The 224354-nt window shown below is 69.9% G+C and carries 214 protein-coding genes and 4 pseudogenes; 99 read left to right on the top strand and 119 right to left on the bottom strand.

Annotation, left to right across the window (positions count from 1 at the left end; genetic code table 11):
* The first annotated feature begins 16 nt into the window (after positions 1-16).
* The 6 genes from ASF27_RS09310 to ASF27_RS09285 all read left to right on the top strand — a co-directional run bounded on the left by ASF27_RS09310 (position 17) and on the right by ASF27_RS09285 (position 3467).
* Positions 17-244 carry a hypothetical protein gene (locus ASF27_RS09310; protein WP_056170121.1) on the top strand — a complete coding sequence of 76 codons (228 nt, stop codon included), beginning with the start codon at positions 17-19 and terminating at the stop codon, positions 242-244.
* On the top strand, positions 228-683 hold the full coding sequence (locus tag ASF27_RS09305) for a PIN domain-containing protein (protein ID WP_056170117.1): 456 nt from the start codon (positions 228-230) through the stop codon (positions 681-683). The genes ASF27_RS09310 and ASF27_RS09305 overlap by 17 nt, the downstream gene beginning before the upstream one ends.
* Positions 684-687: 4 nt before the next feature.
* The gene (gene ychF, locus ASF27_RS09300) at positions 688-1785 is read left to right on the top strand and encodes a redox-regulated ATPase YchF (protein ID WP_056260651.1); all 1098 of its coding nucleotides are present in this window, start codon (positions 688-690) and stop codon (positions 1783-1785) included.
* An 8-nt stretch (positions 1786-1793) separates the two neighbouring features.
* Positions 1794-2789 (top strand): MaoC family dehydratase, encoded by a 996-nt coding sequence (locus ASF27_RS09295; RefSeq protein WP_056170111.1) that lies wholly within the window; start codon positions 1794-1796, stop codon positions 2787-2789.
* Between the two features lie 103 nt (positions 2790-2892).
* Positions 2893-3117, top strand: a complete 225-nt coding sequence (locus tag ASF27_RS09290) for an antitoxin MazE family protein (protein WP_056170108.1) — start codon at positions 2893-2895, stop codon at positions 3115-3117.
* Complete coding sequence (locus ASF27_RS09285) at positions 3114-3467, top strand: type II toxin-antitoxin system PemK/MazF family toxin (protein ID WP_056170106.1); 354 nt, start codon at positions 3114-3116, stop codon at positions 3465-3467. Before ASF27_RS09290 ends, ASF27_RS09285 begins: the two co-directional genes overlap by 4 nt.
* 6 nt (positions 3468-3473) lie before the next feature.
* On the opposite strand, the gene mtnA is transcribed toward ASF27_RS09285, so the two are convergent.
* Positions 3474-4571, bottom strand: a complete 1098-nt coding sequence (mtnA, locus tag ASF27_RS09280) for an S-methyl-5-thioribose-1-phosphate isomerase (protein WP_056359494.1) — start codon at positions 4569-4571, stop codon at positions 3474-3476.
* A gap of 377 nt (positions 4572-4948) precedes the next feature.
* Here mtnA and ASF27_RS09275 point away from each other — a divergent pair, with 377 nt between their 5' ends.
* The 5 genes from ASF27_RS09275 (at position 4949) to rimM (ending at position 8207) form a co-directional block, all read left to right on the top strand.
* The gene (locus tag ASF27_RS09275; RefSeq protein ID WP_056170100.1) at positions 4949-5182 is read left to right on the top strand and encodes a hypothetical protein; all 234 of its coding nucleotides are present in this window, start codon (positions 4949-4951) and stop codon (positions 5180-5182) included.
* 71 nt (positions 5183-5253) lie between these two features.
* Complete coding sequence (gene ffh / locus ASF27_RS09270; RefSeq protein WP_056359490.1) at positions 5254-6810, top strand: signal recognition particle protein; 1557 nt, start codon at positions 5254-5256, stop codon at positions 6808-6810.
* 14 nt (positions 6811-6824) lie between these two features.
* On the top strand, positions 6825-7142 hold the full coding sequence (locus ASF27_RS09265) for a chorismate mutase (protein WP_056170686.1): 318 nt from the start codon (positions 6825-6827) through the stop codon (positions 7140-7142).
* 5 nt (positions 7143-7147) lie between these two features.
* A complete protein-coding gene (rpsP, locus tag ASF27_RS09260; protein ID WP_056170094.1) occupies positions 7148-7510 on the top strand; it encodes a 30S ribosomal protein S16 in 363 nt (120 codons plus the stop codon).
* A 10-nt stretch (positions 7511-7520) separates the two neighbouring features.
* Positions 7521-8207, top strand: a complete 687-nt coding sequence (gene rimM, locus ASF27_RS09255) for a ribosome maturation factor RimM (protein ID WP_056170090.1) — start codon at positions 7521-7523, stop codon at positions 8205-8207.
* 155 nt (positions 8208-8362) lie between these two features.
* On the opposite strand, the gene ASF27_RS09250 is transcribed toward rimM, so the two are convergent.
* Together ASF27_RS09250 and ASF27_RS09245 are read right to left on the bottom strand one after the other, a co-directional pair.
* On the bottom strand, positions 8363-9151 hold the full coding sequence (locus ASF27_RS09250) for a DUF4239 domain-containing protein (RefSeq protein WP_056359487.1): 789 nt from the start codon (positions 9149-9151) through the stop codon (positions 8363-8365).
* 69 nt (positions 9152-9220) lie between these two features.
* Complete coding sequence (locus tag ASF27_RS09245; protein ID WP_056359729.1) at positions 9221-9967, bottom strand: methyltransferase domain-containing protein; 747 nt, start codon at positions 9965-9967, stop codon at positions 9221-9223.
* Positions 9968-10049: 82 nt separating this feature from the next.
* Between ASF27_RS09245 and trmD the strand changes: the two genes are divergently transcribed.
* The 3 genes from trmD to serA all read left to right on the top strand — a co-directional run bounded on the left by trmD (position 10050) and on the right by serA (position 14046).
* The gene (trmD, locus tag ASF27_RS09240) at positions 10050-10817 is read left to right on the top strand and encodes a tRNA (guanosine(37)-N1)-methyltransferase TrmD (protein ID WP_082478909.1); all 768 of its coding nucleotides are present in this window, start codon (positions 10050-10052) and stop codon (positions 10815-10817) included.
* A gap of 173 nt (positions 10818-10990) precedes the next feature.
* A complete protein-coding gene (locus ASF27_RS09235; protein ID WP_082478949.1) occupies positions 10991-12157 on the top strand; it encodes a phosphoserine transaminase in 1167 nt (388 codons plus the stop codon).
* A gap of 296 nt (positions 12158-12453) precedes the next feature.
* Positions 12454-14046, top strand: a complete 1593-nt coding sequence (serA, locus tag ASF27_RS09230; RefSeq protein WP_056359480.1) for a phosphoglycerate dehydrogenase — start codon at positions 12454-12456, stop codon at positions 14044-14046.
* Between the two features lie 188 nt (positions 14047-14234).
* Here the strand turns inward: serA and ASF27_RS09225 are convergent, their stop codons facing one another.
* The 6 genes from ASF27_RS09225 to ASF27_RS09200 form a co-directional block, all read right to left on the bottom strand.
* Entirely contained in the window at positions 14235-15263 is a 1029-nt protein-coding gene (locus tag ASF27_RS09225) for an SAM-dependent methyltransferase (protein WP_056359724.1), read from the bottom strand.
* A 50-nt stretch (positions 15264-15313) separates the two neighbouring features.
* On the bottom strand, positions 15314-16207 hold the full coding sequence (gene lgt, locus ASF27_RS09220; protein ID WP_056359476.1) for a prolipoprotein diacylglyceryl transferase: 894 nt from the start codon (positions 16205-16207) through the stop codon (positions 15314-15316).
* 178 nt (positions 16208-16385) lie between these two features.
* Positions 16386-17300, bottom strand: a complete 915-nt coding sequence (locus ASF27_RS09215; RefSeq protein WP_056359472.1) for a VOC family protein — start codon at positions 17298-17300, stop codon at positions 16386-16388.
* Positions 17297-18199 carry an SMP-30/gluconolactonase/LRE family protein gene (locus tag ASF27_RS09210; protein WP_056359469.1) on the bottom strand — a complete coding sequence of 301 codons (903 nt, stop codon included), beginning with the start codon at positions 18197-18199 and terminating at the stop codon, positions 17297-17299. Before ASF27_RS09210 ends, ASF27_RS09215 begins: the two co-directional genes overlap by 4 nt.
* A gap of 10 nt (positions 18200-18209) precedes the next feature.
* Positions 18210-18656 (bottom strand): cupin domain-containing protein, encoded by a 447-nt coding sequence (locus ASF27_RS09205; RefSeq protein WP_056260628.1) that lies wholly within the window; start codon positions 18654-18656, stop codon positions 18210-18212.
* A 15-nt stretch (positions 18657-18671) separates the two neighbouring features.
* Complete coding sequence (locus ASF27_RS09200; protein WP_056359466.1) at positions 18672-19154, bottom strand: DoxX family protein; 483 nt, start codon at positions 19152-19154, stop codon at positions 18672-18674.
* A 242-nt stretch (positions 19155-19396) separates the two neighbouring features.
* Between ASF27_RS09200 and ASF27_RS09195 the strand changes: the two genes are divergently transcribed.
* Complete coding sequence (locus ASF27_RS09195) at positions 19397-20965, top strand: GMC family oxidoreductase (RefSeq protein WP_056359463.1); 1569 nt, start codon at positions 19397-19399, stop codon at positions 20963-20965.
* A 61-nt stretch (positions 20966-21026) separates the two neighbouring features.
* On the opposite strand, the gene ASF27_RS09190 is transcribed toward ASF27_RS09195, so the two are convergent.
* The 5 genes from ASF27_RS09190 to ASF27_RS09170 form a co-directional block, all read right to left on the bottom strand.
* Positions 21027-23219: a methyl-accepting chemotaxis protein gene (locus ASF27_RS09190; RefSeq protein ID WP_056359459.1), complete on the bottom strand. Its 2193-nt coding sequence runs from the start codon at positions 23217-23219 to the stop codon at positions 21027-21029.
* 246 nt (positions 23220-23465) lie between these two features.
* Entirely contained in the window at positions 23466-24986 is a 1521-nt protein-coding gene (gene ilvA / locus ASF27_RS09185) for a threonine ammonia-lyase, biosynthetic (RefSeq protein WP_056359456.1), read from the bottom strand.
* Positions 24987-25114: 128 nt separating this feature from the next.
* Positions 25115-25462: a diacylglycerol kinase gene (locus ASF27_RS09180; protein WP_056170050.1), complete on the bottom strand. Its 348-nt coding sequence runs from the start codon at positions 25460-25462 to the stop codon at positions 25115-25117.
* A 2-nt stretch (positions 25463-25464) separates the two neighbouring features.
* Positions 25465-26520, bottom strand: a complete 1056-nt coding sequence (locus tag ASF27_RS09175) for an AbrB family transcriptional regulator (RefSeq protein ID WP_056359453.1) — start codon at positions 26518-26520, stop codon at positions 25465-25467.
* A gap of 57 nt (positions 26521-26577) precedes the next feature.
* Positions 26578-27552 carry a LysR substrate-binding domain-containing protein gene (locus tag ASF27_RS09170; RefSeq protein WP_056170043.1) on the bottom strand — a complete coding sequence of 325 codons (975 nt, stop codon included), beginning with the start codon at positions 27550-27552 and terminating at the stop codon, positions 26578-26580.
* Positions 27553-27713: 161 nt separating this feature from the next.
* Between ASF27_RS09170 and ASF27_RS09165 the strand changes: the two genes are divergently transcribed.
* Positions 27714-29303 carry a catalase gene (locus ASF27_RS09165; RefSeq protein ID WP_056170041.1) on the top strand — a complete coding sequence of 530 codons (1590 nt, stop codon included), beginning with the start codon at positions 27714-27716 and terminating at the stop codon, positions 29301-29303.
* Between the two features lie 220 nt (positions 29304-29523).
* Here the strand turns inward: ASF27_RS09165 and ASF27_RS09160 are convergent, their stop codons facing one another.
* The 10 genes from ASF27_RS09160 to ASF27_RS09115 form a co-directional block, all read right to left on the bottom strand.
* Positions 29524-30711 carry an MFS transporter gene (locus ASF27_RS09160; RefSeq protein ID WP_056359450.1) on the bottom strand — a complete coding sequence of 396 codons (1188 nt, stop codon included), beginning with the start codon at positions 30709-30711 and terminating at the stop codon, positions 29524-29526.
* Positions 30708-32348 carry an apolipoprotein N-acyltransferase gene (gene lnt / locus ASF27_RS09155; protein ID WP_082478905.1) on the bottom strand — a complete coding sequence of 547 codons (1641 nt, stop codon included), beginning with the start codon at positions 32346-32348 and terminating at the stop codon, positions 30708-30710. The genes ASF27_RS09160 and lnt overlap by 4 nt, the downstream gene beginning before the upstream one ends.
* Positions 32349-32388: 40 nt before the next feature.
* Entirely contained in the window at positions 32389-33513 is a 1125-nt protein-coding gene (locus ASF27_RS09150; RefSeq protein WP_056359446.1) for a hemolysin family protein, read from the bottom strand.
* Positions 33514-33549: 36 nt separating this feature from the next.
* Positions 33550-34035: an rRNA maturation RNase YbeY gene (ybeY, locus tag ASF27_RS09145; protein WP_056359443.1), complete on the bottom strand. Its 486-nt coding sequence runs from the start codon at positions 34033-34035 to the stop codon at positions 33550-33552.
* On the bottom strand, positions 34032-35102 hold the full coding sequence (locus tag ASF27_RS09140) for a PhoH family protein (RefSeq protein WP_244480964.1): 1071 nt from the start codon (positions 35100-35102) through the stop codon (positions 34032-34034). Before ASF27_RS09140 ends, ybeY begins: the two co-directional genes overlap by 4 nt.
* 81 nt (positions 35103-35183) lie before the next feature.
* Positions 35184-36524, bottom strand: a complete 1341-nt coding sequence (miaB, locus tag ASF27_RS09135) for a tRNA (N6-isopentenyl adenosine(37)-C2)-methylthiotransferase MiaB (RefSeq protein ID WP_056170025.1) — start codon at positions 36522-36524, stop codon at positions 35184-35186.
* A 74-nt stretch (positions 36525-36598) separates the two neighbouring features.
* Positions 36599-37480 (bottom strand): lysophospholipid acyltransferase family protein, encoded by an 882-nt coding sequence (locus tag ASF27_RS09130; RefSeq protein ID WP_056260605.1) that lies wholly within the window; start codon positions 37478-37480, stop codon positions 36599-36601.
* Positions 37481-37496: 16 nt separating this feature from the next.
* On the bottom strand, positions 37497-38018 hold the full coding sequence (locus tag ASF27_RS09125; protein WP_056170018.1) for a GNAT family N-acetyltransferase: 522 nt from the start codon (positions 38016-38018) through the stop codon (positions 37497-37499).
* Positions 38015-38692, bottom strand: a complete 678-nt coding sequence (gene tsaB / locus ASF27_RS09120) for a tRNA (adenosine(37)-N6)-threonylcarbamoyltransferase complex dimerization subunit type 1 TsaB (RefSeq protein WP_056304591.1) — start codon at positions 38690-38692, stop codon at positions 38015-38017. Before tsaB ends, ASF27_RS09125 begins: the two co-directional genes overlap by 4 nt.
* Before the next feature lie 162 nt (positions 38693-38854).
* Positions 38855-39421, bottom strand: a complete 567-nt coding sequence (locus ASF27_RS09115) for a NifU family protein (protein ID WP_056170015.1) — start codon at positions 39419-39421, stop codon at positions 38855-38857.
* Positions 39422-39729: 308 nt separating this feature from the next.
* On the opposite strand from ASF27_RS09115, the gene rplS reads away from it, so the two are divergent.
* The gene (gene rplS / locus ASF27_RS09110; protein WP_056170012.1) at positions 39730-40188 is read left to right on the top strand and encodes a 50S ribosomal protein L19; all 459 of its coding nucleotides are present in this window, start codon (positions 39730-39732) and stop codon (positions 40186-40188) included.
* 229 nt (positions 40189-40417) lie between these two features.
* On the opposite strand, the gene ASF27_RS09105 is transcribed toward rplS, so the two are convergent.
* Positions 40418-41608 carry a lytic murein transglycosylase gene (locus ASF27_RS09105; protein WP_056170008.1) on the bottom strand — a complete coding sequence of 397 codons (1191 nt, stop codon included), beginning with the start codon at positions 41606-41608 and terminating at the stop codon, positions 40418-40420.
* Between the two features lie 82 nt (positions 41609-41690).
* Positions 41691-42293 (bottom strand): 3-isopropylmalate dehydratase small subunit, encoded by a 603-nt coding sequence (gene leuD / locus ASF27_RS09100; protein ID WP_056170005.1) that lies wholly within the window; start codon positions 42291-42293, stop codon positions 41691-41693.
* Positions 42294-42435: 142 nt separating this feature from the next.
* Here leuD and ASF27_RS22685 point away from each other — a divergent pair, with 142 nt between their 5' ends.
* On the top strand, positions 42436-42603 hold the full coding sequence (locus ASF27_RS22685) for a hypothetical protein (protein ID WP_187272997.1): 168 nt from the start codon (positions 42436-42438) through the stop codon (positions 42601-42603).
* A gap of 63 nt (positions 42604-42666) precedes the next feature.
* Here the strand turns inward: ASF27_RS22685 and ccrA are convergent, their stop codons facing one another.
* Positions 42667-43947 carry a crotonyl-CoA carboxylase/reductase gene (gene ccrA, locus ASF27_RS09095; RefSeq protein WP_056359440.1) on the bottom strand — a complete coding sequence of 427 codons (1281 nt, stop codon included), beginning with the start codon at positions 43945-43947 and terminating at the stop codon, positions 42667-42669.
* 395 nt (positions 43948-44342) lie between these two features.
* Between ccrA and ASF27_RS09090 the strand changes: the two genes are divergently transcribed.
* From ASF27_RS09090 to ASF27_RS09080, 3 genes are all read left to right on the top strand, one after another.
* Entirely contained in the window at positions 44343-46388 is a 2046-nt protein-coding gene (locus ASF27_RS09090) for a protein meaA (RefSeq protein ID WP_056169999.1), read from the top strand.
* 302 nt (positions 46389-46690) lie between these two features.
* Positions 46691-47695 carry a glycosyl transferase gene (locus tag ASF27_RS09085; protein WP_056304463.1) on the top strand — a complete coding sequence of 335 codons (1005 nt, stop codon included), beginning with the start codon at positions 46691-46693 and terminating at the stop codon, positions 47693-47695.
* Positions 47696-47709: 14 nt separating this feature from the next.
* Positions 47710-48636 (top strand): NAD-dependent epimerase/dehydratase family protein, encoded by a 927-nt coding sequence (locus ASF27_RS09080; RefSeq protein WP_056260598.1) that lies wholly within the window; start codon positions 47710-47712, stop codon positions 48634-48636.
* A gap of 52 nt (positions 48637-48688) precedes the next feature.
* Here the strand turns inward: ASF27_RS09080 and ASF27_RS09075 are convergent, their stop codons facing one another.
* The 11 genes from ASF27_RS09075 to ASF27_RS09025 form a co-directional block, all read right to left on the bottom strand.
* The gene (locus ASF27_RS09075; protein ID WP_156398843.1) at positions 48689-49024 is read right to left on the bottom strand and encodes a PepSY domain-containing protein; all 336 of its coding nucleotides are present in this window, start codon (positions 49022-49024) and stop codon (positions 48689-48691) included.
* A gap of 75 nt (positions 49025-49099) precedes the next feature.
* Positions 49100-51112, bottom strand: coding sequence for an SDR family NAD(P)-dependent oxidoreductase (locus tag ASF27_RS09070; protein ID WP_056359438.1), 2013 nt, complete (start codon positions 51110-51112; stop codon positions 49100-49102).
* A gap of 73 nt (positions 51113-51185) precedes the next feature.
* Positions 51186-52031, bottom strand: coding sequence for a DUF1206 domain-containing protein (locus tag ASF27_RS09065; RefSeq protein ID WP_056169987.1), 846 nt, complete (start codon positions 52029-52031; stop codon positions 51186-51188).
* Positions 52032-52056: 25 nt separating this feature from the next.
* Positions 52057-52398, bottom strand: a complete 342-nt coding sequence (locus ASF27_RS09060; protein WP_056169984.1) for a hypothetical protein — start codon at positions 52396-52398, stop codon at positions 52057-52059.
* A gap of 87 nt (positions 52399-52485) precedes the next feature.
* Entirely contained in the window at positions 52486-53715 is a 1230-nt protein-coding gene (gene glp / locus ASF27_RS09055; protein ID WP_056359433.1) for a gephyrin-like molybdotransferase Glp, read from the bottom strand.
* Positions 53712-54197 carry a cyclic pyranopterin monophosphate synthase MoaC gene (gene moaC, locus ASF27_RS09050; RefSeq protein ID WP_056260586.1) on the bottom strand — a complete coding sequence of 162 codons (486 nt, stop codon included), beginning with the start codon at positions 54195-54197 and terminating at the stop codon, positions 53712-53714. The genes glp and moaC overlap by 4 nt, the downstream gene beginning before the upstream one ends.
* Positions 54198-54207: 10 nt before the next feature.
* Positions 54208-55059, bottom strand: a complete 852-nt coding sequence (gene trpC / locus ASF27_RS09045; protein ID WP_056304457.1) for an indole-3-glycerol phosphate synthase TrpC — start codon at positions 55057-55059, stop codon at positions 54208-54210.
* Between the two features lie 11 nt (positions 55060-55070).
* On the bottom strand, positions 55071-56084 hold the full coding sequence (gene trpD / locus ASF27_RS09040) for an anthranilate phosphoribosyltransferase (RefSeq protein ID WP_056359719.1): 1014 nt from the start codon (positions 56082-56084) through the stop codon (positions 55071-55073).
* Between the two features lie 54 nt (positions 56085-56138).
* Positions 56139-56753 (bottom strand): aminodeoxychorismate/anthranilate synthase component II, encoded by a 615-nt coding sequence (locus ASF27_RS09035; protein ID WP_056304455.1) that lies wholly within the window; start codon positions 56751-56753, stop codon positions 56139-56141.
* 63 nt (positions 56754-56816) lie between these two features.
* Entirely contained in the window at positions 56817-58340 is a 1524-nt protein-coding gene (trpE, locus tag ASF27_RS09030; protein WP_056359430.1) for an anthranilate synthase component I, read from the bottom strand.
* Between the two features lie 7 nt (positions 58341-58347).
* A complete protein-coding gene (locus ASF27_RS09025) occupies positions 58348-60252 on the bottom strand; it encodes a SurA N-terminal domain-containing protein (protein WP_056359427.1) in 1905 nt (634 codons plus the stop codon).
* A gap of 210 nt (positions 60253-60462) precedes the next feature.
* Between ASF27_RS09025 and tpiA the strand changes: the two genes are divergently transcribed.
* From tpiA to ASF27_RS08995, 6 genes are all read left to right on the top strand, one after another.
* A complete protein-coding gene (gene tpiA / locus ASF27_RS09020; protein WP_056169966.1) occupies positions 60463-61227 on the top strand; it encodes a triose-phosphate isomerase in 765 nt (254 codons plus the stop codon).
* A 132-nt stretch (positions 61228-61359) separates the two neighbouring features.
* A complete protein-coding gene (gene secG / locus ASF27_RS09015) occupies positions 61360-61800 on the top strand; it encodes a preprotein translocase subunit SecG (RefSeq protein WP_056169963.1) in 441 nt (146 codons plus the stop codon).
* Positions 61801-61995: 195 nt separating this feature from the next.
* Positions 61996-63624 carry a CTP synthase gene (locus ASF27_RS09010; RefSeq protein WP_056260577.1) on the top strand — a complete coding sequence of 543 codons (1629 nt, stop codon included), beginning with the start codon at positions 61996-61998 and terminating at the stop codon, positions 63622-63624.
* Between the two features lie 142 nt (positions 63625-63766).
* Positions 63767-64219: a DNA polymerase III subunit chi gene (locus tag ASF27_RS09005; RefSeq protein ID WP_056169957.1), complete on the top strand. Its 453-nt coding sequence runs from the start codon at positions 63767-63769 to the stop codon at positions 64217-64219.
* Between the two features lie 23 nt (positions 64220-64242).
* Positions 64243-65814, top strand: coding sequence for a peptidase S10 (locus ASF27_RS09000; RefSeq protein ID WP_056359425.1), 1572 nt, complete (start codon positions 64243-64245; stop codon positions 65812-65814).
* Complete coding sequence (locus ASF27_RS08995; RefSeq protein WP_244480955.1) at positions 65811-66200, top strand: hypothetical protein; 390 nt, start codon at positions 65811-65813, stop codon at positions 66198-66200. The genes ASF27_RS09000 and ASF27_RS08995 overlap by 4 nt, the downstream gene beginning before the upstream one ends.
* Positions 66201-66209: 9 nt before the next feature.
* Here ASF27_RS08995 and ASF27_RS08990 read toward each other — a convergent pair whose 3' ends face one another.
* Both ASF27_RS08990 and ASF27_RS08985 read right to left on the bottom strand, forming a co-directional pair.
* Positions 66210-67250 carry a sensor histidine kinase gene (locus ASF27_RS08990; RefSeq protein WP_056169949.1) on the bottom strand — a complete coding sequence of 347 codons (1041 nt, stop codon included), beginning with the start codon at positions 67248-67250 and terminating at the stop codon, positions 66210-66212.
* Positions 67237-68790, bottom strand: coding sequence for an ATPase domain-containing protein (locus tag ASF27_RS08985; protein WP_056359423.1), 1554 nt, complete (start codon positions 68788-68790; stop codon positions 67237-67239). Before ASF27_RS08985 ends, ASF27_RS08990 begins: the two co-directional genes overlap by 14 nt.
* Before the next feature lie 347 nt (positions 68791-69137).
* Here ASF27_RS08985 and ASF27_RS08980 point away from each other — a divergent pair, with 347 nt between their 5' ends.
* The 5 genes from ASF27_RS08980 to ASF27_RS08960 all read left to right on the top strand — a co-directional run bounded on the left by ASF27_RS08980 (position 69138) and on the right by ASF27_RS08960 (position 74397).
* Positions 69138-70238 (top strand): OpgC domain-containing protein, encoded by a 1101-nt coding sequence (locus tag ASF27_RS08980; RefSeq protein ID WP_056169944.1) that lies wholly within the window; start codon positions 69138-69140, stop codon positions 70236-70238.
* Entirely contained in the window at positions 70196-71173 is a 978-nt protein-coding gene (locus ASF27_RS08975; protein ID WP_056359419.1) for a GDSL-type esterase/lipase family protein, read from the top strand. The genes ASF27_RS08980 and ASF27_RS08975 overlap by 43 nt, the downstream gene beginning before the upstream one ends.
* A 194-nt stretch (positions 71174-71367) precedes the next feature.
* Positions 71368-72735, top strand: a complete 1368-nt coding sequence (locus tag ASF27_RS08970) for a lipopolysaccharide biosynthesis protein (protein WP_156467492.1) — start codon at positions 71368-71370, stop codon at positions 72733-72735.
* The gene (locus tag ASF27_RS08965; protein ID WP_056359416.1) at positions 72732-73916 is read left to right on the top strand and encodes a GNAT family N-acetyltransferase; all 1185 of its coding nucleotides are present in this window, start codon (positions 72732-72734) and stop codon (positions 73914-73916) included. The genes ASF27_RS08970 and ASF27_RS08965 overlap by 4 nt, the downstream gene beginning before the upstream one ends.
* Positions 73917-73974: 58 nt before the next feature.
* The gene (locus tag ASF27_RS08960; RefSeq protein ID WP_056169934.1) at positions 73975-74397 is read left to right on the top strand and encodes an FKBP-type peptidyl-prolyl cis-trans isomerase; all 423 of its coding nucleotides are present in this window, start codon (positions 73975-73977) and stop codon (positions 74395-74397) included.
* 95 nt (positions 74398-74492) lie between these two features.
* Here the strand turns inward: ASF27_RS08960 and ASF27_RS08955 are convergent, their stop codons facing one another.
* Positions 74493-77549 carry a ribonuclease E/G gene (locus ASF27_RS08955; protein WP_056359412.1) on the bottom strand — a complete coding sequence of 1019 codons (3057 nt, stop codon included), beginning with the start codon at positions 77547-77549 and terminating at the stop codon, positions 74493-74495.
* A gap of 940 nt (positions 77550-78489) precedes the next feature.
* On the opposite strand from ASF27_RS08955, the gene ASF27_RS08945 reads away from it, so the two are divergent.
* Both ASF27_RS08945 and ASF27_RS08940 read left to right on the top strand, forming a co-directional pair.
* Positions 78490-79761: an N-acetylmuramoyl-L-alanine amidase gene (locus ASF27_RS08945; protein WP_056359407.1), complete on the top strand. Its 1272-nt coding sequence runs from the start codon at positions 78490-78492 to the stop codon at positions 79759-79761.
* 176 nt (positions 79762-79937) lie between these two features.
* A complete protein-coding gene (locus ASF27_RS08940) occupies positions 79938-82367 on the top strand; it encodes a penicillin-binding protein 1A (RefSeq protein WP_056169923.1) in 2430 nt (809 codons plus the stop codon).
* A gap of 70 nt (positions 82368-82437) precedes the next feature.
* Here the strand turns inward: ASF27_RS08940 and ASF27_RS08935 are convergent, their stop codons facing one another.
* Positions 82438-83409, bottom strand: a complete 972-nt coding sequence (locus ASF27_RS08935; RefSeq protein ID WP_056260564.1) for a hypothetical protein — start codon at positions 83407-83409, stop codon at positions 82438-82440.
* 131 nt (positions 83410-83540) lie between these two features.
* Positions 83541-83990: pseudogene (locus tag ASF27_RS08930) on the bottom strand (copper chaperone PCu(A)C); the annotation flags it as partial.
* 587 nt (positions 83991-84577) lie between these two features.
* Between ASF27_RS08930 and ASF27_RS08925 the strand changes: the two are divergent.
* Positions 84578-85894, top strand: a complete 1317-nt coding sequence (locus ASF27_RS08925) for a L,D-transpeptidase family protein (protein WP_056260560.1) — start codon at positions 84578-84580, stop codon at positions 85892-85894.
* 179 nt (positions 85895-86073) lie between these two features.
* Here the strand turns inward: ASF27_RS08925 and ASF27_RS08920 are convergent, their stop codons facing one another.
* Entirely contained in the window at positions 86074-86511 is a 438-nt protein-coding gene (locus tag ASF27_RS08920; protein ID WP_056304445.1) for a hypothetical protein, read from the bottom strand.
* A 23-nt stretch (positions 86512-86534) separates the two neighbouring features.
* Complete coding sequence (locus ASF27_RS08915; protein WP_156467491.1) at positions 86535-87161, bottom strand: hypothetical protein; 627 nt, start codon at positions 87159-87161, stop codon at positions 86535-86537.
* Between the two features lie 301 nt (positions 87162-87462).
* Here ASF27_RS08915 and glyA point away from each other — a divergent pair, with 301 nt between their 5' ends.
* The 7 genes from glyA (at position 87463) to thiL (ending at position 93331) form a co-directional block, all read left to right on the top strand.
* Entirely contained in the window at positions 87463-88767 is a 1305-nt protein-coding gene (glyA, locus tag ASF27_RS08910) for a serine hydroxymethyltransferase (protein WP_056086469.1), read from the top strand.
* A 119-nt stretch (positions 88768-88886) separates the two neighbouring features.
* Complete coding sequence (gene nrdR / locus ASF27_RS08905; RefSeq protein WP_056359396.1) at positions 88887-89408, top strand: transcriptional regulator NrdR; 522 nt, start codon at positions 88887-88889, stop codon at positions 89406-89408.
* A 20-nt stretch (positions 89409-89428) separates the two neighbouring features.
* A complete protein-coding gene (gene ribD, locus ASF27_RS08900; RefSeq protein WP_082478943.1) occupies positions 89429-90505 on the top strand; it encodes a bifunctional diaminohydroxyphosphoribosylaminopyrimidine deaminase/5-amino-6-(5-phosphoribosylamino)uracil reductase RibD in 1077 nt (358 codons plus the stop codon).
* Positions 90506-91150: a riboflavin synthase gene (locus ASF27_RS08895; protein ID WP_056169894.1), complete on the top strand. Its 645-nt coding sequence runs from the start codon at positions 90506-90508 to the stop codon at positions 91148-91150.
* A 182-nt stretch (positions 91151-91332) separates the two neighbouring features.
* Complete coding sequence (gene ribH / locus ASF27_RS08890) at positions 91333-91839, top strand: 6,7-dimethyl-8-ribityllumazine synthase (protein WP_056169891.1); 507 nt, start codon at positions 91333-91335, stop codon at positions 91837-91839.
* Between the two features lie 5 nt (positions 91840-91844).
* Positions 91845-92339, top strand: coding sequence for a transcription antitermination factor NusB (gene nusB / locus ASF27_RS08885; RefSeq protein WP_056169889.1), 495 nt, complete (start codon positions 91845-91847; stop codon positions 92337-92339).
* On the top strand, positions 92336-93331 hold the full coding sequence (gene thiL / locus ASF27_RS08880; RefSeq protein ID WP_056359389.1) for a thiamine-phosphate kinase: 996 nt from the start codon (positions 92336-92338) through the stop codon (positions 93329-93331). The genes nusB and thiL overlap by 4 nt, the downstream gene beginning before the upstream one ends.
* A 9-nt stretch (positions 93332-93340) precedes the next feature.
* On the opposite strand, the gene ASF27_RS08875 is transcribed toward thiL, so the two are convergent.
* The 3 genes from ASF27_RS08875 to maiA all read right to left on the bottom strand — a co-directional run bounded on the left by ASF27_RS08875 (position 93341) and on the right by maiA (position 95960).
* Complete coding sequence (locus tag ASF27_RS08875; RefSeq protein WP_056359710.1) at positions 93341-93658, bottom strand: hypothetical protein; 318 nt, start codon at positions 93656-93658, stop codon at positions 93341-93343.
* Positions 93659-93844: 186 nt separating this feature from the next.
* Complete coding sequence (locus tag ASF27_RS08870) at positions 93845-95176, bottom strand: NAD(P)/FAD-dependent oxidoreductase (protein ID WP_056169883.1); 1332 nt, start codon at positions 95174-95176, stop codon at positions 93845-93847.
* A gap of 139 nt (positions 95177-95315) precedes the next feature.
* Positions 95316-95960, bottom strand: a complete 645-nt coding sequence (maiA, locus tag ASF27_RS08865) for a maleylacetoacetate isomerase (RefSeq protein ID WP_056304587.1) — start codon at positions 95958-95960, stop codon at positions 95316-95318.
* A gap of 200 nt (positions 95961-96160) precedes the next feature.
* Between maiA and dgcN the strand changes: the two genes are divergently transcribed.
* Positions 96161-97183, top strand: a complete 1023-nt coding sequence (gene dgcN, locus ASF27_RS08860) for an N-acetyltransferase DgcN (RefSeq protein ID WP_056359384.1) — start codon at positions 96161-96163, stop codon at positions 97181-97183.
* Entirely contained in the window at positions 97180-98166 is a 987-nt protein-coding gene (dgcA, locus tag ASF27_RS08855; protein WP_056359381.1) for an N-acetyl-D-Glu racemase DgcA, read from the top strand. Before dgcN ends, dgcA begins: the two co-directional genes overlap by 4 nt.
* 34 nt (positions 98167-98200) lie before the next feature.
* On the opposite strand, the gene ASF27_RS08850 is transcribed toward dgcA, so the two are convergent.
* From ASF27_RS08850 to ASF27_RS08840, 4 genes are all read right to left on the bottom strand, one after another.
* Positions 98201-99667: a sensor domain-containing diguanylate cyclase gene (locus ASF27_RS08850; RefSeq protein WP_082478941.1), complete on the bottom strand. Its 1467-nt coding sequence runs from the start codon at positions 99665-99667 to the stop codon at positions 98201-98203.
* A 248-nt stretch (positions 99668-99915) separates the two neighbouring features.
* On the bottom strand, positions 99916-100089 hold the full coding sequence (locus ASF27_RS22170) for a hypothetical protein (protein WP_156368925.1): 174 nt from the start codon (positions 100087-100089) through the stop codon (positions 99916-99918).
* Positions 100086-101132: a cytochrome d ubiquinol oxidase subunit II gene (gene cydB / locus ASF27_RS08845; RefSeq protein WP_056359379.1), complete on the bottom strand. Its 1047-nt coding sequence runs from the start codon at positions 101130-101132 to the stop codon at positions 100086-100088. The genes ASF27_RS22170 and cydB overlap by 4 nt, the downstream gene beginning before the upstream one ends.
* A gap of 83 nt (positions 101133-101215) precedes the next feature.
* Positions 101216-101503: a hypothetical protein gene (locus tag ASF27_RS08840; protein WP_056359376.1), complete on the bottom strand. Its 288-nt coding sequence runs from the start codon at positions 101501-101503 to the stop codon at positions 101216-101218.
* 398 nt (positions 101504-101901) lie between these two features.
* Here ASF27_RS08840 and ASF27_RS08835 point away from each other — a divergent pair, with 398 nt between their 5' ends.
* From ASF27_RS08835 to ASF27_RS08825, 3 genes are all read left to right on the top strand, one after another.
* Positions 101902-103842, top strand: a complete 1941-nt coding sequence (locus ASF27_RS08835) for a PAS domain-containing sensor histidine kinase (protein WP_056359373.1) — start codon at positions 101902-101904, stop codon at positions 103840-103842.
* 103 nt (positions 103843-103945) lie between these two features.
* Positions 103946-104716 (top strand): peptidoglycan-binding domain-containing protein, encoded by a 771-nt coding sequence (locus tag ASF27_RS08830; protein ID WP_056359371.1) that lies wholly within the window; start codon positions 103946-103948, stop codon positions 104714-104716.
* Positions 104717-104750: 34 nt separating this feature from the next.
* Entirely contained in the window at positions 104751-105092 is a 342-nt protein-coding gene (locus ASF27_RS08825; protein ID WP_056304436.1) for a DUF1491 family protein, read from the top strand.
* A 25-nt stretch (positions 105093-105117) separates the two neighbouring features.
* On the opposite strand, the gene ASF27_RS08820 is transcribed toward ASF27_RS08825, so the two are convergent.
* The 4 genes from ASF27_RS08820 to ASF27_RS08805 all read right to left on the bottom strand — a co-directional run bounded on the left by ASF27_RS08820 (position 105118) and on the right by ASF27_RS08805 (position 111240).
* A complete protein-coding gene (locus tag ASF27_RS08820) occupies positions 105118-106245 on the bottom strand; it encodes a DUF2336 domain-containing protein (protein WP_056359368.1) in 1128 nt (375 codons plus the stop codon).
* Between the two features lie 156 nt (positions 106246-106401).
* Positions 106402-108036, bottom strand: a complete 1635-nt coding sequence (locus tag ASF27_RS08815) for a heme biosynthesis HemY N-terminal domain-containing protein (RefSeq protein ID WP_056359365.1) — start codon at positions 108034-108036, stop codon at positions 106402-106404.
* Positions 108037-108170: 134 nt separating this feature from the next.
* Positions 108171-110390, bottom strand: a complete 2220-nt coding sequence (locus ASF27_RS08810; RefSeq protein ID WP_056359363.1) for a hypothetical protein — start codon at positions 110388-110390, stop codon at positions 108171-108173.
* Positions 110391-110523: 133 nt separating this feature from the next.
* Positions 110524-111240 (bottom strand): uroporphyrinogen-III synthase, encoded by a 717-nt coding sequence (locus ASF27_RS08805; protein ID WP_056359360.1) that lies wholly within the window; start codon positions 111238-111240, stop codon positions 110524-110526.
* 193 nt (positions 111241-111433) lie between these two features.
* On the opposite strand from ASF27_RS08805, the gene tsaD reads away from it, so the two are divergent.
* Genes tsaD through ASF27_RS08785 form a run of 4 tightly spaced genes read left to right on the top strand, consistent with a single transcriptional unit; the run spans position 111434 to position 114410 of the window.
* The gene (gene tsaD, locus ASF27_RS08800; protein WP_056359357.1) at positions 111434-112477 is read left to right on the top strand and encodes a tRNA (adenosine(37)-N6)-threonylcarbamoyltransferase complex transferase subunit TsaD; all 1044 of its coding nucleotides are present in this window, start codon (positions 111434-111436) and stop codon (positions 112475-112477) included.
* 12 nt (positions 112478-112489) lie between these two features.
* Positions 112490-113482 (top strand): NAD(P)H-dependent glycerol-3-phosphate dehydrogenase, encoded by a 993-nt coding sequence (locus tag ASF27_RS08795; protein WP_056359355.1) that lies wholly within the window; start codon positions 112490-112492, stop codon positions 113480-113482.
* The gene (locus ASF27_RS08790; protein ID WP_056359351.1) at positions 113479-113943 is read left to right on the top strand and encodes an opioid growth factor receptor-related protein; all 465 of its coding nucleotides are present in this window, start codon (positions 113479-113481) and stop codon (positions 113941-113943) included. Before ASF27_RS08795 ends, ASF27_RS08790 begins: the two co-directional genes overlap by 4 nt.
* Before the next feature lie 50 nt (positions 113944-113993).
* Positions 113994-114410: an EVE domain-containing protein gene (locus tag ASF27_RS08785; protein ID WP_056359348.1), complete on the top strand. Its 417-nt coding sequence runs from the start codon at positions 113994-113996 to the stop codon at positions 114408-114410.
* Positions 114411-114419: 9 nt separating this feature from the next.
* On the opposite strand, the gene ASF27_RS08780 is transcribed toward ASF27_RS08785, so the two are convergent.
* Both ASF27_RS08780 and ASF27_RS08775 read right to left on the bottom strand, forming a co-directional pair.
* Entirely contained in the window at positions 114420-115082 is a 663-nt protein-coding gene (locus ASF27_RS08780; RefSeq protein ID WP_056169834.1) for a response regulator transcription factor, read from the bottom strand.
* Complete coding sequence (locus ASF27_RS08775) at positions 115079-116515, bottom strand: ATP-binding protein (RefSeq protein ID WP_056359346.1); 1437 nt, start codon at positions 116513-116515, stop codon at positions 115079-115081. Before ASF27_RS08775 ends, ASF27_RS08780 begins: the two co-directional genes overlap by 4 nt.
* 216 nt (positions 116516-116731) lie before the next feature.
* Here ASF27_RS08775 and ASF27_RS08770 point away from each other — a divergent pair, with 216 nt between their 5' ends.
* Both ASF27_RS08770 and ASF27_RS08765 read left to right on the top strand, forming a co-directional pair.
* On the top strand, positions 116732-117496 hold the full coding sequence (locus tag ASF27_RS08770; protein ID WP_056304428.1) for a hypothetical protein: 765 nt from the start codon (positions 116732-116734) through the stop codon (positions 117494-117496).
* 246 nt (positions 117497-117742) lie between these two features.
* Positions 117743-118663, top strand: a complete 921-nt coding sequence (locus ASF27_RS08765) for a hypothetical protein (protein ID WP_056304427.1) — start codon at positions 117743-117745, stop codon at positions 118661-118663.
* Positions 118664-118935: 272 nt separating this feature from the next.
* Here the strand turns inward: ASF27_RS08765 and ASF27_RS08760 are convergent, their stop codons facing one another.
* Positions 118936-120651 (bottom strand): DEAD/DEAH box helicase, encoded by a 1716-nt coding sequence (locus ASF27_RS08760; protein WP_056169822.1) that lies wholly within the window; start codon positions 120649-120651, stop codon positions 118936-118938.
* Between the two features lie 293 nt (positions 120652-120944).
* Between ASF27_RS08760 and ASF27_RS08755 the strand changes: the two genes are divergently transcribed.
* Complete coding sequence (locus tag ASF27_RS08755; protein ID WP_056169819.1) at positions 120945-122066, top strand: calcium:proton antiporter; 1122 nt, start codon at positions 120945-120947, stop codon at positions 122064-122066.
* A gap of 13 nt (positions 122067-122079) precedes the next feature.
* Entirely contained in the window at positions 122080-123168 is a 1089-nt protein-coding gene (locus ASF27_RS08750) for an NAD(P)/FAD-dependent oxidoreductase (RefSeq protein WP_056359343.1), read from the top strand.
* Between the two features lie 10 nt (positions 123169-123178).
* On the opposite strand, the gene ASF27_RS08745 is transcribed toward ASF27_RS08750, so the two are convergent.
* The 3 genes from ASF27_RS08745 to ASF27_RS23060 form a co-directional block, all read right to left on the bottom strand.
* The gene (locus tag ASF27_RS08745) at positions 123179-123886 is read right to left on the bottom strand and encodes an FAD-binding oxidoreductase (RefSeq protein ID WP_056359340.1); all 708 of its coding nucleotides are present in this window, start codon (positions 123884-123886) and stop codon (positions 123179-123181) included.
* 1 nt (position 123887) lies between these two features.
* On the bottom strand, positions 123888-124493 hold the full coding sequence (locus tag ASF27_RS08740; RefSeq protein WP_056359337.1) for a sulfite oxidase-like oxidoreductase: 606 nt from the start codon (positions 124491-124493) through the stop codon (positions 123888-123890).
* A 76-nt stretch (positions 124494-124569) separates the two neighbouring features.
* The gene (locus tag ASF27_RS23060; protein ID WP_244472960.1) at positions 124570-124734 is read right to left on the bottom strand and encodes a YqaE/Pmp3 family membrane protein; all 165 of its coding nucleotides are present in this window, start codon (positions 124732-124734) and stop codon (positions 124570-124572) included.
* A 203-nt stretch (positions 124735-124937) separates the two neighbouring features.
* On the opposite strand from ASF27_RS23060, the gene ASF27_RS08735 reads away from it, so the two are divergent.
* Complete coding sequence (locus ASF27_RS08735; protein WP_162238642.1) at positions 124938-125807, top strand: DUF2336 domain-containing protein; 870 nt, start codon at positions 124938-124940, stop codon at positions 125805-125807.
* 43 nt (positions 125808-125850) lie between these two features.
* Positions 125851-126597: a hypothetical protein gene (locus ASF27_RS08730; protein WP_056359336.1), complete on the top strand. Its 747-nt coding sequence runs from the start codon at positions 125851-125853 to the stop codon at positions 126595-126597.
* A 51-nt stretch (positions 126598-126648) separates the two neighbouring features.
* On the opposite strand, the gene ASF27_RS08725 is transcribed toward ASF27_RS08730, so the two are convergent.
* The 5 genes from ASF27_RS08725 to ASF27_RS08705 all read right to left on the bottom strand — a co-directional run bounded on the left by ASF27_RS08725 (position 126649) and on the right by ASF27_RS08705 (position 134099).
* A complete protein-coding gene (locus ASF27_RS08725; RefSeq protein WP_056359334.1) occupies positions 126649-127890 on the bottom strand; it encodes a DUF4167 domain-containing protein in 1242 nt (413 codons plus the stop codon).
* A gap of 488 nt (positions 127891-128378) precedes the next feature.
* Entirely contained in the window at positions 128379-129245 is an 867-nt protein-coding gene (prmC, locus tag ASF27_RS08720) for a peptide chain release factor N(5)-glutamine methyltransferase (RefSeq protein ID WP_156467489.1), read from the bottom strand.
* 25 nt (positions 129246-129270) lie between these two features.
* Positions 129271-130356, bottom strand: coding sequence for a peptide chain release factor 1 (gene prfA, locus ASF27_RS08715; RefSeq protein ID WP_056169796.1), 1086 nt, complete (start codon positions 130354-130356; stop codon positions 129271-129273).
* A gap of 81 nt (positions 130357-130437) precedes the next feature.
* Positions 130438-132699 carry a phosphoenolpyruvate--protein phosphotransferase gene (gene ptsP, locus ASF27_RS08710; protein WP_056169793.1) on the bottom strand — a complete coding sequence of 754 codons (2262 nt, stop codon included), beginning with the start codon at positions 132697-132699 and terminating at the stop codon, positions 130438-130440.
* 164 nt (positions 132700-132863) lie between these two features.
* Complete coding sequence (locus tag ASF27_RS08705; RefSeq protein ID WP_056359329.1) at positions 132864-134099, bottom strand: aspartate kinase; 1236 nt, start codon at positions 134097-134099, stop codon at positions 132864-132866.
* 206 nt (positions 134100-134305) lie between these two features.
* Here ASF27_RS08705 and ubiG point away from each other — a divergent pair, with 206 nt between their 5' ends.
* From ubiG to ASF27_RS08690, 3 genes are all read left to right on the top strand, one after another.
* Positions 134306-135049 (top strand): bifunctional 2-polyprenyl-6-hydroxyphenol methylase/3-demethylubiquinol 3-O-methyltransferase UbiG, encoded by a 744-nt coding sequence (gene ubiG, locus ASF27_RS08700; RefSeq protein ID WP_056359327.1) that lies wholly within the window; start codon positions 134306-134308, stop codon positions 135047-135049.
* A gap of 47 nt (positions 135050-135096) precedes the next feature.
* The gene (locus ASF27_RS08695; RefSeq protein WP_056169785.1) at positions 135097-135669 is read left to right on the top strand and encodes a YbhB/YbcL family Raf kinase inhibitor-like protein; all 573 of its coding nucleotides are present in this window, start codon (positions 135097-135099) and stop codon (positions 135667-135669) included.
* A 72-nt stretch (positions 135670-135741) separates the two neighbouring features.
* Entirely contained in the window at positions 135742-136716 is a 975-nt protein-coding gene (locus ASF27_RS08690) for an NADPH:quinone oxidoreductase family protein (RefSeq protein WP_056359324.1), read from the top strand.
* A gap of 21 nt (positions 136717-136737) precedes the next feature.
* Here the strand turns inward: ASF27_RS08690 and ASF27_RS08685 are convergent, their stop codons facing one another.
* From ASF27_RS08685 to ASF27_RS08670, 4 genes are all read right to left on the bottom strand, one after another.
* A complete protein-coding gene (locus ASF27_RS08685; RefSeq protein WP_056359321.1) occupies positions 136738-137751 on the bottom strand; it encodes an adenosine kinase in 1014 nt (337 codons plus the stop codon).
* 102 nt (positions 137752-137853) lie between these two features.
* Positions 137854-138423, bottom strand: a complete 570-nt coding sequence (locus ASF27_RS08680) for a Uma2 family endonuclease (RefSeq protein WP_056359317.1) — start codon at positions 138421-138423, stop codon at positions 137854-137856.
* 46 nt (positions 138424-138469) lie between these two features.
* Positions 138470-138760, bottom strand: coding sequence for a hypothetical protein (locus tag ASF27_RS08675; RefSeq protein WP_056169773.1), 291 nt, complete (start codon positions 138758-138760; stop codon positions 138470-138472).
* A gap of 89 nt (positions 138761-138849) precedes the next feature.
* A complete protein-coding gene (locus tag ASF27_RS08670; protein WP_056304415.1) occupies positions 138850-139779 on the bottom strand; it encodes a protein-methionine-sulfoxide reductase heme-binding subunit MsrQ in 930 nt (309 codons plus the stop codon).
* Positions 139780-139971: 192 nt separating this feature from the next.
* On the opposite strand from ASF27_RS08670, the gene ligA reads away from it, so the two are divergent.
* The gene (ligA, locus tag ASF27_RS08665; protein WP_056359314.1) at positions 139972-142434 is read left to right on the top strand and encodes an NAD-dependent DNA ligase LigA; all 2463 of its coding nucleotides are present in this window, start codon (positions 139972-139974) and stop codon (positions 142432-142434) included.
* A gap of 75 nt (positions 142435-142509) precedes the next feature.
* Positions 142510-143376, top strand: a complete 867-nt coding sequence (locus ASF27_RS08660; protein ID WP_244474163.1) for a 3'-5' exonuclease — start codon at positions 142510-142512, stop codon at positions 143374-143376.
* A gap of 3 nt (positions 143377-143379) precedes the next feature.
* Here the strand turns inward: ASF27_RS08660 and ASF27_RS08655 are convergent, their stop codons facing one another.
* Positions 143380-143901 (bottom strand): hypothetical protein, encoded by a 522-nt coding sequence (locus ASF27_RS08655; protein ID WP_056260493.1) that lies wholly within the window; start codon positions 143899-143901, stop codon positions 143380-143382.
* A 168-nt stretch (positions 143902-144069) separates the two neighbouring features.
* On the opposite strand from ASF27_RS08655, the gene ASF27_RS08650 reads away from it, so the two are divergent.
* A complete protein-coding gene (locus tag ASF27_RS08650) occupies positions 144070-145185 on the top strand; it encodes a PA0069 family radical SAM protein (RefSeq protein ID WP_056359310.1) in 1116 nt (371 codons plus the stop codon).
* Here the strand turns inward: ASF27_RS08650 and ASF27_RS08645 are convergent.
* The 3 genes from ASF27_RS08645 to ASF27_RS08635 are packed head-to-tail and all read right to left on the bottom strand — an operon-like array spanning position 145136 to position 147756.
* Entirely contained in the window at positions 145136-145789 is a 654-nt protein-coding gene (locus ASF27_RS08645) for a ribonuclease HII (protein WP_082478897.1), read from the bottom strand. The two genes, ASF27_RS08650 and ASF27_RS08645, sit on opposite strands and share 50 nt — an antisense overlap.
* Positions 145790-145846: 57 nt before the next feature.
* Positions 145847-146935: a glycosyltransferase family 1 protein gene (locus ASF27_RS08640; protein WP_056169759.1), complete on the bottom strand. Its 1089-nt coding sequence runs from the start codon at positions 146933-146935 to the stop codon at positions 145847-145849.
* On the bottom strand, positions 146932-147756 hold the full coding sequence (locus tag ASF27_RS08635; RefSeq protein WP_056170650.1) for a UDP-2,3-diacylglucosamine diphosphatase: 825 nt from the start codon (positions 147754-147756) through the stop codon (positions 146932-146934). Before ASF27_RS08635 ends, ASF27_RS08640 begins: the two co-directional genes overlap by 4 nt.
* Before the next feature lie 740 nt (positions 147757-148496).
* On the opposite strand from ASF27_RS08635, the gene ASF27_RS08630 reads away from it, so the two are divergent.
* The 9 genes from ASF27_RS08630 to ASF27_RS08590 all read left to right on the top strand — a co-directional run bounded on the left by ASF27_RS08630 (position 148497) and on the right by ASF27_RS08590 (position 159571).
* Entirely contained in the window at positions 148497-149705 is a 1209-nt protein-coding gene (locus ASF27_RS08630) for an aminotransferase class V-fold PLP-dependent enzyme (protein ID WP_056169756.1), read from the top strand.
* Positions 149706-149795: 90 nt separating this feature from the next.
* Positions 149796-150734, top strand: coding sequence for a D-2-hydroxyacid dehydrogenase (locus ASF27_RS08625; RefSeq protein WP_056169753.1), 939 nt, complete (start codon positions 149796-149798; stop codon positions 150732-150734).
* A 143-nt stretch (positions 150735-150877) separates the two neighbouring features.
* The gene (locus ASF27_RS08620) at positions 150878-151738 is read left to right on the top strand and encodes an NADP-dependent methylenetetrahydromethanopterin/methylenetetrahydrofolate dehydrogenase (protein WP_056169750.1); all 861 of its coding nucleotides are present in this window, start codon (positions 150878-150880) and stop codon (positions 151736-151738) included.
* A 3-nt stretch (positions 151739-151741) separates the two neighbouring features.
* Positions 151742-152368 carry a methenyltetrahydrofolate cyclohydrolase gene (gene fchA, locus ASF27_RS08615; RefSeq protein WP_056359306.1) on the top strand — a complete coding sequence of 209 codons (627 nt, stop codon included), beginning with the start codon at positions 151742-151744 and terminating at the stop codon, positions 152366-152368.
* Between the two features lie 249 nt (positions 152369-152617).
* Positions 152618-153811: a malate--CoA ligase subunit beta gene (locus ASF27_RS08610; protein WP_056169743.1), complete on the top strand. Its 1194-nt coding sequence runs from the start codon at positions 152618-152620 to the stop codon at positions 153809-153811.
* Positions 153812-153829: 18 nt separating this feature from the next.
* Positions 153830-154723: a succinate--CoA ligase subunit alpha gene (sucD, locus tag ASF27_RS08605; protein WP_056260480.1), complete on the top strand. Its 894-nt coding sequence runs from the start codon at positions 153830-153832 to the stop codon at positions 154721-154723.
* 296 nt (positions 154724-155019) lie between these two features.
* Entirely contained in the window at positions 155020-157779 is a 2760-nt protein-coding gene (locus ASF27_RS08600) for a phosphoenolpyruvate carboxylase (protein WP_056359302.1), read from the top strand.
* A 134-nt stretch (positions 157780-157913) separates the two neighbouring features.
* The gene (locus tag ASF27_RS08595) at positions 157914-158888 is read left to right on the top strand and encodes a CoA ester lyase (protein WP_056169734.1); all 975 of its coding nucleotides are present in this window, start codon (positions 157914-157916) and stop codon (positions 158886-158888) included.
* A 248-nt stretch (positions 158889-159136) separates the two neighbouring features.
* A complete protein-coding gene (locus ASF27_RS08590; RefSeq protein WP_056169732.1) occupies positions 159137-159571 on the top strand; it encodes a heme-binding protein in 435 nt (144 codons plus the stop codon).
* Positions 159572-159677: 106 nt separating this feature from the next.
* On the opposite strand, the gene ASF27_RS08585 is transcribed toward ASF27_RS08590, so the two are convergent.
* Positions 159678-160562: a porin family protein gene (locus ASF27_RS08585; RefSeq protein ID WP_056169729.1), complete on the bottom strand. Its 885-nt coding sequence runs from the start codon at positions 160560-160562 to the stop codon at positions 159678-159680.
* A gap of 236 nt (positions 160563-160798) precedes the next feature.
* On the opposite strand from ASF27_RS08585, the gene ASF27_RS08580 reads away from it, so the two are divergent.
* Positions 160799-160978 (top strand): hypothetical protein, encoded by a 180-nt coding sequence (locus ASF27_RS08580; RefSeq protein WP_056169726.1) that lies wholly within the window; start codon positions 160799-160801, stop codon positions 160976-160978.
* 9 nt (positions 160979-160987) lie between these two features.
* Here the strand turns inward: ASF27_RS08580 and ASF27_RS08575 are convergent, their stop codons facing one another.
* The 5 genes from ASF27_RS08575 to ASF27_RS08555 all read right to left on the bottom strand — a co-directional run bounded on the left by ASF27_RS08575 (position 160988) and on the right by ASF27_RS08555 (position 165981).
* Positions 160988-161734: a molybdopterin-binding protein gene (locus ASF27_RS08575; RefSeq protein WP_056359706.1), complete on the bottom strand. Its 747-nt coding sequence runs from the start codon at positions 161732-161734 to the stop codon at positions 160988-160990.
* Positions 161735-161851: 117 nt separating this feature from the next.
* The gene (locus tag ASF27_RS08570) at positions 161852-162028 is read right to left on the bottom strand and encodes a DUF3606 domain-containing protein (protein WP_156398840.1); all 177 of its coding nucleotides are present in this window, start codon (positions 162026-162028) and stop codon (positions 161852-161854) included.
* A 150-nt stretch (positions 162029-162178) separates the two neighbouring features.
* Positions 162179-163609: an MATE family efflux transporter gene (locus ASF27_RS08565; protein ID WP_156398839.1), complete on the bottom strand. Its 1431-nt coding sequence runs from the start codon at positions 163607-163609 to the stop codon at positions 162179-162181.
* Positions 163602-165491: a monovalent cation:proton antiporter-2 (CPA2) family protein gene (locus ASF27_RS08560; protein ID WP_056169721.1), complete on the bottom strand. Its 1890-nt coding sequence runs from the start codon at positions 165489-165491 to the stop codon at positions 163602-163604. The genes ASF27_RS08565 and ASF27_RS08560 overlap by 8 nt, the downstream gene beginning before the upstream one ends.
* Positions 165492-165663: 172 nt before the next feature.
* Entirely contained in the window at positions 165664-165981 is a 318-nt protein-coding gene (locus ASF27_RS08555) for a DUF1127 domain-containing protein (protein WP_056359299.1), read from the bottom strand.
* Between the two features lie 122 nt (positions 165982-166103).
* On the opposite strand from ASF27_RS08555, the gene ASF27_RS08550 reads away from it, so the two are divergent.
* The 3 genes from ASF27_RS08550 to thrB all read left to right on the top strand — a co-directional run bounded on the left by ASF27_RS08550 (position 166104) and on the right by thrB (position 169662).
* Entirely contained in the window at positions 166104-167507 is a 1404-nt protein-coding gene (locus ASF27_RS08550) for a PLP-dependent aminotransferase family protein (RefSeq protein WP_056359296.1), read from the top strand.
* Positions 167508-167607: 100 nt separating this feature from the next.
* Positions 167608-168609: a 4-hydroxy-3-methylbut-2-enyl diphosphate reductase gene (gene ispH / locus ASF27_RS08545; RefSeq protein WP_056260472.1), complete on the top strand. Its 1002-nt coding sequence runs from the start codon at positions 167608-167610 to the stop codon at positions 168607-168609.
* A gap of 87 nt (positions 168610-168696) precedes the next feature.
* Complete coding sequence (gene thrB, locus ASF27_RS08540) at positions 168697-169662, top strand: homoserine kinase (RefSeq protein ID WP_056169711.1); 966 nt, start codon at positions 168697-168699, stop codon at positions 169660-169662.
* Between the two features lie 48 nt (positions 169663-169710).
* Here the strand turns inward: thrB and ASF27_RS23390 are convergent.
* Positions 169711-170061 (bottom strand): annotated as a pseudogene (locus ASF27_RS23390) (nuclear transport factor 2 family protein); the annotation flags it as partial.
* Positions 170062-170336: 275 nt separating this feature from the next.
* Positions 170337-170819 (bottom strand): peroxiredoxin, encoded by a 483-nt coding sequence (locus ASF27_RS08535; protein WP_056169705.1) that lies wholly within the window; start codon positions 170817-170819, stop codon positions 170337-170339.
* Between the two features lie 164 nt (positions 170820-170983).
* On the opposite strand from ASF27_RS08535, the gene ASF27_RS08530 reads away from it, so the two are divergent.
* Positions 170984-171592, top strand: coding sequence for a YqgE/AlgH family protein (locus tag ASF27_RS08530; protein WP_056359293.1), 609 nt, complete (start codon positions 170984-170986; stop codon positions 171590-171592).
* A 118-nt stretch (positions 171593-171710) separates the two neighbouring features.
* On the opposite strand, the gene ASF27_RS08525 is transcribed toward ASF27_RS08530, so the two are convergent.
* Positions 171711-172697, bottom strand: coding sequence for a hypothetical protein (locus ASF27_RS08525; protein ID WP_056359291.1), 987 nt, complete (start codon positions 172695-172697; stop codon positions 171711-171713).
* Positions 172698-173152: 455 nt separating this feature from the next.
* Between ASF27_RS08525 and dnaK the strand changes: the two genes are divergently transcribed.
* The 4 genes from dnaK (at position 173153) to ASF27_RS08505 (ending at position 177599) form a co-directional block, all read left to right on the top strand.
* Positions 173153-175066: a molecular chaperone DnaK gene (gene dnaK / locus ASF27_RS08520; protein WP_056169699.1), complete on the top strand. Its 1914-nt coding sequence runs from the start codon at positions 173153-173155 to the stop codon at positions 175064-175066.
* A gap of 112 nt (positions 175067-175178) precedes the next feature.
* Positions 175179-176345, top strand: a complete 1167-nt coding sequence (gene dnaJ / locus ASF27_RS08515; RefSeq protein WP_056359288.1) for a molecular chaperone DnaJ — start codon at positions 175179-175181, stop codon at positions 176343-176345.
* Between the two features lie 249 nt (positions 176346-176594).
* On the top strand, positions 176595-177173 hold the full coding sequence (locus ASF27_RS08510) for an rRNA adenine N-6-methyltransferase family protein (RefSeq protein WP_244480954.1): 579 nt from the start codon (positions 176595-176597) through the stop codon (positions 177171-177173).
* A 102-nt stretch (positions 177174-177275) separates the two neighbouring features.
* Entirely contained in the window at positions 177276-177599 is a 324-nt protein-coding gene (locus ASF27_RS08505; protein WP_056260462.1) for a hypothetical protein, read from the top strand.
* Between the two features lie 4 nt (positions 177600-177603).
* Here the strand turns inward: ASF27_RS08505 and deoA are convergent, their stop codons facing one another.
* From deoA to ASF27_RS08485, 4 genes are read right to left on the bottom strand one after another with little or no spacing between them, the layout of a single operon-like run.
* Complete coding sequence (gene deoA, locus ASF27_RS08500; protein ID WP_056359281.1) at positions 177604-178914, bottom strand: thymidine phosphorylase; 1311 nt, start codon at positions 178912-178914, stop codon at positions 177604-177606.
* A complete protein-coding gene (deoC, locus tag ASF27_RS08495; protein ID WP_056359277.1) occupies positions 178911-179639 on the bottom strand; it encodes a deoxyribose-phosphate aldolase in 729 nt (242 codons plus the stop codon). The genes deoA and deoC overlap by 4 nt, the downstream gene beginning before the upstream one ends.
* On the bottom strand, positions 179636-180463 hold the full coding sequence (locus tag ASF27_RS08490) for a purine-nucleoside phosphorylase (protein ID WP_056359274.1): 828 nt from the start codon (positions 180461-180463) through the stop codon (positions 179636-179638). The genes deoC and ASF27_RS08490 overlap by 4 nt, the downstream gene beginning before the upstream one ends.
* A complete protein-coding gene (locus ASF27_RS08485) occupies positions 180456-180863 on the bottom strand; it encodes a cytidine deaminase (RefSeq protein ID WP_056359271.1) in 408 nt (135 codons plus the stop codon). The genes ASF27_RS08490 and ASF27_RS08485 overlap by 8 nt, the downstream gene beginning before the upstream one ends.
* 107 nt (positions 180864-180970) lie before the next feature.
* On the opposite strand from ASF27_RS08485, the gene ASF27_RS08480 reads away from it, so the two are divergent.
* The gene (locus ASF27_RS08480; protein ID WP_056169677.1) at positions 180971-181192 is read left to right on the top strand and encodes a DUF2093 domain-containing protein; all 222 of its coding nucleotides are present in this window, start codon (positions 180971-180973) and stop codon (positions 181190-181192) included.
* A 22-nt stretch (positions 181193-181214) separates the two neighbouring features.
* On the opposite strand, the gene moaD is transcribed toward ASF27_RS08480, so the two are convergent.
* The 4 genes from moaD to ASF27_RS08460 form a co-directional block, all read right to left on the bottom strand.
* Positions 181215-181466 (bottom strand): molybdopterin converting factor subunit 1, encoded by a 252-nt coding sequence (gene moaD, locus ASF27_RS08475; protein WP_056169674.1) that lies wholly within the window; start codon positions 181464-181466, stop codon positions 181215-181217.
* An 11-nt stretch (positions 181467-181477) separates the two neighbouring features.
* Positions 181478-182077 carry a CDP-diacylglycerol--glycerol-3-phosphate 3-phosphatidyltransferase gene (gene pgsA, locus ASF27_RS08470; RefSeq protein ID WP_056169670.1) on the bottom strand — a complete coding sequence of 200 codons (600 nt, stop codon included), beginning with the start codon at positions 182075-182077 and terminating at the stop codon, positions 181478-181480.
* A gap of 69 nt (positions 182078-182146) precedes the next feature.
* On the bottom strand, positions 182147-184120 hold the full coding sequence (gene uvrC / locus ASF27_RS08465) for an excinuclease ABC subunit UvrC (RefSeq protein ID WP_056359703.1): 1974 nt from the start codon (positions 184118-184120) through the stop codon (positions 182147-182149).
* 129 nt (positions 184121-184249) lie between these two features.
* Positions 184250-184990, bottom strand: a complete 741-nt coding sequence (locus ASF27_RS08460) for a protein phosphatase CheZ (RefSeq protein WP_056169668.1) — start codon at positions 184988-184990, stop codon at positions 184250-184252.
* Between the two features lie 240 nt (positions 184991-185230).
* On the opposite strand from ASF27_RS08460, the gene ASF27_RS22165 reads away from it, so the two are divergent.
* A complete protein-coding gene (locus tag ASF27_RS22165; RefSeq protein WP_056359268.1) occupies positions 185231-186121 on the top strand; it encodes a L,D-transpeptidase in 891 nt (296 codons plus the stop codon).
* 123 nt (positions 186122-186244) lie between these two features.
* Here ASF27_RS22165 and ASF27_RS08450 read toward each other — a convergent pair whose 3' ends face one another.
* Positions 186245-186961: a DUF2076 domain-containing protein gene (locus ASF27_RS08450; RefSeq protein ID WP_056260446.1), complete on the bottom strand. Its 717-nt coding sequence runs from the start codon at positions 186959-186961 to the stop codon at positions 186245-186247.
* Positions 186962-187285: 324 nt separating this feature from the next.
* Positions 187286-188095 (bottom strand): annotated as a pseudogene (locus ASF27_RS08445) (porin family protein); the annotation flags it as partial.
* A gap of 656 nt (positions 188096-188751) precedes the next feature.
* Between ASF27_RS08445 and ASF27_RS08440 the strand changes: the two are divergent.
* Positions 188752-189051 (top strand): hypothetical protein, encoded by a 300-nt coding sequence (locus ASF27_RS08440; protein WP_156368958.1) that lies wholly within the window; start codon positions 188752-188754, stop codon positions 189049-189051.
* 30 nt (positions 189052-189081) lie between these two features.
* On the opposite strand, the gene ASF27_RS08435 is transcribed toward ASF27_RS08440, so the two are convergent.
* From ASF27_RS08435 to ASF27_RS08420, 4 genes are all read right to left on the bottom strand, one after another.
* Positions 189082-189774, bottom strand: a complete 693-nt coding sequence (locus ASF27_RS08435) for a di-trans,poly-cis-decaprenylcistransferase (RefSeq protein ID WP_056174925.1) — start codon at positions 189772-189774, stop codon at positions 189082-189084.
* Between the two features lie 174 nt (positions 189775-189948).
* Positions 189949-190368 carry a transcriptional regulator gene (locus tag ASF27_RS08430; RefSeq protein WP_056359265.1) on the bottom strand — a complete coding sequence of 140 codons (420 nt, stop codon included), beginning with the start codon at positions 190366-190368 and terminating at the stop codon, positions 189949-189951.
* On the bottom strand, positions 190355-190972 hold the full coding sequence (locus ASF27_RS08425; RefSeq protein ID WP_056359262.1) for a hypothetical protein: 618 nt from the start codon (positions 190970-190972) through the stop codon (positions 190355-190357). Before ASF27_RS08425 ends, ASF27_RS08430 begins: the two co-directional genes overlap by 14 nt.
* 86 nt (positions 190973-191058) lie before the next feature.
* Positions 191059-191829 carry an aspartate/glutamate racemase family protein gene (locus ASF27_RS08420; RefSeq protein WP_056359259.1) on the bottom strand — a complete coding sequence of 257 codons (771 nt, stop codon included), beginning with the start codon at positions 191827-191829 and terminating at the stop codon, positions 191059-191061.
* 338 nt (positions 191830-192167) lie between these two features.
* Here ASF27_RS08420 and ASF27_RS08415 point away from each other — a divergent pair, with 338 nt between their 5' ends.
* A complete protein-coding gene (locus ASF27_RS08415; RefSeq protein WP_056174915.1) occupies positions 192168-193697 on the top strand; it encodes a DEAD/DEAH box helicase in 1530 nt (509 codons plus the stop codon).
* A gap of 206 nt (positions 193698-193903) precedes the next feature.
* Positions 193904-194959: a GGDEF domain-containing protein gene (locus ASF27_RS08410; protein WP_056174914.1), complete on the top strand. Its 1056-nt coding sequence runs from the start codon at positions 193904-193906 to the stop codon at positions 194957-194959.
* 56 nt (positions 194960-195015) lie between these two features.
* Here the strand turns inward: ASF27_RS08410 and ASF27_RS08405 are convergent, their stop codons facing one another.
* Both ASF27_RS08405 and ASF27_RS23050 read right to left on the bottom strand, forming a co-directional pair.
* On the bottom strand, positions 195016-195408 hold the full coding sequence (locus ASF27_RS08405) for an iron-sulfur cluster assembly accessory protein (RefSeq protein ID WP_056174912.1): 393 nt from the start codon (positions 195406-195408) through the stop codon (positions 195016-195018).
* Between the two features lie 235 nt (positions 195409-195643).
* A complete protein-coding gene (locus ASF27_RS23050) occupies positions 195644-195790 on the bottom strand; it encodes a hypothetical protein (protein ID WP_244480953.1) in 147 nt (48 codons plus the stop codon).
* 45 nt (positions 195791-195835) lie between these two features.
* On the opposite strand from ASF27_RS23050, the gene ASF27_RS23045 reads away from it, so the two are divergent.
* A complete protein-coding gene (locus tag ASF27_RS23045) occupies positions 195836-196123 on the top strand; it encodes a Uma2 family endonuclease (RefSeq protein WP_244480952.1) in 288 nt (95 codons plus the stop codon).
* Positions 196124-196129: 6 nt separating this feature from the next.
* On the opposite strand, the gene ASF27_RS08395 is transcribed toward ASF27_RS23045, so the two are convergent.
* The 7 genes from ASF27_RS08395 to ASF27_RS08370 all read right to left on the bottom strand — a co-directional run bounded on the left by ASF27_RS08395 (position 196130) and on the right by ASF27_RS08370 (position 202991).
* Positions 196130-196510: an SUF system Fe-S cluster assembly protein gene (locus ASF27_RS08395; RefSeq protein ID WP_056095958.1), complete on the bottom strand. Its 381-nt coding sequence runs from the start codon at positions 196508-196510 to the stop codon at positions 196130-196132.
* Positions 196511-196616: 106 nt separating this feature from the next.
* On the bottom strand, positions 196617-197861 hold the full coding sequence (locus tag ASF27_RS08390) for a cysteine desulfurase (protein ID WP_056359256.1): 1245 nt from the start codon (positions 197859-197861) through the stop codon (positions 196617-196619).
* A gap of 74 nt (positions 197862-197935) precedes the next feature.
* Positions 197936-199258 carry a Fe-S cluster assembly protein SufD gene (sufD, locus tag ASF27_RS08385; protein WP_056174908.1) on the bottom strand — a complete coding sequence of 441 codons (1323 nt, stop codon included), beginning with the start codon at positions 199256-199258 and terminating at the stop codon, positions 197936-197938.
* Positions 199259-199260: 2 nt separating this feature from the next.
* The gene (gene sufC, locus ASF27_RS08380) at positions 199261-200013 is read right to left on the bottom strand and encodes a Fe-S cluster assembly ATPase SufC (protein WP_056174905.1); all 753 of its coding nucleotides are present in this window, start codon (positions 200011-200013) and stop codon (positions 199261-199263) included.
* Positions 200010-200267: a cytoplasmic protein gene (locus ASF27_RS21495; RefSeq protein ID WP_082478895.1), complete on the bottom strand. Its 258-nt coding sequence runs from the start codon at positions 200265-200267 to the stop codon at positions 200010-200012. Before ASF27_RS21495 ends, sufC begins: the two co-directional genes overlap by 4 nt.
* A gap of 28 nt (positions 200268-200295) precedes the next feature.
* Positions 200296-201765, bottom strand: coding sequence for a Fe-S cluster assembly protein SufB (gene sufB / locus ASF27_RS08375; RefSeq protein ID WP_056359253.1), 1470 nt, complete (start codon positions 201763-201765; stop codon positions 200296-200298).
* 71 nt (positions 201766-201836) lie between these two features.
* Entirely contained in the window at positions 201837-202991 is a 1155-nt protein-coding gene (locus ASF27_RS08370; protein WP_056359250.1) for a cysteine desulfurase family protein, read from the bottom strand.
* 296 nt (positions 202992-203287) lie between these two features.
* Here ASF27_RS08370 and ASF27_RS08365 point away from each other — a divergent pair, with 296 nt between their 5' ends.
* Positions 203288-203944: an alpha/beta hydrolase gene (locus tag ASF27_RS08365; protein ID WP_056359247.1), complete on the top strand. Its 657-nt coding sequence runs from the start codon at positions 203288-203290 to the stop codon at positions 203942-203944.
* 56 nt (positions 203945-204000) lie between these two features.
* Here the strand turns inward: ASF27_RS08365 and ASF27_RS08360 are convergent, their stop codons facing one another.
* From ASF27_RS08360 to pdxH, 7 genes are all read right to left on the bottom strand, one after another.
* Positions 204001-204438, bottom strand: coding sequence for an EamA family transporter (locus ASF27_RS08360; protein ID WP_056359243.1), 438 nt, complete (start codon positions 204436-204438; stop codon positions 204001-204003).
* 72 nt (positions 204439-204510) lie between these two features.
* Positions 204511-204765: a hypothetical protein gene (locus ASF27_RS08355; protein WP_056174896.1), complete on the bottom strand. Its 255-nt coding sequence runs from the start codon at positions 204763-204765 to the stop codon at positions 204511-204513.
* Positions 204766-204922: 157 nt separating this feature from the next.
* The gene (locus tag ASF27_RS08350) at positions 204923-205384 is read right to left on the bottom strand and encodes a TIGR02301 family protein (RefSeq protein ID WP_056174893.1); all 462 of its coding nucleotides are present in this window, start codon (positions 205382-205384) and stop codon (positions 204923-204925) included.
* Positions 205381-205875, bottom strand: a complete 495-nt coding sequence (locus ASF27_RS08345) for an NUDIX hydrolase (protein ID WP_056359240.1) — start codon at positions 205873-205875, stop codon at positions 205381-205383. Before ASF27_RS08345 ends, ASF27_RS08350 begins: the two co-directional genes overlap by 4 nt.
* A 10-nt stretch (positions 205876-205885) precedes the next feature.
* Positions 205886-206986: a hypothetical protein gene (locus ASF27_RS08340; RefSeq protein ID WP_056359237.1), complete on the bottom strand. Its 1101-nt coding sequence runs from the start codon at positions 206984-206986 to the stop codon at positions 205886-205888.
* The gene (locus ASF27_RS08335; RefSeq protein WP_056095925.1) at positions 206979-207701 is read right to left on the bottom strand and encodes an SDR family oxidoreductase; all 723 of its coding nucleotides are present in this window, start codon (positions 207699-207701) and stop codon (positions 206979-206981) included. Before ASF27_RS08335 ends, ASF27_RS08340 begins: the two co-directional genes overlap by 8 nt.
* 189 nt (positions 207702-207890) lie before the next feature.
* On the bottom strand, positions 207891-208526 hold the full coding sequence (pdxH, locus tag ASF27_RS08330) for a pyridoxamine 5'-phosphate oxidase (protein ID WP_082478893.1): 636 nt from the start codon (positions 208524-208526) through the stop codon (positions 207891-207893).
* A 224-nt stretch (positions 208527-208750) separates the two neighbouring features.
* On the opposite strand from pdxH, the gene ASF27_RS08325 reads away from it, so the two are divergent.
* From ASF27_RS08325 to fabI, 3 genes are all read left to right on the top strand, one after another.
* The gene (locus ASF27_RS08325) at positions 208751-209170 is read left to right on the top strand and encodes an RT0821/Lpp0805 family surface protein (protein ID WP_244473001.1); all 420 of its coding nucleotides are present in this window, start codon (positions 208751-208753) and stop codon (positions 209168-209170) included.
* A 222-nt stretch (positions 209171-209392) separates the two neighbouring features.
* Complete coding sequence (locus ASF27_RS08320) at positions 209393-210337, top strand: DnaJ C-terminal domain-containing protein (RefSeq protein WP_056304878.1); 945 nt, start codon at positions 209393-209395, stop codon at positions 210335-210337.
* 181 nt (positions 210338-210518) lie between these two features.
* Positions 210519-211376 (top strand): enoyl-ACP reductase FabI, encoded by an 858-nt coding sequence (fabI, locus tag ASF27_RS08315; protein ID WP_056174885.1) that lies wholly within the window; start codon positions 210519-210521, stop codon positions 211374-211376.
* Positions 211377-211386: 10 nt separating this feature from the next.
* Here fabI and ASF27_RS08310 read toward each other — a convergent pair whose 3' ends face one another.
* The 4 genes from ASF27_RS08310 to ASF27_RS08295 all read right to left on the bottom strand — a co-directional run bounded on the left by ASF27_RS08310 (position 211387) and on the right by ASF27_RS08295 (position 213449).
* Positions 211387-211839 (bottom strand): MarR family transcriptional regulator, encoded by a 453-nt coding sequence (locus tag ASF27_RS08310; RefSeq protein WP_056359235.1) that lies wholly within the window; start codon positions 211837-211839, stop codon positions 211387-211389.
* The gene (locus tag ASF27_RS08305; RefSeq protein WP_056359232.1) at positions 211827-212141 is read right to left on the bottom strand and encodes a putative quinol monooxygenase; all 315 of its coding nucleotides are present in this window, start codon (positions 212139-212141) and stop codon (positions 211827-211829) included. The genes ASF27_RS08310 and ASF27_RS08305 overlap by 13 nt, the downstream gene beginning before the upstream one ends.
* Before the next feature lie 86 nt (positions 212142-212227).
* Positions 212228-212416 (bottom strand): 3-alpha domain-containing protein, encoded by a 189-nt coding sequence (locus ASF27_RS08300; protein ID WP_056174877.1) that lies wholly within the window; start codon positions 212414-212416, stop codon positions 212228-212230.
* A gap of 82 nt (positions 212417-212498) precedes the next feature.
* A complete protein-coding gene (locus tag ASF27_RS08295; RefSeq protein WP_156467488.1) occupies positions 212499-213449 on the bottom strand; it encodes a polyphosphate kinase 2 family protein in 951 nt (316 codons plus the stop codon).
* A gap of 182 nt (positions 213450-213631) precedes the next feature.
* On the opposite strand from ASF27_RS08295, the gene ASF27_RS08290 reads away from it, so the two are divergent.
* Both ASF27_RS08290 and ASF27_RS08285 read left to right on the top strand, forming a co-directional pair.
* The gene (locus ASF27_RS08290) at positions 213632-214222 is read left to right on the top strand and encodes a histidine phosphatase family protein (RefSeq protein WP_056359229.1); all 591 of its coding nucleotides are present in this window, start codon (positions 213632-213634) and stop codon (positions 214220-214222) included.
* Between the two features lie 233 nt (positions 214223-214455).
* Entirely contained in the window at positions 214456-218580 is a 4125-nt protein-coding gene (locus ASF27_RS08285) for a Pls/PosA family non-ribosomal peptide synthetase (RefSeq protein ID WP_082478889.1), read from the top strand.
* Positions 218581-218714: 134 nt separating this feature from the next.
* On the opposite strand, the gene ASF27_RS08280 is transcribed toward ASF27_RS08285, so the two are convergent.
* Complete coding sequence (locus tag ASF27_RS08280; protein WP_056174873.1) at positions 218715-220055, bottom strand: dihydroorotase; 1341 nt, start codon at positions 220053-220055, stop codon at positions 218715-218717.
* Between the two features lie 88 nt (positions 220056-220143).
* Here ASF27_RS08280 and ASF27_RS08275 point away from each other — a divergent pair, with 88 nt between their 5' ends.
* From ASF27_RS08275 to ASF27_RS23040, 6 genes and pseudogenes are all read left to right on the top strand, one after another.
* Complete coding sequence (locus ASF27_RS08275) at positions 220144-221007, top strand: folate-binding protein YgfZ (RefSeq protein WP_056174872.1); 864 nt, start codon at positions 220144-220146, stop codon at positions 221005-221007.
* An 83-nt stretch (positions 221008-221090) separates the two neighbouring features.
* Positions 221091-221735 carry a DNA-3-methyladenine glycosylase I gene (locus ASF27_RS08270; RefSeq protein WP_056359695.1) on the top strand — a complete coding sequence of 215 codons (645 nt, stop codon included), beginning with the start codon at positions 221091-221093 and terminating at the stop codon, positions 221733-221735.
* Positions 221736-221758: 23 nt separating this feature from the next.
* Positions 221759-222334, top strand: a complete 576-nt coding sequence (locus tag ASF27_RS08265; protein ID WP_056359692.1) for an HD family hydrolase — start codon at positions 221759-221761, stop codon at positions 222332-222334.
* Positions 222334-222846 carry a hypothetical protein gene (locus ASF27_RS08260; RefSeq protein WP_056359226.1) on the top strand — a complete coding sequence of 171 codons (513 nt, stop codon included), beginning with the start codon at positions 222334-222336 and terminating at the stop codon, positions 222844-222846. The genes ASF27_RS08265 and ASF27_RS08260 overlap by 1 nt, the downstream gene beginning before the upstream one ends.
* A gap of 213 nt (positions 222847-223059) precedes the next feature.
* On the top strand, positions 223060-223365 hold the full coding sequence (locus ASF27_RS08255) for an exodeoxyribonuclease VII small subunit (RefSeq protein ID WP_056174868.1): 306 nt from the start codon (positions 223060-223062) through the stop codon (positions 223363-223365).
* A gap of 307 nt (positions 223366-223672) precedes the next feature.
* A pseudogene (locus ASF27_RS23040) lies at positions 223673-224354 on the top strand (1-deoxy-D-xylulose-5-phosphate synthase N-terminal domain-containing protein); the annotation flags it as partial.

The raw sequence follows: 224354 nt of genomic DNA, 5'->3' as shown, positions 1-224354 counted from the left end.
AACTGGGGAGCGGGCGATGAAGAATGTCACGGTGACAATGGACGACGCGGTTCTGCAACGCGCTCGTGTGGCGGCGGCGCGGGACGGTAAGAGCTTGTCGAAATTCATCGCCGAGACGGTCGAAGTCCGAGTTGGACGTCCGCTCAATCAGCTCGAAGCGCTCGAGCAATTCCTGGCCGGGCCCCTTCTCCCCCTCACCGATGAGAACGGGAAGGCTCCTTCACGCGATGATCTCTACGACTGATCTCGTTTTCATCGATACGAACGTTCTCATCTACGCACGAGACGACCGCAATGCGACGAAGCGCGAGCGGGCTCGCTCCTGGCTTGGAACGGTCGGAGCGAGCGGGCGGGCGCGCACCAATCTTCAGGTTCTCAACGAACTGACTCGGTGGCTCCTGAAGAAGGAGAGCCATCGCTCAGCGGACGACATTCGCTCGGACATCGCGGCCCTGCGAAGCTGGGGCGATCGTCCGATCTCGGAGGAGGACGTGGAATTGGCATGGTCCGTCCGAAACCGGCTTGGATATCAATGGTTCGACTGCCTGCTCGTGGCAGGTGCTTCGCTGGCCGGCTGCCGGTTCTTCCTCACCGAGGATATGGGACACGGCACGGTTTTCGAGGGGCTGACCCTCATCGATCCCTTTCAAGCGTCGCCAAACGACGTGTTTCAACGGAACTGACATCATGGGCTTCAAGTGCGGTATCGTCGGCCTGCCGAACGTCGGCAAGTCGACCCTGTTCAACGCGCTGACGCAGACGGCGGCGGCGCAGGCGGCGAACTATCCGTTCTGCACCATCGAGCCGAATGTCGGCGAGGTGGCGGTGCCGGATACGCGCCTCGACGATCTGGCGAAGATCGCCGCCTCGAAGGAGATCATCCCGACGCGGCTTACCTTCGTGGACATCGCCGGCCTCGTGCGCGGCGCCTCGAAGGGCGAGGGCCTCGGCAACCAGTTCCTCGCCAACATTCGCGAAGTCGATGCCATCGCCCACGTGGTGCGGTGCTTCACCGACGGCGACGTGACCCACGTCGAGGGCAAGGTCGACCCGAAGGCCGATATCGAGACCATCGAGACCGAGCTCATGCTCGCCGACCTCGACAGCCTGGAGAAGCGCCTGTTCGCCCTGGAGAAGAAGGCCAAGGGCGCCGACAAGGAGGCCAAGGAGGCCCTCGACCTCGTGAATCGCGCCCTGCCGCTCCTGCGCGAGGGCAAGCCGGCGCGCCTTGTTCCCCGCAAGCCCGAGGAGGAGGCCCTGTTCCAGACCCTCGGGCTGATGACGGCCAAACCCGTCCTCTATGTCTGCAACGTCGACGAGGGCGACGCCGACAAGGGCAACGCCTATTCCGACGCGGTGCTGGCGCAGGCCAAGGCCGAGGGCGCCAAGGCGGTCGTGGTCTCGGCCAAGATCGAGAGCGAGATCGCGGTGATGCCGGTCGCCGATCAGGGCGACTTTCTCGAGGCCGTGGGTCTGGCCGAGCCCGGCCTCAACCGCGTCATCCGCGCCGGCTACGAGCTTCTCGGCCTCATCACCTACTTCACGGTCGGCCCGAAGGAGGCACGCGCCTGGACCATCGAGAAGGGCACGCGGGCGCCGGCGGCGGCGGGCGTGATTCACACGGACTTCGAGAAGGGCTTCATCCGTTCCGAGACCATCGCGTTCGCCGACTACGTCGCCCTCAAGGGCGAGAGCGGCGCCAAGGAGGCCGGCAAGTTTCGTCTCGAGGGCAAGGAGTACGTGGTCCAGGACGGCGACGTGCTGCACTTCCGCTTCGCCAACTGAGCGGGCGCATGACCGGTATCGCTTTCGAGGATTTCACCCCCGGCGCCGTCATCGAGGGCGGGCCGATCACCGTGACCCGCGAGGAGCTCGTCGCCTTCGCGCGCGAGTTCGATCCGCAGCCGTTCCACCTCGACGAGACGGCGGCCGAGGCGACTTTCGTCGGGCAGCTCATCGGCTCGGGCTGGCAGAGCGCCGGCTTCGGCATGCGGCTCCTGCAGAAGCACGTCTTCCGGGGCGCGACCTCCATGGGCTCGCCCGGTGTCCTGCAGCTGCGCTGGCTGCGGCCGGTGCTGCCAGGGGATACCCTCGGCATCTCCGTGAAGGTCGACAGTTGCCGGGCCTCGAACACCAAGCCCGACCGCGGCTTCGTGCGGTTCGACCTGACCCTGCGCAACGGCCGCGACGAGGCGGTGATGACCCAGGCCTTCACGGTGATGTTCGCCCGCCGGGGGGCCACGCCGCTGCCGCCGCGTGTGGTCAATCCCATCGAGCCGAGCGCACCCGCGGAGGGGACCGACGCGGTGCAGCTCGATTTCCTCGCGGATGCCCCCATCGGGGTCGCCCGCGACCTCGGGCATCACCTCTTCACGCCCGAAGCAATTGTGGCCTATGCGAAGGCCTACGATCCGCAGGCCTTCCACCTCGATCCGGCCGCGGCTCGGGAGACCCATTTCGGCGCGCTCTGCGCATCCGGCTGGCACACGGCCGCCGTCTGGATGAAGCGCCTCCACATCACCCGCGCCCGCGACATGGCGCTCTCCGCCCGGTCGGGCCCGGTGCCGCAGCTCGGACCCTCGCCGGGATTCCGCGACATGCGCTGGCTCGCCCCGGTCTATGCCGGCGACACCCTGCGGTATGCCTGCGCCCTCACGGCCAAGCGCCGATCGGCCTCCCGCCCCGGCTGGGGCCTCGCGACCCACCACAACACGGCGGTGAACCAGCACGGCACCAAGGTGTTCGAGTTCACCGGGTCGGTGTTCTGGCAGTGGGCGCCCGTTCACTGAGCGCGGAGGCGGCCTGTTGCGTCGTGTGTCTCTCCGACCAATCGTGTGCCTTGGCATTCACGTCGAGGCGGCGCACACTCGATGTCTTCAGGGGAGATGGAACGTGAGTGTTGCTTCGAAGACCGAACGCACCACGGAGACGATCCGGGAGCGTCACGATCGGCTCCGCCGTCAGGGGTTGCGGCCGGTGCGGATCTGGGTCCCCGATCCGCGTGCGGCCGCCTTCGAAGCGGAAGCCCATCGGCAGGCCGCGGCCGTTGCATCGAGTGCGGAGGCAGCCGACGACCAGGATTTCATCGATTCGGTCTCGCGCTGGGACGATGCGTGAAACGCGGCGAGATCTGGACCGTCTCGGGCGGAAAGGACTATGCTGGAAAACCCCGACCCGTCGTCATCCTTCAAGAGGATCGGTTCGACGCGACCGACTCCATCACGATCTGTGCGTTCACGACCGACCCGACAGATGTGCCCCTTATCCGTCTCGCCGTGATGCCGAATCCCAGCAACGGCCTGCGCGCTGTATCCCGTCTGATGGTCGACAAAATCACGACCGTTCCGAAATCGAAGCTTGGACGGCGTCGCGGGACGCTCGACGCCGTGGACAGCGTTCGGCTCGATCGTGCGCTCGTCGTTTTTCTTGGTCTGACGCCCAGAAATCAGGCCGAAGACGAGAGTTGAGGGCGTCTACGCCGCCGCCCGCCGCTCTGGATACAGGGACAGCAACCCGTCCGCGCTCGCGCGCGCCACGCCGCGCTCGGTGATGATGCCCGTCACCAGGCGGGCCGGGGTGACGTCGAAGGCGGGGTTCGCCACGGGGCTGCCGGGAGACACCACCTCGATGGTCGCGAAGGCGCCGTCGGGGAGGCGGCCGGTGAGGTGCGAGACCTCGCGGCCGTCGCGCTCCTCGATGGGGATCTGGGCCACGCCGTTGTCGAGGGTCCAGTCGATGGTCGAGAACGGCAGGGCGGCGTAGAACGGGATGCCGTTGTCGGAGGCCGCCAGGGCCTTCAGGTAGGTGCCGATCTTGTTGCAGACGTCCCCCGAGGCCGTGGTGCGGTCGGAGCCGACGATGCAGAGGTCGATGCGGCCGTGCTGCATGAGATGGCCGCCGGCATTGTCGGCGATGACCGTGTGGGGCACGCCGTGGGCGTTGAGCTCGAAGGCCGTGAGCGCCGCGCCCTGGTTGCGCGGCCGGGTCTCGTCCACGAACACGTGGACCGGCACGCCGGCATCGTGCGCGACGTAGATGGGGGCGAGCGCCGTGCCCCAATCGACGGTGGCGAGCCAGCCGGCGTTGCAATGGGTCAGGACGTTGACGGTGCGGCCGGTCCTGGCGTGGAGATCGGCCAGGATCTTGGCGCCGTGCACCCCGATGGCGTGGCAGCTCTCCACATCCTCCTCGGCGATGCGCCCGGCCTCGGCGAACGCGAAGGCGGCGCGCTCGGTCTCCGGCACCGTGCGCAGCTTGGCCGCGACCCGGTCGAGCGCCCAGCGCAGGTTGATGGCCGTGGGGCGCGTGTCGGCGAGGAACTCCACCGCCCGCTCGATGCCGGCATCGGACGAATCCTCGGCGAGGCCGAGCGCCAGGCCGTAGGCCGCCGCCACGCCGATGAGGGGCGCGCCGCGCACCACCATGGTGCGGATGGCGGTGCCGGCCTCGTGCATGGAGGCGAGACGCTTCAGTTCGAACGCGAAGGGCAGTCGGGTCTGGTCGATCACCTGCACGGCGGCGCCGTCGGCATCGGGGAAGATGGTGCGGTAGGGCTGGCCGTCGATCTTCATGGCGCGCGTCCGAGAGGTGAGGGGCCGGGCGGGAGGCCGAGCCTTTACGTCAGAACGCCTCGGCGAGGCCAGCCTGTGCGAGAGCGATGCCGGCGCACGTACCATGTTCGCCGGGGCTTCGGGGGAGGGGGCATGCATTCTGCGGACCGTAGGAAGCCGATCTGTTCACGGTCAGAACCCGCTCCACCGTTTGAGAAACTTGACTCGCGGGTGTCGGCGTCCTAACCGAGCCCAATCGATTCCGACGATCCGATCGTCAGCACGAACGCCGACCGGCCCCATGAGGCCGGAGGTCAACGCCCGACAGCGCGATGCGCCCTCGGGCGAGATTCGCGTTGGGGTAGAGGGCGTCGATCCCTCGTTCGTTCGAAAGCCGCATGCCCAACGCCACGCCCGACACGTCGAACACACCGCTGCGCCTCGCGGACGCGGTCAACGACGTCTGCCCCTGGTCGGGCAAGCCGATTTCGGCCGATGCATTGACCCTCTACAACGGCGCCGTCGTGGGCTTCTGCAATCCCGAATGCCGGGACAAGTTCGCCCGTGCGGTGCGCAGCTTCGAGAACGCCCTCCAGGCGCGTCGGGCGGCGAGCGCAGGCGTCAACCAGTGATGCGCGACGGCGTGACGAGACGTGACGGAACGGGATTCGCCGTGACGATCCTGGTCCAGGGAGCCTGACGCATGTTCGAAGGCCTGTCCGATCGCCTGTCCGGCATTCTCTCGGGGCTGACGCGCCGCGGCGCCCTCACGGAGGCCGACGTCACGGCCGCCCTGCGGGAGGTCCGGCGCGCCCTGCTCGAGGCCGACGTCGCCCTCGAAGTGGTGCGCGACTTCACCGAGAAGGTGCGCGAGAAGGCTGTCGGTGCCGTCGTCGTCAAATCGGTCACCCCCGGCCAGATGGTCGTCAAGATCGTCAACGACGAGCTGACGGCGATGCTGGGCTCGGATGTCGGGCTCATCGACCTCAACGCGCCCGCCCCCGTCGCCATCCTGATGGTCGGCCTCCAGGGCTCGGGCAAGACCACCACGACGGCCAAGATCGCCCGCCGGCTGGCCTCGCGCGACAAGCGCAAGGTGCTGCTCGCCTCCCTCGACACCCGGCGCCCGGCCGCCATGGAGCAGCTGGCGATCCTGGCGCGTCAGGTCGAGGTCGAGTGCCTGCCCATCGTCGCCGGCCAGTCGGCCGTGCAGATCGCCCGGCGCGCCATGGATGCGGCCCGCCTCGGCGGCTTCGACGTGGTGATGCTCGACACCGCCGGCCGCACCACCCTCGACGAGGCGCTGATGCAGGAGGCGGCCGAGGTCAAGGCCGCCACCAACCCGCACGAAGTCCTGCTGGTGGCCGACGCCCTGACCGGCCAGGACGCGGTCGTCACCGCCCGGGCCTTCGACCAGCGCCTCGGCGTCACCGGCATCGTGCTCACCCGCATGGACGGCGATTCGCGCGGCGGCGCGGCGCTGTCCATGCGCGCCGTCACCGGCAAGCCGATCAAGCTCGTGGGCACCGGCGAGAAGGTCGATGCGCTCGAGGAGTTCCACCCCTCCCGCGTCGCCAACCGCATCCTCGGCATGGGCGACATCGTCTCCCTCGTGGAGAAGGCCGCCGAGACCATCGACCACGAGCAGGCGCTCCGCACCGCGGAGAAGATGCGCAAGGGCAAGTTCGACCTCGACGACCTGTCGATGCAGCTCGCCCAGATGGAGAAGATGGGCGGCATCGGCGGCCTGATGGGCATGCTTCCGGGCATGGGCCAGATCAAGAAGCAGGTCGAGAACGCCAACCTCGACGAGAAGATGTTCGCCCGCCAGCGCGCCATCATCTCGTCGATGACCGCGCAGGAGCGCAAGAATCCCGACCTCCTCAAGAACTCCCGCAAGAAGCGCATCGCGGCGGGTTCGGGGACGAAGGTCGAGGAGCTGAACAAGCTCCTCAAGATGCACCGGACCATGGCCGACATGATGAAGGCCATGGGTTCGGGCAAGCGCGGCATCGGCCAGGCCCTCGGCTCCATGTTCGGCATGGGTGGCGGAATGGGCGGCGGCGGGATGCCGGGCGGCATGCCGGGCCTGCCGGAGCCGACGCCCGAGATGATCGCCGACATGCAGAAGCAGTTCGGCGGCAAGCTGCCCCCGATGCCCCCGGGCCTCGGCGGTGGGGGCAAGATGCCGGGCCTTCCGGGGCTCGGCGGCAAGGGCCTGCCCGGCCTCGGCGGCTTTCTGCCGGGGAAAAAGAAATGAGTGGCCCCGAGACCATGGCGGCGCAGGGGATCGACCCCGAACTCGTGCGCCTGCGCGAGAGCATCGACAATTTCGATGCCGCCCTGATCTACCTGCTCGCCGAGCGGTTCCGCTGCACCCAGCGGGTCGGCGAACTGAAGGCCCGCAAGGGCCTGCCCGCTTCCGATCCCGGGCGGGAGTCGATGCAGATCGCCCGCCTGCGCAAACTCGCGATCGACGCCAAGCTCGATCCCGATTTCGCCGAGACCTTCCTGACCTTCGTGGTCAAGGAAGTCATCCGGCACCACCAGACGATTGCGGCCAATCACAACGCAATCGAAGAGAGAAAGTAGACACCATGTCCCTCAAGATCCGTCTCACCCGTGGCGGCGCCAAGAAGCGCCCGTACTACCGCATCGTCGTCGCCGACGCCCGCGCGCCCCGCGACGGCCGCTTCATCGAGAAGGTCGGCGTGTACGATCCCATGAAGGCCAAGGACGATCCGGCCCGCATCGTGCTGGAGTCCGACAAGATCCAGGCCTGGCTCGCCAAGGGCGCCCAGCCCACCGACCGCGTCCTGCGCTTCCTCGACGCCGCCGGCCTCGCCAAGCGCCCCGTGCGCAACAACCCGCAGAAGGCCGAGCCGGGCGAGAAGGCCAAGGAGCGCGCCGCCAAGCGCGCCGAGAAGGCCGCTGCCCCGGCCGAAGACGCCGCGGCCTGAGGCGCCAGCGATGGCCCGCCGTCCCCCCGGTCACACGCCCCACGGGGACGGCGGACGCCGCGCGCGTCCCGGACGCATCGGCGAGAGCGTACCGACTTCGGCCCACCGACTGAGGCCCGATGCCGATGCGCCCCTGCCCGCCACCGATCCGAGCCTCGTCCAGATGGGCGAGTTCGGCCGGGCGCATGGGCTCAACGGCGAGATCCGCCTGAAATCCTACACCGGCGACCCGCAGGCCATCGCGTCCTACGGCCCGCTCCTCGGCGCCGACGGCCGCCGCATCGAACTCACCGACGTGCGCCAGGCCGGCGGTGCCGCGCCCGACCTCCTCGTGGTGCGGGTCAAGGGTGTGACCGACCGCACGGGGGCGGAAAGCCTCAACCGCCTCGCCCTTTACCTCCCCCGCGAGCGTCTCGGCACCGTGGCGGACGCGGACGAGTTCTTCACCGCCGATCTCGTGGGTCTCGACGTGGTCGACACCGCGGGCACCCGCCTCGGCACCGTCGCGGACGTGCCGAATTACGGCGGCGGCGATCTCCTGGAGATCAAGCCGGCGCTCGGCGGCGCCACGGCGCTGCTGCCCTTCACCAAGGCCTTCGTGCCGGAACTCGACATCGCCGGCGGCCGGGTCGTGATCGATCCCCCCGACGACCTGTTCGCTCCGGCCGGGCCGCGCCCGCCGGAGGAGCCCGTCTAGGGCCGGAACGGCGCTCCCGCACAGCGGCGATCCTCGATCGCATGAATCCGGGCGATCTCGCTTCCTGTCATGCCACTCTGTTCCTGGTCCTTCGATGAAGGGCAGGACAGCGCGAACAACATCGCGACGGGCACACCAGCCCTGAGGCGCCCGCCCTAACCCCGCCCCTCCACCATCACCGCCTTCGCCCGTTCGATGGGCGCCGGGCTTCGCGCCATGGGGCCGTCGAACGGGCGCTCGTGCAGGGCGACGACCCCCAAAGTCGTCACCATGGCGATGGAGAACATGACGAGCGTCGTCGCCTGCGCCACGGGGCGTTCGAGGTGGACGAGGCCGATGGCGACGAGGGTCAGCCCGGCCAGAACCATCAGGGTCAGCCATTTCGATTGATCCCCCTGCGCGTCGCTGAGCGCGAGGCGTTCACCCCGGGCCGTACGCAGGTTCATCACGGCGTCGAGCAGGAGGGCATGGGCGGCCCGGCCCGCCGCCTCGTGCTTGGGGTCGGCCGACACCGCCATCAGGCGACCCAGGGCGGCCCCCGCCACGGGCGACGACAGCCCGTCCGTCATCTTCGGCCATTCGTCCAGGATCAGGGCGTTGGCGTAGGTCACGAGGGCGGCGCGGATCTCGCTCATGTCCGACACCGTGGCGAGGCTGAGATCGTGGGCCGCCAGGAGGTTCGAGCGCTCGTTCTGCACCACCCGCCCCGCCTGACGCTGGCGCTCCCACGCATCGTTGGCGACGGTACCCGTGAGCAGGGCGAGCAGCACCGAGATCGCGGTGAAATAGGCCGGTACCATGCCGGTGCCGAGGCGCAACAGGATTGGCCGGGTCCGGCGCGAGTTGGTCACGAGCACGAGGAGCCCGGTGGCTCCCGCGAAGACACCGCCCAGGCTGGTGAAGATCAGCCAGACCGGAAAGTCGAGCCACAGGCCGAGGATCACGCCGCGCCTCCCGTCGAAAAGTTCGTCGGGACCGTAGCGCCAAGCCCGCTACCGAAGGGTGAACCGCCCTCAGCGCGGCGTCGGGGCGGTGCGGGTCGCCGTGTCCCGGCAGGGCCGGATCGCGGCGGGCTCCGGCCGGGCCGCGACGGCGGGGGCTTCGAAGATCGCCAGGTAGCCGACGCCACCGTCGAGGACCTGAAACCCGGTCTCCCGGTAGCCCGCGGCGGCGAGTTCGCAGCGCAGCAGGGCCGGCGGCGTGCCGTGGCGGGAGGGAATCGCGTCGGCGTCGACGATGCCGACCCGGCCGCCGGGCTTCATCGCCGCCGCCAGATTGTACAGCAGGCCGAAGGGCTGGGTGATCTCGTGGTACATGTGCACGAGAACCGCGGCATCGACGGAGACCGGGGGCAGACGGGGGTCGTGCGCCTCGCCCCGCACCACCGTGACGTTGGGGAGCGCCGCCACGCGGCGTTCGAGGCCCGCGAGGTAATCCGGGGTCACGTCCTCGGCGAGCACGCGGCCCTGGGGGCCGACCCGCGTCGCCAGCCGCACGGTGTAGTAGCCGCTGCCCGCGCCGATATCCGCGACGGTCTGGCCCGGCCCGATCCCCATGAGGCGCGCGACCTGCCCGACCTCGTCGACCCGGTCGCGCTGCCCTTCCTGGGCCCAGAGCGGCGCGATGATCTCCGCCACCGGCCGGTCGGGTTTCGGGAAGGCGGCGGCCGGGAGACCCGGCGGCCCGAGGGGCTCGGCGGCGTGCGCCGGCACGGGAAGGAGGCCGAGGAGAGCGGCGGCAAGCGGAGCGAAGCGCATCATGCCGGGACAACCGGCCCCGGCCGGCAAAGGTGCCCGCCCGTCGTGCGTTGACCCGCCGCCCCAGCCCGCGTCATGGAGCATCATGACTCAAGACCGCACTGCTCAAGACAGCACGACTCAGGACCCCGCAGACCAAGACAGCACGGCTCAAGACCGCACGGCCTGGCGCGCCACCCTCCTCACCCTCTACCCCGAGATGTTTCCCGGGCCGCTTGGTCACTCCCTCTCGGGCGAAGCCCTGGCGCGGGGCACCTGGACCCTGGAGGCTCGCCAGATTCGCGAGCACGGCCTCGGCCGCCACCGCGCCGTGGACGACACCCCCGCCGGGGGCGGGGCCGGCATGGTGCTGCGCTGCGACGTGCTGGCGGCGGCCCTCGACGCGGCGGCCCCGGTGGACGATCCGCGCCCGCGCCTGCTCATGAGCCCGCGCGGAAAACCCCTGACCCAAGCCCGCGTTCGCGCCCTGAGCGCGGGGCCGGGCGTCGTCGTCGTCTGCGGTCGGTTCGAGGGCGTCGACGAGCGGGTCATCGCCGGACGCGGCCTGGAGGAGGTCTCCATCGGCGACTACATCCTGTCCGGCGGCGAAATCGCAGCCCTGACTTTGCTCGATGCCTGCGTGCGCCTGCTCCCCGGCGTCATGGGCAAGCTAGCCTCGGGCGTCGAGGAGAGCTTCGAGGGCGGGCGCCTCGAATACCCGCACTACACCCGGCCCCGGGACTGGGAGGGGCGAACCATCCCGGACGTGCTCACCGGCGGCAATCACGGTGCCATCGCGCGCTGGCGCGCCGAGGAGGCCCTCCGCCTCACCCGCGAACGCCGGCCGGACCTGCTCGACCCATCCGAGCGGTGAGACACAAGTCATGGTGGGGCGAATAAGCCGTCTGTAGGCTGCCTCAAACGGCTTTTATCGAAAGCCAACTGAGTTTCATAAAAAGAAACTTGCCCCGACGCCGCGCGCGGTTCACTGCTCCGGGCGGGCCACTCCTCCCCAACGAGGAGCTTTCATCTGTAAGGATGACCACCATGAGCCGACCCACCACGCGCCCCCGCGTGCCGAATTTCTCGTCCGGTCCTTGCACCAAGCGCCCCGGCTGGAGCCTCCAGGCCCTCGAAGGCGCCGCCCTCGGGCGCTCCCACCGCTCGGTGATCGGCAAGGCCAAGCTCAAGGAAGCCATCGACCTCACCCGCACCGTGCTGCAGGTGCCGGCCGATTACCGCATCGGCATCGTTCCGGCTTCCGACACCGGTGCCGTCGAGATGGCCATGTGGTCGATGCTGGGGACGCGCACCGTCGAGGTCGTGGCCTGGGAGGCGTTCGGCCTCGAATGGGTCACGGACGCCCTCAAGGAACTCAAGATTTCTCCGAAGGTCCATGTGGGGGATTACGGCATCCTGCCGGATCTGTCCGCCGTCGATACCCGGCACAACGACGTGATCTTCACCTGGAACGGCACCGCCGCCGGCGTCCGCGTGCCCGACGGCGACTGGATCGCGGCCGACCGCGAGGGCGTCACCATCTGCGACGCCACCTCGGCCGCCTTCGCCATGCCGCTCGCCTGGGACAAGCTCGATGTCGTGACCTTCTCTTGGCAGAAGGTCATGGGCGGCGAGGCCGCGCACGGCATGATCGTGCTCTCGCCCCGTGCCGTCGCGCGCATCGAGGGAAATACGCCGGCCTGGCCCGTGCCGAAGGTCTTCCGCATGGCCAAGGACGGCAAGCTCATCGAGGGCATCTTCAAGGGCGACACCATCAACACGCCCTCTATGCTGGCAGTGGAGGATTACCTCGACACGCTGAACTGGGCCAAGAGCATCGGCGGCCTCGAGGCGCTCTTCGCCCGTGCCGACGCCAACGCGAAGGTGGTCCACGACTGGGTCGCCCGCACCCCATGGATCGGCCATCTCGCTGCCAATGCCGCCACCTACACCAACACCGGCGTGTGCCTCGTGATCACCGATCCGGACGTGCTGGCGAAGGGTGAAAAGGCCGTCGAGGCCGTGGCCAAGGGGATCGCCGACACCCTCGACCGCGAGGGCATCGCCTACGACATCGGCGCCTATCGCGATGCCCCGGCGGGCCTGCGCATCTGGTGCGGCGGCACGGTGGAGGCCTCGGACCTCGAAGCGCTGATGCCGTGGCTCGACTGGGCGTTCGCCGCCGAGAAGGCGAAGCTCGCGCAGGCCGCGTAGGGCCGCCCCCCCTCTGCGGGGGAGGATGCCGGATTCGTACACCCGCACCGTCGCCGTTCTGAAGGCCCGAAGGGGTTCATGAAAGGCGCGACCGGCCCCCTCTCCTGGAAGGAGAGGGTTGGGGTGAGGTGTGCGAACCATCCGAAAAGGTCACACACCTCACCCTGTCCCTCTCCTGGAATGTGTGGGGACCCGCGCTGCCCGCGATCCGTGTGAAAACGGTCGTCCGCAGGAAAGGGGCGAGGTGCCCTGCGCCTAACCCCAAAATCCCCTTTTCCTAGAACCCGGAGGCCATCATGGCTGCTCCCAAGGTGCTCATTTCCGACGCTCTCTCCGATGCGGCCGTGCAGATCTTTCGCGACCGCGGCATCGACGTCGACTTCATTCCCGACCTCGGCAAGGACAAGGACGCCTTCACGGCGATCATCGGCCATTACGACGGGCTCGCCATCCGCTCGGCCTCCAAGGTCACCAGCAAGGTCATCGCCGAGGCGGGTCGCCTCAAGGTGATCGGCCGGGCCGGCATCGGCGTCGACAACGTCGACGTGGCGGCGGCGACCGCCCGCGGCATCATCGTGATGAACACGCCCTTCGGCAATTCCATCACCACCGCCGAACATGCCATCGCGCTGATGTTCGCGCTCGCCCGCCAATTGCCCCAGGCCGACGCCTCGACCCAGGCCGGCAAGTGGGAGAAGAACCGCTTCATGGGCGTCGAGCTGACGGCCAAGACCCTCGGGATCATCGGCTGCGGCAACATCGGCGCCATCGTGGCCGACCGGGCCATCGGACTCAAGCTCAAGGTGGTGGCCTACGACCCCTACCTGTCGCCGGAGCGCGCCGTCGAGCTCGGCGTCGAGAAGGTCGAACTCGACGCCCTGCTGGCGCGGGCCGACATCATCACCCTGCACGTGCCGATGACGGACAAGACCCGCAACATCCTGTCGGCCGAGGCCATCGCCAAGACCAAGCGCGGCGTGCGGATCGTCAACTGCGCCCGCGGCGGCCTCGTCGACGAGGTCGCCCTGCGGGCCGCCCTCGATTCCGGTCATGTCGCCGGCGCGGCCCTCGACGTGTTCATCACCGAACCCGCCAAGGAGAACCCACTGTTCGGGCATCCGAACGTCATCTGCACGCCGCATCTCGGCGCCTCCACCAACGAGGCCCAGGAGAACGTCGCCCTGCAGGTGGCCGAGCAGATGTCCGACTACCTGCTCCAGGGCGCCATCACCAACGCCATCAACTTCCCCTCCATCTCCGCCGACGAGGCGCCACGCCTGAAGCCGTTCGTGGCCCTCGCCGAAAAGCTCGGCTCGTTCCTCGGGCAGCTCACGGAGGCGCCGATCAAGGGCATCCGCATCACCTACGAGGGGGCGGTGGCCTCCATGAACACCCGTGCGCTGACCTCCGCCGCCATCACGGGTGTGCTGCGGCCGTTCCTGCAGGACATCAACATGGTGTCGGCCCCAGCGCTCGCCCGGGAGAGGGGGATCGTCGTCGACGAGATCAAGCGCGAGGGTGCGGTCACGGATTTCGAATCGGTGATCCGCATCACTGTCGACGCCGAGGACATGCCGCGCGACGCGGCCGGGACCGTGTTCCACGACGGCAAGCCCCGGGTGATCGAGATCCGCTCCATCGCCATCGACGCGGCCTTCGCGCGCCACATGCTCTACGTGCGCAATCACGACAAGCCGGGCTTCATCGGGCGGCTGGGCAGCATCCTGGGCGAAGCGAACGTCAACGTGGCGACGTTCAACCTTGGCCGCGAGGAGGAAGGTGGCAGCGCCATCTGCCTGTGCGCCGTGGATGCGCCGGTGTCGGATGCGGTGCTGAAGCAGATCGACGCGATCCCGCAGGTGCGCCGGGTTCGCGCCGTGAGTTTCTGAAACGGGCTCGGTGGACGCGCGGCGCCCGGGGCCACCCGGGCGTCGTGCGATCTCCCTCCCAGCCCGGCCGTACGGATCGGTGAAGCGCGGGTTACCGTCCCTGCAAGGCGGGGCTTGATCACATCCGACGGTGACGGGCGGCTGCCGGAAACGCCGGGTTCGCGAAGCCGCGGCCTCGGACGCGGGCGTCAACGGTCGGGCGTCGGAAGTCCGGGCAGGGCGGCCAAGGCGGGATCGGAGACCGCCATCGCCTTGAACAGGCTGCCCATGCCGCGCCGGGCCGGATCGGTGAGGCGCGAGACGGCTGCGGCGATCCGAACCGCCTGCTGCGGCGTTGCGCCGGCTCCCAGGCGCTCGGCACGCGCGCCGAGGCCAAGGGCCTGGAGGAAATCACGCTGGTCGACCGGTCCGTGCACCCGGGCGCCTTCGGCCGAGGCGGCCCGAGCCAGGGCGGAGAAATCCACGTGGGTGGTGAGGTCGGCTTCCCCCGGTGCCGCCAGGGGATCGACGAAGCGGTGCTGCGCCACCGCCTGGAGCGAATCGCCGAAGGCCGGCTGCGTATGGCCGTAATCAATGGACAGCAGGGCGCCCCGGTCGCGCACGAGGCGCCGGGCGAGGATGCGGACGGTGTCGAGGGCGGCGCCCGGCAGGGTGAGGATCACGCCGACAGGGGCTTGATGCACGATGCGCGGATCGGGCTCCGCGCCGAGCCCGAAGGCGAGGCGCTCCCCCTCGGGTGTCAGGCCGATGCAGCGCTCGAACCAGCCACGCTCCGTACGCTGGAACTGGCGCACCGGCAGGGCGTCGAAGAATTCGTTGGCCACCACCAGGGCGGGCCCCGGCGGCACGGTCTCCACCGTCTCGTGCCAGGTCGGCCGGACGGCGGCGAGACGGTCTGCCTGCGCCGCCCGCAACACCGGACTCGTCTCGACGAGGTGGAGGTGGGGGCGAAGATCCGGGGCGGCGCGGGCGAGGGCCCGGAGCGCGTCCTGCATCAGGGTGCCGCGCCCGGGGCCGAGTTCCACCAGTGCGAGGTCGGCGGGCGCGCCGAGGGCACCCCAGGTGGCGGCGATCCAGATGCCGATGAGCTCGCCGAACATCTGCGAGATCTCCGGCGCGGTGGTGAAATCCCCGGCCGCGCCGAGGGGATCGCGCGTGCGATAATAGCCATGGACCGGATGGCCGAGGCAGAGGTCCATGTAGCGCGCCAGCGGCATCGGCCCCGTGGCGAGGATCTCATCGCGCAGAATTGCGAAGAGCGGCGTCGTCACGTCGGATCGGTCCGGGCGGGATCGGGCCGCTTGGAAACGGATTCCCGCGGAGCGGTCACGCCACGGGCGGCGAGCAGAATGGTGGCGATGCCGACCAACGCCATGGGCACGCAGAGCAGCATCCCCATGGTGATTCCGCCGGTGCGCCAGCCCTCGGTGCCGAAGAGGTAGCCGAGCTGCCGGTCGGGCTCGCGGAAGAACTCGCAGAACGTCCGGGCGAGGGCGTAGCCGAGGACGAAGATCCCGCTGAGAAGCCCCGGCCTGCGGAAGCCGAACACCCGTACCGCCACAGCCATCACCCCGAACAGCAGGGCGCCTTCCGTGGCCGCCTCGTAGAGCTGACTCGGGTGGCGGGGCAGGGGGCCGCCGGAGGGAAACACCACGGCATAATCGAAGTCCGGGGCGATACGGCCCCACAGCTCGCCGTTCACGAAATTCGCGATGCGGCCGAAGAACAGCCCGATGGGGACGGTGACGGCGGCGAGATCGAACAGCTTGAAGGGCGCGAGATTCCGCGAGCGCGCGAACAGACCCATGGCCAGCACCGCCCCGAGGAACCCGCCATGGAACGACATGCCGCCGTTGCGGATGGCGAGGATCTCCAGGGGGTCGTTCAGGTAGAGGGGCAGGTTGTAGAACAGCACGTAGCCGATGCGCCCGCCGAGTACGACGCCGAGCGCCACCCAGACGATGAGATCGTCGATGTCGTCGAGGCTCGGCCGTTTGCCGGCCCCCCAGAGCCGGTCGATGGCCACGAGCCGGCGGGCGTAGAACCAGCCGCCGAGCAGGCCCGCGATGTAGGATAGCGCGTACCACTTGATGGTGAGCGGCCCGATGGCCACCGCCACCGGATCGATGGCGGGAAACGGCAGGGCGAGGAGCGGTGGCATCGGCGGGCGTCCCGATCTGAGCGGCTCTCGCGGACCTCCCGCGGCCCCTCACGGGCCCGGATTGGGGCGGGTAGCCCTGAGGAGTTCCGCGAGGGACTCCGAAGCCGGGCATTGGACGCGTAGGGCCGGGCGCGTCAAGGCCGAGCTCTGCACGGGGCTCATGTGAGGTGGGGCAGCCTCAGCCCTCCGCGATGAGCAGGATTCCGTGCGCGTCGGGCCCCGCGAGACCGATCACGCTGCCGTCGCGTGCGGCGTGAAGCGGAACGTGCGGCCAGTCGCGCGCGAGCCGGTCGCGAAGGGCCGGCAGGTCGCGGAGGCCGAAGCGGAGCCGGGAGGTGAACCGGTCGCGGGCCGTGAAGGGCCGGCGGGCGGCGGTGGGAACGGGCGCGCGGTAATGCAGGAGTTCGACGTGCGGCACCGCCTCCGCGTCGGGCCGGAGCGCGATCACGTCGACCACGGGCTCGTCCAAGCCGTCGAGGGCGGCCTGCTCGTGCCCGCTGTTGCGGCTCCGTCCGTCGAGGTGCAGCCCGAGGGCGTCGCGGAAGAATGCGATGGCGGATTCCGCGTCCGCGACCGTGATGGCGGAATGATCGATGCCGCGAAACAGGCCGGGGGCTTCGGCCCAATGCCGGGCGCCCGCACCCTCCGGAAAGGCCAGGAGCTCCAGGGGATGTCCGTCGGGATCGCGAAACTTCCAGGCTGTGACGCCTCCGGAGGTGGGCGGCAGGCGCTGCGGACCGCCGCGCGAGATCGGCACGGGTGCGAAGGAGTCGAGGCGCGCGACGGCGCGGTTCATGTCCGCGACCACGATGGCGGCGTGCTGGAACCACGGATCGTTGGCCAGGGCACCGATGGGGTAGCGCTGACCGGGCGTATCGAAGGCCAGGAACTCGATGCTCTGGTCCCCAAGCCCCATACGCAACCGCCCCCCGCTGGCCTCCGGAAGGCCGAGCGCATCCAGTACGGCGCTCGGGATACGTTCGACCGGGCCGAGGCGGCGGAAATCGAGCCCGTCGCGGTAGAACGCCTCCGTTCGGGCGAGATCCGCCACCGTGCGACTGAGGCCGAGGAGACGGGTGACGCGGGGCCTCACAGCAGGCGCGCTCCGCGCTGGTTGAGGTAGATCGCTTGGAGGCACTGGCCGGCGCAGAGGAACAGGCGCGACCGTTCACGACCGCCGAAGGCGAGGTTGGCGACGGGGCCGGGCGTCAGGATCTTGCCGAGCAGGGCGCCGGATGGGTCGATGCAGTGGACGCCGTCGCCGGCGCTCGACCACAGGTTCCCGTCCGTATCGCAACAGAACCCATCGGCGAAGCCGGGCTCGACCGTATGGAACACCCGCCCGCCGGAGAGGCTGCCGCCTGCGCCGACCACGAACACCCGCAGGTGCCGCGTCGGCGCATCGGCGAATTGCAGGCCGCTTTCGGCGATGTACAGCCGGGTCTCGTCGGGCGAGAAGCACAGGCCGTTCGGCCCTTCGAAATCGTCGGCCACGATGGTGAGGTCGCCCGTTGTCGGGTCGAGGCGGTAGACCCGTGCCGGCAGTTCGGAGACCTGCTTGCCGCCCTCGTAATCCGTCTGGATGCCGTAGGGCGGATCGGTGAACCAGATCGTCCCGTCGGACCGGCAGACGATGTCGTTGGGCGAATTCAGGCGCCGTCCCTCGTACCGGTCGGCCAGCACCGTGACGGTGCCGTCGAGTTCGGTCCGGGTGATGCAGCGCCCGCGATGCGAGCACGAGAGCAGCCTCCCCTCGCGGTCGCGGGCATGTCCGTTCTCGAAGCCGCTCGGCGCGCGGAAGACGCTGAGGCCGCCATGCTCGCTCCAGCGCATCACCCGGTCGTTGGGCAGGTCGCTGAACAGGAGTTCGTCCCGGTCGCCGAACCAGACCGGGCCCTCGCACCAGCGAAACCCTTCCGCGAGGGTCTCCAACGGAGCGTTCGGCAGCACGAAGGCGCGAAAGCGCGGGTCGTGGATCTCGAAGCCGTCCATGGCGACCCCCTCAGGTGAAGCGGCCGGGCTGGTTCACCGTGGCGGACACGTCGAGGCCGACCACCATCATGGTGCAGGGTTCGTCGCCCACGGTGCCGGAGAGATGTCCCTTGCGGCCGTCATGCGCCACGGTGTTCTGATCTTCGCCGAACATGAGGTCGCCTGGCCCCATCTCGACCCGGTGCCCGTCCATGGTCTCGACGAACCAGCGCCCCGTCAGGACGGCGATCCACTGGGGCTTCGGGTTCTCGTGCCATTCGCCGACCCAGCCGACGGGGAGCACCGTGAAGGTGACGCCCGCCTTGGTTGGGTCCTGCTTGTCGTTCCATTGCGGCGCCACATCCGGGCCGACACCCTGGAACCGGAAGTTCGAGAGGGTGAACCGCTCCTGGCGGCTGATCCCCTCCGGGTCGGTGAAGACGTGCCAATAGGGCATGGTCGGCGTCGTTCCGGTCATGGCGAGTTTCCTGTCTCAGGGTCGGGCTGGTGCGGCTGGTATACGGATCTCCGCCGCTTGCGGGCCGCTCGAGAGGGGATGGTGCACGACCTGCGAGGCTGGGGCGTAACCGCCGCCGATCACCACGAGCAGCAGACCGCCGACGAGGCCGAAATTCTTGAAGAAGTCCCAGAAATGGGCGCGCCCTTCGCCGTCCCGCGACCAGAAGCCGGGGAACTCCCAGAAGCGGTGGAACAGCACGGCCGTCACGCCGCAGAAGCCGGCGAGTAGAAAGGCGCCGGCCCGGTCGTACCAGCCGATCACGATCATCACCGGCGTCATCGTCTCGACGAGGATGCCGAGCACGAGGAGCAGCGCCGGAAACGGCAGGGGGCCGGAGGCGGCCTGGGCCAACGCCTCGTCCCAGTGAACCACCTTGTCGTAAGCGCTCAGGGGAAACATGCAGACGAGGCAGATCTTGGCGAGCAGCGGCACCGCCACGAGATCGAGCCAGGTCATCGGCCGGTATCCGCTGCGTCGGACGCAGGGTTCACAGCGAACGCAGCGATCATCGGAGCCTCGTGCGGTGTTGCAGGGCACGAGCGTGTCCCACCCGCTTCCAACGCCACGCCGTCCGTACGGTTGCGCCCACGCGCGTCATTGTGTGCACCGCAGCGCGGAACGGGGCGGACGGGTTCACGTTGGCCGTCTCGAACGTCCGGCGGATCGTTCGGCACGGCTGCCCAGCCCAGGATCGACCCATGTCCCAGGATCGTTACGACGTCATCGTCATCGGCAGTGGTCCCGGCGGCGGCTCCCTCACGGCGGCCCTGGCGCCGACGGGAAAACGCATCCTCCTCCTCGAGCGCGGCGACTACCTGCCTCGCTCGCAGGCGAACTGGAGCGCCAAGACCGTGTTCGTGGACGGTGCCTATCAGGCCAAGGAAACGTGGTACGGCGGCGATGGGCGGGCCTTCAGTCCGGCACTGCACTACTACGTGGGCGGCAACTCGAAGGTGTACGGCGCGGCCCTCCTCAGGATGCGCGAGCGCGATTTCGAGGCCGTGCGCCACGTCGATGGTGTCTCACCGGCCTGGCCGCTCGGCTACGACGTGTTCGAGCCGTACTACACCCGGGCCGAGCGCCTGTTCGCCGTCCATGGCAACCGGGGCGAGGACCCGGGGGAGCCCTGGGCGAGCGCACCCTACGATCACCCCGCCGTCTCCCACGAGCCGCGCATCCAGCGGCTTTCGGACGACTGGGCTCGGCACGGCCTGCACCCGTTCCACCTGCCGCTGGGCATCAAGCTCGACGAGCGGAACGGCCGGCCGACCCCGACGAGCACCTGCATCCGCTGCGACGCCTTCGACGGGTTCCCCTGCCTTCTCAACGGCAAGGCCGACGCTCAGGTGATGACCGTCGATCCGACGCTGGCCGCGTACCCGAACGTCACCCTCCTCACCAACGCCTACGTGTCGCGTCTCGAAACCGATGCGTCGGGCCGCCGGGTGACCTCCGTCCACGTCACCCGACGCGGCGAAGAGGAGCGCTACAGCGCCGACATCGTCGTGGTGGCGTGCGGAGCCCTTTCGTCGGCCCTGCTGCTCCTGCGCTCGCATTCCGACGCGCATCCGAACGGTCTCGCCAACGGATCGGATCAGGTCGGGCGCAACTACATGCGCCACAACATGTCGGTGCTGATGGCGCTGTCGAAGGAGCCCAACGACACGGTCTTCCAGAAAACGCTGGCGGTGTCGGACTACTACTTCGAATCGAAGGCCTGGGAGTATCCGATGGGTCTGATCCAGATGTGCGCCAAGACGCATCCCGATCAGATCCGCGGCGAGGAATTCCCGAAATGGACGGGCTTCCTGCCCGAGGCGCCCTTCGCCATGGTGGCGCGCCATTCCATGGACTTCTGGCTCCAGAGCGAGGACCTGCCGCACCCCGACAACCGGGTGAGCCTCGGAGCGGACGGTCGGGTGATCCTCGACGTGACGGAGACCAACCGCGAAGCCCACGACCGCCTGCGCGACACCCTGGAGGGCCTGCTCCAACCGGCCGGTGCCTACACCTACCTGTTCGAGCGCTCGCTCTACCTCGGCAAGAACATTCCCCTGAGCGGCACCGCCCATCAGGCCGGGACCCTGCGCTTCGGCACCGATCCCCAAACCTCGGTGCTGAACCTCGATTGCCGGGCGCACGAGGTCGACAATCTCTACGTCACCGATGCGAGCTTCTTTCCGTCCATCGGCGCGGTGAACCCGACCCTCACCATCGTGGCGAACGCGCTCCGGGTGGCGGCGCACCTTGAGGAGCGTCTGGGCTGAAAGCGGAAGCGCCCGGGGCGAACCCCAGGCGCTTCTCCGCGTCGTAAGCCGGTCCGGGCGCTCAGGCGGCCCGGACGGTGGCGAGGAATCCGTCCACTTCGGCCCGCAGGCTCTCGGACTGGCGCGATAGATCGGCGGAGGCGCGCTGGACCTGTGCGGCGGAGGCGCCCGCTTCCTCGGCGGAGGTCGCCACCGCGGCGATGTCCTGCGTCATCGCCCCCGTGCCGGCCGAAGCCTGCCCCATGTTGCGGACGATCTCCTGGGTGGTCACGCCCTGTTCCTCGACGGCCGCCGCGATGCTGCCCGTGACCTGGCTCATCCCCTCGATGCGTCCGACGATGCCCTGGATCGCGCCGGCGGCCTCCCCGGTGGCAGCCTGGATCGCCTCCACCTGCTGGCCGATCTCCGTGGTGGCGCGCGCGGTCTGCTCCGCCAGATTCTTGACCTCCGCGGCGACCACGGCGAAGCCGCGGCCGGCCTCGCCGGCGCGTGCCGCCTCGATGGTGGCGTTCAGGGCCAGCAGGTTGGTCTGCCCGGCGATCTGGGAGACCATCCCGACGACGTCGCCGATGCGCGCGGCGGCCGTCGAGAGCCGGCGCATGGTGTCGGCGGTGCGGCCCGCCTCGTCCACGGCCTTGCGCGACATGTCGGCGGCCTGCTCGACTTGGCGGCCGATCTCGCCGACGGTCGCACCGAGCTCCTCCGCCGCCGTCGCGACGGCGTTGACGTTCCCGGCCGTCTCGTTGGCGGTCGCCGCGACGGTGACGGAGCGCTGCGCGGTTCCGGCCACGGCGGTGATCATGCTGTCCGACGCGGCATTGAGGCCGGAAGCCGCCTGCGACACCGTCTCGACGATCCGTCCCACGGAGCGCTCGAAGCCGTCGGCGAGCTCGGCGAGCAGTGCGCGGCGATCGGTCTCCTCCCGCATCCGCGCGGCGGCGGTGGTCTCGAGCTGGCGGGCGGCGTCCTCCAGGGAGATGTCGCGGATGGTGACGACGGCCCGGGCGATGCCGCCGATCTCGTCGGCGCGTCCGCTGCCCGGTACGTCGGCCAGGGTTTCGCGGCGGGCGAGGGCGTCGAGGGCACGGGTAAGGGCGCCGAGGGGACGGACGATGCCCCGGGCGAACAGGAGACCGAGGAGGGCGGTGAGCACCAGGACGCCGAGGGCGGTCAGCGCGAGGGCGCGGGTGAGGGTGCCGACGGCGCCGAGGATCTCGGTGTCGGATTGCGCCGCGACCAGGGTCCAGGGGGCGCCCATCACCGAAACCCGTGCCGTTGCCGCCATCCGGTCACCATCGGCGGTGGCATAGGTGAAGGGACGGTCGGTGTTGAGGAGCGCTGGGCTCAGGCCGAGACCGGCCGCTTCCATTCCAGCCGATATCTTGCCAGCCGATATCTTGCCGGCCGATCCGGCGCCCGCTTGGGCGATACCCAGGGGCGGGTTGCTGCGCAGGCGCCCGTCGGTGCCGACCGCCACGACCTCTCCGGTGTCGCCGAGACCGCCGCGGTCGGACAGGGTCCGGTCGAACAGGGCAGGCGTGACGCGCATCACCACGAAGCCCATGCGGGTCGCCGCCTGGCCCGTGCCCATGGCGACGTTGGCCCGGCGCGTGATGGATTGCCCGAGAAACGCCGACGGTCCGGCTTCGGCCGGATAGGCGGCGAAATCCTCGTAGAGCGTCGCCGTCGCATCCGCGCCCTTCAGGCGTTCGATCAGGCGGGCGAGCCCGGTCTTGGCGAGGTCGGCTTCGGACAGGGCATGGGCGAAGTCGGCACCCTTCGTGGTGGTGTAGACGATGCGCCCGTCCTCCGAGACGAAGATCAGGTCGGCGTAGCCGCGCCGCTCGATGAGCTTGCGCGCCACCTCCTGCACCTTGGCGTGCCGGCGCGCGTACATCGTGCCCGCCGCTTCGGCATTCAGGCGATCCTCGAGCTTGGTCGGGGACGTGTAGGCCTGCACGACGGCGGCGAACTCGGCCTTCGCCGGATCGAGGGCCTCGACGAGATCCGTGAAGTTGCCGCCGACCTGCGGATTGGCCGCCGTGGTGGCGAGATCGCCGGCCGCGCGCTCGGCGACGAGTTCGATCCCGATCTTGCGCGCCGTCGCGGCGAGCTGGAGCCGGTCCTGCGCCCCTTCCATGAGGCCGGAGCGAGCGAAGTACCAGCTCAGCCCGCCCATCGCCGTGGCGCTGACGAGGGCGAGCCCGACCGTGATGGCCGGCAGGCGGATCTTGAGGCTGGAATAGGCGGACATTCGGGGGGCACCGGGGCGAGAACGCCTCGGTTTACCGGGCAATTTCTAAGGAAGACTTATCCCCGTCCTATGCCGGCAGCTAAAATCTATTGAGTTCGAATCATAACTCGATCACATCTGCCCTGCGAGATAAAATGCTTCCCACTACTGATCTGCGATAGAATTTCGTCGGTGTCCGACGTGGGACCGTACCCCGATGGCTCGATAGCCTGAACGTCTCCGCAACCGGACGAGGCATCTACCCGCTCATGTGTGGTCGTCGAGGAACATCCGGTAGGCGGGGTTATCGGTCTCGTCGATGCATGGATAGCCTAGGGCCGCGATGGCCGCGTCGAAGCGAGCCCGTTCGGTCGGCGGCACATCGATCCCGGCGAGTACTCGGCCGTAATCGGCACCGTGGTTGCGGTAGTGGAACAGGGTGATGGCGAAGCCCTCGCCGAGACCGTCGAGAAACTTCATCAGGGCGCCCGGGCGCTCGGGGAACTGGAAGCGATAAAGCCGCTCGTCTGAAAGTCCGGTCGCCCGGCCGCCGACCATGTAGCGGATATGGACCTTGGCCATCTCGTTGTCGCTCATATCGAGGGCTCGGTAGCCGGCCGCCGAGAGCTCCGCGATGAGCGCGCGCTTCTCGACCGCGCCGCCAGGCAAGTTGATGCCGACGAAGATCTGCGCCTCGCTGCCGCGCGCATAGCGATAATTGAACTCCGTGATGGCGCGCGGACCGAGGGTTCCGATGAAGGCGCGGTAAGCGCCCTGCCGCTCGGGAATCGTCACGCCGAGCAAGACTTCGCGCTGTTCGCCGATCTCGGCGCGCTCGGCGATGTGGCGCAGGCGGTCGAAGTTGAGATTGGCACCGCTCGAGATCGCCACCAGGGTGCCGGTCCCGGCGCCCTCGCGCGCCGCGTAGGCCTTGGCCCCGGCCAGTGCGAGCGCGCCCGACGGCTCGGAGATCGCACGGGTGTCGTCGAAGATGTCCTTCACCGCCGCGCACATGGCATCGGTGTCGACGGTGATGACGCCGTCGAGGTGTTCGCGGCAGAGGCGGAACGTTTCCTCGCCGGCCTGGCGCACGGCGACGCCGTCGGCGAATAGGCCGACGGTGGGCAGCATCACGCGTTCGTTCGCCGCGAGCGCCGCCGCCATGCAGGCGGCGTCGTCCGGCTCGACGCCGATCACCTTGGTCTCGGGCCGCAGGTATTTCACGAAGGTGGCGATTCCGGCGGCCAATCCACCGCCCCCGATGGGGACGAAGATCGCCTCGATGGGCCCGGAATGCTGGGTCAGGATCTCCATTCCGATGGTGCCCTGGCCGGCGATCACGTCGGGATCGTCGAACGGGTGCAGGAAGGTCAGGCCTTGCGCCACCTCCAGTTCACGGGCGTGGCCGAGGGCTTCGTCGAAGGCGTCGCCGAACAGGATCACTTCGGCGCCGCGCGCCCGGCAGGCATCGACCTTGATGGCCGGCGTGGTGCGCGGCATCACGATGACGGCCCGCACGTTCAGCCGCGCGGCGGCGAGCGCCACACCCTGCGCGTGGTTGCCGGCGGACGCGCAGACGACGCCGCGCGCCAGCACCTCGGCCGAGAGGCTCGACATCTTGTTGTAGGCCCCGCGCAGCTTGAACGAGAACACCGGCTGCAGGTCCTCGCGCTTGAGGAGGACCGGGCGCCCGAGGCGCGCGGACATACGCGGCATCGGGTCGAGGGGGCTCTCGACGGCGACGTCGTAGACGCGGGCGGTGAGGATCTTTCGGATGTAGTCGGTCAAGGAGACGGGTGTCCGATTCGGGTGGGCGACGGTTCGGTTACCCGCACATAGGTCCGGCGCACGAAAGACGCGAGGCCGCTTCGCCGATCGGACCCCGGCCACCGTGCGGCTTACGGCTGCGCGTCGGCTCAGCTCACCCGCTCGAACAAGGCGGCGAGCCAGACGAGGGCCGCGACGGCCTGGGCCAGGAAAGCCCCGGCGGAGGCCAGATCCTTGACGATGCCGATCTTGGGGTGATGGCCGGGGTGGAGATGGTCGCAGAGCTTTTCGATGGCGGTGTTGAGGAACTCCGCCGCCAGCATGAGCAGGAGGCTCGCCACGAGAGCGACGCGGACCCAGAGGCCGGCGCCGACGAGGAACGCCAGTGGCAAACCCAGGAGCAACAGGGCGAGTTCGAGGCGCACCGCCCGCTCCGTGCGGGCGCCGTGGGCGAGGCCGCGCCAGGAATTGAGGAAGGCGACGAGCAGCGCGCGCATGGTCAGGCCTTTGGAGCGCCCGCCGGAGCACCCTTGGCGATCCACTTGGCGAGCAGAGGTCCGGTGATCAGCACCACGAAAAGCCGCAGGGTCTGCACCGCGAGCACGAACGACACGTCCGCCTTCGAGCCCACCGCGATGATCGCCACCGAATCGAGGCCGCCGGGACTCGTGGCGAGGTAGGCGGTCAGGAAGTCGATGGGCAGGATTTGGGTGAGGCCGTAGGCCCAGACGGCGCAGAGCGCGATGACCGCGACGGTGGCGATGAGGATTCCGGGCAGGGCCGTCACCGTCTCCCGCAAGGTCTCCCGGCGGAAGCGCAGGCCGACGTACCAGCCGATGGTCGCGTAGGCGAGGTCGAGGAGCGGGATCGGCAGCGCCATGCCGACGAGTCCGGCGGCGTGGAGCGCGGATCCGAGGAGCATCGGCCCGATCAGGGCGGCGGCCGGCAGGCGCAGGAGGTGTGCGAGGGCAAAGCCCACGGCCGCCACCGTCAGGGTCACCAGGACGGTCAGCGGCGGTGTCGTGCCGGCGGCCGGTGCGGCCGGCGCTGCGACATCGGTGAGGAGGCGTGCGACCGCGGAGGCCGACAGCACCACCACGACGACCCGGACATATTGCATGAAGGCGACGAGGCGCGGATCGGCGCCGTACTCCTCCGACATCGCCACCATGGCGGCGGCTCCCCCTGGGGAGGAGCCCCAGGCGGCGGTGGTGCCGGGCAGGATGCGCAGGCGCGTCAGGGTCCAGCCGACGACGGCGCCCGCCACCACGGTGACGAGGACCACGGCGAGGATGATCCACCCGTCTTCCGTGATGGTGGCGACGATCTCGGCGGTGACGGCTTTTGCTACGAGGCAACCGATCATCGCCTGTGCGGCGAGGAAGCCGGTCTTCGGAACGCCGAGCCCGGCGCCGCCGACGCCGAACGCGATGGCGGCCAGCATCGGCCCGAGCAGGAGGGCGGCGGGAAAATGCCCCAGCGTCAGGCCGTACGCGAGGGCGCCCGAGGCCGCGACGAGCGCCACCCAGAGGCCGAGGGACCGGAAGAACTGCACAGCGGGAGCCGGGAGGCGAGAGCGGGGGAGGGAGGGCCGTAGGGGAGATCTGGCGCGCTACACCGGATCGGAGACGCTGTCACGACGGGCCGATGCGGGTGCCGAAGCCCCGTCGTCGCGGCAGGCGGTGGTACCGGCCGGTGCGTGCGCGCGGAAGAAGGCGGCAAGGTGCGCGAGGCCGGCGCCGCGCGGATCGCTGGCACGCCAGGCGAGAGCGACGGTACGGCCGGGACCATCGACGTCGAAGCCCCGCGTCACGGTAAGGCCGCTCGGATCGGGCGCCGCCGGCACGGCGAGGGCCGGCAGCAGGGTGTAGCCGGCCCCCGCCGCCACCATGGAGCGCAGGGTCTCCAGACTCGTGGCGTGGCGGCCGGCCGCACTGCCGGCGCCGCAGGCCGCCACGGTCTGGTCGCGCAGGCAATTGCCTTCATCGAGGAGAAGAAGGTCCGGCCCGGCGATGTCGCGGGCCCGCAGGGCGCCGCCGCGGGCCAGGGGATGCTCGGCCGGGCAGGCGAGCAGGAACGGCTCGATGAACAGCGGCGAGATCGTCAGCCCTGACGACGGCACCGGCAGGGACAGCAGGGCGGCGTCGATGCGCCCGTCGCGCAACCCTTCCAGAATTTCCGCCGTGCGCGCTTCGCTCAGCGCCAGGGCCAGCAGCGGGAATTCCTGGCGCAGGCTGCGCAGGACAAGGGGAAAAAGGTAGGGGCCGAGCGTCTGGATGGCAGCGAGCACGAGGCGGCCGGTGAGCGGCGCGCCGCGTCCCTCGCTCGCCAGCACCAGCAGGCGCTGCGCCTCGGCCAGCACCGTGCGGGCCTGCCGGACGATGCCTTGGCCGGCGGGGGTGAGCATCACCCGGCGGTTGCCGCGCTCGAACAGGACGAGGCCCAGGGATTCCTCGAGCTTGCGCACCTGCACGCTCAGGGTCGGCTGGCTGACGTTGCAGCGCTCGGCGGCGCGACCGAAATGCGTCTCCTCGGCGACGGCCACGACATACTCGAGGTCGCGCAGGGACAATCCAGACAGGTTCATAGGCTGCGTCTATCAGAACGTTTGCCACGATGCATTGGCCAAACGATCCACGGAGGTCCACAAGCTGGTCTCAGAACAATTCCAGGGTCGATGGCATTCGCGAGCCACGGTGCTCCGAACCCATCCCCCGGTCCGATTCAACCATTTGGAGAGAGCACCGCATGAGCGATCAGCGCCCGATTCTGACCACCCGTCAGGGCCACCCGGTTCGCGACAACCAGAGCACCCGCACGGTGGGCGAGCGCGGTCCTGCGACCCTCGAGAACTACCAGTTCATCGAGAAGATCACGCATTTCGACCGCGAGCGCATTCCGGAGCGCGTGGTGCACGCTCGCGGTGCGGGCGCCCACGGCTACTTCGAGGCTTACGGCAAGATCGGCAACGAGCCGGCCTCCAAGTACACCCGCGCCCGCGTGCTCAACGAGACCGGCGTGAAGACGCCGATGTTCGTGCGCTTCTCCACCGTCGCGGGCGCCAAGGAGTCGCCTGAGACCGAGCGCGACCCGCGCGGCTTCGCGGTGAAGTTCAAGACCGTCGACGGCAATTGGGATCTCGTCGGCAACAACCTCAAGGTCTTCTTCATCCGCGACGCGATCAAGTTCCCCGACATGATCCACGCGTTCAAACCGGACCCGGTGACGAACCGCCAGGAGGCGTGGCGCTTCTTCGACTTCGTGGCCCAGCACCCCGAAGCCATCCACATGGTCACCCACCTGAAGTCGCCATGGGGCATCCCGGCCAACTATCGGGAGATGGAAGGCTCGGGCGTCAACACCTACAAGCTCGTCAACGACCAGGGCGAGGCGGTGCTGTGCAAGTTCCATTGGGAGCCCAAGCAGGGCATCCGCAACCTGACTTCGGCCCAAGCCTCCGAGATTCAGGCCAAGGATGTCGGCCACGCCACCCGCGACCTCTACGACAACATTTCGAAGGGCAACTTCCCCGAGTGGGAATTCTGCGTGCAGATCATGCCCGACGGCCCGAACGACCACCTGTCGTTCGACCCCCTCGACGACACCAAGCTGTGGCCGGTGGAAGACTTCCCGTTGCTGCCGGTGGGCCGCATGGTGCTCGACCGCGTGCCCGACAACTTCTTCGCGGAAGTCGAGCAGTCGGCCTTCGGCACGGGCGTGCTCGTCGACGGTATCGACTTCTCGGACGACAAGATGCTCCAGGGCCGGACGCTGTCCTACTCGGACACGCAGCGTTACCGCGTCGGCGCCAACTACCTCCAGCTGCCGATCAACGCGCCGCAGCCCGGCGTGAAGGTTTATTCGAACCAGCGCGACGGCCAGATGACCTATGGGGTCGACGGCCATGGCCAGAACCGCCACATCAACTACGAGCCCTCGACCATCGGTGAGGGCCTCGCCGAAGCGCCCAAGCCCGCCAAGGACTACCACCAGCCGGTGGAGGGCCAGCTCGGCCGCTTCCAGACCTCGCGCACCGAGGACGACTACACGCAGGCCGGCGTGCGCTACCGTTCGTTCCAGGATTGGGAGCGCGACGACCTCATCGCCAACCTCGTCGGCGACATGAAGCAGTGCCCCGAGGCGATCCAGCTGCGGATGGTCTGGCACTTCTCTCACGCGGATGCGGATTACGGCCGCCGCGTCGCCGAAGGGGCGGGCATCGATCTGGCGAAGGCCCTGGCCCTGCCGCCGCTTCCGGGCCGCGCGGCTCCGGGCAAGCGCCTCCAGGCCGAGACCTACACGGACGGCAGCCAAGCCCACCGCGTCGCCGCCGAGTAAGCCTCAGGCGCCGTAGACCGGCGTCACCGGAACCCCAGCCCCGCACGGCCCCCCGGCCGTGCGGGGTTTTTCGTTGGTCCGAGGGATCGTCGGCGGCTGTCCCGCCGCAGGGGGCGCCGTCTCATACCGGTTGATCGCTTCGCGATGCGGATTTGGGCTTCGCTCAAGCGCCGCGCGGGCTGTCTGAGACTGTCTCCGAATGGATCATCCGGAGTCAGTCTCAGGCGTCGCGCGGGTTCGGCACGCCGACGGTCCGGTTCTGCCCGGCCCAGAAGCTGCAGATCAGTGCGCCCCCGGCGATGAGACAGAACAGGGCGACGGAGGCGCCCCAGCCGCCGGTGAGGTCGTGGGCGAGGCCGAAGCCGAGGGGGCCGAGGGACGCCAAGGTGTAGCCGACGCTCTGGGACATGGCGGCGAGATCCGCCGCGCCGGCCGTGTCGCGGGCACGCAGGACGATGAGGGTGAGGCCGAGGCCGAACAGGCCACCGAGGGCGCCGCCCAGCAGCATACCGAACGGCAGAGCGAGACCGAGGGGCCCGAAGACCAGGCCCAGGATGGTCACCACGGCGAGGCCCAGCAACAGCATGGCGAACAAGCGCTGGTCCTTTGCCCGCGCGGCGAGGGACGGCACGACGAGGGCGAAGGGCGCCTGCCCGATGCTCATGAGGGACGCGACGTAGCCGGCCTCCATGGCGCTGAGGCCTCGGTCGTGCAGCACCACCGGCAGCCAGCCGAACATGATGTAGGCGAGCGACGATTGCAGGCCCATGAACCCGGTCACCTGCCAGGCGAGCCGGTCCCGCCACAGGGGGCGCCGCCGCACGGCGCGTTCGGCCGGGTCGGGCGCGCGGGCGAAGGGGAGCCACGCCAGGGTGGCGACCAGGGCCGGGACGCTCCAGAGGCCGAGGGCCGTGGACCAGTTTCCGGCGGCCTGCGTCAGGGGCACGCTGAAGCCCGCCCCGGCGGCGGCCCCGAGACACAGGACCATGGTGTAGAGCCCGGTGACGCGGCCGACCTGGGTGGGGAACTCGCGCTTCACGAGCCCCGGCAGCAGGACGCCCGACAGGCCGATCCCGAGGGCGGCGAGGCAGGCGCCGGCAAAGAGCGGTCCCAATCCGCCAAAGCCCCGGAGCCCCGAACCGAGGGTGACGATGGCGACGGCGAGCAGGACGCCGCGATCGGCGCCGAGTCGGCGGATCACGAGGGGGCCCAGCACGCAGGCGAGGCCGATGCACAGCACCGGCAGGGTGTTGAGGAGGGCCGCACCCCGGGTCCCGAGCCCGGTCGCCGCCTGGATCGTCTCGATGAGCGGCCCGACGGTGGTCAGGGCCGGGCGCATGTTGAACGCGACGAGCAGGATGCCGGCGCCGAGGAGGAGGGGACGCGCCGCCGACACCGGCCGGCTCACGCCGACCGCCGTCGCGCCGTGAGCGCCAGGATGAGGGTGAGGCCGAGCAGGATCGCGAAGGGAGCGTCGCCGAAGCGGGCGTAGGGGGTACGATCGGCGAGCCGCACGGGGAGATCGGCGTCGAGGACGCCCTCGACCCCGACGGGCAGGCTCGCGACGATCCGGCCATGGGCGTCGACCACGGCCGAGATGCCGGTGTTGGCGTCGCGCACCAGGGGCAGGCCTTCCTCGACGGCGCGCAGGCGCGCCTGGGCGAAGTGCTGGCGCGGGCCGGGCGTGTCGCCGAACCAGGCATCGTTGGTGAGGTTGAGGATCAGGCCCGGCACCGGCGGCGGTCCGCTCGGACCCGCTTCCGGCACGATGGCGCCGGGGAAGATCGCCTCGTAGCAGATGGTGGCGGCGATGGGCGGCAGTCCCGGTACCGACAGGATGCGCTGACGGGCTCGGTCACCGGCGGTGAACCCGCCGGGAATCGACACGAACTGACGGATGTGCAGGGCCCGCAGGAATGCGTCGAGGGGACCCGGCAGATACTCGCCGAAGGGGACGAGGTGAACCTTGTCGTAGACTTCACCGAGTTTCGGCCCGGCCGCGAGGGTGAGGATCGCGTTGAAGAAGTGCGGGCGCTCGCCCGGGAGCGACGTGTCGGCCCGGGCCGCGCCCGTGATCAGCTGCTTGCCCGGCGGCAGGGCGGCGGCGATGCGGGCCAGGGCCGCCGGGTCGCGCTGGATCAGGAACGGAAACGCCGATTCCGGCCAGATCACGTGGGTGACGTCGGACAGGCCCGACCGGTCCGGGGCGGCGGCCCGGTCGCTGAGCTCGATGTAGCGGTCGAGGATGTCTTCGCGGTTCTCGGGGCGGAACTTGGCGTCCTGGTTCAGGTTCGGCTGGACGAGGCGCAGCCGGATGCCCGCCACGGTGGCGTCGGGCCCTGCCGGCAGGCGCGCCGCGCCGAGGAGCGCCATGGACCCGAGTACGATGCCCGCCAGAACGGTCGGCACCAAACGGGCGGACGGGGACGCGCCCGTCGCGAGGGTCGCGGGAGCGGCGGCGATCAGGACCGCCAGGAGGGTGAGGCCGTAGAGGCCGATTCCGGCCGCACTCTGCATCAGCCAGAGGTTCTGGCCGAGCGCCATCCCGAGGGTGTTCCACGGGAAGCCCGTGAACAGGTGGCCGCGCAGCCACTCGCATGCGGCGAGCCCGAAGGCGAGGGCGAGGACGCGCCCCGCGCCCGGCGACCAGACGAGGCGGGCCAGGGCGAACCCGAACCCGTAGAACACGCCCAGCACCGCCGGCAGGCCGATCACTCCGAGGGGCAGGGCCCAGGCGAATTCCTCCGCTTCCACCAGGAAGGCCGAGCCGAGCCACCACAGGCCGGCCGTGAGATAGCCGAACCCCCAGGCCCAGCCGATGAGGCCGGCGGTCCGTAGGGTATGCCAGGCGCGGCGGCCCGTGGGGGCGCCGTCGAGGAGCCAGACGGCCACCGACAGAGCGACGGCGAGGGCCGGAAGGGCGCCGAAGGGCGGCATCGCCAGGGCCCCGAACGCCCCGGCGCAATAGGCGACGAGCAGCCGGCGCCACCCCGCGCTCAGCATCACCCATTGGGCGAGGAGGGCGAGGGGGCCGGGCGCCGGCATAGCGTCGGCGCGGCCAAGAGTCATCGAACGACCGTCGCCGTCACGATGCGGGGGCTTCGAGGCTCGGATTGGGTGCGGGCGGCGGCAGCGCCAGCGGCACCACCGACGCGATCTGCGCATCGCTGCGCTTGAGACGCAGGCGCTTCACCCGCCGTGGATCCGCGTCGAGCACTTCGAATTCGAGGTCGCCCGGGCCGGCGATGAGTTCGCCGCGCGAGGGCACGCGTCCGGCGAGGGTCACGATGAGGCCCCCGATGGTGTCGATCTCCTCCGCCATCTCGCCGACTGCCGCGACGAGGTCGACGCCGCTCGCCTCCGACACCTCGGCGAGGCCCGCACGGGCGTCGGCCACGAAGACGTCGCCTTCGCCCTCGACGCGCTGCACGAGGCGGCCTTCGGCGACGTCGTGCTCGTCCTCGATGTCGCCCACCACCATCTCGACGAGATCCTCGATGGAGATGAGGCCGTCCGTACCGCCGTACTCGTCGATGACCAGCGCCATGTGGGTGCGGGTCGCCTGCATCCGCACGAGGAGGTCGATGGCCGGCATGGAGGGCGGCACGAACAGGACCGGACGCTGGATCCGGGTGGAGGCGAGGGTCGCCGAAAGATCGACGCTGGCGAGGTTGAGAGTGCGCAACGCGCGGGCACTCCGGCGGGGCCGCGGGACCGGTGTTTCGTCCGAAGGCTCGGCGGGGGAAGACTCGACGGGGGTCGCGCCCGGCCTCCGATGGCCGACCTCCGCGCGGGCGGCGATATGCTCGACGAAGTCGCGGATGTGGACCATGCCCTTCGGGTCGTCGAGGGTCTCGCCGTAGACGGGCAGGCGCGAATGCCCGGCCGTCCGGAACAGCTTGAGCAATTCGCCCAGACTCGTGTCCATGGACACGGCGACGATGTCGATGCGCGGGATCATCACGTCGTCCACCCGCACCTTGTGCAGGCCGAGCACGTTCTTGAGCATGGCGCGCTCGATGGGCGAGAAGGCGTTCTCGCCCGAATCGGGTTCGGCCAGCCGGTCCTCGATATCGTCGCGCAACGAATCGCGCGGCCGGAGGTGGAAGACGTGCAGCAGACGGTCGTACCAGGGCTCGCGGGGGTGAGCCTCACCGTCGTTCGCGCTGGGCGCGGCCTGGGCCGCGCCGCGACTTCGATCGTTCGTCATGTCTCTCTGATCTGGGATGACGGGCGTTGCTGCCGCTCAATCGGCGTAGGGATCGGGCATGCCAAGGGTGGCGAGGGCCGCGATTTCGAGCGCCTCCATGGCCTCGGCGTCCGCGTCGCCCGTCTCGTGGTCCTGACCGAGGAGGTGGAGGGTGCCATGGACAAGGAGGTGCGCGAGGTGGTGACTGAGCGGCTTCGATTGCTCGGCACTCTCGCGCAGCATCGTGTCATACGCAAGAACGACATCGCCGAGCGGCTGCGCCATTCCCGCATGGGGGGGCTGCGGGGGCGCAGGAAACGACAGGACGTTGGTGGGCTTGTCCTGTCCGCGCCAAGTCCGGTTCAGGGCCTGCACCGCAGCGTCGGTGGTGAGCAGGACGCTGACCTCCACCGCTTCCTTGGGGGAATCCGGTGCGATGGCGAGCCCGGCCTCCACGGCGCGGATCACGAACGCTTCGAGGTCCGGCACCACGTCGTTCCAGCGTGCGTCCTCGACGGCGACGTCGATTTCGGTCTCGATCATGAATTGGGCCGGCGGCGCGGATTCGCGTTGCGGTCGGATTCGTGCTCGCCGTGGGCGGCCGATTCGTAGGCGGTGACGATGCGGCGCACGAGGTCGTGGCGTACCACGTCGACGTCGCGGAAGGTGACGCGACCGATGCCCTCGACGCCGTCCAGGATCTTCACCGCCTCGACGAGGCCCGAGCGCTGGCCCGGCGGCAGATCGACCTGGCTCGGATCACCCGTGATGATCATCCGGGAGTTCTCGCCGAGGCGCGTCAGGAACATCTTCATCTGCATGGAGGTGGTGTTCTGCGCCTCGTCGAGGAGCACCACGGCATTGGTGAGGGTGCGTCCGCGCATGAAGGCGAGCGGCGCGATCTCGATGATCCCGGTCTGAAGGCCGCGGTCGACGTGGCGGGCTTCCATGAAATCGTAGAGCGCGTCGTAGATCGGGCGCAGGTACGGATCGACCTTGTCGCGCATGTCGCCGGGCAGGAAGCCGAGGCGCTCGCCGGCCTCGACGGCCGGGCGGGACAGGATGATGCGCTCCACGTGACCCTGCTCCAGCAGCGAGACGGCGTGGCCGACGGCCAGCCACGTCTTGCCGGTGCCGGCCGGGCCCTCGGCGAACACGAGTTCGCGGGTGCGCAGCAGCTTGATGTAGGCGTCCTGCGCCGTGTTGCGGGCGCGCACGGCGCCGCGCCGGCGGGTGGCGATCTGGTCGAAGACCGGCCGGTCGGGCTCCGCGCTGACCTCGGCCGCCGGGAACAGGGTGCCTTGCTGCGTCGTCTCCTGGATCGCGCCGTCGACGTCGCCGAGCGTCAGGGCGGTGCCGCTGGCCCGGACGCGGGCATAGAGGCGCTCGAACACCTTGCGGGCGAGTTCCGCCGCCTCGGGCGAGCCCTTGATGACGAGGTGATTGCCCAAAGCCGTGGCGGTGACGCCGAGGCGCCGCTCGAGATGGGCGACGTTCTGGTCGTACTGGCCGAAGACGAGGCTCGCGAGACGGTTGTCGTCGAAGGTCAGGGACGCCTCGAGGGATTCGACGATCTCGCCCGCCCGCGCCGCCGGGCCGCGCCCGCGCAAGGGGCCGATCCGTCCGATCCCATCAGATGCTGCCACGCCGGTGTCCTTCGATGGTGATGCCACGGAACGGGGCCGCCGCGCTCACGCCGCGACCGCCGCATCGGCGACGGTCTCGCCGAACAGGCTGTTGGAGCCGGCCCTGACGATCCGCACGGGCACGAGGGTGCCGATGGTGGATGTGGGCGCGTCGAACTGAACGGGTAGGAGGTGAGGCGTCTTGCCCGCCACCTGACCGGGGTGGCGCCCGGCCTTCTCCACGAGAACCTCGACCACGGCGCCGACATACGAGGCGTTGAAGGCGTGGCGCTGCGCATCGAGAAGGGTCTGCAGGGCGTGCAGACGGCGGGTCTTCACGTCCTCCGGCACCATGTCGTCCCACTCCGCCGCGGGCGTTCCGGGGCGCGGGCTGTACTTGAACGAGTAGGCGCTGGCGAAGCCGATGTCGGCGACGAGCCGCAGGGTCTCCTCGAACTCCGCCTCGGTCTCGCCGGGGAAGCCGACGATGAAATCCGACGACAGGGCGATGTCGGGCCGCACCGCCCGCATCTCCGCGATGCGGTCGCGGTAGCTCGCGGCCGTGTGCTTGCGGTTCATGGCCTTCAGCACCCGGTCGGAGCCCGACTGCACCGGCAGGTGCAGGAACGGCATCAGGGCCGGCAGGCTGCCATGGGCCGCCACGAGGTCGGACGTCATGTCGTTGGGGTGGCTGGTGGTGTAGCGCAGGCGTAAGATGCCGGGCAGCGACGCGATCTCGCGCATGAGGTCGGGCAGGGTGGCCGACCCGCCGTCGAGGCCGACGCCGTGATAGGCGTTCACGTTCTGGCCGATGAGGGTGATCTCGCGGGCGCCGCCCTGGAGCAACCGCTCCGCCTCGGCCCGGATCGCCGCCACGGAGCGCGAGACCTCGGCGCCGCGGGTGTAGGGCACCACGCAGAAGGCGCAGAACTTGTCGCAGCCCTCCTGCACCGTGAGGAAGGCCGTGACCCCGAGGGTGCGCCGCGCCGGCAGGTGGTCGAACTTGTCCTCGACGGGGAATTCCGTATCGACCACGCGCTTCGTGCGCGAGCGGGCGAGGAGATCGGGCAGGCGGTGATAGTTCTGCGGGCCGACCACCACGTCGACGCTCGGCGCGCGGGACAGGATCTCGGCCCCCTCGGCCTGGGCGACGCAGCCCGCCACCACGATGCGGGTGTCGTGTCCGGCGGCGGCGCGCTCGGTCTTGAGGACGCGCAGGCGTCCGAGTTCCGAATAGACCTTGTCGGCCGCCTTCTCACGGATGTGGCAGGTGTTGAGGATGACGACATCCGCCTCCTCCACCGTGTCGGTGGCGGTGTAGCCCTCGGCGCCGAGCACGTCCGCCATCCGGGTGGCGTCGTAGGCGTTCATCTGGCAGCCGTAGGATTTGACGAAGGCTTTCTTCAACAGTCCGGTCCCGACCCGTGGTTCGCCACGGGCTTAACACGGTTCCGGCACGACGTCGCGACCCGGAAGCCGGATCAGAGGGCGGGCACGCCGGAGGCTGTGTCCTTGGGGGCGGCGTCGGGCAGGAGGCGCGCGCCGCCCCAGACCGCGCCCTTGGGCGGGCGACCGGTGACCGCGCGCTGAAGGGCCTCGCGCACGGAGGCCTCGGCCAGGGCCGTCGCGCGCTTGCGGTCGGTGCCGGCCTCGAACGCGATGGGGGCGCCCCAGACCACGTGCACGTCGATGGGGCCGTTCGCGAAGAAGTCGGAGAGGTGAGGGGCGAGCTCCATGTCGCCGTACCACGCCACGCCCGGCCGCTCGGACCGGACCATCGGCAGACCGTTGCGGCGCGGATAGGTGATGGCGAGGGGCTGGAGACGGATGCGGTCGGGGCCGCCGGCGGTTCCGTCGATCGCGGCGCGGGCCGCACCCACGAGGGACGAGCGGAACGGCAACAGGCGGGTGCCGTCCCCTGTCGTACCCTCGGCGAACAGCACGATGAGATCGCCCGAGGCCAACCGGCTGGCGACGGTGGCGTTGACGTGGGCGGTGGCGGCGCGGCGCGCCCGGTCGATGAACACCGTGCGCTGGAGCCGCGCCAGGGTGCCGACGACGGGCCAGCCGGCGATCTCGGATTTCGCCACGAAGGAGAGCGGGCGCAGGGACCCGAGCACCAGTATGTCGAGCCAGGAGATGTGGTTGGCGAGCACCAGGGCCGCCTCGCCCGGGTCCGGCGGTGTGCCACTCTGGGTCACGCGCACGTCGAACAGGCGCAGGAAGACCCGGTGGAAGCGCGTCGGCAGGTCCCCGGCGAGGCGCCCGCGCCCGTAGCGCAGGCTGAGCAGATGGGGGCCGACCATCAGCCCGAAGGCGAGGGCGCAGAGCGCGAGGCGCAGGAGCGTGCCGATGCGGGTCATCGGGCCGCCGCCGGACTCACGCCAGCTCGGAGGTCATGGTGAGGGCGGTGGCGCGGCTGCCGTCGGCGCGGTGGTAGTAGCCCGTACGCGCGCCGACCTGCCGAAAGCCGTGCCGTGCGTAGAGCTTGAGGGCCGGGGCATTGCCCTCGTCGACCTCGAGGTGGACCCGCCGTACGCCGTTGACGGCGAGATGGGCGAGATGGTCGCCGACGAGCCGGCGGCTCAAGCCGTTGCCGCGCGCGCCCGGCGCCAGCACGACGGTGAGGATCTCGGCCTCGTCGGCGGCTTTGCGCGAAAGGACGAAGCCCTGGATGGTGCCGCCCTTCCACAGGGCGTGGGCCTCGGTGGAGCGCTCGCACAGCATGCGCTCGAACTCGTGGGCGTCCCACGGGCGGGCGAAGGCGGTGGCGTGGAGGCGAGCGAGGGCGCGGGCCTGACCGGAATCGCGCAGGATGGCGACGTAGGGCGCACCGCCCCAGGCGTCCCACCACGCGGACCACATCTCGAAGGGCCAGAACGGAGTGACGGGTCGCGTCATCGGCGGGCGAGCCTCGCGTGATCCTGGGGCTGCGCGTCGGGGCCGCGTAGGTAGAGCGGGCGGGCGAGAGCCTGGGCGGGGTCGGCCAGCATGCCGAGGGAGGCGGTCCAGGCGATGTCGGCGGCGCCGGTTCCGGCGAGCTGTACGTCGAGGCCGCGCCCCTTGAGAAGGGCGGCCAGCGCCGGCGCGCCGGAGCCGACGAGGGTCACGGTGCCGTCGAGCATGGCGGCGGCTTCCTCCAGGGGGAGAAGACTCGGGGGGATGACGATTCCGTCGCCCATGCTCATGGCCTGGACGTAGACGGCGCCGTGGCGGGCATCGATGGCGGCGACGATGAGGCCTGCACCGTTGAGGGCGAGGAGCGGAGCGAGGAGCGCCGACAGAGTGGTGACGCCGACCACGGGAATGCCGGTGGCGAGCCCGATGGCGCGGGCCGCCGAGAGACCGACGCGCAGGCCGGTGTAGCTGCCGGGCCCGACGGTGACGGCGACACGGTCGAGGGCCTCGAAGCCGCCCTCCACGCGGGCGACCACGCGCTCCACCATGGGCAGCAGGGCCTCGGCATGGCCGCGCCCGAGGATCATCGACTCGTGGGCGAGGAGATCGTCGGACTCGTCCGTCGCGATGCAGACGGAGCAGGCGTCGAGCGCCGTGTCGATGGCCAGTATACGCAACGTCACTCCCGATGTGCCCCGGCCCCGCGTGAGCCGATCACGCGCCCGCCGGGAGCTCGATGGTAGGACAAAAACGGCCGCCCCGTGAGAGCGAGGCGGCCGTTTTCGATGAATTCACGGTGCAGTGTTGCCGCTTTGCGCCGCAAGTCGGCGCGGTCGGTCTCAGATGGCCTGAACTTCGCGGATCTCGGGCAGAAAGTGGCGGAACAGGTTCTGTACGCCGTGCCGCAGGGTGGCGGTGGAGGAGGGGCAGCCCGAGCAGGCGCCCTTCATCTCAAGGTAGACGACGCCTTCCTTGTAGCCTCGGAAGGTGATGTCGCCGCCGTCGCCGGCGACCGCCGGGCGCACGCGGGTCTCGAGGAGGTCCTTGATGGTGACCACGGTCTCGGCGTCGGCCGGATCGAAGAATTCTTCCGCCTCGTCGTCCTCTGAGCTGGTGCCCTCGGCGAGCACCGGGGCGCCGGACTGGAAGTGCTCCATGATCGCGCCGAGGATGGCGGGCTTCACCTGCGGCCACAGGTTCTCGTCCTCCGCCTTGGTGACGGAGATGAAGTCGTGGCCGAAATAGACCCCGGCGACGCCGGGCACGTCGAACAGGCGCTGCGCCAGGGGCGAACGGGCGGCGGCCTCGGCGTCGCGCGCCTCGAAGGTGCCGGTGTCGAGGACGACGCGGCCGGGCAGGAACTTCAGGGTGGCGGGGTTCGGGGTGGCTTCGGTCTGGATGAACATGGGTACGAAATCCTCGTCCGCGGCGCCGGTTCAAGGCCGGCCGGGAATCATGCCGGGATCGCCCGGCATGGATATCCATGTGGACCCCGTGGGCGATTTTCTCAACTCCCGTGGGGAACTCGGAGCCATGGCCGCCTGGGGAAGGATCGGTGCTTCTCGGAGCGCGCGCGGCCCGAAACAATCGACGCCGCGTAGACAAAAATACACGCCTCGTGTATGGCCCGCCTCAACTCAAAACAGGATGCCGAAATCCTGACGCCCACGATCCCATCCGGGGATCCCGGGCGCGCACCGGCAGGACGTGACCCATGAACATCATCCAGCAGCTCGAGCAGGAGCAGATCGCTTCGCTCAACAAGACCATCCCCGACTTCCAGCCCGGCGACACGGTCATCGTGAACGTCAAGGTGAAGGAAGGCGAGCGCACCCGCGTGCAGGCCTACGAGGGCGTGGTGATCGCCCGCTCCGGCGGCAGCCTCAACGAGAGCTTCACCGTCCGCAAGATCTCCTACGGCGAGGGCGTCGAGCGCGTGTTCCCGCTCTACGCGCCGCTCATCGATTCCATCGTCGTCGTGCGTCGCGGCAAGGTGCGTCGCGCCAAGCTGTACTACCTGCGCGACCGTCGCGGTAAGTCCGCCCGTATCGTCGAGCGCGCCGACCGTCCCGCCGAGAAGGCCGCCAAGGCCGACGCGTCGAAGGCGAACAAGGACGCCCGCAAGGCCGAGAAGGCCGCCAAGTCCGCCGCGAAGACCGCCGCCGCGGAGTAAGTTTTTTCGGATATCCATCCATGGAAAAGGCCGGGCGATTGCCCGGCCTTTTTCGTTTGTCCATCGTGCCGATCCGCTTCCTCATCCTGAGGTGGTGGAGCGAAGCGGAGCCCTCGAAGGAGGGCTCCAAGGATAGCATTGGGAATGGAGCCCTCCTTCGAGGCCGCTGGCGCGGCACCTCAGGATGAGGTGATCGGTGGGATGAACGGTATGGGAAACCGTCGCCCGCTCACCCCCGCCGCAGGGCCTCCAGCACCTTCGCGCCCGGACGACCCGTCGCCGGCATGCCGAGGCTGCGCTCGATCTCCTTGATGGCGTCGCGGGTCTTGGACCCGACCTTGCCGTCCGGCTCGCCGACGTCGTAGCCGCGGGCGGCGAGCCGGGTCTGGAGGTCGCGGCGCTCGGCGCGCGACAGGGGCGGGTCGTCGGTGGGCCACTCGGCTTGGATGCCGGCCCGGCCCCGCAGGCGGTCGGACAGGACCGCGATGGCGAGGCCGTAGGATTCGGCGGCGTTGTAGGAATACAGGGCGTCAAAGTTCTTGGTGACGGCGAAGGCGGGGCCGTTCACCCCGGCGGGGATCAGGATGCCGATGGGCGCGTCGCCGGAGAGCGGACGCCCGTCGATCCGGGTCACGCCCATGGCGGCCCAGTGGGAGACGGCGTGGCGGTTCTTGCGGCCGGCACCGCTGGCATTGAAGCCGCGCGGCAGGCGCACCTCGTAGCCCCAGGGCTGGCCGTTCTGCCATTTCGCCACGCGCAAAAAGTTCGCCGTGGAGGCGACGGCATCGGGGACCGAATCGACGAGGTCGCGGCGCCCGTCGCCGTCGCCGTCGACCGCCAGCCGCTGGTAGGTGGTGGGCATGAACTGGGTCTGGCCGAAGGCGCCGGCCCAGGAGCCGTTGAGGCGGGAGGGATCGATGTCGCCGCGCTCGATGATCTTGAGGGTGGCCATCAGCTCGCCCTTGAAGAAGTCCTTCCGGCGGTGGTTGGCGCAGATCAGGGTGGCGAAGGACTGGACCAGCGGCATCTTGCCGAGGTTCTTGCCGAAGTTCGATTCGACGCCCCACACCGCCGCGATGGTGTAGCGGTCGACGCTGTAGCGCGATTCCGCGTTGGCGAGGGCCTGGGCGTGCTGCTTCATGGCCGCCTTGCCGTCGTCGACGCGCTCGTCGTCGACGAGAGCCGCCATGTAGTCCCAGATCGGTGTCTTGAACTCGGGCTGGGCGCCGGCGAGTTCGAGGACCTTGGGGTCGTGGGCGATGCCGTTCGTCGCGGCGCGGAAGGTCTGGGCCGAGATGCCCTGCGCGGCGGCCTGGGCCTGGAGCCCGGCGAGGCAATCCTGGAAGTCGGCCCGGGCCTCGGGGGCTGCCGTCGCACCCGCGAGGCAGAGGAGGGCGGTGAGCGTCGCGCGCGGCGTCATGGGGCGGTCTCCGGAGCGGATGGTCGGGTCTGCCCACCGTTAAGGCGTGCCCATGGTAAACGAACCATGAGCACGTCCGGTCTCAGGCCCAGCCGCGCGCGGCGATCTTCGCCTCGTAGGCGTCGATGGCCGGGGCCCGCTTCAGGGTCAGGCCGATCTCGTCGAGGCCGTTGAGGAGGCTCTCCTTGCGGCCCGGATCGATGTCGAAATGCAGGGTGCCGCCGTCCGGCCCCTTGATGGTCTGGGCCTCGAGATCGACGGACAGGGTGGCGTTGGCGCCGCGCTCGGCATCCTCGAACAGCTTTTCCAGATCCTCGGCCGAGACCGTGATCGCCAGGATGCCGTTCTTGGCGCAGTTGTTGAAGAAGATGTCGGCAAAGCTCGTGGAGATCACGCAGCGGATGCCGAAATCCGTCAGCGCCCAGGGCGCGTGCTCGCGCGACGAGCCGCAGCCGAAATTGTCGCCCACCACGAGGATCTTGGTGTTGCGATAGGCCGGCTTGTTGAGGACGAAGTCGGGGTTCTCCGAGCCGTCGTCGCGGTAGCGCATCTCCGAGAACAGGCCCTTGCCGAGCCCCGTGCGCTTGATGGTCTTGAGATACTGCTTGGGGATGATCCGGTCGGTGTCGACGTTGATGATCCGCATGGGGGCCGCGACGCCCTCGAGGGTGGTGAATTTTTCCATTGTGGTTCGTCCGATCCGGAAAACGTGTCGGATCGTCTCTACCAGCGCGCGGGGCCGACCGGAACCATCCGTCCGTCCCGTCTCGCGAACGTCGCCGGGCTAGCCTATACTTCCGTCGACGCGACCCATCCGGAACCAGCCGATGACCGAGACCGCCAACCAATTCAAGAAGGCGCCCAAGCGCAAGAAGGAGAAGACCCGCTCCGTCTCCGTCTCGCCGGAGATGCGGCAGGCCTATGCGGACCTCATCAAGCAGAAAGAGGAACGCGAGGATTACGCGAAGCACCTGCCCTCCGAAAAGGGCAGGTGATCGTTAGGGAAGGTGATCGTTCGGGCGGTCGAGCGTGAGAGCCTCAGACCCTGAGGCTCAAGCTTACTTGTTCTTGCCGGCCTCGATCACGTCTTCCACCGTGCGCAGGCCGGCGCGCGGGGCGTTGACGAGGCAGGCCATGTTGCCGGGTGGGTGCTGGTTCTTCCACATCTTGGTGTGGGCCTGGGGGATCTTCTCCCACGGGAACACCTCGCTCATGCACGGATCGATGCGCTGATCCATGACGAACTGGTTGGCGGCCGAGGCCTGCTTGAGGTGGGCGAAGTGCGAGCCCTGGATGCGCTTCTGGCGCATCCAGACGTAGCGGGCGTCGAAGGTGATGTTGAAGCCGGTGGTGCCGGCGCAGAACACGATCATGCCGCCGCGCTTGGCCACCAGGGTCGAGACCGGGAAGGTCGACTCGCCCGGGTGCTCGAACACGATGTCGACGTCGTTGCCCTTGCCGGTGATGTCCCAGATCGCCTTGCCGAACTTGCGGGCTTCCTTGAGCCAGATGTTGTACTCAGGGCTGTTCACCTTCGGCAGCTGACCCCAGCAATCGAACTCCTTGCGGTTGATCACGCCCTTGGCGCCAAGCCCCATGACGTAGTCGCGCTTCGACTCGTCGGAGATCACCGCGATGGCGTTGGCGCCCGACGCCGCGCAGAGCTGGACGCCGAACACGCCGAGACCGCCCGAGGCGCCCCAGATCAGGACGTTCTGGCCCGGCCGCACGGTGTGGGGGGCGTGGCCGAACAGCATGCGGTAGGCGGTGGCGAGGGTCAGCGTGTAGCAGGCCGCCTCTTCCCAGGTGAGGTGCTTCGGCCGGGCCATGAGCTGGCGCGACTGCACCCGGCAATACTGGGCGAAGGAGCCGTCCCCGGTCTCGTAACCCCAGATGCGCTGGGACGGCGAGAACATCGGATCGCCGCCGTTGCACTCCTCGTCGTCGCCGTCGTCCTGGTTGCAGTGGATGATGACCTCGTCGCCGACCTTCCAGCGCTTCACCTTGGCGCCGACCTTCCAGACGATGCCCGACGCGTCCGAGCCCGCGATGTGGTACTCGCCCTTGTGCACGTCGAAGGGCGAGATCGGCTCGCCGAGGCCGGCCCAGACGCCATTGTAGTTGACGCCGGCGGCCATGACGTAAACGAGCACTTCGTCGTCGCCGATCTCCCAGACGGGGAGGACTTCGAGCAGGTGGGACTGTTCCGGCGGCCCGTGGCGCTCGCGCCGGATCGCCCAGGCGTACATCTTCGCCGGCACGTGACCGAGGGGCGGGACCTCGCCCATCTCGTACAAGTCCTTGATCTCAGTCGTGCTCGACGCAGCGCTCGCGGCCATCTCAGGCTCTCCCTTATCTTGTTGTGAGCGACCCTATATCGGCGAACCGGAAGCGCTCCAAGGCCCCAGAAAGGCCATGAAGGCCCGGTGCTTGTGGGCGACTCGCTGTCCGGGCGGCGGCCTGTATTCGTATACAATATTTTTCGCGACGTTGCTGAGCGATGCCGCGGCGTATCCTGTCGGTATTTCAGATGCTTAAGTGCATCGCGGCATCCGACTTTGGTGATGCCCCGTTCAATTCGCTTTCGCCGTGCATCTAGAATTTTTCCAAGCCTTCGCGTGTCGCGGCCCGCCTGCCGAACCTTCGGCCAGATGACGCGCGCGCTGCGCTTGGTTAGGGTGCCGGCCATCACGCGCGGTCAAGCGCGGCACAGCATCCAACGGAGTCGAGTGGAATGAGCGCGAACGCGACCGTCGCCGAGGTCAAGCGCGACAAGCCCTGGATCATCCGGACCTATGCCGGGCATTCCAACGCCAAGGAATCGAACGCGCTCTACCGGGGCAACCTCGCCAAGGGGCAGACCGGCCTGTCCGTGGCCTTCGATCTGCCGACGCAGACGGGCTACGATCCCGACCACGAACTGGCGCGCGGCGAGGTCGGCAAGGTCGGCGTCTCGATCGCGCATCTCGGCGACATGCGGACCCTGTTCGACCAGATTCCGCTGCAGCAGATGAATACGTCGATGACCATCAACGCCACGGCGCCGTGGCTGTTGTCGCTCTACCTCGCCGTGGCCGAGGAGCAGGGCGCGCCCCTCAGCGGCCTCCAGGGCACGACCCAGAACGACATCATCAAGGAATACCTGTCGCGCGGTACCTACGTGTTCCCGCCGGCCCCCTCCCTGCGGCTCACCAAGGACGTGATCCTGTTCACGACCAAGGAAGTGCCGAAGTGGAACCCGATGAACGTGTGCTCCTACCACCTGCAGGAGGCCGGGGCGACGCCGGTGCAGGAGCTGTCCTACGCCCTCGCCATCGCCATCGCGGTGCTGGACACCGTGCGGGACGACCCCGATTTCGACGAGGCGAGCTTCGCCGACGTGTTCAGCCGGATCTCGTTCTTCGTGAATGCCGGCATGCGGTTCGTCACCGAGATCTGCAAGATGCGGGCGTTCTCGGAGCTTTGGGACGAGATCGCCCAGGAGCGCTACGGCATCACCGACCCGAAGAAGCGTATCTTCCGCTACGGCGTTCAGGTGAATAGCCTCGGACTGACGGAGCAGCAGCCCGAGAACAACGTCCACCGCATCCTCATCGAGATGCTGGCCGTCACCCTGTCGAAGCGCGCCCGCGCCCGCGCCGTGCAGCTTCCCGCCTGGAACGAGGCGCTCGGCCTGCCGCGCCCCTGGGACCAGCAATGGTCCATGCGCATGCAGCAGATCCTCGCCTTCGAGACGGATCTCCTCGAATACGACGACATCTTCGACGGCTCGACGGTGATCGACGCCAAGGTTGAATCCCTCAAAGCCGAGACCCGCAAGGCCCTGGAGGAGATCGGTGGCATCGGCGGGGCCGTGGCCGCCGTCGAGACCGGCGCCCTCAAGCGGGCGCTCGTGGAATCCAACGCCAAGCGCATCTCGGCCATCGAGGCCGGCGATCAGGTCGTGGTCGGCGTCAACAAGTTCCAGGCCGGGGAGCCCTCGCCCCTCACCGCCGGGGAGGGGGCCATCTTCACCGTCTCGGAGACCGTGGAGATGGAGGCCGAGCAGCGCATCCGGGCGTGGCGGTCGCAACGCGACGGCAAGGCCGTGGAAAAGGCCCTCGCCGATCTCGAAGCCGCCGCGCGTTCCGGTGCCAACATCATGCCGGTGTCCATCGCCGCCGCGAAGGCCGGGGTCACCACCGGCGAGTGGGGCACGCGCCTGCGCGAGGTGTTCGGCGAGTACCGCGCACCCACGGGTGTCGGCCTCGACACGGTGTCGTCGGGCGCGGCCGAGGAAGCCAAGCTCCTCATCGCGGATCTGGGCGAGCGCCTCGGCGAAACGCCGAAGCTCGTGGTCGGCAAGCCTGGCCTCGACGGCCATTCCAACGGCGCCGAGCAGATCGCCCTGCGCGCCCGCGACGTCGGCTTCGACGTGACCTATGACGGCATCCGCCAGACCCCGGCCGAGATCGTCGCCAAGGCCAAGGAGACCGGCGCCCACGTCGTCGGCCTGTCGATCCTGTCCGGCTCGCACGTGCCCCTGGTGCGCGACGTGAAGGCGAAGATGCGCGAAGCCGGCCTCGACCACATCCCCGTGGTGGTGGGCGGCATCATCTCGCCCGACGACGAACTCGTGTTGAAGAATATGGGCGTCACGGCGGTCTACACGCCGAAGGACTACATCCTCGACACCATCATGGTCGGGCTGGCCAAGGTGGTGAATCGGGCGCTGGACAAGCAGGCCGCCGACAAGGCTGACGGGGTGAATTCCCGCAAGGATGCCGAGAAGGTCTTCTGACGCTACCGAGCCGTTGGAAAGTCTGAGGACGAGCGCCTCGGGCGTTCGGGGGTACTGGAAGTCCCGCCACGCTTTGCCATCCCGGGTCCCCCAGCGGACCCGGGTTCACCTGCGACGCCCCGGAACGACACCCTGCCCCTATGCGAGTACCCTGTGTCTGGCAGGGGAGGACCCGGCCGAGACCCACGCCGCTACGGGTCTGTCCTGTACCTGAGCGAACGCGGCCGAAGATCGTCGGATCACTAATCCTCCCAGGCCGAAAAGAACGGAACGGCTCCCCCCGGCCGCCCCACGGACCGCCCATGCTCCTCGCGCCCCTCGTCGCCGTTCCGCTCGCCGCCGGCTTGAGCGCGGGACTGATCGTTGCCCTGCAGCCGCTGCTTCGGCGCTATGCCCTGGCGCGGCCCAATGCCCGGTCGAGTCACACGGTGCCGACGCCGCAGGGGGGCGGCATCGCCATCGTGCTGGCGGTCTTCGCCACCGTCGGCGTGGTGCTGGCCCTGCGTGGTGCCGGACTCGATGCCCTGGAGGCCCTCGTCCTCGCCCACGCCGTCCTGCTGCTCGCGATCCTGGGTGCCGTCGACGACATCCGCCCCCTGCCGGCCTCCCTCCGCCTCGGCGTACAGGGCCTCGTGGTCGCCGGACTGGTGCTGGCGGTGGGTGGGCGCCTGATGCCGGGCTTGCCGCTGCCCGTCGAACGGGGCGTCGCGATCCTCTCGGGACTCTGGTTCGTGAACCTCGTCAACTTCATGGATGGGCTCGACTGGATGAGCGTGGCCGAGTTCGTGCCCCTCACGGGCGCCCTCGTGTTCCTCGGCCTGTCCGGAGGGCTGCCGTTCCTGCCCATGCTCGTCGCCGCCGCGCTCCTCGGGGCGGTGCTCGGCTTCGCGCCGTTCAACCGCCCCGTGGCCCGGCTCTTCCTCGGCGATGTCGGGTCGCTGCCCCTCGGGCTCCTCGGGGCGTGGCTGCTCTACCGCCTCGCCGCGGAGGGTGGGCTCGCCGCCGCGATCCTCCTGCCGCTCTACTATCTCGCCGACGCGACCCTGACCCTGGGGCGCCGGTTGCTGCGGCGGGAGCCGGTCTGGCAGGCCCATCGCTCGCACTGGTACCAGCGCGCCACGGATAACGGGTTCCCGGTGGTCGCCGTCGTGGGCCGTGTGTTCGTCCTCAACCTCGCTTTGGCGGCCCTAGCCAGCGCGACCTTGCTTTGGCCGTCCTGGCCCGTCACCGTCCTGGCCTCGGGGGCGGGGGGCGCCCTGGTGGCAAGCCTCCTGCACGCCTTCGGGCGGCGCCGGAGGCCCGGTTGAGGCAGGAGACGATCTTGGGCGGACAGCTCATCGCATTGACGGGCTCCACCGGCTTCATCGGTCGGCATCTCCTCCACGCCCTCTCGGCCCGGGGCTACCGGGTCCGCGTGCTCCTGCGCCGGCCCGTCGCCGTACCGGATGGGGCGAGCGGCGCCGTGGTTGGCGACCTCAGCCGACCCATGAACATGGCTGCGGCTCTGGCCGGCGTCGATGCCGTCGTTCACTCGGCGGGCCTCGCCCACGCCATGTCGGGCACCCCCGAGGACGATTACCGGACCTCCAACACGCAGGCCACGCGGCGCCTCGCCGAAAGCGCGGCGCGGGTCGGAATCCGCCGTTTCGTGTTCCTGTCCTCGATCCGCGCCCAGACCGGACCGAGCGCCACCGGACCCGTCCGCGAGACCGATGCGCCCGAACCCACGGACGCCTACGGACGCTCGAAGCGCGACGCCGAGGCGGCCCTGGCCGAGATCGGCCTCGATTGGGTCGCCCTGCGGCCGGTCCTCGTCTACGGTCCCGGGGTGAAGGGCAACATGGCGGCCCTGCTGCGCCTCGCGCGCACGCCCTATCCGCTGCCGTTCGGGGGCTTCACGGCACGGCGCTCCCTCGTGTCGGTGGACAATCTCGCGGCGGCGGTGGCCACGGCGCTCGCTGCACCGGCCCCCCTCGGCCGTGCCCTCGTGGTCGCCGAGCCCGATCCCCTGACCCTGCCCGAGATGATCGCGGCCTTGCGGCACGGCCTCGGCCGGACGCCGAAGCTCGTCGCGGTGCCACCCGGCCTCATCGGGGTCGCCTGCCGTCTGGCGGGACGGGAGGAGGCCTATGCCCGCCTCTCGACGGGGCTCGTCGCCCGGGCCGACGGCCTGTCGGCGCTAGGGTGGGCCCCGTCGCACACGACGGGCGACGGCCTTGCCGCTTTCGCCCGAGCCGAGACCGCATGAAAAAAGGCCCGGCGCAGCACGCCGGACCTTTTTTCCCTTCGATCCCTAAGGCTCAGCGGCGGACGTCGAGGACATCGCCCGAGCGGCTGTCGAGCACCACGGAGATGTCGTCGCCGCGGCGATCCGAGCCGCGCACGATCATCCGGGGGCCGCGCCGGTCGACACCGTCGACATCGATGAGGCCTTCACGACGGGCAATTCGGGCCGCCTCGCCTCGGGTCAGCTCGCTGCGCGGCGGGCCACGGTCGTCGTAGCCGCGGCGGTAGCCGGGATCGACCTGAACGCCGCCGGGTCCGATGGAGATGCCCTGCGCGAGGACTGGCGCGCCGGCGAGGCCGAGGGCCGTCGCGAACAGGCTGCCTGCCAGAAGCTTCGAAACACGCTGCAAGATCTTCTCCTCGGATCGACGGACCGGCACCGGTGTCGTTCGGCCGGCCCGGTCCCTGATGTTCGGGTCAGCGCCTCAATTCGGAAGCGCGACCGTTGGTTCCCGCGATTTACGCGAGGGATCAACCGGGATCGGACCCTGCGGTTCCGCCATTGTCCTGGTGCCTGCCGCCGGACGGTTGCGGAAATCGGGGATCGCCTCGCCGAACACCGCTTCCGCCGCCGCCCGGTCCTGGGCCGCCACCGCCGCGTGAAGGCGCACGACCCAGCCGTCCAGGACCGTCCGGTCGGCGAAGACGGGCCGCGCAGCCATCACGCCGTCGATCCCGTCGAGGGCGATTCGGGGCTCCTCACGGGCGAACAGGATCTCGTTCAGGCGCTCGCCGGGCCGCGAGCCCGTATGGACGATGTCGATGTCGACGCCCGGTTCGAAGCCGGCGAGCCGGATCATCCGCTCGGCGAGATCCCCGATCCGCACGGGCTGGCCCATCTTGAGCACGTAGACCGCCGCGCGCTGGTCGATTCCGTTGGCGCAGGTGGCGACCCGTGCCTCCCGGTCGGCATGGGAGGCGGCGGTGAGGACGAGGTCGGCGGCCTCCCGCACGGTCATGAAGTAGCGCACCATCTCGGGGTCGGTGACGGTGACGGGGCCGCCCCGGGCGATCTGCGCCTTGAACACCGGCACCACGGAGCCGACGGAGCCCAGCACGTTGCCGAATCGCACGGCGATGAGCCGCGTCGGGACCGTTCCGGCCGCGCAGCTCTGCGCGGCGTCGTGGGCCTGCGCCACCATCTCGGCGAAGCGCTTGGTGGCGCCGAGCTGCGACACCGGCTCGATGGCCTTGTCGGTGGAGATCATCACCAGGGCCCGGGCACCCACCGCCAGGGTGGCCTCCGCGACATTGATGGAGCCGAACACGTTGGTCTTGATGCCCTCGGTCCAGTCGCGCTCGAGGTAGGGCACCTGCTTCAGGGCGGCGGCGTGGAACACGTAGTCCGGCCGGAACGCGGCGAAGACCGCGTCGAGGCGGTCGCGGTCGCGGATGTCGGCCAGCACGCCGGTGACGTGCGCCCCGGCGATATCCGGCCGGCTCAGGATGCCGTGGAGCGCCGGCTCCGAGCTCTCGACCACGAGCACGGCGGCGGCGCCGAACGCCACGGCCCGGGCGCAGATCTCCGAGCCGATGGAGCCGCCGCCGCCGGTCACGATCACCCGAGCGCCCGTGAGCAGGCGCTCCAGGCGCGGCCGGTCGATGGCCACGGTGGGGCGCAGGAGCAGGTCTTCGATCTCCAGGGGCGCGAGGCCGGCGTCGCGCATGTTCTCGCCAAGACTCGTCACCCGCGACAGGGGCAGGCCGAGGCGGCGGGCCCGGGCGATGAGGTCGTCGGGCGCGGCCTCCGGAGCGAGCGCGCTCGGCACGGCGACGAGGCGGCGCACGGGGGTGCCGTCGCGGGCGAGATCGGCCACCACCCGTTCGAGGTCGGCGAACGATCCCAGCACGGGCACGCCCCGCATGGTCTGGCCGGTCTCGTCGGCGCGGGGCGACAGGATGCCCTTGGGCGCGAGGCGCCGCACCGAGCCGGATTCGATGGCCCGGACCAGGATCTCGATGTCGGTGCCGCGCCCGAGCAGCAGGGTCGGGGTCGTTGCGGTGCGGGCGTGGCTCTGCCGCGAGCGGGCATATTTCAGGTAGCGGAAGGCGAGACGCGGGCCGCCGAGGAGGAAGATCTGCAGGACCCAGTACAGGCCTATGGCGATCTTGCCGAAGAAGTAGAACCCGTACATCGTCGAGGAGACGAGGACGTAGTCGAGCACGAGGAGGGTCAGGGCGAGTACGCTCGCCGCCCGCACGATCCCGGCGAGATCCGGCAGGGAGGCGAAGCGCCACTTCGTCCGGTAGAGCTTGAACCGCGCGTAGACGAGCCCCGCGAACATCACGAAGGGCGGCAGCAGCAGGGGAAGCGCGTGCAGGCGTTCGGCGAGGAGATCGCCGTTGAAGCGGAACACGAAGGTGAGGATCACGGCCAGAGCGGTCGCCACGCAATCGTGGACCACCATCACCGCGTTCTTGTAGGTGCGCTGCTGCATGAACTCCGGCCCATACGGGCTCCGGCCGAGGCGCGGTATCGGCGCCGCGCCCGTTCCTGTCAACGCGGCGGGCTTACCCGCCGGGGCGGAGTGCCTTCAGCACGGCGTCGTCGGTCTCGTCGAGATCGGGGGCGTCGATGTGGCGGAAACGGGCCTGGATCAGGCCGAAGGCGCCGAAGGCGAAATGCCCGGCCGCCACGATGGCGAGAAGCACCCAGCCGTAGGGCTGGGCCCGCAGGGCCGCGAAGGCCCCGGCCAGCCCCTTCACCTCGGAGGAGGCTTGGTACCACGCCGCCGCGAGGAAGAACCCGCCGATGATGAGGAAGGCGACGCCGCGGGCCGCGTAGCCGAACTGGCCCACGGGTTTGGCCCAGCGGCACTGCCCGGCGTCGAGCTTCAGGCGGTCCGTGACCTTGCCGGTGGCAGCCTTGACGAGGAAGGCGACGCCCCCCGCCATCACCCCGAGGCCGATGAGCCCGACGAGCCAGAGGCCGAAGGGTTTCGACAGGAGCCAGGCGGTCCAGTCCTGCATGCCGTCGCCGCCCCGCGCGCGGCCGAGGCCGAGGGCGAGACTGCCGGCGGTGATGGCGAGACCGGTGTAGATCACCGCGCTGCCGACATGGGCGGCGCGGACGACGAGACCCTTCGGCGAGGTGCCGCGACGGTCGGCGTCAGTCAGGCCCTCGACGAAGCGCCACAGGGCGAAGCCGAGGAGGCCGATGGCGATGAACCCGACGAGGACGCTTCCGAACGGACCGGCGAGGACCCAGCGGATCGCGCTCTCGCTGTCGTCGGCCCGGCCACCACGTCCGAGGGCTGCCAGCAGCGCGAGACCGCCGACGATGCAGTAGACGACGCCGCGTGCGCCGTAGCCGAACCGGGCGAGGCGTTCGATGACGTTTCGGCCGAGGAGGTTCACGGAAATCCCGGGGGTGGGGCTGCGATCACTCCACCGAACGCGCGGCCTTGCCCGAGAGTGCCACGTAGAAGCCGAGACCGTCGCCGGCCGGCAGGGTCTGGAGGCGTTCGACGAGCCCCTTGCGCTTGGCGTCGAGGAGCAGGCGCCCGGTGGGCTGGAACAGGGTCTCGCCCCCGCCCTCCGGCGGCGGATCGAGGCGGATGGCCACCGTCTTGCTCTTTCCGAAGCGGCTGCGCTCCAGCATGTCGGCGAGGGACGCTTCCGCAGTCGGGCGGTTGGTGCCGCGCAGGTCGAGCACGGATTCGGCGTCGGTGACGCCGAGGGCGCCACGGAGCTTGTCGGCGTAGAAATCTTCGAAGTGCGGCAAAGGGCGAAACCTCGGATGGGCGCGACGGCTGCGATCCTGAACCGAACGGACCGCTTCGTCCAGGCGTCGCCATGAGGCCGAACGGCGCTACAGGATGCGGCGGTCGAGGCGCAGGATGCGACACGGCGCGCCGCTCTCGGCGGCCGGGGCGTGGGGCGCCCGGATCAGCAAGGCTTCGGCTTGGCCGAGGACGGACAGCATCGAGGAATCCTGCCGGTTCTCCGGGTGGACCACCGGCAGGCGGTCGGGCGCCGTATCGAGGCGCGCGCGCAGGTAGTCTTGCCGCCCGTCGTTGGCCGGCATGGCGTGGCCGAGGATCGCCGGCTCGCTGCGGTCGGCGCCGGCTTGTGGGTCACCCAGCAACGCCCGGATCGCCGGCACCACGAACAGCAGGCCGCAGACGATGGACGAGACCGGGTTGCCGGGCAGCCCGATCACCGTGGTGGGACCGAGGCGCCCGTGCATCAGCGGCTTGCCGGGACGCAGGGCCACGCGCCAGAACCCGAGTTCCAGCCCCTGGCGGGTGAGGGCCGACTGCACGAGGTCGTGGTCGCCTACCGACGCGCCCCCGAGAGTGACGAGGAGGTCGGCCTTTGCCGCGACGGCCCGGAGGAGTGCGGCTTCCAGGGCCTCGAGGGTGTCGCCGACGATGCCGAGGTCGAGGGTCTCCGCCCCGGCCTCGCGGGCCAGCGCCGCCACCGCGAGGGCGTTGGAGGCGACGATCTGGTCCCAGCGCGCCGGCTCGCCCGGCGCCACGAGTTCGTCGCCGGTTGCCAGGATGGCGACCCGGGGGCGCCGGCGAACGCCGATCCGGCCATGGCCCGCTGCCGCCGCGAGGGCCGTGCGGCGGGCATCCAGGCTCTCGCCGGCCCGCAAGAGCACGTCGCCTTCGTGAAAGTCGAGGCCGCTCGGGCGCACGAAGCGCCTGGCCGCCACGGGCTCGCGGGCGACGACCCGGCCGTCCCCGGCTTCGGCGTTCTCCTGGATCAGGATGGCGTCGGCGCCCTCGGGCACCGGGGCACCGGTGAAGATGCGAACGGCCTCGCCCGGCCCGATCGAACCTGCAAAGCCATGGCCGGCCGCGCTGGTGCCGATCACCCGCAGGGTGGCCGGGCAGGTGGCGACGTCGTCGGCGCGCACGGCGTAGCCGTCCATGGCGGAAGCGGGGAAAGGGGGCTGGGTGCGGGTGGCCCGCACATCCTCCGCCAGGGTCCGACCGGCGGCTTCCGCGATGGCGACGGTCTCGGCCGGGACGGGGCCGGCGATGCCGGCGAGGATGCGGGCGAGCGCTTCCGCGACGGGGATCGGCCCGCTCAAACGGCATCCTCCGCCAGATAGGCGCCGGAGCGGCCGCCATCCTTGGCGAGCAGCCGGATACCCTCGATCCGCATGCCCCGGTCGGCGGCCTTCACCATGTCGTAGATGGTCAGGCACGCCACCGAGACGGCGGTGAGGGCCTCCATCTCGACCCCGGTGGGACCCAGCACCTTGACCTCGGCGGCGACCCGCAGGCCCGGCAGGGATTCGTCGATGGTGCAGTCGACCCGCACCTTCGAGATCAGGAGCGGGTGGCACAGGGGGATGAGCTCGTGGGTGCGCTTGGACGCCATGATGCCGGCGAGCCGCGCCGTGCCGATGACGTCGCCCTTCTTGGCGTCGCCCTCGCGGATGAGTGCCAGGGTCTCGGGCAGCATCACCACGGTGCCGACGGCCCGCGCCGTGCGGGTGGTGGCGGCCTTGTCGGAAACGTCGACCATGTTGGCCGCGCCCGCCGCGTCGAGATGGGTCAGTTCGGCCAACGGTCCGTCCTCATTTGTCCCCGAACAGCAGGTGCCGGGTCGCTTCCGCCACGTTGTCCTGCCGCATCAGGCTCTCGCCGACGAGGACCGTACGCAGGCCGTTCTCTCCGAGGCGCACCACGTCGGCGTGATTCGAGATGCCGCTCTCGGCCACCGCGATGCGGTCCTCCGGCACGCCGTGGCCGAGGCGGATCGCCGTCTCGAACGAGACCTCGAATGTCTTGAGGTTACGGTTGTTGATGCCGATGAGCCGCGTGCCCAGCGGAATGGCGCGGGCGAGTTCGGCGTCGTCGTGGACCTCCACCAGCACATCCATGCCGAGATCGTGCGCGGTCTCGACCAGGGCCTGCGCCTCGTCGTCGTCGAGGCAGGCCATGATGGCGAGGATGCAGTCGGCACCCCAGGCCCGCGCCTCGAACACCTGGTAGGGCTCGAACAGGAAGTCCTTGCGCAGGACCGGCAGGGCGCAGGCGTCGCGCGCCTGGGTGAGGTACTCCGGCTTGCCCTGGAACGAAGGCGTGTCGGTGAGCACCGAGAGGCAGGTGGCGCCGCCCGTCTCGTAGGCGTTCGCGATGGCGGCGGGGTCGAAATCGGCGCGGATCAGGCCCTTCGACGGCGAGGCTTTCTTTACCTCGGCGATGAGGGCCGGCCGCCCTTGCGCGATGTGCGCCGCGATGGCGGCGGCGAAACCGCGCGTCGGCTCCATGCCGGCGACGCGCTTCTCGAGCTTGGTCTGCGGCACCCGCAGCTTCGCCTCGGCGATCTCGCGGCGCTTGTAGGCCTCGATGCGGGCGAGCACGTCGCGGCGCCCGGGGGAGGCCGTCTCGTCGGTCGCGGGATCGGGCGTCGCGGGATCGGACATGGGGGCCGCCTTCAGGCGTTCGAGACGTGGACGAGGGCGGCCAGCGTCGCGCGGGCCGCTCCGGAATCGAGGGCGTCTTGCGCCCGCACGACGCCCTCGCGGAGGGTCGCGGCGGCACCCGCCACCACCAGGGCGGCGCCGGCATTGATCACGCCGATGTCGCGGTAGGCGTTGCTGGCGCCTTCCAGCACCCCGTGCAGGGCGGCGGCGTTGTGCTCCGGGTCGCCGCCGCGCAGGGCGTCGAGGGTGTGGAGGCTCAAGCCGACTTCGCGCGGGTCGAGGGTCGCGTGGGTGATGTGGCCCCCGTCCAGGGCGACCACGGCCGTGGGGCCCGTGACGGTGATCTCGTCGAGGCCGTCGGAGCCGTGCACGGTCCAGACCCGCTCGCTGCCGAGCTCGGCGAGCACCCGGGTCAGGGGCTCGGACCAGGCGGGGGACGAGACGCCGAAGAGCTGGAACTTGACCCCGGCCGGGTTGGCGAGCGGCCCGAGGAGGTTGAAGATCGTGCGGGTGGGGAGTTCGGCCCGCACGGGCGCCACGTGACGCATGGCGCCGTGGTGGGTCTGGGCGAACATGAAGCACAGGCCGGCCTCGGCGAGGCAGCGGGCGAGGCCGTCCGGATCGAGGCCGATGCGGACGCCCAAAGCCGCAAGCACGTCGGCGGCGCCCGAGCGCGAGGTGGCGGCGCGATTGCCGTGCTTGGCCACCGGCACGCCGCAGGCCGCCGTGACGATGGCCGCGAGGGTGGAGACGTTGTAACTCCCCGAATGATCCCCACCGGTGCCGACCACGTCGACGGCGCCCGGAACGGCGGCGACGGGCAGCATCCGCGCGCGCATGGCCTCGACGGCGCCGACGATCTCGTCCGCTGTCTCGCCGCGTACCTTGAGGGCGATGAGGAAGGCGCTGGCCTGGACCGGCGTCACCTCACCGGACAGGAGATCGTCGAAGGCGCGCCTCGCCTCGGTGCGGTCGAGGCTCGTGCCGGCGGCGACTTTCGCGAGGAGCGGCTTGAACGAATCCACCTGAACGAATCCACCGGCCGTCTGGAATGAGATCAATCAGTGCTGACCGATCGCTCAATGCACGCCGGGCCGGCCCTTGTCACGTGCCGCGTTCCAGGCCGCCGCGATGTCGAGGAAATTCCGCAGAATCTGCGACCCGTGATGCGACAGGATGCTCTCGGGGTGGAACTGCACCCCGTGCACCGGCAGGCGCGTGTGCTGCAGCCCCATGATCAGTCCGTCGGCTTCCGCCGTCACCGCCAGGGCCTCCGGGCAGTTCGTCCTCTCGACCACGAGGGAATGGTAGCGCGTCGCGTCGAACGGGCCGTTGAGCCCGCGGAAAATGCCGGACGCCCGGTGCTCGATGGACGAGACCTTGCCGTGCATGGGTGCCGGCGCCCGGACCACGTCGCCGCCGAAGGCCTGCCCGATGGCCTGGAGCCCGAGGCAGACGCCGAAGATCGGGATCTCGGCCGAGAGGTCCTTGACCACGTCGAGGCAGATGCCGGCCTCGTTGGGCGAGCACGGCCCCGGCGACAGCACCACGGCATCGGGGCCCCGTTCGCGGATCTCCGCCAGGGTGACCTGATCGTTGCGCACGACCTCGATGCACCCGCACAGGGGGCCGATCAGGTGGACGAGGTTCCACGTGAACGAGTCGTAATTGTCGATGACGAGGACGTTGGACATCGTTCGCTCACTGGCCATGCACGGCGGTTTGACCGCGCAGGGCGGTCCGGTCAATCGCGGGGCCTACTGCCCCCGCCGCGCCTGGCTCGCATACATCACCGCGTCCTCCGCCGCGCGGAACAGGGCCTTGGCCTTGTTGACGCATTCCTGCTGCTCGGAGGCCGGGTCGGAATCGTAGACGATGCCGGCGCCGGCCTGCACGTGCATGCGGCCGTCCTTCACGATGGCCGTGCGCAGGACGATGCAGGTGTCCATCTCGCCGCGGGCGCCGAAATAGCCGATGCACCCGCCGTAGGGACCGCGCTTCTCGCGCTCCAGCTCGTCGATGATCTCCATGGCCCGCACCTTGGGCGCGCCCGAGACCGTGCCGGCCGGAAACCCCGCCGCCAGGGCGTCGAGGGTGTCGTGGCGCGGATCGAGGTCGCCCTCGACGTTGGAGACGATGTGCATCACCTGGCTATAGTATTCGAGGAAGAACGAGCCGGTGACGGTCACCGAGCCGATCTTGGCGACGCGGCCGACGTCGTTGCGGCCGAGATCGAGCAGCATGAGGTGCTCGGAGCGCTCCTTCGGGTCGGCGAGGAGCTCGGCCGCCAGGGCCTTGTCCTCGGCCGGCGTGGCGCCGCGCCGCCGGGTGCCGGCGATGGGCCGGATGGTGACGCGCGCGTCACGCACCCGCACGAGGATCTCGGGCGACGAGCACACAACCTGGAACGCCTCGAAGTCGAGGTAGCACAGGAACGGGGCCGGGTTCGTGCGCCGCAGGGAGCGGTAGAGCGCGATGGCCGGCAGGGTGAAGGGCGCCTCGAAGCGCTGCGACAGCACCACCTGGAACACGTCGCCGGCGACGATGTACTCCTTCGCCCGCGCCACCATGCCGAGATACTGGTCCGGCATGGTGTTCGAGACGGGCTCGGGGGCCGCCATGGCGCGCGGGTCGCTGCGCGCCTCGATGGGGAGCGGGCCTTCCAGGGCCTCCGCCACCCGCTCGAGGCGGGCGAGGGCGGCCTCGTAGGCGGCGCGCGCGGGGATTCCGGGCTCCGGCCGCACGGGGCCGACCACGGTGATCACATCGCGCACGGAATCGAACACCACCATGACGCGGGGGCGTACCAGGATCGCGTCGGGCACGCCCAGCGGATCGGGGTTCGGCTCGCCCAGCTTTTCCATGGCGCGGACCATGTCGTAGCCGAGATAGCCGAACAGCCCCGCCGCCATGGGGGGCAGGGCGTCGGCGTCCGGGTCGGGGTCGATGGCGCTCTCGGCGATGAGGGCGCGCAAGCTCGCGAGCGGGCTCGCCGCGTCCGGTACGAAGTCGGTCAGGCCGGGGTCGCGGGCAATCTCCGGCCGGCCGTCGCGGCAGCGCCAAGCCAGGTCGGGATCGAGCCCGATCATCGAGTAGCGGCCGCGAACGACCCCGCCTTCGACGGATTCGAGCAGGAAAGCCGCTCCCGAATGGCTGGCGCGTAGCTTCAGGAACGCGGCGACGGGGGTTTCGAGGTCGGCCAACAGGGTGAGGTTGAGGAGGGTCGGACGTCCCGCCTCGTAGGCCTGCACGAAGGCCGCGTCGTCCAATGCCTGTGTCATCGCCCGATCAATACTCACCGCCGCCGACGGCGCGGCGGAAGGCCGTCTGGTTGACGGTGATGCCCACCGATTTCTGCACCTCGGCGATGTACTCGCCGAGCACGTCGTCGGCGAGCGTCGACTGGAAGCGCTTGGCGATGGCCTCGTCGGCCGGGGCGCCGGGGACGTAGGCCGGCATGGTGGCGGCCGTGACCTTGAACAGGGCCCGGCGCTCGCCGGCCTCCGCCGAGGCCGCCTTGCCGACGGCGGTTGCGAAGATGCGGTTCACCACGTCGGCGGTGAGGTCGCCCTGGGGCTGGTTGCGGGCGATGTCGGACACGGTCTCGACGTTGAGGCCGGCGGCCTGCGCCACTGTCTCGACGGTCTCGCCCTTGTCGAGGCGGTCGGACAGCTCCTTGGCTTTGGCCGCGAGGAGGCGCGCGCTCTCGGCGGCGCGCCAGCGGGCCACGACCTCGTCGCGGACGCTGTCCAGGGGCTTGTCGTGGGCGCGATCGATATTGGTCACGTCGTACCAGACATAGCCGCCCGACTTTGTACGCAGGGGTTCGTTGTCGCCACCGATCTCTGAGCGGAACAAGGCCGCCACGGTAGTCTCGCGGTCGGGGATGCCGGCCACCGGATTGCCCTCCGCGTCGAGGCCCTGCGCGTTCAGGGCCGGCACGGCCACGAGGGGAAGACCGCGATCCTTGGCGATCTCGGGCAGCGACTTGGTGTTGGCGCGGGCATCCTCGATGGCGTCGTGGGCGGTCTCGATCCCGCTCGTCGCCCGCTCCAGCGCGATGGTCTTGGCTATCTCGGCCTGGACGTCGGCGAGCGGCTTCAGGGTCTCGGGCTCGATGGCGGTGACCCGGAGCAACACCGTGCCGAACCGGCCCTTCACGGGCTGGCTCACGGCGTCCTTGGGCAACGCGAACGCGGCGTCGGCCACGGGCTTGTCGAACAGCTCGGCCTTGGTGAGGGTGCCCAGCGTCAGATTCTTGGCGTCGGCGCCGCTCTCGGCGGCCACGGCCTCGAACGGCGCCTCGTTGGCCTCGATCTTCCGGCGCGCCACCTCCGCCGCCGCCTCGTCGGGGAACACGATCTGCTGGATCGTGCGGCGCTCGGGCGTGCCGTACTTCGCCTTGTCGGCCTCGTAGCGCTTGGCGACCTCTTCCGCACTCACGGTCTCGGCCTTGGCGATAGCTTGCGGATCGAGGACGAGGAGATTCACCGCGCGGGTCTCGGGCGCCCGGAACGCGAACTTGTTCTCCTCGTAGAAGGTCTTGATCGCGTCGTCCGTGGGCGCCGGGATCTCGCCGACGAGGGAGGGCGGCAGCATCATCAGCGCCACGGCGCGCCGCTCCGTGGTGTAGCGGTGCACGGCCTCGCGCAGGGCCGCCGGCACGTGAAGGTCGGAGGCCACGGCCTCGGCGAGCTGGAGACGGGCGGCGACGGAGCGCTGCTCGCGCACGAAGGTCGCCTCGTTGAGGCCGGCACGCTGCAGGGTCTGGAAGAACAGCGACGGATCGAACTTGCCGTCTGCGCCCTGGAAACTCTTCTCCTCGCGGATGGCGCGCAGGACCGCGGCATCGGGGATGCTGAGGCCGAGGGACGCCGTCTGCTGGTCGAGGGAGGCCTCGCTCACGAGCTGGGCCAGTACCTGACGGTCGAGGCCCAGCGCCCGGGCCTGATCCGGCGTCAGGGTGCGGCGGGTCTGGCTCTGGTAGCGCTGGAGCTGGTTCTGGTAGGCCGTGCGCACGGCCTCGGCCGAGATCGGCGTCTTGCCCACGGTCGCGACGGTGCTGGTCGAGCCGGCACGGAAGAACTCCTCGACGCCGAAGATCGCCACACCGGCGATGAGGAAGACGAACACCACGGAGAGGATGATCTTACCGAGCCAGTGCTGGCTCGCCTTGCGCATGTTCGTCAGCATCGAAGCGTCCGGGTTCTTGTCTTCGGGAACGGGGCGCGGCGAGACCGGCCCCGTTCTGTAAGGTCGCCCGCGATAGACCATCCGCGCCCCATCGCAAAGACCGCCGCGCAAAGACCGCCGCTCCGGCGCTCCGCCGGTTTGCGCCTGGCCCGGCTGATCTGGTAGGGCCGGCGCGAAGCTGGACGGGTCGAGACGCGGAGCGGAGATTCCATGACGAAGGCGGGGCGCAGGCCACTGGTCGCGGGCAACTGGAAGATGAACGGCCTGCGCGGCTCCGTCGCCGTGGTCGAGGCCGTTCGCAACGGTCTGAGTCCGGATCTGCTCTGCGAGGTCGACGTCCTGATCTGTCCACCCTCGACCCTGATCTCCTCCTGCGTCGCGGCGGTCTACGGTTCGCCCATCGCCATCGGCGGCCAGAATCTCCACGCCAAGGCGAGCGGCGCCTTCACGGGCAGCATCTCGGCCGAAATGCTCGCCGATCTCGGCGCCTCCTACGTCATCGTCGGCCATTCCGAGCGCCGGGCCTATCACCACGAGACCGACGACGGCGTCCACGCCAAGGCTTTGGGCGCGCGCCGCGCCGGCCTGTGCGGTATCATCTGCGTCGGCGAGACCCAGGACGAGCGCGAGGAGGGCCGCACCCTCGACATCGTGCGGGCGCAGCTCGCCATCGGCGTGCCGAAGGGCGCTACGGGCGCCGACACGGTCATCGCCTACGAGCCGGTCTGGGCCATCGGCACCGGCCTGACCCCGACGCCGTCCGACATCGCCGAGGTGCACGCGTCCCTGCGCGAGATGCTCGGACAGCTCATCGGCCCGGAGGCCGCGAAGGTCCGCATCCTATACGGTGGCTCGGTGAAGCCTGGCAACGCCCGCGAACTCATGGCCGTCGAGAACGTCGACGGCGCCCTCGTCGGCGGTGCGAGCTTGGTGGCGAACGACTTCCTGGGGATCGTCGGCGCTTACGCCCGCTGACCCGGCGGCCCATTGGCGTTCCGGCGCGGGTTGGTGTAACAGCCGGCTCAAATCACCGGCCGGCGCGGGGTGCGTGCGTCGCGCCCGATCTCTCCCGCGTGCGCCCCCGGCGGTGCCGCCCCTGGATAACCGATGCAGACCGTCCTCATCTCGATCCACCTCATCGTCGTGCTCGGCCTCATCGCCGTGGTGCTGCTCCAGCGCTCGGAGGGCGGCCTCGGGCTCGGCGGCGGCAGTAGCGGCGGTGGCGTCTCGGGCTTCATGACCGGGCGCGGACAGGCCAATGCCCTGACCCGGGCCACGGCGATCCTGGCGGCGCTGTTCTTTGCCACGAGCATGACCCTCGGCGTGCTGTCGCATCGCAGCGCCGCCCCACGCTCGATCCTCGACGGCGCCGGCACCACGACGCCCGCCGGCCAGCCGAATGCCGGAAATCTCCTCGATACCCTGCGGCAGCAGCAGGGCGGCACGCCGCCGGCGGCTCCGGGCGCCGCCGCGCCGGCTCCGAGCGCCGCCCCTGCGCCGGTCGCGCCGACAGCGCCTGTCGCCCCCGAGGCGCCGCAGTCGCGCTGATCGCAGTCGACGGATACCCGCCGCTTTCCACGCCCGCCCGACGTTTCGCTGCCGGGTCGGCACCGGCCCATCCGGGCTGGAACCCGAACCGACGCCCCCCGAACGGACGACATTCCGTGCATGCCCGGCTTGCGCGGGGGATAAGCGTTATTGTGGTTTGGCGAATCGTCCACCCTTGTTTATGAACCGAGGCCCATGACGCGGTACGTTTTCATCACCGGCGGCGTGGTCTCCTCGCTCGGCAAGGGTCTCGCATCGGCCGCCCTCGCGGCTCTGCTCCAGGCGCGCGGCCATACGGTCCGCCTGCGCAAGCTCGACCCCTACCTCAACGTCGATCCGGGCACCATGAGCCCGACGCAGCACGGCGAGGTGTTCGTTACCGACGACGGCGCCGAGACCGACCTCGATCTCGGCCATTACGAGCGCTTCACCGGCCTGCCGGCGACGCGGGCCGACAACATCACCACGGGCCGGATCTACCTCGACATCATCACCAAGGAGCGGCGCGGCGACTATCTCGGCGCTACCATCCAGGTGATTCCGCACGTCACCAACGCCATCAAGGCGTTCGTGCTCGAGGGCAACGAGGCGTTCGACTTCGTCCTCGTGGAGATCGGCGGCACGGTGGGCGACATCGAGGGCCTGCCGTTCTTCGAGGCGATCCGCCAGCTCGGCCAGGAACTGCCGCGCGGCGCCACCGCGTTCGTGCACCTGACCCTGCTGCCCTACATCCCCTCGGCGGGCGAACTGAAGACCAAGCCGACCCAGCACTCGGTGAAGGAGTTGCGCTCCATCGGCATCCAGCCCGACATGCTGCTGTGCCGCTGCGACCGGCCGATTCCCGTGGACGAGCGCCGCAAGCTCGCCCTGTTCTGCAACGTGCGCGAGACCGCCGTCATCGAGGCGCGCGACGTCGCCTCCATCTACGACGTGCCGCTGTCCTACCGCGAAGCCGGACTCGACCGCGAGGTGCTGGCGCATTTCGGGATCACACCGAAGGGCGAGCCGGACCTGACCAAGTGGCAGACCATCTCCGAGCGCGTGCGCAACCCCGAGGGCGAGGTCTCCATCGCCATCGTGGGCAAGTACACGGGTCTCAAGGACGCCTACAAGTCGCTCACCGAGGCCCTGACCCATGGCGGCATCGCCCACCGGGTGAAGGTCAACCTCGAATGGATCGAGGCCGAGGTGTTCGAGCGCGAGGACCCCGCGCCGTTCCTCGAAGGCATCAACGGCATCCTCGTACCCGGCGGCTTCGGCCAGCGCGGCGCGGAGGGAAAGATCCGGGCGGCGCGTTACGCCCGGGAGCGGAAGATTCCGTATTTCGGCATCTGCTTCGGCATGCAGATGGCGGTGATCGAGGCGGCTCGGTCGCTGGCCGACGTGCCGGATGCGAACTCGACGGAGTTCGGCGAGACCACGGAGCCCGTGGTCGGCCTCCTCACGGAATGGCTGCGCGGCAACGAACTGGAGCAGCGCGCGGCCGCTGGCGACCTCGGCGGCACCATGCGGCTCGGCGCCTACGACGCGACGCTCCACGCCGACACGAAGATCGCCGAGATCTACGGCACCACGGCCATCTCCGAGCGTCACCGCCATCGCTACGAGGTCAACATGGCCTATCGCGAGCGCCTGGAGGCCCGGGGTCTGCGCTTCTCCGGCCTGTCGCCCGACGGGCTGCTGCCGGAGACCGTGGAGCATGTCGGCCACCCGTGGTTCATCGGCGTGCAGTTCCACCCGGAGCTGAAATCCCGACCGTTCGAGCCGCATCCGCTGTTCCAGAGCTTCGTCGGCGCCGCCATCGTGCAGAGCCGGCTGGTCTGAGCCGGGACGACGCGCCGCGCCGGGAAACGTTTCCGCGCGGCGCATGAGCGCTTCCTTATCCTCCCCGGCATGCCTAACTCTGGTGCCGACAGGACTCGGGTCGCTCGCGCCCCGTGTCGTCGCGACCGGGCCAGGAGGGGGCGTGACCGAGATCCTGTTCTACCACCTGCAGCACCAGCCCCTGGAGCGGGTGCTGCCGAGCCTCGTCGAGCGCTCCTTGGAGCGGCAATGGCGCGCGGCGATCCAGGTCGCGACGGAAGAGCGGCTCCAGGCCCTCGACGACGGCCTCTGGACCTACACCGACGACAGCTTCCTGCCCCATGGCACCGACCGCGACCCGGATCATGCGGGCCATCCCGTCGTGCTGACCCTGAAGGGCGCCAACCCCAACGGTGCTGCCATCCGCTTCCTCGTCGAGGGGGCAGCCTTGCCGGAGGATGCCGACGATTACGCCCGTATCTGCGTGCTGTTCGACGGCACCGACCAGGACGCGCTCCTGCGCGCCCGCGAGCAGTGGAAGGAGGCCAAGGCCGCCGGCCACGCCATCGCCTACTGGCAGCAGGACGAAGACGGCCGCTGGCAGAAGAAAGCCTGATGCGCGCTTCCCGAGGACAGACCATGCAACGCTTCGCCCTCGGCTTCGCGGCCGTGCTGCTCCTGACAAATCCCCTCGCCGCCCAGCCCTCGCCCCACGGCGACCGACCGACTCAGGAAACCCGAAAGCCCCCCGAGGCGCGGGGGCCGGAGGGGCGCAAGCTCCCGGCCGACGCGGTCACCGAGCACAGCGTCGCCCTGCCGGACGGGCGCACGCTGGCGTTCACGGCCCGGGCCGGCAGTCTTCCCCTGGTGGACGAGGCCGGTAAGCTCCAGGCCGAGATCGCCTTCATCGCCTACTCGATGCCGGGCAGGGCGGGCGCTCAGCGCCCCGTCACCTTCGCCCTCAACGGCGGCCCGGGGGCGGCCTCGGCCTACCTCAACATCGGGGCCATCGGGCCCTGGCGCCTGCCCGTCGAGGGCGCGAGCATCAGCCCGTCGGCGCCCATCGGCTTGGTGCCCAACGACGGCACTTGGCTCGACTTCACCGACCTCGTCTTCATCGATCCCGTCGGTACCGGGTACAGCCGCGCGGCGGACGGCGACGGCAAGAAGTACTGGAGCGTCGACGCCGATGTCTCGATCCTGTCCTCGGCCATCGCCCGCTGGCTGCGCACCAACGAACGCATGGCCGCGCCGAAGTTCTTCGTCGGCGAGAGCTATGGCGGGTTCCGGGGGCCGCTCATCGCGGCCAAGCTCCAGGAGGAGATCGGCGTCGGCCTGTCCGGCCTCGTCCTGCTTTCACCCGTCCTCGATTTCGCCTGGCTCCAGACCCCCCGCACCACGCCGTGGGGGCATATGCTGAAGCTGCCGTCCTTCGCCGCCGCCGCCATCGAGCGGGCGGGCGGGACGCCGACCCGCGCGACCCTGGCCGAGGCCGAGGCCTACGCCACCGGCCCCTACCTCGCCGACCTTCTGAAAGGACCGTCGGATGCGGCCGCCGTCGCACGCCTCGGCGACCGGGTCGGGGCCCTGGCCGGGCTCGATCCGGCCTTCGTGCGGCGTCAGGCCGGGCGGCTCTCGTCGAGCGGTGTCCAGCGCGAGATCGGTCGCGGCACCGGACGTGTCGCCAGCGCCTACGACACCGGCGTCACAGGCTGGGACCCGGACCCGTCGGCCCTGTCCTCGGGCTTCGAGGACCCGCTGCTCACCGCCATCCAGGCACCGCTCACCAGCGCGATGATCGCCCTCTACGCGGAGCGCCTGAACTGGAAGGTGCCGGATCTGCGCTACGAACTCCTCAACGGCGCGGTCAACCGGAGTTGGACCTGGGGAAGTGGACGCATGGCGCCCGAAGCCCTCGGTGCCCTGCGCGGCGCCCTCGCCCTCGACGGCAACTTGCGGGTGCTGGTCGCCCATGGCTTCACCGATCTGGTGACGCCCTACTTCGCCTCGAAGCTGTTGATCGACCAGATGCCGGCCTTCGGCGGCGGGCGCTTGAGCCTCTCCGTGTACCCCGGCGGACACATGTTCTATTCCCGTCCGGATTCCCGCGCCGCCTTCCACAAGGACGCCGCCGCGCTGTTCGAAGAGGCGCTCAAGGCACGCGGCACGGTGGTGGAGCCGCAAAAGCCCACGCAGAAGGATAAATTGTGATCCCACGCCCCGCCCATCGGTTGTCGCCCCTCGGGCTCCTCGTCCTCGCCGGCTGGGGGCTTTCCGCCTGTACAAGCACGGAGACGCGGTCGCCCGAGCCGGTGCCGGTGGCGACGCCCGCCCCGAGGCCCGCTCCAGCCCCGGCTTTCTCGGGGCCGGTGCTGAACGGGGACGGAAGTTGTTCCGGTCCGGTTCCCACCGGGGCGGCCGCCATCGAACCCGGCATCGGCGAATGCGATCTCGTGCGCCTGAAGGGCAAACCGCCCACCGACGTCCTCGTCGGAGAGGGCCGCTCGGGCCGCGAGGTGCAGGTGCTCTATACGGAGCCCGGCGCCAAGGAGCTGTACTTCTTCGTCAACAACCGCCTCGACCGGATCGTGAAGTAGCGCATCGCCTCAGTAGCTCGGCACCAGCCGCTCCTCCGGCATCGGCGCTTCGAGATGGAAGCGCAGGCCCGCCGGGTCGTAGTCGATGGCCACGAGGGCATTGCATTGCTGGGCCAGCACCCGCTGTAGCAGGGTCGAGCCGAAGCCCTTGCGCTCCGGCACGGAAACGGGCGGGCCGCCGGATTCCGTCCAATCGAGGTTGAGCGTCCGGCCGCTCTCCGTCTGTGCCACCGACCACGTCACGGTGATCCGGCCGCCCGGCTGCGACAGGGCGCCGTGCTTCGCCGCGTTGGTGGTCAACTCGTGGAACGCCATCCCGGCCGGAACCGCGAGGTCGGCGGCGAGCTCGATGGCCGGTCCGTCGAGGGCGATGCGTCCGCCATCCGCCGCGTTGTAATGGCCGAGTTCGTTCTGCAGCAGCTCGTGCAGGGGCGCCGTCTGCCAGTAATCCTCCGTCAGCAGGGTGTGGGTCTTGCCGAGGGAGACGATGCGGTCCGAGAACGAGCTGTAGAACGCCTCGATGGTCTTCGTGCTGCGCGCCGTCGCCCCGAGCAGGCCCTGCACCGTCGCAAGGGTGTTCTTCACGCGGTGATGCAGTTCGCGAATCAGGAGCGCCTGACGCTCGTGGGTCTTCTGACGTTCTAAGAGATGCGCCTCGACTTCCCATTGCCGACGCCGCGCGCGCAGCGCCGAGCGCACGGCGCTGGCCAAGACGGCGGGGTGGAACGGGCGCTCGAGGACGGTGACGTTGCCGAGGAGGCTGGTCAGCCGTTCGTCGGGCGTCGCCCCGCGGTGATTCAGGAGCACGAAGGGGAAGTCCGACCAGGGCGGCTGGCGCTCGACCCAACCGGCGATGTCCCGGCGATCGGACTTGAGAAGCGCTTCCTCGGTGACCACCGCGCAGGCCGCGCCGTCGAGACCGGCGACGAGATCCTCGAGGCTGGTTTCGATCCGCGATGGAATCCCGACCTGGCGTAGGATCGCGGCGGCTACGGCTCCGTCCCGACCGACGGGCGCCAGGATCAGGACGTTGGCGTCACGGCTTGGCATGGCTGGCGCCGGCCTGGGTCTCGGAGGTGCGAGTCGGCTTGCCCGTTTCCCGGTCGTCGAGGAGATCGCGGCGGTCGCCCTCGTAGGTCGGCACGCCGGTGAGAACGCCGCGGAAGCCCGTCAGTGCTTCGCCCACGCGCAGGCCCTGGGTGTCGATCCGGAATTCCCGGATCGTGTCCTCGTGCATGCCCGTGCGCTTCTTCAGCACCGAGAGGGCGCGGCGTACCCGGCCGGAGGCCTCGAAGAACCGCAGCATCACCACCGCGTCGCTGACGTAGGTGAGGTCGACGGGTGAATCCATCCGCCCGACCATGCCGTGCTGGGCAAGGATCAGGATGGTCACCACGCCCTGCTGGTTCAGGTAGGTCACGAGCTCGTGCATCTGAAGAACGAGGGCGGGCTGGCCCGTCATCGCGCTCATGTAGCCGGTGAGACTGTCGATGACGACGATCCGGCTGCCGTCGTTCTCGACGGCGTCGCGGATACGGCCGGCGAAATCACCCGGCGAAACATCGGCCGGATCGATCTGCTCGACGCGCAGGAGCCCATCCGCGACGAAACCGCTGAGATCCATGCCGACACCGGTGGCACGCCGCAGAAGAATGCCGATGGTCTCGTCGAAGGACAGGATGAGCGCACGCTCCTTCCGCCGGAGGGCGGCGGCGAGATAGCTGAGCGCGAGGGTCGATTTGCCGGCGCCCGAGGGGCCGATCACCAGGGTCGTGGTGCCCCGGTCGAGGCCGCCACCGAGCGCCCGGTCGAGTTCGGGCACGTCGCTGGAGACGGTCTCCTCCGGAAAGGTCGTGTGATGCCCGGCGGCCACGAGGCGGGGGTAGGCGCGCAGGCCACCCTTCCGGATGGTGAAGTCGTGATAACCGCCGTGATACTTCGTGCCGCGCATCTTGATGACATGCAGGCGACGGCGCCCGGCGCCGTAATCCGGCGTCACCTGCTCCAGGCGGATCACCGCATGGCTGATGGAGTGGAGATTGAGGTCGTTCTCCTCCGCGCTGAGGTCGTCGAGCATCAGCACGGTGGCGTTGTTGAGAAGAAAGTAGCTCTTGAGCGCCAGCACCTGGCGCCGGTAGCGCAGGGACCCCTGGGAGAGCAGGCGGATTTCCGACAGGCTGTCGAACACCACCCTGGACGGATTGACCCGCTCGATCTCCGCCAGGGCCATCCGCACAGTCTCGCCGAGTTCGAGGTCGGAGGAATGAACGAGACTCTGCTGCAGCTTCGCGTCGAGGCTGAGTTCGGGTGGGACGAGCTCGTAGATGTCGATGCCGTCGAGGCTCCAGCCGTGGCGTTCGGCCACCGACAGGAGTTCGCGCCGGCTCTCCGAGAGGGTGATGTAGAGCGCACGCTCACCGAGCTTCACGCCGTCCATGAGGAACTGCAGGCCGAGGGTGGTCTTGCCGCTGCCCGGGCGCCCTTCGATGAGGTGGGCCCGCTGGGCCGCATAGCCGCCGTTGAGAATGTGATCGAGCCCCGGTACCCCCGTGGGGATCGGCATGGCGTCGGCGGTGGCGGGGGTGGTCATTCGGCGACTCTGTTCATCGGGGCCTTGTCATCAAGGCCTTGGGCACCCTAGGGCCGAGCCGGCGAAGCGTCTTCGACCGACGGGCAAAAGATACGCCATTCTCTCGTTCCCGGCGCCGTTGAACGGGTGGGAGCGGGCGGGGTTCCACCCGGACCTGCGTGGCATAGAGCTTCCCCGCGTCCCGACCGGACCGCCGACGCTTCACCGCAGCATTCTTGCGGATCAGTCAAGCCTTTGCAGAAGGCCCCCGGCACCGTATCACCACCGGCCTTGACCGCATGGAGCGGTCCGTCCGGGTCGGTCACGCCCGCGAAGCCCTTTCGAGCCGACGGAACCCGGACTGTCCGATGCGCGAACCGAACGCGATCGATTTCTGGCGCGGGCTCGCCCTCGTCACGATCTTCGTCAACCATATCCCCGGCAACACCTTCGAGCGCTATACCTATTCGCAGTACGGCATCTCGGACGCGGCCGAGCTGTTCGTGTTCCTCGCCGGCTGGTCCATCGGCATCGCCACGCGGGGACGGGACGGACGCCCCGAACCGCGCCTGAAATCCGTGCTGCGACTCCTGTCGCGGACCATCGAGGTCTATCGGGCGCAGATCACCACCATGGCCCTCGCCCTGGCGATGATCGCCGGCACCGCCCTGGTTCTCGACAATCCGCTTCTCCTCGAATGGCACAATGCCGGCGGGTTCTTCGCCGATCCGATCCAAACCATGGTCGGCTTCGCGCTGCTGACCCATCAGCTCGGCTTCTTCAACATCCTGCCGCTCTACGTGGTGCTCCTCGGCATCGCGCCGATCTTCGTGCTGCTGGCCCGTGTCAGCCGCGTCGCCGCGCTGGCCCTGTCGTTCGGGCTCTACTTCGCGAGCCTGGTGTTCGACTTGAATCTGCCGTCCTGGCCGGGGGAGGGCGACTGGTTCTTCGATCCCCTGTGCTGGCAGCTTCTCCTCGTCCTCGGGTTCGTCGCCGAGGACTGGAACCGGCGCTCCCCGTGGCTGCGGACCTGGTCCGTCCGTCTCGTGCCCCTCGGCATCGCCATCGTGCTGACGGGCATCGTCCTGTCGGTCCTCGAGATCCGGCCCGATCCCCTGCTGGTGCCGGAGCCGCGCCTGCTCTTCACCTTCGACAAGACCTACCTGACCCCCGCCCGGCTGATCCACTTCCTCGGGATGCTGCTCGCGTTCCAGACCCTCTACGCCGTGCTGGCACCACGCCTCGGCCCGGTGGCGGGCTACCTCGCCGGCCTCGGCCGCAACTCCCTCGCCGTGTTCTCCATCGGATCGCTCCTGAGTCTGGCCGCGCAACTCGTCCGCTTCTGGACGGGTGGCGGTGTCTTCGTTGACGTTTCCGTCGTAGGATCGGGCCTGATCGCACTGGGTTTCACCGCATGGTTCGTCGAATGGCGCTCCCGCAAGCCGCGGCCCTCCTCGCCGCCAGCCTGACGCTCGCCGTCGGCCTGACACTTGCCGCAACCTGCCGCCCCGTCCGCGCCGAGCCGTCGGCGCCCGCGCCCACCGCGGGCCCGGCCACCGTGGTCTCGCCGCCGAAGACCATGGTGATGACCGCGCCGGGGCCGGACGGCGCCGAGGCCCTCGACGTCACCCTGTCGCCGGAATGCCGGGTGCCCGGCTCGAAGCTGTACACCCTGGCGCGTCTCGGCGCGGTGAAGCTCGCCTTGACGGAGAAGCGGCCGGTGCGGGTGCTCACCGTGGGCTCGTCGTCGGCCGGCCCCGGCGCGTCGGCGACTTACCCGGTGAAGCTGGAGACCGCCCTGGAGCGCTCCCTGCCCGATGTCGACGTGGTGGTGGAGAGCCGGGGCATGCAGGGCGAGATCGCGTCCGGCGCCGCCGAGCGCTTGCGCAACATGGTGGCCGAGATCGAGCCCGACCTCGTGATCTGGCAGGTCGGCACCCACGACGCCCTCGCGCGGGTGGACGCGGAGGATTTCGCCAACGCCCTCGACGAGACCGTGCAGTGGATCAAAGGCCACGAGATCGACGTGGTGCTGGTCACCCCGGTCTATACGGCGAGCCTCGCGGCGGACGAGTATTACAACAGCCTAGTGCGCAAGGTTCAGGAGGTGGCCGTCCGCGAGGGCGTGCCCCTGGTGCAGCGCTACGAGGCGATGCGCTACCTGTCGGGCCAGGGCCAGAAGGGGGAGGGGCACCTGCTCGGTTCCCAGTTCCGCCTCAACGACCTCGGCCTGCGCTGCATGGCCGAACACGTCACCCGTGCCATCACCCTGTCGCTTCTCCAGGCCGATACCGTCGTCACCGGAACCACGAAGACGCCCACGGCCGTGATCGTCCCGCCGCGCGATGCGGCGGTCAAGGCGGCGTCCCCACCGCCGTCCGTCCTCGTCGCCCCCGGCGATTGATGCCGAGAGCGCTCTCCGCCGAAGTGAATGCTGGTTCTGCGGAAAAGAGCGCGGCAAAATAAAGGTTTCGCGATACGTCCCGACCCAACGTGGTCGGGCGCAACTCTAGCCGACGCGCCGATTCCGGGTCGTCGCACTTAACCCCCTCGCAAGGCCGGTGCGCTAGACCCGATCGTCGGGCCGGGGACGCACGAATGGGCATAGCGACGGATCGCATCGGCGCATCGATTTGGGGCACCCTCGCGGCGCGTCTGCGCGGAGCCCGCTCCGGGCCGGCCCGGGCCGCACTCGACGTGTTTGCCATCCGTATCGCTTCGGCCGGCTTCGCCTACGTCGCGCAGGTTCTCATGGCCCGCCTCATGGGCGGCACCGAGTACGGCATCTTCGCGGCCGTCTGGGTCTGGATCGGCATCCTCGGCCATTCGGCGACCCTCGGCCTGTCGCAGGGGGCTTGCCGCTTCCTGCCAGTGGACCAAGCCGTGGGCCGCGACGACGCGGTGCGGGGCTTCCTCTTCGGCGGCGCCGTGGTCACGCTGCTGGCCGCCGGCCTGCTGGCGGGCGCCGGGCTCCTCCTCCTCCGGGCGGAGGGAACTCTGCTCGCCGGCCCCTACGGTGCGCCGATCCTGCTCGCCGCCGCCATCCTCCCCCTGTTCGCCCTGCAGGATTTCTGCGAGGGCGTCGCCCGCAGTCAGAATTGGGCGGTGCTCGCCATCGCGCCGCCCTACCTCCTGCGCCAGGGGCTCATCATGGCGGCGATGGTGGGGGCGGTGTGGTCCGGCGCTCCGGCCGAGGCCTGGGTCGCCGTCGCCTGCACCCTCCTGGCCACGGCGCTCGCGGCGTCCCTCCAGGCTATCTGTCTCATCCGCCGCCTGCGTGCCGTCCATCCGCCCGGGCCGCGCGCCTATCGCTGGCGCCCCTGGCTGCGTGCCTGCCTGCCCATCGCCCTGACGGATCTCGCCAGCGCCGGGTTCAACGTCGTTGACGTGGTGATCCTCAGCGCCCTGATGCCGCCCGCCACCGTGGGCCTGTACTTTGCAGCCACCCGCATCCAGCAATTCGTCGCCTTCGTGCATTTCGCCGCCTCCGCCGCCACGGCGCAGCGCTTCACCGCCGCCCATGCGGCCGGGGACCGGGGCGGCCTCGCCGCCCTGGTGCGGATGCAGGGCGCCCTGACCCTGGCGGCGACGCTTCTCGTCGGGGCCGGCGTGCTGGCGGCCGCGCCCCTGCTCCTCGGTCTGTTCGGCCCCGAATTCCGCGACAGCCTGCCGATCCTCGCGGTTCTGGTGGCGGGCAGCGTCGCCGCGAGCGTCTTCGGGCCGGGCGAGGACCTTCTGACCATGCTGGGCGGCGAGGGCGTCTGCGCGGCCGTCACCCTGGCGATGCTCTGTCTCGCCGCCGGTTTGTGCTGGGTGCTGGTGCCGCCCTACGGCGTCATCGGCGCCGCGATCGCCATGGCGGTCGCCACCACCGTGCGGGGCCTCGCCATGGCGATCGCCGCCCACGCGATCCACGGCCTCGCCACGCCGGTCCGGCTCGGCTCCTTTCGGACACGAGACCGATGATCGCTCCGACCCGCCGGATATCCGGACCCGATCCGACCTTCGCCGTCGTCGCTCTCACCGACCTCTCCCGGCACGGGGCCGCCTGGGACGGCCTCTTCGCGCGGGCCATCGATCCGCACCCGCATTACAGCCGCCACGTTCTGGAGGCGCACCGCAGTGCCGGCCTCGTGTCGGACGATCTGCGGATCGTCACGGTGCGGTCCGGCGACCGCCTCGACGCCGTTCTGCCGTTCCGGCTCACCTACGACCTGTGCGGCCTCGGCCGTCCCGTCGCCCGTCCGTTCCTGTCGCCGTTCGTCACCGCGACCCTGCCCCTCGTCGCCGACGGACCGGAGCTGTCGGCGACCCTCGCTTCCCTCGTGGCGGGCCTGCGCGCCGCATCCGGCGGGCGGCCCTGGCGCTGGCCGCTGCTCGCCACCGGGACCCACCTCGGACGGGCACTCTCCGCCGCCTTGAACGCGGCGGGCTGGGCGCTCGGCGAGGTCGACGCCTTCCGGCGGCCGGTGCTCGATCGGCGCGCCAGTCTCGCTGCCTTCGAGGCCGACCATCCCAACCGGGCGCGTCTCAAGGATCTGCGCCGGCGCCGGCGCAGGCTGTCGGAGGGGGGTGCCCTGACCCTGGAGACCGCCACCGCAGGTGAACCCCTGCGCGCGGCCGTAGCGGCTTTCCTGGCCCTGGAACAGGCCGGATGGAAGGGCGCCGCCGGAAGCGCCTTGGCATGCCGCACCTCGCATGCCGCCTTCGCGCGGGCGCTCTTTTCCGATGCGGGCGGGCCTGTCGGCGCGCGGGCGGATCTCCTCATGCGCGACGGGCGCCCCCTCGCCATCAGCCTCGCGCTCGTTGCCGGCGGGACCGCCTGCCTGCTGAAGACCACCTACGACGAAGCCGAGCGGGCCGGGGCGCCGGGCCTCGTGCTCGAAGCCGAGATCGTGCGCGCGCTTCACGAGACCGGCTTCGCCGAGCGCCTGGACTCCGCGACCCTCGCTGGCTCGGCTCTGGAAAGCCTCTACCCGGATCGCGAGACCGTCGCGGATATCATCGCTGCTCCCGAGGGCGTGCGCGGGCTCGTGTCCGTCGAGCGGCGGGTTCGTCTCGCCCGGTTCGAGCATGCCGCCCGGGCGCAAGCGAAGCGACGTCTCGCCGAGAGCGCGTTGGCTCAGAGGTTGATGGGCAGGGGCTGACGCCCCACATCGTGCCTCGCGACTGGCCCACATCGGTTCGCCAGACAGGAAGCGCCGTATGTTTCGCCCGACCCTCGCCCTCACCGGAGCCTTGTTCCTCGCCATGACCACAGCGTCTTCCGCCGCCGAGACCGTGACCCTGCCCTCCGGGCTCCAGTACCGCGACGAGGTCGTCGGCACCGGACCCGAGCCGAAGGCCGGCCAGAAGGTCAGCGTCCACTACACGGGCTGGCTCGACGACAACGGCAAGCCGGGCAAGAAATTCGATTCCTCGCGGGATCGCGGCACGCCCTTCACCTTCACGCTCGGCGCCGGTCAAGTCATCGCCGGCTGGGATACGGGCGTCGCCACCATGAAGACCGGCGGCAAGCGCACCCTCATCATCCCGTCCGACCAGGGTTATGGCGCACGCGGTGCCGGTGGCCTGATCCCGCCCAACGCCACCCTGATCTTCGATGTTGAGCTTCTCGGCGCCAAGTAGGCCGAACACTTCAAGCTGGCTCAACACGCGAAAGGCCGGATCGGGTTGCCCCGATCCGGCCTTTCTTCGTTTCTCAAACCCGATCGGGCTGCGCCTCACTCGCCCGAGAGGGCGGCCTTGGTGCGGGACCACCAGCCGGCGCGCTTGGGCCGGTCGGGATCGAACGGCGTCAGGACCACGGCGACGGGCTCGGGCGTGGGAGCCGCAACCGCAGGCTCCGCGCTCGGCTCGACCTCGGCGGACGCTGGCGCCCGGGAAGCCTGCTCGTCGACCTGCGCTGCGGCCGGCTCGGGCGCCGAGGCGACGGGCAGATCCTCGGCGACAGGCAGATCCTGTCCAACCGGCAGATCCTGGCTGACGGGGTCGGCGCTCGCCTGCGTCGCCGCGATGACGGCTTCCGCGCTCACCGGCTCCTCGCCGCCCGCGAAGGCCGTGGGGGCATCGGCCACGGTCTCGGACTCCGAGGCCTCGGCGTCCGTGTCCGTCGACTCGCTCGCAGTGTCGCGCGAACGGCTGTCCCGATCGCGCCCCCGGCCACCGCGACGGCCCCGGCGACGGCGACGGCCGGAGCCGTCATCCTCGCCCGTGGTGACGATCTCGGTCGAGCCGTTGACCTCGGAGCCCGTCTCCTCGGCCTGGGGCGTCGATCCGGCCTCATCGGACTCGTCTTCTTCGGACTCCGACCGGCCTTCGTCCTCGCCGCCCACCTGAGCGCCGCTATCCTGACGTCCACCACGACGGCGCCGACGCCGGCGACGGCCGCCGCGGCCTTCGCCGCCTTCGTTGGTTCCCTCGCGGGCCTCCTCGGTGTCGGACGCCTGAGATTCGGTCTCCGCTTCGGCCTCGGCGGTCTCGACCACCTCGTCCTCGAACTCCTCGTCGTCCTCCGTCTCCATCGCCGGGTTGATGGCGATGGCGCGGACGCCCGTGATGGCGCCCTCGGCGCGTACGGCCGGCTCGCCGCGGTCGAGCTGGAACGCCGCCGTGGTGGCGAGGCGCTCGTCGGCCGCGATGGTCACGGTCACGCCGAAGCGCACCTCCAGCTCGTGCAGGTGGCCGCGCTTCTGGTTGAGGATGTAGAGCGCGGCTTCCGTGCGGGTGCGAAGCACGAGGTTGTGCGTGGCACTCTTGAGGAGCGATTCCTCGATGGCGCGCAGGATCTGCAGGGCCACCGACGCCGTGGCGCGCACGAAGCCGGAGCCGCCGCAATGGACGCAGGGGAGCGACGAGCTCTCGAGCATGCCGGTGCGGATGCGCTGACGGCTCATCTCGAGCAGGCCGAAGGGCGAGATGCGACCGACCTGGATGCGGGCGCGGTCGTTCTTCAGGCACTCGTTGAGCTTCTTCTCGACTGCGCGGTTGTTGCGCTTCTCCTCCATGTCGATGAAGTCGATGACGACGAGGCCGGCGAGATCGCGCAGGCGCAGCTGGCGGGCGACCTCCTCGGCCGCCTCCAGGTTGGTGCGGAGCGCCGTGTCCTCGATGTCGTGCTCGCGGGTCGAGCGGCCCGAGTTCACGTCGATGGAGACGAGGGCCTCCGTCGGATTGATGACGAGGTAGCCGCCGGACTTCAGGGTGACGTGGGTCGAGAACATCGCGTCGAGCTGCTGCTCGACCCCGTGGCGCGCGAAGATCGGCGTCGGGTCGCGGTAGGGCTGCACCACCTTCGACTGGCCGGGCATCAGCATGCGCATGAAGTCGCGCGCCTCGCGGTAGGCCGCGTCGCCCGCCACCAGAATGTCGTCGATGTCCTTGTTGTAGAGGTCGCGGATGGCGCGCTTGATGAGCGAGCCTTCCTCGTAGACGAGGGCCGGGGCCGAGGAGGACAGCGTCAGCTCGCGCACGCTCTCCCACAGGCGCATGAGGTATTCGAAGTCGCGTTTGATCTCCGGCTTGGTGCGGGACGCGCCGGCCGTGCGCAGGATGACGCCCATGCCCTCGGGCACCTCCAGATCCTGCGCGACCTCCTTGAGGCGCTTTCGATCGGCGGCGCTGGTGATCTTGCGCGAGATGCCGCCACCGCGGCCGGTGTTGGGCATCAGCACCGAGTAGCGGCCGGCGAGCGACAGGTAGGTGGTGAGCGCCGCGCCCTTGGTGCCGCGCTCTTCTTTGACGACCTGCACCAGGATGATCTGGCGGCGCTTGATCACCTCCTGGATCTTGTAGTGGCGGCGATAGGTGCGCGGGCGCTCGGGGATCTCGGCCAGGGCGTCGCCGTTGCCGCCGACCTGGGCGATCTTGGGCTCGCGCTCGCCATCCTCGCCTTCGTGGTCCTCGTCGTCGTCCTCGTCCGAATCGTCGTCTTCGTCGGAATCCTCATCCGAATCGTCGTCTTCGTCCTCGTCCTCCTCATCGGACTCGTCCTCGTCGGATTCGTCCTCGGAGGTCTCGGCTGGGGCCGCGACGGGTTCGGCGGACCCGCCCATGGGCGAGGCTTCGAGGGCGATCTCGGCGGCCGGCTCGACATGAAGCGCCGACGCGACGTGCGCCTCGGCGGTGATGTGCGGCTCGGGAGCCGCTCCAGTCGCCTGAGTCTCGGTTGCGGAAGCGTCCGTCGCGGGTGCCTCGTCGGCATTCGCCTGGGCAACGGCTTCCTCCGTGGATTCCACGGCGTGCTCGGCCTGAGCCAGCTCGGCGGACGCATCGCTGCCCGTCTCGGCCGAATGCGCCGCCGTGTCGTCGAACCCGGACACGGTCTGCTCACCGACGTTCACGGCCGAGACGTCCGTCTCGGCGGCGTCGGCCGACGGATCCGCGACGCTCACGGTCTCGGCGGTCTTGGCCGAGGCGGCCTCGGCGCGGCGGCCGCGCGAGCGGCGGCGGGGCTTGCGCTCCTCACGCTCGCGATGCTCCTCGGCGTCGCGCGCCTCGTCCTCGAGCAGGGCCTGCCGGTCGGCGAGCGGGATCTGGTAGTAGTCGGGGTGGATCTCGCTGAAGGCGAGGAAGCCGTGGCGGTTGCCGCCGTACTCGATGAAGGCCGCCTGGAGCGAAGGCTCCACCCGCGTCACCTTGGCGAGGTAGATGTTGCCCCGAAGCTGGCGCCGGTTGGCGGCTTCGAAGTCGAATTCCTCGACCCTAGACCCGTGGACCGTGACGACCCGGGTCTCCTCCGGGTGCATCGCATCGATGAGCATCTTGTTGTTGTTGGCCATGACGAACTTTCGACAGGGCGGCCGACGTCGTTCTCCTCGAACCGAGCGGCTCCCGTGGCGTGCCGCCCCGTCCCGGCCCATCGGGCCGGACGGTCAACGCGCGCGACGATCCGAAAACGCGGATCGCGGGAACTGTGGGGAAGGGATTGCCGTCAACCGCCTTTGGGCGCCGGTGATCGGCGCGCGTGGGGTTGATCCTGGTCAGGGCCGACGGGACTGCGGCGCCACGCGAAACGCGCATGCGTCGAACACGAGCAACGGCAACCGATGCTGTGTGTCCTCCCATCCTCTCCCTGACCTCGCGAAGACTCTTGGGCCGGATACCGCCGGCCACGGATTTCGAAGAATGGCCGCGAGCCGAGCGGCCGCAGCTTGAACCGTCACCTGCCCGGCTCTTTGGAGCACCGGCGAGCATGGCGCGGGAACCGACGGCGAAGACGCCCGAGCGATCACTCGAAACGTCCGCGGGCCGCGGAGCATACCGCACGGCACCGGGAAGGGTACAGTTTCATTACAGATCGCCGCAGGGATTTGGCAAGATGGAAACGCCGCACGTCCCGCGATAAGTCCCTTCCACGACGGGGCAATGGTGACCTTGACGCCCGTCCGGCTCCGAGGCCACGTGCCCCCGGCCGGCGAGGGTTTTTCCATCGACCGTCTTCACCGGTCCAGCGCCCGGCCCGATGCGGCGTCCGGGAAGGGAACGCAGCGATGGATGGCGACGCGACGTTCCGACTTGCGAACGATCAGGGCCGCGCTCGCCGCGCCGCCGAAGCGCTGTTCGCGTCGGTGAGGCGCGAGCTCGTGACGATCATGGCCCGCGCGGATGTCGCGCGCCGGCCACAACCCCATGCCAACCGACGGCGTGGCACAAGGAACAGTTAACCATCCCGGCCGTATCGCTTAACCGGACGCCATCAGGAACCGGAACGCCGGACCCATGTTCGCATCCCACCGCCTGCTTCGGTCGATCGTCCTCGCGGCGAGCCTCGCGCTGACCGCCAGTCCCTCCGCGCGGGCCCAGGACGGCGACAAGTCCGTCCGCGCGTCGGCGGCGGTCGCCATCGCGGCGGACCTGTCGAGCGGCGGTCCCGGCATCACCAAACTCACCCTGACCCTTTCGAAGGCCATCGAGGCCCGCGCCTTCGTGATGGAGCGGCCCGACCGCGCCGTGATCGATCTGGCGGAGGTCAACTTTCAGCTCGGCACGGAGACCGGGCGCAAGCGCGAGGGTGTGGTCGCCTCGTTCCGCTACGGCCTGTTCGCACCCGGACGCTCGCGCATCGTCGTCGACCTCGCCCAGCCCGCCACCGTCGGAAAGATCGAGACGGTGACCCGCGCCCGCGACGGGGCCGTGCTCCTGACCGTGGAGTTCCACCGCAGCGACCGCGAAGGCTTCAAGCGCGCTGCGGTGGCGAGCGATCCGGCACCCCAGGCGCGCAAGGCCGTGGCTCCGCCCGAGGCGACGGATGCCCGCCCGCTCATCATGGTCGATGCGGGCCACGGCGGTACCGATCCCGGCGCCATCGCGGTCACGGGCGTGTTCGAGAAGGACATCGTGTTCGGCTTCGCGCAGGCCCTCGTCGCCCGCCTCGAATTGGGCGGACGCTACCGGGTGCGGATGACCCGCGACCGCGACGTGTTCGTGCCGCTCTCCGAGCGGGTGCGCATCGCCCGCGACGCGAAGGCCGACCTGTTCGTCTCGATCCACGCCGATTCGATCCAGTCCGCCCCACAGGTGCGGGGTGCGACCATCTACACCGGCTCGGAGAAGGCCACGGACGCCGAATCGGCCCGCCTCGCCGAGCGCGAGAACAAGGCCGACGCCGCCGCCGGCACGGAGTCGAACGAGGGGCCGGGGCACGTCGCCGACATCCTCCAGGAACTCACCCTGCGCGAGACCCGCACCTTCTCGTCGGGCTTCGCCAAAGGCCTGATGGCCCAGCTCGGCCCCGTCATGGAGATGAGCCCCAAGCCCCACCGCGAGGCCGGCTTCATGGTCCTGCGCTCGCCCGACGTGCCGTCCGTGCTGGTGGAGCTCGGCTACCTGTCGAGCAAGCGCGACCTCGATCTCCTCCAGTCGGAGGCCTGGCGCGCCGACGTCACCGGCGGAATGGCCAAGGCCATCGACGCATTCTTCGGCAACCGGACCTCCCTGACCCGGCCGAACCCGCCCCGGCGTTCGGCGGCAATCGCCCCAGTTTCACCATAGAATGAGAGTGAAACCGGGGCTCACGGCGCCCCGGTCCAACCGACGTCGCGACTTCGACGGGAACGGCCGCGCGGGTAGCCCCAAGCGAACGCCGCCCTTCCTCATGCCCGCTGCCGCGAGCGGCAAGCCGTGTCCAGGCCGGACCGGTGGCAGATCCAGCGACGAACGGGACCCGGATGCGCATCATCCTTCGTTTCTTCGGCTTCCTGTTCAGCATCGGTGCGATGCTGTTCGTGGTCGCCTCGGCCGCCGGGGCGTTCTTCTACTGGAAGTACAGCCAGGACCTGCCGGACCACGCGGCGCTCGCCAATTACGAGCCGCCGGTGATGAGCCGGGTGCATGCCGCCGACGGCTCGCTGCTCGCCGAGTACGCCACCGAGCGCCGTCTCTATCTGCCGATCCAGGCCATGCCGAAGATCGTCGTCGCGGCCTTCCTCTCGGCCGAGGACAAGAACTTCTACAAGCACGGCGGCGTCGATCCGGAAGGGCTGGTCCGCGCCGCGCTGACCAACTTCAAGAGCGGCAAGAAGCAGGGCGCCTCGACCATCACCCAGCAGGTGGCGAAGAACTTCCTGCTCAGCCCCGAGCAGACCTTCGAGCGCAAGGCCAAGGAGGCGCTCATCGCCTTCCGGATCGAGGCCGCCTACTCGAAGGACAAGATCCTCGAACTCTACCTCAACGAGATCTTCCTCGGCACCATCGTGCCCGGGCGCAATCTGCACGGCGTCGCGGCGGCGGCGCTGGACTACTTCGGCAAGTCCGTCCACGAACTGACCATCAACGAGGCGGCCTACCTCGCCGCCCTGCCGAAGGGGCCGAACAACTACCACCCCTATCGCCAGACCCAGAAGGCCCTCGACCGGCGCAACGAGATCATCGGCCTGATGGCCCAGAACGGGTACATCACCAAGGAGGAGGGCGACGCCGCCCGCAAGATGCCGCTCGGCGTCAACCCGCGCGTCGCCTTCGCCAACGCCGCCAACGCCAACTACTTCACCGAAGAGGTCCGCCGCGAGATCGCCGAGCGTTACGGCGAGAAGAAGCTCTACGAGGGCGGCCTCTCCGTCCGGGCGACCCTCGACCCGAAGATGCAGGCCTGGGCCCGCAAATCCCTCGTCGACGGCCTGATCCGCTACGACCAGTCCCATGGCTGGCGCGGGGCCCAGGCCAAGGTCGACCTCGTCGGCCGCGACTGGGGCTTGGCCGTAGCCGAGGTTCCGGGTCTCGGCGACGTGCAGCCCTGGCGCCTCGCCGTGGTACTGAGCACCACCGGGGGTGCCGCGCAGATCGGCCTCCAGCCCCGGCGCGAGGCTTCGGGCCAGGTCTCGAAGGATCGGGAGACCGGCACCATCGCGGCCGAGGGGACGCGCTGGACCGGCCGCTCGCCCGCCGCCGCCCTCAGTGCGGGCGACGTGATCTACGTCGAGGCGATCGACGGCGGCCGCGGGGCCTACCGCCTGCGCCAGCGTCCGGAAGTCTCCGGCGCCATCGTGGCCATGGACCCCTACACGGGCCGCGTCCACGCCATGGTGGGCGGGTTCTCCTACGACGAGAGCCAGTTCAACCGGGCGACGCAGGCGATGCGCCAGCCGGGCTCGTCGTTCAAGCCGATCGTCTACTCGGCGGCCCTCGACAACGGCTACACGCCGTCCTCGATCGTCCAGGATTCGCCCATTACCATCGAGGCCGGCCCCGGCCAGGAGGCCTGGACCCCGTCGAACTACGACGGCAAGTCCGGCGGCCCGCACACCCTCCGCTACGGCATCGAGCACTCGAAGAACCTGATGACCGTGCGGCTGGCGAAGGACGTCGGCATGCCGCTCATCGCCGAGTACGCCCGCCGCTTCGGCGTCTACGACGACATGCTGCCGGTGTTGCCGATGTCGCTCGGCGCCGGCGAGACCACGGTCATGCGCATGGTGACCGCCTACTCGATGCTCGCCAATGGCGGCCGGCGTATCCGTCCGACCCTCATCGACCGCATCCAGGACCGGGTCGGCGAGACCATCTACAAGCACGACGCCCGCAAGTGCCTCGGCTGCGACGCGGAGAAGTGGTCCGGCCAGGACGAGCCGAAGCTCGTGGACGATTCCGAGCAGGTCCTCGATCCGCTCACCGCCTATCAGATGGTCTCGATCATGGAAGGGGTGGTCCAGCGCGGCACCGCCACCATCCTGAAGCAGGTCGGCAAGCCGCTCGCCGGCAAGACCGGAACCACCAACGACGCCAAGGATGCGTGGTTCGTCGGCTTCTCCCCGGATCTCGCCGTCGGCGTCTATATCGGCTTCGACAAGCCGCGCTCGCTCGGCGACCGCGCCACGGGCGGCGGCCTCTCGGCCCCCATCGCCCTCGACTTCCTGAAGCAGGCCCTCAAGGACAAGCCGCCCACGCCGTTCCGCGTCCCGCCCGGGATCAAGCTCATCCGCGTTTCGGCTTCGTCCGGCATGCGTGCCGGCTCCGGCGAAGGCCCCGGCACGATCCTCGAGGCGTTCAAGCCCGGTACCGCGCCGCCCGATGCCTACGTCGCGGCGCCCAGCAACGCCCCGCCCAGCGGCGGCGCTCCGCCGGACGCGGACCGTGCCGCTCAGGCCGGCGGCCTGTACTGAGACGCAGCCTTCGAAGCGGCCGGGACCCGATCCCGGCCGTTTTCGTTCACCGGAACCCTATTCCCGTTGGTCAGAAGCCCTTGCGCGCCAGGGCCAGGGCCGCGAGCTTGTCGATGTCGAAGCCGGCCTGGGGCACGTCGACCATGAAGCGTTCGGCGATTTCCGAAACGACGAAATCGGGGCGGACCCGCGCGATGGTGTTCCAGTCGATGCTCGTCGACCACAGCACATGCACCTCCCGGAACGTGTCGGCGAAGAGCGGCGTCAGGGTGCCGGTGGCGCCGTTGGGCGTATGATGCGCGTACGAATCCCCGAACAGGACGAGGCGGCGTGGATCGGCCCCGGGTGACGCGTTGCGGAAGATCGCGTGGGTGCCGATATGCGCGTCGCGCCCCCGGCCCTCCTGCTCGAACGCCGTGATCAGCGCGTTGGCGTGGACCCTCCGGGCCGCGCTCTCGAACAGGCACGGCTCGGCGACTTCGCAGCGGACCGGCGTGAACTTCGAACCGAGATCGCCGCCATAGACCTGGGGCGTGCCGATGCGGCGCTGGGCGATGTCGTAGCGCGGACGCACCCCGAGGCTCCGGCAGATCTCCGCATAGGCGAGCCAGCCCCCCGCGAAGGTCCAGTGGGTGTCCGTGTGGCGATAGAGCGCCGTGTCCCGGGCCCGCACCCGGAACGGCGGTACGAGATCGACATAGGTTCGACGGGCCGGCGACAGGCGCAACCAGCGTTCCAGGCGCACGGCCGGCGCGCGGTCGGGGTCGAGGGCGAGGCCGTCGAAGGCGTGGCCGTGGATGGCGAGCTTTTCGGGGGCGACGACGTGGGCGTAGCGAATCCCCATCTTCTCCAGGCGCCGGGTCCGAGCCTCGAGGAGGCGACGCCAGCGCCACAGCTTCCCCCGGGGAAATCCGGGCGCGCCGTACTGCGCCTGGACGGCGTTGCTGCCCCCCGTGAGGAACAGCCAGCCGTCGCGCCCGACATGGATGTCGGGATGGATCGCGGTCTGTGTGTGCGGCTCTATGGCTGCGGAAAGGCTCATTCGGGGGGTCTAATCGGGTTCGCGGCGGCGTGCCAACGCGCCCGGGTTAGTGCCTTGATCGGACGCGGGTTTCCAAGCCGATATCCAGGTTGCCCCTGGTGTGGCCCATCGGAATCCAGACGTCGCCGGTTTCAGTGGTGGTGCTGCGCGGCCGGGGCGCCGGGGGCGGTCGCGTTCGGGCTCGTCGCGCCGATGGGCGCGACCGAGAAGGTGACCGGGACGGTCCCGGCGCGTTCGAAGGTCAGGGTGCCGGAGACGGGCTCACCGACCGTCGGGGCGGACTTGAGATCCTCGAACATCAAGTGAAGACCGCCGGGCTTCAGTTCCAGGGTCTGGCCGGGTGCGATGGGCAACCCGTCCGGCACGGCCGCCATCTTCATGACGTTGCCCGCCATGGTCATGGAATGGATCGCCCCCCGGCCCGCGGTGGTGATGGCCGCCCCCGTGAGCCTGTCGGCCTGGGTACCGGTGTTGGTGACGCGAACGTAGCCGCCCGCGACCTTGGCGCCCCCCGGCGTCGCCCGCATCCACGGTGTCTCGATCCGCAAAGTCCCGGCCGTGATGGGCTCGGCGGCGCGCGCCTGCGGCACGAGACCGAGGGCGGAGGCCACGAGAGCGAAGCGCAGGGCGGTGCGGGCGGTTTGATTCATCGCAGGGGTCCGTTGGGTCGGGCGGTAGGACGAGATGGCGGGGTCCGGTCGGGGACGGCCGAGGCAGGACGACCATGCGCGCAAATCGATCGTGCGCAAGGGCACTTCTTCGGCGTGCCCACACCCTGCGGTGATTCCCCGGGCGACCGGTCCACGACGGCGCCGTCGCGGAGGCGCCCCGGAACCATCGCGTGCTTCGAAAAAAGCGAGCTGTGTCGGAGACTTGCGGAGAGTGGCGCGGCCTGTCTGCCTCCGATCCTCCCCGGCCCGATGCGGTGCTTCGGCGATGCCCGAGCGGTCCGTAGGCCCGATTCGTGCCTGCACCGGTCCTGTGGCGGGGGCGATACGCCCGCGCGGAAGTCATCGCAAAGTCCCGCAGCGCCATATTGTAGCCCGGACGCCATGAGTTCTTAACCGCACCCCGACACGTTCGCGGCAAGGGGTGCTTCGGACACGGCGTCATGCGCCGGCGGCCGGGCACCGCACGCCGCACCCTACGTCAGATCAGAGTTCGCCCGATGCTGAAACAGGCTCTCCATCCCAGGTCTTCCGGCCTCCACAGGTCCCTCGGCCTCGCCCTCGCCGCGTCCGTGGCCTTCATGGCTCAGTCCGCCTCCGCCCGTGAGCCCAGCGGCTACGCTCAGGCCGAGTGGGCGCAGGACTACGCCGCGCCGACCACCATGCAGGTGCAGCGCTCCTCGACGCCGATCCTGTCGCCGCAGACGATCGCCGCTTCGGAGCAGACCATCGAGCGCTACCGGGATATCGTGAACCGGGGTGGCTGGAAGCCGGTCTCGGGGGCCGACCGCCTGCGCATCGGCTCCAAGGGCCCGGCCGTGAGCGCCGTGCGTCAGCGCCTGATCATCTCCGGCGACCTCGATTCGGCGTCCGGCGGCTCGGGCGTCTACGATTCCTACGTGTCGGCCGGCGTGAAGCGTTTCCAGGCCCGCCACGGCCTCAGCCAGACCGGTGCCATGAGCATGGCGACCCAGCAGGCCATGAACGTGCCGGCCGATATTCGCCTGCACCAGCTCGAAATCAACGTGGTGCGCCTGCGCTCCTACGCGGGCAACCTCGGCAACCGCTTCGTCATCACCAACATCCCCGCCGCCCTGGTCCAGACCGTGGAGAACGGCCAGGTCGTGACCCTGCACGCCGCCGGCGTCGGCAAGATCGACCGCCAGTCGCCGATCATGAACACCAAGGCGACGCAGATCAATTTCAACCCCTTCTGGACGGTCCCGGCTTCCATCGTGAAGAAGGACCTCATCCCCAAGATGCAGAAGGATCCGAACTACCTCACCGACAACAAGATCCGCATCTTCACCGGTGAGACCGAGATCTCCCCGGCCTCGGTGAACTGGAATTCGGACGAGGGCACGCGCTACCGCTATCGCCAGGATTCGGGTGCCGACTTCAACTCCATGGGCATCGTGCGGATCAACATTCCGAACCCGCACGGGGTGTTCATGCACGACACCAACTCGAAGGGTGTCTACGGCGACGACTTCCGCTTCATCTCGTCGGGCTGCGTGCGCGTGCAGAACGTGCGCGAGTACATCACCTGGCTCCTCAAGGACACGCCCGGCTGGGGCCGCGACCAGGTCGAGCAGGCCATCGAGAGCGGCAAGCGGGTGGACGCCACCCTCAGCACTCCCGTGCCGGTCTACTGGACCTACATCACCGCCTGGGCGACCCCGGACGGCTCGGTGCAGTTCCGCGACGACATCTACAAGCGCGACGGCGTGAACGTGCCCTCGACCCTCTCGGCCCCGACCCCCGTGGCCAGCGCCGAACAGGTGCCGAGCTTCGAGCCGGGCGACGAGGAGAACTGAGGCAGCGAAAGGGGATCGGCTTCTCGAGTCCCTGATCTTTTCCGGGGCGGGTGCCATAGGGCCCCGTCCCGGATGACGGCATCCTGTCTGTTGTGTTTGCTTGTCGATCCCGGCCGATTCAGGACATTTGGCTCGTGTGAGGCTGGGACGAGCACAAAGTCACTTCGCGAAAACAGTTCTCAATGGCGTAGGGAAGCCTCGATCTTCGGTAGCAGAAGTTCGTTCTCGCGTGCCATGCGTATCGCCTCTTGGTCCCGGAGGATAAGACTGTCCTGGGGATCGAATACGACGCCGTCACGCATCTGGGCGAGTGTCACGGCAGCGATATAGGCGGCGACGCATTCGGGTAAACCGGACCAATAGAAGGCATAAGCGGTGCTCCACCTTCTACCAAAGTCGATATCGTCGTAGGTTTCCGTGAGTTTGTCGAAATCGCACGGTCGAAATTCGAACGAAGCATCACGGGTTTTCCATTTTGCTTTGATCAGGCCCCCTTCCCCTATGAGGATCTGATCTCGGGAGAATTTCAAGTCGAACCCAAATCCGTCGATGGTTTTTTGCCATTCGACAAGGTTCGGAAACTGGCCGTCATAGAAAACGTAAAGATCCATGCTCATGGGTTCGGCCCTATGATTGAGAATTAACTAACCATCGCGTAGATGTAGCTTTTCGCGTCGAGTCCCTTCGAGATGTGCAGCTCGACGATAGGGACGTCGTCGCCAACGCCGAGATGCTGTCGGATCTGTGCTGCGCGTTCCGGGGTGAGCTTCGCGCCACCGGTCTTGACATCCCATACCGCCAAGATGGGCGCGGCATTCGTTCGACCGTCGCGGAGAACAATATCCGTCCTGATGCTGCCATCGAGGCCATACCGCACGGTGTCGCCGAGACTGAAACTCTGTTCGACTCCGCGCCGGCCTATCCCAGGAAAATCGGACTCTCTGATGAGTCTTGCTGCCTCGGTGTGGATGGCCGTTCCGTAGAGAGGCCCCCTTCCGGTCCCGACATTGGCGACGACTTCCTTCATGACCTCCACGAGGCGATCGGACGTCAGATCGATCTTCGGATGACCGGTCCGGTCGCGTCGAACGACGACGATGCCAGATCCGCCTCCTCCACCATTCCACCGCCCTCTCTCGTCGCGAGACTGGCTGGCGTTGAACCCGGCCTTCACGGCATCGTAGGCGCTTCGAAGTAGAGCCAGTCGCAAGCGGATGGCAGCGACCTCGCATCGGTGGAGAGCAATCTGGAACTGCCGCGACATCATGCGTACCTCCGAATCGATGTAGGTCCTTATTCCCATACCATCTCGGAAAATACAACTTATGAGTGTTTTATCGCGTGACGATCGTTCCGGTTTGGCATCGCCGGAGTGGCGGCACGGTTTGTTCCAGGCCTTCGTGCCTTCGTTTCAGAGAGCGCGTGAAAGTTTTTTTGTAGGACACCGCAAATTAGCTGCGCTTGGCCCGATCCCGCCGCCCGTGTAATAAAATGCGCATCGAGCGTCCGCCCGCCGTAACGCCAGCGGATAACGGACGCCTTCGCCCGTTCAACAATCGAGGCCATCCATGAGCGCCGGTACCGTTGCCGACAAGCACTTCTCGAATTCGTTCTTCAACGCGTCGCTCGCCGACGCCGATCCGGAAGTGGCCGCCGCCGTCGGTCAGGAACTCGGTCGTCAGCAGCACGAGATCGAGCTGATCGCCTCCGAGAACATCGTCTCCAAGGCGGTGCTCGAGGCTCAGGGGTCGGTCCTCACCAACAAGTACGCCGAGGGCTATCCGGGTCGCCGCTATTACGGCGGCTGTCAGTTCGTCGACATCGCCGAGAACCTCGCCATCGAGCGCGCCAAGCGCCTGTTCGATTGTGGCTTCGCCAACGTGCAGCCGAATTCCGGCTCCCAGGCGAACCAGGGCGTGTTCATGGCCCTCATGCAGCCGGGCGATACGTTCCTCGGCCTCGATCTCGCCGCCGGCGGCCACCTCACCCACGGCGCCCCCCCGAACGTGTCGGGCAAGTGGTTCAAGCCCGTCTCCTACACCGTGCGCCGCGACGACCAGCGCATCGACATGGAGCAGGTCGAGGCGCTCGCCCACGAGCACAAGCCCAAGGTGATCATCGCGGGTGGCTCCGGCTATCCCCGTCATTGGGACTTCGCCAAGTTCCGTGAGATCGCCGATGCCGTCGGTGCGTACTTCTTCGTCGACATGGCCCACTTCGCCGGCCTCGTCGCCGCCGGGGTGCACCCGTCGCCGTTCCCGCACGCGCACGTCGCCACCACCACGACCCACAAGACCCTGCGCGGCCCGCGCGGCGGCATGATCCTGACGAACGACGAGGCGCTCGCCAAGAAGTTCAACTCGGCGATCTTCCCCGGTCTCCAGGGCGGCCCGCTCATGCACGTCATCGCCGGCAAGGCGGTCGCCTTCGGCGAGGCCCTCAAGCCCGAGTTCAAGATCTACGCCCGTCAGGTCATCGAGAACGCCAAGGCGCTGGCCGACACCCTGATGTCGGGCGGCTACGACATCACCTCGGGCGGCACCGACAACCACCTCATGCTCGTCGACCTGCAGAAGAAGGGCCTCACCGGCAAGGCGGCGGAAGCGGCGCTCAGCCGCGCCGACATCACCTGCAACAAGAACGGCGTCCCGTTCGATCCGGCCAAGCCCACCATCACGTCGGGCATTCGGCTGGGCACCCCGGCCGGCACCTCGCGCGGCTTCGGCGTCGCCGAGTTCAAGCAGATCGGCGGCTTCATCGTGGAAGTCCTCGACGGCTTGGTCGCCAAGGGCGAAGCGGGCGATGCCGAGATCGAGGCGGCCGTGAAGCAGAAGGTTCACGCCCTCACCGACCGGTTCCCGATCTACGCCTGAGACCAGGCGGTGTTCGCGCTTAACGCGTGCACCGCAACACGCTAAGGGAGACGGCCGCGGACCGGAGGGTGCGCGGCCGTTTCTCGTTCTTCCCCGCTCCCCGCACAGGTGTCCGCCCGATGCGCTGTCCCTATTGCAGCGGCCCCGACACCCAGGTGAAGGATTCGCGCCCCACCGACGACGCCATCCGGCGGCGCCGGGTCTGCCCGGATTGCGGCGGCCGCTTCACCACCTTCGAGCGGGTGCAACTGCGCGAACTCACGGTGCTCAAGCGCTCGGGTAAGCGGGTGACGTTCGACCGGGACAAGCTCGAGCGCTCCATCGGCGTGGCCCTGCGCAAGCGCGCCGTCGACCCGGAACGCGTCGAGCGCCTCGTCAGCGGCATCACCCGGCAGCTCGAGAGCGGCGGCGAGGGCGAGATCACCACGGAATCCATCGGCGAACTGGTGATGGAGGGGCTGAAGGGGCTCGACGACGTCGCGTATGTGCGCTTCGCCTCCGTCTATAAGAACTTCCGCGAGGCCAGCGACTTCAAGGCGCTCCTGGGTACCTTGGCCGAGGCGCCACCCGGGGCCGCTCAGGGCGAGGAGTCCGACAGCACGGTGACGCCCCTGCGCGCCAAGCCCCGTCCGCGACCATGAGCGCGCGCGACACCGCCTACATGCGGCTGGCCCTGGCCCTCGGCCACCGCAATCTCGGGCGGACCTGGCCCAACCCCTCCGTCGGCGCCGTCGTGGTCGCGGACGGGCGCATCGTCGGACAGGGCGTGACCGAGGCCGGCGGGCGGCCCCATGCCGAACCTCAGGCCCTCGCCATGGCGGGCGCGGCCGCGCGCGGCGCCACCCTCTACGTCACCCTGGAGCCGTGCTCGCATCACGGCCGCACCCCGCCCTGCACCGACGCCATCCTGGCGTCCGGGATCGCCCGCGTGGTGACTGCCCTCGAAGACCCCGATCCGCGCGTCGCCGGACGGGGACACGCCCTCCTGCGCGAGGCCGGGATCGCCGTCGCGACGGACGTCCTGCGGGAGGAGGCGGCCCGCGACCATCGCGGCCACGTCACCCGCGTGACCCTCGGGCGGCCGAGCCTGCACCTCAAGCTCGCCCGGACCCGGGACGGCTTCGCCGCCGGGGCGCCGGACCAGCGCCTGCGCATCACCGGCGCAATCGCCGACGGCGCCGTCCACCTGTGGCGGGCACATGCCGACGCGATCCTCGTCGGCATCGGCACGGCCCGGGCCGACGACCCGTCGCTCACCGTGCGCCTGCCCGGCCTGTCCCGGCGCTCGCCCCTGCGCGTCGTCCTCGATTCGAGCCTGCGGCTCCAGCCGTCGAGCCACCTCGTTCGAGGCGCGCGCGACATTCCCACCCTCGTGGTCACCACCCGCAACGCGCCCGCCCATGTGAAGCGGATGCTCGTTTCGTTCGGCGTCGAGGTGATCGGCGTCGCCGCCGATGCGGCCGGGCGGGTCGATCTGCCCGCTGCCCTGGAAGCCTTGGCCGAGCGCGGCTTCACCCGCCTGTGCTGCGAGGGCGGCCCCCGCCTCGCCGATGCCCTGGCGCGCGCCGACCTCATCGATGTCTGCACCCTGATCACCGGACCCACGGCCCTCGGGACGGGCGGCCTGCCGGCCATCGGGCCGCACCTCGCATCCAGCCTGGAGAAGGGCCATCTGAAGCCCGTCGAAGCGCGCGCGTTCGGTCCCGATCGCGCGATAACGTATGAGCGGAGCGTCTAGATGTTCACCGGTCTCGTCACCGATGTGGGAGAGGTCGTCGGCGTATCGGGGGACGACCGCCTGCGCCGCATCCGCATCCGCTCCGCCTACGATCCGGCCACCATCGCGCTGGGCGCCTCCATCGCCTGCTCCGGCCCGTGCCTGACGGCGGTCGCCGTGGACCCGGTGGCGGGGGGATGCGAATTCAGCGTCGACGCCGCCGCCGAGACCCTGGCGCTGACCACCGTCGGCACCTGGGTCGCGGGCACGCGGGTCAACCTCGAACGCTCCCTGAAGATCGGCGACGAACTCGGCGGCCACCTCGTCACCGGGCATGTCGATGGCCGTGCCGAGATCGTCGCCCGCGACTCCGTCACCGGGGGTACCGGCGATCCGCAATGGGCGCCGAGCGACCGCTTCACCCTGCGGGCTCCGGCCGGCCTGTCGCGCTTCATCGCCCAGAAGGGTTCGGTCTGCCTCGACGGCACCTCGCTGACGGTCAACACGGTTGCCGACGATCTCTTCTCCGTCCTCCTCATCCCCCACACCCTGGCAGTGACGACGTGGGGCCAGCGGCGCCAGGGCGATGCCCTCAACCTCGAGGTCGATCTCATCGCCCGCTACGCCGCGCGCCTCACGGAGGCGCAAGGCGCCCTGACCCGCTGAAGCCCTCCGCCGGGGAGCCGCTTGTCGGCCGGGCGCCTTCGGTCTATCGCTCGGCCCTTCCGATCGGGCAGGCTACGGCACGGGCTCGACGCGCGAGCCGGGACAACCCGGCCGATCCAGGGCGGCAACGTCGAGACGCACGAAAAGTCCGCTCCCGCGCCGCGCATCCACAAGGCCCCACGATGGTTTCGACCCAGCACGTCCCCCGCCCGTCGCCCGCCATCGTCCGGGGCGCCCGCGTCCTCGTGGTCGAGGCCCGCTACTACGACGAACTCGCCGATGCGATGCTGGCGGGCGCGCGTGCCACCCTCGACGCGGCCGAGGCGGAGACGACGGTGGTGACCGTGCCGGGCGCCCTCGAAATCCCTGCCGCCATCGCCATCCTGGTCGAGGCCGCCGCCCGCGCCGGCCAGCCCTACGACGCCGCCGTGGCGCTGGGCTGCGTCATCCGGGGCGAGACCGGACATTACGACATCGTCGCGAACGAGAGCGCGCGCGCCCTCATGGACCTCTCCGTCGCCCGGTTGCTGCCGCTGGGCAACGGCATCCTGACGGTGGAGACGGAGGCGCAGGCCTTCGCCCGCGCCCGCGTGTCCGAACTGAACAAGGGCGGCGGTGCCGCCGAGGCGGCGCTGGCGGTGCTGGCCCTGAAGCGGGCCGCCGCGGCCGCGCCCGTCGGAGAGGATTGAGCCCCATGGCCAAAGTCATCGAGCGCAGCGGCGCGCGCCTCTCCGTGGTGCAGGCGCTCTACGAGATGGAGATTTCCGGCAAGGGCGTCATCGAGGCAGTGGCCGAGTTCGAGACCTTCTGGATCGGCCAGACCGTCGACGGTGTCGAGCACCCGCCGGCCGAGATCGCCTTCTTCCGCGATCTCCTGCGCGGCGTGGTCGAGGAGCAGCGCGCCATCGATCCGATGCTCGACAACGCCCTGTCGCAGGGCTGGCCCCTGAAGCGCATCGAGATGGTCCTGCGCGCGATCCTGCGCGCCGGGGCCTATGAGCTCATGCACCGCCGCGACGTGCCGGCCCGTGCCGCCATCTCCGAATACGTCGATGTCGCCCACAGCTTCTATGGCGGCGACGAGCCCGGCATGGTCAACGCCGTCCTCGACAAGGTGGCCCGCGAGGTCCGGGGCCAGGAATTTGCTGGTCTGCCGGGTTCCAGCCTGCCCGGTTCGGGCCGGGCGTGAGCCGCGACCGTCCCACCGAGGACGGGCTGATCGCGCGTTACTTCGCGCCGCTGGCCGGCCCCGGCGCAGACGGGATGCGCGACGACGCCGCCACCCTGACGCCGACCCCCGGCCACGACCTCGTGCTGACCGCCGACGCCATCGTGGCCGGTGTGCACTTCTTCCCCGACGATCCACCGTCCTCCATCGCCCGCAAGGCCGTCGGGGTGAACTTTTCGGATTTGGCCGCCAAGGGGGCGGCTCCGCGCGGCATTCTCCTGACCCTGGCCTTGCCCGACGATTGGACGGAGGCGTGGCTCGCCGCCTTCGCCACAGGCCTCGGCGACGCCCTGTCGGCGTTCGGCGGCGCGCTGCTGGGCGGCGACACGGTCCGGGCCGCCGGGCCCCTGTCGGTGGGCGTCACTGCGCTGGGCGAAGTGCCCGCCGGCACCATGGTGCGGCGGATGACGGCGGCGATCGGCGACGTGCTCTGCGTCAGCGGTACCATCGGCGACGCCGCCCTCGGCCTGCCCCTGTGCCGTTCACCCCTGCCGGATTGGGGCGATGCCATCGGCGCGGCGGATCGCGCCGCCCTGGTCGCCCGCTACCGACATCCGCGCCCGCGCCTCGGCCTCGCACCGGTCCTGCGGCGGCACGCCCGCGCCGCCATGGACATCTCGGACGGGCTCGCGGGGGATCTCGCCAAGATGCTGAAGGGGGAGGGGCGCTGCGCCCTTGTCCGTCTCGCCGACGTTCCGCTCTCTCAAGCTGCTGCAAGCGCCGCAGCGCACGCGCCGGACATGATGGATACGATCGTCACCGGGGGAGACGATTACGAGATCCTCTGCGCGGTTCCACCCGAAAGCCTTGCGGCGATTCGCGCCGGGGCGGAAGCCGTCGGCATCCCCCTCCACCCCATCGGTACGGTCTTGGCCGGGGACGGGCCCCCCGTCTTCGAAGCCGCGGATGGCGCGCGAAAGACCTACGCGGCGGCCTCCTTCAGCCACTTCTGACGCGGCGCATCAGGCGGCCTCGTCGTCCTCGGGCGGCTCCGGATCGGCGGTCCACTGGGTGGCGAAGGCCGCGAGCTGGCGCGCGTCGGCGAACGCCATCACGGCGACCACTTGGTCGGCCGGCATCGCGCCCGGATAGGGGGCGAGCAGCACCGTCTCCTGGGAGAACTTCGCGCCGGGCGCGTGTTCGGCGATCCAGGCCTCGGCCTCCGGCGCGAGCCGGGTCGGATCGGAGGCGTCGCGGGCGCGGGAGTCCGACCGCAACACCAGCACGTAGGGGCCGAGCGTCGGGTTACGCTGCTGAAGAGCCTGGATGATGTCGATCATGGTGTCCTCGTCGCGCACCGGACCCGAGCCGGCGGCGGCCTACGGTTGAATATCTTCGCTGATCCTGTTTCCGGCTCGATCGTTCGGGTGCCGGCGCGCGGGTCCCCCTCTCCTTCCAGGAGAGGGGGCACGTCGCGTGAATACCGACCGAAGTCGTCACCCGGAAACCGTATCAGCCAAAAACCCTCAGTGCAGTTTCACCCGCGATTCCGTACGGCGGGTCAGCGCGCGGGCGACGGCGTCGAGGGCGGTCTTCACGGTGCCGTGCAGGGCCTGCTCGTGCATCTTGTACAGCGAGCGGTACATCATCCGGGCGAACAGCCCGGCGATGAACATGTTCTTGCCCCGCACGAAGCCCATCAGGCTGCCCACCGTCGAGTATTCGCCGAGGGACACCAGCGAGCCGAAGTCGCGGTACTTGAACGGCTTCAACGGCTTGCCGGCGATCTTGGCGGGAATGAGCTTGATGAGATGGCTCGCCTGCTGATGCGCCGCCTGGGCGCGGGGCGGGATCGGCGTATCCGAGCCCTTCTCCACGAGGTAGGCGCAGTCGCCGATGGCGAAGATGTCTGGGTCGCGCGTGGTCTGCAGGGATGGCGTCACCACGAGCTGGTTGTTGCGCGTGGTCTCGAGGCCGCCGATGTCGTGCAGGAACGGCGGCGCCTTCACGCCGGCGGCCCAGACCACGAGTTCGGACGGAATGAAGCCCCCGTCGGCGAGTTGCACGCCGTCGGCCCGGACCTCGGTGACGCGGGCGTTGATCCGCACTTCGACGCCGATCTTGTCGAGCAGGCGCACCACGTCCTGCGACAGGCGCTCGGGCACCGCCGGCAGGATGCGGGAGGCCGCCTCCACCAGGGTGATCTTGAGGTCTTTGTCCGGGTCGATCCGGTCGAGGCCCGTGGAGGCCACGTCGCGGGTGGTCCGATGCAGCTCGGCCGCGAGCTCGGTGCCCGTCGCGCCGGCGCCGATCACCGTAACGTGGAGCTGGCCCGGACGCACGGGGCCGACCTGGGTGTGGGCGCGCAGCATGCCGTTGACGAGGCGCTGGTGGAAGCGCACCGCCTGGTCCTGCGTGTCGAGGGCGATGGCGTTCTCCTTCACCCCCGGCGTGCCGAAATCGTTGGTGGTGGAGCCGACCGCGAGCACCAGGGTGTCGTAGCCGATGGACCGCACGGGCGTGACCTCGCGCCCCTCCGCGTCGTGGCTCGCGGCGAGCTGGATCGTGTGCGTCGCCCGGTCGAGACCGGTCATCTGGCCGATGCGGTAGCGGAAATGGTGGCGGTGGGCGTGGTGGAGGTAATCCACCGCGTGGTGGCCGACATCGAGGCTGCCGGCGGCGACCTCGTGCAGCAGCGGCTTCCAGATATGGGTGCGCGCGCGGTCGACGAGGGTGACGTGGGCCTTGCCGGACTTGCCCAGCGCGTCGCCGAGCTTCGTCGCCAGCTGAAGGCCCGCCGCGCCGCCGCCGACGACCACGATGCGATGCAGGTTTTCCACGGATTCGCCCGGTACCATGCGTTTGTCGTCCTGCGTCTCGTCAAGGAAGGGGGCGGATGTCGAGCCAGCGTGAACGCCGTGTGGCGCCGGGGGCACCGCCCATTCTTAGAACGCTTATATTTGGGGTGAGCCCGTTCGGGTCAAAGAAAATTATGCGTCAGGCAGGCGCGCCGGGCTGGCGGAGGGGGTGCGCCCGCGCGAAGGCCTCCTGTGACAGGCAATCCTCCGCGATGCGCCGAACCGTCGGGTAGGGCGCGGTCTCCACTCCGAAGATGCCGGTGCCGACCCAGAGGCTGACAAGGCAGAGGTCGGCGTGGCTCACCGCGTCGCCTTGCGCGTAGCGTCCGGTCCCAGGCTCCCGGGTCAGGCGAGTCTCGAGGGTCTTCAACCCGCTCTCGAACCAGTGGCGCACGAAGCCCATCATCCGGTCCTTCGGGATGTCGTAGGCCTGCATGAGGTAGTTGCGCACCCGGGGCACATAGAGTGGGTGGGTGTCGCAGGCCACCACCTGGGCGAGCGAGCGGGCGCGGGCGCGTGAGCGCGGATCGGCCGGCAGCAGCGGCACGGCGGGGTGGATGTCCTCGAGATAGTCGAGGATGGCGAGCGACTGGGTCAGGGGCGGCCCGTCGCCGTCGAAGAAGGCCGGCACCGCGCCCTGCGGGTTGATCGCCAGGAACTCTGGCTTGAATTGGTCGCCCGCATCGAGATCGATGAAGGTCTCTTCGCAGGGGATGCCCTTGAGGTTGAGGGCGATCCGCACCCGGAAGGCGGCGGCCGAGCGCCAGTTGCCGTACATCTTCACGCGCGTCGTCTCTCCGTGGCGATGCGCGACCACACCCGACATCGCTCCGGACCGCAACCCCCTCCGCCGGGGACCGTCATGAAACCGATGCGGTGGCCGTGATCCTGCTTTGTCGCAGGCGAATTTGGCAGCGCGGGATTCCTCGCGCATAGCGGACCGACGCTGAAGACGCGGGCGCGCGGCCCCAGGGATGGACGAGCATGCAGATCGAGACGCCCTACCTCATGTTCCTCGGCGACGTACCCGACACCCTGGCGGCCAAGACCGCCTACGGCATCAAGGATTGGCGTCCCGAATGGTGCGTCGGCCAGATGCGTCTGCCCGGCTGCGCCGCCGATCTCGGCATTCCCGACCTCACCCTCGCGCAAGCTGTGGAGAAGGGTTGCCGCACGATGGTGATCGGTGTCGCCAACGCGGGGGGCGTCCTGCCCGACCACTGGGTCTCGGAGATCGTCGCGGCGCTGGAGGCCGGCCTCGATATCGCCAGCGGGCTGCACGCCCGCCTCGGCGCCGTGCCGGCCATCGCGGCGGCGGCCGAGGCCAACGGGCGCCAGCTCCACGACGTGCGCCACACCTCCGAGACTTTCGCCACGGGCAAGGGCACGAAGCGCCCCGGCAAGCGCCTGCTCAGCGTCGGCACCGACTGCTCGGTGGGCAAGAAGTACACGGTGCTGGCGCTCGAGCGCGGCATGCGGGATCGCGGCCTCGACGCGGATTTCCGCGCTACGGGCCAGACCGGCGTGTTCATCTCGGGACGTGGCGTCGCCATCGACGCCGTGGTGGCGGACTTCATCTCCGGCGCCGTCGAGTGGATCGCCCCGGCGGCCGCGCCCGACCATTGGGACCTTCTGGAAGGGCAGGGCTCCCTGTTCCACCCGTCCTTCGCCGGCGTCAGCCTCGGGCTGCTGCATGGAGCGCAGGCCGACGCGTTCATCGTCTGCCACGAGCCGAGCCGCACCGCCATGCGGGGGGTGCAGCATCCCCTGCCGACGATCCGGGAGGTCATCGACCTTACGGTGCAACTCGGACGCCTCACCAATCCCGACATCCGCCCCGTGGGGATCGCGGTGAACACCCAGAGCCTGGAAGAGGGCGCCGCCCGGACGCTGCTCACCGATCTGGCCCGCGAGCACGGCCTGCCGGCCACCGACCCCGTGCGCTTCGGCGTCGGGGAGATCGTCGATCGCCTCGTCGCCGAGTTCCCGGCCGGGGCCAGCGCATGAGCCGGGTCTTGACCGCAGCCGTCGAGCGCTTCCCCATCGCGGGGGCGTTCACCATCGCGCGCGGCAGCCGCACGGAGGCCGTCGTGGTCCTTGCCACCATCACGGATACGGAGGGGCGTGTCGGACGCGGCGAGTGCGTGCCGTACGCCCGCTACGGCGAGACCGTGGACAGCGTGCGTGACCTCATCCTGGCGCAGGCCGATGCCATCGCGGCCGGGGCGTCGCGGACGGATCTGCTGACCGCAATGAAGCCGGGCGCGGCCCGCAACGCCCTCGATTGCGCCCTGTTCGACCTGGAGGCGAAGCAGCTCGGCCGCCCGGCCTGGGAGATCGCCGGTCTCAGTGCCCCCGAGGTCGCCACCACCGCCTACACCCTCAGCCTCGGCGATCCGGAGAGCATGGAGGCCGCCGCCCGCGCGGCCGCCGCCCGTCCGCTCCTCAAGGTGAAGCTCGGGGGGGAGGGCGACCCGGACCGGATCGCCGCCGTGCGCCGCGGGGCGCCCCGATCGCGCCTCGTGGTCGATGCCAACGAGGCATGGCGGCCCGACACCCTGGAAGCGAACCTCGCCGCTTGCGTCGCGGCGCAAGTCGAACTCATCGAGCAGCCCCTGCCGGCGGGCGAGGACGAGATCCTGGCCACCATCCCGCGGCCGATCCCGATCTGCGCCGACGAGAGCCTGCACGACCGCGCCGGCCTCGACGCCCTGGCGACCCGCTACGACGCCATCAACATCAAGCTCGACAAGGCCGGCGGCCTCACCGAGGCGGTGATGCTGGCGCACGAGGCCCGCGCCCGCGGCTTCTCCCTGATGATCGGCTGCATGGTCGGAACATCGCTCGCCATGGCGCCCGCCATGCTGCTCGCGCACCACGCCGACTTCGTCGATCTCGACGGTCCGCTGCTTCTGGCGCGGGACCGAGACCCCGCCCTGGTGTTCGACGGCAGCCTGATCCACCCGCCGACGCCGGAGTTGTGGGGGTAGGACGTGCTCCGTACTTCTCCGTGAGCCGGTCTCCTCAGGGCGCGCCGACCACCCGGAGCGGGCTCGAACGACGCGTCCGGCTCGTCGTGTCAGGCGCAGCACAGCGGGTCTGGTTGCGGCCGGCGGCCTTGGCCTCGTAGAGCGCGATATCGGCGCGTTTGTAGAGATCGGCCGTCGCGCTGCCGACGCCGGGGGTCGGCACGACGGTCGCGGTGCCGATGCTCACGGTGACCGAACCCGCGCCCAGGGACGCCGCCTCGACCGTCAGCGTCGCCATCTCCGCGTGGACGCGATCGGCGATCCGCAGGGCACCCACCGAGTCCGTTTCGGGCAGGAGCAGGACGAACTCCTCCCCGCCGACACGAAAGACGAGATCCTCGGGACGGTGAACGCTGGCTGCGAGGCAGCGCGCCAACCCGATCAGCACCTCGTCGCCGACCGCATGGCCGTAGCGGTCGTTGTAGCGCTTGAAATGGTCGGCATCGACCACGAGCAGGGACAGCGGTTCGCCGGTGCGCCCGGCACTCCGCCACGCGCGATCGAACATCGTCTCGAAGCGCCGCCGGTTCGACAGGCCCGTGAGGGCATCCGTCTGCGACAGCCGGGCCAGCTCCGCCTGCGCCTCCGAGCGGCGGCGCAACTCGCGTCCGAACAGCAGCGAGAGGCTGGCGGTGAGGCCGCACAGCACGAGGACGATGAGGCCGAGGACGAGGGCGTGCTCGCGCCACTCGGCCTCGACCTCGTCGCGGGACAGGGCGACGTTGAGGAGCATCGGATGATCGCCGATGCCCGTGAAACTGTAATGCCGTTCGAACCCGTCGCTGAATGTGCGGCTGACGAAGCTGCCGCGTCCTTCGCGGACGAAGCGAACGAAGTTCGGGACCTCGGCGAAGCTCTTGCCGATGGTGTCTCCGTCGAACGGATAACGCATGATGCGTGTGCCGTCGCGCAGATACAGCGCGATGGTGCCGAGGCGCCCGAGACCGATATCCTCGAACAACCCGCTGAAGTACGTCAGCTTCAGCGAGCCCAGAACGACACCGCCGAACGAGCCGTCCGGCTTGTCGATGCGGCGGCTGAGGACGAGGACTTGGGTTCCGAGAAGCTGCGACACGATGGGGCCGTCGATCACGAGGCCGAGATCGGCGCGCGCCCGGTGTGCCTGGAAGTAGGCGCGCGCCGAATTGTTGAGCTTGCGCGCCGGCACGGCCCCGGAATCGACGATGCTTTCGCCATGCTCGTCGAGGACGAGCATCACGCCCATGTCTCGCGCCGAGATGGCCCGGTCGAACAGGATGAGCTGCCGCATCTCCGGGGTCGCCTGCGCGACGCCGGGTTCCCGCAGGTTGTCGATGACGCCCTGGAGGGACAGGTCGATGATTTCGATGTTGCGGGCGATGTCGCGTTCGAGAACCTGGAGAAGGTTCTTCGAATTCTGCTCGGCCTTGCTCCAGGCATCGCGGCGCAGGTCGAGGAGCATGATCCCGGACACGAGAAGCATCCCGATCGGCGCGAGAATTCCGAGGGCGATCCCGAGGCGCCCCAGGCGGAGCGTAGGCAAGCGAAGCACGAGCAGGCCGATCGCCGAAAGGATGCGCCGCCGACGAGCCACCACACGCTACCTCCGTGTCCGCATCCACACAACCCAAGGGTAGCACGAGGGAATGAAGCGAAGGTTTCAGTGGTGCGTACGATCGTGTCGAGCGAAGTCCATTTCGCGAAGCGATCGTCGCCAGGTATCCATCGGACCTACCCGCGCACGATGAAGCGCAGGGCATAGACGAGGGCGGTAAACGAGATGAGACTCACCGCGTAGAACACCACGAACCACAGCATGCGCCGGTTTCGCCCCGACGCACCCGAGGATTCGTTACCCTCCGAGCCGCTCCCGCCGGGGTCGGCGCCGCGTCCGGCGTCCCTCAATGTCCGTAACCCCCCGCCTGAATGTCCTCGGCGACTTTGCCGCGAAACACCCAGTAGGCGTAGGCCGTGTAGGCGAGGGTCAAGGGCATGACCACGGCATAGCCGACGAGGGCGAATTGCAGGGCGCTGACGGCGTTGGCGGCCTGCCAGATCGTCATGCGTGGCGGCACGATGTAGGGGAACAGGCTGATGGCGAGGCCGAGGAACCCGAGCAGGAACAGCGCGATGGCGAGGAGGAACGGCGCGAGATGTCGTCCTCCCGCGAGGGCGCGGTGGATGCCCCAGGCCACCAAGGCCGTCACCACCGGCACGGGCGCGACGTAGAGGATGTTGGGCCAGGACACCCAACGCCACTGGATGTCGAGGCCGAGGAACGGCACCCAGGCGCTGACGATGGCCATGCAGGCGACGGTGGCGAGAAGAAACTGCCGGCTCTTGCGGCGCGCCCAGATCTCGAGCTCGCCCGAGGTCTTCATCACGCACCAGGTGGCCCCGAGCAGCCCGTAGCCGCAAACGAGGCCGATCCCCGTCATCACGCTGAACGGGGTCAGCCAGTCGAGGGTCCCGCCGGTGAAGCCGCGCCCCTCCGTCTGGAAGCCCTGCACGAAGGCACCGAGTACCAGTCCCTGCGCGAAGGTCGCCACCAGGGAGCCGTAATGGAAGGCGTAGTCCCACAGCGCCTGCGAACGTTCCGCCTTGAACCGGAACTCGAAGGCGACGCCCCGGAAGATGAGCGCGATGAGCATGAGGATCAACGGCAGGTAGAGGGCCGGCAGCAGGATCGCGTAGGCGACGCTGAACACCGCGAACAGGCCGCCGCCGCCGAGCACCAGCCACGTCTCGTTGCCGTCCCAGATCGGCGCCACGGAGAGCATCATCCGGTCGCGCCAATTCCCCTTCCGAGCGGCGGTGAAGAGGATGCCGACGCCGAGGTCGAATCCATCGATGACCACGTACATGGCCACCGCGAGCGCGAGCAGTCCCGACCAGATCAGCGGCAGCCAGAAGGCCGGCCCTTCGTAGTCCATGCCGAATCCGAACATCCGACCGCGCCCCCGTCGTCATACCCCCGACGACAGGTTTAGCCGCACGATCCCCGCAATGCCAACCGGACCCCGCCGGGGCGCTACCGCGACGCGACGCCCCGCCACGGCGGCTGCCGGTCGGCCTCGGCCAAGGTATCGGCGGAGGCCGGACGGGTCGTGCCGAGGCGCCGGACGAGGCCGTCCACCCCTTCGCGCACCAGCTGTTCGCGCGTTTCCGCCGGCATCGCGTCGAAGGCGGCCGCGAGAGCGTGGGCCGGCGCCTGCGGCGACACCGCCGGGAGGGTCGGCACGGCGTCCGGGTGGTCCCTCAGGAGCGCGAGGTAGGACAGGCCGCCGATCACCACGGCGGCACGGATGAGGAACAGCATGGCTCGGTCCAGGGTCCGTACGGGGCGGCGTCGAACAGCGTGAACTCCAGGAACGCACGCGAGTGGTAAAGCAGACATGAGCCGGTCGACACGACTCGTCGCGATGGTGAACGGCGTTTTATTGGGTCTGAGATCGAAAGCGTCGTCGGCTTTGTGGGGCCGATACGATCAGGAGCCGGGCGTCACCGGATTTTTCGGGCGTGCCGCCGCGAGAGCCATCCGTCTCGGACGATGCGGTTACTTTCCGGAAAGCATGTGGAGACGTGCGGCACCCCCCTCGCAAGACTCGCTTAAGTCGGCTCTGCGACGGTTCGGTCAGTCGAGTTCAGGTCGAGCCCGAGTTCAAGTCGAACCAAGGGGCGTCGGACGGGCCGGTAAGGCCTCCATCCGCGCTGTGCGTGTCGGTATTGCGTATCTACGGTGCCCTGGCGTCCCTCATCGATACCCGTTTAGCGGGTCTCGTCCATGAGTCGGTGATCGACGACGCCGCCGTGCGGTTTCGTCATGAGCGCTTCCTCGTCTCGCGCCTGGCCACCGGTTTGGTGATGATGCTGGGTCTGCCGCCCTACCTGCTTCTGCGGGGCGTGCCGAGCGGCATCGAGGCCCTCGCCATCGCCAGCCTGCTGCTCCCGGTCTTCGCCGCCGTCCTCCTGTCGCGCACCGGCATCCTCTGGGTGGCACACGCGATCTCGTCGGCCGGCCTCACCGGCCTCGTGGTCTGCCTCGCGATGATGACGGGCGGCGCCAACTCCGCCGCCGCCATCTGGCTCGTGGCGATTCCCCTCGAGGCCGTGGTCTCGGGCTCGCGCCGGGCAACCCTCGCGGCCGCCATCGTGGCGGCCCTCGGGGCGCTCGCCGTCGCGTTCCTGCCGCCGCTCGGCGTCAGCGGCGTCCTGATGGAATGGTCCCGGACCCTCGCCATGCCGGTCTTCGCCATCACGGCCATCGGCCACATCACCGCCCAGGCCATCGAGCACTTCCGCCACGAAGGCCGGTGGCTCGCCAAGCTGCGCGACAACGAACTGCGCGATCGCATGCTCCTGTCGGCTATCGACGACCTCGTGACCTGGCACGATTGCAACGGACGCGTCATCGAGGCCAGCGCGTCGTCGGCTCGCTTCATCGGCGCCGAGGCAAGCCGCCTGCGCGGTCACGGCCTCCTGGAGCGCGTTCATGTCGGCGACCGGCCGGCCCTGCTTCAGACCCTCAGCGACGTCGCCGCTCACGGCGTGCCCGCCACGGTGCAGTTCCGTCTCCAACTCGACGCCGCCGCCGTGCGGGCCGAGGGGGCCCCCCGCGTGATCTTCGCCGAGATGCGGGCCCACCGCATCGACGCCGCCCGCACCGGCCTGCCCAATGCCCTGGCTTCCGGCTCGAGCGTCGTCGCCGTGACCCGCGACGTCACGGAGCACCGCCGCCACGCCGAGGAATTGGAGCGCGCCCGCGCCGAGGCCGAGCGCGCCGACGAGGTGAAGAGCCGCTTCCTCGCCACCGTGAGCCACGAGCTGCGCACGCCGCTCAACGCCATCATCGGGTTCTCGGAAGTCCTGGCGGGCGAGGGCGCGATGACCATCGGACCGGAGCAGAGCCGAGAATACGCCGTGATCATCGGTGATTCGGGCAAGCACCTCCTCGACGTGGTCAACACGCTCCTCGACATGTCCCGCATCCAAAGCGGCCACTTCGATTACGCGCCGGAGACCTTCGACCTCAACGCCCTCGTGCGGACCTGCTGCGACCTGATGCAGCTCAGGGCCGTGAAGGCTGGCGTGGTCCTCGTCCGCTCCGACGATGCCGCACCGATCCACATCACGGCCGACCTGCGCGCCTGCCGGCAGATGATGATCAACCTCCTGTCGAACGCCGTGAAGTTCACGCCGTCCGGCGGGCGGGTGGAGGTCGCCATCCGGCAGGCTGGCCATCACCTCGATCTCATCGTCACCGACACCGGGATCGGCATCGCGGCCGACGATCTGCCCCGGGTCGGCGACCCCTTCTTCCAGGCTCAGAGCGACACCCGTCGCTCGCACGAGGGCACGGGCCTCGGTCTCTCCGTGGTCCAGGGGCTCGTCGGCCTGCACAGCGGCGCCATCGCCATCGAGAGTGTTCCGGGCCAGGGCACGAGCGTCATCGTCACCCTGCCGGTGACCTGCCGGACGCAGGCCAACCTCGCCGGTCCGGCCCCGATCCGCACGGCTTCACGCGTTCCCGGCGCCACAGACACGGCGCGGTCGCCGGCGCCGATCCGTCGGCCCATCGGCCTGTTCGAGGCCTCGTCCGAGCCCGTCCGCGAGAGCTACGTGCCCGACGGAGGTTCGCCCCTGCGGCGTGCCGGATAGGACCGGCCCATCGTCACCCAGAGCGGCCGGACCCGGCCGCTTGCCCCGACCCCCCATCCGCGTCCCATGCGCGGGTGGGGCGGCCCAGTTTGAGGGAGCCGCCATGCGCGATCAGCGCGAGATCATCGTCCCGCCCCAGCCGCGCGGACCCCGGGCCGATGCCGCCACCCGGCGTCAGCGCGCCGGCGCGAGCGCACGGCCGGGCGGATGGCGGTCCGATCTCGGCGCTGTCGTGCGTTGGGCCGGTCGCCTGTGCGTGACGCGACCCGGCGATGTTCTCGGCTTCGTCGTCGTCGTCGGTGCCGCGGGATTCATCTCCCTGAACGCGCTGGGTTATCAGATGGGCCGTCATCCGGCCCCGATCTTCCCCAAGCCCGCGCCGCGCCCGATCGCGTCCGCGCCGCGCTCGATCGCCGAGAAGCCGCCCGCCCGCCGGATCGAGGCGAACCGGGCCGATGCAAGCGAGGCGGCGAGGCCGGCCGTTCCCAAGGCGGCGGTTCCACAGACATCCGCCAAGGCGGACCCCGCCAGCGCCGAGCCGTCGAAGCCGGATGCACCGAAGTCCGAACCTGCGCGGATCGCCCTCATCCAGCCCGCGCCGCGTCCGGTCTCCCGCGACACCATCGGGGAGATCATCCGCGAGGGCGAGACCACGGCGTCCGTCACGCCGAAGGCCGATCCGGCGGTGGCGAAGGCGCAGCGTGCCCTGGTCAAGCTCGGCTACGGACCCCTCAAGGCGGACGGCGTCCTCGGCACCGGCACTCGGGCGGCCATCGAGCGGTTCGAGCGCGACCGCAAGCTTCCGGTGAAGGGCCAGCCCGCCGGCCGCACCCTGCGCGAACTCGCGGCTCGCGCCGCCGCATCGCCGGGCTGATCGCTTTCGCGGGAAATCCCGCTATAGCCGGGCGATGGCTCGTCTGCGTTCGGATTTCTGGGTCTCGGCCCATCTGCGCCGTCTCGGCATCGAGGGCATCGCCGCCGTCCAGCGGCGGCGCGGCGCGGCGGAAGCGGGGGCGATCTTCGTAAAGGTCGACCGCCTCGACGGCCGCGCCGACCTCTACGGGCCGGCGCCCCAATCCCTCGTCGATACGGACGGCGACACGGATCGGCGCTTCGTCGCACTGATGCGCGAGGCCGAGCCCGCCGATGTCGAGCTCCGCATCGGCAAGGAGGTGCGGTTCGATCACGATCTTTGGATCGTCGAGATCGACGATCGCGCCGGCCGGCACCTCCTCGATCTGGCCGAGTAGGCGCGCTCCGCCCGTCGGGGAACGCTCAGGATGTCTGGCGTAGGCGGCCTGGGAGGGCGGGGCGTAGGGGCGCGCGCTCGGCGGCGGCCGGCGAGACGCGCGGGCGCGCGGCGTCGGGGGCGTTGTAGGGCTGGTGCGCCCGTGCATCGCCCGCGCGCTCGGGCAGGGCGGTGTCGAGAATGGCGGCGAGCAGGCTGCGTGCGGCGGGGCGCTGAACCTTGCGGAACAGCTTCACCAGGTCGAACACCCGGTCGACGGAGCGGGCCACGGTCTCGTTGAGGGTCAGGAAGACGTAGACGGCCTCCTCCTCGTGAAGGCCCGCGGCACGCAGGGCGAGGGTGAGCAGGTCGTAGCGCAGGTGCGGGTCCGGCGTCGCGGCCAGGAAATCCCGGCGCAGGCCGAGCATCTCGGCGAGCGCTCCGATGAAGCCGGCGATGTCGCCGCGTCCCGAGAAGCCTGTCAGGATCGCGCCGGCCTCGCGCGGCGGCGGCGGGCATGGGCGCAGGGCCGCGGTCGCGGCCACCGCCTCGCCGATGGCGTCGCGCCGGGCTTCGTCGGCGTAGAGGAACAGGGGCGACAGGTCCGCCGGGACGAGGTCCGTGCGCGCCAGGAGCGCCCGGCCGAGGTCGGCCGACCGCCGTCCGCGCCCGACGAGGCGGGCCAGGGTCTCGGCCCCGAGGACGATGTGCGTGTTGCCCGCGAGCGCCAGGTCGACTTCGCCGACCGCACGGGCCGACAGGGCGTTGACGGTGCTCCGGTCGATGTCGGGACGCGCCGCGATGGCGCCGCCCAGATCCGTGCCGTCCGAGAGCGCAGCCTCGATCACCGTCGGGGTGAGGGTGGGCGCCTGCGCGATCACGGCGTCGCGGACGGCCCCGCCGCGCGCGGCCAGGATCGCAAGGATGCCGGGCGGCGTTTCCGGGAAGGCCGCGAGCTTGCGCGCGACGATCTCGGCGGTCTCCTCGTCGACGATGGGGATGAGGCCGCCGGCCAAGGCCTCGAACGCTTCGAGGGTCTTCCGGTCGCGGAACGGTGCGGACAGGAACAGATCCGTCTGCACGCGCAGGATCACGGGTTTCAGATCGAGGGTGTCGAGGCGCGACAGTTCGATCAGGCCGGAGAGGTCCGGCGCATCGTCGACAGATGGGTGCATGGCACTTCGATTACGCAGAACTCGCTGTCCCGAGACTTAGCGTGTTTGCGTGAATCAGCCTTTAAACCCCCGGGGGTGGGCGCGTGTCGTCCTGCGCCATCCCCGCAGATCACAGGGTGTCCATCGACCCGTGATCCGCCGTGCTGTCGCGACGTCTCACACGACGCGGCGATCCTTCCCGTCGGCCGCCTCGTCCACGGCCTTGGGCATCGGAAGGACCACGGGTGTCGACGTGCCGGCCGGCATCGGGTTCGAGGCGGCGGGAATGCCGGACGCCGCGGGGGAGGGCGTCGTACCGTTCAATCCAGCAGGCACCGGCGGCTGGGCCGGCACCGGTGGCTTGGCGGACTCCGGCGGTCGGGCCGGTTCCGTGGGCTTCGCGGCGTCCCGGGGCTTCGCGGCGTCCAGGGGCTTCGCGGCGTCCAGGGGCTTTGCGACTTCGATGGGCAAGATCGCCCCCTCCGGCGGCTCGGCCTCGTCCGTCCCGGTCTCCGAGGGACCGGCCAGAACCTCCGTCGGGGTCTTCCACACGAAGGCGTCGAGGCGGCCGGTGACGGGAGAGACGGGGGCCCAGCGCTCCGATGCGATGCCGTCGGCGATCCACAGGGGGTCGCGCGGGGCATGGGCCGCGCGGGAGAGCCACTCGCGCGAGCGGCCCGTGCCGGCGCCGTGTTCGGCCTCCTCCAGGCGCGCCATGGCGAGGCAGGCCCGCACGGAGGGCCGGTCGGCGAGCAGCGGTGCGAGGGCTTCGCGGGCCTGGGTGAACTCGCGCGCCTCGTAGGCCGCCTGTGCCATGGCGAGGCGAGCCTCGGGATGCCACGACGACAGCCGGGCCAGGGTCTCGGCGCGGGCGAGGCGGTCGCGCACGGAATCGCCGGTGCGCAGGGTCAGGTAGGCCTTGGCGAGATCCGGATGCGGACCGGCGCGCCACGCGGCCTCGATGATCTTGGCGGCCTTCCGCAGGTCGCCGCGGCGCGCGAGCAGGCGCCCGGCCAGAGCCGCCGCCGGTACGAGGTCGGGGGCGAGCTTGACCGCCCGAAGTACCCGCTCGGTGGCGGCTTCCGGCTCGCCGGCTTCGCGCTCCTGCGCGGCCGCGGTGAGGAGCACGGCGCGCTGACGGCGGGCGAGACCCTTCTCGATGAGGCCTAGGGAGGCCCGGCGCTCGACGGTTTCCGTCGCGCCACTCCAATCGCCGTCGGCGCATTGGGCTTCCAGAACGGCCTCGTTGGCCCAGGTGACGCTTGGAGCGAGGCGCGCGGCCTCGGCCGCGTAGGCACGGGCGGACACGTCGTCCTCGCGGCGACGGGCCTCGACGAAGAGGCCGCGTAGGCCGAGCACCCGGGTCTCGGGATCGTCGACCATGCGCTGGAACGCCGATTCGGCGGCCTCTCGGTCGCCCGAAATCTGTGCGGCCTGGGCCTTCAGCAACAGGGCGAGGGGCTCGGCACCGAGCAGTCGTTCGGCATCGTTGGCGTGGCGCCGCGCCGCCATGGGATCGCCGGAGCCCACCGCGACCATGCCGCGCGACAGGGCCGAGTAGCCCTTGGCCCGGCGCCGGTCGCGCGAGCCGCGCACCAGGGCCTCCGGCAGGGTGATGAGACCGCGCACGATGGCCCAGATGAAGCCGACCACGATGGCGGCGATGAGGACGCCGATCAGCGCGATGGCGAGGCTGGTGGCGACTTCGTAGCCGTTCCACACGATGGTGACGGAGCCGGGATGGTCGGCGACCCAGGTCGCGCCGTAGGCGGCGACGGCGAGGAGGGCCAGGAAGGCGAGAGCGCGCCACATGGGATCAGAAACTCCTGGGCGTGGGGCCGGTCGAGCCGGCGGCGCCGTAATCCGGGAACGGGAGCTTCGGATGCTCCCGTCGATTCATTCGTCGGCGGCATCGGGCGGGGATACCGCCGCGACGGGGCCGTGCCTTACCGCGACGGGCCCGCCGCGGGCAGGCCCTTGAAGGCCTCCGCGAGCAGAGCCTGCGCCGCCTCGCCGGCCGCCGCGCGGGACTTCAGCTTGGTCCCGAACTCGCCGGCCTGGGCGCGGACATCCTCCGGCAAGGCCGCGAAGGCCTGGGCGGCTTCCGCGACGGCGCCCCGGTCGAGGGCGTCCTGCACCTTCGGCAGCGGGTCGGCCGCGGGCGCTGCGCCCTGCGCCGATGGCGCCGCGCCATCGACCTTGCGCACCTGCACGATGGATTCGGCCATGCTCATCAGCTTCTGGCTGAAATCGCCGGTCTCGGCCACCGAACGCACCTGTGCGGAGCGGCGGGCCGCCGCGATCGTCTCGGACACGGTGCGGAATTCGGCCGCGAGGGTGCGGGCCGTCGGGGCCCCGCGATCGGCGAAGACCGCTACGGCGGTGAGCCGGGCCGGATCACCCGGCTCGTAGTTGCGCAGGGCGGAAAGGGCGTCGGCGTAGGGCGTTCCGGCGTTCAGGGCGGTCGCGATCCGGTCGGCGGAGACCACCCGCAGGGCGGCTTGAACGGTGGCGACCTCGGCGCGCTCGGACAGGGCCTTGTCGAGGCCGGCGATCCTGTCGCCCTGTGCCTGAAGCTGGGTCTGAACCTGACGCTCGATGCCCTTGGCGGCTTCCGCGGCTTGAGTCTTGCCGGCTTCCGCCGCCTGCTGGCTCGCCTGGGTGGCGGCCTGGACCTTGGCGTCGAGGGCCTGCTGCGCGTCCGTGAGCTTCTGGCCGAGGGTGCGCGTCGCCTCGGCGTTGGTCTTGATCGCCTCGGCATTGGCCTTGGCCCGGTCGTCGAGGGCGGTCTGAAGCGCCGCGAGCTTCGGGGTCAGGTCGGGCTGCTCCGTGGGCTTCGGCACGGCGGCGATCTGGGCCTCCACCGCCTTCAGGCGCTCGTCGAGGGCCGTCACCTGCGCGGTGTCGTTGTTCGCGGGCGCCACCGCCATGCGGGCCTCGCCGCCCTGCTGGCCTGGCTCCTCCTGGAGGGCCGAGACACGCTGGTCGAGGCTGTCGAGGCGCGCGGCGACGTCGGGCGGCAGGGTCGCGGTCGCCTGCGGCGCGGTGCCGTCGCCGCTGGGAACCGGCGCGGCGCTGGCCTTCTGCAGGGCCTCGCGGGCCGTGGAGACGGCCTCCGGCACCGCCTTGAGGGCGGTCTCGTTGGACGCGACGCGCTGGGACAGGCGCGCGACCTCGTCCTTCGGCGCCAGCGCCGCGATGCGCTGATCGAGGGCGGCGAGGCGTCCGTCGTCGGCCTGAGGCAGCACGCCCGCGCGTTCGACGGCGAACAGCAGACCGGCTCCGATGACGCCGCCGAGAAGGCCAGCGGTGGCGACGGAGCCGAAGCCCGGCCCACGCGCCGCCGGTGTTGCCGGAGGCGTCGGCGCGATCTTCGGCGTGGTTCCGCCGGACCCGGATTTCGGATCGGCCGCCTTGGGAGTCTCGCCAAACTTGCCGGTATCCGAAGGCTTGGTGCCGGCGTCGGGTTTGACACCATCTCCAGGCTTGGCACCATCTCCAGGCTTGGCGTCCGCCGGCTTGGTGGCGACACCCGGCATGATGCCGGCGCCCGTCACCGATGCTTTCTGGGCCGGTGCCGGATCGGGCAGTCGCTTGGCCTTCAGATCGATGATCGGGCCGTCCGTCGCCCCACCGGACGGCTTTGCCGCGCCCTGGGCGCCGCTCGGGAAGGTCGCGGTCCTCGGCGAATCCTTGGGGGGTTCCCTGGAAGCGTCCGGCTTCGGCGGCTCGCTCTTGCCCACCTCGCTCTTGCCGATCTCCGGCTTCGCGTCCTTCGACAGGTCGGCGGACCTCGCCGGCTCCGGCGGCTTCACATCCGCGGGCTTGTCGCCACCAAGCACGCCGGACGCAGCGGCTTTCGGGGCGTCGGGGGATTTGACGCCGTCCAGCGGCCTGGCATCCTTGCCCACGGGCTGGGCGTCCTTGGACGCTTCGGGCGGCTTCGGCGCACCCGGCTGGCCGACGCCCGCAACGGCGGGCTTGGTGTCACTCGTGGAGGGGGCGGTCTTCGGGGCATCGGGCTTGTTCGGCGACGCATCCGGCTTGGCACCAAGGGCGTTCGACGTCGGTGCGTTCGACGTCGGTGCGTTCGGCTTTGCCGGCTCGGGCGGGCGCGTGCCGGACGCATTGCCCGGGCGGTTGGCGTCGCTGTTGGGTGGTTTCACGGTTCGTTGCTCCCTTCCCGACGCTGCCGTCGTCACCCGACACCGGTTCGGTGCCCCCGGGTTCGGCGATCGCAGCCCAGCTTATTCAGATTCGTCCTAGCATCACGGCCCGCGCCGGAGCGAGGCCCTTCCGTCAGGTTCCCGCCACCAAACCCGCCAGAAGACTCTCCTCGTCCGGCCGTGCCGCCACGAAATGCGCGTCGAGACCCGCCGCGGCCAGGGCGGCGGCCACGTCACTCGACAAGCAGTAATGCTTGAGCGCGCCGAAGGCTCCGCTTCGGTCCGCGCGGCGTGCCAGAAGTTGTGCGGTCTCGGCGCTGCGGCGCGAGTAGTGCAGCACCGCGTCGAGGGCGGCCGGATGAGCCGCCAGTGCCGCTGCCACGGCCGGCGGAAGCGTCGCCTCCGCCACGGCTGCGTAGGCGATGGCGGCGGTGACCGCATATCCCGCCGCCCTGAGGGAGGCGGCCGGCTCGGACTTGCCTTCGGCGCCGGCGACATGGAGGAGGGCGCTGCCAGCCGGCAGGGTGGCGCGGACGAGGGCGGACAAGGCGGCGGCGTCGCCCCCGGCCTCATGCACCGCTTCGAGCCCGGCCCGGCGCGCCAGATCCGCCGTCCGCACACCTACGGCGAAGACCGGCAGGGCGGCGAACCGCACCCGGTCCGCCGCCGTCAGGGCCGCGATCGCATTGGCGCTCGTGAGCAGCAGGCCCGCATGGGCGCCCTCGGGCAGGGCTGCCCCCGTGGGGCGGATCGTCAGCACCGGCGCGACCAGAGGCGTATGGCCGAGCGACCGGAGCCGCCGGCCCGTTCGCGTCGCCCCCGGCTCCGGCCGCGCCACCCAGATCCGCATTCCGCCGAAACCTCGTCCAGTCGTTGCCCTACCCCTCGTTGCCCTGATAGCGCCAGCCCGGCTAGGATGCATTCGACGCAGCAGCTCGCCGCCGCAGCCGGTGATGCCTTGACGCGGCATCCGCAGGTTTCACCCGTGCCGCAGGAACGTACCCGCTCCATGACCGTCCGCATCCCATGAACGTCCTGATCCCATGAACGTCCTCGGCATCGAAACGACCTGCGACGAGACCGCCGCCGCCGTGGTCTGCCCCGGCGAGGGCGGACGCGGACGCATCCTCTCCAACGAGGTCCTGAGTCAGATCGCCGAACACGCGGCCTATGGCGGCGTGGTACCGGAGATCGCCGCGCGCGCGCATGTCGAGGTCCTGGACCGGCTCATCCTGCGCGCCCTCGACGGCGCCGGCCTGCGTCTGGCTGAAGTCGACGGCATCGCGGTGGCGGCCGGCCCCGGCCTCATCGGCGGCGTGCTCATCGGCCTCGTTACCGCCAAGACCCTGTCGCTGGTGGCGCGAAAGCCCCTCATCGCGGTCAATCACCTCGAGGCCCACGCGCTCACGGCGCGCCTCACGGACGGGATCGGCTTCCCCTATCTCCTTCTCCTGGCGTCGGGCGGCCACACTCAGCTGGTCGCGGTCAAGGGCGTCGGCGATTACGTGCGGCTCGGCACCACCATCGACGACGCCATCGGCGAGGCGTTCGACAAGGTCGCCAAGCTCCTGGGCCTCGGCTACCCCGGCGGGCCGGAAGTCGAGCGCCTGGCCGAGACCGGCGACCCCGAGCGCTTCGCCTTGCCGCGGCCCATGCTGGGCCGGCGCGAAGCCAACTTCTCCCTGTCCGGCCTCAAGACCGCCCTGCGGATCGAGGCCGAGAAGCTCGCTCCGCTGTCCAGCGCCGACGTCGCCGACCTGTGCGCCGGCTTCCAGGCGGCGGTGGTCGACGTGATCGTGGATCGTCTGCGGGTCGCCATGCGCGACTTCGCCGCCGTCGCCGGGCATCCGACGGCGTTGGTCGCCGCCGGCGGCGTCGCGGCCAACGGCGCCATCCGGCGTGCCCTCACCACCCAGGCCGGGGAGGCAGGCCTCGCCTTCGTGGCGCCACCCGTCGCGCTCTGCGGCGACAACGGCGCTATGGTCGCCTGGGCGGGCATCGAGCGCCTGCGCCTCGGCCTCGTCGACGATCTCACCGCGCCGGCCCGTGCCCGCTGGCCGTTCGCCGAGCCCGTCGCCGCGGCCTGACAGGAGCGCCGCATGAGCAAACCCATCGCGGTGATCGGCGGCGGCGCTTGGGGCACGGCGCTCGCCAACGCCGCCGCCGGCGCCGGACATTCCGTGACCCTATGGCTGCGCGACGCCGAGGCCGCCGCACGCCTCGAAGCAACCCGCGAGAACGCACGCTACCTGCCCGGCGTGCCCCTCCACGCCTCCATCCGGGCCACCGCCGACGCATGCGCCTTGCGCGACGCCGGCACGGTACTCATGGTGACGCCGGCCCAGACCCTGCGGACGGTGCTCGCCGACCTCGCCCCGTCCTGGGCCCCCGGGACGGCGATCGTCCTCTGCGCCAAGGGGATCGAGCGCGGCAGCGACCGCTTCATGAGCGCCGTCGCCGCCGAGATCCTCGGACCGGACGCCCCCGTGGCGGTCCTGTCGGGCCCGAGCTTCGCGGCGGACGTCGCCCGTGGCCTGCCCACCGCCGTGACCCTGGCGGCCGCCGACGCGGGGCACGCCGCGCGTCTCGCCACCGCCCTTTCGGGGCCGAACCTGCGCGTCTATCACACGGACGACGTGCGCGGCGTCGAGGTCGGCGGCGCCGGCAAGAACGTGCTCGCCATCGCCTCCGGCATCGTCGCCGGGCGGGGCTTAGGCGAATCGGCCCGGGCCGCCCTCATCGCGCGGGCGTTCGCCGAGCTCATGCGCTTCGCCCGCGCTTACGGCGGGCGCCCCGAGACCCTCATGGGGCTGTCGGGCCTCGGCGATCTCGTGCTCACCGCCTCCTCGCCGCAATCGCGCAACTTCGCATTCGGTCAGCGCCTCGGGGCCGGCGCCTCGCCCCAGGACGCCGCCGGCGGCAAGCTCGCGGAGGGTGCCTACACCGCTGCGGCCCTGGTCGCCCTGGCGCGGGCGCGGGCCGTCGAGATGCCCGTGGCCGAGGCCGTCGCCGCCGTCGTGGCGGGCGAGGCCAGCGTCGAGACCGTCATCGCCGCCCTCTTGGCGCGCCCGCTCCGCGGGGAGGCCGAATGAGGATGGGGCCGATCCATGCCTTCCTCGCCGGCGAGGGATCGGACGGCGAAGGACGCCGTCTCGCCGACGTGGCCGCGTTCGGCGACGCCCGGATCGAGGGCGTGCACGATTTCATCCAGTGGTGCTTTCCACTGCGCGAGGCGAGTCTCGCCGTGCCGGGCGCTCCCGTGCTGACCCGCGCCGAGGCCGAGGCGATCCGAGCCGACCCGGCGGCGCTCTCGGGTCTTCGGGCGGCGCGTGATCGCATGATGCGCTTCTATGGGGACACCAACGGCTGGCTGCGCGCCCACGATCACAACCACCTGCGCATCACCCGCATCCTTCGGGCTCTTCGCAATCTGTTGGGATCACGGGAGGCGCAAGCGTTTCACGCCTTCGTGACCGCACGCAATGCCGAGGCCGGCGCGCCGATCAACCCGGACAGCCTGCGCTACTGGGCGAACGCGCTCGCGGGGGACTGACGGCCACGCTTCCCGGATGGTATGGCACCCGCCGTTCCCCGGAGATCCGCATGGCCCACTGGCTCTACAAGTCCGAACCCGCCACGTGGTCGTGGGACAGCCAAGTCGCGGCCGGGGCCGCCGGCACCCACTGGAACGGCGTGCGCAACCATGTCGCCAAGAAGAACCTGCAGGCCATGGAAGTCGGCGAGCTGGGGTTCTTCTACCATTCCAACGAGGGCAAGGCGGTGGTCGGCATCGTCAAGGTGATCCGCCCGTACTACCCCGACGATTCCGACGCCACGGGCCGGTTCGGCATGGTGGATCTGCGCGCGGTGGAAGCGCTCCCCCGGCCGGTCACCCTGGAGGCGATCAAGGCCGAGCCACGCCTCGCCGCCATGGTGCTCGCCAACAATTCCCGCCTGTCGGTGCAGCCGGTGACGGAGGAAGAGTGGGCGATCGTGCGGGCGATGGGCGGGCTCGGCTGATGCCTGACCTCACCCTTGCCGCTGGGCCTGCGTCACCGCCACGTGGATGAGTTCGGCGAGCGTCCGGACGCCGAGCTTCTGGCGCATCTGCGAGCAGGCGTTGGTGACGGTCTTGTAGCTCACCGACAGGTCGCTCGCGATGGCGCCGTAGGACTTGCCCTGAGCCAGACGCGCCAGGATCTGCTGCTCCCGCGGCGTCAGCTGGGCCTCGGGCGTGCGGCGCGGGTCCGTGCGCAGCATGGCGACCTCCGTGGCGAGGCGCCGGTCGAGGTAGACCTGTCCGGCACGGACCCGGTCGAACGCCTCGAACAGCTCGCCCGAGGCGTGGTCCTTCAGGACGTAGCCGAGCGCCCCCGCCTCCAGCGCGCGGGCGACGATGACCGGATCGTTGTGCATGCTGAACACCAGGATCCGCACCTGCGGATCGACGCCGCGCATCCGGCGGATCAGCGCCAGGCCGGCGAGCCCGCTGCCCTGGAAGGTCAGGTCGCAGATCACCATGGACGGCTTCAGGCGGTGGAAGGCCCGATAGGCCGCCACCACCGTGGTGGCCTCGGCGATGCGCTCGATGCCGGCATCCTCCAGCACGCGGCGGCAGCCCTGGAGCACGATGGGGTGATCGTCGACGACCAGGACCGGGGCCCGGAGGGAAGTGGTGTGGATCGCGTTCATGCGGCGGGGATCGCGCTCGAGTCCTCGGACCGTTCGGACTCGAACGGAATCATGATCCGGACAACCGTCCCGGGCCGGCCATTGTCAAGCGCCAATGTGCCGCCCAAGGCCTCGACGCGCTCGCGCATCCCCGACAAACCCAGCCCGACCCGGTGGTCGGGCGTGATTCCGCGGCCATCGTCATGCACTTCGATGGCGAGGTGCGATCCGGAACCGTCCTGAACTTCGCCCGCCTCCACGGTGACGCGCGCGGCCCCGCCATGCCGAACGGCATTGGTCATGCTCTCTTGGATGCAGCGGAAGACCGTGAGATCGGTGACGTCGCCGTAGCCGGCCCCGAGGCGATCGAACGTGCCCGTGAAGGCTGTCCCCGAGTGCCGGCGGGTGAAGTCGCGCAGGAGCAGGACGAGGCAATCGGGCAGGGGCACCTGACCCAGGGCATGCGGGCGCAGGCGGTTGAGGAGGTCGCGGTTGAGGGTCTGGACCTGACCCACGATGGCGCTGATCTCCTCGGCGCGCTGGGTCAGCTTCCCCCGGTCCGGCGCCGCCTCGGCGGCGGCCATGCGGATCACCGAGGCGGCGTTGGCTTCGAGGGCGAACAGGCAGGGGCCGAATTCGTCGTGGAGCTCGAGGGCCGTCGCCCGCCGCTCGTCGTCCTGGGCGGAGAGGAGCTGGCGGTTGAGGCGCCCGTTGGCGGCACGGGTTTCCGACAGGGCCTGGGCCACGCTGTTGAAGCGGGCGGCGATGACCGCGAGTTCGCGCGAGGCCGGCGGCGCGAGGCGTGCGGTGTAATCCTGCCGTTCGAGCTGGGTCAGGCCATCGGCGACCTGCGTCAAGGGCGCCAGCACCCGGCCGAAGGCGACGTAAAGGGCGGCGAGGAGGCCGAGGCTGACGATGAGGCTCGCCAGCGACAGGGAGACGGCGTAGCCCCAGACCTCGTCGATCTCGTCCCGCGGCTGGGTGGTGATGCGAGCGGTGCCGAGGCGCTTGCCCTGGACCACGATGGGCAATTCGTGCTGGCGCGGCTCGGGGGCGATGAGGGCGACGAACCAGTGTGGTGCGTCGTAGGCGTCCCGGCGCTGGCGATGCGACGGTGCCGGGACGACGGCGCCCGCCGCGTCGAGGACGGTGACGCGCACGTGGCGCAGGCCCTGCACACGCAGGCGCAGGGTCTGCAGCAGGGTGTCGGGCGAGGCGGCCTGCGCCAGATCGATGGTGTCGGAGACGAGAAGCTCGACATTGGACAGGGCCGCCTTCATCTCGACCTCGACGGCGGAGCGCGCGTTCAGCACGATGACCCCGCACGAGAGCAGGGCCGCCAGGAGATCGATAGCGATGACGAGGACGATCATCCGCGTGCGGGTCGGCCAGCGTGCCCACAGGGTGGGGCGGGCCGCCCAACCGGGCGGGCTCGATGCGGGGGCCGTCGTCATGGTGGGGGTGCCGGGAAGCGGATGAGGGACGTTCCACTTGTAGCCGAGTCCGGGCGGGATGGAACGTGTAGCCCCGCGCCGTCCCGTCCCGATGAATCCGCGGGGATCCGGGACCGGCTCGCCGCATTCCTCGACGATCCGGCCACCCGGTGGAGTCTCGGCGGATTCGGTGCCGGGGCCGAGTTCGGTCGTGCGCCCGGCGAGGCCGTCGCGACCATGGGGCGTTTCGGCCGGCTGACGTGCCGCGGCGCCCTGATGCTCGCGCCCGCCGACGACCTCGTGCCGGTGGCCTACGAAACCGGGTTCCGTGGCGGCTGGAGCCATGCGGTCGCCCTGTGCCTGACCGTGGGGACGGCTCTGGTCCCCGGGCCGGAGGTGGTCACGCCGCTCGGGCCCGACCTCGCGGCTGCCCGGCCCACGGATCGCGAGGCGTTCCTGTTCGACCTCGGCCTCGGGCTGCCTCAGGGGTCGGCCTGCCTGCGGACCCGCGATCCACGGATTCTCGACAATCTGTGGGGAGCTTGCGGTGGGGCGGCCTTCGCGCCCGGCAGTCCGGTGCCGGGGCTCCTCGTGGAACGCCGGCTCGACGTGGTGATGACGACCCGTCTCGGGCGGATCGAGGTTTTCGGCGGTCCCGTCGGCTCCGGCGCGGCCGCGCCGCGCGCCTACGTCGCCCCGGAGGTCGTACGGGCGCGCCGGACCCATGCGGCGACCGCGCCGATCCCCTCCGGTCTGGTTCCGTGCGCCCATCTCCATCCGCCACACCCGTGCCGCGACGCGAACGAGCGACCGATCGCGTTCGACCGCGCGCACCATGACGCGTTCCAGGCGCTGCTGACGTGCTGGGGCGATCCGGGCCGGGTCGCCCTCAAGGCCCGGCTCCTGGCGGGCGAGGCCTTGCCGAAGGGCTCCGACCGCGCGGACCGCGGCGTTGCCCGGGTGGTGGCGGCGCAGGCCGACTTCATCGAGCGAGCGTCCTAGCCGGGGGCGCGACGCACCTCTGCAAGATGGTGCCTGCGTCGTCCCGGGACGTGACGAAGACGAACCGCGATACCACTCCTTAAAGCCTCCGGCCTAACACAGATCTAATCCGGGTAATCTCGGGCTTCGACTGTCGATACGGTGCCGGACATCTTCATGCCCCATTGTCGGGATCAGTTCACGGACACGGCACCGCGTCATCGACCGGACGCGACCGCCGGGTGTGTTCGGGATGAGTCCACGCTGATGTCGATTGCCATCGATCCGACCGAGCGGCGCATCGCCGCCGAAGGGCGCGCGCCCGCCGAGCCCAAGGCGCCATCGCGCGTCATGCGCGCCGCGCTGATCGCGGTTCTGGGCGGTGTCGGCCTCGTCGGCCTGTCCGCAGGGGCGTATTCGATGCTCTCGGGTCTCGCCGGCCCGCCGCCGTCCAAAGTCCGGATCGGGCGAATCTCGGCCGATTGGCCGGATTTGCGCGACGGCGTTCCTGCCCTGGCGTCGTCCCACCGGCCCTCGGGTCCGGTGCCGGCGGAGGCCGATCCGCTCCCGGTTCGAGCCGTCGTCGCGCCGGTCGAGGCCAAGGCCCAGGAAGCCAAAGCCTTCGAAACCAAAGCTCTCGAAGCCAAAGTCGTCGAAGCGAAGGCGCCCGAGACGAAAGCGGTCGAAGTCAAGCTTCTCCAGACCAAGCCTGCGGACGTGAAGGCTGTCGACACCAAGCCGGTTCAGGTCGCCAACATCGCGTCGCCTTCGAAGCCCGCGCGCCTGCCCCCCATCGAGAATGCCGCGACGGTGCCGTCCGCGCCCGCCGTCGCCCTCGTGGAGAAAGCCCGCACGGCCCCCCTCGTCGCCCCGACTCCCGTCGAGACCACCCGCGCCCGTGCCACGACCGGCGGCACCTTCGCGGCCCTTCCCCCGGCGTCGGCCGAAGCCGGGCCGAAAGCGAAGCCCGCCCCGGTCGTGGCACGGACCAAGCCCGCCGCCAAACCCGTACCGGCTGCCTCCGAAAAGGTCGCAGCCGCGCAACCGGCCCAGGCCGCAGAGCCGGAAGCCGAGGAGACCGAGATGTTCGGCATGAAAGTGCCGTCCCTAGCCCCCGTCGGACGCAAGCTCGTCGAAGGCGTCGAGGCCCTCGGAAACGCGGTCAAGCGCTTCCCCGAACAGTTCTGAGAACGACGTCGGCACAGGCCTGCTGTCATCGGGTACGATGAGTTCAGGCACCGAGCCACTGCAATCAATATCGTCCGCGTCGGCCTGAACCCCCGCGCATCGAAGTTGAAGGCGTTCGCCGTGGAGCTTCGGTCGGTTCGAAGGCCGGCTTCGAGGCCTCCGCGCGGGTCCTGCAGTTCAGGTCCAGAGGGGATCGAACGAGCACGACCCGGTGTCGGGACGTGCTCGCGAGGTGACGGTCGCTCACCGAAGAGGAGCCGGAGGGCCTCGGGCTACTTCGTCCGGGCGCGCGGCTTCTTGCCGATCTCGCGCTCGTGACGGGCGCCGCGCGGGCTCTTGAAGCCCTTGGGGCCGCTGGCCTCCTGATCGCTGCCGGGACCGTCCAAGAGCGCTTCCACCTGGATTTCGGGCGAGCCGTTCTTGGCAAAGGTCTGGGCGAAGCGGGACGCTGCGCCGCCGCGCACCTCGAACTTGGTCTCCCGATCGAAGATCCGGATGGCCCCGATCTCCTGGCGCCCGATGCTACCGCGTCGGGTCAGCATCGGCAGCAGGCGGCGCGGGTCGGCGTTGTCGCGCCGGCCGAGGTTGAGGCGGAACCAGACAGACGGACCTTCCGCGTCGATGCGGGCGGTGTCGGCGGGGTCGTAGACCGGCCGGGCCTTGCGCTCGGGGCCGGCGCCCGGATCGGTGACATCCTCGGGCTCGGGCAGGCGCGCCCGGTAGATTCGGGCCAGCGCTGCGGCGAGCTCCTGCGGCGTGCGACGGGCCAGCAGGGCCTCGCCCATGGCGACATCCTCCTCGGCCGGGGCATCGGTGAACAGTGGGTCCTGCCACATGCGCTCGCCGTCGAGGGCGCGGATCTCCTCGGCGGTGGGCGGGCCGGCCCACTCGGCGTTGACCTTGGCGATCATCAGCATCTGCTCGGCGCGGCGACGCTTGGAGGCCGGGATCAGCAGGACGGAGGTGCCCTTCCGTCCGGCGCGGCCCGTGCGGCCGGAGCGATGCTGGAGCACCTCGGCGTCGTGGGGCAGGTCGGCGTGGATCACCAGGCTGACGGTGGGCAGATCGATGCCGCGGGCGGCGACATCGGTGGCGACGCACACCTTGGCGCGCCCGTCGCGAAGGGCCTGAAGGGCGGCGTTGCGCTCGCCCTGGCCGAGTTCGCCCGACAGGGCCACGGCGGAGAAGCCGCGCTCGGTCAGCACCGCCTGGAGGTGGCGCACGGCGTTGCGGGTGTTGCAGAACACGATGGCAGTCGGAGCATCGGTGAAGCGCAGGGTGTTGACCACCACGTGCTCCAGCTCACGCGGCATCACCCGAACGGCCCGATAGGTGATGTCTTCGTGGCCGCGCTCCTGGCCCTTCACGGCGATGCGCAGCGCGTCGTTCTGGTAGCGCTCGGCCAGCGTCGCAATGGCTTTGGGCAGGGTCGCCGAGAACAGCAGCGTGCGCCGCTCCTTCGGGGTCACCGACAGGATGAATTCGAGGTCGTCCCGGAAGCCGAGGTCGAGCATCTCGTCGGCCTCGTCGAGGACGGCGACGCGCAGATCCTGGGTGGCGAGGTTGCGGCGCTCCAAGTGGTCGCGCAGGCGGCCGGGCGTACCGACGACGATGTGGGCGCCGTCGTTGAGCTGGGCGCGCTCGCGGCGCGGGTCCATGCCGCCGACGCAGGAGATCACCCGCGCGCCGGTCTCGGCGTAGAGCCAAGTCAATTCACGCTCGACCTGGAGGGCGAGTTCGCGGGTGGGGGCGATGACCAGGGCCAGCGGCGCGCCGGCCGGACCGAAGCGCTCGGCACCGTCGAGCAGCGTGTCGGCGAAGGCGAGGCCGTAGGCCACGGTCTTGCCCGAGCCGGTCTGGGCCGAAACGAGGAGATCGCGCCCCTGCGCGGCGGCTTCGATCACCGCATTCTGGACGGGGGTAGGGTCTGCGTAGTCACGCGCGGCCAGAGCTCGGGAGAGCGGGGCCGGCAGGGTCGGAAAGGGCACTGAGGAGCCTTGCGGGCAAACAGGCTGGAACCCGCCGGGGATGGCCGCGCTAAGCGCGGATCGATCCCCCGGATGCGTGATTCCGGCCTCGATCGGTTACGGATACGGTGGCTTGTAGCCGGAACCGCGGCCATGCGCCATGTCTGCGCGCGCATGGGTGGTTTCCCGCACAGTTAAAGCTTGTCTTTCGGGCTTGGCCGTGGCCCCCGTGAGCCAGCCGCCCTGCGGGCGGTGCCGTCCGTCCCGATGGCGGCATGAATGCGGCATGAATTCGGACGTCCACAGGGGGAAAGATGGGGGCGGTGTTGCGTCTGGTCGTGGCGTGGGCGAGCGTCGCCGCGTTCTTCGTGTTCGGGCCCGCCTGGCTCGCCGACCTCGGATCGCCGCTCTGGGCCACGGGCCTGTTCCTGTGGCTGTTCCTCGTGATCCTTTGGGCGGCGTTCGGCGTGGTCCACGAGGCCGAGGAACTCGCCCATCGCCTCGGCGAGCCCTACGGCACCCTCGTTCTCACCCTCTCCATCGTGGTGATCGAGGTGGTCCTGGTGTCCGCCGTGATGCTGTCCTCGAAGGCGGTGCCGACGCTCGGACGCGACACGATGTTCGCTGTGCTGATGATCGTCCTCAACGGCATCGTCGGCCTCGGCCTGCTCATCGGCGGCCTGCGCCACCACCAGCAATCCTACAACCTGCAGGGCACGTCGGCCTTCCTGTCGGTGATCATCCCGCTCACCACCATCGCGCTGATCATCCCGAACTTCACCACCTCGACGAGCGGCGGCACCCTGACGCCCGTGCAGGCGATCTCGTTCTCGCTGTTCACCGTGTCGCTCTACGGGATCTTCCTGCTGATCCAGACCGGACGGCACAGCAGCTTCTTCATCCACGACGGCGGGCGGATCGCGAAATCGAACCCCGGCACCGTTGTGCCCGAAGCCGAGGCGCCCGAGGCGGACCGGCAGACGGCCGCGATCCTGAAGCACGTCGGTCTCCTCGTCGCCAACATCCTGCCCATCGTCCTGCTGTCGAAGAGCCTTGCGGCGATCCTGGACCACGGCATCGCGGCGCTCGGTGCGCCTTCGGCCCTCGGCGGCGTCCTCATCGCAGCCATCGTGTTCACCCCGGAGGGCATCAGCGCCCTGAAGGCGGTGGCGCGCAACGAGCTGCAGCGGGCGATCAACCTCTGCCTCGGCGCCGCGACCTCTACCGTCGGCCTCACGGTGCCGGCGGTCCTGGCCGTAGGCCTGCTGACGGGCCAGACCGTGGTCCTCGGCCTCGCGCCGACGGAGATGACGCTGCTCGTCGTGACCCTGATCCTCAGCACCCTGACGTTCTCGGGGCTGCGCACCACGGTGCTGGAGGGGGCCGTGCACCTCGTGGTGTTCTTCGTCTATCTGGTTCTGATCTTCAGCCCGTGATTCGGCGGACATCATGAGCGACATCCTCGTCATCGGCGCCGGCGTGGTCGGACTCGCCGTCGGCCGGGCGCTCGCCCTGCGGGGCCATGCCGTGGTGGTGGCGGAGGCCGAGGGCGGCATCGGCACGGGCGTGTCCGCGCGCAACTCCGAAGTGATCCATGGCGGGATGTACTATCCCGAGGGCTCGCTCCGGGCACGGCACTGCGTCGACGGCGCCCGGAGGCTCTACGGGTTCTGCGCCAGCCACGGCGTACCGCACCGCGCCTGCGGCAAGCTCATCGTCGCCACCGATGCGGCCGAGGGCGCCGCTATCGCGGCGATCCATGCGCGCGGGATCGCCAACGGCGTCGAGGGTCTGGCGCTCGTCGACGGGGCCGAGGCCCGCGCCCTGGAACCCAATCTCGCCTGCGTCTCCGCCCTCCACGCCCCCGGAACCGGCATCGTCGACAGCCACGCCCTCATGCTCGCCCTGCAGGGCGACATCGAGGATCGCGGTGGCGCCATCGCGTTCCACAGCCCGGTCGCGCGCCTGTCATGGGCGGACGGCGCCTGGGTCGCGACGGTGAACGGGGATGCGCTGCCGTTCGACGCCGTCGTCAATGCCGCCGGTCTCGGAGCACAGGCTATCGCGAAAGCAATCGACGGGTTCCCACCCGACCGCATCCCGAGAAAGATCCTCGCCAAGGGGAGCTATTTCGGCTGCCTCGGCCGCCCGGCTTTCGCGCGGTTGATCTATCCGGCCCCCGTCGAGGGCGGGCTGGGCATTCATCTCACCCTCGATCTCGCCGGGCGCATGCGCTTCGGTCCCGATGTCGAGTGGGTGGAAACCGAGGATTACGCCGTCGATCCCGATCGCGCGCAAGCCTTCGCCCGTGCGATCCGCCGGTATTGGCCCGGTTTGCCCGAAGGGGTGCTGACCCCCGATTATGCCGGCATCCGTCCAAAGATCACCGGCCCGGGCGAGCCCGCGGCGGATTTCATCATCGACGGGCCGGCGCAGCATGGGCTGGACCGCCTCGTCCACCTGTTCGGCATCGAGAGCCCGGGCCTCACCGCGAGCCTGTCCCTCGCCGAAGAGGTCGCCGATCGGCTGTTGGCGTAGGAGATCGACGTCAGCCGCCGAAGCGTTCCGTCCGAATGGTGCCGGGCGCAAGACCGGCATCGACGAGGAGGTCGGCGGCCGTGTTCACGAACGGATTCGCGCCGCAGATGAAGGTGTGGCGCGGGCGCCCGAGGCGTTCGAGCGCCTGTCCGATGAGGGCGGCATCGATGCGCCGGCCGCCCTCGCCTGTCAGGTTCAGGATCCAATCGAAGCCGGGCTCGTCGCGGCGCCTCCGGTCGAGTTCGTCCTGGGCGATCGCCTCTGCCGCTTCGCGGACCGAATAGACCAGGAGGACCGGAACGTCGGGCGCCGCGATGGCCCGATGGCGCAGCATCGCCAGGAGCGGCACCACGCCCGAGCCGCCGCCGATGAGGAGCAGGGGGCCGCCATCCTCCGGTCGCCACACGAAGGCGCCCCCGATGGGACCGCGCAACGCCACGGTGTCGCCGACTTCCGCCACCCCGTCGAAGAACCCCGAGACCTCGCCCTCCGGCAGGCCCTCGACCATGAGTTCGACGATCCCGTCCGGGCTCGGCGCGGAGGCGATGGAGTAGCTGCGCTGAGCCTGGTAGCCGTCGGGTGCGGTCAGCCGGATATCGACGTGCTGCCCCGCGAGAGCCGGGCGGTCGAGCGTCACGGCCAGCCGGAAGCACTTCACCCGCGGGGTCACCTGACCGATGCCCACGATGGTGGCATCCAGCCAGGGCAGAGGCTTCATCTCAGTCACCGGTGAAGCGCTGCTCGCGCCACGGGTCTCCGTACATATGATAGCCCCGCATCTCCCAGAAGCCACCCTCGTCGTTCTGTGTGAAGCGCAGACCCTTGAGCCACTTGGCGCTCTTCCAGAAGTAGAGGTGCGGCACGAGGAGGCGCGCCGGGCCGCCGTGATCCGGCTCGATCGGCGCGCCGTCGTAATGGGTCGCCACCATGGCCCGGCCCCCGGTCAGGTCGGCGAACGGCACGTTGGTGGTGTAATCGTCGTATCCTTCCGCCAGGGCGAACGCCGTCGGCGCCGCGACGCACGCATCCGCCAGGAGATCGTCGATTCCGACGCCCTCCCACGCCGTGTCGAACTTCGACCACTTCGTGACGCAGTGGATGTCGCCGCCCCAGCGCGTGCGCGGCAGGGCGTTGAATTCGTCCCAGGTCCAGATCTTCAACGGTCGCGATCCGGCCCGGAGGGTGAAGCGCCACGCGTCGAGATCGATCCGCGGATTCGGCCCGATCTGCAGAACCGGGAAATCCTCCGTGAGATATTGGCCCGGCGGTAGGCGCTCGCGCGTCGCCTCGGGCGGGCGTCGTCCGGTGAAGCCGCGTGTGCTCATGTCACCCTCGTTCGGGCTTTCGAAACCGCGCCTCCTTCCCCGTGCATCGGCGGGGAGGGCGCGTCGCGGCGCCGGATCAGCGGTCGCGCATGACGATCCACAGGGCGTGCACCATGCCCGGAACGATGCCCAGGACCGTCAGCAGGATATTGAGAAGGAACTGCAATCCGATGCCTGCCGTCATCAGGACGGCCAGGGGCGGCAGGAAGATGGCGAGCAGGATGCGAACGAGATTCGACACGATGTCTCCGGGACGTGATGGTGCCCGCGCAAGGGCGCGATAGCAACATTGCCGTTCCGACGATGGTTCCCGGTGGCTGTTTTTAAACATCTGCGTGCGATTTTGACGAACGGCGCGGCACACCCCGATAGGCTATGATCAAGACGCTCATCCACGAAATGGAACACGCCGTCACTATCGGAACACCCGATCAGCGTGCGGCGATGCTTCGCCGAATCACGGCTCTGTTTACCGATCACGCCGTCGCCCTGGGCGAGAGCGGGATCGAACCCTTCGATGCGATCATCCTTCACCTCGCCCGAAACGTCGAGGCCGCGGCCCGTTCGGCCCTCGCCGAGGAGATCGCCGATATCGCCAATGCCCCGCGCCGCGTCGTGCGCGACCTCGCCTTCGATCCGCAGATCACCGTCGCGGGGCCGGTCCTCGCCCGATCCGTGCGGCTCGACGAGGACGACCTGCTTCGGATCGTCAGGGAAGCCGGCCCATTGCATCTCGATGCGGTTTCGCGGCGACGGACCCTGAGCGAGCGGATCACCGACATCCTCGTCACGCGGGCGGCGACCCAAGCCGTGCGCCGGATCGCCGGGAACGAGACCGCGCACCTGTCGTCGACGGGATTCGGGACCTTGGTGGACTTGGCGGGGAAGGATCCGGTTCTGCGGGCGGTGCTCGATCTGCGCCGATCCATCCCCGAACTCCGCCGGATCGAAGCCCCGCCGCTCTCGCCGGCTTCCCCCGGGGGCGTCGATCTCGAGGAGAAGGCGATCGTCGCCCTCGTGGTACAGGGACGGGTGGACGATGCCCTGGCCGCCATCGCCCGCATCGCCGGGGTGCCGACCGAGATGGCGTCTCAGGCCCACCGTAATCCGGATCTCGATCCGCTTCTCTTTCTCCTACGGGCGTCCGATCTCGGGTGGGGGACCCTCAAGCACCTGATCCAGGCCCGGTCCGGCCGTCGCCTGTCGCCGGAGGACATGCGGGGGACCTTCGAGGCGTTCCAGGCCCTGTCGGTGGCCACGGCCCGCCGTTCGGTCCGCTTCACCGCGTCCAAGGGCCGGACCAAGGCCGCTTGACGCCGCGGCGCACGGGCTGCCACCCCTGGTCTCAGGAGGCGCCGTGCTGGTCGACCTGTTCCACTACCTGACGACCCCCGCCCCCTGGTCGCATCGCCGGCGGGGCTACCTGCGCGAGAGTGTCCTGCTCCTGTCCCGCTCGCGCCGGTGCCGGACGGCCTGGGAGCCGCATCTCACACGGGCCCGTGCCGTGATCATGCGGGCCTGCGAAGGTCTCCCTCGATATCGCACCGTCGTCGTTCTCGGCTCGGGCCTCCTCGACGACGTACCCCTGGACCACCTCGCCCGCCGCTTCACCCACATCCGCCTCGTCGATGCCGTGCATCCGTGGCCGACCCGATGGACGGTGCGCCACCGTCCCGACGTCACCCTGGTCACGGCCGATCTCACCCGGCCAGGGGCGGTTCCCGATCACGGGGGCGGGCCGGAGATCGATCTCGTGATCTCCGCCAACCTGCTTTCGCAACTGCCGATCCTGCCCGTCAACGGCTCCGGAGGGGCGGATCCGCAGCTCGGTGGGCGGATCGTGCGAGCTCACCTCGACGGCCTGTCCCGCCTCGCGGCGCGGGTCTGCCTCGTCACCGACGTCCTGCAGACCGAAGAGGACCGCGACGGCCGTGTGACCGACCGCCTCGACCTCCTCCACGGCGTTCCGGTTCCGACACCCGATGCGGTCTGGACCTGGGATCTGGCGCCATTCGGCGAGGCCGCGCGGCACCGCCGTCTCGTCCACCGCGTCCACGGCTACGCGGACTGGCATGCCGCACTCGGCGGCCCAGACCGGCCCTGAACGCGAAAAGCCGCCCAACGGGGGCGGCTTTCCAGAGTAATCGCGGCAAACTTATTCGGTGATCGGCGTCACATCGTCAGCACCGGCGGAGCCGGGCTCGGCCCCATCGGTCCCCTCGAAGCGGGCCCGGCGGCGACGGCGTGGCTTCGGAGCCGTCGGCGTTTCGTCGGGGGCGGACGGGGCCCCCTGCGGAGCGGCTTCCTCTGACGTGCGGGACTCGACAGGCCGTTCGGTGGGAACGGGACGCGGCGGCGTCATCAGGAAGGCCGGCAGGCCGGACACGTCCTCGGCCGGCGCACGCTCGGCCTCGTCGCGACGGCGGCTCCGCCGGGGCGGTGCATCCGCCACCCGGCGCGGCTCGGTCGGCTGGAAATCCGGCCGCGCGGACTCCGGACGGACAGGCTCCTGCCGCACGGGTTCGGGGCGGACGAAGTCCGGTCGCACCGGTTCCTGACGGGCGGTCTCCTGCCGGACGAAGTCCTGACGCGGGGCCTCGTCGCGCCCGCCATCCTGCGGGGCCTCGGCGTTTCGATTGGATTCGAACCGCGCGCCGTTGTTGCGACGGCCATATTCCTGGCGCGGCTGCTCGTTGCGGGGCTGATCCTGCCGATCCCGATCCTGGCGCTGCTGGTCCTGGCGCGGCTGGTCCTGCCGACCGTAATCCGGTCGCTGGTTGTCCTGTCGCGAAGAATCCGGCCGATTGTAGTCCTGCCGCTGGCCGTCCTGCCGGGACCCGTCGGGGCGCTGGTTGTCGAAGCGCTGCGGACGGTCGTTGCGGTTGTTGAAGCGGTCGCGCCGGTCGTTGCGGTCGTTCCGGTTCTGGCCACCGTCCTGACGCGGATACTCCTGACGCGGCGAATCCTGCCTCTGGGACTCCTGTCTCTGGGACTCTTGCCGTCCCTCGTAGGCCGGCGGCTGATACGCCGGCTGGGGCTGCTGGCCGGGATCGGTGTAGTCGTCGTTGTAGGAATGGGCGGCGTAGCCGAGCGGTGCGCCCTGGTCGTCGCCACCATCCTCGTCGCCGTCGTCGTCGAAGCCGTTGCGGGCGTAGCCGCCGGCGGCCTGCTGACGGTTCTGCTCCTGTGCGCCCGAGATGATGCGAAAATAATGCTCGCCGTGCTGGAAATAATTCTCCGCCGCCACGGGATCGCCGCTCGCCTGCGCGTCACGCGCGAGCTGAGCGTATTTATCGGCGATGTGCTGGGCGGTGCCGCGAATCTTGACGTCCGGACCGTTCGATTCGTAGGACCGGGTCAGCGGGTTGGGACCCTTGGGGCGGTTGCGACCGCGCACCCGTCTGTTCTGGTTTGGTCTCATCGGTCTCGATTGACCCTCGTTCGTACGGGAGCTGGTGAGGCGGTCCGGGGCCCGGCGGCCTTGAGCCGAAATCCGGCCCGGCCATGGTGACCCCGGGAGGGGGACCGTGTGATCCGGTTTGTCAGGTCCGCGATCGGAATCGGAATGCGCCGTGCTTGCCGTGTGTCCCGGTCCACCGAGGCTCGCGCTCGCGTTCAGGCGCTCTTCGGTTTTCAGGCTCGAAGTGACCAAGTTCCTGCGCGTCGTCTCACAGCGCGCCAACCTGATCGTGGGGAGATCGCTGAGGAGCGTCGCGGACTACGAGCCGGCACCATTCCTGCCACGACCCGTCTCGACGGATCGTTTTTCGATCTGACTGAGAGCCTAGCCGGTCGCCGCGACGGCAACAAGCATTTTTTCGCGCCACCCCCGGTTGTTCACGACGATTTTCGTCCGAGCGGCGCATCCCGTCCCCGACATCGCCATCACTTCGACGCGAACGCGACCACGCGGGCATGTCCAGCCAGGTCGTGGGTGATGCCGGCCGCCACGAAGCCGCGCTCGCGACCGAGGGTCAGCACGGCCTCCGCCTGGTCGTGGCCGACCTCGAACAGCAGGCTTCCGCCCGTCGCCAGCCGCACCGACCCCCGCGCCACGTCATCCAGGATGCGCCGGTAGGCATCGAGCCCGTCGACGCCGCCATCGAGGGCCGCTGCCGGATCGTGGAGGCGGACTTCATCGGCCAGGGTCGCGATGACGCCGACCGGGATGTAGGGCGGATTCGAGACGATGAGGTCGAACGCGGCCATCAGGCCTGCGCACCAGTCGGCACGCACGAAGGCGGCCCGGTCGCCGACCCCATTGGCCGTGGCGTTGGTGCGGGCCTGGATCAGGGCGCCTTCCGAGCGGTCGAGGCCGATGCCGAAGGCGTTGGCGCGCTCGGACAGCAGGGCCACGAGGATGCAGCCCGAGCCGGTTCCGAGGTCGAGGATGCGCAAGGGGCTTGTGCGGTCGGGATGGCGTCCGAGGGCCGCTTCCACCAGGGTCTCGGTGTCGGCACGGGGCACCAGGGTCTCGGGCGCCAGTCCGAACGGGAGGCCCCAGAATTCCCAGGCGCCGACGATCCGGGCCACGGGTTCGCCCGCGAGGCGCCGGGCGAGGGCTTCCGATAGGGCTGCCGCGCCCGCCGGCCCGATGGGTTCGAAGCCACCGAGGATGAGCTCCGTCCCGCTGAGGCGGAGGACGTCGAGGACGAGGAAGCGGGCGTCGCTGTCGGCGATGCCGCCCTCGGCGAGGCATCGGGTCGCGTGCCGCAGGGCTTCCTGACGAGTCGTGCCCGCGATCAGAGACATGGTCGTGACCGGAGACATGGCCGGCTCAGGCCATGCCCTCCGCGGCGAGCAGCTCGGCCTGATGCTCCGTCACCAGCGCGTCGATCAGCTCGTCGAGGGCCACGCCCGCCAGCACTTCCTCGAGCTTGTACAGGGTGAGGTTGATGCGGTGGTCGGTCACCCGCGCCTGGGGAAAGTTGTAGGTGCGGATGCGCTCCGAGCGGTCGCCCGAGCCGACCTGCGACTTGCGGTCGGCGGCGCGCACCGCGTCCTTGGCCGTGCGCTCGGCATCGTAGAGCTTCGAGCGCAGAAGCTGCATCGCCCGGGCCCGGTTCTTGTGCTGCGAGCGCTCCTCCTGGACGAAGATCACGATCCCGGAGGGCAGGTGGGTGATGCGGATGGCCGATTCCGTCTTGTTGACGTGCTGGCCGCCGGCGCCCTGCGAGCGCATGGTGTCGATCTTCAGGTCGGCATCGTTGATGACGATATCGACCTCCTCGGCCTCGGGCAGCACCGCCACGGTGGCGGCGGACGTGTGGATGCGCCCCTGCGTCTCGGTGTCGGGCACGCGCTGCACTCGGTGGGCGCCGCTCTCGAACTTCAGGCGGGCGAACACGCCCTTGCCCTTCACCTCGGCGATGACCTCGCGGTAGCCGCCGACGGTGCCCTCGCTCTCGGAGATCACCTCGACCTTCCAGCCCTTGGCGTCGGCGTAGCGGCCGTACATCCGGAACAGGTCGCCGGCGAAGAGCGCGGCCTCGTCGCCGCCGGTGCCGGCGCGGATTTCCAGGATGGCGGATTTCTCGTCGGCGGAGTCCTTCGGCAGCAGGATGAGCTGCAGGGCGCGGTGCGCCGCCTCCAACCCGGCTTCCGCCTCGGGCTTCTCGTCGGCCGCCAGCGCCCGCATCTCGGAATCGCTGCCCGGCTCGTCCATCAGCGCCTGGATGTCGGCGAGGTTGGAGGCGGCGGCCCGGTAGGCGTGGATCGCCGCGACGACGCCCTCCAGCTCCGACAATTCGCGGGACAGCTGGACGAAGGTGTCGGAATCCGCCGAGCCCGCGCTGAGGGTCGCGGTGACGATGTCGTGGCGCGTCAGGATGGCGTCGAGACGGTCGGAAGGAATGGGGGTCATCGCCCGTGGGGTACTCTCACCAGTGTTTCGGGTCGGCGCGGTCGGTCCGGAGGGGCCAGGGTCGGAAACTCTGAAGGCCCGCTAGATAGGAACGCCGTGCGCCTTGGCGAAGGCGCTGAGCGCCGGCCGGAGGGTTGCGCCGTCGCCGGCGCGGGCCATCTCGGCGTCGATGACGGCCGCGATGGCGGCGGCGTCGAGGGCGAGCACCATCGCCTTCACCGGGCCGATGGCGGCCGGTGACATGGAGAGATGCCGGAAGCCGAGGCCGATGAGGGCCATGGCCTCGAGGGGCTTGCCGCCGATCTCGCCGCAGACCGTGGCCGGGCAGCCGGCCGCCGCCGCCCGCTCGGCGATGAGCCGGAAGGCGCGCAGGGCCGGCACGCTCAGGGTGTCGAACCGGCCCGCCACCCGCCGGTTCTCGCGGTCGACGGCGAAGAGGAACTGCATGAGGTCGTTGGACCCCACCGACAGGAAGTCGGCGGCCCGCGCGATCTCGTCGATCTGGAACAGGAGCGAGGGCACCTCGACCATCACGCCGAGCTTGCAATCGCTCGGCAGCGGGTGGCCGTGGCGGCGCAGGTGCGCCTTCTCGCGCTCGACGATGGCCTTGGCGCGGGTGAACTCGTCCACCGTCGCCACCATGGGGAACATGATCTTGAGGGGTCGGCCCCCGGCCGCGCGGAGCAGCGCCCGCAACTGCACCCGCAGCAAAGCCGGCCGGTCGAGTCCGATTCGGATCGCCCGCCAGCCGAGCGCCGGGTTCTCCTCCTCGAGGGCCGGCATGTACGGCAGGATCTTGTCGCCGCCGATGTCGAGGGTGCGGATCGTCACCGGCAGGTCGCCGGTGGCGGTGAACACCGCCTCGTACAGGGTCTGCTGCTCGGCCGCCGACGGCATGCGCTGGGCGACCATGAACTGGAGTTCGGTGCGGAACAGGCCGATGCCGTCCGCGCCCGTCTCGGCCAGATGGGTGAGGTCGATGAGCAGACCGGCATTGAGTTGCAGGCCGATGGCGACCCCGTCGCGGGTCACCGCCGGCAGGTCGCGCAGGGCCCGGTACTGCTCCTGACGCTTGGCGCGGACCCGCACCATCTCGCCGTAGGCCGCCTCGATCTCGGGACCGGGCCGGACCTGGATCTCGCCCGTTGCGCCGTCGACGATGATGGCGTCTCCGGCGTCGCAGAGCGCCGTGGCGTTGGCGATCTCGCCCACCGCCGGGATGCCGAGCGCCCGCGCGACGATGGCGATGTGGCTCGTCGGGCCGCCTTCCTCCAGGACGACGCCGCGCAGGGCCGTGCGGTCGTAGTCGAGCAGGGCCGCAGGCCCCATGGAGCGGGCGACGAGGATCGCGTTCTCGGGCAGCACCCGGTCGCCGTTGCCCTCGTGGCCGATGAGGGTGCGCAGGAGCCGGTTGGCGAGGTCGTCGAGGTCGTGCAGGCGGTCGCGCAGATACGGATCGCTCTGGCGCATCATCCGGGCGCGGTTGTCCGACTGGACCCGCTCGACGGCGGCCTCTGCCGTCAGGCCCGACTGCACGGCCTCGCGCATCCGGCGCAGCCAGCCCTTGTCGTGGGCGAACATCCGCACGGTCTCGAGGACCTCGCGCGATTCGCCGGTGCCGATGCTGTCGCCGCGTTCCACGAGGTCGTCGATGGCGGAGCGGACTTCGCCGATGGCCTGTTCGAGGCGCTCGACCTCGCGGTCGAGGTTCTCGGCGATGAGCCGCTTCACGACGATGCGCGGCTCGTGCAGCACCACGTGCCCGAGGCCGATGCCGTCGGCGAGCGCCACGCCGCGCTGGCTCACGGCCCGTCGGGCCGCCGAGCCGGCCCCGGGGGCCAGCGCCTGGAGTTCGCCCGAGGCGATCATCTCCGACAGCACCATGGCGGTGGTCTGGAGCGCCTCGATCTCCTCCTCCGAATAGACCCGGTAGGTCTTGTTCTGCACCACGAGCACGCCGAGCGTGTTGCCCGCGCGCAGGAGCGGCACACCCAGGAAGGCGTGATACGCCTCCTCGCCCGTCTCAGGGCGATAGGAGAACGACGGGTGCGACTGGGCGTCGGACAGGGAGAGCGGCTCGGCCGTCTGCGCGATGAGGCCGACGAGGCCCTCGTCCGCGCGCATGCGGGTGAGATGGACCGCTTCGCGGTTCAGGCCCTCGGTGGCGAACAACTCGAGGGTGTTGTCGTCGCTCAGCACGTAGACCGAGCACACCTCCGCCACCACGTTGGCGGCGATCAGGGTGACGATCCGGTCGAGACGTGCCTGTGGACTGACCGGCTCCGCCATCGCTTCGCGGAGGCGGCGCAGCAGCAGGCGCGGTCCTCCAGGCGCAGCGGGCATGGTCCCTCGATCCGGCTTCGGTTCGAGGCGTGATCCGATCCGACCGGATCGCGCCTCTCATTCCTTGTGTGTCGTGCCCTCAGACGAACCGGTATCCACTTCGTCGGACAGCGCGCTCACGCGGCATCACGCGCAAGAATCGTGCGCGCGATGGGCCAATGTGTTCAGGCCTGGTCGAGGCCGTATAGCGAGTGGAGCGTACGCACGGCAAGCTCCGTATAGGCGGAGTCGATCAACACGGAGAACTTGATCTCGGATGTCGTGATCGCCCGAATGTTGATGCCCTTCTCGGCGAGCGCCCGGAACGCCTTGGCGGCGACGCCGGCATGGCTGCGCATGCCGACACCGATGGCCGAGACCTTCACCACGTCCGTGGCACCCTCGATCTGGGCGAACTCGATGACGCCGCTCTGGGCATCGAGGATCTGGCGCGCACGATCGTAATCGGCGGACGGGACCGTGAAGGTCATGTCCGTGGTGGACTGATCGCCCGACACGGTCTGGATGATCATGTCGACGTTGATGTTGGCGTCCGCCAGGGGCCCGAAGATGGCGGCGGCGATTCCGGGGCTGTCCTTGACCTGGCGCAGCGTGATCTGCGCCTCGTCCTTCGAGAAGGCGATCCCGGTGATGATCTGCTGTTCCATGGTCTCGTCCTCGTCGCAGATGAGGGTTCCGGGGCGTGCGTTGTCGGGCGGGTCGAAGCTCGATCGCACCGTGGTCGGCACCCGGTGGACCATGGCGAGCTCGACGGAGCGGACCTGCAGGACCTTGGCGCCCAGGGAAGCCATCTCCAGCATCTCCTCGAAGGTCACGCGCTCCATGCGCCGGGCCTTCTGAACGACGCGCGGATCGGTGGTGTAGACGCCGTCGACGTCCGTGTAGATGTCGCAGCGCTCGGCACCGATGGCGGCCGCGATGGCCACCGCGCTGGTGTCCGAGCCGCCCCGGCCGAGGGTGGTGACCCGCCCCGTCGCCTCGTGCATGCCCTGGAAGCCGGCGATGACCGCGACCTCGCCGCGCTTGAAGCCAGCATTGAGGCGGGCGCCGTCGATGCCCTCGATGCGGGCCGAGCCGTGGGCGTCGGAGGTGAGGATCGGGATCTGCCAGCCCTGCCACGAGCGGGCTTTGAGACCGGCCTTGCGCAGGGCGATGGCCAGCAGGCCGGCGGTGACGAGTTCGCCCGAGGCAACCACGGCGTCGTACTCGGCCTCGTCGTAGATCGGGTTCGCGTCCTTGACCCAGGCGACGAGCTCGTTGGTCTTGCCCGACATGGCCGAGACCACAACAGCGACCTCGTAGCCGGCCGCGACCTCGCGGGCGACGTGGGCCGCCACGTTGCGGATGCGCTCGACATTGGCGACGGACGTGCCGCCGAACTTCATCACCAAACGGGCCATGCAGCGTCCGCGTCGATTCTCGTGGAAAGGGAGCCGTGGTGCGGCGGGCCGGACAAACGCCCGCGTCGCTCTGCGGCTGTACCGGACAGGGCTTCGGCGGGTACAAGGGCTACCCGAGCGTGTCAACAATCGGGGCCGGTGGGCCGTGACCCATCCCCGGGACTGTTGTTCCCCCAAGCTTTTCTCCGCCCAATCAGACGGACCCGATGACCGGACCCACCTCATCCTCCATCGACCGCGACGAGGTCGCCCGCTTCGAGGCCATCGCGGCGACGTGGTGGGACCCGACCGGGCCCATGCGGGTGCTGCACCGCTTCAATCCCGTACGGCTGGCCTATATCCGTGACGCCGCCTGCCGGCATTTCCACCGGGATCCGAAAGCGCCGTTCCCCCTCGACGGCCTCGCCATCGTCGATGTCGGGTGCGGCGGCGGCGTGCTGTCCGAACCCCTCGCTCGCCTCGGCGCCCGGGTGACCGGGCTCGATCCGGCGCCGACCAACGTGAAGGTCGCCCAGGCGCACGCGGATGCGGCCGGCGTGAGCGTCGATTACCGAGCCCGCACCATCGAGAGCGTGGTGGCGGAGGGCGAGCGCTTCGACATCGTGCTGGCCATGGAGGTGGTGGAGCACGTGGTCGATGTGCCGGCCTTCGTCGCCACCGCCTGCGCGGCGGTGAAGCCCGGCGGGCTGCTGTTCTCCGCCACCCTCAACCGCACCCTGCGCTCGTACGCCCTCGCCATCGTGGGGGCCGAATACGTCCTCGGCTGGCTGCCGAAGGGCACCCACGACTGGGACAAGTTCGTGAAACCCCACGAACTCATCCGTGCCGTCGAGGACGGCGGCCTCGCGGTGACGGACACCACCGGGGTGGTGTTCAATCCGCTGGACGGCTCGTGGCGGGCGAGCCGCGACACGGCGGTGAACTACATGATCGCCGCGCGCCGCGCCTGAACTCCCGGCGGCCTCGCGTCGTTGACCGCGCGCAACCGGAGGCCGTCATGCTCGAGAAGATCCCCCACGCCGTCGGCGAGGCCCTGTCCGGCCTCAAGGCGGGCATCGCGGCGACCACCTACCACGCCGACTTTCCCGACACGCCCGCGACGGTGCGGCTGACGAGCCCGGCCTTCGCCGAGGGCGGGTCGATCCCAGCCCGTTTCACCGAGGACGGCGAGAAGACGTCTCCGCCCCTGGCCTGGGACAACCTCCCGCCGGGGACCGTCCGGGTCGCCCTCATCGTCGAGGACGCGGGCAGCCCGACGCCGCGCCCCCTCGTCCACCTCATCGCCTGGAACCTGATGCCGGAGGCCGGCCCCCTGACCGAGGGCGCGCTGCCGAGCCCCGGCGGGGCGCACCAGTCCCAGGATCTCGGCAAGAACAGCTTCCTTCAGGACCAGTGGCTGCCGCCCGATCCGCCCACCGGCCACGGGCCGCACGAGTACCTGTTCCAGATCTATGCCCTCGACGTGGCTCTCGCCCTCGACGCCTCACCGGGCCGGGGCGCCGTTATCGACGCCATGCGGGGCCATGTGCTCGCCAAGGGCTGCCTGACGGCGACCTACGCCCGGACCTGAATCGCATTTGGATGTTGCACCGCTCGGTCCGCCCGGTGCATGGGCGCACCGGGACAGGGACGGAGCGTTTCCATGAAGGCCTTGCTGTGCACCCGCCTCGGCGGCCCCGACGATCTCTCCCTGGAGGACATCGCCGAACCGGTGCCGGGGCCCGGCGAGGCCGTGGTGCGCATCACCCTGGCGGCGCTCAACTTCTTCGATACCCTCATCATCGCCGGGCGCTACCAGGTGAAGCCGGAGCTGCCGTTCTCGCCCGGCGGCGAGGCCGCCGGCGTGGTCGAGGCCCTCGGGCCGGATACGAAGGGGGTTTCGGTCGGCGACCGCGTCATCGTCCACCAGAAGTTCGGGACCTGCCGCGAGCGCATCGCGGTCTCGACCCGTCACCTCACGCCGATTCCCGATGCCGTCTCCGATGAGCAGGCCGCCGGCCTGACCATTACCTACGGCACGTCGCTCCACGCCCTGCGGGACCGGGCGAAGCTCCAGCCGGGCGAGACCCTGGCGGTGCTCGGCGCCTCGGGCGGCGTCGGCCTCGCGGCGGTGGAACTCGGCGCCATCATGGGCGCACGTGTCATCGCCTGCGCCTCGTCGCCGGAGAAGTTGAGGGTCGCCGAGGCGCACGGAGCCACGATGAGCGTCGACTACGCCGCCGACAATCTGCGCGAGGCCCTGCGGACCCTCACGGAGGGACGCGGCGTCGACGTGATCTACGATCCCATCGGCGGCGACTACGCCGAGCCGGCCCTGCGCTCGCTGGGCTGGAAGGGGCGCTACCTCGTAATCGGGTTCGCCGCCGGCGACATCCCCCGTATCCCGCTGAACCTCGCCCTCCTCAAGGGCATCGACATCCAGGGCGTGCACTGGGGCGTTTTCGTCGATCGCGAACCCGAGGCGCATGCACAGAACCAGCGCCAGCTCCTCGCCTGGGTCGCGGAGGGCCGTCTGACCGCCAAGGTCCATGGGGTCTATCCCCTGGCGGATTACGCCGAGGCCCTCGGGATCCTCAAGCGGCGCGAGGCCGTGGGGAAGGTGCTCCTGCGAATGTGAGCGCCTTCCCGTGGGATCGCCTCAGAGCAGGCCCTGCGCCTTGGCCAGCGCCACGAGGTCGTGCTGGGGGCGGGCGCCGATGTGCTGGATCACCTCCGCCGCGGCCAGGGCGCCGAGACGGGCGCTCGCGGCGTTGTCGAGGCCCCGCACATGGCCCGCGAGGAAGCCGGCGGCGAACAGGTCGCCCGCACCCGTGGTGTCCACCAGTTCGTGGACCGGGGAGGCCTCGACGCTGCGGATCTCGCCACCCTTGACCACCATGGCGCCGTCCGCCGAGCGGGTGACGAGGCCGAGGAGATGCTTGCCGCGGGCGTCGCGCTCGTCGCGCAGGGCCTTGAGGGCGACCTCCGCGTCGTCGGTCTCGTAAAGGCTCTGCAACTCGCCGATGTTGGCGAACAGGATATCGACGCTGCCGTCGCGGATGAGCCCGAGGAATTCTTCTCGATACCGGCCGACGCAGAAGGCGTCCGACAGGGTCAGCGCGACGGCGTTGCCGGCGGCGTGGGCGATCTGAACGGCCTTGCGGAACGCGTCCTTGGCGGCCGGCGGATCCCAGAGGTAGCCCTCGAGGTAGGTCACGCGCGCGTTGCGCACGGTGGCCTCGTCCACGTCGGCCGGGGACAGGTTCTGGCAGGCGCCGAGATACGTGTTCATGGTGCGCTCGCCGTCGGGCGTCACCAGAATGAAGCAGCGCGCCGTGGCAGGACCGTCGGTAGCGGCCGGCACGGTGTAGCGCACGCCCGTGGCCTTCAGGTCGTGGGCGTAGAGGCCCCCGAGTTCGTCGTCGCGGACCTTGCCGATGAAGCCGGTCTTCGCGCCGAGGAGGGCCGCGCCGACGGCGGTGTTGGCGCCGGAGCCGCCCGATACGATGGTGGCCGGCCCCATGGCGTCGAACAGGGCCTCGGCCCGCTCCTCGTCGATGAGCTGCATCGCGCCCTTCGGCACGCCCTGCTCGACGAGGAACGATTCGTCCGCGCGGGCGATGAGGTCGACGATGGCGTTGCCGAGGACGAGGAGGTCGAGGGATTCGGGCATCTAACCGTCCAGTCTGGCCGGGGGAAAAGGATGCGCCGGGCTGTGGCACCAGCCCCGCCGGGGGTCAAGCGAGGGCGGCCGTCCCAACGCTCCGTCCATCCCTCACGACTCGGCTAAGGGAGACTCGGTGAAGAGAGCGGCTCCCGTGAGGGTCGGGCCCGGTGGCTCGAGTTCGAGCCGCCCCGTGGAGGCGAGCCGCGTCTCGATCAGGTCTTCGGTTCCGCGCCGATGGTGAATGATCATGCGCCGCACCGGATCGACGATGAGAGAGTGCATCACGCTCGGCACCCGGAAATACCCGACAAGCTTCGGCGTGGTGTCGATCTGTCCGGTACTCGGGGATAGGACCTCGACGACCACGATGGGCGGCGGGGCCTGCGTGGCATCGGGCCCGAGGCGTTCGCCGCAATGCACCATGGCGTCCGGCTCGAAGCAGGTTGCCGCATCCACCCGCACCGTGATCCCGTCGGGCAGCATACGACAGGGAAGCCCGGCCTCGCGAATGCCTGCGCGGAGCGCAAGCTGGACGGAGAACTTGGTCTCCGCATACCGCACGCGCTGCAGGGCCATGGCGAAGACCTCTCCGTCGACGAGCTCGTAGCGGCTGGGCTGGTGCTCGGCCCAGGCCAGGAAGGCGTCGACATCCATGCCGGCTTTGGGCTGCGCGCTCATGGGCGACAACCTCTCATGTGCCCCGAAGACTGCGAAGGCGCCGGTCTTACTGAAGCGCCTTCACCTCGCACTGCGCGTAGTCCGAGGCCGCCTTCACGTAGGCGTTCAGGCCCTTCACGTAGGCCTCCGCCAGGGGACGGTAGACGGCGATCTGGGCGTTGTAGGCCTTGATGGCGTCGTTGTAGCTGTAGGCTTCCCAGCCGGGGCAGCCGCCCTTGGCGTCGACGCAGGCCGGCTTCTCCGGGAAGGCGGGTTTGGTCGGCCGGGCGCTCACGGGCGGCGGTTCGGCGCGGGGGCACTCGGCGCGGGCCGCACCGACGGCGAGGAGGCAGGCCATGCCGGCCGCCCAGATTGTTTTCGTCATCGCGTCCCCCGAACCATCGGCACGGACTCATGCGGGAGGCCGGGCGCGGCCGCAAGCCGGCTTCAGCGCGCGGCCACCGCTTCGGCGGGCCGGCTCCGCACCGGTCGGGCCTCTGGTCCCGCGCCCCTGCCCGCACCCTTGCCCGCGCCTTTGCCGAACCGGTCCCAGATGCGGCGCGCGGCATCGATGACGGGCAGAACCAAACCGAGGCCGAGCACCCACCAGGCCGGGCGGATCATGTCGGGAAAGGCGAGGTTGGCCTGGAGCACGCGCCCGGCCGGGATGCCGCTGGCGAGGCCGTACCACGCCGCCTCCAGTCCGGCGGTGGTGAGCGCCACCGCGACGGCGAGCCCCAGCAGGGTCAGCGGGTTGATGGGCCAGCGCAGGCGCTGCAGGGCGCGCCAGCCCATGAGGAGCAGGAAGGCGCCGGTCCAGAACACCGGGTCGGAGACGTCGATCTTGGCCTGCAGGAAGTAGTGGACGAGGCCGAGCACCGCGAGAGTGTAGACCGTCTTGTGCAGGCGCGGCCACGCCTTGCCGAGTCGCCTGATCATGCCGTCCGTGGAGGTCACGCCGAGGACCACGAACCCCACGAGGGCGACGAACCCGATGGTGAGATAGATCCGACTGACGATCTCCGAGACCACCTTCGTCAGCACGAAGTTCTGATCGACCACGTAGAGCGCGAGGTGGATGAGCGCGTAGGCCAACACCGTCAGCCCGAGCATCCGCCGAACGAGGATCAGCTTCGGCCAGTTCGCCAGGCGCCGCAGGGGCGTGACGGCCAGGGACAGCAGCAGGAAACGCACGGCCCATTCGCCGGTGCCGTGCAGGAGCGCGGTGATGGGCTTGGCACCGAGCGCGTCCGCCGCATAGGCGCCGGCGAGCCAGAGGCCGGGCGCCAGGGCGAACAGGAAGACGCCGAGCTTGAGGCCCGAGAGACGTCCGGCGCGGTCGCGCCAGGGTGCGGAGATGGCGGGCAGGGCGGGCATGGCATGTTCCGAATGCGCGGCTGTCGGGGCGACCGGTGCCGCCGACGGTCCTATCTACGTGGGGAAGCGGGCCGAAGTTACGGCCGGCGACGTGCGGTCGCACACCCCGCCCGCGCCGTGCCGGGGGACGATGCGGCATCGAACGACGTGTTGTATGCCGGGCCGAACCGGTCCCCATCGCAGAAGCCCAGCATGCCCGCATCGAAGCCCGCCGCCGACAGCCTCGACAACCTGACGCAGGAGACGGCGCGCGGTGAGCACGCCTCCCTTTCCGAGCGCATCGCCGAGGCCGACCGCCTGTATCACCAGGAGGACGCGCCGGAGATCTCGGACGCCGAGTACGACGCCCTGCGCCGCCGCCTGGAGGACATCGAGGCGCGGTTCCCGGACCTCGCCGGCACGGGGGCGGCGAGCACCTCCGTCGGCGCCAAGCCGTCGGAGAAATTCGCCAAGGTCCGGCATGCCGTGCCGATGCTGTCCCTCGGCAACGCCTTCGCGGACGCGGAGGTCGAGGAGTTCGTCGCCCGGGTGCGCCGGTTCCTGAATTGGCCCGAGGGCGAGACGCTGGCCTTCACCGCCGAGCCGAAGATCGACGGATTGTCCCTGTCGCTCCGCTACGAGGGCGGCCGCCTCGTCACCGCCGCGACGCGGGGCGACGGCTGGACCGGCGAGGACGTCACCCGCAACGCCCGCGTGGTGGACAGCATCCCCGAGACCCTCTCGGGCGACGACGTGCCGGAGATCTGCGAGGTTCGGGGCGAGGTCTACCTCTCGCACGCGGATTTCGCGTCCATCAACGCGCGCCAGGAGGCCGCCGGCAAGGCCCTGTTCGCCAACCCGCGCAACGCCGCCGCCGGGTCCCTGCGCCAGCTCGATCCCGAGATCACCCGCTCACGGCCGCTCAAGTTCTTCGCCTACGCCTGGGGCGAGATGTCGGCCTTGCCAGATGAGACCCAGTCCGGAATGATCCAGGCGTTCGGGCGCTGGGGCCTGCCGGTCAACGACCGCACGAAACGCTTCACCGACGCGGTGGCGATGATCGCCCATTACCGCGGCATCGAGGCCGCGCGGGCGGATCTCGGCTACGACATCGACGGCGTCGTCTACAAGGTCGACAGCCTCGCCCTGCAGCGACGCCTCGGCTTCGTCTCGCGCTCGCCGCGCTGGGCCTTGGCCCACAAGTTCGCCGCCCAGAAGGCGCTCACGGTGGTCGAGGGGATCGAGATCAATGTCGGCCGCACCGGCTCCCTCAATCCCCTGGCCAAGCTGCGGCCGGTGACGGTGGGGGGCGTCGTGGTGTCGAACGCCACGCTCCACAACGAGGGCTACGTCCAGGGGGTCGGCGGCGACGGGGAAAAAATCCGCGACGGCCGCGACATCCGCGTCGGCGACACGGTGGTGGTGCAGCGGGCCGGCGACGTGATCCCGAAGGTCATGGACGTGGTGCTCGACAAGCGCCCTGCGGACGCGACGCCCTTCGTCTTCCCCGACCATTGCCCCGCCTGCGGCAGTCGGGCGATCCGGGAGATCAACCCGCGTACGGGCAAGCCCGACGCCGTCCGGCGCTGCACCGGCGGCCTGATCTGCCCCGCGCAAGGGGTGGAGCGCCTGAAGCACTTCGTCTCGCGCAACGGCTTCGACCTCGAAGGCTTCGGCCAGACCTACATCGAGGTGCTGTTCGAAGCGCACGTCATCAAGCAGCCGGCCGACCTGTTCCGCCTCGATTTCGCGGAGCTGAAGGCCGCCATCGTGGCCCGCCGCGAAGCCCTGTCCGCCGAGCGCCGGGCCGAGGGCGCACCGGCCCCGAAGAAGCCGACGAAGAAGAAGGGCGAGGAGGAGGACAAGGCGATCCACAACCTGCTCGCCGCCGTCGAGGACCGCCGCCGCCTGCCCCTCAACCGCTTCCTGTTCGCCCTCGGGATCCCCGACATCGGCGAGTCCACGGCCAAGGCCCTGGCGAAACGCTTTCCCGACATGGCCGCCCTGATGGGTGGGGTCGCGGCGGCGGCCGCCGCCCAGGCGGGGCCGGACTGGATCGAACTCTCGTCGCTCCCGCGCATCGGCCCGACGACGCGCGACCGCCTGCTTGAGGTCGGCTACCCCCGCGAGACCTCCGATGCGGAGGAGGGCGAGGCTGGGGTGGAAGCCGGCGAGGCGCCCGGCCGCATCCGGCTGTCGGCGCCCCAGCGCGCGAGCCTGCTCGCCCATTACGGCGACGCCGATGCGGCGGCCGCCGGGATCGCCCGGGCCGCGTCCCAGCGCCCGGGCGACGCCTACCGGAACTTCGCCGACGACGCCGAGATCGGTCCGGTGGCGACGGATTCCCTCATCGCGTTCTTCGGCGAGCCGCACAACGACGCCGCCGTGCGGGCCCTCCTCGAGGCCGTCACCACGGAACCCATGGCGGCACCCGTGACGGCGACGGCCTTTGCCGGCAAGACCGTGGTCTTCACCGGCTCCCTCGAACGCATGACCCGCAGCGAGGCCAAGGCCACGGCCGAGCGCCTGGGCGCCAAGGTCTCGGGTTCGGTCTCGGCCAAGACCGACCTCGTGGTGGCCGGGCCCGGCGCCGGCTCCAAGCTCAAGGACGCCGAGAGGCACGGCGTGGAGGTGGTGAGCGAGGAGGCCTGGCTCGCCCTCGTGGCGAGCGCTTGAGGTGGCTTCCAGCGCGGCTTACATGACGCGCATCGCCTCGGGCGCGCGGGGCACCCGCTATTTGACACCAATCCTTTGACACCGATTCTTGCCCTCGACTTCGAGACCGCGAACGAGCGTCGCGACAGTGCCTGCGCCGTCGGTCTCGCGTGGATCGCGGACGGGGCGGTGGTGCGCCGGGAATCGCGGCTGATCCGGCCGCCGGACCTGCGGTTCTCCCCCGGCAACATCCGGGTCCACGGCATCGTGCCGGCGGATGTGCGGACGCAGCCGACGTTTCCCGAGGTGATGGCCGAGTTCCTGCCCGACCTGGCGAGCGGCCTCGTGCTCGCCCACAACGCCGGCTTCGACATGGGCGTCCTGCGCGCGTCGCTGGTCGCCTACGGCCTGCGGCCGCCGGCCTTCTCTTACCTCTGCACCGTTCAGATCGCCCGCCGGGTGTTTCCCGCGGAGGAGGGCTGCGGCCTCGGCAAGGTCGCGGCGCGCCTCGGCATCCGGTTCGAGCACCACGATGCGGGCGAGGACGCCTATGCGTGTGCCGAGATCGCCCTGGCGGCCATGCGCCGGACCGGCGCGCCCGACATCTTCGGCTTGTCCCGCGCCATCCGGCTGCCCATCACCACGGTGCCGGAAGGGCCGGACCGCGTCCCGCCGCCGCGCGCCGGCCCGGGACCGTCGTCCGATCGCGCCCGGTCGGGGCCGCGCCTCCCGCCGCCCCTGAGCTTCACCGTCAAGGGCTCGCGCGGCGACCGCTACGCCATCACCCTGGAGGACCGAGCCACGGGCCTGCGCCTGCGCTGCACCTGCATGGCGGGGCGCTACGGCACCGCGTGCCGCCACGTCGCGGCGCTCCTCGTCGGCGACATCACCGACCTGCTGTCCGGCAACCACGACGATGTCGAGCGCCTGCGTTTGCGCATGGAGGCAGCCGCCGAATCCTGATCCTCAGGAGCGTTCGAGGCGGGCCGGCAATTTGCGGACCTTCACCCGTCGGACGAAGCGCGGACCGGCGAGAAGGCGTTCGCGCCGCACGAGATCGCCGGGACGGGGCGCGCCGACGCCGATGACGCCCTCGCCCCGGGCGGCGAGGCGGGCCGGCAGACCCGCATGCGGGCGGCGCAGGCGGCCCAGGGTGACGTCCGGTCGGGCGGTGCCGATGAAGCGGTCGAGGATGCGGATCCAGCCCTCGGCCGGCACGTCCCCGGCTTCCAAACAGAGCACCCATTCGCGCCGGGCCGCCTTGGCCCCGGCCGACCACGCCGAGCCGCCGCGCGGGCGCAGGACGAGCTTGGCGCCGGTGGCCTCCGCCACGGTGTCGATGGCCGTGCTGTGGCTGGGCGCGACGATGACCGCATCGCCGACGAGCCCGGCGGCGACGCCGGCCACGAGGGCGCCGAGGGTGTCGGCGAGCCGATCGACCGCATCGGGATCGGCTGGCCGCGCCACATGGATCAGAGCGGAGATCATGCCCGCGCATACCGCATTTTTCCCCGGACTGAAGCCGGTCACCGGCCCGGTTTCCTGCCCGGACTGCGCAGGGCCCGACCCAGAAGCCGCTTTGCCCGCAATATGTGCAACATCTCGCGATCATGTTCATGATATGTTCGATTCGGCGGCGGGTGATGAAGGATCGGCATGGAGACGGAGTCGCCGGACGCGGACACAGGGGAGGGCGCGCGGCGCCTCGCCACGACGACGCGGCCGAGCGACGCCCGGCGTGGACGCGGCGCGACGGCCAATCCCACCGGACGATTCGAGACTATCAGCCGCGAGATCTTCGACGACGGGTGGGAGGCCGTCGCCCCGGCGCCCTTGCGCACGATGGTGACGGCGGAGCGCGCCCGCAGCCTCATCACCCGCAACACCTCGCCGGACATCTCGTTCGATCGCTCGATCAACCCCTATCGCGGCTGCGAGCACGGCTGCGCCTACTGCTTCGCCCGGCCCAACCACGCCTATGTGGGCCTGTCGCCCGGGCTCGATTTCGAGACGCGGCTGTTCCACAAGCCGGATGCGGTGAAACTCCTCACCGCCGAATTGTCGGCGCCGGCCTACCGGCCCGCCACCATCGCCCTCGGCACGGCGACGGACCCGTACCAGCCCATCGAGCGCGAGCACCGCCTCACCCGGGGCATCCTCGAGGTGCTGGGCCGATTCCGGCATCCCGTCGGGATCGTCACCAAGTCGAACCTCGTGGTGCGCGACCTCGACCTGCTCACAGATCTCGCCCGCGACGATCTCGTGAAGGTCGCCGTCTCGGTCACCACCCTCGATCCCGATCTCGCTCGCCGGCTGGAGCCGCGCGCGCCGCACCCGAAGAAGCGCCTGGAGGCTATCGAGCGCCTGAGTGCAGCGGGAATTCCCGTCATGGTCATCGCCGCCCCGGTGATTCCCTCGCTCAACGACCACGAGATCGAGGCGATCCTGACGGCGGCCCGCGAACGCGGCGCGCGGGAGGCGAACCACGTGCTGCTGCGCCTGCCGCTGGAACTCGACGCCCTCGTGGACGACTGGTTCGCCGAACACTATCCGGGGCGGCGCGCCCACGTGATGTCCCTGGTGCGCCAGGCGCGGGGCGGGCGCGCCTACGACGCCACGTATGGCCGGCGCATGGTCGGAGCCGGTGCCTATGCTGACCTCATCGTGCGCCGCATGCGCCTCGCCCGCCGCCGCCTCGGCTACCCGGAAGAACGTCTGAAGCTCAGGACCGATCTGTTTGTCCGGCCGACGGCGCAGCTGTCGCTGTTCTGAAATCGGTCTCGGGTCCGTAGGCTCTGGTGAAGCTGCAGCGGTGATGGGCCGAGCGGCCCAGTGTCGCGAGGCCGGCGAGGTGCACCTTGGTGCCGTAGCCGACATTGCTGTCCCAGCCATAGGCGGGGTGGCGCCGGGCGAGGGCGCGCATGGCCGCATCCCGTACGGTCTTCGCCACGATGGAGGCGGCGGCGATCTGCGGCACGAGGCGGTCCCCGCCGACCACCGGACGGCATCGTTCGACGTCCGGGATCGCGTCGCGGCCGTCGACCAGCACCGGGGCGTCGAGGTCGAGGCGACGGACGGCCCGCGCCATGGCATCGAGGGTGGCGCCCCGCACGTTGATGCGGTCGACGAGCGCCCGCGACCCGGCGGCCAGGGCCACGCGCGCATGGGCACGGATCAGGGGGGTGAGGCGCTCGCGCTCGGCCCGCTTCAGGCGCTTCGAATCGTCCAGCGCCGCCAGGATCTCGCCCGGGAACGCGTGCGGGTCGAACCACACCGCCGCCACGACCACGGGTCCGCACAGGGCGCCGCGTCCGACCTCGTCGCAGCCGATCACCGCCGGATAGTCTTTCGCGAGGGCAGCGTCGAAGGGGAGCATCGGGGTGAACACGGTGTCGGGAATGGGGCGGGACCCTGCCAGTCCGGCCCGCCCGAGTCACCACGCCGGTGCGTCGGTTCCTGTGCCCAAACCGATGGTCCTGCTCGGTGTGCCGTGGCGCGCCTGCGGGCCTGCCGTGCCGTGGGCGGCGGCGATGTTGGCGTAGAATTGCCGTGCGCTCTCGGCCCAGGTGTAGCGCAGGGCCTGCGCCCGGCATCGGTCGCGCGGGATGGTCAGGGCGGCAAGCGCCGCCTTGCGCAGGTCGGGGTCGAGGACGCCCGCATCCGTACCCCCAATGACGTCGAGGGGGCCGGTGACCGGGTAGGCCGCGACGGGCACGCCGCAGGCCAGGGCTTCCAGGAGCACGATGCCGAAGGTGTCGGTGAGACTCGGGAACACGAACACGTCAGCGGCGGCGTAGACCGCCGCCAGGGCCGCGCCCGTGCGGGTGCCGAGGAAGTGCGCGTCGGGGGCGAGCGCGGCGAGGCGCGCCCGGTCCGGTCCGTCGCCCACCACCACCTTCGAGCCGGGCAGGTCGAGGGACAGGAAGGCGGCGATGTTCTTCTCCACCGCGAGGCGCCCGACGAACAGGAAGATCGGCCGGGGCAGGCCCGCGAAGGGATCGGGCGCCCCTGCGTCGGGCCGGAACAGGTCGGTGTCGACGCCCCGGGTCCAGCGCATGAGGTTGGTGAAGCCGCGGGCGGCGAGATCGCGTTCGAGGGAGGGTGTGCTCACCATGGTGCCGCTGGCGGCACCGTGGAACCGGCGCAGCCAGGCGTAGCTCCACGATTCCGGCACGGGGGCGCGGGCCGCGAGGTATTCGGGAAACCGGGTGTGGTAGCTCGTGGTGAACGGACGGCGATGGCCGAGGCAGTAGCGCCGGGTGGCGTAGCCGACGGTGCCCTCCGTGGCGATATGGACATGGGTCGGCCGCAGACCGTCCCAGCGGCGCGCCACCGCCGCGCGGGTGGCGCAGGACAGGCGGATCTCCGGGTAGCCCGGGAGGGGTACGGAGACGAAGTCAGCGTGGGTGAGAAACACCGTGTCGATGCCGAGGCTCGCGCCCGCCGCCGCCATGTGCTCGAGGGAGCGCACGACGCCGTTGACCTGCGGATGCCAGGCATCCGTTGCGATGAGGAGCCTCATGCGACGGCCCGGGCGCCGTCGGGCCGCGGCCCGGCGAGCTCGGCGTCACGGGCCTCCCGGGCCCGCACCAGGCTCGGATAGTGCAGCACCTCCATGGTGCCGTCGTAATGCTCGACGATGGCGGTGCAGGATTCCACCCAATCCCCGGTGTTGAGGTAGGTGAGCCCGCCGATGGTGCGGTTGGCGGCGTGGTGGATGTGACCGCAGATCACCCCGTCGGCGCCGATGCGCCGGGCCTCGGCGCTGAGCAACTCCTCGAACTTGCCGATGAAGTTGACGGCGTTCTTCACCCGCAGCTTGGCCCAGGCCGAGAGCGACCAGTAGGCCAGCCCGAGGCGGCGGCGCAGGGTGTTGAGGTGGGTGTTGACGAACAGCGCCGCCGTGTAGGCACCATCGCCGAGATACGCCAGCCACCGGGCGTGGCGCACCACCATGTCGAACTGGTCGCCGTGGATCACGAGGTAGCGCTTGCCGTCGGCCGCCACGTGGAGGCGCTGGTCGGCGACCTCGATGCCCCCGAAGGTCATGCCGATGTAGTCGCGCAGGAATTCATCGTGGTTGCCCGGAACGTAGATGAGGTTCGAGCCCTTGCGGACCTTGCGCAGGAGCTTCTGAACAACGTCGTTGTGGCTCTGGGGCCAGTACCAGCCGGACTTGAGCTGCCAGCCGTCGACGATATCGCCGACGAGGTAGATCTCGTCGGCATCGTAGTCGCGCAGGAACTCGAGCAGCAGGGCCGCCTGGCAACCCTTGGTGCCGAGGTGCATGTCCGACAGGAACAGGGTTCGGACGCGGATGGTCGTCTCCGGATCTTCGCCCATGGTGGTCTCCGAGCAGCTCTGCATCGGACCGAGCCAAACCGGATTCCCGTATCACTTTGATGACGCCGGCCGGCCCCGGGGGAGGGGCGCCCTGCCGTGCGGCACCGCATCGCAAGCCCTTCTGGACTATAAAATTATTTGACGTTTCGCGAAGTTTTTCGGGTTTTCCTTCCTGCGTGAAGGCAGGCATAGTCGCCGCAAGATGCCCCACCGGACCGCGCGAGACATCGTGTGTCCGGAGCCCCGAGAGGTGAAGAAGGGCAGCGACATACGGGGCAGGATGGCGCCTGCACGGCCTGGGGAAGCGCGGTTTCGCGAGCGCGCCCCGGCCTGGAGAACGGCTTGAGATCGTCGGACCCGTTTCACGGCTGTCCGCGCGTTTCGATGCGTCCGCGCATCGCGGCGCAGGTCTCGAGCGCCCGCAGCCCATCGACAGCACGGTGCCTCGCTCCCGACGGGATCGGGGTCTCCGTCATGAGGCCGGCTCCTCCGGGGTCGGCTGCCTGAGGGTAAGCATTACCTGAGGGCAAGTATCGCCTGAGGGTAAGTGGGCCCGACCGGGTTTCCGGCGGGTCCGCGAGCGCGTAGGAGCCTGCCCACCCGAGACGGCTGCCTGAACCGGGCCGGCCTCTCGTCATCGATCCACCCGGAAGGGCGGCCCAAACGGGCAGATCTTCCGTCACTGAACCAAGTGTGTCGCACGGATCGCGCGCACTTCTTTGAGAACCGGAGACATCATCATGGCGGCAACGAAACGGCCGGGTCGCAACCACCTCTTCGTTCCTGGCCCGACGAACATCCCCGATCGCGTCCTGCGGTCGATGGTGGTGCAGTCCGAGGACCATCGCTCGGTGGACTTCCCCGCCCTGACCAAGCCCCTGTTCGAGGACACCAAGGCGGTGTTCGGCTCGACCAAGGGCACCATCTTCCTGTTCCCGGCCTCCGGCACCGGCATCTGGGAATCGGCGCTCACCAACACCCTGTCGCGCGGCGACAAGGTGCTGACCGCGCGCTTCGGCCAGTTCAGCCTGCTCTGGGTCGACATGGCCGAGCGCCTCGGCCTCGACGTCATCGTGCAGGACGAGGAGTGGGGCACGGGTGCGGACCCGGAGAAGATCGGCGAGGCCCTGCGCGCCGACAAAAACCACGAGATCAAGGCCGTCATGGTCGTCCATAACGAGACCGCCACGGGCGTGACCTCGGATATCGGCGCCGTGCGCAAGGCCATCGACGCGGCCGGCCACCCGGCCCTGCTGTTCGTCGACGGCGTGTCGTCGGTCGGCTCGCTCCCCTACAAGATGGACGAGTGGGGCGTCGACTGCGCCATCGCCGGCTCCCAGAAGGGCCTGATGCTGCCCGCCGGCCTCGGCGTGATCTGCGTCAGCGAGAAGGCCCTCAAGGCGGCCGAAGCCTCGGCCGGCAAGAACGACCGCCTCGCCCACGTCTACTTCGATTGGGCCGACCACCAGAAGCAGAACCCGGCCGGCTACTTCCCCTACACCCCGTCGCTGCCGCTGCTCTACGGCCTGCGCGAGGCCCTGGCCTGCCTCAACGAGGAAGGCCTCGAGAACGTCTACCACCGTCATCACGTGCTCGGCGAGGCGACCCGCCAGGCCGTCGCGGCCTGGGGCCTGAAGACCTGCGCCAAGGAGCCCAAGTGGAACTCCGACACGGTCACCACCATCGTGGTGCCCGAGGGGATCGACGGCGCGGCGATCATCAAGCACGCCTATGTCCGCTACAACCTCGCGCTCGGCGCCGGCCTGAACAAGCTCGCCGGCAAGGTGTTCCGCATCGGTCACGTCGGCGACCTCAACGAGCTGTCGCTGCTCGGCGCCATCGCGGGTGCCGAGATGGCCATGCTCGACCACGGCGTGAAGGTCACGCCCGGTTCCGGTGTCGCCGCCGCGTCGAGCTACCTGCGCGAGAACCCCCTGGCCAAGGCCTGATCCGACAATCGCCGGGGCGATCCTTCGCCCCGGCGACCCCATCGACCACGCTGCCGCCGGCGGTTCGGCCGGAGCGACCTGAGGGCTTCCATGACGAAGAAGATCGTGTTCCTCGACCGCGAGTCCCTCGACGCCAAGGTTCGGGAATTCAATTTTCCGCACGATTACGTCGAGTACGAGTCGACCTGGACGCCCGAGGAGATCGTCGAGCGCCTGAAGGGGGCCGAGATCGCCCTCATCAACAAGGTGCCGATGCGCGCCGACGTGCTGAAGCAGCTGCCCGACCTGAAGCTCATCGCCGTCGCCGCCACCGGCACCGACGTGGTCGACAAGGCGGTCGCCAAGGAACGCGGCATCACGGTCGTCAACATCCGCAACTACGCCTTCAACACCGTGCCCGAGCACGTGATCGGCCTGATCTTCGCCCTGCGCCGGGCCATCGTGCCCTACGCCAATTCCGTTCGCCGGGGCGACTGGGCCAAATCCACCCAGTTCTGCTACTTCGACTATCCGATCCACGACATCGCCGGGTCGACGCTCGGCATCGTCGGCTACGGGGCGCTGGGCAAGTCCATCGCCAAGCGGGCGGAAGCGCTCGGCATGAAGGTCATCGCCTACGACGTGTTCCCCCAGGAGGGGCTGGTCGATTTCGAGACCATCCTCACCCAGTCCGACGTCATCACGCTGCACGCGCCGCTGACGCCCGAGACCCGCAACATGATCGGCCGCGAACAGCTCGCAAAGATGAAGAAGCACGCGCTCCTCATCAACACCGCGCGCGGCGGCCTCGTCGACGAGGAGGCCCTGGCCGAGGCCCTTCAGAACGGCACCATCGGAGGCGCGGGCTTCGACGTGGTGATGACCGAGCCGCCCAAGAACGGCAACATCCTGTGCGAGCTCGACCTTCCGAACCTCATCGTGACCCCGCACGTGGCGTGGGCGAGCAAGGAGGCCATGCAGATCCTGGCCGACCAGCTCGTCGACAACGTCGAGGCCTTCGTCGCCGGCAAGCCGCAGAACGTGGTCTAGGTCGCCGGCCTTGCCGATGGATGGGCGCGGGCTCCCTCTCCTTCCTGGAGAGGGAGCCCGGCGTGCCCTCCGGTGACGAGACGAGAATTCAGGACCAAACGCCAACCGCGCCCGAGCGCGGACAAGCATAGGGATCGACAAAAATGAAAAAACTGCTGTTCCAATTCGACACCGATGCCGTGCCGAGCGTGTTCGACGTGGTCGTCGGCTACGATGGCGGCGCCGATCACATCACCGGCTACGGCAACGTGACGCCCGAGAACGTCGGCGCCCTGGTCGACGGCACGATCTATACCCGCGGCGGCTCCGAGAAGAAGTCCACGGCGATCTTCGTCGGCGGCGGCAGCATGGCGGCCGGCGAGGCGGTGCTGAACGCGGTCAAGAAGCGCTTCTTCGGCCCGTTCCGCGTCTCGGTGATGCTCGATTCCAACGGCTCCAACACCACCGCCGCCGCTGGCGTCGCACTGGTGCAGAAGGCCGCCGGTTCGCTCCAGGGCAAGAAGGCCGTCGTGCTCGCCGGTACCGGCCCCGTCGGCATGCGCTCGGCCGCGCTCCTGGCCCAGGAAGGCGCCACCGTGATCCTGTGCGGTCGCTCCCTCGACAAGGCCCAAGCCGCCGCGGACCAGATCAACAAGCGCTTCAAGGTCGAGATCTCGGCCGCCGCGACTCCGGACGCCGCCTCTCGCGCCGCCATCGTCAAGGGCCAGAACCTCGTGTTCTCCGCCGGCGCCATCGGCATCGAGCTCCTGTCGGAAGCCGACTGGAAGGACGAGGCCAGCATCGAGTTCGTGGCCGATTACAACGCCCAGCCGCCCCTCGGCTTCGGCGGGATCGACGCCATGGACAAGGGCAAGGAACGCCACGGCAAGAAGGTGTTCGGCGCGCTCGGCATCGGCGGCCTGAAGCTCAAGCTCCACCGCGCCTGCGTCGGCCAGCTCTTCGACAGCACCGAGCAGGTGCTCGACGCCGAGGAGATCTACGCCCTCGCCAAGAAGATGGCCTGAGCCATGGCTGCCGACGCAACCATCCAGACCTTCCTCGACGGGCTCGCGAGCTCGGCCCCGACCCCGGGCGGCGGCGGTGCCGCCGCCATCCACGGCGCCATGGGGGCCGCACTTCTCAGCATGGTGTGCAACCTCACCATCGGGAAGAAGAAGTACGTCGAGGTGGAGGGCGAACTGAAGGAGATCCTCGGACAATCCGAGGCGCTCCGGGCCGAGCTCACCCGCATGATCGCCGACGATGTGGCGGCCTTCGACGCGGTGATGGGCGCCTACGCGCTGCCAAAGGCGACGGACGAGGAGAAGGCTGCGCGGGCGGAGAAGATCCAGGCGGCCCTCAAGGTGGCCACGGACGTGCCCCTCGAGTGTTGCCGGGCCTGCCGCAAGGTCATCGACCTCGCCCAGCCCGTCGCCGACAAGGGCAACCTCAACGTCATCTCCGATGCCGGTGTCGCGGTGCTGTCCGCCCATGCGGGCCTGCGCAGCGCGGCGCTCAACGTCTACGTCAACGCCAAGGGCCTGGACGACCGTGCCTTCGCGGACGCGCGTCTCAAGGAACTCGAGACCCTGCTGGGCTCGGCCGGTCCGCTCAACGAGTCGATCTACGAGATCGTGAAGGCCAAGGTGAACTGATCTTTCGCGACGCGGGACGCCGATCGTTCCGCATCGCACAAAAGAACGCGGGGGATTAAGTTACGCAAAGCTTGACGCCGCGACCCTAACGCCAAGGTGAGTCGTCGCGTTTGTTGAAATCCAGAAGCATTCCAGCTGCCTTCAAGGCAGACTCAACGAGAATGTAAAAAAATATAAACGGCAAGACCCTTTTCGCGAAGTGAAATTTACGAGAAGGTCCGCCCCGAGGAAACGTCGAGGAGATCGCACATGGACGTTCACGAGTACCAAGCCAAGGAGTTGCTCGCTGGCTTCGGCGTGGCGGTTCCCAAGGGCGCGGTGGCCTTCAGCCCCGATCAGGCGGTCTACGCCGCCACCGAGCTCGGCGGTTCGTTCTGGGCCGTGAAGGCGCAGATCCACGCCGGTGCCCGCGGCAAGGCCGGTGGCATCAAGCTGTGCCGGACCTACAACGAGGTCCGCGACGCCGCCAAGGACCTCCTCGGCAAGCGCCTCGTCACCCTGCAGACCGGTCCCGAGGGCAAGCCGGTGCAGCGCGTGTACATCGAGACCGCCGACCCGTTCGAGCGTGAACTCTACCTCGGCTACGTCCTCGACCGGAAGGCCGAGCGGGTCCGCGTCATCGCCTCCCAGCGCGGCGGCATGGACATCGAGGAGATCGCCGCCAACGAGCCCGAGGCCCTGATCCAGGTGGTCGTCGAGCCGGCGGTGGGCCTGCAGCAATTCCAAGCCCGCGAGATCGCGTTCCAGCTCGGCCTCAACATCCGCCAGGTCTCGGCCGCCGTGAAGACGATCATGAACGCCTACCGGGCGTTCCGCGATTGCGACGGCACCATGCTGGAGATCAACCCCCTCGTAGTCACCAAGGACGACCGGGTCCTGGCACTCGACGCCAAGATGTCCTTCGACGACAACGCCATGTTCCGCCGGCGCAACATCGCCGACATGCACGATCCCTCGCAGGGCGACCCGCGCGAGGCCCAGGCCGCCGAGCACAACCTCTCCTATATCGGCCTCGAGGGCGAGATCGGCTGCATCGTAAACGGCGCCGGTCTGGCCATGGCCACCATGGACATGATCAAGCACGCGGGCGGCGAACCGGCGAATTTCTTGGACGTGGGTGGCGGTGCCAGCCCTGATCGCGTCGCGACGGCGTTCCGCCTCGTCCTCTCGGACCGCAACGTCAAAGCGATCCTCGTCAACATCTTCGCCGGCATCAACCGCTGCGACTGGGTCGCCCAAGGCGTCATCCAGGCGGCGCGGGAGGTGAAGATCGACGTACCGCTCATCGTCCGCCTCGCCGGCACGAACGTCGAGGCCGGTCAGAAGATCCTGGCCGAGAGCGGCCTCGACCTCATCACCGCCAACAGCCTGTCCGACGCCGCCGCCAAGGCCGTCGAGGCCTGCGCTGCCGCCAAGGCCGGCTCGGCCGCGCGCGCCAACTGAGAACGGGGAGGATACGTCATGAGCATTCTGATCGACGAGAAGACCCCGATCATCATTCAGGGCATCACGGGCGACAAGGGTACCTTCCACGCGAAGGAGATGATGGAGTACGGCTCCAACGTCGTCGGCGGCGTCACTCCCGGCAAGGGCGGCAAGACCCATCTCGGCGTGCCGGTGTTCAACACCGTCAAGGAGGCCGTGGAGGCCACGGGTGCCACCACCTCCATCACCTTCGTGGCCCCGCCCTTCGCAGCCGATGCCATCATGGAAGGCGCGGATGCGGGCCTCGCCCTCATCTGCTCCATCACCGACGGCATTCCGGCCCAGGACATGATGCGGGTGAAGCGGTATCTCCGACGCTACCCCAAGGACAAGCGCACCATGGTGGTGGGCCCGAACTGCGCCGGCATCATCTCGCCCGGCAAGTCGATGCTCGGTATCATGCCCGGCCACATCTACCTGAAAGGCAATGTCGGCGTGATCTCGCGCTCGGGCACCCTCGGGTACGAGGCCGCCGCGCAGATGAAGGAAGAGGGTATCGGCATCACCACCTCGGTGGGCATCGGTGGCGACCCCATCAACGGCTCGTCCTTCCTCGATCACCTCGCCCTGTTCGAGCAGGACCCGGAGACCAAGGCCGTCCTGATGATCGGCGAGATCGGCGGCCCGCAGGAGGCCGAAGCCTCCGCCTGGATCAAGGAGAACATGTCGAAGCCCGTCATCGGCTTCGTCGCCGGCCTCACGGCGCCGAAGGGTCGCCGCATGGGCCACGCCGGCGCCATCATCTCGGCCACCGGCGATTCGGCCGCCGAGAAGGCTGAGATCATGCGCTCCTACGGCCTCACCGTGGCCCCGAGCCCCGGCGAGTTCGGCTCCACGGTGGCGCAGGTGATGCGCAAGCTGGCGGCGTAAGCACATGAACCCTCCCCCCTCTGCGGGGGAGGGTGGTCGCGGGGCGGCCGGGAGAGGGGAGCGACCTCTTTAAACGGGGCACACCGCTCTTGCAGAACTTCTTCCCGGCCCGACCCCCTTCGCGGGCCACCTTCTCCCGCAAGGGGGCGAAGGAACCCGCGTCGGCGGTCATGCCCAAAAAAACCGACCCTTGATCGTTCCGGCGCCCGGTCCCATGCTACCGGGTCGGCCGCACCCCCATCGAACGCCTCCGTCGCGGTCGATCGGCACAAACTCCTTTCGAGGTGGCCTTGTCCATGACGGATACCCTTCACGCCCCGGTCGGCCCCATCGACCACACCTTCGCGCCGCCGGTCATCACCGGCACCTCGTCGAAGGAGGCCCTCGACATCCTGTTCCGCGCCCTCGTGGAAGTGGCGCGCCGGCACGAGCCCGAGCTCGAGGACGTGCTGCACGGCCGCGCCAACATCTCCGATTTCTCGCCCGAGCTCCTCGCCCGCGCGCTTCAAGTGCAGGGCATCTGGTTTCAGCTGCTGTCCATCGCCGAGCAGAACGCCGCCATGCGCCGGCGCCGGCAGGTCGAGCGCACCAAGGGCCGCGAGGCGTTGAGCGGCAGCTTTCATGCCGTCTTGGCCGAGGCCGCCCAGAACGGCATCAAGGCGCCGGAGATCCACGGTCTCCTGAAGGACCTGCGCATTCGCCCGACCATCACGGCTCACCCCACCGAGGGCAAGCGCGTCACCGTGCTGGAGAAGTTCCGCCGCATCTATCTCGTGCTGCGCGAGCTCGAATTGCCGCGCTGGACCGAGCGCGAGCGCAACGGCCTGATGAACGAGTTGCGCGACCAGATCGAACTCGTCTGGATGACGGGCGAACTGCATCTCGAGAAAGCTACCGTCGAGCGGGAGGTCGCCTGGGGCCTGCACTTCTTCGACGAGACCCTGTTCGAGATGCTGCCCGAGGTGCTCTACTCCCTGGAGGAGAGCCTGGCGCAGTACTATCCGGACGAGAAGTTCGAGGTGCCGCCGTTCTTCCAGTTCGGCTCGTGGATCGGCGGCGACCGCGACGGAAACCCCTACGTCACCGCGTCGGTCACCCGCGCCACCCTGCAGCGCAACGCCCTGGCGTCGCTCCGGCGCTACCGCGACGGCGTCACGGCGCTGGGCCGCACCCTGTCGCTCACCGAGCGCTCGCTCCCGGTGCCGGCGACGTTCAAGGCCGAACTCGCGCAGCTCCTGGCCGAGAGTGGCGACGGCCGCGCCATCGCCAGCCGCAACCCGGGCGAGGCCTATCGCCAGTTCCTCACCTGCATCCTGCGCAAGTTGGAGGCCACCATCCGGCGCAACGAGGGCCAGCGTTCCACCGGCCCGGATTATCCAAGCGCCGACACCCTCATCAACGACCTGCGCACCCTGGAGCAGGGGCTGGCCGACGCGAAATGCCCGTCGCTGGCCACCGACCTCGTCCGCCCCGTGCGCCGCATGGTCGAGATCTTCCGATTCTCGACGGTCCGACTCGACCTTCGCGAAAACACCACGCGCACGACGAAGACGCTTCATGCCCTATGGGCCGAGGCCAACGGCCAGAACAAGACGCCGCCGGACCTCGACTCGCCCGAGTGGAAGAAGTGGCTCCTCGACGAGCTCGCGAAGCCCCGCAAGGGTGAGCGCTCGTTCGAGGGGCTGCCCGACGACGCTCGCGAGACCCTGGAGACCTTCGCGCTGGTGGGCGAGATGCGCGAGCAGCTCGACCGCGAGGCCTTCGGCTCCTTTGTCCTGTCGATGACGCGCTCCGTGCCCGACATCCTCGGCGCTTATCTCCTCGCCAAGGAGGCCGGCAACTTCCTCGACGCCGCCGGCACCGAGATCTGCTGCCTACCCATCGTGCCCCTGTTCGAGACCATCGACGACCTGCGCGCCGCCCCGGCCATCATGAAGGAGCTCTTTGGGATCCCCGTCGTGCGCCGCTCGACCCGCTGGCAGGGCGGGGTGCAGGAGGTGATGATCGGCTACTCGGATTCGAACAAGGACGGCGGCTTCGTCGCCTCGAACTGGGAGCTGTACAAGGCGCAGGGCAAGCTCACCGACCTCGGCAAGGCCTCGGGCGTCCCCATCGCATTCTTCCATGGCCGCGGCGGCTCCGTGAGCCGCGGCGGTGCGCCCACCGCCCGCGCCATCGCGGCCCAGCCACCGGGCTCCATCAACGGGCGGTTTCGCACGACGGAGCAGGGCGAGGTCGTCTCGTTCAAGTATGCCAACCGGGGCACCGCCGCCTACCAGATGGAGCTTCTCGCCTCCTCGGTGTTCGAGCATGCCCTGAAATCCGAGCGGGAAGCCGCGAAGATCCCCCGCAACGAGTTCGACGATTGCCTGGAGGCGTTGTCCGGCGCCTCGCGCGCGGCCTACGTCAACCTGATCCAGCACCCCGATCTCGTCACCTATTTCGGTGCCGCGAGCCCGCTGGACGAGATCGCGCTCCTCAACATCGGCTCGCGCCCGGCCCGGCGCTTCGGGGCGCGCTCGCTCTCCGACCTTCGGGCGATCCCGTGGGTGTTCGCCTGGTCGCAGAATCGGCACGTCATCACCGGATGGTACGGGGTCGGTTCGGGGTTGAAGAGTTTCCTCGACGTGCGCGGGGCGCAGGGCGAAGCGCAGCTCAAGCGCCTGTTCGCCGAATCGAAGCCCTTCCGTCTCATCCTCGACGAGGTCGAGAAGACCCTGCTGATGGTCGATCTCGAGATCGCCCGGGATTACGCGAGCCTCGTGCCCGACGCGAACGCCCGCGCGAGCATCTTCCCGCTCATCGAGGCCGAGTACGCGCTGACCCGTGAGATGTGCCTGCGCGTCAGCGGCGATACCGAACTCGCCGCGCGCTTCCCCCTGTTCCGCGACCGCCTCAACGGGCGCCTGCCGACCATCAATCAGGTCAGCCGCGAGCAGGTGGAGCTCCTGCGCCGCTTCCGCGCGGAGGAGGACGAGGACAAGCGCGAGGCGGTGAAATCCGCCCTGCTGCTGTCCATCAACTGCATCGCCGTCGGCTTCGGGGCGACGGGCTGAGAGGTTTCACCAGGATACCGGGGGCCGTTCTTGGCCTTCGGACCGCGCGCGAGCGCACACCCCTCCGTCTGGTGCCACGCGTCGCCGCGTTGCATCATCGGCCAGAACACCACCCCCAGAGGAAGGAAACACCCATGAGCTTTACCCTGATCCAGCAGGCGACACCCCGCCTTCACCGCTCGGAGCTCGCCGTTCCGGGTTCCAACCCGACCTTCATGGAAAAGTCCGCCAGCTCGAAGGCCGACGTGATCTTCCTCGACCTCGAGGACGCCGTCGCCCCCGACGACAAGGAGCAGGCCCGCAAGAACATCATCCAGGCGCTCAATGAGATCGACTGGGGCACCAAGACCATGATGATCCGCATCAACGGTCTCGACACCCACTACATGTACCGCGACGTGGTCGACATCGTCGAAGCCTGTCCGCGCCTCGACATGATCCTGATCCCCAAGGTCGGCGTCGCCGCCGACGTCTACGCCATCGACGTGCTCACCACCCAGATCGAGCAGGCCAAGAAGCGCGAGAAGAAGATCGGCTTCGAGGTTCTCATCGAGACGGCGCTGGGCATGGCCAACGTCGAGGCCATTGCCCAGTCCTCGCCGCGCCTTGAAGCCATGTCGTTCGGTGTGGCCGATTACGCCGCTTCGACCCGCGCCCGCGCCCAGGTCATCGGCGGTGTGAACCCCGATTTCTCGGTGCTCACCGACAAGGACGAGGCCGGTAACCGCCAGACCCATTGGCAGGACCCGTGGCTGTTCGCCCAGAACCGCATGCTGGTCGCCTGCCGCGCCTACGGCCTGCGCCCCATCGACGGTCCGTTCGGCGACTTCTCCGATCCCGACGGCTACGTCTCGGCGGCCAAGCGCTGCGCTGCCCTCGGCTTCGAGGGCAAGTGGGCGATCCACCCGTCGCAGATCGATCTCGCCAACGACGTGTTCACCCCGTCCGAGGCCGAGGTCACCAAGGCGCGCCGCATCCTGGTCGCCATGGAAGAGGCCGCCAAGGCCGGCCGCGGCGCCGTCTCCCTCGACGGCCGCCTCATCGACATCGCCTCGATCCGCATGGCCGAAGCGCTGATCGAGAAGGCCAACGCGATGAGTGCGAAGTAAGGTTTCCTCGCGATACGACCGACATGCAGAATGGCCGCTTCCGAAAGGAGCGGCCATTCTCATGTCGGACAGGAAACGTCAGGCTCCACGCTCTTCAGCCGTGTCGGCGAAAAGCTCACGAGGACTGTCGAACGCAACGGGCTCCCTCTCCGTTCAGAAGAGGGAGCCCGCGGCCAACATCCGAAAGATGTCTTTCGACGAGATCGCCCGCATCGCGGTCGAGATTCCAAACAACAGGAGATAACCCCATGCACGTGACCATCGAAGACGCCCACAAGGCCATCGAGGCCGCCCGCGCCAAGGCCGTCGAGCTCGGCACCCAGATGTGTATCGCCGTCGTGGATTCCGGCGGCAATCTCAAGGCGTTCTACCGGATGGACGGTGCCTGGGTCGGCTCCATCGACATCGCGCACAAGAAGGCCAAGACCTCGGTGTTCTTCGGCATGATGACCGGCCAGATCGGGGCGCTGTCGCAGCCCGGCGGCCCGCTCTACGGCATCGAGCATTCCAACGACGGGCTGATCACCTTCCCGGGCGGCATCCCGATCGTGGACAAGGACGGCGAGATGTCCGGCGCCATCGGCGTCAGCGGCTCGACGGTGGAGAACGACCACGCCGTGGCCCTCGCGGGTGCCAGCGCCATCGGTGCGACGGAGCTGCCGGCGCATCCCTGGCGCACCTGAGCGGGCGCTCCTCCGACACCGCCCAACGGACAAGGCCCCGCTCGCGAGAGCGGGGCCTTGTCGTTTGCCGCATCGGCGATCCGGAGGGACCGCCGGACAGTCAGGCTCAGAGGCCGCCGAACTTATAGTTGAAGCCGGCCTTGACGATGCTGCCCTCGGTGTTGAAGCGCGAGGTGTAGGAGCCGGTGGCGGCGGTGAGGCCGGTGGTGTTCACGGTGATGTTGCGGCTGCCGAGGTCGTAGCGCAGGTACTCGGCCTTCAGGGTCACGGCGCTGGCGCCGAGGAGACCGCCGAGGAAGTTGAAGCGGTTGAGGAAGCTGTCCGTGGGGATCGCGTACTCGATGCCGCCGCCGTAGACGTAGCCGGTCTCCATGCCGTTGAACTTGCCGGCATAGGCCAGTGCGCCGGCCGGATTGAAGAAGCCGGCGCTGTAGTTGACGTTGCCGTAGGCGAAGCCGCCGGTTCCGTAGACGAGGAACCGGTCGAACGCGTAGCCGAGGCGGCCCGTGACCGTGCCGAGGTAGTCGAGGCGCTGGCGCAGGTTGCTCGGATCGGCGGCGGTGTTCACGCCGGGGATGACCGGACCGAAGTAGCTGTAGCTCTTGCTGATGTCGGTCCAGGTCACCTCGGTGGCGGCGCCGACGACGAAGCCCGAGCCCGGAGTGAACTGATAGTTGTAACCGATGCCGCCACCGACGTTGCCGATGCCGTCCTGCTCGGAGCGGAAGGTGCCTGCACGACGACCCTGGGCGACGTTCAGCTGCGTGTTGGTGATGCCGCCGGTGCCGTTGTTGTTGCCGGTGGTGCGGATCGTCTGGCGGTCGCTGAAGGCGTAGGAGCTGTGGGTGCCGAGGTAGAAGCCGGTCCAGGTGAAGACCGGCACGGCGGTGAACACCGGCGGCGGCGCCGCACGACGCGGCAGATCGGCGGCGGACGCGCTCGACACGGCGAGGATCGCTGCGGTGCCGGCCAGGAGGAGCTTGGCGAACATGGGAATGGGTTCTCGGCGATGGGCTGAAGGCTGCGCGGAGCTTAACCCTGGGCTGCGCCACCCACCTATGACCGCGGCGCAACACCAAGCGCTGGAATGCGACCGGGCCTTCCGTAAGCTCCCCGCACCGATCACGAAATCGGCATCGGCCGAACGCCGTTTCACGCCACGACAACGCCCGGTTAAGCCCATGTCGCTATCACCCGGGAGAACCCCGAGCCGTGACAGGAGCGACGATGACACGGGACAAACTCGCCGCCGAACTGAAGCGTATCGCGACCGAGCAGGTCAGCGACATCGAGCGCGCGGTCAAGGACGGCCACAAGACCATCGCGCTGAACGAGATCGCCGACCTCAACCGTCACCTCAAGGCCCTGGCCGCAGCGGTGAAGGCGAAGCCGGCGTTGCGAGCCTGACAGGCGCCGTCAGGCGCCCGCGTCCGCCCGCAGACGGGCGACTAGGGCCTCGACATCCGCCCTGGCCGCGTCGAGGGCTTGCGGGTCCCTGCCCCGGACTACGATCCGGTTGGTGAAGCCGGTCGGGGTCATCGACGGATAGGATCCGATGGACACGCCCGCATGGGCCTTGGCCAACTCTCCGAGGGCGCCCGCATAGGTGCCTTCGGGAAGTCCCGCCTCGATGGTGTGCGACAGGACGCGGGCGCCCGTCTCCAGGGTCGGTCCGATGGAATCCAGCATCGCCTGCATGATCGCCGGCACGCCCGCCATGACGAAGACGTTGCCGAGGCGGAAGCCCGGTGCCTTCGAGACCGGATTGGCGATGAGGTCGGCGCCGGCCGGGATCCGGGCCATGCGCAGGCGGGCCTCGTTGAGGTCTTCCGGCTTGTGCCGCTCCAGCAGCATCGCGACGGCGCGCTGGTCGACGTCGATGGAGACCCCGAAGGCGGCGGCGACGCTATCGGCGGTGATGTCGTCGTGGGTCGGGCCGATGCCGCCGGTGGTGAAGAGGTAGGTGTGGCCCGCCCGCAGGGCGTTCACGGCCTCGACGATGCGGTCCTGCTCGTCCGGGACGATGCGGACCTCGCGCAGATCGATCCCGACGGCCGTGCAATAATCGGCGATGGTGCCGATGTTCCTGTCCTTCGTCCGGCCGGACAGGATTTCGTCGCCGATAACGAGGATGGCGGCGGTGATGGGGGTGGATACGGTCATGGCGGTCCGGAGGCGCTGAGGGAGCGGTGCCGGATCGACGTAGGGCAGGGGCGGGCGGACCGCCACTCGCGAGTAAGGGACGCCCGCTCCGGCGTCTCCTTCGTCGGCGGGATCGACCTACTTGTGGAAGTAGCTCGTCAGCGTGGAGATGCGCGAACCGACGATGTGGACGGCCTTGCGCAGGCGATCCTCGGACACGCCGAGGCGGGTGGCCATGCTCGAGCGGGCCTGGGTGTCGTAGATGTCGAGGTGGGTCTTCTGGGCTGGCTGGGCGGAGATCCGATCGGCGATCATGGTCAAACCCTGAGGATGGAAGAACTGGCTCCGTGTCTCGTCGGAGATCGAAGTCTGAACGTTGCCCGAAGGGTTTTGTTTCCGGCGCGTGACGGGATGCAGCGGTTTTTCAACAGGGCCCGCCCGGCCCTCCACAGGGCCGCCCGGCCCTCAGACGAGGACCCCCGACTGGGCCGGTCCGGCGGCGAGGGAGGCGTCCGTGCTCGCCAGGGACTCCTCCGGTTCCGGGGCCGGAAGGGCGGCCGCCCGGGCCTCCAGGGTGGCGACCGTGCGGAAGGCGAGGGCGATGCCGGCGAGGCCGAAGAACACCGAGCCGAGGCCGACCCCCGCGATGACGCCCCGGGGACCGTAGAGATGCGCGCCGAGCAGGGCGGGCGGAACGGTGCCGAGGGTGGCCCGGCCCCAGTTCAGCACCGTCGAGTAGAACGGGAAGCCGAGGTTGTTGAACGAGGCGTTGGCCAGGAACAGCAGCCCGGTGAAGAACCAGACCCCGCCGCTGACGAGGCAGAAGAACCCGAACAGGTCGGCGGCCACCCCCTGCAGTTCGAACAGTCGCGTCAAGGGCTCGCGGGCGAGGAACAGCGCCGCCCAGACCACCAGGACGTAGGCTCCCGTCACGAGGGCGCCGTCGCGCAGGACGCCGCGCATCCGGTCGAACCGGCCCGCCCCCCAGTTCTGTCCGAGGATCGGCCCGATGGAGCCGGAGAGGGCGAACAGGCCGCCGAAGGCCACGGGCGTGAGGCGGTCGATGACCACGTTGCCCGCGATGGCGACGGCCCCGAACTTCGCCAGCGCATGGGCGATGAAGGCGCTGGCGACGGACGGGGCGAGGTTGGTCAGCACCGCCGGCAGGGCGATGCGGAATACGATGGGCGCGTCGGCGACGATGTCGGCGACCCGCGGCCGGGCGAGCATGCGGAACCGGCGCACGCCCCACAGGCCGACGAGGGCGAAGGTGGCGCGCGCCACGCAGGTGGTGATGGCGGCGCCGTCCACCCCGAGGCCGGCACCGAAGATGAGGAGCGGATCGAGTCCGGCGGTGACGAGGGCGCCGGCCAGGGTCACCAGCATGGCCTGACGCGCGGCCCCGACGGCGCGCAGGAGCCCGGAGAACATCATCCCGGGCCCCATGAGGAGGTTCGACGGCAGGGTGATCCAGAGGAAGCGGGTCGCCACCGGCAGGGTTTCGGCATCGGCGCCGATGGCCGTGAGGAAGACGGGCAGGAACGGCAGCATCGCCACGACGAGGACGCCCGAGACGAGGATGCCGTGGATGGTGCCGGAGGTGGCCAGGCGCCGGGCACCCGCTTCGTCACCGGCCCCGATGGCCCGCGAGACCAGGGCCCCGGCGGCGATCATCAGGCCGATGTTGATGGCGATGGCAAAGAACTGGACGATGGTGGCGAAGCCCACCGCCGCCGTCAGGGTCGGATCGCCGAGCTTCGACACGTAGAGCAGCGACAGGAGGTCGACGACGAACAGGGCCATCAGGCCGACGGACCCGGTGGCGCTCATCACCACCACGTGGCGCAGGATCGAGCCGCTGACGAAGCGGGCCGCCGCCGGGTTCGTTTCAAGCATCGGAGGGAACGTCCCGGACTTCGAGGGTATGGGCTGCGGCCTCGCGGGCCTTGGTGCCGATGATGTCGCGGGTCTCGGCGTTGAGGGCCCGTGACGGGCGCTGCGGTTCGGTGAGCGGTTCGGGCTTGATCTGCGCCGCACCGCGCATCCAGCTCGCGGCATCCGGCAGGGCGCCCGCCTGCTGCAGGACGAGGCGGGCGACGTCGCGCTTGCGCACGTCCTCCGCGATGGCGGCGGCCGCATCGGGCGCGACGCCGAGGCCCTCCAGGGTGGCGCGGCCGAAGCCGAGGGCGGAATCCACGGTCTCCCGCAGCTGGAAATCGACGTCCCGGTTCATGAGCTCCACGGCGTGCATGCGGTCGTAGGCCCGCACATAGGTCCGCACGCTGGAGAATTCCTCGTGGACGATGTCGACGATCTTCAGGGCGGCCTCCGGCTCGTCGACGCAGACGCACAGGAGTTCGACCCGGCCGATGCCGGCAGCGCGCAGCACATCGAGGCGGGTGCCGTCGCCGTAGAAGATGCGGAAGCCGAAGCGCGAGGCGGAGCGGATCTGCTCCACGTCCTTGTCGATGACCGTGACGCTGATGCCTTCGGCGAGGAGCACCTGGGTCAGGATCTGGCCGAAGCGGCCGAAGCCGACCACGAGGACGCGGGCTTCCGTGTTCTCGATGGTATCGGGCGTCAGGTCGGGTTCGCGGCGGCGGCGCGCGAGGGCGCTGTCCAGGGCCTTGGCCGCCACCGGGCCGACCAGCATGGTCAGCGCCGCGAGCGCGATGGCGAATCGTCCGCTCGGTCCGTCGATGAGGCCGAGCTCGCCGCCCACCGGCAGGAGCACGAAGGCGAATTCACCGGCCGGCGCCAGGATCGCACCCCCGCGCACGGCGTCGAGCCAGTTCGAGCCGAACAGCCGGAACAGGCCGGCGACGAGGCCGACCTTGATCAGGATGGCGCCTGCGGTGGCACCGAGCAGCCACGGCCACTCGGCTTTCAGCAGGCCGCCGTCGATGGACATGCCCACGCTCATGAAGAACAGGCCGAGCAGCATGCCGCGGAACGGCTCGATGTCGGCTTCGAGCTGATGGCGGAAGTTCGATTCGGCGAGGAGCACGCCGGCCAGGAACGCCCCCATGGCCATGGACAGGCCGACATGCTCCATCAGCATGGCGGTGCCGAGCACCACCAGGAGGGCGGCGGCGGTCATCACCTCGCGGGCGCCGCTGGCGGCGAGGAGGCCGAAGAACGGGTTGAGGCCGTAACGGCCCACCAGGACCACGGCGAGGATGGCCGCGCCCACGGTGCCGGTCGATTGCAGGGCGGTGAGGAGCCAGCCGTCGCCCCCGCCGCTCCCGGTGGAGGCGAGCAGCGGCATCAGGGCGAGGATCGCCACCACGGAAATGTCCTGGAACAGCAGCACCGCGAAGGCGCGGCCGCCATAGGGCGTGCCGAGGTCGCCGCGCTCCTCCAGGAGCTGCAGGGCGACGGCGGTCGCCGACAGGGCGAGCGCGATGCCGATGACGAAGGCGGCCGATGGCGTCAGGCCGAACAGGAAGCCGATGCCGGCGAGCACCAGGGTGCAGACGAAGAGCTGCGCCGCCCCGAGGCCGAAGATGTCGCGCCGCATGGAGACAAGGCGGGAGATCTGGAGTTCGAGGCCGACGATGAACAGCAACAGCACCACGCCGAGTTCGGCGACGCTCGCCGCCGTCTCGGGCTCGGCGATGAGGGAGAAGCCGAACGGGCCGATGATCACGCCGGCCACGAGGTAGCCGAGCACGGCGCTCTGGCCGATGAGCCGGAAGATCGGCACGCCGATCACCGCCGCCGACAGGAACGTCAGCACGGGCGGCAGGAAGCTGACGTGGGTCGCGGCGCTCGCCATGGGGGTCCTGGCTGGAGATGGCCGGTCCCGATCGAACCGATCGTGGCGATCACGGACGCTGAGGCAGCGCCGTCTTAGACCACCTCCGCCGGGATCGCCATTCGGCCCCCGACACCGAATGCGGGCCCGGAGCCGTCCCCGTGCGAATCGGCACCCACATCGGCAGCCTCGCTCAGGCCCGCCGCTCGGCCTTGCGTTCCTCGCGGCGGGCGAGAAGCAGGGTGGTGGAATCGCCGTCTTGGCGCAGGGCGGCGGCATCGTGCAGGTCCTGGCGCACCAGCCCGATATCCTTCAGCTCGCGCTCCGACATGGCCCCGAGCTGACGCAGGATCCGGGCGTTGATGGCGGCGCGCGAGACCCCGGCGGCCAGCTTTGCGACGCCGGCGGCAGCGGCGGCCCATGCCCGGTGCAGGACAGGGTCCCGGTCCCCGGCGGACTGCCGGGCCGCGCCCGTCGCCCCTCCAGAATTCCGTATCATCGTACCGGTCATGAGCGCGCTCCCGTCGTCTGGCGCGACCCTGGCGCCCGGGGGCTGTTCGGGACAGGGACAGTGCCGTACGATTCGCCAGAATTGTCCGGCAGAAGTGCCGTACATATCGAAGGACAGTGCCGATGAAATCCCGCGCGCCGAGCCCGCCGACCCTGGTCGAGACGGTGACCCGGGCCATCGCCGAGCGCATCGCGAGCCGCCAGCTCGCACCCGGAGCCCGCCTGCCCTCCGTGCGGAGCTTCGCCGAATCCATGGGCGTGTCGAAATCGACCGTGGTGGAAGCCTACGACCGGCTCGGTGCCGAGGGCGCCATCGTGGCGCGGCGGGGCTCGGGCTTCTACGTCGCCGGCAAGACCCGCCCGCTCTGCCTCAAGACCGTGGGGCCGGAACTCGACCGGGCCGTCGATCCCCTCTGGATCACCCGTCAGTCGATGCAATCCGGCCCGGACCTGCTGAAGCCCGGCTCGGGATGGCTGCCGACGGCGTGGATGCCGGGCGACGCGATCCGCCGCGGCCTGCGCCACCTCGCCCGAGAGGGCACGCGCAGCCTCGTCTGCTACGACCAGCCCCTCGGCCTCGCCCCGCTTCGCGCCCAGATCGCGCGCCGGATGGAGGAGAAGGGCATCGTCGCCGATGCCGACCAGATCCTCTTGCTCGATTCGGCGACGCAGGCCGTCGACCTCCTGTGCCGCTTCCTCCTGGCGCCGGGCGACACGGTGGTGGTGGATGACCCCTGCTACTTCAACTACCACGCGCTCCTGCGCGCCCACCGGGTCACGGTGGTCGGGGTGCCGTTCACGCCCACGGGGCCGGATCTCACGGCCCTGGAGACGCTCCTGTCGGAGCACCGTCCCCGATTCTACCTGACGAACTCGGCCCTCCATAACCCCACGGGCGCGACCCTCGCCCCGGCCATCGTCCACCGGGTGCTGCGCCTGGCGGAGGCGCACGACACCCTGATCATCGAGGACGACATCTTCGGCGATCTCGAGCCCGAGCCGGCGCCGCGGCTCGCCGGTTTCGACGGGCTCCAGCGGGTGATCCAGGTCGGCAGCTTCTCGAAGACCCTGTCGGCCTCCGTGCGCTGCGGCTTTCTCGCCGTGCGGCCGGACTGGATCGAGCCCCTCGTCGATCTCAAGCTGGCCATGAGTCTCGGCAACGGCCACCTCGCCGCCCTGCTCATGCATCGCCTGATCACCGACGGCACCTACCGCCGCCACCTTTCGGAGATTCGCGAAAAGCTCGCCCGCGATCGTGGCCTCGCGGCGCGGCGCCTGGAAGCGGCAGGCTTGACGCTCTGGACCGAGCCGCGCGGCGGCCTGTTCCTGTGGGCCGCCCTGCCGGAAGGCCTCGATTCGGGCGACGTCGCCCGCCGCGCGCTCGGCCAGGGCGTGGTGCTGGCGCCGGGGGCGGCGTTCAGCACCTCCGGGGCGGGTACGCGCTTCCTGCGCTTCAACGTCGCCCATTGCGCCGAACCGCGTATCTTCTCGGTGCTGGACGCGGCGATGCAGGGTGGGCCTGCATGACACGCTCGACAGGTTTGATACGCCCGCCCGTGCCACAGGGACGGTTTTCGGCTATGAGCGGTTGACAGGGGCGGCCCGGCCTCGCCACATCCCGGCTATCATGAGCGAAGCAATCCCGACCACCCAGACCGCCTCCGCCAGCGCGGAGAAGCCCCCCCTGGAGATTCTGCTCTGCGCCCCGCGCGGGTTCTGCGCCGGCGTGGTGCGGGCCATCGACGTGGTCGAGCGCGCGCTCGCCATCTACGGACCGCCGGTCTACGTCCGGCACGAGATCGTCCACAACAAATACGTGGTCGAGAGCCTGAAGCGCAAAGGCGCCGTGTTCGTGCGTGAGCTCGACGAGGTGCCGGACGGCTCCGCCCCGGTGATCTTCTCCGCCCACGGCGTCGCCAAGACCGTCCCGAACAACGCCGATTCGCGCGGGCTCACCACCATCGACGCCACCTGCCCCCTGGTGACCAAGGTTCACCGCGAGGCCGAGATCCACCACAAGCGCGGCCGCCACGTTCTCCTCGTGGGCCATTCGGGCCATCCTGAGGTGGTCGGCACCATGGGCCAGTTGCCCGCCGGCTCCATCACCCTGGTGGAAGACCTCGAGCAGATCGCCGCCCTCGAGCCCGAGAGCCGCGACAACCTCGCCTGGGTGACGCAGACGACCCTGTCGGTGGACGACACCCACCACATCGTCGAGGCCCTGAAGAAGAAGTTCCCGACCATTACCGGGCCGCACAAGGACGACATCTGCTACGCCACCACCAACCGCCAGGAGGCGGTAAAGCAGGTGGCCCCCCTCGTCGATGCCGTGATCGTCGTGGGCTCGTCCAACTCCTCGAACTCGCAGCGCCTGCGCGAGGTCGCCGAGCGCGTCGGCTGCCCGATCACCCGCCTCGTGCTGCGCGCCGAGGAGATCGACTGGGAGGCGTTCAAGGACGTGCGCCGCCTCGGCCTCACCGCCGGCGCCTCGGCCCCGGAAGTGCTGGTGGAAGAGATCATCGACGCCTTCGCCGCCCGCTACACCGTCACGGTGGACACGGTCTCGACGGTGGTGGAGGACATGTCCTTTCCGCTGCCGCGCGAACTGCGCAGCGAAGCCGCCGAGTAGACGCGGCCTTTCCATCGATTCGACCTGCAGGGGCGCCCATCGGCGCCCTTGTTCTTTTTGAACCCCCAACCTTCGAGCGAACCGCCCGTGGCCGTCTACACCGAGGTCTCCGACGAGGCGCTGACCCGCTTCCTCAGCGCCTACGACATCGGCACCCTGCTCTCGTACAAGGGCATCGCCGAGGGCGTCGAGAACACCAACTTCTTCGTGCACACCACGGCCGGCGCCTACATCCTCACCCTGTACGAGAAGCGGGTGCGCCTGGACGACCTGCCGTTCTTCCTCAACCTCATGGAGCATCTCGCCGCGCGCGGCCTCGCCTGCCCGCAGCCGATCCGCAACCGCGCCGGCGTGGCGCTCGGCGAACTCTGCGGCCGTCCGGCGGTGATCGTCAGCTTCCTCGAAGGCGTTTCGGTCAAACGGCCGAATCCCGACCATTGCCGCGCGTTGGGCGGGGCGCTGGCGGGCCTGCACGCCGCCGGCAGCGATTTTCCCATGCGGCGCGACAACAGCCTCTCGGTCGAAGCCTGGGGTCCGCTGTTCCGGGGCGCCGAACCCCAGGCCGACGGCGTGGCGCCGGGCCTCGCCGAGCGGGTGCGCGGCGACCTCGCGGTTCTCGAAGCCGGCTGGCCGCGCGGTCTGCCCTCGGGCGTGATCCACGCCGACCTCTTCACCGACAACGTGTTCTTCATCGGCGACGACCTGTCGGGCCTCATCGACTTCTACTTCGCCTGCACCGACGCCTTCGCGTACGACCTCGCGATCTGTCTCAACGCGTGGTGCTTCGAGGCCGACGGCACTTTTGACCGCGACCGGGGCGCGGCCCTCATCGCCGGGTACGAGACCGTCCGGCCCCTGACCCCGCCAGAGGTCGCCGCCCTGCCGATCCTGTGCCGGGGCGCGGCCCTGCGCTTCCTGCTGACCCGCTTGGTCGATTGGCTGAACGTGCCGCCGGGCGCCCTGGTCCAGCCGAAGGACCCGCTGGAATACGACCGCCGCTTGACGTTCCACCGCACGGCGACACGGGCCGAGGATTACGGGCGCGGCGCCTGATCGGGGCCGTGCTTCAGTTCCAGTGTGCAGCACCGTCCGCCACCCGTCACCCTGGCGCTCCAGGACGTTGACCCAGTTTCCGCTGAACACCTTGCGGGCGCCGCCGTCCCCGGGGCCGCTCGCCTCCCAGCGTCCGCTGGCGAGGAGGAGGTCGCCCTTCGCTTTCGCCGACTGGACCGTCACCTTGTGATCCGCGAACCCCTTCGACTTCAGATTGGTGAAGTAGGCCTGGATGCTCGGGCCGCCCGAGAGCGGCGCCCCCTTCGTGACGACTTCGGCGTCGGTGCCGTAGAGCGTCGTCAGTGCGTCCATATCCCCGGTGTTGAAGCTCTGGTCCCAGCGGTCGGCCGCCGCCTGGGCCGTGGCCTTCGGATCATCCGCGAAGGCCGGCGCCGACATCGCGAGGCCAGCCATGAGGACAATGGCACAGGTTTCGGAACGGAAGGGCATGGCGTTCTCCCTATCGAAAGCTCGGTTGATTCCCGAAACGACAGTGTCCGCCTAAAATTCGTATCTTGAAAGCTTGATAAGAGCTGCCGAACTTTTGGCCGGTCCGGCCGCCTCGTCGGCGAAAACCATATCCAGGCGACGGCACAGACCTCGAATGCAGGGAGGCATGAAAAAGCCCGGGGGATCACCCCGGGCCCGCATGGTCTCGGTGGGTGACCGAAGCGTCAGATCACCTTGAGCAGCGCGTCGACGCCGGAGATCTCGGTCTTGGCCGGCGAATCCTCGACGTTGAGCACCCGCACGACGCCGTCCTCCACCAGCATGGCGTAGCGCTTCGAGCGCGGCCCGAGGCCGAAGCCCGTGCCGTCCATGTCGAGGCCCAGCGCCTTGGCGAATTCGGCGTTGCCGTCGGCGAGGAATTCGAGGGCTTCGGCACCGCTGGCCTTCTGCCAGGCATCGAGGACGAACACATCGTTGACGGAGGTGATCGCCACGGCATCGATGCCGCGTGCCTTGATCTCGGCCTGCTTCTCGACGAAGCCCGGCAGGTGGTTGCGGTGGCAGCTCGGGGTGAACGCCCCCGGAACGCCCACGAGGACGACCCGACGCCCCTTGAACACGTCATCCGTGGTCCGGGCCTCGGGGCCGTCCTTGCCGCTGACGCGGAACGTGACCTGGGGCAGGTGGTCGCCAACCTGGATCGTCATGGGTGATCTCCTGCGGGCGTCGCGCCCGTACGTCCCTGCCGTCTATCGCGCGGGCTCCCGCGTGTCGAGGCAACCGCGACGGCCGTGCACACGCGGCCGAACGCCTTGCTGCGCCTCTCGGATTTGCGCCTTGGACAAGGGCACCGACGGGCGTAGCATGGGGTATGCAGTCATCACGGTCCCAGTCGGGTGATCCCGCCTCCCTCGAAGGCCAGTTCCTGGTCGCCATGCCGGGGCTCACGGATGCGCGCTTCTCGCGCTCGGTGATCTATCTCTGTGCCCACTCGGCGGATGGAGCCATGGGCATCATCCTGAACAAGCCGGTTCAGAACCTCAACATGCCCGACCTGCTGATCCAGCTCGAGATCGCCACCGAACTCGACGCCATCCGCCTGCGCGAGCAGGTCGGCCACATGCCCGTGCTCATGGGCGGCCCGGTGGATGCCAAGCGCGGCTTCGTGCTGCACACGGACGATTTCCACATCGACCAGTCGACCCTGATCATCGACGACGGCATCTGCCTCACCGCCACCGTCGATATCCTGCGGGCCATCGCCAACGGCGCCGGTCCCGCCAGCGCCGTCCTGGCGCTCGGCTATGCCGGATGGCAGGCCGGCCAGCTCGAGAACGAGATCCTGGCCAACGGCTGGCTCACCTGCCCGGCCGACCCGGAGCTGATCTTCAACACCGCCCTCGATGCGAAGTACGAACGCACCCTGCGCGGCATCGGCATCGACCCGGCCATGCTGTCGATGGATGCCGGCCACGCCTGAATCAGGGTCCGAAGGGCGAGCCCCTCGCGGGTCAGGGCAAGAGTTTTGAGAAACCGGCCCTGGTTCTTCGTCGGTCTCTGCCCGGCACCCGCCAAAGGGATGATCCCTCTCGAAACCCCTACTCCGGAAAAGCCGGCGCGCCGCCGGCATCCGGGTTCATTCCCTCGACGGACGGTTGCGGCTTGCGGCGCGGCCGTGGGGCGGCGGCCGCCGTCGGGGCGGCGCTGGCGGTGTTGACGCCGAGGCGGGTGGCGAGCGCGAGGGCTCGGCCTTCGGTGAAGCGCAGATTGCAGAAGCCGTGCGCGCCTTCCCGGGCATAGGTCCGGCACAGCTGCTCGCGGTCGGACGAGAACGCCGCCTGCTCGGTGACGATGGGGCGGACGTCCTGTCCGCGCGCCCGCTGGGTCATGAGCTTGTAGTTCTCACGGACCGCGCGGTCGGCCGTGCCGCGCGCGCCGTCGAATTCGGCCGCCCGCGGGATCAGGGTCGCGGCGGCCGGCCCCCACAGGCCCGCCGGCGTGGTGGCGCAATCGGCGGCCGCCATGGTGCAGATCGGCGTGGCCCCGAGGGATGTCACCAGGACGCCGCCGTCCACCACCTCGAAGCGCAGGGGGCAGGTGGCCCCGGCGGCTTCGAAGCGGGCGAGTCCGTCGGGTCGCCCTTCGGCCGTGAGGGTCGCGGGCGTGCCGCCGTTCCACGGCACCGTGCAGCTCTCGCTCGGCTGGGACACCTTGGTGCCCGGCAGGATCATGCGGGCGGTCGTGCCGCCCCCGGTCTTTTCCAGCTTCAGGCTGCCGTTGAGGCCGTTGTGCATCAGCTCCTGGCCGACGACGTTGTCCTCCGGCGGCGCCTTGAGAACCACGGGCTGCTTCGGAACCGCCGGCGCGCGCGGCACCTCCGCAGTCGGCGCATCCCCCGGGGCGCCCGGAGGCGGCGCGATGGGCGAGCCCGGCTGGACGCCGCCCGGGACGCCGCGGGGCGGAACCGGCGGCTTGGCGGCGCGCCCGATCCCGAACAGCTCCTCGAAGAAGTTCTGCGCGGCGGCCGGGCTGGGTGGCGCGAGCAGCAGGGGTGCGAGGAGGAGGGCGCGGGTCAACGGGGGCATCGGGACTTTCCGGCTGTGGGAACTCGCCGGCCGCGGGAGCTCGCCGGCCGCAGGAACTGCGAGATCAACTCGCGGACGAACACGGCCACACGTCAGCCTACCATGGGGGCCATGGCTTGAACGTGGCGCCGTTACAACAGAATCGCGGCGGCGGGACGTGGGAATTCGCGTCCTCGGCCGGGATCGAGCCGCTGCGAGAACGGGATAACGCCCTCGGGCGCGATCCGCTCCGAGGGCGCGCCCGGTTCCCCCGGGTCGTTTCCGGTTCGCCTTGCGGCTCCGCATCCCCCTTCTTATATCCGGCGGGACGCGGGATTAGGACCCGAGCCTGAGCGTTTCGCGACGTTCGGCCCGGGCGCGATCCGGCTCGCCAATCTCAGTTTTTCACCGCCATGGGCCGAGCTGCTTCGGGGCTCGGCGGTCTGCTTGACCAAGCACAACAGAGGGATCCCACCATGGGTAAAGTTATCGGTATCGACCTCGGCACCACCAATTCCTGTGTTGCCGTGATGGAGGGCTCGCAGCCCAAGGTCATCGAGAACGCGGAAGGTGCGCGCACCACGCCGTCCATCGTCGCCTTCCTCGACGACGGCGAGCGCCTCGTCGGCCAGCCGGCCAAGCGCCAGGCGGTCACCAACCCGGAACACACCTTCTTCGCCATCAAGCGCCTCGTCGGCCGCACCTACGACGATCCGATGACGCAGAAGGACAAGGGCCTCGTGCCCTACAACATCGTCCGCGGTGACAACGGCGACGCCTGGGTCGAGGCCGACGGCAAGAAGTATTCGCCCTCGCAGATCTCCGCCTTCACCCTGCAGAAGATGAAGGAGACGGCGGAAGCCCATCTCGGCCAGCCGGTGACGCAGGCCGTCATCACCGTGCCCGCCTACTTCAACGACGCCCAGCGCCAGGCCACCAAGGACGCGGGCAAGATCGCCGGCCTCGAAGTGCTGCGCATCATCAACGAGCCCACCGCCGCGGCGCTGGCCTACGGCCTCGACAAGAAGAAGGCCGGCACCATCGCGGTGTACGATCTCGGCGGTGGCACCTTCGACGTGTCGATCCTGGAGATCGGCGACGGCGTGTTCGAGGTGAAGTCCACCAACGGCGACACCTTCCTCGGCGGCGAGGACTTCGACAACCGCGTGGTCGAGTACCTCGCGGCGGAGTTCAAGCGCGAGCAGGGCATCGACCTGACGAAGGACAAGCTCGCGCTCCAGCGCCTCAAGGAAGCCGCCGAGAAGGCCAAGATCGAGCTGTCCTCCGCGACCCAGACCGAGATCAACCTGCCCTACATCACGGCCGACGCCTCCGGGCCGAAGCACCTCGCGCTCAAGCTCAGCCGCGCCAAGTTCGAGTCCCTCGTGGACGATCTCGTCCAGCGCACCATCGAGCCCTGCCGCAAGGCCCTCAAGGATGCGGGCGTCTCGGCCTCCGAGATCGACGAGGTCGTGCTCGTCGGCGGCATGATCCGCATGCCGAAGATCCAGGAAGTGGTGAAGTCGTTCTTCGGCAAGGAGCCCCACAAGGGCGTCAACCCCGACGAGGTCGTGGCCATCGGCGCGGCGGTCCAGGCCGGCGTGCTCCAGGGCGACGTGAAGGACGTTCTGCTCCTCGACGTCACCCCGCTGTCGCTCGGCATCGAGACCCTGGGCGGCGTGTTCACCCGCCTCATCGACCGCAACACCACCATCCCGACGAAGAAGTCCCAGACCTTCTCGACGGCCGAGGACAACCAGAACGCCGTCACCATCCGGGTCTTCCAGGGTGAGCGCGAGATGGCGGCCGACAACAAGATGCTCGGCCAGTTCGACCTCATGGGCATTCCGCCGGCCCCGCGCGGCATGCCGCAGATCGAGGTGACCTTCGACATCGACGCCAACGGCATCGTCAACGTGACGGCCAAGGACAAGGCGACGAACAAGGAGCACCAGATCCGCATCCAGGCCTCGGGCGGCCTCTCGGACGCGGATATCGAGAAGATGGTCAAGGACGCCGAGGCCAATGCCGAAGCGGACAAGAAGCGTCGCGAGCTCGTCGAGGTGAAGAACCAGGGCGAGAGCCTCGTCCACGCCACCGAGAAGTCGGTCAAGGAGTACGGCGACAAGGTCTCGGCCGACGACAAGGGTGCCATCGAGACCGCCATTACGGCGCTGCGCACGGCCCTCGAAGGCGACGACGTCGAGACCATCAAGGCTCGCACAACCGACGTGATGCAGGCGTCGATGAAGCTCGGCGAGGCCATGTACGCGGCCAACCAGGGCGGTGAGGCCGGGGCCGAGGCGCCGGCCGGCGAAGCCAAGAAGGACGACGTCATCGACGCCGACTTCCAGGAAGTCGATGACAAGGACCAGAAGAAGCGGGCATAACGCCCCTTGAGAAACGGGGGGTCGGAGTAATCCGGCCCCTCGCCATGTCTGGTCAGATGACGGTGCGGTCCCCGGTGGATGCCGGCGCGCCGAACGACTTTTGAGGGCGGGTATGTCGAAGCGGGACTATTACGAGATTCTTGGCGTCGCCAAGACCGCGACCGACGGCGAGATGAAAGTCGCCTTCCGCAAGCTCGCCATGACCTACCATCCCGATCGCAATCCCGGGAATGCGGAGGCCGAGGTCAAGTTCAAGGAAGTCAACGAGGCCTACCAGACCCTGACCGACGGCCAGAAGCGCGCAGCCTACGACCGCTTCGGCCATGCCGCATTCCAGCAGGGCGGCGGGGGCGGTCCCGGATTCGGCAACGAGTTCGGTGACTTCATGTCGGACATCTTCGACAATTTCTTCGGCGACGGACGCGCGGCCCCCGGCGGTGCGCGAACCGGCGCGGGCGGACGCGGCGGCTCCACCCGCGAGCGCGGCGCCGACCTGCGCTACAACCTCGAGATCTCCCTGGAGGAGGCCTTCGCCGGCAAGGCGGAGACCATCAAGATGGCGACGGCCGTCACCTGCGAGGTGTGCTCGGGGTCGGGTGCCAAGGCCGGCTCGAAGCCGCGCCCGTGCCAGACCTGCGGCGGCTACGGCCGCGTACGCGCCGCGCAGGGGTTCTTCGCCATCGAGCGGACCTGCCCGAACTGCCACGGACGCGGCGAGGTCATCGACGATCCGTGCGGCAATTGCTCGGGCGCCGGCCGCGTCACGCGCGAGCGCACCCTGTCGATCAACGTGCCGGCGGGCGTCGACGACGGCCTGCGCATCCGTCTCGCCGGCGAGGGCGAGACCGGCCTGCGCGGCGGCCCGGCGGGCGACCTCTACGTGTTCCTCTCGATCAAGCCGCACGAATTCTTCCAGCGCGACGGCGCCGACCTGTTCTGCCGGGTGCCGATCAACATGGTGACGGCGGCCCTGTCGGGCGAGATCACCGTGCCGGTCATCGACGGCTCGCAGACCCAGGTGCGGATCCCGGCCGGCACGCAGACGGCCAAGCAGTTCCGCATCAAGGGCAAGGGCATGCCGGTGCTGCGCGCCCGCGAGGTCGGCGACCTCTACATCCAGGTGTTCGTCGAAACGCCGCAGAATCTGACCAAGCGCCAGCGCGAACTGCTGCAGGAATTCGGTCAGTCGGCTTCCGACGAGAACCACCCCGAGAGCGCGGGCTTCTTCTCCAAGGTCCGCGAGTTCTTCGACGGACTCGGCGGTACCGCCCGACAGTGAACACGGTGCGGGATCGAACGGCCGCGAGCCCGGTTATGATTGTGGCTGGGCCGCACCGCTCGACCGAACGCACGACCGGACCCGGGGGCGAAGCGCCGATGCGGCTTGACTGTACACGGCCTTCGGCGTCTAGCCTTTCCTTCCCAAACCGTGATCTGAGGGCCTAGGGTCTTGCCGCCGCTCCGCCGTCCCAGCACCAAACTCCAAGCCGCCCTCGGCGCTCTTCAGGGTGCGCCCGGGTCCCCGCGCGTGCGGCGCGATCCGCTGGAGGACGAGGCCCGCTTCCTGCGCTCCTGGTTCGAGCGTCCCCTCGTCACGGGGTCGGTGACCCCGTCGGGCAAGATGCTCGCCCGCACCATGGCGTCCTACGTCGATCCGCGCATGGCCGGGCCGGTCATCGAACTCGGGCCGGGTACGGGTCCGGTGACGGAAGCCCTCGTGCGACGGGGCATCGAGCAGGAGCGCCTGATCCTGGTCGAGTACAACCCGGATTTCTGCCGGCTGCTGCGGACGCGGTTTCCCCGGGCCACCGTGGTGCAGGGCGATGCCTACGACATCACCGCCACCCTCGGGGCCCTCGTCCACGAAAAGGCCGCCGCCACGGTGTCGAGCCTTCCGCTGTTCACCAAGCCCCTGGAACAGCGTCTCAAGCTCCTCAACGCCGCCCACGCCATGATGCATGCGGGCGCGCCCTTCGTGCAGTTCACCTACGCGGTGGTTCCGCCGATTCCCGAGCGCTGCGATGCCGGGACCTATACGGCGAGCCGTTCCAACCGCGTCTGGCTCAACCTGCCGCCGGCGCGCGTCTGGGCCTATCGCCGTCCCTGACGCAGGGCTGAACGGCTCCCGGCCACGGCGTTCAGCCGTCGCGATCTAGGTTCTCCTGACGGGGTCGAGATGTCGTCGACCCCCTGAGACCGGGAGACCGTCATGGCTTTTCGCCCCCACACGCTGCTCGTCCGAAGCCGCCGCCTCGCCGCCGGCCTCGCCCTCGCGATCGGCCTCGGCATCGGCGGTGCCCAAGCGCTGCCGTTCGCCGATGTCGGACCGCAAGCCGAGTTCGTGCCCGTCTACGACCATGACGGTTATGGTCACCGGGGCTACGATCGCGGGCATCATCATCGCGGCCATGACCGCGGCTGGGGTGGTCACCATCGCGGCTGGGATCACGACCGTGGCTACGGCCGGCGCCACTGGGGCCACCATCACCACCATCATCACGACGGCCGCGGCCGGGGTTACGACCGGTACTGATCGGTCAGGCGATCCTGTCGCGGAGCAGGGCATCGGCCGGCTGAGGCTCGGCCGTGATGAGGTAGGCCGCTCGCAGGGCCGCCTCGGCCCGGTCCGCCGAGGCGGCGTCCCTTGCGTGGATCGTGGCGAGCGGCCGGTCGGGACCGACCGCGTCGCCGGCCCTTGTGAGGCCGGTGAACCCCACGGCGGGGTCGATGGCGTCCTGCGGCCGGGTCCGGCCACCGCCGAGGCCGATGACGGCGAGACCGATGTCGCGGGTCGCCGCCCGGCGGATGACGCCGGCCTCCGGCACCTTCACGGTCCGCACGACGGCGGCCCTGGTGAGGTACTGCCCGGGACGCTCGGCGAGGTCGGCCGGGCCACCGAGCGCCGCCACCATGCGGGAAAAGATCGCCAGGGCACGCCCGGAATCGAGGGCTTCCTCCAGTCGCGTCCGCGCGGCGGGCAAGCTGTCCGCGAGGCGGCCCAGCATCAGCATCTCGGCGCCGAGTTCGACGGTGATGGCATGGAACGCGGGCTCCCGCGCACGCCCGCCGAGATAATCCAGGGTGTAGGCCACCTCCAGGGCGTTGCCCGCCGCCGAGGCGAGGGGCGAGTCCATGTCGGTGACGAGGGCCACGGTCGGAAGGCCGGCCCCGCCCGCCACGCCGACGATGGCTTCGCCGAGCCCCCGCGCCTGGTCCGGTCCGGCCATGAACGCCCCCGAGCCGACCTTCACGTCCATCACCAGGCCGTCGAGGCCGGCGGCGAGTTTCTTCGACAGGATCGACGCCGTGATGAGATCGAGGGATTCCACCGTGCCGGTGACGTCGCGGATGGCGTAGAGGCGGGCATCGGCCGGCGCGAGGTCGGGCGTCTGGCCGATGATGGCGCAGCCGACGTCCTTCGTGACCCGGCGGAACCGGTCGAGGTCCGGCCGCGCGTCGTAGCCCGGGATGGCCCCGAGCTTGTCGAGGGTGCCGCCCGTGTGCCCGAGGCCGCGCCCCGAGATCATCGGCACGTAGCCGCCGCAGGCCGCCACCAGGGGCGCCAGGGCGAGGCTGACCGCGTCGCCGACGCCGCCGGTGGAATGCTTGTCGAGGACGGGGCCCGGCAGGTCCCAGCGCAGCACCGTGCCCGAATGCGTCATCGCCCGGGTCAGGGCGACGCGCTCCTCCAGGGACAAACCGCGGAAGAACACCGCCATGGCGAAGGCCGCCGCCTGGCCCTCGGTGACGCGCCCATCGGTCAGGCCGGCGATGAAGTCGGCGATGCGGGCCGGATCGAGGGCGAGCCCGTCCCGCTTCGCCCGGATGATCTCCTGCGGCAGCATCATGGCCTGGGGTCCCGGGCGGCGACGAGGGCGGCGTTCAGGCCGCTCGCCCCGATGCGGAAGGTTCTGGGCGTCGCCCAATCCGGCCCCATGATGCGGTCGGCGAGGGCGAGATAGAGGGCGGCATCGGCCACGGTCCGGATACCGCCCGAGACCTTGAGGCCGTGTTCGCCGCCGGTCTCCCGGAGGGCGACCAGCATGATCTCGGCCGCTTCCAGGGTCGCCGAGACGGCGGATTTGCCCGTGGACGTCTTGATCATGTCTGCACCCGCCGCGAGGGCGAGGCGGCTCGCCCCTTCGATCAGCTCCGGCGTGGCGAGTTCGCCGGTTTCCAGAATCACCTTGAGGCAGGCGGGCCCACAGGCGTCCCGCACGGCCGAGACCATCGCGCGCGCCGGTTCGGGGCGGCCTTCGCGGAGGGCGCGATAGGGCAGGACGAGGTCGATCTCGTCGGCGCCGTCCGCCAGGGCCGCGCGGGTGTCAGCGACGGCCCGCGCCGCATCCTCGCCCCCGGCCGGAAAATTGATCACGGTCGCCACCGCCACGCCCGATCCGGCGAGGAGCCGGGCGGCCTGCGCGACGAACCGGGGCCAGACGCAGATTGCCGCGACGCCGCTGGCGCGGGCGGCCGTGCACAGGGCGTCGATGGCCGCCTCGGTGCAGGTGTCGCCCAGGTCGGTCAGGTCGAGGAGCGGGAGGGCGCGCCGCGCGATCGAAGCGTCGGTCATGCGTGGGGCTCCGGCAGGCGGGCGACGAAGGCTTCGGCGAGGCGGGCGAGGTCGGCGGCCGCCCGCGCCGCCACGGCCTTGGTCTCGTCGTGGTGCGGGTCGCCGTCGCCGATGCCGGCGGCGAGGTTGGTGACCACCGAGACCGCCGCCACGGGCAGGCCGAGGAAGCGGGCGAGGATCGCCTCCGGCACCGTGGACATGCCGACGAGGTCGGCGCCGAGGATCCCGGCCATGCGGACCTCCGCCGGCGTCTCGAAGCTGGGGCCCGAGAACCACGCGTAGACGCCCTCGTGCAGGGCCAGGCCGCAGGATACGGCCGCGGCGTGCAGCGTCTTCCGCAGATTCGAATCGTAGGCGCCCACCATGGGGACGAAGCGTGCCTCGCTCGCCTCCCCGATGAGCGGATTGAGGCCGGACAGGTTGATGTGGTCGCTGAGCGCCACGAGCTGGCCCGGACCGGCCTCGGGCCGAAGCGACCCGGCGGCGTTGGTCAGCAGAAGGGCGCGGGCGTCCAGCGCCCGCGCGACACCGAGGGGCACCCGCATGGCGGCGGCGTTCCCGATCTCGTACGCATGGGCGCGGCCCTCGAACACCAGGACGCGGCGCCCACCGAGCCGCCCGGCATGGAGCCGCCCGCCATGGCCGCTGACGCCGGGTGCGGGAAAGCCTGGAATCTCCCCATAGGACAGTGCGTAGGCGTCGGTGAGGCGCTCCACCAGGGCGCCGAGGCCGGTGCCGGTCACGATGGCGCAGGCGAACGGTCCTGCGAACCCTCGCATGCGCAGGCGATCGACCGTCGCAGCGAGCCCGGCCCCGTCAGGCATCGGTCAGGTTCTCCGGCCCGAACGAGTCCGGCAGCAGGGCGCCGAGGGTGAACCGGGCGCGGATGCCGTCGTCGTCGGCCACGTGGATCACAGCGCCGGGCGTGGCGAATTCACGGATGCGCTGGCGGCAGGCGCCGCAGGGGGTGACGAGGCCGGGGCCGGGACCCATCACCAGCATGGTGCGGATCGCCCGCCCGCCCTCCGCCACCATGGCGGCAATGGCCCCGGCCTCGGCGCAGGAGCCCACCGGATAGGCCGCGTTCTCGACGTTGCAGCCGGCATGGACCCGGCCGTCCGCGTCCCGCAGGGCGGCGCCGACGGCAAAGCGCGAGTACGGCGCGTAGGCCCGCGCGCGGGCGACGCGGGCGGCGTCGAACAGGCTCTGGAGATCGGGGTCCATGCGCGATGTTTGGCATCGATGCCGGAGCCCTGTCGAGGGATCATCGACAGGGCGCCACCGGCCTTTTAAGACGCGAGGGACGAGAATGGCGGCAGGGACGGACGGCGATGCTGGGTCGGTTTGAACGGAGTGCGTCGGGCGAGGCGACGGTGGAGTACGGCGACGGCACCATGCGGGTGGTGAAGCCCGGCCGCTTCGTGCGCTGCGCCGTCACGGGCGCGCCCATCGAACTCGACGCCCTGCGCTACTGGAGCGCCGTGCATCAGGAAGCCTACGCGACCCCGGAGGCGGTGATGCAGCGCCTGCGCGAGCGCGCCGTCGCGGGCTGATCCTCAGCCACCGGTCTTATTCTCAGCCGCCGGTCATGGGCGGGAAGAACGCGATCTCGGATGCGCCCGCCAGGGGCGCGTCGGGCTTGGCGTGAACACGATCGATGGCGACGCGCACGACGCCGTCCCCCTCGAAGGCGTAGGCGTATTCCTCGCCCCGGCCGCGCAGCCAGCGCAGGAGATCCGCCACTGTGGCGAGGTCGCCCGGCAGGTCCACCACCTCTTCGGCCTTGCCGACGCGTTCGCGCACCCAGGCGAAGTAGACGAGCTTCATGAGACCATCTCTCAGCGCGGGTCGTCGATGACGTGCTTGATACCCGCCCGCATGTAATCCCACCCCGTATAGAGCGTCAGGGCGGCGGCGATCCACAGCAGGTAGGTCCCGGTCTGCACCGTGCCCGGCAGGATCGTTTCGCCGGCCGGGCCCGCCACGAGGAAACCGATGGCCACGAGCTGCAGGGTGGTCTTCCACTTGGCGACCCGGCTCACCGGCACGCCGACCTTCAGTTCGGCGAGATATTCGCGCAGGCCCGAGACCAGGATCTCCCGGCACAGGATCACGATGGCGGCCCACAGGGTCCAGCCATGGATGGTGCCGTCGGCGGTGAGCATGAGGAGGCAGGCGGCCACCAGCAGCTTGTCGGCGATGGGGTCGAGCATGCGGCCGAGCGCCGAGGATTGGTCGTAGGTCCGCGCCACGTAGCCGTCGAGGTAGTCGGTGATGGCGGCGAGGATGTAGACGCCGAGGGCCGCGAACCGGGCCGTGTGCTCGACGGGCCAGTACAGCAGGGCGACGACGATGGGCACGGCCACGAGCCGCCCGTAGGTCAGGCAGTTCGCGAGCGTCCAGGCCGGCGAACGGCGGCGGGTGGGGGTCGGCTCCATCGGCGCGGTGAAACCATGGGGCGGAGTGGGGGTCAACCGCTGTGCCTCGCTCATGCTGGTCCGGCGCCCTCAGGTCTGGGCGTGGAAGAAGTCGTAGACGGCGCGGGCCGTGGCGGCGTTGACGCCGGGCGTCTTCGCCAGATCCTCGAACGCCGCCCGCTGAATCGCCTTCACGGTTCCGAAATGGTGCAGGAGCGCGCGCTTGCGCGTCGGACCGATGCCGGCGATCTCGTCGAGCGGGTTCACCATCATCTCGCGCTTGCGCTTGGCCCGGTGGGTGCCGATGGCGAAGCGGTGGGCCTCGTCGCGCAGGCGCTGGACGAAGTACAGGGTCGGGTCGCGCGGCGGCAGCTTGAACGGCGGGCGCCCCGGCACGAAGAAGGTCTCGCGGCCGGCGTCGCGATCGCGCCCCTTGGCGATGCCGACCAGCGCCACGTCAGTGACGCCCATCTCCTCCAGGGCCGTGCGTGCGGCGTCCAGCTGGCCCTTGCCGCCGTCGATGAGGACGAGATCGGGCCAGGCCGGCATGGTCTCGGTGTCGGCCGCCGGCTCCCCATCCGCCGCCTCGGCCTGGGCGGGCGTCCGCGGGTTCTCCTTCACGAGGCGCTTGAAGCGGCGCTGCAGCACCTCGCGCATCATCCCGTAATCGTCGCCCGGGGTCAGCTCCTCGGACTTGATGTTGAAGGTGCGGTAATGGGTCTTGGCGAAGCCCGTCGGCCCGGCGACGATCATGCCGCCCACCGCGTTCGTGCCCATGATGTGCGAGTTGTCGTAGACCTCGATGCGCCGGGGCGCGGCGGCCAAGCCGAACGATTGCCCGAGGGCCACCAGCAGCTTGCCCTGGGAGGCGGTGTCGGCGAGGCGCCGGCCCAGGGCCTCCTTGGCGTTGCGCTGGGCATACTCGACGAGGTTCTTGCGCTCGCCGCGCTGGGGCAGATGGATGTCGACCCGGTAGTCCGTGCGGCTCGACAGGGCGGCGGCGAGCAGCTCCGCATCCTCGATGACGTGGGACACGAGGACGAGACGTGGCGCCGGCTTGTCGTCGTAGAACTGGCCCATGAACGAGGCCAGCACCTCGTCGGCCGTCATGCTGCGGTCGGCCTTGGGGAAGTAGGCGCGGTTGCCCCAGTTCTGGAAGTTGCGGAAGAAGAACACCTCGATGCAGAACTGCCCGGCCTGCTCGTCGAGGGCGAACACGTCGGCCTCCTCGACGCCTTGGGTGTTGACTCCTTGCGTCCCTTGGATCGCCGAAAGGGCCGAGATCCGATCGCGAAAACGGGCGGCGCGCTCGAACTCCATCACCTCCGAGGCCGCCTGCATCTCCTCGCGCATACGGTCCTTCACGGCGTTGGACTTGCCGGCGAGGAACGCCTTCGCGTTGTCGGCGAGCGCCTGGTACTCCGGCAGGGCGATCTCGCCCGTGCACGGACCGGCGCAGCGCTTGATCTGGTAGAGCAGGCACGGCCGGGTGCGGTTCTCGTAGTAGCTGTCCGTGCAGGTGCGCAGCAGGAAGGCGCGCTGGAGCGCGTTGACCGTGCGGTTGACGGCCCAGACGTTGGCGAACGGCCCGTAATAGCTGCCCTTGCGCCGGCGGGCGCCGCGATGCTTGACGATCTGCGGGGCTTCGGAATCGGCCGTGACGAGGATGTAGGGGAACGACTTGTCGTCCCGCATCAGGACGTTGAAGCGCGGCTTCAGCTGCTTGATGAGGTTGGCCTCGAGCAGCAGCGCCTCGGTCTCCGTGGCGGTGGTGACGAACTCCATCGCCGCCGTCTGCGAGATCATCCGGGCGATGCGGTTCGAATGCGCCTGTCCGCGGGCATAGGAGCCGACCCGGGCCTTCAGGTTCTTCGCCTTGCCGACGTAGAGGACGTCGCCCTTGGCATCGAACATCCGGTAGACCCCCGGGCCCGAGGGCAGGGTGGTCCAGAACCGGCGGATGATCTCCGTGCCGGCCTTGACCGCGCCCTCCTCGAAATCGAAGTCGATCTCGGGCGCGTCGTCGTCTGGAGCGAGTTCGGAGGCGTCCTCCGCCTCGTCCATGGCGTCGAGGTCCTCCGGCGGAGCGTCCCCGAGGCTCTGGCCGTTCGGGGTCTCGCGTTTGGTTTCGCGGCTCTTTTCGCGGCTCATGGGCCTGATCTAAGCCGCGTGGATTCGCGAGGGAAGGGGCGATCAGTCGAACAGCGCGTCGATGTCGCCCTGGTCGACGTGGCCAGCATCGCCGTCGAGCTTCGGCCCGTTGAGGAGCGAGTTCTCGTCCTCGATGTCGATCTTGCCGCCGTTGACGCCGAGGAGTTCGCTGAAGGTGTCGAGGCCGCCCCAGGCGTCGATCATCCGGTCGAGGTGTTCCTCGATGAATTTCAGCACGCCGACGATCTTGTTGATGCGCTGGCCGGTGAGATCCTGGAAGTTGCACGCCTCGAAGGCGACGACCACGCGCTCTAGGATGGCGTCGATGTTCTCGCGCCCCGCCATGGTGGTGGTCATGGCGCGCAGCATGCTGGCGTTGGTTTCGATCTCCTCGATGGCGCCGAGGATCGTGCTCGTGGCCTGCTCGGTGGAATCGACCACGGCGTCGAGCTCGCCCGCCACCCGGCGCATGCCCTTGCCGGTGTTCTCCGAGCGGTAGAGGGTCGCGATCTCCTGCTTGGTGCGGGTGATCGCATCCTTCATGATGTCGAGCTCGGAGCGCATGGCGAAGGCCTCGCTCAGCTCGCGCCGGCAGGCCTCCACCGTCTCCACGGTGCTCGTCTGGGTGACGCGGCGCAGGTCCTGGATCGCCGACAGGATCTCTTCGAGGCGGGTGTTGTTGAGGGCCACCGCCTCGGACGCGACGGCCGCCTCCGGTGCGGGCGTGGGAGCGCTCGCGGCGAGGCCGAGGCTGTCTTCGATGCGGTAACGTTTCGTGGTCATCGGTGAGATCAAGCCCGCCAGAGTTCAGCGAAGGGACCATCGGCCAAACTGGTTGCCATTTCTTGAATGCCGCAACGGTTGGGCAACCTTTACCACCCGTTCACGCTGAATCGGTTCCGGCGCCGTCGAGGACCGGTCTCGTGAAGGATTCACCACGTTCCTTCACCGGACGCCGACCCGCCCGACGCGATCCTGGCCCGAGACGGGACCCCATCGGGTCGGGTGTGTCGGGGGAAGATCATGCGGATCGAAGGGTGCGTGGCCGGCGTGGCGTTGGCCATGGGAATCGCCATGGGAATCACCGTGGGGGCCAGCCCGGCGGCGGCGCAGGCGGCGCCGGGCCGCTACGGCGGCGGCCTCATCGAATTCCTGATGAGCGATGCCCCGCCCCCTGCACCGGCCGGGGGCCGCTACGAGGCGGCGCCCATGCGCCGTCTCTCGTCGGGGGACCGTGTGCCCGAAGCCATGCCGCCGGCCGTCCCCGTGCCGCCGCGGGTCCGCCTCGCCGCCCTGCCGCCGGTCGAAGCGCGCCCGGAGGAGTCCGGACGCACACCGCAGATGTACGGGCGTCCTCCCGAAGCCTATGGGCGTGCGCCCGAGGCCTACGGACGCGCACCCCAGGCCTATGGGCGTGAGCCGGGGCCGGCCTACGGACAGCAGGGTGCCGAAACCATCGGCCGGGCAGCGGACCCGCGCTTCGCCCGTCAGGTCGTTGCGTATGACGGCGGCCAGCGTCCCGGCACCATCGTGGTCGATACGCCGGGGAAATTCCTCTACCTCGTCCAGCCCGGCGGGAAGGCGATCCGCTACGGCATCGGCGTCGGCCGCCCGGGCTTCGCCTGGTCGGGCCTCAAGTCCATCAGCCAGAAGCGGGAATGGCCCGACTGGACCCCGCCGTCGGAGATGATCCGGCGTCGTCCCGACCTGCCGCGCCACATGGCCGGAGGGCCCGGCAACCCGCTCGGCGCGCGGGCGCTCTACCTCGGTTCGTCGCTCTATCGCATTCACGGCACCAACGAGCCGCACACCATCGGCCAATCGGTCTCGTCGGGCTGCATCCGGATGATGAACGAGGACGTCATCGATCTGTACGAGCGCACCCCCGTGGGCACCCGCGTCGAGGTGCTCTGAAGGCAGGCAGACGGGCGCGGGAACGAAGCCCCTCGAAACGTAGAAAGGATCGGCCCCTTACCCGGAGCCGATCCTTTCGGGAATCGAAGCCCGGCCGCCCGGAGGGGGCGGCCGGAGCCGATCTCACACCCAGTCGTCGTCGCCACCGCCGCCGAGGTCGCCACCGAAATCGTCGCCCGCATCACCGCCGAACGACGCCTCCTGGAAGTCGCCGCCGCCGCCCAAGGCCGAGCCGAGGTCGGAATCACCGCCCGCCGCAGCACCGGAGGCCGGCAGACCGGCCGCTGCCGCGCTGCCGAGGGAGGAATGGCCGCCCGCGAAGGCGTTCGACAGGGCGCTTCCGAGGAGCATGCCGCCGGCCGCACCCGCCGCCATCGGCAGCGCAGTTGCCATGAAGCCGCCGCCTCGCGCCGGGGCCGCCTGCTGCTGGCCGCCCCACGGGCCGCCCTGCTGCGGACCGCCATAGCCCGGCTGCTGGCCGTATCCGGGCTGCGGCTGGCCATAGCCCGGCTGCTGCTGGCCGGGGCTGCCCCAGGCCTGACCGGCCGGACGCTGCGGCTCCTGGCGCGAGGACCCGCCGCCGAAGATGCTCGACAGGAACCCGCCGCCGCCCTGGGGCTGCTGCTGGCCTGCCTGCTTGGCCTGTTCGAGCTGCTGGTTGAGGCTCTTGATCGCCTCCTCCTGCACGTAGATGAGCTGCGCCATCGCGTAGGGTGCGTAGGGCTGGGCGCGCAGCTTGTCGGCGATGAAGCGCTCGGCTTCGAGATCGCGGGGCTGGCTCGCCGCCTGCTCCAGGCGCTGGAAAATGCCGCCGATGACGTCGCGTTCTTCGCTGTTCATGGAGTTGTCCTCCTGGGGCCAAGCCGGCGGCGTTCTCACCGCGCGAGCGGTTCACAGATGGGGAACGCCGTGGGCTTTTGTCAGGGGCTCAACGCAAACTCCGCCGTTCGGATGCATCGATCCGTCACGGGCGTGCGCCGGAACACGAAAAAGCCCGGCCTTTCGGCCGGGCTTCTCACGATGACGGGAGTCCGGTGGCGCTCCGAGGGAGYGCCGGTCGGGTCCTAGTACGAGCCGAACTTGTAGTTCAGGCCGGCGCGGACGACGGCGAACTCGGTGTCGCGGACCTGACGGCCACCGCTGGCCAGGACNGCCGGTCGGGTCCTAGTACGAGCCGAACTTGTAGTTCAGGCCGGCGCGGACGACGGCGAACTCGGTGTCGCGGACCTGACGGCCACCGCTGGCCAGGACGACGCCGGGGCTGTTGGTGAAGATGGTCGCGCCGGCGTTGTTGACGGCGAAGGCGCCGGCGTTGCGGTTGTTCTGCTCGAGGTTGACGTACAGGCCTTCGACCTTGAASGTCACGGCCGAGGACTTGAAGAAGTTGAAGAACGAGTCCGTGGGGAGCGCGTACTCGATGCCACCGCCGGCAGCCCAGCCGGTCTGGAAGCTGTCGCGGCTGCCGCTGTTCAGGCCGAACTCGCGTCCGCCGCCCGAACCGTAGGCGAAGCCGCCGGTGCCGTACACGAGGGTGCGGTCGAAGGCGTAGCCGAGGCGACCGCGGACGGTGCCGAAGTAGTCGAGGCTGGAGACRCCGGCCGGGTTGAACACCTGCTGGGCGGCGAKGGGGCCGGTGGCGGMGAAGCGGTTCCGCTCACGCCCGAAGTCGACGTACTGGGCGTCGGCCTCGACRCCGACGACGAMGCCGGAGCCCGGGGTGAACTGGTAGTTGTAGCCGATCTGGCCACCGCCGACGAAGCCGTCGTTGCTGCGGCCGTTGCCGAAGGCGATCGCCTGGGTGGTGCCCGGMMGRACCAGGGTGCTGGCGCYGTTCACGCCGATGACGGTCGGGGCGCTGTTGCTGGAGGCGTCGAAGCCGTAACCGGCGTTGAAACCGGCGTAGAAGCCCGTCCAGGTGAACACCGGCACCGGCACGAACACCGGCGGAGCCGCGCGGCGCGGAAGGTCGGCGGCNGAGGCGTCGAAGCCGTAACCGGCGTTGAAACCGGCGTAGAAGCCCGTCCAGGTGAACACCGGCACCGGCACGAACACCGGCGGAGCCGCGCGGCGCGGAAGGTCGGCGGCCGAGGCGACGGCGGTCAGGCCGGCGAGGACGGTCGTGGCGAGAAGCAGTCTTTTCATCGGGGTACTCGGTTCTGGATTGGCGAAAGCCGGCGCGCTTGTAGTCCCTGGACGCCGCGAGGTCTGTCGCTTTCCTGCAACATGAGCATCGGATAACCCAGCACATCTCAACGAAGGGTAAAGGTTAGCCGCAGGTCACCCCGACCTGGATCCGTCGGTGTTCCGGCGCACATTGACAGAATCCTAAGGATAGGACCGCCCTGACGGGGGATCGAGGAATTCAAGGCCTGCACACGTCTTCTTGACCGGATCCTGTCCTTGGCATGATCTTGCCACGCAGGCCGACCCATTTGTTTTTTAATGCTGGCTCTGCGCCGGACCCGGGGCTGCGCCCATCCTGGACGAGTGCCCGCAGGCCTTGCGTCGCGCAAACGGGCAAGCCGGAGATGAACGGCGTCGGCCTCGGCATGAGGCTCTCTTAACCGTGTCCGGCGAGAATAGGCCTCGATCGGCCCGACCGGGCCGCCAGACCGATGATCGCCCCCGCCATGCTTCCTCCCAGCCGTTACATCGACATTCCCCGGGCCGAGGATCCCCTCGAGGAGCGGGACGAGCCCGTGGCCCGGCGGCCCGGCACGCTCCTGCCCTGGACGATCAAGGTGTGCCTGACCCTCGGACTCGTCGCGCTGGGTACGACCCAGTACCTCTCGCGTGCCGTGGAGAGCGGGACCCTGCGCCAGCGCGAGGCACGGGCGGACGTCATGGACCCCGAGACCACGGGCTCCATCGGCGCGGTCGCGGCCCGCACCACCCTCGATCCCTGCACGGCGTCGGATCTCAGGCGCTGACACGGGACGGGCGCGGCCACGGCGCACGGTTCAGGCGGCTTCGGCGGCGAGGCCGCCAAACCGTCGCTGCCGGCTCGCGAAGGATCGAAGCGCGACGGCAAGATCGCTTCCGTCGAAATCCGGCCAGTGCCGCTGCGTGAAGTACAGCTCGGCATACGCGCTTTCCCAGAGCAGGAAGTCCGAGAGGCGCTGCTCGCCGCTGGTGCGGATGACGAGATCGACATCCGGCACGGGTCCGCCGCTGACGCGGTGCCCGAACTCGGCGGCGGACGGCGTGCCGGCCTGGGCGGCGGCGGCCAGGATCGCGGCGCGAGCGGAGTAATCGACGGCGATGCGAAGGTGCAGGGCGGTGCCGGCCGCCGTCAGGGCCTCGGCCTGCCCGATGGCCTCGGCGATGCCGTCGGGCAGGCGGTCCCGCCGGCCGATCACGTCGAGGCGCACCCCGGCCCGGGCGAGGCGTCCCGCCTCCTCCCGGAGGTAGCGCCGCAGCAGGCCCATGAGCGCGGCGACCTCGTCCGGCGGACGACGCCAGTTGTCGCCGGAGAAGGCGTAGAGCGTCAGGGTGGCGATGCCCTGGGCCGGCGCCGCCTCCACGACACGACGGATCGCCGCGACTCCGGCCTTGTGGCCCAGGGCCCGGGGCAGGCCCCGCGCCGTGGCCCAACGGCCGTTGCCGTCCATGATGATGCCGACGTGAAGGCCGGCTTGCGGAACGCTTTGCATCGTAAAGTTTCCTGGCGCGTGAAGGAAAGCTTCCTGGCGCGTGAAGGTGGGTGTGTCCGGGATCCGGTCGGGCGGCGGCCGGGCGTCCCTCATGAGACTCCCGCCGCACCGTTGGACGCAGGGCGGGAGCCGGCAGGGACCGGGAGTCCCGTGGGGTAATCCTCGTGGGATAATCTAGGCCGGCCGGGGCCGGCCGCCGGGCGCGGCGGTTCCCTCCGCGTCCCGGGCCGCCTCGGCGGCATCGCGCACCACGCGTTCCAGGACGGCGAGGTAGTCGAGGAAGCGCCGGCGCCCGGCGGCCGTCAGGCCGCAGGTGGTCTGGGGCCGGTTGCCGTCGTAACCCTTGCGGATCTCCACGAGGCCGGCCTCCTGCAGCACCTGGAGGTGGCGGCTGAGATTGCCGTCCGTGAGGCCGCACAGCTGCTTCAGGCTGGCGAAGGCGAGCCCCTTCGGATGGGCGATGAGCGAGGTGAGGAGGCCGAGGCGGGCCTTCTCGTGGATGACCCGGTCGAGCCCGTCATAGGCGAACGGGGCGTCGGTGCCGGGGACGTCCTGGGGGGGAATTGGGGCGGGCGGGGTGTCACATCTCGGCATCGTCGGCCTCCGAAGCGGCACGGACCACCAGCGCCATCAGGCCCTGGCCGACGGCGAAGGGCAGACCCATCGCCCAGGGTGAGAGACTGCGCTCCCAGCCCGTGACCACGAGCACCGCGAGGCCCGCGACGAGGTACCAGGCCGCCACGAGGGCGACGCCGCGCGGCATGACCCGGACCCCGGCGAAGATGCCGAGGCTGACGAGCACCTGCCACAGGCCCGGCAGCAGCCACAGGCTTTCGGGCGAGACCCGCGCGAGGACCAGGGCGAGGAGCGCCCCGGCCGCCCCCGCCGGCAGGAACTGCTCCACGGCGTCGTGGATCATCGCATCCCCGAGACCGCCCGTGTGTCGGCGGGCACGGGCCCGCATTTCCGCCCCGACGAGGCCGAGGGCGATGACGGCCGTGGCGACCCAGGCCCCGAAGAACAGCAGCGGCCGCGCATCCGGATCGTCGAGCAGAAGGGTCTGCGCCGTGGCGGTGGCGAGGGCCAGCCCGGCGGTGGCCGCGAAGGCCGCCGGGCCGTAGCCGCTGAAGGCGGTGCCGCGCACGAGCTGCGAGCGGATGGCGACGATGTCGGCCAGGGCCTTGTCGAGATCGGTCATGCCGCGCCTCTCAAACTCTATGGTGCAAAGTATACGGCCTCGCAAAGCCGACGCAAGGGCTTTCTTTGCCATGCAAAGTCCGGGTGTCAGGCGCCCCCGAGGAGCGCCGCGAGTGCCGGGGACAGGCCGGTGCTCGCGAGGGTGGGGGCGGCCCTCCCGAGCCCCCCTGCCCCGGCGGCAGCCAGCACCGCCCGGGTGCCGGCCTCCACCGAGCAGAGAACCGGTACGGGAACGGCGGGCTGGATGCGCGCGGCGAGACCGGCCAGGGCCGCGCCGCCCAGGATCACGGCCTCGGCGCCGTCCGCCTCGGCGCAGGCGCGGCAGGCGGCGGCGAGCTGGCTCAGGGCCGCGTCGGGATCGGCGGCGATCTCGCCGCCCGTCGGGGCGACGGTGCGGACGCAAGCCAACCGGTCGGACAGGCCGAGGGTGGCGACGAACTCCGTCAGCATCGGTCCCCACAGGACCCCACCCGTGACGATGGCGAAGCGTCCGCCGGCCCCGCAGGCCGCGCGGCAGGCGGCCTCGGCCATGCCGACCACCGGCACCCGCGAGACTTCGCGCAGGGCCATCAGCCCCGGATCGCCGAAGCAGGCGAGGTAGACCGCGTCGCACCCGTCGCCATGCGCCGCCAGGGCATCGAGGGCGGCGTGGCCGGCGATGGCGGAGGCCGCCCGGCTCGCGATGTAGCGGGCGCCGAAGCGTCCGGTCACGGCCACGATCTCGGCCGCCCCGCCGGCGATTCCCCGGACATGACCCGCCACCAGATCGGTGACCCCTTGCGTGGTGTTGGGATTGATGAGGAGGATCCGCGGGGGACGTTCGCTCGCGCGGACGATCGTCGATACGCCGTGGGACATCGCTCACCCCTCTCCGCCGCAGCATCGCCGGCCGTCGGAGCGACGGTGCTGCAGGCATCGCGCCGTTGGCAAGAGGCCGGGTTGGGCAAGAGGCCGGGCTGGGCAAGAGGCCGGGCTGGGCAAGAGACCGGGTTCGATCGAGAGCCCCGGGCCGACGGCGTGGATAAATCTCCGCCGCACCGCCGGCTCGATTGACAAGCCGGCACGAGGCTCTAAGTGTCCCCGCAACGCGTGTGCGCGGCGGGTCGTGTGTCGAAACCGCCCCTTGAAGCCGTCGCCGTGTCGATGCACTCCGCGCCGGTCGGTCGATTTCCCGCGCGCAACGGTTCTCATAGAATATGTCTTTTGCCGACCTCGGATTGAGCGACAAGGTCCTTCAGGCCGTCACGGCGGCCGGGTACACCGAGCCGACGCCGATCCAGGCCCAGGCCATCCCCCATGTGCTGGCCCGGCGCGACGTGCTGGGCATCGCCCAGACCGGCACCGGCAAGACGGCGGCCTTCACGCTGCCCATGCTGACCCTGCTGGAGAACGGCCGGGCGCGCGCCCGCATGCCGCGCACCCTCATCCTGGAGCCGACGCGTGAACTCGCCGCCCAGGTGGTGGAGAATTTCGATCGCTACGGCGTCAACCACAAGCTCAACGTGGCGCTCATCATCGGCGGCGTCTCCTTCGCCGACCAGGACGCCAAGCTCATGCGCGGCACCGACGTGCTCATCGCCACGCCGGGCCGGCTCCTCGACCATTTCGAGCGCGGCAAGCTCCTGCTCACGGGCGTCGAGCTCCTCGTCATCGACGAGGCCGACCGGATGCTCGACATGGGCTTCATCCCCGACATCGAGCGCATCGTGAAGATGGTGCCGTTCACCCGGCAGACCCTGTTCTTCTCGGCCACCATGCCGCCGGAGATCGAGCGGCTGGCCGACATGTTCCTGCATACGCCCCAGCGGATCGAGGTGGCCCGGCCCGCCTCCACCGCCGAGACCATCGTGCAGAAGCTGGTCGCCACGGGCTCCGAGGGCCACGAGAAGCGCGACCTCCTGCGCCGGCTCATCCGGGGCGAGGCCGAGCTCAACAACGGCATCATCTTCTGCAACCGCAAGCGCGACGTGGCGCTCCTGCAGAAGTCGCTCGCGAGCCACGGCTTCAACGTCGCGGCGCTCCACGGCGACATGGACCAGCGCGCCCGCACCATCGCGCTGGACGGCTTCCGCTCCGGCGAGGTGCCGCTGCTGGTGGCCTCCGACGTCGCCGCCCGCGGCCTCGACATCCCGGCCGTGAGCCACGTCTTCAACTTCGACGTGCCCCACCACCCGGAGGATTACGTCCACCGCATCGGCCGCACGGGCCGCGCCGGTCGCGCCGGCCACGCCTTCACCCTGGTGACCCGCTCCGACGAGCGCTCCATCACCGCCATCGAGAGCCTGATCGGCCAGCCGATCCCCTGGGCCGAGGGCGACCTCGGTGCCCTGCCGGAACCCTCCGCCGCCGCTCCGGCGAGCGAGGACGCGCCGACCCGGACCCGTCATCGCGGCAAGTCCGGCGAGACCCTACGCCGCCGGGGCGGTGGCGAGGCCGCCCGCGATCCCGCCCGGTCCGAGCCGCGGGCGCGCAAGGGCGGTGCCCGCCGGGGCAGCCCCGAGCGCGGACCGGCCCCGACGGTCGAGGCCGTGCCCGAGGCCGTCGTCGCACCGGTGCCGAGCCGGCCCCGCGAGCCCGCTCCCCAGCGCACGGAGCCGCGGCGCGACGAGCGCCGGCCTGCGCCCCGACGCCGCGGTGACGAGGATGACGGCGAGACGCCCGTCGGCCTCGGCTCGCACGTTCCGGCCTTCCTCCTGCGCCCGGCCGTGATCAAGACGCCCAAATAACCGCCCGGCCCCGGAAGCCGACGAACAGCAGTCCTCCCGCGACCCGAGTTTGGGCCGAAGCACCCGTGAAACGGGTGCCATTACCCGCGAAACGGGAGGAGGTCCGCGGCTCTTAACGGCCTCTCCACGATCTACCGGATAGGGTGCGCCTTCGGCTCTCCCCCGGTCGGCGAGAGGCCGGGAACGATCGCGTGGTTGGACGGACAATGGGCGGCAGTCAGGGTGACCGGGATCGGACCTTTGCGCTGGCCGAACGGGCCAATGCGCTGATGCGGGAGTACGGCCCTTCGGCGACGCCGCGGGCCTACACGGTCTGGTACACCTACGTGTCCGGCCTGCAGCCCACGATGAACGAAGCCGTCAAGCGTCTCACGGCGAAGGGCGCCCTGCTCGATTCCGACATCGACACCCTCTACGAAACCTATCTCGACGGGGAGCGCCTGGCGCGCGCGGCCGAGCGCACGAGCAGCACGGTGCTCTCCGAGATCGAGGGCGTCATGGAGGTGCTCGATCTCTCGCTGGGGTCCACGGCGCAGTACGGCGAATCCCTGCGGATCCTGTCGGACGATCTTGGCGGCTCGGGACTGGACCGGGCCCGCGTCCACGAAATCGTCGGCGCCCTCGTGGCCACCACCCGCGAGGTGACGTCCAACAACCGTGCCCTCGAGGCACGCATGCGCGAGAGCCGCAAGGAGATCGAATCCCTGCGCGAGACCCTGGAGGCGACCCGCCTCGAGAGCCTCACCGACCCGCTCACGGGCCTGTCGAACCGCAAGCAGTTCGAGGAGAGCCTGCACGCCATGGTCGAGGAATCCGTGGCCGACCGGGCACCGGCGAGCCTCATCGTCATCGACGTCGACTTCTTCAAACGCTTCAACGACGTCTACGGTCACCTCACGGGCGATCAGGTCCTGCGCCTCGTCGCCCTGGTGATGCGCGAGCACATCACCGCCCGCGCCACCCTGGCGCGCTTCGGCGGCGAGGAATTCGGCATCCTTCTGCCCGGAACGGACCGGGCCGAGGCCTGTGTCCTGGCCGAGAAGGTCCGCGCCAGCGTGATGGGACGCGACCTCGTCAAGCGCTCCACGGGGGAGTCGCTCGGCAAGATCACCATCTCCCTGGGGGTTGCCGCCGCGCGTTCCACCGACACCGCCGTGTCGCTGCTGGAGCGGGCGGACCAGTGCATGTTCAGGGCAAAGCGCGACGGCCGCAACCGCACGGTGGACGACGCCGAACCGCTGCCCCTGCCCGACGTCGCCTGACACCCGACAGGAGGGGGCCAAGCAGGCGGCCGCTCTAGCGAGACCTGCTCAGGGCCTCAGGCCGAGGCGCGTGCGGCGGCCGGGGCGACGGCCTCGGGGTTCACGGGCGTGATCGCCACGGACTCGCCGCAGCCGCAGGCCGAGGTCTGGTTCGGGTTGTTGAACACGAACTGCGAAGCGAGCTTGGTGGAGGTGAAGTCCATCTGGGTGCCGAGCAGGAACAGCAGCGCCTTCGGATCGACGAAGACCTTCACGCCACGATCCTCGACCATGTCCTCGCCGGGCTTCTGCCCGTCCGCGTATTCCATGGTGTAGGACATGCCGGCGCAGCCGCCGTTCTTCACGCCCACCCGCAGGCCGGCGATGGGACGGTCGGCATCGGCGATGATCGCCTTGATCCGCGTCGCCGCCGCGTCGGTGAGCGAGAGGACTTTGAAATTCGAAGCCATGGGGTCTCTCCGGCAGCCGGGTTCAAGGCCCGGGCGGTTGAGGGTGATCGGACGCGGTTAAGATAAGGATTGCGCGGGCCGTGGTCTACCACCCCTCACGCAGGTGCCGATGCCGCGTGCTAGACTGGCCGGATGGAAGAACCACCATGGCCGATGCCGCACGCCTCAGCATGACGCCCGAGGATTTCTTCGTCCGGCGGCGCGACCAGGACGAACTCTATGAACTCGTCGACGGTCACCCGGTGCCGCGATACCGGATGATGACCGGGGCGAGCATGCAGCACGACCGGGCGACGGTGAACATCATCGTGAGTTTGGGAACGCAGCTGCGCAGGAAATCCTGCCGCCCGACGACGGCCGACATCCCGGTCCAGACCAGCATCCGGGGCCTCCGTCGGCCCGACGTGATGGTCGAGTACGCCCCCTGGTGCCCGATACCGACGAGGCGCGCGAGCCCAGGCTCGTCGTGGCGGTGGCGTCGCCCTCGACCACGACGATCGATCAGACCCGCAAGGTCGAGGAGTACAAGCGCCACCCGACGCTGGCCACCATCCTGCTCGTCGAGACCGTGACGCCGCAGGCCCTGCTCTACCGGCGCGGCGCGGACGGCTGGGAGATCGAGACCTTCGAGGGGCTGGAGGCCGCTATCGACCTGTCCGACATCTACGACGGGCTCACCTTCCCGGGGCGCCGGGATCTCGCCAGCGAAGGCTGAACGCGGCTACCACATGTCCAGGGCGACGCGGGCCTCGTCGGACATGCGGCTCTGATCCCACGGCGGATCGAACACCATGGTGACGGCGCAGGCCTGGACGCCCGGCACGGCCGCGACCGCGGTCTCGACCCAGCCCGGCATCTCACCGGCCACGGGACAGCCCGGGGCGGTCAGGGTCATGTCGATGGCGACCGTGCGGTCGTCGGCGATGTCGACCTTGTAGATCAGGCCGAGTTCGTAGATGTCGGCCGGAATCTCCGGATCGTAGACGCTTTTCAGCGCCGCCACGATGTCGTCGGTGAGACGGTCGAGCTCCTCCGGCGGGATCGCCGAGGCGCTGGCGATGGCGGGGGTGTTGGCCCCGCCGGTGATGGCTGAATCGCTCATGGTTGGTCCTCGTGAGGGTCGGGGATCGTGTCCGATCCCCGACATGCGCCGCCCGGGCGGCGGCGCGCAGTCGCGCTTGCGGCGGGCCCGCCGCTGAGATTCCCGATCAGGCGAACATCATCTCGGCCTTGGCCAGGGCCTCGGCGAGGACGTCCACCTCTTCCCTGGTGTTATACAGTCCGAACGAGGCGCGACAGGTGGAGGTCGCACCGAAGCGCGTCAGCAGCGGCATGGCGCAGTGGGTCCCGGCCCGGATGGCGACGCCGTAGCGGTCGATCACCGTGGCGATGTCGTGGGCATGCGCGCCCTTCATCTCGAAGGCGATGACGCCGCCCTTGTCCTTGGCCGTACCGATCATCCGCACGGAGTTCATCGCCCCGAGCCGCTCCTGCGCATAGGCCAGCAGCGCGGCCTCATGCGCGGCTATGTTCTCGCGGCCGAGGGTCATCATGAATTCCAGCGCCGCGCCGAGGCCGACCGCCTCGACGATCGCCGGCGTGCCCGCCTCGAAGCGGTGGGGCGGGTCGTTGTAGGTGATGGAGTCCTGGGCGACCGTGCGGATCATCTCGCCGCCGCCCTGGTAGGGGGGCAGGCGCTCCAGCCATTCCTTCTTGCCGTAGAGCACGCCGATGCCGGTCGGCCCGTACACCTTGTGCCCGGTGAAGACGAAGAAGTCGCAATCGAGCGCCTTCACGTCGATGGGCTGGTGGACCGCGCTCTGAGCCCCGTCGAGGAGCACCGGCACGCCGTGCGCATGGGCGATGCGCACGATCTCGGCCGCCGGCGTCACCGTGCCGAGCACGTTCGACATGTGCGTGATCGCCACCATTTTCGTGCGGGGCGAGAAGAGCTTCTCGTATTCCTCGACGAGGAAGTTGCCCTCGTCGTCGACGGGCGCCCACTTGATCACCGCACCGCGTCGTTCCCGCAAAAAGTGCCAGGGCACGATGTTGGAATGGTGCTCCATGATCGAGAGGATGATCTCGTCGCCCTCGCCGATCTGGCCGAGCAGCCCCATGGACGAGGCCACGAGGTTGTAGGCCTCCGTGGCGTTGCGCGTGAAGATGATCTCGTCGGTGGAGTCGGCGTTGAGGAACTGCCGGGTGGTCTCGCGCGCGCCCTCGAAGCCCTCGGTCGCGGCGTTCGCCATGAAGTGCAGCCCGCGATGGACGTTGGCGTAGCCGGTCTCCATGCAGCCCACCATGGCGTCGATGACCGCGCGCGGCTTCTGCGAGGAGGCCGCGTTGTCGAGATAGACCAGGGGCTTGCCGTAGACTTTCTGGGCCAGGATCGGGAACTCCGCCCGGATCGCCTGGACGTCGTAGGGGGTGTTCGGGACGGGTGCGTTCATGGCGATACCTGTTGGGTGTCGGACGTGCGCGACCCTCCCCCCTTCTGCGGGGGGAGGGTCTTGGCAGGGTGCGCTCAGCCGCGCGCCTTCAACCACGCCTCGACGGTGCCGATCAGCGCCGCGCGGGCGCCCTCGTGGCCGACCGACTCGATGGCAGCCCCCAGGAAGGCCTGGACCAGTAGGCTTTCGGCTTCCGCCTTCGGCAGCCCGCGCTGCATGAGGTAGAACAGGAGATCGTCGTCGAGGGCCCCGCAGGTGGCGCCGTGGCCGCAGGCGACGTCGTCGGCGAAGATCTCGAGCTCGGGCTTGTTCATCATCTGCCCTTCGTCGGACAGGATGAGGCAGGCCGACATCATCTTGCCGTCGGTCTGCTGGGCCGCCTGCTGGACGATGATCTTGCCCTGGAACACGCCCGTGGCGGCCCCGTCCACCACGGTCTTGAACAGCTCACGGCTGACCCCGCCCGTGGCGGCGTGGTCGGCGAGGAAGGTGGTGTCGGCCAATTGCTTGCCGTTGAGCATGGCGGCGCCGTTGACTACCGCGCGGGCGTCGGCCCCGGCGAAGTTGAGGTAGACCTGATGGCGCGAGAGCACGGCGCCCACCACCACGTTGACGGTCTCGATGGCGGACTCGGCACCGAGCCGGGCCGACAGGGTCGAGAGCGCCACGGCCTCGCGGCCTTCCGCGTTGAGGCGCGCGTGCCGGAAGGTGGCGCGATCGCCGATGACCACGTCCACGGCGTCGTTGGGCTGGTAAGCGATGCCGTCCGGCCCCTCGTGGCTCTCGAGGATCAGCGCCTCCGCGCCCTCACCCAGGGTCACGAGCACGCGCGTGGCGGTCGAATAGGCCTCCGTGCCGGTGCCGATGAAGCGCAGATGCAGCGGCGTCTCGACCTTGGCGCCGGCCTCCACCGAGATCAGGGCACCGTCCGCCAGGAAGGCGGTGTTGAGCTGATAGATCGCGTTTTCGGAGGCCTGCTTCACCGGGGTCAGCTGCGCGAGGCGTGCATCCCCATCGGTCAGGGCTTGCGTGAGCGGCGTCACGGTGATGCCGGCCGGAATGCGGGTGAGGTCGGATTCGGCCTCGATGAGATGGCCATTGACGAAGGTGAGGCGCACGGCCTCGATCCCGGCAAAGCCCTTGGCCTCGGCGGACGCCGCCTTGGCGGTCTCGGCCGAGGGCATCTCCGCCGGATGGGCGGCATCACGGAACGCCGAGCGGAGATCCGTGTACTTGAACGCCTCGACGCGGCGGGTGGGCAGGCCGACCGCCTCGAAGTAGCGGAACGCCTCCTCGCGGGCGATGGACACGCCCGTGGGGTACTTCATCCTGGTGGCTTCGAAGAGCTTGGACAGCCCGGTCTCGGCCGCGGTGCGGAGGGGGGTGATGTCGGCCATGATCAGGCGGCCTCGCCGGTGCGGTACTCGGCGTAGCCCGACGCTTCGAGGGCCTTGGCGAGATCCTTGTCGCCCGACTTCACGATCTGGCCCTGCGACATGACGTGGACCACGTCCGGCACGATGTAGTCGAGCAGGCGCTGGTAGTGGGTGATGACGAGGAACGAGCGGCCCTGTGCACGGAGCGCGTTCACGCCGCCGGAAACGATGCGCAGGGCATCGATGTCGAGGCCGGAATCGGTCTCGTCGAGCACGCAGAACTTCGGCTCCAAGAGGGCCATCTGCAGGATCTCCATGCGCTTCTTCTCGCCGCCGGAGAACCCGACGTTGAGGGCGCGCTTGAGCATCTCCTTGTTGATCTCCAGCTTTTCCGCCGCCGCGTTCACCTTGCGGATGAAGTCCGGCGTCGTCAGCTCGCCCTCGCCGCGCGCCCGGCGCTGGGCGTTGAGCGTCGCCTTGAGGAAGGTCATGGTGCCGACGCCCGGGATCTCCAGCGGGTACTGGAACGCCAGGAACACGCCGCTCGCGGCGCGCTCGTCGGGGCTCATCTCGAGGATGTTCACGCCGTCGAGGAGGATCTCGCCGCTGGTGACCTCGTAGTCCTCTTTCCCCGCGATGACGTACGAGAGAGTCGACTTGCCCGAGCCGTTCGGCCCCATGATGGCAGCGACCTCGCCGTCCTTCACGGTGAGGTTGAGACCGTTGAGGATCTGCTTGTCCTCGATGGCGACGGTGAGGTTCTTGATTTCGATCATTTTAGTCTAAGTCCTTCAAACCATTCATCGTGCATCGCTTTGAGGAACGCGATGTCCTTGGCCGGAAGGCCTGAACGATCGCCGATCACCGCGTCGATGTTGCACCGTGGACACAAGGCGGTTTCCTCGCGAGGAAGCCAGTCCCTGATCTCGTCCGGCAGGAATACAGCAAGGCAAAAGAAGCAACCGCATGCGACGCTACTCGTCACCTCTTCAGCATGCCGAGCGCTATGCTTATGCACAGATCTCAGCATGCTCTTTTCGTAGGCCACTACGAGAGGCTTAGCCCACCGAGCCTTCGAGGCTGATCGAGATCAGCTTCTGGGCCTCGACGGCGAACTCCATCGGCAGCTGCTGCAGCACGTCGCGGACGAAGCCGTTGACGATGAGCGCGGTCGCCTCCTCGTTGGAGAGGCCACGCTGCTGGCAGTAGAACATCTGGTCTTCCGAGATCTTCGAGGTGGTGGCCTCGTGCTCGAACTGCGCGGAGGAATTCTTCGACTCGATATAGGGCACGGTGTGCGCGCCGCACTGGTCGCCGATGAGGAGCGAGTCGCAGTTGGTGAAGTTGCGCGCGCCCGTCGCCTTGCGGTGCGCCGAGACGAGGCCCCGGTAGGTGTTCTGCGAGCGTCCGGCCGAGATGCCCTTCGAGATGATCCGGCTGGTGGTGTTCTTGCCCAGATGGATCATCTTGGTGCCGGAATCGACCTGCTGCATGCCGTTCGACACGGCGATGGAGTAGAACTCGCCCCGTGAATTGTCGCCGCGCAGGATGCAGGACGGGTACTTCCAGGTGATGGCCGAGCCGGTCTCGACCTGCGTCCACGAGATCTTCGAGTTGGCGCCCCGGCAATCGCCGCGCTTGGTGACGAAGTTGTAGATGCCGCCCTTGCCGTCGTTGTCGCCCGGATACCAGTTCTGGACCGTCGAGTACTTGATCTCGGCGTCGTCGAGGGCAACGAGCTCGACCACGGCCGCGTGGAGCTGGTTGTCGTCGCGCTTCGGGGCGGTGCAGCCCTCGAGGTACGAGACGTAACTACCCTTGTCGGCGATGATTAGGGTCCGCTCGAACTGGCCGGTGTCGCGCTCGTTGATGCGAAAATAGGTCGACAGCTCCATCGGGCAGCGCACGCCCGGCGGAATGTAGACGAACGATCCGTCGGAGAAGACCGCCGAATTCAGGGTCGCGAAGAAGTTGTCGGTCACGGGCACGACCGAGCCGAGGTACTTCTTGATGAGGTCCGGATACTCGCGGATGGCTTCCGAGATCGGCATGAAGATCACGCCGGCCTTCGACAGTTCGGCCTTGAAGGTGGTGGCCACCGAGACCGAGTCGAACACCGCGTCGACGGCGACCCGGCGCTCGGGGGCGATGCCCTCCAGCACCTCGACCTCGCGGAGCGGAATGCCGAGTTTTTCGTACGTTTTCAGAATTTCTGGATCGATTTCATCCAAGGACATGGCGGCAGGCCGCTTCGGGGCCGCATAGTAATAAATATCCTTGTAGTCGACCTTGTCATAGGAGACCCGGGCCCAGTCGGGCTCCTGCATGGTCTGCCAGCGCTTGTAGGCGTCGAGGCGCCAGGCGAGCATCCACTCGGGCTCGTCCTTCTTGGCCGAGATGAAGCGGATCACGTCCTCGGAGATGCCCTTTTCGGACTTCTCCATCTCGATGGTGGTCTCGAATCCATACTTGTACTGGTCGAGGTCGATGGATCGGACCCGGTCGATGGTTTCCTGCACGGCAGGCATTGGCGTCTCCTGATCGACCCGGCGTCAAGGGCCGGGCGTGTTCGCGAGAAATGGTTTGGGCGGGCCGCCGGTCAGGCGGCCTGCCCTCGCCGTCGATATAGGGTGTCGACGAGGCGTTCGCAGGCGGCGAGACAGCGCGTCCCGTCGCTTATCGTGCTGTTCCACCCGAGACTGACGCGCAGGGCCCCTGCGGCCAGGGCGGGGCTGACGCCCATGGCGGCGAGGACCGGTGAGCGGGCGACCTTGCCCGACGCGCAGGCCGACCCGGACGAGAGCGCGACGCCGGCGAGATCCAGCGCCATCAGGGCCGTCGGCGCATCGAGGCCCGGAATGGAGAAGCTCACGGTGTTGGGCAGGCGCGGTGCGGCCTCGCCGAACACCACGAGGTCGGGCGCCAAGGCCCGCAGCCCTGCCTCGATGGTATCCCGCAGAGCCTCCTGCGTCTCGCCGAGCCCGACCATCTCGGCCGCCACCCCCATGCCGACGAGGCCCGACAGGTTCTCGGTGCCGCCGCGCAGGCGCCCCTCCTGGCCGCCGCCCCGCAGGAACGCCGAATCCAAGGTGACGCCCTCGGCGAGCACCAGGGCGCCGACGCCCCGGGGGGCGGCGAACTTGTGGCCCGAGAGGGTGAGGGCATCGAGGCCGAGGCCGGAAAAATCGAGCGGGATCTTGCCCACCGCCTGCACGGCGTCGGAATGGACGAGGGCCCGGCCGTGGCCGCGCGCCAGGGCGACGACCTCGGCGAGCGGCTGGATCACGCCGGTCTCGTTGTTGGCCGCATGAACCGAGACGAGGACGCCCTCCCCCCGGTGCCGGTCGAGGCAGGCGGCGAGGGCGGCGAGATCGATGATGCCGCTGGCATCCACCGGAACCACGTCGACGCGCTCGGCCGGGAAGCGATGGCCGGCCGACACGCAGGCATGTTCGGTGGAACCGATCGCCAGCCGGGTCGGCGCCGGCTCGCCGGATCGGCGCAGGGCGCCGGACAGCACGGTGTTGGCGGCCTCGGTGCCGCCGCTCGTGAACACGACCCGCCCCGAGCCGACGCCGACGAGGCCGCCCACCTGCACGCGCGCGCGCTCCAGGGCGGCGCGGGCCGCACGCCCCTCGGCATGCACCGAGGACGGGTTGCCCGGGAGGGCGAGCGCCCGCGCCACGGCCGCAGCGACCTCCGGCCGAACCGGCGAGGTCGCGTTGTGGTCGAGATAGGCGCGCGGCGAAGTCATGCTGGCGAAGTCATGGGGCGAAAACCACTGGCGGTCTCAAGGTCGAGGACGACAAATCCTTGCTTTTGCCCCCCACGATCATGCTAAGGCGCCGAAGAACCATGTTCCGACACCCCGTCGTGCAAGGGACGCAGCGACCCGGACGCGCCCGAACCGCTTGTTTAGAATAATTCTAGTCCACTAGAACCATTCTAAGAGCGCTTTTAAGTTCGTGCCCCGTCGAGTCAAGGCGTTCCGCGCGGGGCCTGCGTTGCGTCTGCCGTCGCGCGCCACGTCCTGAAGCTTGTGAGAGATCCATGCCCGAAGTCATCTTCACCGGTCCGGCCGGCCGTCTCGAGGGACGCTACCAGGCCCCCAAGAAGAAGGGCGCGCCCATCGCCATCGTGCTCCACCCGCACCCGCAGTTCGGTGGCACGATGAACAATCAGATCGTGTACAATCTGTTCTACACCTTCGCCAACCGGGGCTTCGCCGCCCTGCGGTTCAACTTCCGCGGGGTCGGACGCAGCCAGGGCGCGTTCGATCACGGCACCGGCGAACTCTCCGACGCCGCCTCGGCCCTCGACTGGGTGCAGTCGGTCAACCCGGAGGCCCGCGCCTGCTGGATCGCCGGCGTGTCGTTCGGATCGTGGATCGGGATGCAGCTGCTCATGCGGCGCCCGGAGATCGAGGGCTTCATCTCCATCGCCGCCATGGCCAACCGCTACGATTTCACTTTCCTGGCGCCGTGCCCGTCGTCGGGCCTGTTCGTCCACGGCTCCGAGGACCGGGTGGCCCCGGCCCGCGAGGTGATGCCGGTGATCGAGAAGGTGAAGGTGCAGAAGGGCGTCATCATCGAGCACCAGATGGTCGAGGGCGCCAACCACTTCTTCGACGGCAAGGTCGACGAGCTGACCCGGACCGTGGACACCTACCTCGACAAGCGCCTCGGCACGAAGGAAATGACCGCCTGAGGTGGACTCGCCGCAACCGGACTTGCCGCGTTCCCCTTCCCTCACGGGGAGGGGGTCTAGCCCCGGTAAGCCACCAGCACGGCCCCCGTGGCGATGAACGCCACCCCGAGCCAGTTCGCCGGGGACAGCCGCTCGCCGAGGAAGACAGCCCCGAAGATCGCCACCAGCACCACGCTCAGCTTGTCGACGGGTGCGACACGGCTGGCTTCGCCGAGTTTGAGAGCGCGAAAGTAGCAGATCCACGAGCCCCCGGTGGCGAGGCCCGACAGGACCAGAAACACGTAGGTCCGGCCCGACACCGACCCGAAGGGCTGCCACTGCCCGGTGCCAACGAGAATGGCACCGAGCGCGCAGAGAATGACGATGGTCCGGATGAAGGTGGCGAAATCGGAATTGACGTTGGCGATCCCCACCTTCGCGAAGATCGCGGTCAGGGCCGCGAAGGCGGCCGAAAGCAGCGCCCAGAACGGCCAGGACCCGAGCAGGGATTTCACGGAGCGACGCCCGCCGAGAACCGATTCCAGTCCTCAGGAAGGGCAACACCCAGCAGAGTCGTCACAGTCCCCTCAATGCTGGGGAGCCGTAGTGAAGGCGCCGCCGCGGATCCGGTCCGGGAAGCCCTCGGCGTAGCGGGCGGTCGCCTCCTCGCCATAGGTCATCACCAGCTCCTGGAACGCCGCGAACAGGGCGGCCTGGGCCATGCAGTCGCCGTCGAGGCCGTCGAGACAGCCTTCGGCGAAGGCCTCCGACACGTAGCCGAGCGCGGCGCGCTTGCTGTCGATATCCGCCTCGAAGGGCGCTTGGGCTGATTCAGCGTGCATGGCCACAGCATCGTTGGCGCCGAAGAAACGCTCGGCACGTTGGGATGATGATAGGGCGCACGGCCGGGCCCGCAAAGCCAGGAATTGCGAAGCGGTTAACGCCGGCGCTCGAATTGCGCGGATTCAGCCTTGCCCGCGCGGGTGTGGCCCAGCCGCATCATCCCCCGAACCGGCTCGCCAGGGCATGCGACAGGCGCTCGCCCTCGGTCACGAACCGGGTGGCCGCCTCCTGCGCCGACGGGGTGCAGACCCGGTAGGTCAGGGCGTAGCCGCGATAGCCCCGGTTGTAGGCGCCGGCGAGGCGATCGCGCCGCCCGGGGGTCACGCCCTCGGCTTCCAGCAGCGCCTTCATCCGCACTGGCCACTGGCCCGCATCGGGGGCGGTGCAGAGCTCGCGCAGGAACGCCAGCGCCCCGACGATCTCGGAAAGCCGCATCAGGTCGCGGTCGTAGGGCGCCGGCGGCGGCTCGGGGGCGGGGGCCGGCTCCTTCTCGGCCGGCCTGTCGCTCCGGGGGGCGGCGCGGGCGGCGCCCCCCCGCCCCTGCTGGGCCTCGGCCCCCGGAATCGTCGCCAGAATCAGGCAGAGGGCGAGAGCGGCAACCGGTCCGGGCTTCGTCACGCGGCGGGTGTCCCGGGCAGTTCGGATATTCCATGCCCGGCGACCCGGGCGAACGCGGCCGCCACGGTGCCGTCGAGGCCGGGCGTGGTGTCGAGGCCGGCGAGGTCGGCCAGGGTCGCCCAGCGCACGGCGAGCGCCTCGGGCCCCGGCGCCGGTTCGCCACCGGTCCACAGGGCGGCGTGGGGATGGACGACGTAATGGTGGCGGGTCCGGCCGTCCTCGGCCCGCAGGATGATCTCCGTCGGGGCCAGCACACCCACCACCGCGGCCGTGAGGCCGACCTCTTCGCGGAGCTCCCGCAGGGCGGCGTCGGCGAGCGCCTCGCCGGCCTCGACCAGGCCGCCCGGCAGGGTCCAGACGCCGCGCATGGGCGCGTTCGCCCGGGCGGCGACGAGCACCCGGTCGCCCCGGATCACCGCGATGGAGGCGCCGACGAAGGGCCGCGTCGGGAACAGGCGCGTGGCGTCGTCGGGCGATGCCGGTTCACTCATGGACGACAGCTCACGGATTGGGGCTCACCACGGCGATGCGCCCGTCGGCGAGGCCAACGAGGAGGCGGGCGGCCGCCCCGGCCCCGAGGGTGGCGACGCCGAAGGCGGCGGGCGCCGGCAGGGGCGCGAGGGCGCGCTCCGTGATGGCGCCCTTCAGGGACACGATCGCGAGGGCCGAGCGGTCGGCCACCGGCACGGCGAGGTCCACGGCCCCGTCGCGGGGAAGGAGCGCCGCCAGATCGGGACCGCCCTCGCCCGGTGCCGCGGCGTCGTAGCCGGGTGCCGACAGAAGGGGCCGCAGGGCGCCGCCCTCGTAGGCCCACAGCCGCAGCCGCGCGGTTCCGTCGGCCGAGCCCGTCGCGGCGACCTGCATCCGGCCGGTGCCGGAGAAATCCGCGACGCCCGCCACCTGGAGCGGCCTGCCGGGCTCGGCGGGGCTGCGCGCCCGCACGCTCCAGCCGGACTCGGCGGGCTCGACGACCATCAGCGAGGACCCGTCCTCGGTCTCGCCCACCGCCAGGATGGCGGGGCGGCCGTCGAAGGCCGCGATGCGTGGCGCGCGCGGGGCGAAGGCGGGATCGGGCGCGGGCCGGACCGTCGCGGTGGCGACGGGCACGGCCTTCGGCTCCGCACTCATGGGAACGACCTTCCGCTCGCGGATCACGAGCGCGCCCGCGCCCAGCCGGCCGCGCACCGTCACGGGCTCGGCGAGATGGGCCGAGAGGGCGCCGGACAGCGCCCGGCGGGACCCGGGAAGTGCCCCGCGCGGGGTCTCGGCGGCGGCCAGCCCCTCGACGGCCTCGCGGCCGAGGAGCGTCGCGGTGACGTGCCCGTCGACGAGGGCGAGGACCGCGCCCCCCGCCTCTCCCCAGACCACGGCGATGGGCCCCCCCTCCGCCGCCGCGCCCGTCCCGCCCGGCTTCGGCCGCGCCAGGGGGAGGAGGCCGGAGGTCGCCACCGCGATGGCGACCTCGCTGCCGGGACCGCGCAGGGCGCTCGCCGAGAACGGCAGGTCGAGAATCGTGACGGCCGGCTCGGCGGCGGCCGGGAGCGGAAGGGCGACGAGCAGCAGGGCAACGAGGCGCGCGGGCGACCGCCCCCGTTCAGACATGCTGGCCGCCGTTGATGTGCAGCTCGGCGCCGTTCACGTAGGACGAGGCCTCGGTGCACAGGAAGTAGATCGCCTTGGCCACCTCGTCGGGGGTGCCGAGACGGCGCTGCGGGATGCCGGCGACGATCTTGTCCGTGCCGGGCGACAGGATGGCGGTGTCGATCTCGCCCGGCGAGATCGCGTTGACCCGCACCCCGAGGGGTCCGAAATCGCTCGCCATCTCGCGGGTGAGGCCGGCGAGCGCCGCCTTCGAGGTACCGTAGGCGGCGCCCGCGAAGGGATGGACGCGGGACCCCGCGATGGAGGTGACGTTGACGATGGAGCCCTTGGCCCGGGTCAGCTCCTCGCACAGGCCGCGCGCGAGCAGGAGCGGCGCGAACACGTTGACCTGGAACACCTTGCGCCAGTCGCCGAACTCCGTGGCGATGGCGCCGAGGCGCTCGCCGTTGGCGCCTTTGGGCGAAATTCCCGCGTTGTTGACGAGGGCGTGGAGCAGGCCGCCCTCGTCGGCGAGGCGCCCGGCCACTTCCCGGATCCCCCGCATGGTGTCCTCGGGATCGGCCAGATCGACCTGGAGGTGATCCTCCGGCCCCATTTCCCACGGGCAGTTCTCGGGAAACGCGTGGCGCGAGCAGGTGATCACCCGCCAGCCGGCCGCCGAGAAGCGCTTGACGGTGGCGTGGCCGATGCCGCGGCTGGCCCCCGTGAGCAGCATGACGCGGCGGCGTTCGTTGGAGGATGTGGCCAAGACCGTTCCTTCGGGATCGGGAGGCGGTCAACGAAAGAGCACCCGCCGCACCGGCCTCAAGGTCTAAGCGCCGCCGGTCCTAAAATCCAGGGTCCATCCCGCGCCGCACCAAGCGGCGGCGCCCGCCCTCGGGGATCGTGCCCCCACCCCATCGGGTCACGGATAGAGCCGGGCCCCCGCCCAGCCATCGCCGGCACGCGTGAACCGCACCCGGTCGTGCAGGCGGAACGGGCCGTCCTGCCAGAACTCGATCGAGACCGGCGCGACCCGAAAACCGATCCAGTTCTCCGGGCGCGGCACCGGACCGTCCTCGAACCGGGCGGCCAGCGCCGCCACCTCCGCCTCCAGGGTGGCCCGGTCGGCGAGCGGCCGCGATTGCCGGCTGGCATGGGCGCCGATGCGGCTGTCACGGGCCCGGCTGGCGAAATACGCGTCGGCCTCCTCGGGGGTCACATGGGACACGGGGCCGCGGGCGCGGATCTGCCGGCGCAGGCTCTTCCAATGCAGCACCAGGGCGGCCTGGGGGTTCTGCGCCAGTTCCTCGCCCTTGGCCGAGTCGGTGTTGGTGTAGAACACGAACCCGCGCGCATCGACGCCCTTCAGGAGAACCATCCGCACGTCGGGCAGGCCGTCCGAGCCGGCGGTGGCCAGCGCCATGGCGTTGGCGTCGTTGGGCTCCGACGCCTCCGCTTGCGCCATCCAGGCGGCGAACAGGGCCCAGGGATCCGTCGCGCGGGTGAAGTCGTTCGACGGGGCGAGGTCATCGATCCTTAACCGATCCAAGGCGAACATCCTGGCTAACGTGAGATCCGGGTCGGGGGGCACCGACGTGGGGCGCGGTTGGCCATCGGTCCTCTCCCGTCGTGAGATCAAGTGTAATGCGTCGGTGCGACTTTAGGACGAAAGGGGCGGCGGCCAAGGTCCCCGCCGCGGGTTTTTCGCGACGGACCACGGCTTGCGGCGGAACGCGCCGCCCTTCCCGCGCGGCGTCGCATGCCTGGCGTGCCCTCGCCGCCCTGGTGTTCCTGCCCCTGTCGGGCTGCGGCCTGCCGATCATCACCTTCCAGACCGAGACCGTCGCGGAAGCCGCCCTGCCGCCGGAACCGACGAGCACCGGCAGCATCGCGCGTCCGCCCGAAAGCTTCGGCCGCGACCTCGGGGCCGAGGATTGGCGCCGGGCGCACGCGGCCCTGTCGGTGGCCCTCGATCCGCAGGGCAACGGCCGCCCGGTGAAGTGGGACAACCCCGAGACCAGCCTGCGCGGCTCGGTCAATCCGACGGGCCTGCCCTACGTGTCCAACGATCAGGTCTGCCGCGACTTCCTCGCCTCGGTGATCGCGCCCGGCCGGAGCCGGTTTCTGCGCGGCACCGGCTGCAAGCCCTCGGGGGGCGAGTGGGCCCTGAAGCGCGTGCGCGGCACCAAGACGGCGATCTGACGCCGGCAACACGGCCTGACACTGGCGGCCTGACACTGGCGGCCTGACGCTGGAAGGAACCGCCCGGGAAACGGCGCCCGCGATGGTGCGCCGGCGAAATCTCCGGGCCTCGCGTTGCGAACCGGCCGCGAACCGTCCACATCAGGCGCGATGAATCCGAGGCAGCGAAACCGCCGGCTCCCCACGGCCAAGCTCCTCACGGCACCGAGACAGTGTTGACCGATGCGCAATCCCTACGACGTCCTGGGTGTGCCCAAGGGTGCCAGCGAAGCCGACATCAAGAAGGCTTACCGCAAGCTCGCCAAGGCCTACCACCCCGATCGCAACGCCGGCGACGCCAAGGCCAAGGACCGCTTCGCCGAGGCGAATTCGGCCTACGAGATCCTGGGCGACGCGGGGAAACGCGGGCAGTTCGACCGGGGCGAGATCGACGGTGACGGCAAGCCTCGCGCGAGCGGGTTCGAGGGGTTCGGGGGCTTCGGCGGCGGCGGTGGACGGGCCGGCGGGTTCGGCTTCGAGAACGCGGCCCGGGGGCGCGGCGCCGGCGGCCCCGGCGGCGGAGGGCCCGGGGGCATGGGCGACGACATCTTCTCGCACCTGTTCGGCGAAGCGTTCCGCGCCGGGGCCGGTGGGGCCGGCGCCGGGCAGCGCGAGCCGGCCAAGGGCGAGGACGTGGCGGCCGAACTCGCCGTGACCCTCGAGCAGGTGGCGAGCGAGGAGAAGCTGCGCCTGTCCCTGCCGGGCGGGCGCGACGTCGACGTGGTGGTGCCGCGCGGCGTGATCGACGGCCAGGTGATCCGCCTGCGCGGCCTCGGATCGCCGGGCGGGCGCGGCGCGCCGGGCGACGCGCTGCTCACCATCCGCATCCTGCCGCATGCCCGCTTCACCCCGGACGGGGCGGATCTGCGCGCCTCCGTCGAGGTGCCCCTGGAGGACGCGGTCCTGGGCGGCCCGATCCGGGTGCCGACCCTGACGGGCGCCGTCGAGATGCGGATCCCCGCCATGACGAGTTCGGGCCGGACCTTCCGGCTCAAGGGCAAGGGTCTGCCGAAGAAGGACGGGACGCGGGGCGACCTCTTCGCCACCACCGCCGTCGCCCTGCCGAGTGCCGAGGACACGGCGCTCACGGATTACGCCAAGGCCCGGCGCGCCGCCCGGGTCGGCTGAGACGCCGCACGTCTCACGCGGAATCCGGCACGGAAAACCCGGACTTCCGTCACCGGCATGCCTCCGCTAAGAGTGCGCGCGGCGCATGCCGTTATAGAGAGTGCGCGCGGCGCGTCCGTCCGTCCGATCCCTCCGGCCGGGCCTCGGCATGCCCGGCGACGCTTCTGGCTCAGGTGACTTCATGGCGGACACGAACCCGGTTCACGATCACGTCGGTGGCCTGCACGTCGGCGGCCTTCTCGCCGGCAAGCGCGGGCTGGTGCTCGGTGTCGCCAACAACCGCTCCATCGCCTGGGGCATCGCGAAATCCGCCGCCGCCCACGGGGCCAAGCTCGCCTTCACCTACCAGGGCGACGCCCTGAAGAAGCGCGTCGAGCCCCTGGCCCGCGAACTCGACGCCCACGTGGTCGGCCATTGCGACGTCACCGATCCGGCCTCCATCGACGCGGTGTTCGCCGCCACGGCCGAGGTGTTTCCCGAAGGCCTCGATTTCGTCGTCCACTGCATCGCCTTCTCGGACAAGGACGAGCTGACGGGCCGCTACCTCGAGACCTCGGAGGCGAACTTCACGAAATCGCTCCTGATCTCCTGCTACTCGTTCACGGCGGTGGCCCAGCGCGCCGAGAAGCTGATGCCGAACGGCGGCTCGCTCCTCACCCTGACCTATTACGGCGCCGAGAAGTGGATGCCGCACTACAACGTCATGGGGGTGGCCAAGGCCGCGCTCGAAGCCTCCGTGCGGTATCTGGCCGCCGACCTCGGCCCCTCGAAGATCCGCGTCAACGCCATCTCGGCCGGCCCGATCAAGACGCTCGCCGCCTCCGGCATCGGCGACTTCCGCTACATCCTCAAGTGGAACGAGTACAACGCCCCCTTGCGCCGCACGGTGACCATCGACGAGGTCGGCGAGACCGCCGCCTACCTCGTCTCGGACATGAGCCGGGGCATGACCGGCGAGATCCTCCACGTCGACGCCGGCTACCACGTGGTCGGCATGAAGAACCCCGAGGCGCCGGACCTCAGCCTCGACAAGGATTGAGGCCGGGCGGTCACGCGGTCCCGTCGCCCTCGCGCGCCATGAAATCGGCGATGAGGGCGAAGTAGCCGGGCAGGAGGTCGGCGAGCACCGCGCGCCCGGCCGGCGTCAGGGTGATGCGCTTGGCCCTGCCGTCCCCCGGAACCGGAGCGCTGCGGAGCAGGCCCGCCCGCGTCATGGCCTTGACGGTTTCGGTCACGACGGGACGTGAGATGTCGAGCCGGTCGGCGATTTCACTGCCCATGAGTCCCCCTTGCCTGGGCTCCCGATCAATGACGATCAGGATGAGGAAGCGGGTCTGCGACAGCGTGTGGGCGGTGAAGTACGCCTCCAGCGCGCGCATCAACAGGCTTGCGCGCCGCAGGAGCCGAAGCGCCTCGGCGACGGCCCCGGCATCCATGCCCGGGTAGCGGTCAGAGTAGCTCTGAAGCATCGCCCGCGTGGGCAGCTCCTTCAGGAAGAACATGCGCCCTCCCCGATCGCGCGCAACCGCGTGATCGCGACCGGCCCGGACAGCCACGTCCGATACCGCTCGAACACGGCGCGCGTATAGGGTTGGGCATGGTGAGCGGCGAGGGCCGCCTCGTCGTCCCAGACCTCGTAGAGGTAGAGCGGCCCGTCGCCGTCCCGGTCGTCATGCAGCGTGAAGCGGCGGCAGCCCGGTTCGGACCGTGTGACCGTCAGGATCGCCAGGACTGCGGCACGGGCGGCGGCGCGATGTTCGGGCTTGGGCGTGATCCGGGCAAAGAGCACCAATGGGTCCGGCATGACGAGCCTCCTTTTAGTTAGGATGCTAATCACTAGGCCGACCTGCCCTTTCCGGCAAGGCCGGGCGTCCCGGGCGCGCGTGCGGCTCACCCCTCACCGCTCAGGCGTGGGGTCCAATCCTCCACGGCGCTCCGCTCCAGGCGCCGGGCGGCGAGGCTCCGCCAGGAGGTCGACAGGGTCTCGAGGGCGGCGATCTCCGCGAGCGCCGCCCGGTCAGCACCGCCTCGATCGCGATCCTCATGGACTCCGGGGTCCTGGGTTTCTCGCGGGATCATGCGAAAAGATCACCTCGACACCGGCGTCGCAGCCGAGTTCCAGAAGGACGTGACGCCCCCGACAGGACACGCGGTGCGCCCCTCAATCCGGCACGGTCATCCCGGCCACGCCCGGTCGCGCGTCCGGGACGCGTGGGTCCATCGCCTCCAGGGTATCGGCGATGGTGCGGGCGACGAGGAGGTTGCGGAACCACTTGCGGTTGGCCGGGACCACGTGCCACGGCGCGTCCGGCGTCGAGCACTGCGTCAGCGCATCCGCGAAGGCGGCCTGGTAGGCGTCCCAGGACCGGCGCTCCACGAGGTCGGCGGCGTCGAACTTCCAGTGCTTCTCCGGGGTGGCGATGCGGGCCTCCAGGCGCTCCTTTTGCTCGGCCTTCGAGATGTGGAGGAAGAACTTCAGGATCGTGGTGCCCTCGGCGGTGAGCATCCGCTCGAAATCGTTGATCTGGCCGTAGCGCGCCCGCCAGACCGGCTCGGGGACGAGGCCCTTCACCCGCACCACCAGCACGTCCTCGTAATGGCTGCGGTTGAACACGCCGATCATGCCGCGGCCCGGCGTCTTGGCATGGTAGCGCCACAGGAAGTCGTGGGCGGCCTCCTCGGCGCTCGGCACCTTGAACGGCCACACCCGGCAGCCCTGCGGGTTCACGCCCTCGAACACCGCCCGGATGGTGCCGTCCTTGCCGCCGGTGTCGATGGCCTGGAACACCACCAGCAGGCTGCGCCTGTGCTCGGCGTAGAGCCGTTCCTGCAGGGACACGATGCGGGCGCGCTCCACGGCCAGCGCCTGCTTGGCCGCCGCCTTGTCGAGGCCGCCATCGGCGTTCGCATCGACGGCGGAGAGATCGAAGGCGGATCCTTCCAAGGCTCGCCCCGGCGCCACGGTGACGATTCCGGGGGTGGCGTCAGCACGGGAGGCCTTGTGCGGCTTGCGGGAACCGCCCTCCTCCGCCACCGTTCCCCCGGGCTTTCCCCGGGCTCCCGACTTCGCACCGGACTTGCCGGATTCCGGCTTGATGGGCTTGTGCGGCATATGGAAATTCGTCCGCTGACGATCGAGGCGCGCAGGATCTTGAAACCGACCAAGACCTCGAAACCAGCCGAGCCCCTGGAACCGACAACGATCCGCAAGCGCGGCCGTTCCGATGCGCGTCGCGCGGCAGCCGACAAGCGCCGCCCCGCAGCTGGGAAGCGGCGCGCGGTGGGGCGTGCCTCATGACCCCGACCCTCTACGTCGTCCGCCATGGTCAGACCGACTGGAACGCGGAAGGCCGTCTCCAAGGCCAGCGCGACATCGCCCTCAACGCCGAGGGCCTCCGCCAGGCCGACGAAGCGGCCGGGCGCCTGGCGCAGGCGGCGGGCGCGGATCTCCCCCGTCTCGACTTCGTCGCGAGCCCCCTGGCCCGCACCCGCAGCACCATGGAGGCCGTGCGCGCCCGCCTCGACCTCGCGCCCGAGGCCTACCGCACCGACGCACGCCTGAAGGAGATCAGCTTCGGCACGTGGGAAGGCTCGACCTGGGCCGAGATCCGGCGTCGGGACATGGCCCGGGCCCTGGCGCGCGACCGCGACCGCTGGGGTTACCGGCCGCCGGGCGAGGGCGGGGAGAGCTACGCCATGCTGGTCGAACGGGTCGCCCCCGCCCTCGCCGCCCTCGAGGGGCCGGCCTGCATCGTCGCCCATGGCGGCGTCGCCCGCGCGATCCTGGTGATCCGGGGCTGCCTCGGCATCCGCGAGGCGCCGCGCATGGGCATCCGCCAGGGCGGCGTCCTGGTCATCGAGGGCGCGACTTGGCGTTGGGCGTGATGGCGTTGGGCGTGATGGCGTTGGGCGTGATGACGTTGGGCGTGATCCGTATTCCGGCCCGGTCCTGCGGGCGGATCGGGTCTCTCACGTCCGGTCAAACGTGCTAAGGCACCGCCGAACTTCGGGCGTTGCCGCGATTCCGGCGTGATCCGAGCGCCTTACCCGGCCAGAACGAAGCGCATCCGAGGCTCGCCGCAGGCAGCGGGCCCGAGGATCCGGCAGCGGAGCAGTGGATGACCAGTCTCGCCGAGACAGCCCGGCCCCTGGCGGATGGGCCCACGCGCCAGTCGGTCCTGTCCGGGCAGGAGACCCCGCGCGGCCAGGCGAGCCTAACCGGAAAGGCGGTCCTGCGCGGCGAGGCACGCCCCGACCTCATCCGCGACGAGGTCCTGGGCGAGATTTTTTCCGCCAGCGCCGCCGCCCGCCCCGATCATCCGGCCCTCGTCGACGGGGCGCTCAGCGACGCCGACGGCGCCCACCCGGCCCTCACCTACGCGGAGGTCGAAGCGCGGGCCGGCGCCATCGCCCGGGGGCTGGCGCATCGCGGCATCGGCCCCGGCGACGTCGTCGGCCTGTGGATGGCGCGGGGTCCCGACCTCCTCGTGGCCCAGATCGGCATCACCCTGTCGGGCGCCGCCTGGCTGCCCTTCGACGCCGAGGCCCCGGCCGACCGCGTCGCCGTGTGCCTCGCGGACGCCGCCGCCAAGGCGCTCCTCGTCTCTCCGGCCCTGGCGTCCCAGGCCCCCGACGCCGCACCCGCCCTCACCGTGGACGCCCTGCTGGCGGGAACGCCGGCGGATGCGCCCCGACCCGACCCGCGTGCGCTGGGGCTGACGCCCCAGCACCCGGCCTACCTGATCTACACCTCGGGCTCGACGGGCGTGCCGAAGGGCATCGCGATCAGCCACGCCAACATCTGCCATTTCCTGCGGTCCGGAAACGCCCTCTACGGCATGCGGCCCGACGACGTGGTGTTCCAGGGCGCAAGCGTCGCCTTCGATCTCTCCATGGAGGAGATCTGGGTCCCCTATCTCGTCGGCGCGACCCTGTTCGTGGCCTCGCCGGCCATGATGGGCGACGTCGAGGCCCTGCCGGGCATCCTCGCCCGCGCCCGCGTCACGGTGCTCGACACGGTGCCGACCCTGCTCGCCATGATCGCTGAGGACCTGCCCACGGTGCGGCTGGTGCTTCTCGGCGGCGAGGCCCTGCCCGAACCCCTGGTGGCCCGCTGGGCGACGGACGGCCGCGCCCTGTTCAACACCTACGGGCCGACGGAGGCGACGGTGGTCGCCACCGCGGCGCAGATGCGGGCCGGCACGCCCGTCACCATCGGCGGCCCGATCCCGAACTATTCGGTGTACGTCGCCGGCGAGACCCTCGAACTTCTCGAACCCGGCCAACCCGGCGAGCTCCTCATCGGAGGCCCCGGCGTCGCGGGGGGCTATCTCAAGCGCCCCGAGCTGACGGCGGAGAAGTTCATCGCCAACCCCTACCCTTCCGACGGGACCGACCCGGTCCTCTATCGCTCGGGCGATGCGGTCTCCGTTGACGCGGCCGGCAACATCCTGTTCCACGGCCGCATCGACGATCAGGTGAAGATCCGCGGCTTCCGGGTCGAGCTCGGCGAGATCGAATCGCGCATCCAGGTGCTGCCCGGCATCAACCAGGCGGCGGTGGTCCTGCGCCAGGACGACGGCGTCGACCGCCTCGTCGCCTTCCTGGTGCCCGAGCGCGGCATCGAGATCGACAAGGCCGCCCTGCGGCAGACCCTCGCCGGACAGATGCCGCCCTACATGGTGCCGGGGCATTTCGAGGTGGCCGAGGTGCTGCCGCGCCTGACCTCCGGCAAGGTCGACCGCAAGGCCCTGCGGGCGGCGACGCTGACCGTCGCCGACGTCTCGGGCGAGCAGGAGCCCCCGCGCAACGAGACCGAGGCGGCGCTCCTGGCGGCCGCCAACCAGGTGTTCGGCAACCAGGCGATCCCGTTCGAGGGCGACTTCTTCACCGATCTCGGCGGCCATTCGCTGCTGGCCGCCCGCTTCGTCGGCGCCGTGCGCGAGGCGCCGGCGCTCGCCGCCATCACCCTGCAGGACGTCTACGGCCGGCGCACCCTGCGGAGCATGGCCGACGCCCTCATCGAACGCACCGGCGGGGCCGGGGCGCAGATGGCGGTGCGGGACCTCAGCTTCGCCCCGCCCTCGTTCCGGCGGCGCTTCCTCTGCGGCCTCGCCCAGGCCGCCGCCCTGCCCTTCGTCATCGCGCTGGCCACCTCGCAATGGCTCGGCATCTTCGTGACCTACCTGCTGCTCACGGGCGGCGGGCTCGGCTTCTTCGGCGAACTCGTCGTGCTGCTGCTGGTCTATATCGGCATCAACGCCGTCACCGCCGCCATCGCGGTGGCGGCGAAATGGCTGATTCTCGGGCGGACCAAGCCCGGGCGCTACCCGCTCTGGGGCGTGTACTATTACCGCTGGTGGCTGGCGCAGCGCCTGACGCCCCTGGTGCACATCAAGTGGCTCCAGGGCTCGCCGGCCATCGTGTTCTACCTACGCCTGCTCGGCGCGAAGGTCGGCGACGACACCCTCATCTCCGACGCGGAGATCGGTGCCCCCGACCTCGTCTCCATCGGCCCCGGCGCCTCCCTCGGCGGGCGCCTCGTCATCGCCAACGCCGAGGTGGTGGGCGACACCCTCATCATCGGCCGGGTCACCATCGGGGCCGATGTCGCCATCGGCGCCTCCTGCGTCATCGGCCCCGACACAACCATCGGCGACCATGCCGAGATCGGCGACCTCACCACGATTCCCACCGGCACCGTGGTGGGCCGGGCCGAGATCTGGGACGGCTCGCCGGGCCGCCGCGTCGGCACCGCCGACCCCACGCTGCTGCCGGAGCCCGCCACGGCCTCGCCGCAGCGGCGCCTCGCCTTCGGGGTGCTCTACGCCTTCCTGCTGGCGGCGATCCCCGCCATCGGCCTGCTGCCGATCTTCCCGGCCTTCTACATCTTCGACCAGCTCAGCGACTCGCTGTCCGACCTGACGGACATCGACTACCACTGGTACCTGCCGCTGCTGACCTGGCCCACCGCCATGCTGATGACGGCCGGCACGGTGTTCCTCATCGCCGGCATCCGCTGGGCGATCCTGCCTCGTGTCTCGTCCGGCACCCACTCGATCCACAGCGGGTTCTACCTGCGCAAGTGGACGGTGGCGCTCGCCGCCGAGGTCACCCTCGAGACCCTCTCGTCGCTGTTCGCCACGGTCTACATGCGGGCGTGGTACCGGCTCATGGGCGCCCGCATGGGCCAGGGCGCCGAGATCTCGACCAACCTCGGCGGCCGCTACGATCTGGCCGATATCGGCGCGCGCAACTTCGTCGCCGACGAGGTGGTGTTCGGCGAGGAAGAGATCCGGCGCGGCTGGATGCACCTGCACGAGGTCCATACCGGCGCCCGCGTCTTCGTCGGCAACGACGCCGTGGTGCCGCCGGGCGCCGTGATCCCCGACGACGTGCTCATCGGCATCAAGTCGAAGCCGCCGGCCAACGATCTCATGGCGCCGGGCGACACCTGGTTCGGCTCGCCGCCGATCAAGCTGCCGGCGCGCCAGCGCGTCGATCTCGGCTCCGACCTCCAGACCTACGAGCCCGGCCTCGGTCCCAAGCTCCGGCGCGGCATCTTCGAGGCGTTCTCGACCTCGTTCTCGCCGATGCTGTTCATCACCCTCGCGATCACCGCCATCGACTGGTACTTCTACCCCGCCATCCTGGCCCAGGACTGGACCGGGCTCGCCGTCTCCTTCGTGGCGGTCAGCGTCGCCATCGCGTTCATCCAGTCCTTCACCGTCATCGCGGTGAAGTGGCTGCTCATGGGGGTCTACAAGCCCGGCATGCAGCCGATGTGGTCGTGGTGGGCCATGCGGACGGAGGCCGTCGCGGTGCTGTACTGGGGGCTCGCCGGCAAGGTCCTGCTCGAGCACCTCGTCGGCACACCGTTCCTGCCCTGGATGCTGCGGCTGCTCGGCGTGAAGGTGGGCAAGGGCGTGTGCATGCTCACCACCGATATCACCGAGTTCGACTGCGTCACCATCGGCGACTACGCCACCATCAACCGCACCTCGGCCCTGCAGACCCACCTCTACGAGGACCGCATCATGAAGGTCGGCCGGGTGGTCGTCGGCGAGGGCGTGTCGGTGGGCGCGTTCTCGACGGTGCTGTACGACACCAAGGTCGGCGCCTATGCCCGCCTGCGCCCCCTCACCATCGTGATGAAGGGCGAGTCGATCCCGCCCCATTCCGAATGGGAAGGCGCCCCGGCGGTGCCGGTGGTGCATGCCGCGGCGAAACAGAACGCAGCCTGAGGGTCGGGCCTCAGGTTCTTGAGCGAAACGCCCGCGTGCATCCCCTCTCCCCGCCTGCGGGGAGAGGGGATGCACGCCCACCGTAAGAAACCTCAGACATCCCGGTCACTTGGGCCGCGTGAGGGATGGCGGACTCACCCCCGCGCCGCCAGCGTCTCCTCGAACACCACGGCCTCGCCCCGCGACGGAGCGGTGAGTTCGCCCTGCCACATCACGGGGGCGCCCCGCACGACGGTGCCCACGGGCCAGCCCGTCACCGTGACGCCGTCATAGGGCGTCCAGCCGCATTTCGAGGCGATCCAGGCGTTGCGGATGGTCTCGCGGCGCTTCAGATCGACCACGGTGACGTCGGCGTCGTAGCCCACTGAAAGCCGCCCCTTGCGAGCGATCCCGAACAGGCGCTTGGGGCCGGCACTGGTGAGATCGACGAAGCGCGCCAGCGACAGGCGCCCGGCGGCCACGTGGTCGAGCATGATCGGCACCAGGGTCTGGACCCCGGTCATGCCGGAGGGCGAGGCCGGATAGGGTTTCGCCTTCTCCGACAGGAGATGCGGCGCGTGGTCGGAGCCGAGCACGTCGGCCACCCCCTGGGACAGCCCGTGCCAGATGCCGTCGCGGTGCGACGCGTCGCGCACGGGCGGGTTCATCTGCACCAGGGTGCCGAGCCGCGCATAGGCCTCCCCCCCGTCGAGGGTGAGGTGATGCGGCGTCACCTCGCAGGTGGCGACGTCCTTGGCTTGCCCCAAGAACACCATCTCTTCCCGGGTCGAGATATGCAGGATGTGGATGCGCGCCCCCGTGGCGCGGGCGATGCGCACGAGGCGCTCCGTCGCCTTGAGCGCCGCTTCGGGCGAGCGCCAGACCGGGTGCGAGGACGGGTCGCCCGGCACCTGCCGATCCACCTGCGCCCGCAGCATCGGCTCGTCCTCGGCGTGGAAGGCGGCGCGGCGACGGGTGCGTTTCAGGATCTCGGTGACGCCGGCATCGTCCTCCACCAGCAGGGAGCCCGTGGAGGAACCGACGAACACCTTGATGCCCGCCGCCCCCGGCAGGCACTCCAGCTCGGCGACCTGGTGGGCGTTCTCGTGGGTGCCGCCGACCCAGAACGCGAAGTCGCAATGCATCCGGTGATGCGCCCGCGCGACCTTGTCGGCCAGCGCCTCGGCGCTGGTGGTGAGCGGATTGGTGTTGGGCATCTCGAACACCGCCGTGACGCCGCCCATCACCGCCGCGCGCGAGCCCGATTCCAGATCCTCCTTGTGGTCGAGGCCCGGCTCGCGAAAATGCACCTGGCTGTCGATGACGCCCGGCAGGAGGTGCAGGCCGGTGCAGTCGCGTCGCTCCGTGGCGTCGGCCCGCGACAGGTCGCCCAGCGCCGCGATGCGCCCCGCCCGGATACCGAGATCGGCCCGGTGTTCGCCGTCCTGATTCACGATCGTGCCGCCGGAGAGCACGAGGTCGAAGGGCTGGTCCATCAGGGGGGCTCCACATTGAGACGCGGGTGCCGGCGGCTTATGTCAGGCGCCAGTGGCGTGCAACGCCACGGGAATTTCCGGAGCCCTCATGCCCATCGCCCTCCTGCCCGACCGCGCCGTCGTCACCTGCACGGGCGAGGACGCTGCGGGCCTGCTCCAGGGCGTCGTCACCTGCAACGTCGAGACCCTGGAGCCCGGCGAGGCGCGCCTCGGCGCCCTGCTCACCCCCCAGGGCAAGGTGCTGTTCGATTTCCTCATCTCCCGGATCGACGTCCCGGGGGCGGATGGCGGGTTCCGCCTCGACACCGACGCCGCCCGCGCGCCCGACCTCCTCAAGCGCCTCACCCTCTACCGCCTGCGCGCCAAGGCGGCCCTGGCCCTCGACCCGACGCTCGGCGTCGCCGCCGCCTGGGGCGGTTCGGACACCGCCATCGACACCGATCCGGTGCGGGACGGCCGCCTCGAAGGCCTCGGCAACCGCCTCTACGCGGCGCAGGGCGCCTTCTCGGCCGACGCCACGGAGGCCGATTACCACGCCCACCGCATCGCCCTCGGCATCCCGGAGGGCGGGCGCGACTTCGCCTTCGCGGACGCGTTCCCGCACGAGGCGCTCATGGACCAGCTCGGCGGCGTCGATTTCAAGAAGGGCTGCTACGTCGGCCAGGAGGTGGTGTCGCGCATGCAGCACCGGGGCACCGCCCGCACCCGCCTCGTGCCGGTGGTCGCCCTCGAAGGCACCCTGGAGAGCGGGGCCGAGGTGACCTCCGGCGCACGCAGCCTCGGCACCGTCGGCAGCGTCGCGGGCGGGCGCGGCCTCGCGATGCTGCGCCTCGACCGCCTCGCCGACGCGCACGCGACGGGCGAGCCCCTGCGGGCGGGCGCCGCGCGCCTCGGCGCCGAGAAGCCGTCGTTCGCCACCTTCGCGTTCCCGGAGACGGTGCAGGCCGGCTGAACCGGGAAAGACCGGCAGAACCAAGGAAGACCGGTTGACCGGAAGCGGTTTGTTCCTGCCCCGTTCTCCGGTTATGAGTGGCCATGCTGTCCGACGAATCCGGCCTGATCCACCATCCCGACGGATGTCCCCGCTGCTGGTGGGCCGGCGACGATCCCGACTACGTCGCCTACCACGACACCGAATGGGGCGTGCCCGAACACGACGGCCGGGCGCTCTACGAGAAACTCATCCTCGACGGGTTCCAGGCCGGCCTGTCCTGGATCACGGTTCTGCGCCGACGCGAGGGTTTTCGACGCGCGTTCGCGGGCTTCGATCCGGTCGCCATCGCGCGCTTCACCGAGGACGACGTCGCGCGGCTGATGCAGGACACCGGCATCATCCGCAACCGGGCCAAGATCGTCGGCACCATCGCGGGGGCGAAGGCCTTCCTCGCCCTCGAGGAGAGCGGCCCCGGCTTTGCGGCGTTCCTGTGGGACTTCGTCGACGGCACGCCGATCCAGGGCACGGCCACGGCGCGGGCCGGCATCGCCACGGAGACGGAGGTGTCGCGGCGGATGGCCAAAGCCCTGAAGGCACGGGGCTTCGCGTTCTGCGGCCCGACCATCGTCCACGCCTTCATGCAGGCGGTGGGGATGGTGAACGACCACCTCGTCGGCTGCCACCGCCACGCCCCCTGCGCCGCCCTCGGTCGGCCCGGGAACCAGACGTCGAAGGGCACCGCGTGAGCCCGCCGCGCGCCTGGCAGCGCATGCTCTCGGGCCGGCGCCTCGACCTCCTCGACCCGTCGCCCGACGACATCGAGATCGCCGACATCGCTCACGGCCTCGCCCGCGTCGCCCGCTGGAACGGCCAGACGGCCGGGCCGCACGTGTTCTCCGTGGCCCAGCATTCCCTGCTGGTGGAGGCCATCGGCGCCGGCCTCGTGCCCGGCCTCGCCCCGGCCCGGCGCCTCGAACTCCTCCTGCACGACGCGCCCGAATACGTGATCGGCGACATCATCTCGCCGTTCAAGGCGGCCATCGGCGATTCCTACAAGGCGGTGGAACGGCGTCTCCTCGCCGCCATCCGTGCCCGCTTCGGCCTGCCGGAGCCGTCCCCCGAGGAGGCTCGGCTGGTGAAGCGCGCCGACGGAATTGCCGCCTATTGGGAGGCGGTCCGGCTCGCTGGCTTCGACCGTGCGGAAGCCGCCGCCGTCTTCGGCGAGCCGGGCCCCCTCACCGCCGAGGCCGAGGCCCTGATCGAGCCGTGGCCGACCGCCCTGGCCCAGAGTCGCTTCCTCGCCCGTTTCCTCGATCGCTCCCAAGCCCCGACGCCGGACACCTGATGCCGACCCTCCACGTCTGCCCCCTGTCGCGCCTGCCCGAAACCCTGGCGGAGACGGGCGCGCGCCGCCTCATGACCCTCATGAAGGCCGGCACCGCCATTGCCCGGCCCGAATCCATCGCCGAGGGCGGGCATTGCGTCGTCGAGGTCAGCGACATCGCCGCGGCGATGGACGGCCATGTCCTGGCCGACGAGGGCCATATCGGCCGCATCCTCGACTTCGTCGCCGCCTGGGACCGGGCCGACCCCCTGGTGATCCACTGCTACGCCGGGATCAGCCGCTCCACCGCCGCCGCCTACATCGCCGCCTGCGCCCTGGCGCCGGAACGCGACGAGGGGGAGGTCGCCGACGCCCTGCGGGCGGCCGCTCCGAGCGCGACGCCCAACCCGCATTTCGTGGCCATCGCCGACCGGATGCTCGGCCGCGAAGGGCGCATGAGCGCCGCCATCGCCGGGATCGGACGCGGTGCCGACGCGTTCGAAGGCACCCCCTTCACCCTCACGCTGACGTGAGGGGCGCGCATCCCGACGGACGGACGCACCGGACTTGATGTTCTCGTACAGTCTCTTGGGGCCTTTTTCGCAACCGATGTCTCAGCCCGGAGGGTGTGGCCGAAACGACGCCCCGGCGGGCGAATCGGCCTGCGCGCGCGTTGTCCTCAGGCCCGTGGGGTTGTCGAGCGGACGGGGCCGGGCTTAGACCGGCACGATGAAGGGTAGACTGGAATGACTTCAGCGCGCTCCGCCGCACCGGCGTCGATCGATGCTGGCGCCGATGCCGACGCCGGGCAGGATCTGTCCGCGATACGGGATCTGCCGTTCGAACAGGCCCTCGAACAGCTCGAAGGCATCGTCCGCAGCCTGGAGAAGGGCGACGTGCCCCTCGACGAATCCGTGGCGATCTACGAGCGCGGCGAGGCGCTCAAGCGCCATTGCGACGCGCTGCTGCAGCGGGCCGAGGCGCGCATCCAGAAGATCACCCTCGGTGCCGACGGCAAGGCCGCCGGCACGGCGCCCCTCGACGTGGACTAGCCATGCGCTCGGGGCGCGGACCGGGATGTCTGCCGGCGACGAACGAAGCCCGCGGCTTCATCGGGCCGGGTCGAAATCATCAAGCGCCGCAAGCCTTTGCGCGCATATCTTTCCTCCGGGCGTGAGGTCTGTTCGGTGTCACAGCAAAACTCGATTCTAGACGGTCTCGACGAGACGTCCGCGCTGCGTCGGCTTCCCGAGAGCGATCTGCCTGCGGTGGCCGAGGCGGTGCGGGCCGAGATGATCGNCCTCCTGGCCGCTGCCGATCTACCCGCATCTTCACGGGGAATTCAATTTCACTGAGTCTATGCTGGAGACAGCGGGGAGATCGTTACGCCATTCGTGCAGCAATCCCTCGATTCTAGACGGTCTCGACGAGACGTCCGCGCTGCGTCGGCTTCCCGAGAGCGATCTGCCTGCGGTGGCCGAGGCGGTGCGGGCCGAGATGATCGAGGCGGTGTCGATCACCGGCGGGCATCTCGGCTCGGGGCTCGGCGTGGTCGAGCTGACGGTGGCGCTCCACCACGTGTTCGACACCCCCGACGACCGYATCGTCTGGGACGTCGGCCACCAGGCCTACCCGCACAAGATCCTCACCGGCCGGCGCGACCGCATCCGGACGCTGCGCCAGCCCGGCGGCCTGTCGGGCTTCACCAAGCGCTCGGAGAGCGTCTACGACCCSTTCGGCGCGGCGCAYTCSTCSACCTCGATCTCGGCGGCTTTGGGCATGGCGGTGGCGCGCGACCTSGACGAGGCGGAGGCCAAGGCCAAGGGCGCCCCGGCGGGCAAGCGCCGCAACATGATCGCGGTGATCGGCGACGGCTCGATGTCGGCCGGCATGGCCTACGAGGCCATGAACAACGCCGGCGCGCTGCACTCGCGCCTCATCGTCATCCTCAACGACAACGACATGTCGATCGCCCCCCCGGTGGGGGCGATGTCGGCCTACTTCGCGCGCCTGGCCTCGGGCGGCACCTACCGGTCGCTCC

This window comes from Methylobacterium sp. Leaf102 (genome assembly GCF_001422425.1).
Lineage (GTDB): Bacteria > Pseudomonadota > Alphaproteobacteria > Rhizobiales > Beijerinckiaceae > Methylobacterium.
The sequence above is the reverse complement of the archived record's forward strand: the minus strand, read 5'-3'. Positions and strand labels throughout refer to the sequence as shown.

Coding starts and splice junctions, on each gene's coding strand:
- uvrC (WP_056359703.1), bottom strand. CDS start 184,120: ATGGACGAGGCGGAGGACGCCTCCGAACTCGCTCCAGACGACGACGCG.
- ASF27_RS08420 (WP_056359259.1), bottom strand. CDS start 191,829: ATGTCCCACGGCGTATCGACGATCGTCCGCGCGAGCGAACGTCCCCCG.
- ASF27_RS08830 (WP_056359371.1), top strand. CDS start 103,946: ATGCGCGATCAGCGCGAGATCATCGTCCCGCCCCAGCCGCGCGGACCC.
- ASF27_RS09115 (WP_056170015.1), bottom strand. CDS start 39,421: ATGTTCATCCAGACCGAAGCCACCCCGAACCCCGCCACCCTGAAGTTC.
- ASF27_RS08935 (WP_056260564.1), bottom strand. CDS start 83,409: ATGAGCCTTTCCGCAGCCATAGAGCCGCACACACAGACCGCGATCCAT.
- dnaK (WP_056169699.1), top strand. CDS start 173,153: ATGGGTAAAGTTATCGGTATCGACCTCGGCACCACCAATTCCTGTGTT.
- ASF27_RS09035 (WP_056304455.1), bottom strand. CDS start 56,753: ATGTCCAACGTCCTCGTCATCGACAATTACGACTCGTTCACGTGGAAC.
- ASF27_RS08705 (WP_056359329.1), bottom strand. CDS start 134,099: ATGGCCCGTTTGGTGATGAAGTTCGGCGGCACGTCCGTCGCCAATGTC.
- ASF27_RS08690 (WP_056359324.1), top strand. CDS start 135,742: ATGAAGGCCTTGCTGTGCACCCGCCTCGGCGGCCCCGACGATCTCTCC.
- ASF27_RS09085 (WP_056304463.1), top strand. CDS start 46,691: ATGCTCCTCGCGCCCCTCGTCGCCGTTCCGCTCGCCGCCGGCTTGAGC.
- ASF27_RS08655 (WP_056260493.1), bottom strand. CDS start 143,901: ATGATCTCCGCTCTGATCCATGTGGCGCGGCCAGCCGATCCCGATGCG.
- ASF27_RS09190 (WP_056359459.1), bottom strand. CDS start 23,219: ATGTCCGCCTATTCCAGCCTCAAGATCCGCCTGCCGGCCATCACGGTC.
- ligA (WP_056359314.1), top strand. CDS start 139,972: ATGCCCGCATCGAAGCCCGCCGCCGACAGCCTCGACAACCTGACGCAG.
- ispH (WP_056260472.1), top strand. CDS start 167,608: ATGAGCGAAGCAATCCCGACCACCCAGACCGCCTCCGCCAGCGCGGAG.
- ASF27_RS08365 (WP_056359247.1), top strand. CDS start 203,288: ATGCCCGAAGTCATCTTCACCGGTCCGGCCGGCCGTCTCGAGGGACGC.
- ASF27_RS08640 (WP_056169759.1), bottom strand. CDS start 146,935: ATGAGGCTCCTCATCGCAACGGATGCCTGGCATCCGCAGGTCAACGGC.
- rplS (WP_056170012.1), top strand. CDS start 39,730: ATGAACATCATCCAGCAGCTCGAGCAGGAGCAGATCGCTTCGCTCAAC.
- leuD (WP_056170005.1), bottom strand. CDS start 42,293: ATGGAAAAATTCACCACCCTCGAGGGCGTCGCGGCCCCCATGCGGATC.
- tpiA (WP_056169966.1), top strand. CDS start 60,463: ATGACGAAGGCGGGGCGCAGGCCACTGGTCGCGGGCAACTGGAAGATG.
- ASF27_RS09000 (WP_056359425.1), top strand. CDS start 64,243: ATGCAACGCTTCGCCCTCGGCTTCGCGGCCGTGCTGCTCCTGACAAAT.
- ASF27_RS08525 (WP_056359291.1), bottom strand. CDS start 172,697: ATGCCCCCGTTGACCCGCGCCCTCCTCCTCGCACCCCTGCTGCTCGCG.
- ASF27_RS08450 (WP_056260446.1), bottom strand. CDS start 186,961: ATGAACAGCGAAGAACGCGACGTCATCGGCGGCATTTTCCAGCGCCTG.
- sufB (WP_056359253.1), bottom strand. CDS start 201,765: ATGCCTGCCGTGCAGGAAACCATCGACCGGGTCCGATCCATCGACCTC.
- ASF27_RS08535 (WP_056169705.1), bottom strand. CDS start 170,819: ATGACGATCCAGGTTGGCGACCACCTGCCCCAGGTCACGTTCCGCGTC.
- ASF27_RS08275 (WP_056174872.1), top strand. CDS start 220,144: ATGCCCATCGCCCTCCTGCCCGACCGCGCCGTCGTCACCTGCACGGGC.
- sufC (WP_056174905.1), bottom strand. CDS start 200,013: ATGATCGAAATCAAGAACCTCACCGTCGCCATCGAGGACAAGCAGATC.
- ASF27_RS08355 (WP_056174896.1), bottom strand. CDS start 204,765: ATGCACGCTGAATCAGCCCAAGCGCCCTTCGAGGCGGATATCGACAGC.
- fchA (WP_056359306.1), top strand. CDS start 151,742: ATGGCTGCCGACGCAACCATCCAGACCTTCCTCGACGGGCTCGCGAGC.
- ASF27_RS08305 (WP_056359232.1), bottom strand. CDS start 212,141: ATGCCGGACCCATTGGTGCTCTTTGCCCGGATCACGCCCAAGCCCGAA.
- dgcA (WP_056359381.1), top strand. CDS start 97,180: ATGAGCCGGGTCTTGACCGCAGCCGTCGAGCGCTTCCCCATCGCGGGG.
- ASF27_RS08310 (WP_056359235.1), bottom strand. CDS start 211,839: ATGTTCTTCCTGAAGGAGCTGCCCACGCGGGCGATGCTTCAGAGCTAC.
- ASF27_RS08745 (WP_056359340.1), bottom strand. CDS start 123,886: ATGAAGCCTCTGCCCTGGCTGGATGCCACCATCGTGGGCATCGGTCAG.
- deoA (WP_056359281.1), bottom strand. CDS start 178,914: ATGATGCTGCCGCAGGAGATCATCCGGGCGAAGCGGGACGGGCTCGCC.
- ASF27_RS21495 (WP_082478895.1), bottom strand. CDS start 200,267: ATGCTGAGATCTGTGCATAAGCATAGCGCTCGGCATGCTGAAGAGGTG.
- ASF27_RS09130 (WP_056260605.1), bottom strand. CDS start 37,480: ATGACCCGCATCGGCACGCTCCTGCGCCTCGCGCTCTGCGCCCTCGCC.
- prmC (WP_156467489.1), bottom strand. CDS start 129,245: ATGTCTCTGATCGCGGGCACGACTCGTCAGGAAGCCCTGCGGCACGCG.
- ASF27_RS09025 (WP_056359427.1), bottom strand. CDS start 60,252: ATGCTGACGAACATGCGCAAGGCGAGCCAGCACTGGCTCGGTAAGATC.
- ASF27_RS09170 (WP_056170043.1), bottom strand. CDS start 27,552: ATGAACCTGTCTGGATTGTCCCTGCGCGACCTCGAGTATGTCGTGGCC.
- ASF27_RS08555 (WP_056359299.1), bottom strand. CDS start 165,981: ATGACCGGTACGATGATACGGAATTCTGGAGGGGCGACGGGCGCGGCC.
- ASF27_RS08490 (WP_056359274.1), bottom strand. CDS start 180,463: ATGCCTGACGGGGCCGGGCTCGCTGCGACGGTCGATCGCCTGCGCATG.
- pgsA (WP_056169670.1), bottom strand. CDS start 182,077: ATGGAGCCGACCCCCACCCGCCGCCGTTCGCCGGCCTGGACGCTCGCG.
- ASF27_RS09090 (WP_056169999.1), top strand. CDS start 44,343: ATGAGCGCGAACGCGACCGTCGCCGAGGTCAAGCGCGACAAGCCCTGG.
- ASF27_RS08410 (WP_056174914.1), top strand. CDS start 193,904: ATGGGCGGCAGTCAGGGTGACCGGGATCGGACCTTTGCGCTGGCCGAA.
- ASF27_RS08980 (WP_056169944.1), top strand. CDS start 69,138: ATGCGCGAACCGAACGCGATCGATTTCTGGCGCGGGCTCGCCCTCGTC.
- ASF27_RS08590 (WP_056169732.1), top strand. CDS start 159,137: ATGCACGTGACCATCGAAGACGCCCACAAGGCCATCGAGGCCGCCCGC.
- ASF27_RS09105 (WP_056170008.1), bottom strand. CDS start 41,608: ATGACGCCGCGCGCGACGCTCACCGCCCTCCTCTGCCTCGCGGGTGCG.
- ASF27_RS09125 (WP_056170018.1), bottom strand. CDS start 38,018: ATGACGCGACCCGTCACTCCGTTCTGGCCCTTCGAGATGTGGTCCGCG.
- ptsP (WP_056169793.1), bottom strand. CDS start 132,699: ATGCCCGCTGCGCCTGGAGGACCGCGCCTGCTGCTGCGCCGCCTCCGC.
- trpE (WP_056359430.1), bottom strand. CDS start 58,340: ATGACACAGGCATTGGACGACGCGGCCTTCGTGCAGGCCTACGAGGCG.
- ASF27_RS08295 (WP_156467488.1), bottom strand. CDS start 213,449: ATGCCGCACAAGCCCATCAAGCCGGAATCCGGCAAGTCCGGTGCGAAG.
- ASF27_RS08580 (WP_056169726.1), top strand. CDS start 160,799: ATGACACGGGACAAACTCGCCGCCGAACTGAAGCGTATCGCGACCGAG.
- ccrA (WP_056359440.1), bottom strand. CDS start 43,947: ATGGCCGCGAGCGCTGCGTCGAGCACGACTGAGATCAAGGACTTGTAC.
- ASF27_RS09310 (WP_056170121.1), top strand. CDS start 17: ATGAAGAATGTCACGGTGACAATGGACGACGCGGTTCTGCAACGCGCT.
- ASF27_RS09235 (WP_082478949.1), top strand. CDS start 10,991: ATGAGCCGACCCACCACGCGCCCCCGCGTGCCGAATTTCTCGTCCGGT.
- ASF27_RS08650 (WP_056359310.1), top strand. CDS start 144,070: ATGGAGACGGAGTCGCCGGACGCGGACACAGGGGAGGGCGCGCGGCGC.
- ASF27_RS08265 (WP_056359692.1), top strand. CDS start 221,759: ATGCTCTCGGGCCGGCGCCTCGACCTCCTCGACCCGTCGCCCGACGAC.
- ASF27_RS08985 (WP_056359423.1), bottom strand. CDS start 68,790: ATGACCACCCCCGCCACCGCCGACGCCATGCCGATCCCCACGGGGGTA.
- ASF27_RS08630 (WP_056169756.1), top strand. CDS start 148,497: ATGGCGGCAACGAAACGGCCGGGTCGCAACCACCTCTTCGTTCCTGGC.
- dgcN (WP_056359384.1), top strand. CDS start 96,161: ATGCAGATCGAGACGCCCTACCTCATGTTCCTCGGCGACGTACCCGAC.
- ASF27_RS08560 (WP_056169721.1), bottom strand. CDS start 165,491: ATGGCGAGCGCCGCGACCCACGTCAGCTTCCTGCCGCCCGTGCTGACG.
- ASF27_RS08570 (WP_156398840.1), bottom strand. CDS start 162,028: ATGATCGCCGATCGGATCTCCGCCCAGCCAGCCCAGAAGACCCACCTC.
- ASF27_RS08850 (WP_082478941.1), bottom strand. CDS start 99,667: ATGCTTCTCGTGTCCGGGATCATGCTCCTCGACCTGCGCCGCGATGCC.
- sufD (WP_056174908.1), bottom strand. CDS start 199,258: ATGGCCGACATCACCCCCCTCCGCACCGCGGCCGAGACCGGGCTGTCC.
- sucD (WP_056260480.1), top strand. CDS start 153,830: ATGAGCATTCTGATCGACGAGAAGACCCCGATCATCATTCAGGGCATC.
- ASF27_RS08750 (WP_056359343.1), top strand. CDS start 122,080: ATGAGCGACATCCTCGTCATCGGCGCCGGCGTGGTCGGACTCGCCGTC.
- ASF27_RS22685 (WP_187272997.1), top strand. CDS start 42,436: ATGACCGAGACCGCCAACCAATTCAAGAAGGCGCCCAAGCGCAAGAAG.
- ASF27_RS08595 (WP_056169734.1), top strand. CDS start 157,914: ATGAGCTTTACCCTGATCCAGCAGGCGACACCCCGCCTTCACCGCTCG.
- ASF27_RS08695 (WP_056169785.1), top strand. CDS start 135,097: ATGCTCGAGAAGATCCCCCACGCCGTCGGCGAGGCCCTGTCCGGCCTC.
- moaD (WP_056169674.1), bottom strand. CDS start 181,466: ATGAAGCTCGTCTACTTCGCCTGGGTGCGCGAACGCGTCGGCAAGGCC.
- secG (WP_056169963.1), top strand. CDS start 61,360: ATGCAGACCGTCCTCATCTCGATCCACCTCATCGTCGTGCTCGGCCTC.
- ubiG (WP_056359327.1), top strand. CDS start 134,306: ATGACCGGACCCACCTCATCCTCCATCGACCGCGACGAGGTCGCCCGC.
- fabI (WP_056174885.1), top strand. CDS start 210,519: ATGGCGGACACGAACCCGGTTCACGATCACGTCGGTGGCCTGCACGTC.
- ASF27_RS08990 (WP_056169949.1), bottom strand. CDS start 67,250: ATGCCAAGCCGTGACGCCAACGTCCTGATCCTGGCGCCCGTCGGTCGG.
- ASF27_RS09225 (WP_056359724.1), bottom strand. CDS start 15,263: ATGCCGCTGGCGCGCTACATGGACCTCTGCCTCGGCCATCCGGTCCAT.
- nusB (WP_056169889.1), top strand. CDS start 91,845: ATGGCCAAAGTCATCGAGCGCAGCGGCGCGCGCCTCTCCGTGGTGCAG.
- glyA (WP_056086469.1), top strand. CDS start 87,463: ATGAGCGCCGGTACCGTTGCCGACAAGCACTTCTCGAATTCGTTCTTC.
- ASF27_RS08395 (WP_056095958.1), bottom strand. CDS start 196,510: ATGAGCGATTCAGCCATCACCGGCGGGGCCAACACCCCCGCCATCGCC.
- mtnA (WP_056359494.1), bottom strand. CDS start 4,571: ATGAAGATCGACGGCCAGCCCTACCGCACCATCTTCCCCGATGCCGAC.
- ASF27_RS08430 (WP_056359265.1), bottom strand. CDS start 190,368: ATGCCGAGATGTGACACCCCGCCCGCCCCAATTCCCCCCCAGGACGTC.
- ffh (WP_056359490.1), top strand. CDS start 5,254: ATGTTCGAAGGCCTGTCCGATCGCCTGTCCGGCATTCTCTCGGGGCTG.
- rpsP (WP_056170094.1), top strand. CDS start 7,148: ATGTCCCTCAAGATCCGTCTCACCCGTGGCGGCGCCAAGAAGCGCCCG.
- ASF27_RS08920 (WP_056304445.1), bottom strand. CDS start 86,511: ATGAGCATGGATCTTTACGTTTTCTATGACGGCCAGTTTCCGAACCTT.
- nrdR (WP_056359396.1), top strand. CDS start 88,887: ATGCGCTGTCCCTATTGCAGCGGCCCCGACACCCAGGTGAAGGATTCG.
- ASF27_RS08585 (WP_056169729.1), bottom strand. CDS start 160,562: ATGTTCGCCAAGCTCCTCCTGGCCGGCACCGCAGCGATCCTCGCCGTG.
- ASF27_RS08440 (WP_156368958.1), top strand. CDS start 188,752: ATGCTTCCTCCCAGCCGTTACATCGACATTCCCCGGGCCGAGGATCCC.
- trpC (WP_056304457.1), bottom strand. CDS start 55,059: ATGTCCGATCCCGCGACGCCCGATCCCGCGACCGACGAGACGGCCTCC.
- deoC (WP_056359277.1), bottom strand. CDS start 179,639: ATGACCGACGCTTCGATCGCGCGGCGCGCCCTCCCGCTCCTCGACCTG.
- lgt (WP_056359476.1), bottom strand. CDS start 16,207: ATGCCACCGCTCCTCGCCCTGCCGTTTCCCGCCATCGATCCGGTGGCG.
- ASF27_RS08285 (WP_082478889.1), top strand. CDS start 214,456: ATGACCAGTCTCGCCGAGACAGCCCGGCCCCTGGCGGATGGGCCCACG.
- ASF27_RS08575 (WP_056359706.1), bottom strand. CDS start 161,734: ATGACCGTATCCACCCCCATCACCGCCGCCATCCTCGTTATCGGCGAC.
- ASF27_RS08755 (WP_056169819.1), top strand. CDS start 120,945: ATGGGGGCGGTGTTGCGTCTGGTCGTGGCGTGGGCGAGCGTCGCCGCG.
- ASF27_RS08795 (WP_056359355.1), top strand. CDS start 112,490: ATGAGCAAACCCATCGCGGTGATCGGCGGCGGCGCTTGGGGCACGGCG.
- ASF27_RS08815 (WP_056359365.1), bottom strand. CDS start 108,036: ATGTGGCGCGCTCTCGCCTTCCTGGCCCTCCTCGCCGTCGCCGCCTAC.
- ASF27_RS09265 (WP_056170686.1), top strand. CDS start 6,825: ATGGCGGCGCAGGGGATCGACCCCGAACTCGTGCGCCTGCGCGAGAGC.
- ASF27_RS08340 (WP_056359237.1), bottom strand. CDS start 206,986: ATGTCTGAACGGGGGCGGTCGCCCGCGCGCCTCGTTGCCCTGCTGCTC.
- ASF27_RS08785 (WP_056359348.1), top strand. CDS start 113,994: ATGGCCCACTGGCTCTACAAGTCCGAACCCGCCACGTGGTCGTGGGAC.
- ASF27_RS08270 (WP_056359695.1), top strand. CDS start 221,091: ATGCTGTCCGACGAATCCGGCCTGATCCACCATCCCGACGGATGTCCC.
- ASF27_RS08680 (WP_056359317.1), bottom strand. CDS start 138,423: ATGAGCGCGCAGCCCAAAGCCGGCATGGATGTCGACGCCTTCCTGGCC.
- ASF27_RS09200 (WP_056359466.1), bottom strand. CDS start 19,154: ATGACCTGGCTCGATCTCGTGGCGGTGCCGCTGCTCGCCAAGATCTGC.
- ASF27_RS08550 (WP_056359296.1), top strand. CDS start 166,104: ATGAAATCCCGCGCGCCGAGCCCGCCGACCCTGGTCGAGACGGTGACC.
- ASF27_RS09150 (WP_056359446.1), bottom strand. CDS start 33,513: ATGACGAACGATCGAAGTCGCGGCGCGGCCCAGGCCGCGCCCAGCGCG.
- ASF27_RS08675 (WP_056169773.1), bottom strand. CDS start 138,760: ATGGCCTGCCTCCTCGCCGTCGGTGCGGCCCGCGCCGAGTGCCCCCGC.
- lnt (WP_082478905.1), bottom strand. CDS start 32,348: ATGCCGGCGCCCGGCCCCCTCGCCCTCCTCGCCCAATGGGTGATGCTG.
- ASF27_RS08610 (WP_056169743.1), top strand. CDS start 152,618: ATGGACGTTCACGAGTACCAAGCCAAGGAGTTGCTCGCTGGCTTCGGC.
- ASF27_RS09010 (WP_056260577.1), top strand. CDS start 61,996: ATGACGCGGTACGTTTTCATCACCGGCGGCGTGGTCTCCTCGCTCGGC.
- ASF27_RS09210 (WP_056359469.1), bottom strand. CDS start 18,199: ATGGACGGCTTCGAGATCCACGACCCGCGCTTTCGCGCCTTCGTGCTG.
- rimM (WP_056170090.1), top strand. CDS start 7,521: ATGGCCCGCCGTCCCCCCGGTCACACGCCCCACGGGGACGGCGGACGC.
- ASF27_RS08485 (WP_056359271.1), bottom strand. CDS start 180,863: ATGGACCCCGATCTCCAGAGCCTGTTCGACGCCGCCCGCGTCGCCCGC.
- ASF27_RS08320 (WP_056304878.1), top strand. CDS start 209,393: ATGCGCAATCCCTACGACGTCCTGGGTGTGCCCAAGGGTGCCAGCGAA.
- ASF27_RS08915 (WP_156467491.1), bottom strand. CDS start 87,161: ATGATGTCGCGGCAGTTCCAGATTGCTCTCCACCGATGCGAGGTCGCT.
- ASF27_RS09205 (WP_056260628.1), bottom strand. CDS start 18,656: ATGACCGGAACGACGCCGACCATGCCCTATTGGCACGTCTTCACCGAC.
- ASF27_RS08945 (WP_056359407.1), top strand. CDS start 78,490: ATGTTCGCATCCCACCGCCTGCTTCGGTCGATCGTCCTCGCGGCGAGC.
- ASF27_RS08280 (WP_056174873.1), bottom strand. CDS start 220,055: ATGGACCAGCCCTTCGACCTCGTGCTCTCCGGCGGCACGATCGTGAAT.
- pdxH (WP_082478893.1), bottom strand. CDS start 208,526: ATGTTCGCCTTGGATCGGTTAAGGATCGATGACCTCGCCCCGTCGAAC.
- ASF27_RS08820 (WP_056359368.1), bottom strand. CDS start 106,245: ATGCACCCATCTGTCGACGATGCGCCGGACCTCTCCGGCCTGATCGAA.
- ASF27_RS08635 (WP_056170650.1), bottom strand. CDS start 147,756: ATGGGCGAAGATCCGGAGACGACCATCCGCGTCCGAACCCTGTTCCTG.
- ASF27_RS08955 (WP_056359412.1), bottom strand. CDS start 77,549: ATGGCCAACAACAACAAGATGCTCATCGATGCGATGCACCCGGAGGAG.
- serA (WP_056359480.1), top strand. CDS start 12,454: ATGGCTGCTCCCAAGGTGCTCATTTCCGACGCTCTCTCCGATGCGGCC.
- ASF27_RS08825 (WP_056304436.1), top strand. CDS start 104,751: ATGGCTCGTCTGCGTTCGGATTTCTGGGTCTCGGCCCATCTGCGCCGT.
- tsaD (WP_056359357.1), top strand. CDS start 111,434: ATGAACGTCCTCGGCATCGAAACGACCTGCGACGAGACCGCCGCCGCC.
- ASF27_RS08505 (WP_056260462.1), top strand. CDS start 177,276: ATGGCTTTTCGCCCCCACACGCTGCTCGTCCGAAGCCGCCGCCTCGCC.
- ASF27_RS08790 (WP_056359351.1), top strand. CDS start 113,479: ATGAGGATGGGGCCGATCCATGCCTTCCTCGCCGGCGAGGGATCGGAC.
- ASF27_RS08530 (WP_056359293.1), top strand. CDS start 170,984: ATGCAGTCATCACGGTCCCAGTCGGGTGATCCCGCCTCCCTCGAAGGC.
- ASF27_RS08290 (WP_056359229.1), top strand. CDS start 213,632: ATGACCCCGACCCTCTACGTCGTCCGCCATGGTCAGACCGACTGGAAC.
- ASF27_RS08600 (WP_056359302.1), top strand. CDS start 155,020: ATGACGGATACCCTTCACGCCCCGGTCGGCCCCATCGACCACACCTTC.
- ASF27_RS08260 (WP_056359226.1), top strand. CDS start 222,334: ATGCCGACCCTCCACGTCTGCCCCCTGTCGCGCCTGCCCGAAACCCTG.
- ASF27_RS09070 (WP_056359438.1), bottom strand. CDS start 51,112: ATGCAGCAGCGCACCTACAAGAACGCGGTGATGGTGGTCCACGATTGC.
- ASF27_RS08390 (WP_056359256.1), bottom strand. CDS start 197,861: ATGAACGCACCCGTCCCGAACACCCCCTACGACGTCCAGGCGATCCGG.
- ASF27_RS08735 (WP_162238642.1), top strand. CDS start 124,938: ATGCTTCGCCGAATCACGGCTCTGTTTACCGATCACGCCGTCGCCCTG.
- ASF27_RS08780 (WP_056169834.1), bottom strand. CDS start 115,082: ATGAACGCGATCCACACCACTTCCCTCCGGGCCCCGGTCCTGGTCGTC.
- ASF27_RS08875 (WP_056359710.1), bottom strand. CDS start 93,658: ATGATCGACATCATCCAGGCTCTTCAGCAGCGTAACCCGACGCTCGGC.
- ASF27_RS08480 (WP_056169677.1), top strand. CDS start 180,971: ATGCTGGGTCGGTTTGAACGGAGTGCGTCGGGCGAGGCGACGGTGGAG.
- ASF27_RS08435 (WP_056174925.1), bottom strand. CDS start 189,774: ATGCAAAGCGTTCCGCAAGCCGGCCTTCACGTCGGCATCATCATGGAC.
- ASF27_RS08940 (WP_056169923.1), top strand. CDS start 79,938: ATGCGCATCATCCTTCGTTTCTTCGGCTTCCTGTTCAGCATCGGTGCG.
- prfA (WP_056169796.1), bottom strand. CDS start 130,356: ATGACCCCCATTCCTTCCGACCGTCTCGACGCCATCCTGACGCGCCAC.
- ASF27_RS08335 (WP_056095925.1), bottom strand. CDS start 207,701: ATGCTGCTCACGGGGGCCAGCCGCGGCATCGGCCACGCCACCGTCAAG.
- ASF27_RS08425 (WP_056359262.1), bottom strand. CDS start 190,972: ATGACCGATCTCGACAAGGCCCTGGCCGACATCGTCGCCATCCGCTCG.
- ASF27_RS08645 (WP_082478897.1), bottom strand. CDS start 145,789: ATGCTCCCCTTCGACGCTGCCCTCGCGAAAGACTATCCGGCGGTGATC.
- ASF27_RS08870 (WP_056169883.1), bottom strand. CDS start 95,176: ATGGTACCGGGCGAATCCGTGGAAAACCTGCATCGCATCGTGGTCGTC.
- ASF27_RS09305 (WP_056170117.1), top strand. CDS start 228: ATGATCTCTACGACTGATCTCGTTTTCATCGATACGAACGTTCTCATC.
- ASF27_RS09180 (WP_056170050.1), bottom strand. CDS start 25,462: ATGCGCGCGCTGCTCGTCGCCTTCCTCAATTCCTGGCGCGGCCTCGCC.
- dnaJ (WP_056359288.1), top strand. CDS start 175,179: ATGTCGAAGCGGGACTATTACGAGATTCTTGGCGTCGCCAAGACCGCG.
- ASF27_RS08345 (WP_056359240.1), bottom strand. CDS start 205,875: ATGAGTGAACCGGCATCGCCCGACGACGCCACGCGCCTGTTCCCGACG.
- ASF27_RS08370 (WP_056359250.1), bottom strand. CDS start 202,991: ATGACTTCGCCGCGCGCCTATCTCGACCACAACGCGACCTCGCCGGTT.
- ybeY (WP_056359443.1), bottom strand. CDS start 34,035: ATGATCGAGACCGAAATCGACGTCGCCGTCGAGGACGCACGCTGGAAC.
- ASF27_RS08925 (WP_056260560.1), top strand. CDS start 84,578: ATGCTGAAACAGGCTCTCCATCCCAGGTCTTCCGGCCTCCACAGGTCC.
- ribH (WP_056169891.1), top strand. CDS start 91,333: ATGGTTTCGACCCAGCACGTCCCCCGCCCGTCGCCCGCCATCGTCCGG.
- ASF27_RS08670 (WP_056304415.1), bottom strand. CDS start 139,779: ATGCCCGCCCTGCCCGCCATCTCCGCACCCTGGCGCGACCGCGCCGGA.
- ASF27_RS09275 (WP_056170100.1), top strand. CDS start 4,949: ATGCCCAACGCCACGCCCGACACGTCGAACACACCGCTGCGCCTCGCG.
- ASF27_RS08300 (WP_056174877.1), bottom strand. CDS start 212,416: ATGATCCCGCGAGAAACCCAGGACCCCGGAGTCCATGAGGATCGCGAT.
- ASF27_RS08405 (WP_056174912.1), bottom strand. CDS start 195,408: ATGGCTTCGAATTTCAAAGTCCTCTCGCTCACCGACGCGGCGGCGACG.
- ASF27_RS08895 (WP_056169894.1), top strand. CDS start 90,506: ATGTTCACCGGTCTCGTCACCGATGTGGGAGAGGTCGTCGGCGTATCG.
- ASF27_RS08840 (WP_056359376.1), bottom strand. CDS start 101,503: ATGCTGTTCCTCATCCGTGCCGCCGTGGTGATCGGCGGCCTGTCCTAC.
- trmD (WP_082478909.1), top strand. CDS start 10,050: ATGACTCAAGACCGCACTGCTCAAGACAGCACGACTCAGGACCCCGCA.
- ASF27_RS08765 (WP_056304427.1), top strand. CDS start 117,743: ATGTCGATTGCCATCGATCCGACCGAGCGGCGCATCGCCGCCGAAGGG.
- ASF27_RS08415 (WP_056174915.1), top strand. CDS start 192,168: ATGTCTTTTGCCGACCTCGGATTGAGCGACAAGGTCCTTCAGGCCGTC.
- ASF27_RS09195 (WP_056359463.1), top strand. CDS start 19,397: ATGTCCCAGGATCGTTACGACGTCATCGTCATCGGCAGTGGTCCCGGC.
- ASF27_RS08770 (WP_056304428.1), top strand. CDS start 116,732: ATGGGGCGTTTCGGCCGGCTGACGTGCCGCGGCGCCCTGATGCTCGCG.
- ASF27_RS09295 (WP_056170111.1), top strand. CDS start 1,794: ATGACCGGTATCGCTTTCGAGGATTTCACCCCCGGCGCCGTCATCGAG.
- ASF27_RS08255 (WP_056174868.1), top strand. CDS start 223,060: ATGACTTCAGCGCGCTCCGCCGCACCGGCGTCGATCGATGCTGGCGCC.
- ASF27_RS08965 (WP_056359416.1), top strand. CDS start 72,732: ATGATCGCTCCGACCCGCCGGATATCCGGACCCGATCCGACCTTCGCC.
- ASF27_RS08620 (WP_056169750.1), top strand. CDS start 150,878: ATGAAAAAACTGCTGTTCCAATTCGACACCGATGCCGTGCCGAGCGTG.
- ASF27_RS23050 (WP_244480953.1), bottom strand. CDS start 195,790: ATGCTGGTCTGGACCGGGATGTCGGCCGTCGTCGGGCGGCAGGATTTC.
- ASF27_RS08975 (WP_056359419.1), top strand. CDS start 70,196: ATGGCGCTCCCGCAAGCCGCGGCCCTCCTCGCCGCCAGCCTGACGCTC.
- ASF27_RS08625 (WP_056169753.1), top strand. CDS start 149,796: ATGACGAAGAAGATCGTGTTCCTCGACCGCGAGTCCCTCGACGCCAAG.
- ribD (WP_082478943.1), top strand. CDS start 89,429: ATGCGGCTGGCCCTGGCCCTCGGCCACCGCAATCTCGGGCGGACCTGG.
- ASF27_RS08740 (WP_056359337.1), bottom strand. CDS start 124,493: ATGAGCACACGCGGCTTCACCGGACGACGCCCGCCCGAGGCGACGCGC.
- ASF27_RS09245 (WP_056359729.1), bottom strand. CDS start 9,967: ATGATGCGCTTCGCTCCGCTTGCCGCCGCTCTCCTCGGCCTCCTTCCC.
- ychF (WP_056260651.1), top strand. CDS start 688: ATGGGCTTCAAGTGCGGTATCGTCGGCCTGCCGAACGTCGGCAAGTCG.
- ASF27_RS08970 (WP_156467492.1), top strand. CDS start 71,368: ATGGGCATAGCGACGGATCGCATCGGCGCATCGATTTGGGGCACCCTC.
- ASF27_RS08960 (WP_056169934.1), top strand. CDS start 73,975: ATGTTTCGCCCGACCCTCGCCCTCACCGGAGCCTTGTTCCTCGCCATG.
- ASF27_RS22165 (WP_056359268.1), top strand. CDS start 185,231: ATGCGGATCGAAGGGTGCGTGGCCGGCGTGGCGTTGGCCATGGGAATC.
- cydB (WP_056359379.1), bottom strand. CDS start 101,132: ATGTTCGGATTCGGCATGGACTACGAAGGGCCGGCCTTCTGGCTGCCG.
- ASF27_RS08565 (WP_156398839.1), bottom strand. CDS start 163,609: ATGCTTGAAACGAACCCGGCGGCGGCCCGCTTCGTCAGCGGCTCGATC.
- ASF27_RS08460 (WP_056169668.1), bottom strand. CDS start 184,990: ATGACCACGAAACGTTACCGCATCGAAGACAGCCTCGGCCTCGCCGCG.
- ASF27_RS09165 (WP_056170041.1), top strand. CDS start 27,714: ATGAGCGATCAGCGCCCGATTCTGACCACCCGTCAGGGCCACCCGGTT.
- ASF27_RS08805 (WP_056359360.1), bottom strand. CDS start 111,240: ATGCGGATCTGGGTGGCGCGGCCGGAGCCGGGGGCGACGCGAACGGGC.
- ASF27_RS08775 (WP_056359346.1), bottom strand. CDS start 116,515: ATGACGACGGCCCCCGCATCGAGCCCGCCCGGTTGGGCGGCCCGCCCC.
- ASF27_RS08685 (WP_056359321.1), bottom strand. CDS start 137,751: ATGCCCGAATCCCTCGACCTCCTCGTCCTCGGCAACGCCATCGTCGAC.